Raw genomic sequence first — 228,483 nt, 5'->3', positions numbered from 1 at the left:
ACTGTTGCTTTTAAAAATAATGTGAACGAAAGCAGTACATAATAGAAAAAAAGGCCTGCGGCAAGAAAAATACCTTTATTTTCCTCCTGATTCTGAACAGCCGTTAAAAATGGAAGAGATTCTTTCATTGCTTCTGCAGCCGAGGATGTTTCTCCTGTTAGATAGACAGCAGCTGCCCAAAAAGCCGGAATGCCCATCAAAACGGCAAGAAAAAACAAATAGGCAATAATCTTACCGATGCTTTGAAAACGGAAAGCAGCAATGTGCTTTGGCGAATATAAACTTTTACTAAATTGTTTAAATAACGACATTCGGCAAAAAGTCCTTTCTAAAACAAAATCATATTTATTATATAGGAGGAAATAAGCAGAATCTATAATTTGTTAAATAATAATTATTACAATATGTAATATTATTGTAACATAAAGTTCGTTTATTAATTAAATGTAAAGATTTTAAATAGGACCTTTACTTTTTCTATACGTTTTCTTCATAATTGGAGAGAATTTTGTCGAAATTAAGTGACTGGAGCTGAAAAAATGGAGATTAATATCCAAGAAATGCTGTTTCAATTTTTGGGCGGCCTTGGTATATTTTTGTATGGCATCAAGCAAATGGGGGACGGCCTGCAGGCGTCGGCCGGCGACCGCCTTCGTGATATTTTGGACAGGTTTACTACAAATCCGTTAATGGGTGTTTTAGCCGGGGTGCTGGTAACAATTTTGATTCAAAGCAGTTCTGGAACCACTGTTATTACTGTTGGACTGGTCAGTGCCGGCTTCATGACATTGAAGCAGGCAATCGGCGTAATTATGGGTGCGAATATTGGAACAACAGTCACTGCCTTTATTATTGGTATTGATATTGGTGAGTACGCCCTGCCGATTATAGCACTTGGTTCCATTCTCATTTTCTTTTTTAAAAGCAAAAGAACAAGCAATATCGGCCGAATTATCTTTGGGTTCGGCTCGCTATTCTATGGCCTGGAATTAATGAGTGGCGGAATGAAGCCGCTGCGGGAGATGGACGCTTTTCACGATTTAACGGTCAGCATGGCGGCAAGCCCGATTTTAGGAGTCGTAGTCGGGACTATTTTTACCGTTATCGTCCAGAGCTCCAGTGCGACAATCGGGATTCTGCAGGGTCTTTTTGCAGAAGGGCTGCTTGATTTAAATGCAGCACTGCCTGTTTTGTTTGGAGACAACATTGGTACAACCATTACAGCTGTTCTTGCTTCAATCGGAGCCTCCGTAGCAGCACGGCGCGCCGCTGCGACACATGTGCTGTTTAATATTATCGGCACAATTATTTTCTTGATTATTTTGCCGCTTTACACGGCGTTTGTAAGCTATTTGCAGCAATCAATGGGTTTGAATCCGGAAATGACCATTGCTTTTGCCCACGGAACATTTAACGTAACGAATACAATTATTCAATTGCCGTTTGTCGCGGTACTGGCAATGATCGTCACGAAGCTGATTCCGGGCGATGACTCATTCATTGAATATAAACCAAAGCATTTGGACCCGATTTTTATTGAACAGTCTTCGTCTATTGCTTTAAGCCAGGCAAAAGAAGAAGTCGTTCGCATGGGTGATTACGCAGTAAAAGGAATGGAAGAAACCCACCAGTATTTAAAAACGAAGCATCAAAAGCATGCGGCGATGGCTGAGCAGCTTGAAGAAGCCATTGACAATCTTGATCAGAAGATTACTGATTATCTGGTGGAAGTTGGCTCGAAGCAGCTGAGCGCCGCCGAGTCAGAACGCCATTCTACGTTATTAGACGCAGTCCGTGACATTGAGCGTATTGGAGACCATGCAGAAAATGTCTGTGAGCTGGTGGAATATCAACAGGCAAACAAAGTGTCAATTTCCGAGCAGGCGACAGCAGATTTGGACGAAATGTTTAAATTAACAATCGAAACGGTCTCGAAAGCGATTCGTGCGCTCGACGCAAATGATATGGATCTTGCCGGTGAAGTGGCCAAGCAGGAAGAGCAGATTGACAAAATGGAGAGAAAACTCCGCAAACAGCATATTTTGCGCTTGAATGAAGGGAAATGCACAGGCCAGGCAGGCATTGTGTTCGTTGATATTATTTCCAATTTGGAGCGCATGGGCGATCATGCTGTCAATATAGCGGAAGCGGTCCTTGGAATCCGTGATTTATAAGAAGGAAGCAGCCGTCATGGCTGCTTTTTTTATTATGCTTTTGTATCCAGTTAGAGGCCTGCAGAAGAAGGGTTTTTCTTGTGGGCATATTCATTGCACCGTATTCACAATTTTGTTAATCTTGTTATGTTAAGTAAAACACTTTATTTTTGGGAGGAATATAACAATGGCTTTTGAACTACCACAACTACCTTACGCGTATGATGCACTAGAACCCCACATTGACAAAGAAACAATGAACATCCATCACACAAAACATCACAACACATATGTTACAAACTTGAATGCTGCTCTTGAAGGCAACGAAGAACTTCTTTCTAAATCAGTAGAGGAAGTAATTGCAAATCTTGATGCCGTTCCAGAATCTGCCCGCACTGCTGTCCGCAATAATGGCGGAGGCCATGCGAACCACTCTTTATTCTGGCAGCTTCTTTCTCCAAATGGCGGCGGCGCTCCATCTGGAAAACTGGCGGATGCCATTGATTCAAAATTCGGCAGCTTTGACGCGTTTAAAGAAGAGTTTGCGAAAGCCGGTGCAACACGCTTTGGTTCTGGCTGGGCGTGGCTGTCTGTCGCAAATGGTGAATTAGAGCTTTCAAGCACGCCAAACCAGGATTCTCCTATCATGGAAGGCAAAACACCGATCCTTGGCCTGGATGTATGGGAGCACGCATACTATCTAAACTATCAAAACCGCCGTCCTGACTACATTGCTGCTTTCTGGAATGTTGTTAACTGGGATGAAGTATCTAAACGTTACGAAGCAGCTCTTTAATAAAAAGCTGTTTTATAGCCGGTCCGTTCCTCGGGCCGGTTTTTTGGTGGAAAAAACCCGGCTGTTTCGTTACAATGAGGAATAGAGTAAATGAGAGAAAGAAAGGGTTAGACGGTTGAAAAAAACAAATAAAAAGAAAAAGACGCATGTGCCGTTTCGGATGAATATGCTGTTTTTTGTTGTGTTTCTCTTGTTTTCAGCACTTATTTTTCGGCTTGGTATCGTTCAGATTGTCCAGGGGGAGGACTATCAGCGGAAAATTGAACGGACAGAAGATGTAACGGTGAATACGAGCGTGCCGAGGGGGAAGATCTACGACCGTGACGGGCAAATTGTCGTTGATAATGTTCCCCAGAATGCTATTACGTATACAAGGTCTTCAAGCCCTGACACAGAGGAAATGATGGAGACAGCCGAAAAGCTTGCCGGGTTGATCGAGAAAGAGACGGATCAGGTAACAGAACGGGACATGAAAGACTTTTGGATTGGGAAACATGAAGAAAAAGCCAAAGCCAAGATAACAGAGGCAGAATGGGCTGCTTATGAGAACGATGAGCTGACAGAAGATAAAATTTATGATCTTCAGCTTGAGCGCATTACGGAAAAAGACTTAAGCGAGCTTACCGACGCAGAGCTTGAAGTACTGGCCATATACCGGGAATTTACCGCGGGCTATGCCCAGACGCCGCAAATTGTAAAAAATGAAAATGTAACAGATGTAGAGTATGCAGTTGTCAGTGAAAATTTATCTTCACTGCCAGGTGTAAATACAACAACCGATTGGGAACGGTCCTATGCGTATGACAATACCTTAAAAACCGTTCTTGGAAATATCTCTTCCTCTAAGGAAGGGCTGCCAAAAGAAATGGTAGATTACTATTTAGCCCGGGATTACAGCCGAAATGACCGGGTCGGCAAAAGTTATTTAGAATATCAGTATGAAGATATACTGCGCGGCCAGAAAACAAAAGTAAAAAATATTACGGATAAATCCGGCAATGTGCTTGACTCTGAAACGATTACAGAAGGCCGGCGGGGCAAGGATCTTGTTTTAACGATTGACATGGACCTTCAAACAGCCGTTGAACAAATTATTGAAGAGGAACTGAGAAAAGCGAAATCCGGCTATCATCCGTTTTTAGATCGGGCATTTGTCACCATGATGGACCCTAATACAGGCGAAATTCTGGCTATGGCCGGAAAAAAATACGAAGTAGTTGATGGCAGGGGAAAAATTTTCGACTTCGCACTCGGAAACATGACGACTTCTTATGCCATGGGATCAGCTGTTAAAGGAGCTACAATTCTAACCGGCTATATGACCGGTGTAAATAAGCCGGGCGAGCTTATATTGGACGAGCCTTTAAAGTTTGCCGGAACAAATCCGAAAAGCTCCTGGTTTAACCGAGGCGGCGCCATGAGCATCAGCGATACGTATGCCCTGATGCGTTCTTCCAACGTGTATATGTTTAAAACAGCGATGGAAATCGGCGGTACGCGCTATGTGAAAAATGGCGGGTTGAAAATTAATGACGAAGCTTTTCCGACGATGCGCAACTATTTCAGCCAGTTTGGCCTTGGTGTTAAAACAGGCATTGATCTGCCGAATGAGCAAGCCGGCTATAAAGGGTATGTCGATCAGCCGGGTAAAATTCTGGACTTTGCCATCGGCCAGTTTGACACGTATACACCGCTGCAGCTTGCGCAGTACGTTTCAACTATTGCCAACGGCGGCTATCGGATGCAGCCGCATATTGTAAAAGAAATCCGCGAGCCGGTATCCGAGACAAATACAATCGGCCCGGTTGCGGAAGAAATCGAACCGACTGTATTAAATACACTGCCTCTTGAGCCGGGCTGGATCGAGCAGGTACAGGAAGGATTCCGTCTTGTCGCACAGGCGTCTCAAGGAACGGCGTCAAGTTATTTCAAGGATGCTCCTTATAAAATGGCCGCCAAAACCGGAACAGCGGAAGGCGTGTATGATGGTCCGTTAAAAGAAAAAAACAAAAACGAAATGACCTGGAATGTCACGCTGGTCGGGTACGCGCCGTATGATAATCCTGAAGTAGCGATGGCCGTGGTAGTGCCATGGGCTTATGAAGACAGCTCCAGCTCGATCCCGATTAATCATTATATCGGCCGGCGTGCTATGGATAAATACTTTGAATTAAAAGAGGAAAAGTTAAAGAAAAAATCGGCTGAAGCGGTTATTGATCAAGAAATTGTCACAAAAACAAATGAAACAGAACCGGAAGCTGAAGCAACTGAATCAGAAAACGAGTAAAAAAAACAGCCTTTCCTTAAGTGGAAAGGCTGTTTTTTTATTCATAAGGTATATATTTCATAAACAGTCTGGATTTTTCATAAAAAAGATGGAATTATTTTTGATTATGAACAAAAACTACAAATACAGTCAATTCAGCAATCGCAATCGCTTTCAATAAAAAAAAGCAAGATGTATTTCGAACGATTATGCGTGATTTACAAAACCTTAACATTTCATTAAAACCTTATTAATACTATTCCTTTATTGTATTCAGTGTAGCAAACAACAAAAAACAAATTTGCAGGGGGAAATGAAGAAATGAAACCAGTCAAAGTTCTCACGTTATCAGCACTATTAGGATCGGCGCTTGTATTGGGCGCATGCAGCGAAGAAGCTGATACAGGAGCAACAACAGGAGACGGTGCTGAAGATTCAGCTGATTCAGGTGATGCACAGCTTCAAGGCGAAATCTCAATCGATGGTTCATCAACCGTTTATCCGATTGCTGAAGCGGTAGCGGAAGAATTTATGCTTGAACAGCCGGATGTAAAAGTAACAGTTGGATTGTCTGGTACTGGCGGCGGCTTTGAAAAATTTATCGCTGGCGAAACGCAAATGAGTAACGCATCGCGGCCAATTAAAGAGGAAGAATCAAAAGCTCTTGCCGATGCGGGTATTGAATACACAGAATTCCAGCTTGCTTATGATGGACTGTCTGTTGTTGTAAATAAAGACAATGACTGGGTTGACCAGTTAACTGTAGATGAATTAAAGAAAATGTGGGTGGATAACGGTACAGCCGTGAAATGGTCAGATGTGCGCGAAGGCTGGCCTGAAGAAGAAATTAAATTCTACTCGCCGGGAACAGATTCAGGTACCTATGACTATTTCAATGAAATAATTCTTGAAGATGCACAAATCAATAAAACAGCAACACTTTCTGAGGACGACAATGTTCTTGTACAGGGTGTTACAGGTGATGCAAATGCGATTGGCTACTTCGGCTATGCATACTATCTTGAAAACAAAGACAATTTAAAAGTAGTACCGATTGTTAATGGAGAGGGTAAAGCTGTTGAGCCAAATGCAGAAACAATCGAAAGCGGCGAATACGAGCCACTTTCCCGTCCATTGTTCACATATGTAGACAACGCAGCCATTGCTGATGATGAAGCGGTAGCAGCTTATACGCAATTTACACTTGAGAATGCGGCAATGCTGGCTGAAGATGTAGGCTATGTATCCCTTCCGGAAGAAAAATATACAGAACAGCTTGAAACACTTGAAGGCTTAAAATAATTTGCCACTGGATTACAAAAGCGGATAAAGACTAAATTGCACACCAATAGGGGCAGAGCCCCCTATTGGTGTGCGTGGGTTGAAAGGAGAAATCGGGTTGAAAACAACAAATAAAGAACTCAGTCCGGTTCAGCAGCTGCTTGAAAAAAAATACAACGGCGGCTTTTTGAACAGAAGTGAAAAAATTATTCCAGTAGTCTTGTTTATAATGGCAGCAGTTTCTGTTTTAACAACGTTAGGAATTGTATTAACGTTAATCTTTGAAACAATCACATTTTTTCGCGACGTATCAATCGTCGAATTTTTCACTTCCACCGATTGGTATCCATTTTCCAATACAGACCCTAGCTACGGAATCTGGCCGCTGATTTTAGGAACGTTGAAGATTACCTTAATCGCTTCTCTGTTTGCAGTTCCCATCGGTCTTGCGGTAGCATTGTATTTAAGTGAATACGCAGGTGCGCGTACCCGTAAAATTATGAAGCCAATTTTAGAGGTACTGGCTGGTGTGCCAACCATCGTTTATGGTTTTTTTGCTTTAACCTTTGTTACACCTTTATTGCGTGAAATTTTTCCGTCACTTGAACTGTTTAATGCAATCAGCCCTGGTATCGTAGTAGGAATTATGATTATTCCAACCATTGTTTCTCTTTCGGAAGATGCGCTTTCCTCGGTTCCGGAATCAGTCCGCCAGGGTGCGCTTGCGCTGGGATCTACAAAATGGGAAACAGCTTCGAAAGTTATTTTTCCGGCGGCTCTTTCCGGTATTCTTGCATCCATTGTGCTCGGCGTTTCCCGTGCGATCGGTGAAACAATGATTGTGTCAATTGCCGCAGGGTCAACACCATCTGCCTCCCTGGACTTAACAACATCTTTACAAACAATGACTTCTTATATTGTACAGGTTACGACTGGTGATGCAGGATTTGGAACAACAATTTACTATAGTATCTACTCAGTCGGATTTACGTTGTTTGTATTTACTTTAGCAATGAACCTGCTTGCACAGTTCATTTCCAAGCGTTTTAGGGAGGAATACTGATGGAAAATACAGCAAGAGTTAAGGCAGAGGAAATGGTTGGCCGTATTGATGGCCGCTTAATGAAGAACAAGGCAATCAAGGGAATTTTTTTAACAGCAACAGTGTTTACATCGATTATCTTAATTATTTTGCTTTATCGTATCATTTCTCAAGGTGCTCCTTATTTATCATGGGACTTTTTCCAAAATTTCGCTTCTCGCCGTCCTGAACAGGCAGGGATTAAAGCTGCTGTAGTCGGTACGCTCTGGATGATGAGTGTCGTTATCCCAACGGCTGCAATTCTTGGTGTCGGCACAGCTATTTATCTGGAAGAGTATGCAAAGAAGAACGCTTTAACAAGCTGGATCCAGATGAATATTTCAAACCTGGCCGGTGTTCCATCCGTTGTGTTCGGACTGCTTGGGCTAACTATTTTTGTCCGTGTTCTGGGATTTGGCAACAGTGTTTTAGCTGCAGGCTTTACGATGGCTTTGCTCGTTCTCCCGGTTATTATTGTGGCAGCCCAGGAAGCAATCCGTGCTGTTCCGAATGAATTAAAAGAAGCATCCTATGGCCTTGGGGCAACAAAGTGGCAGACGATCTACCGGGTTGTTCTTCCTTATGCCATTCCGGGTATTGCAACCGGCAGTATCCTGGCTTTTTCACGGGCAATCGGTGAAACAGCTCCGCTTATTGTCGTTGGTATTCCAACATTCGTTGCTTTTTTGCCATCTGGCTATTTGGATTCATTCACAGCTCTTCCGATGCAAATTTACAACTGGACAAGCCGGCCGCAGGTTGATTTTCACAATCTTGCAGCGGCAGGGATTATTATTTTGCTCGGTGTGCTGATTTTAATGAACTCTGTTGCCGTATGGATTCGGAATCGTTATCAAGCGAGATAAAAGCTTAAGGAAAAGTAACTGAAAATTTGGAGGTAATCTAATATGGCATTAACTGCGGTGAATTCCACAAAAAATAACCAGGCTGTCCAAGCAGAAGAACAGCTGGTTTACAATACGAAAAATTTGAATTTATGGTATGGCGATCATCATGCGCTTAAAAATATTAATCTCGGTATTAAAGAAAAAGACGTAACAGCTATTATTGGTCCATCCGGCTGCGGAAAGTCTACTTATATCAAAACGTTAAATCGTATGATTGATCTTGTGCCCGGAGTAAAAACAAACGGGATAATCGAATATCGTAAACGTGATATCTTCAGCAAAGATTTTCTTGTGGAGGAATTACGGACGCGCGTTGGCATGGTCTTTCAAAAACCAAATCCGTTTCCAAAATCGATTTATGAAAACATTGCTTTTGGCTTGAAAATTCACGGTATTAAAAACAAGCAGATTATTAATGAAACAGTTGAAAAAAGCCTGCGCGGTGCGGCTTTATGGGATGAAGTAAAAGACCGGATTCATCAGCCGGCCTACGGTTTATCTGGCGGACAGCAGCAGCGTCTTTGTATTGCGCGCTGCCTGGCACTTGAGCCGGATGTCATTTTAATGGATGAGCCAACGTCTGCGCTTGACCCGGTTTCAACTTTAAAAATAGAAGAACTTATTCAAGAGCTTAAAGAGAAATATTCCATTATTATTGTCACTCACAATATGCAGCAGGCGGCCCGTATCTCCGACAAAACGGCTTTCTTCCTTAACGGAGAAGTAGTGGAGTTCAATGCCACGGATACAATTTTCAACAGCCCTGCGGACAGCCGCACAGATGATTATATTTCAGGAAGATTTGGATAATACAAAAAGCCGGCGCTTCATGCGCCGGCTTTTCATTATAGGGAAATTTAGTTTGTTAATATTTCGGCAAGCTTTTCATCAGTCATGCCGGGCTGGAAAGTAAACGATCCTGTCTGCAGGCGGTTAGCATAACCGGTTTCCGTTAAATATTGATTAAAAGCTTCTGCATCGTCGACAAGGCCGGCCTCTTTTAACATAACGGCTACTTCAGAAGACGACATGCCTGATTCGACTAAAATTGTCACAGGCTGGGCGGCGGCTTTTCCTGGTTGGCGCTGTGCTTGGCTGGTTTGTTCTGAAGCCGGCTCTTGTTCTTTGCTGGAATCTGCTTTTTGAACTGTGTAATTTTCTTCCTCCAGCAGCTGGATCATTTCTTCTGTCGAAAGTTCTGCAGATTTATTTGATTCGGATTGATTGAATACAAACAGGGCAGCCGAAGCAGCCAGAAGCCCAATGCCAAAGGAGCGAATAGATTGTTTGGTCATACTTGATTCTCCATTCGCTTATTTACAGCTAAAATGTGTTTCACCTGATCTAGTGAAAGCGAAGATTGGGCTGCGATTTGCGGCAGTGGGGTTCCCTGCTGATAAAGTGCAATGACCTGGCTTTGAAGAATTTCATTTACTGCGGCCGGTTTTTTAATTTTGATGGGAGGAGTGTCTCCAATCAGGAGTTCTTCTTCAAGTACTTTCAGCTTTTTGTTAAATTGGTAGTGTTCCTGCAGCATTTTCATTGAGAGTTCTTCAAGTTCTTTTTCAAGATGCCGCTGCTTATCCCGGACAAAAAATGACAATAAAATAAAACAGGCACCGGCACATGCCAATCCGATTATAAGTCCGTTCATACGAAATCCCCTTTCATCTTTCTTTTTTGTTATTGTATCATAACAGGAAGTCGAGGAAAGCGGCCTGCTGGCAATTGCCGCATATTATTGAACGTGATACCATAATGGTATAACTAGTTTAGGAAATTTGCCAGACCGGGGTGATACATATTGATTGAGGAAATTGTCAAGCTGAGAAATCGAAATTTCTCCTGGGATCAAATCGAGTCGAAATTATCGATTCCAAAGCAGCAGGTAAAGCAAAAATGGCGTCGTTTTATGACGGAAAAAAAGGGCCTGGAGGTGAAAAATGAACTTCACGCCATTTTTTTATCAAAAGAGCGCCTATACTGCAGATGGCATCTTCAACCTCGTCTGTTAGAAGCGGCATTTTATTGTGAAAAGCCGTTAAATCCAGAAGTGCTGGATCTCCGGATTTTTGATGTAACGGATATTTATTTTAATGGAGCAAATGCCCACTCAGTTACTTGCATAAAAGTAACTAAAGAGGATTGCAGCTGGGTTATCAAAGGCCTGAAGCGAAATCGTTCTTATATTTGTGAACTTGGTTATTTAACAGAGCATTATACATTCTGGCCAATTTTACAGTCACACCCTGTCCACACTTCATATCAGCGGAACACAGATTATATATTTAAACTAAGGGCAGCAGAAGAATTTTACCACTATCCTTTTGACGCACCAAACTGGATTGAGCATCCAGATTGCCTGCGATAAAGCTGTAAATAGGTGAAGGAGGTAAAGGGAAATGAAGGTTTCTTTTTCAAATATCTTAATGGCAGATCATCCCTTTCGGCCTCTTGCCCTGGCCGGATCGACAATAGACAGTGAAGAAATAATAAAAATAATGAACGTGTACGGATGCCTGCTGGCGGCTGCTAATCAGGCAAAGCCGGGCAAGCCGGTAACAGCAGTAGTGAATTTGTTTGTACTGGGCTGGTTAAATGGTGTTCGTGGAAAAATGGCTGTCAACACCTTTATTGATCATCATGACCACCACATGTCGGCTGATTTATTGCGCTCGTATGATGGCTCGTTTATTCAAGCCTTTAAAGACTTAATTCACGAACGAAAGCTTCTTTTGCTGCCAGTGTCGCTCAGTCATTATCCATTAACTGCTTACACGGCAAAAGGGGCAGCTTCAGATGATTTAAAGCGGACCGCTGCTGTCTGGAAAGAATTATTTGGTGCTCCGCCGGCGTCTATCTGGCTTCCGCGCGGTGCTTATATGCCAGGAATTGATGAACTTCTTCAGCAGGCAGGCTGCCAGTTTGTTTTTCTTCCAGGCGATGCCTTTCCATTAGAAGAAGAGCCTGATGTTCATTGGATGTCGCCGCGCGGACTTGAGATTTTTCCTTATGAAGCCGAAAACAGGCAAGGAAACAGTCAGTCTGCTGTAACACTTGTTTCAATAACAGAGGAGAATGCCTGCCGGTGGTATGCTGATATTGATAAAAAGCAGACTGTAAGAGAGTGCAGTTCTTCTTCTGCCAAGCGGTTTATCCATTTTCCGCTTGCTTATGAAAACATGAATAAAGGACAGGAATTAATCACAGTTGAAGAAATTCAGCGCTGTGAACCAATTCTTTATTTAAAAGAAGAATGGGACGAAAAGTGCAGGTCTGCCATTTATGAGGCAGGGGGAGTGCTTGATCTTGAGTGGGCATATTGTATATATGCTGCCATTCACGGATTTGAAGAGGAGCTGGCAAGTGCTGTTGATTCTCTTCGATATTTACTTGATGGCGCCCGCAAGGAATTTCCGGATTTAGATTATGCTCACCAGCGTATGCGTCTGCATTATGGCGTAACTCTTTCTTCTGAAAAACCAGTTGAGCATATTGAAAAAATGGAGGGAGCTGTTCTTCTTTTAACGTGGGAATATCCGCCAAACATTGTCGGCGGCATGGCCCGCCATGTGCACGGTCTTGCTGAATCGCTCGTTTCCTCCGGGCGTGAAGTAATTGTGCTGACAGCTTCCCACCATGAATCTCCTCATTATGAAGTTGTAAAAGGTGTTCATATTTATCGAACAGGTCCGCTTCATAAAGGAGAGCGTGATTTTCTGAAGCAGACATCAGATTTAAATTTGTGTCTTTTCCAGAAGGGAACGGAGCTGATTCGTGAGTATGATGTTTCTCTTATCCATACACACGACTGGCTGACCGGGGATGCTGCCGTTTTACTGGCAGAGCAGCACCAGCTTCCGCTTGTTGCAACTATTCATGCAACAGAACATGGCCGAAACAATGGTCTTCACAATGAATTGCAGCATGCGATTGCTTCGAAAGAAAAAGCGCTTATTTCATCTTCAGATACCATTATTGTCTGCAGCCAGCCAATGAAAGAGGAATTGCGGGTTTTCTATGAGGCGATAGAAAAAGACATCTATGTGATTCCAAACGGAGTTGAATTTGAAGAACGGGTATCTGGTTCTACCCGCTTCAGCCACCTGGAACCATTTATTTTTTCGATTGGAAGAATGGTGTTTGAAAAAGGATTTCAAACATTTTTTAATATCCACTTGAAAAGCTTGAAAAAAGAAAATATTCAGTTTATTATTGCGGGGAAGGGTCCTTTGTTAGAAAACTGGCGTGAAGAAGTAAAAAAACGAGGACTCGAAGATAGAATTCACTTTGTAGGATATGTAAGTGATGAAGAAAGAAAAGCACTATTTCAATCATGCGAAGCGGCTGTTTTTCCAAGCTTATATGAGCCGTTTGGAATTGTAGCCCTCGAAGCAATGGCATTTCAAAAGCCTGTTATTGCCGCAGCGACAGGAGGGTTAAAATCCTTTGTTTTACACAAACAAACCGGCCTTTTGTTTGAACCCGGCAACGCAGAGGACTTATCGGAAAAAATATCGGCTATTTTAAATAAGCCTGATTTTGCAAAAGAACTTGGCCTTAATGGACACGAAATGGCAAAGGAGCTTTATAGCTGGAATCACATCAGTGCACAAACAGAAAAAGTATACAATCAAACCGTTTTCATAAAAAAGATGGAAGGGGTTCGTACATGATAGGCATCTTGCTTGCTGGCGGGCGTGGAAAAAGACTGCGTCCTATTACCGACCGCATACCAAAGCCAATGGTTCCTTTACTAAATAAACCTCTTTTAGATTACAACTTAAATGTTTTTAAGATGAATGGGATTTATCGGGTGATTATGACGGTTTGTTACAAAAAGGAAGTTATTCAGCAGCATGCAGGGTTTGGCAGGCAAGATGGGCTTTACATTCAATATATTGAAGAGCGAAAGCCGCTCGGTACGGCAGGAAGTTTATTTGCTTCAAGCGGCTTATTTAAAGAGACGCTGGCTATTTTAAGCGGGGATGCGCTGACGAATATCCCATTGCGCCATGTATACGATTTTCATAAAGAAAAAGGGGCACGGGTTACCATTGTTACGACGGTGGCAGACCGGCCCGAGCAGTTCGGTGTCTGTTTAACTGATCCAAAAGGAAGGCTGCTGTCGCTGTTAGAAAAACCGGCGGACGCCCACTTATGGACCAACCAGGTAAGCACGGGTATTTATTTAATTGAACCGTCTGTGTTTGAGGATTATCCTTTTCAAGGAGAAGTAGATTTTGCAAAAGATGTCTTCCCGGCTCTTCTTTCTAACCAGGAACCTGTTTATGTATATGAAACCAATGCCTATTGGCAGGATATTGGGACACATCGTGCATATAAGCTGGCAGAAAAACGGTTAAAGCGGGGAATCCAGGGGATTACCGGGCGATTAAAGCCGATTTATCCACTTTCCGATACTTTTTCCTCGCCGGCGCTGCATGGAAAAAATACAGCTGCAGACTTGCAGGAATCTTATTCATCAATGTTAAAAAAACAGGCTGGCATTTCTGATGAAAAAGTGCTATTATAGTAAAGTCGCATATGACTTGAAAATAAGCTAGACAAGTTTGGAGGGAAAAACATGCGTGTAAATATTACATTGGCTTGCACTGAGAGCGGTGACCGTAACTATATCACAACTAAAAACAAACGTAACAACCCGGATCGTCTCGAGTTGAAAAAATACAGCCCGCGATTGAAAAAAGTAACAGTGCACCGCGAAACGAAGTAAGCAGCAGGAGACTTTCCTGCTGTTTTTTTCTTTTGAGGAGGAGCGAATGGACAAAAAACAAATAAGGGAATCGATTAAGCAAAAGCTTGCCGCAATGGAGCGGCCAGTCTACGAGCAAAAAAGCTTTGAAGCTGCTTCAAAATTGTATGCGCTTGCGGAATGGAAAAAAGCAAAAACAGTTGCTTTGACTGTTTCAGCTGATTTTGAGGTAGATACATGGCAGCTGATTCGGTCGGCCTGGCTGGGGGGGAAAAAAGTATATGTACCGAAATGCCATCCTGCTGACAGAACAATGCAGTTTCACAGGCTGGACCGGTTTTCAGACCTTGAAAAAGTGTATGCAGGCCTCTATGAACCAAACCCTGAAAAAACCGTGTTGATTGAGCCGAATCAATTGGATTTAGTAATCGTACCCGGGCTTCTTTTTGAGCGAAGAGGCTTTCGTATCGGATTTGGCGGCGGCTATTATGATCGCTTTCTTTCTTCATATGAAGGGCAAACGATTTCATTAGCATTCTCCATTCAGCTTTCTGATACGCTTCCCGTCGAAAAGCACGACCTCCCCGTTCAGAAAATTGTGACCGAAAAAGAAGTAATCGTTTGCTAAAAGCTGCTCTTCTTTCTTTACCGTCCGGGCCAGTTCCGTTATAGTTGTATCAACAGGATGGACGAAAGTAGTGATAAAATGACAGCTCAAACTGACGTGATTTTTTGGCGGCTTGCTTATTTTTTTGTCGTTGAACAGGAATATACGCTGGCAAGGTTGAACCAGGATCGAAATGAAATGCTGCTTGAGAACCGCTCGCTCAAAGAAGCGTCGATTATCAGGCTGTCCAGGCAGAATCTTGGCTGGGCGGCTGAGCTCAGGCGGACTGTTGAAAAAACAGTATGGATTGGCGAAAAGTTTCGAAAGCAGGCAGGGATAAGAAAGCTGTCAATTCTCAATGTCGTTGTCTCTCCCTATAAACCGGTTGATGAATTTTTGCCATTTATTAAACCGATTGAAAGCGGTAAAACAAAAGTTTTAACCGTTCTCTTCACAGAAAACGAAGTAGCCGAGCCGCTTCAGCAATTAGAAGCGGTGCTTCCGCAGGCTCCGGAGCAGAGAGATTTTGACGGCGGGGAAGATGAAGCAGCAGCTTATGAGCGGGCAGTATTGTCTCATGAAGTAAAACGGAAAGAAGAAGAAAGACGTTTTTTTCATTATGGAAAGCCTTTCTTCACCTATCTTTTTACCGCTGTTAATATCATTATGTTTTTTCTTATGACCTTTTTCGGGGGAAGCACAAATACACAGGTGCTTTTACAGTTTGGTGCGAAATTTAACCCGCTTATTTTAGAGGGTGAATGGTGGCGCTTTATTACACCAATTTTTCTGCATATCGGGCTGCTGCATCTATTAATGAATTCAATGGCTTTGTATTATTTGGGAACGGCTGTTGAACAAATATACGGCCGACTGCGCTTTTTATGGATTTATCTTTTTTCCGGCTTCACAGGCAGTCTGCTAAGCTTTTTACTGACCCCCAATTTATCTGCTGGTGCGAGCGGTGCTATATTCGGTCTGTTTGGCGCTCTTCTTTATTTCGGTGTTACCAAACCCAAACTGTTTTTCCGCACCATGGGAATGAATATCCTGGTTGTTATTGGGATTAATCTGGCGTTTGGGTTTACGGTGCCTGGAATTGATAATGCAGGCCATATTGGCGGGTTAATTGGCGGATTTTTAGCGACAGGCGTGGTCCATTTTCCGAAAAAGCGGCGCTGGTTTCAGCAGGCGGCCTTTTCAGCAGGAGCATTGGTCTTAGTGAGTGCCGGTTTATTTTTAGGATTTGAGCGCGGATATGCTGCACTGGATGCTAAATCAGTCAATATGCAGGCATCCAAAGAACTGGAGGCTGGAAATCATGAAGAAGCGGAACGTGTACTGTTAAATTTTCTCCAGAACAATGGTGAACCGACCGCTGAAACATATTTTCACCTGGGCTTTATTGAAGCGAAAAATGGAAGTCTTGAACAAGCGGAAAAGCATTTTAGGGAAGCAGTCTCATTGCGGAGTGATTTTCCAGAAGCGCATTTTAATTTAGCGCTTATTTATTCGGAACAAGGCAAACGGAGCAAGGCAGCAGCATCGGCAGCGGAAGCGGTAAAGTATGCGCCGGGCGAGCAGGCCTACCAGGACCTTGCCAATAAGCTGAACAATGAATAAAAGCAGGGTGAAAATATGAAAACAATTTTTGATGTGCAGCAGCTGCTGAAACGCTACGGTGTGTTTGTTTATATCGGCAATCGGGTGGCAGATTTGCAATTGATGGAACTTGAGCTGAAAGAGCTTTATCAATCCCAGCTGGTTGAACTGGAAGACTTCCAAATGGCGTTGCTTCTACTGCGCCGGCAGATTGCAATTGAAAAAGAAAAAGAACAGGAGAGGTAACTATGGGGGAAAAACGGCTTGCTGCATTTGATATTGGCGGCACTTCAATTAAAATGGCTTTTCTAACAACAGAAGGGGAAGTGATCCGTAAATGGGCCATTGCAACTGACCGTTCGGACAGCGGTGCAAATATCGTTGGAGATATTGCCCGGTCTTTTTATAAAGAATTAGCGGCAGACGGGCTTACAGCTGCTGATATAATTGCAGCAGGGGTCGGGGCTCCAGGCCCTGCCGATCCAGTGGAGGGAACAATCTCGGGAGCCGTTAATATTGGCTGGTCGAATGGATATCCATTAAAAAGGCTGCTGGAAGAAGCTATAGAGCTGCCTGTCTTTATTGAAAACGATGCAAATTGTGCCGCGCTTGGTGAGATGTGGCGCGGAGCAGGAAGCGGCGCTGGAGATGTTGTTTGTATAACACTGGGGACAGGCGTTGGCGGCGGCGTAGTATCGAAGGGAATGATTGTTACAGGAGTAAATGGCTCGGCTGGAGAAATTGGCCATATAACCGTGATTCCAGAAGGAGGGAGCCTTTGTAACTGCGGCAAGCATGGCTGTCTTGAGACAGTTGCTTCAGCTACCGGAATTGTTAATTTGTATAAACAAGAAGGAAAGCAGGCACCAGATGCCCGAACGGTATTTGAACAAGCAGCGGCCGGAGATGAATCAGCCAGACGTGTTATTGATCGCTGCGCGTTCTATCTGGGGCTGGCCGTTGGCAATATAGCGAACACTGTTAATCCGGCTAAAATTGTAATCGGGGGCGGTGTGTCCGAGGCGGGTGATGCATTAATGCTGCCATTGGAAGCATATGTAAAGCAGTTTACATTCCCGCGCGCAATGGATGTTCTTTCATTAGAAAAAGCCCAGCTGGGCAACGATGCCGGGGTAATTGGCGCGGCATACCTGGCTAAAGTTATGACAGTTCAATAAAACTGAAAAAACAGCCCTCTTATTGAAGGCTGTTTTTTTTTTTGAAACTTTTTTCGAATGTATGCGTATGATTGAACAAGCGAAATCGTCATGCGACTATTATATAAAGTTACTTTGGCGTTCTGTTTGATTTTTTGTAAAAAAAGTATTAAGATTGTGAAAGGCAATTTACAAAAGGTTAAAAAAGGTTTTAACCCCTGAACGTTGTTACAGACGTAACGAGGAGGCTGGGAAAATGAAAAGAACATTACACAGCAACGTTTCCCTTATCGCTGTCGCTGTTTTGTTCTTATGGATGAAAACATATATCGTCTATAAAACAAGTTTTAACATGGATATTGAAAACGCCCTGCAGGAGTTTATTTTATTAATTAACCCGCTCAGCTTTATCATGCTGGCAATGGGTCTGGGCTTTTTCTTTAAGCGTGATAAAGTACGTAATCGATACTTGCTGGGTATGAGCTTTTTCTTAAGCTTTCTATTGTTTGCAAATGTTGTTTTTTACCGTTTTTTTAACGACTTTATTACGCTGCCGCTTTTATTTCAAACAAGCAACTTTGCCGATCTGGGCAATAGTGTAACAGAAGAATTTCATGCAGCCGATATTTTATATTTTGCAGATGTCATTCTTTTACTTTTTCTGCTTAAATTCAAGCCTTCGGTTGTAAAGTTTCAGCCAATGTCCAAAATGAACCGCCGGGCCTACTTTTTATCCGCTGCTGCACTTATGTTTTTAAACCTCGGGTTAGCAGAAATTGAGCGTCCGCAGCTGCTGACAAGAACGTTTGACCGGGAAATGCTTGTGAAAAACATTGGCACATTCAACTATCATATTTACGATATTTTCTTACAATCTAAATCTTCCGCCCAGCGTGCTCTGGCAAATGGAAGTGAATTAACGGAAATCCAGAACTTCTCAGATGCCAATTACGCAGCACCAAATGATGAGTTATTTGGTATTGCAAAAGGGAAAAATTTAATTATGGTATCAGTAGAATCTACTCAAGCATTTGTGATGAATAATACGGTGAATGGCCAGGAGATTACGCCATTTTTAAATGACTTTGCTAAAGAAAGCTTAAATTTCACGAATTTTTATCATCAGACTGGTCAGGGTAAAACCTCGGATGCAGAATTTTTAACGGAAAATTCGCTGTACCCGTTGAGCCGGGGAGCGGTTTTCTTCACACATTCAGGAAATGAATTTAATTCAATGGCTGAAAGACTTGAAGAAAATGGTTATTTCTCGAATGCTATGCATGCAAACAACAAAAGCTTTTGGAACCGTGATATTATGTATGAATCGATTGGATATGAACGCTTTTATAATGTTAATGATTATGAAGTTAACGAAGATAACAGCGTAAACTGGGGAATGAAAGATATACCTTTCTTCGAACAGTCTGTTGGGTTAATGAAAGAAATGCCGCAGCCTTTTTATTCTAAAATGATTACACTGACAAACCATCATCCTTTCTATTATGACGATGAAGACAAATTGATTGAGGAATTCAATTCGAACAGCGGAACGTTAAACCGTTATTTTGTCACAGTCCGGTATACCGATGAGGCGTTAAAAACATTTGTAGAAGATTTAAAAAAAGCAGGACTTTATGAGAATTCAGTTATTGTTCTGTACGGAGACCATTATGGAATTTCGGAGAATCATAATGAAGCAATGGCTCAATATCTTGGCAAGGAAGTGACACCTTATGTGTCGGCTGAGTTGCAAAAAGTGCCATTTATGATTCATATTCCTGGAGTAAAAGGAAAAGAGATTTCAACTGTTGGAGGCCAGGTAGATGTCCGGCCGACTTTGCTCCACCTTTTAGGAATTGATACGAAAGAAGATATTCAATTCGGCCAGGATTTATTGTCTGCAGAACATGAAAATTTTGCGGCGTTCCGGGACGGCCGTTTTATAACGAAAGATTACGTGTATGCTGGCGATGCATGCTGGGATAAAGCAACAGGAGAACAAATTGATTCTGCAGCATGTGCTCCATATATTGAAAAAGCTGCCACAGAATTAAGCTACTCTGATCGTGTTATTTATGGCGATTTGCTTCGTTTTTATGATCCGGATTCAGCATTACAGAAACAATAAAAAAACTGCCCTTTAAGGGCAGTTTTTTTAATGGGCTGCTGGATAGCCGTGATGCAAAATAGTCATGATAGTAAACCACCCAATAACACCAGCGGTGCCAAGACCGAAGAAAATTCCAAGCAAATTTTTGTTTTTCAATGCACTGATTGTGCTGAATACTGCAAGAATAGCGATAAGAGCAAAAATAATAGTTAAACCGTTCATCGTCTCAAACCCCCTTTAAACAAAATCAAATAGAACTATGTAATGTTAAAATACAACTTAATTGTATAAGTTTTTTCTTTTTTTGTCGAGAGTGAAAGCGGATAATTCTTTTAACGCCGGCGATTTCCTGTTACGATACAAAAGGATAAAGAGAAAGGTGGAGATAATATGGATTGGACACAATTGCCCCTTGGTCCATTGCAAACAAACTGTTATGTGCTTTCACATCAATCAAAATGTATTCTTCTTGATCCTGGTTCGGAAGGAGAGAAGCTCATTCAATGGCTGAACGAAAATAAACTGGAGCCAATTTCCATTTTGCTGACACATGCTCATTTTGATCATATTGGGGCTGTTAAAGAGCTTAAACAAACATTTGACATTCCCGTTTATCTTCATAAAGAGGAAAAACAATGGCTTGAAAATCCAGAATTAAACGGATCTGCCCGGTTTGGAATGGGATCTATTACTGCTCCTCCGGCGGACGTTATCCTGGATCAGGAACAAGAGCTTTCCATTGGTCCTTTTACTTTTCAGCTTCTCTATACACCAGGCCATTCGCCCGGCAGCATTTCTTATTATTTTGAAGAGGGCGGTGCTTTGTTTGCCGGTGATACACTTTTTATGGGCAGCATTGGGCGGACAGATCTTCCGGGAGGAAATCATCAAGAGCTGCTTGCGAGTATTCATCAAAAAATAATGTCGCTGCCTGAAGAAACGATTGTGCTTCCAGGACATGGACCGGCGACATCCATTATAGCGGAAATGGACAGCAATCCTTTTTTGAATGGGTTTTAAATAGCAGGTAAAATTGAAAAAAACGAGAACACCGCTGTGGTGTTCTCGTTTTTTTATCCCGTATACTTCATGATTTGTTTCTTTTTCGCAAGGCTTCTTAGTTTTTCGGGATTATAGCCGACAACAAGGTTCTGTCCATCTGTCAGAATGGGACGGCGAAGCAGTTTCGGCTCTTTAATCAGTAAATCAATAACATCGGATAAAGGCATTTCATCTACCTCAATATTCAGTGATTTAAACATGCGGCTGCGGGTCGCAAGCAATTCATCAAGGCCTTCGGAAGTCATTGAAAGAAGTGTTAATAATTCCTTTTTTGTCGGTGTTTCACGGAAAATATGGCGCTCTTTTACTTCAACTGAATGAGCAGAAAGCCATTTTTTCGTTTTTCTACAGGAGGTACAGCTCGGATACGTAAAAAAAGTAACGGCAGACATTTGGCAGTCCCCTTTCTTTTTAGCTTACATTAACTATACAATAGTTGTACAATGATTGTACAGAGATATCACTTATTTTGTTTGTGGGCTATTACAGAGAAGGGTGACAAATTTCAGACTTATGCTTCACAGTTATATTTTGAAGCTTTTAAGAGTGAATAAATGCTTTGTGGGAGATAAAACCACCCTGGTTTATACAGAACGCTTTTAAAAGAGAGTGAGTGGGAAAGATTTATTTAAAGAAGGACCAGCAGGGAAAGACTTCCTGTTAAACGTTTTATTTCTGATGCGACGGGCATAAAGCGGGTAAAAGAAACGTTTACAATTATCTATCAATTCCTTTATAATATGATATTGATGGAGTAAATCCACAAAGGGGGGATACATAATGGATCGGATGTTTCGAGTGATGGGATTCTGGACAGGGATATTTGCTTTAATGTTTTATCTCGGTCACATGAACATTACTGCTCTGCTTTTCCTCGGTCAAACTGGCTTTTTCTTTTTATTAGGGTATTTACGTCTTTCTGAACGCATGTACATTTATGTTTTTGGTGCATACTTGACCGTTTTCTTTGCAGGATTTACATATTGGTCAACGTTTATGATGACACCAGGAAGCGGAGGTCATTAAGATTAACCAAAGCCTTTAAAGCAATTCTGCTTTAAAGGCTTTTATTAATTTTTTGTAAATATGTGTAAAAAGAACTGAAATATAAAAGTTTTTATAGTATGCTATGCTTAACAAAAGAAAGAAGGTGATAATGTGCAGGTCGACCAAAAAATAGAACAAATACTGAATGCCGCCATCAGCGTTCAGGCGACGGATATTCATTTAATTCCAAAGGAAAATGGTTATTTAATGAAAATGCGCACTGGAGGAAGCCTTTCAAAAAGTGATTCATTCTCGATTCGTGAAGGGGAACGGCTTATCGCCTACTTAAAATTCACTGCTTCGATGGATATTGGTGAAAAACGAAAACCTCAAAGCGGCTCTTTTCGCCAGATAATTAATGGACATCCATTTTCGCTGCGCATTTCTACACTTCCGGCTGTCCCCCACAAAGAAAGCCTCGTTGTTCGTGTTTTGCCCCAGGAATCTGTTTTATCTCTTTCTGAACTCACCTTATTTCCCTATACGGCTGCGAAATTAACTTCTCTCTTAAGCCATCCGCACGGAATGATTCTTCTTAGCGGTCCTACCGGAAGCGGAAAATCAACTACCCTTTATTCCCTGATTCAGCATTGTGCTCTTCACTTAAATAAGCATGTGATTACACTTGAAGACCCTGTTGAAAAACAACAGGACGCATTTGTTCAAATACAAGTCAATGAAAAAGCAGGCATCACCTATTCAACCGGCTTAAAAGCCATTTTGCGCCATGATCCAGACGTAATTATGGTAGGAGAAATTCGGGACGAAGAAACAGCGCGTGCTGCTGTAAAAAGTGCTCTTACTGGCCACCTGGTTTTGTCAACCATTCATGCCCGGGATGCCGAGGGGGTGGTTGGAAGATTAATAGAACTGGGGATAACACGTCATGAAATTACACAAACACTGACCGGTATTACCGCCCAGCGGCTTGTTCGTATTGTTTGCCCGAAATGCGGTGCATCCTGTAAAGAAACTTGCGGGCAAGCCGCCCGCCAGGCCATTGTCTGTGAATTGCTGTCTGGAGAGACGTTAAGAAAAGTACTGGCAGAAGAAACGCTGTCTGGCTATCAAAAATTGAATGATGAATTAAGAAAGGGAGTGGCGTATGGATTCATCACCTGGAAGGAGTGGGCTCGCTGGCATTTTAGCGAAAAAACTGTCCGCGAAAAACGGTGCTGATTTTATTATCCGGCTGGGTGAAATGCTGAAGAAAGGATTTACAATCGGCGATGCAGTTAATTTTCTAATGATCCATATTCCGGGCTTAAATAAAAAACAAATAGCATCCGTTCGAAAATCGCTTCAAAATGGTACCCCGCTTCATGAAATAATGGCAATTATAAATGTGCCTTCGCTTATCTGCCTGCAGATTTATTTTGCTGAACAGCATGGGAATGTGCAGGAAACTCTCATCCATGCGGGAACACAATGGAAAAAAGCAGAACAATCAAAAGAAAGGCTTGTCAAGCTTCTCCACTATCCAGTATTTCTGTTTATGATGCTCGTGATTTTATTGGCTGTTTTAAATACCTTCGTCCTTCCTCAGTTTCGCGATCTGCATGCTTCAATGGGCTACAAACCGCAGGGACTCACTGCGCTGCTGCTTCTCTTTCTTCAGTGGGCGCCGCCCGCTGTTCTTCTTTTAGTCCCTGCCTCAGCAGGAGCCGGCCTTTTTTTATACACCCGCTATAAGCTTCTTTCACCTCCAAGCAGAGCCGATATGCTTTCAAAGATTCCTTATATCCGAATGTTGTTTCGACTTTATTTTACCAGGCTGTTTGCACGCGAAACCGCTCAATTGCTGAACAGCGGATTTTCTGTAAATGAGCTGCTCCATATATTTGAAAAACAGGATATCTATCCGATGCTGCGCGCTGTCTCGCAGAAAATAAACAGTCAATTGGTAAAGGGGGAAACATTACAGGAAGCAGTTGCCGGCATTTCATGGTTTGACCGGAAGATAGCAGCTTTAATCAGTCATGGCGGCGCAAACGGGAGGACAGGCGAGGAATTGCTTTTATACGCCGAATTTTGCGATCAGCTTGTTGAAGATAAAATAAAAAAAATAACAGGAATTATTCAACCGGCTGTTTTTTTAATCATTGGAATGACTGTAATGGCCGTTTATTTATCCGTTATGCTCCCAATGTTTGAGATGATTGGCTCTGTTTAACAAGAAGGAGGAAGGAAAGTGAAACATCAATTAAAAAAAGAAAATGGCTTTACCCTGATTGAAATGATGATTGTTCTCCTGGTCATTACTGTATTGCTTTTTATTGCCATACCAAATGTAGCGAAGCAAAGTAAAAACATTAATGCCAAAGGCTGTGATGCATTTATTCATATGGTGCAGGGGCAGGTACAGGCTTATCAAATTGATCATGACTCTCTGCCTTCTTCTATCGAGAAACTCGTTAGTGATGGATATTTGAGAAAGGACGAAACAACCTGTCCCGGCGGCGGAGCTATTACAATTGACGCGGAAGGAAATGTAACGGCAGGTGGTGCATAAGGAAAAGGGGTTTACCCTGCTGGAGATGATGATTGTTTTAACCATTTTTACAGCCTGCCTTGGAGCTGCACTGATTCCGCTTCGCAGCATTGCAAAGGATGTAAGTGACCAGCAATTTTTTCAGCAGGTTGAACGGGATTTGTTTTTCGCCCAAACGTACGCCGTAACTAAAAACGTAAATGTGTTTGTTCACTTTTTTGAGGATGGTGCTCATTCTTATCATATTTACACATACGAACAGTCAAGAAAAACCATAACAAAACGTGATATTCCAAAACGCTTTATGGTGGACGAAAGGAGTTTAAGCAATGTTACTTTTCTGCGGTCAGGCACAACAAGCCGATTTGGGACCGTTTATTTTACGGCAGAAGGAAAAAGCACCAAGCTTATATTTTTAATCGGAAGGGGACGGTTTTATTTTACGGAGGAATGAACAGGGAGTAACGCTCGCTGAAAGCATACTTGCACTGACAGCTTTGTTTATAGCAGCCGCTGTACTTCTGCCATTCGGCATGAAACTGCTTGAAGAAACCTCGGATCGCTGGAAGCAGCAGGAAGGAATGAGAAAGTTATATGAGGGAGCAGAATCACGGATTTTTTCAGATCCTTCCTTTTTTTCTGAATTGGCCCCATCAAGCACGATTAGCTGGCAGGAGGATAATGGAAAAACGGAGGCATGTGTGGAAACGGGAGAAAAAAAGAGGTGTATTTTCAAACAATAAAGGGTTTACGATGCTGGAAATGTTAATTGCCCTTACAGTATTTACCACCTGCGCTTTTTCTGTTCCGCTTTTATATGACAGTGCCTCTCGGATTATAAAAGACAGCAAAGCGGAAAAAATGATGGAATGGGAACTTTTCATCATTCAGCTTCGCAATGACATGCAAAGTTCGCAAAACTGGCAGCTATCCGGGCCGCAAATACAGTATTCAGCTGCCGGACCAAATGATTCAGTTGTTTCTATCAGCAGGTATAATGACAAAATCAGGCGGCAGATAAATGGAAAGGGGCATGAAGTGATGCTTCAAGATGTAAAAAGTGCTTCTTTTTCCATGGAGGGAGGGAACGTATATCTTTCCGTTACATTTTCAAATGGCAAACAGGAAATTGCGTCCATTTATTCGTTTCATAACCAGGCACCTTAATGGCCAGAACGGCATGATTTATCCTCATATTTTGCTTATTTTAATACTGGTTATGGCAGCGTCAATTTCAGCAGCAGACGCTGCCATAACAAAGTGGAAGACGGCAGACTATTTGACCGGGTATTATGAAATGCGGATTGTCGAATTGATAGCGCTTCGAGAGGTGCTGGAACAACCTCAGCCTTCTGCTTTTGTTATGGAGACAAATAAAGGAATAACCAGCGTGAATATAACAAATATATCCGAAAAAGAATGCCAGATCCGCATTACCATTACTTATAAAGAAGGTGTTTCTCAAGCTGCCTATTACTACAATGTAAAAAGCAAAACAATTACAAAGCGGGTAGAATACAACTAAGCAATCTGTTATTTATGTGAGAGATAGAAAAGGCCGCCATTAAGAACGGAAATTCGGATTACGGGCGCAAACCGGCGGATAATCGCTGCTTTTTCACGCTCAAAATGGGTGCTGGCTTCATTTTCTTGATTTTGTTCAAAAAAAGATCCAAGAAGTGCTAACTCCACTTTTTGCTTTTCAAGCGCCAATCTGGCCCACTCATGTTCTTCGGCCAGGATTTTCTGCCAGAGCTGCTTTTTCATCCTGTTCAGGCCGCTTAAGGGGGTAATGAGCGGAGAAAGCACATAATGGTAAGGAGCAATAGCAGGGCTCAAGGACAAAGAAGCTGCTTTTTCTAAAAAGCTGTCTGAAAAAGCCCCGCTGATTAAATGAAGAGCAAGCGGCACAATCTTCTCTTTTTTTCCATTTGCTTCGTAGGAAAGATGAAAATGGACAAACAGCCAGGGATGCAGCTGGACAGTAGCTGAAGATTGGTTCGTTTCATATAATTTGATAAATGAAGCTTTTCTTTGAGCATATTGAAGAAGCTGATGAAAACGAGGCGACCCGAACGTAATGTATTCTTCCTGGTGCTTGAGCGGCCGCCCGGGATCTTTCGTGAAAAATGTGATAGTAAGCGGGTCTCCGGGCTGGCCCATCTTATCTTTATAGTGCCAGTAAAAAGGCCGGTTCATTAACGAACGGTCTGCTTCCTCGGTTAATTGAACGGTTAATGAATCACTGGATTCAGCGACGATAGGGCATTCACAAGCTTGAAAAAACGAACGAAGAAAAGGCATCACTGGTGATCACTCCAATACAGCTGCAAGGTTTTGCATTTTTACTTCCCATTCTCCAACGCTTTTTGAAGTCTGGAAAGCGTCTTTTACATGTTCTTCAATCCAGTTCTGATCTAAAATGTCATCAAGTTTTCCAATAGCTGTCTGGAAAAGGTTAATTTTTTCATAAAGCAGTGAGAGCATACGATCTTCCACAGATTGTTTATAGGCCAGATGATAGATATATACATCCTGGTTTTGGCCATAGCGGTGAACACGGCCAATTCGCTGTTCCAGCTTCATTGGATTCCAGGGCAGATCAAAGTTAATAACATGCCGGCAAAACTGCAGATTCAGCCCTTCGCTGCCGGCTTCTGTTGCAATTAATACCTGAGCCGGTCCTTTAAAAAGCTCGATCATCCAATCTTTTTTTCCTTTTTTAAAGTTTCCCTGGAACGATACTGAAGGAATATCGTTTGATCGAAAAAATAATTCCAGATACTGCTGTGTAGCGCGATACTGCGTGAAAATAAGCACTTTTTCGTTTAGCTTCTTTACAATTTCCAATGATTTTTCCGCTTTGGAATTACGTTTAATAGAATGTGCAAGTGCAGCAGTGTCCGTTTCATTAAACCCTTCTTTTTTCATCAGTGTTGCCAGGGCGGCATATTTACTGCTGCATGCTTCCCGCTGCAGAGTCAGCAATGTAATAGCGTCCGGAAGGCAGCCTGGAAGTGATTCATAAAAATCTTTTTCCTCTTTGGTCGGCGTGATGCGAATGGTTTCCACGAATCGTTTAATAGGCTGTTTTTCTATGTCTGTTCGAATATTTCGGATCATCACCTGCCTGAGCAGAGCATGAAAAGCTTCCCGGTTTTGCACTGACCGCTTGCCTTCTTTAAATTGTGACTGGAAATACCCGCTATTGCCAAACAATCCCGGCTTTAACAGAGAAACAAGATGAAATAATTCATCCGCATTATTTTGAATAGGAGTGGCGGTCAGCAGTAAGCAATAGGTTTTGTTTAAGCTGCTTACAAACTGGTGGTTTTTTGTCGCCGGGTTTTTTAAACGGTGGGCTTCATCAATAATGACCATATCGAACAGTGTATCGGAAAAAACATCAGCAAACTTTGGCTGCTTCGCTGAATCGATTGAGGCGATTTGAACTCCATTCCATGACCAATCGGGCTTTTTTCGCTGGACTAAAGCGTAAATTTGAAACTTCTCGCGCAATTCTTTTGCCCACTGGCTCACAAGAGACGCGGGTGCTAAAATAAGTACACGGGAAACGAGCCCTCGAAGCATATATTCTTTTAAAATAAGGCCCGCTTCAATGGTTTTTCCAAGGCCCACCTCATCGGCCAGAATGGCGGTGCCATTCATTTCTTCCATGACCTTTTGAGCTGTTTCAATTTGGTGGGGAAGAAACTGAATATGCGGAAGAAACTCGGGCGCCAGCAAGCCTTTGAAACTGGAAGGGAGAATCTGTTTTTTTGTTTCCGCCGCTAACTTAAAGAGAGGCCAGCTGCCTGGAGAAGACGCATTTTGCAAATTTTTCTCAAGGGCAGTTTCCCATGAATCATCATATATAATAGCAGGCTTCATTTAACTTAAGCCTCCTTATATTTAATATTCTGCATCTAGTCTGTCCCTGAAGAGAAAAAGGAATACATGAAAATGCAAATAAAAAAACAGTTCTGCCCAAGCAGAACTGTTTTTTTATTTTGTTTTCACTTTTCCTGTCCATTTTTTAAATCCGCCCTGCAGATGATGGATATCGCGGTATCCTTTTCTATAAAGCATCTGCGCTGCCCGGCCGCTGCGAAGACCGCTCTGGCAATATAAATAAACAGGCTTGTCTGGGCGAATTTCTTTCATGCGCTGTTTCATTTGTGTCACAGGAATATTGCGGGCGCCTAAAATATGGCCGCCATTATATTCATTCGGCTCGCGCACATCAATAAGCTGCGCTTTCCGGTATCCTTTTATAAATTCTTCCTGGCTGAGCGGTTTTACTGCCCGCTTTTGAGAAAAATACATGAAAATTGCGTACAAAATAATGGCACCAAGTATTATGGCGATTGAATAAAGCAACGGCGTGTTCCCCTTTCGAATAAACTGCTTCTTTCATTATAGCTATATGATTATCAGATGAAAAGAAAATTCTCTTCAAAAAAAGAAGCATGTTCGCCTTTGATTTTCCGGTTGGATTTGATAGACTAGTTGAGGGAATTTACAACGAAAAGAAGGCGTATATCATGACGAAAGAAACGTGGGCTTTTTTCGATACAGGAAATCAAAGTGCAGCTTATAATATGGCAGTCGATGAGGCTCTATTAGAATGGCACAGCCGGGGCGCTATTCCGCCCGTTGTCCGTTTTTATGGATGGGAACCGGCAGCCCTGTCTATTGGGTACTTCCAAAAAGCAGAAAAGGAAGTGGACTTTGAGACGGTTAAAAAGCTGGGGCTTGGTTTTGTCCGCCGCCCAACCGGCGGCAGGGGAGTACTGCATGATCAGGAATTAACTTACAGCGTGATCGTCAGCGAGGAGCATCCGGAAATGCCGGCGGGTGTGACAGAAGCTTACAGAGTGATTTCCGAAGGAGTGCTGCAGGGCTTCAGAACTCTTGGGCTGGCTGCAGAGTTTGCTGTTCCGCGAACAGAAGAAGAGAAAGCCAGTTTAAAAAATCCGCGTTCAAGTGTATGTTTTGATGCACCAAGCTGGTATGAACTTGTTGTAGAAGGAAGAAAAGTAGCCGGCAGTGCCCAAACACGACAAAAAGGTGTTATTTTACAGCATGGCTCCATTCTGCTTGATATCGATGAAGACAAGCTGTTCAGCCTGTTCCATTATCCGAGTGACCGGGTAAAGGACCGAATGAAGCGCGCATTTAGGGATAAAGCGGTGGCTATTAATGCATTGCGCCCTGAACGAGTGACACTTGACGAAGCAAGAACTGCTTTTAAAAAGGGCTTTGAAGACGGATTAAATATTCATTTTGAGCCGCTGGTTTTAACGGGTGAACAAAAAAGCCAGATTGCGAAAATTCAGCGTGAACGATATGAAAGTGATGAATGGAATTTTCGGAGATAAGGAAAATATTCTGCGGCGAAAATAAATTTTTTTGTCTGCGCAAGCCGAAATGTAAGGCTTTTTTACGTTTTAGGCCAAGGGCGGCCGCTTGACAAACAGAATAAACTAACTCAATATATAGATTATAAATTAGAAAACAAACACAATATATTGTGTTTGTTTTCGTTTTTCCTTAACAGAATATTAAAGGAGTTGTTTCCATGTCCGTTACATCCACACAGCATATGTCGCTTAATGTCGACAGCTTAAACAAGGACATCAGTATTTTTCCACAGGTTTTCCCTGTTACCCCGGAAATGAACATTACACACAAAGGCGTCTCCCGTCTTGTCATGATTGACCGGTACTCGTTTAAAGACACAGAAAAAATTACATTATCCGAAGGCGATTTTGTCGTTTTAACGATCAAAGAAGATCCAAAGTTTCCGGCGCGCGGAACAGGCTTCGTCGTATCACTGGATCGCGAAGCAAAAAAAGCCTCCATTCTTATTGATGAAGAATACCGCAGCGCAATCGATGATCCGAAAGAAGCGGAAACCGGCATCGTCCAGCGGACACTTGATGTTATTGAAAAACCGCTTGAAGTATTTTATGAGCAGATTGCCAAACGGAACGCTGCTGGTCTTTCAGCTGTCGAAAAAACAGCAGAAAAGAAAAAAGAATGGTTCGACAAGTTTTATCATGAACTAGTGAATTTGAACTTTATTCCTGCTGGCCGGGTATTATACGGGGCTGGTGCAGACACGGATGTAACATACTTCAATTGCTATGTAATGCCGTTTGTGGCAGATTCACGTGAAGGGATTTCTGAGCACCGCAAGCAGGTTATGGAGATCATGAGCCGCGGCGGCGGTGTCGGCACGAACGGCTCCACTCTTCGTCCCCGCAATACGCTTGCACGGGGTGTAAATGGAAAATCATCTGGATCTGTATCATGGCTTGATGACATTGCGAAGCTGACCCATCTTGTTGAGCAGGGCGGCTCAAGGCGCGGTGCTCAGATGATTATGTTGGCAGACTGGCATCCAGATATTGTTGAATTTATTATTTCAAAAATGCAGAACCCGCGTATTTTGCGCTACCTTCTTGAAAATACAGAAGATGAACAAATTAAAAAAGCGGCGAAGGATAAATTGAATTTCAAGCCGCTGACAGAGCGTGAAGAACAAATGCATCAGGGTGTGGTCAACTACAAAAACATTCCTGGCTACGGCGGCTTCAGCCCTGAAATTATTAAAGAAGCGGAAGAGAAGCTTCGGACTGGCGGTACTTACAGCGTCCATAATCCTGAATTTTTAACAGGTGCTAACATTTCAATCTGTTTAACAAAAGAATTTATGGAAGCTGTCGAAAACGATACTGAATATGAGCTTCGTTTCCCGGCAGTAGAAAAATACAATAAAGAAGAAATGGCACATTATAACGAAAACTGGCATAAAGTCGGCGATGTCCGCGAATGGCAGCGCCAGGGGCATGAAGTGCGCACATACCGTAAAATCAAAGCGCGTGAATTGTGGAATTTAATTAACGTTTGTGCAACATACTCAGCGGAGCCGGGCATTTTCTTTATCGACAATGCTAACGACATGACCAACGCAAAAGCATACGGCCAGCAGGTTGTCGCAACAAATCCATGTGGCGAGCAGCCCCTTGCACCATTTTCTGTCTGCAATCTTGCAGCTGTAAACCTTGCCGAGATGGCAGATAAAGAAACAAAAACTGTAAACTTCGAGAAGCTGAAAGAAACAGTTCGCACCGGCGTACGGATGCAGGACAATGTTATTGATGCTACACCGTACTTCCTGGAAGAAAACAAAAAGCAGGCACTTGGTGAACGCCGCGTTGGTCTTGGCGTAATGGGTCTTGCAGATTTATTAATTTACTGTGAGAAAGAATATGGATCTGCAGAAGGCAACAAGCTGGTTGATGAAGTATTTGAAGTGATCGCTGTAACAGCATATGAAACGTCTGTTGAACTGGCGGAGGAAAAAGGCAGCTTCCCATTCCTTGAAGGAGAAACGCCGGAAGAAACAGGCCGTCTGCGCAACGCGTTTATTAACACAGGCTATATGAAAAAAATGCCAGAGCATGTTCGAGAAGCGATCACGGCCAATGGCATCCGCAACTCTCACTTGTTGACGGTTGCTCCAACGGGCTCTACCGGAACGATGGTTGGCGTCTCGACGGGTCTTGAGCCGTACTTCTCATTCACATACTACCGCAGCGGACGCCTCGGTAAATTTATTGAAGTAAAAGCGGATATTGTAAAGGATTATTTAGAGCGCAATCAGGAAGCAGATCCCGATCAGCTTCCTGACTATTTCGTAACGGCAATGAGTCTTGCACCGGAAGCACATGCGGACGTTCAGTGTGTGATTCAGCGCTGGATTGACAGCTCCATTTCAAAAACTGTTAATGCACCGCGCGGATACACGGTTGAACAGGTGCAAAGCGTGTACGAGCGTCTTTATAAAGGCGGTGCAAAAGGCGGAACGGTTTACGTTGATGGAAGCCGTGATTCCCAGGTTCTAACGCTGAAAGCAGAAGAAAATAACTGGGATGAAGAGGAAAAGCAGGCACCGAAAGAGCATGAAAACCATGTTGTGTTAATTGATACGATTCAAGATCTTCGTTCAACGGACGTAACAATCGGCAGCGAGGTTGGCAATACGTGTCCGGTCTGCCGCAAAGGAACCGTAGAAGAGCTTGGAGGATGCAATACCTGCACAAACTGCGGCGCCCAGCTGAAATGCGGATTGTAAGAAAAAGCAACTGAATAAAAAGAAGCCGTCTCTCGATAAGGAGACGGCTCTTTTTTATTTATCGGGCCAGATTCGGCCTCTAAAAAACTCTGCCGCTTTGTGCGGCAGAGTTATTCAGAAGAAGCGCGTGAACCCCGTTTGCCTTTGTTGCCTTCAATAACAGTTAGATGGGTTGCTTTTTTACGACGGGCTGATTTCTTTTTTGGCTTAGCTGTAAAAGAAACCGAATGTGATGGTTTTTTCGTATTCGATTTAGCAGTCTGGCGTTTTTTAGACTGCTTCACCGCTTTTGAATATGCGCGGTCTTCCCTACGGTTAACGCCTCCGCCACGGTTTCTCATAAAAAGCCGGAGCAGAAACATAACAACTGCGACGGTAATGACGGCGAATACAATTTGTTGCACGAGCTGCCCGGGAGAGGTGATCATCATAGACACGAGACCAATGGCAGCGAGCGCAGCGATGACAGAAACAACGACAGTACGAACATTCATTAAAGCCACCTCCCGGTAAGTATTGTTACTTACATATTAGACAATTTCGTCTGCTTTTAATCCTTTTTCGGCACTTTCTTCAATGGAAATTAATTTTTCGAAAGAAGCAATGGCGACCTCTACCTGCTCATCCGACGGTTCTTTTGTTGTTAAAAGCTGCAGCCAGAGTCCGGGGTAACCGAGCCATTTAAGTACCGGAACATCTCGGACTTTGTTTGTTAACTGCAATACTTCAAACGAGATACCGAGAACTACCGGAATGAGTGCCAGCCGATTGAGCACCCGTACATAGAATGGCTCAAGAGGCACAAGCATATACACAAAAATACCGACCACAACCGTAAACAAAATAAAGCTGGACCCGCAGCGATAGTGAAGCCGGGAAGAGGCCTGCACGTTTTCAACATTCAGGGGAAGGCCGCTTTCATAGGCATTGATTACTTTGTGCTCCGCTCCATGATACTGGAATACCCGCTTAATAAGAGGTGTCATGGAAAGAACATAAATATAGATAAGCAGCAGAACCAGTTTGAAAAATCCTTCAATTAAAATTTGGGACATGTCGCTTGAAAAAACAGGGCGGGTCAGTTCGGCTAAACCTACCGGGACAAGAGTGAAAATAAATTTACCGAATAGGAAAGACATAATTCCAACGAGAGCAGCGCCAAATAGGAGAGTTAGTTTTGATGGCTCTTCTGCTTGTGCTGCTTCTTCGCCTGGGTTTACGTCATATCGGTCATTTGCAAAATTTAAGTGTCTGGATCCTGTTGCGGCAGCATCTAAAATAGCAACTATTCCCCGAAGAAAGGGAATTTTTTTTAACGTTTGCAGGGCGGGGCGCACTGTGCGCGGCAGGTGAAAGTATTCAATTGACCCGTCATTTCGGCGTACCGCTGTCACGGTATGCTTTTTACCGCCAAACATAACACCTTCTACAACGGCCTGGCCGCCATATACAGGCTTTTCCATACTCATTCATCAGTTCCTTCTTTCATTCATCCTTGGACAGGACAGGTAGTAATCATATTTTAGCGGTAATCCGGCTAAAATAAAAGCGAGACTTGTTCAGGGGAGGAAAGAAGATGAGCAGTAAAGATGTTTCTAAACATTCTGACTATTTTAACCGCAGCATTTTTGAAACAGGTGTTGCAGCCGGGCTGCTGCTTTTGCTGTTTAGCTGGCTTGCTTATACCTTTAATTTTATAAATTGGAACCCAATATCGCTTTTGTCCACAGTTTCACTATCGGTTATGGTAAAATATGGGGTCGCGGCTTTGTTGATTGTGGTTATTTCCAGCGTGCTCTCCTTATTATACTATGCATTGCTCCGGAAAAGAAAGCCTCTACCTTCCGGAATCATCATCACAGTGCTCCTTTTTAGTATAGGTTTTTTTTCCGGGGACCGGACTCCGCTTCATTTAATTACTGTTTTCGCTCTTTTGCTCGGCTACTGTTTATTTATTAGTATGACAATTTCCTGGCATCATGAGCAGGAGAAGTAGTCAGCCGCCGATAAAATATGGTAAACTTATCGGTAAAATGAATAAGCGGGGAATAGCTGATGAAAAGAATTTTGCTTATGAATGGGGCAAACCTGAACAGGCTTGGCAAGCGCGAGCCGCATATTTACGGGTATACGACGCTTGCGGAGCTTGAAGACCGTATTATCAGGCGCGGAGAACAAGCTGGAGCAGAAGTGATTACCTTTCAGTCGAACTTCGAAGGAGAGCTGGTTGAAAGGCTTCATCTGGCTGAAGATGAAGGGCTTGATGGCATTATTTTTAATCCCGGAGCTTTTACTCATTACAGCCATGCGCTTGGTGATGCTGTGGCAGGCATAAAAGTACCGGTTGTTGAAGTACATATTTCCAATATCCATGCCCGCGAAGAATTTCGCCATCATTCTGTTATTGCGCCTCATGCTGCAGGGCAGATGTGCGGATTTGGGCTGTATGGCTATGAAATGGCATTGGACTTTTTTACAAATAAGGAGAGCTGAAAATGAGCAAAGTTGAAAAATTGCGTTCACAACTGAGCGAAAAAGGATTAGACGGCCTTTTTATTATGAGTCCATACAATCGCCGATATATAAGCGGATTTACTGGAACAGCAGGCGCTGTGCTTGTAACAGCGGAAGCTGCCGTCTTTTTAACCGATTTCCGTTATACGGAGCAGGCGGCTGCGCAGGCAGAAGGCTTTACTATTATCGAGCATACAAAACCGCTCCTTGAAGAAGCGATGAAGCAGGCTGAAGAGCTGGGTGTAAACACACTGGGCTTTGAAAAAGAGTATGTTTCATATCAGGAGTTTGAATTGCTTCAGAAGTATTTTAACGGCAAGCTTGAGCCGGCAGCAGGGATTGTTGAAAACTTGCGCTTGATTAAGACCGAATCAGAGATTAAGATATTAAAGGAAGCGTGTGACATTGCAGATGCAGCGTTTAAACATATTCTTGATTTTCTAAAGCCGGGAGCTAAAGAAATCGATGTGTCAAATGAGCTTGAATTTTTTATGAGAAAATGCGGTGCAGCTTCTTCTTCCTTTGATATTATCGTCGCTTCGGGTGCCCGCTCTGCTTTGCCGCATGGTGTAGCCAGCGGAAAACAAATTGAATCCGGCGACTTTGTGACACTTGATTTTGGCGCGTATTATAAAGGTTATGCGTCAGACATTACGCGCACCGTTGCAGTAGGTGAACCGTCAGACCGGTTAAAGGAAATATATGCGGTCGTTTTAGAAGCCCAGATGGCAGCTGTAGAGCAAATCAAGCCGGGTATGACAGGAAAAGAAGCAGACGCTGTAGCGCGGGATATCATTTCAGCAAAAGGGTATGGTGATGCGTTCGGCCACTCAACCGGCCATGGCCTTGGCCTGGAAGTGCATGAAAGTCCAAGACTTTCCGTTTCTTACGACAAGCTGCTCAAGCCGGGCATGGTTGTCACAGTAGAGCCGGGTATTTATTTGCCGGGCATTGGCGGTGTTCGAATTGAAGATGATATACTGCTTACGGATAACGGAAATGAACTGCTCACACATTCTGCTAAAGAACTTATTATTTTGTAAAAACCCCAGGAGGATCACAGATGATTTCAGTAAATGACTTTCGTACAGGCTTGACAATTGAAGTAGACAACGGCATTTGGCGCGTTGTAGACTTCCAGCACGTAAAACCGGGGAAAGGAGCGGCTTTTGTACGCTCTAAGCTTCGCAATCTTCGGACGGGAGCAATTCAGGAAAAAACGTTCCGTGCTGGTGAAAAAGTAGAAAAAGCGCAAATCGACAACCGCCGTATGCAATATTTGTATGCCAATGGTGATCAGCACGTATTTATGGATAATGAATCTTATGAGCAAATTGAGATTCCGGCTTCACAAATTGAATATGAATTAAAATTCTTGAAAGAAAACATGGAAGTATCCATTATGATGTTTGGAACAGAAACACTCGGTGTTGAGCTTCCGAACACAGTGGAATTGAAAGTAACTGAAACAGAACCTGGTATTAAGGGCGATACAGCATCAGGCGGTACAAAACCGGCAATTGTAGAAACAGGCCTTTCTGTTAACGTTCCGTTCTTTGTAAATGAAGGGGATGTATTAATTGTGAATACATCAGACGGTTCATACGTATCACGTGCATAATTCATTTGGGTGTACCCTCACAGGTGCACCCTTTTTATTTGCGTTCCGGCCTGCTTGTCCGTACGATAAAGGGAGAGAAGCAGAAAGAAGGTCGATTGTATTGAATTTGAAAGAGAAAATAGAGAAGCTTATCCCCGTGTTTCAATCCAGGGAGCCAGAGCTTGACGAGCTGCATTCATTTCCGTTTGACAACATAAACGACTTAAAAGAAATTGGCTACACAAAAGCAATGCTTCCGCAAAATGGCGGTATGTCCTTTGTGGATTTTGTGCAGCATCAGGAACTGATTGCAAAAGGCTGCGGTGCAACAGGACTGTCGATTGGATGGCACACCGGCATCCTGATGGACTACGCGGAACACCGGCACTGGAACCCGGCTATTGCGGATTTTTTAGTAGAAGAAATAGAAAAAGGGAAGCTGGTTAACTCCGCAGCCAGCGAGCGCAATGCCGGAAGTCCGCTTCGCGGTGCGGCTTTCAGGACAAATGCTGTGCGGGAGGGCCGGGAATACATTTTAAATGGTGAAAAAACCTTTACTTCCGCTGCACCGGTTCTTGACTATGTGTTTGTATCCGCATCGATCAGCGGCACACAGGAATCAGCTGTATTCCTTGTTCCGATGTCGGCAGAAGGCGTATCGATCCGAAAAACATGGGATAGTGTCGCCATGCGCGGGACAGCCAGTCATGATCTTCTTCTTGAAAATGTAAAAATTCCGGCTGAGTATATAGTAGAGCAAATTGACAATTCCCAGCGGCTTCGCCGGAAAGGCTCCCTTCTTCATATCCCTGCCTGCTATATCGGAATAGCTGGAGCCGCCCGCGATTATGCGGTTCAGTTTGCTGCTTCTTATACACCGGCAGCACTGGATCATCCTATTGGCGAATTGCCTGTCACAGAGCAGACGATTGGGCAAATGGAAATGAAGCTGATGGCTGCCCGGCAATTTTTGTATCGGACGGCCGAGCTTTACGACCGGAAGCCCGATGAACCGATTAAGCCGCAAATGGCTGCCGCCAAAGCATTTGTTACGAACACAGCGATTGAGGTAACCGATATCGCTATGCGGATTGTCGGCGCCAGAAGTTTATCGGAGAAAAACCCCCTGCACCGCTACTGGCAAAATGTGCGTGCCGGGCTTCACAACCCTCCAATGGACGACATTGCTTATCGAACTCTCGCTCAAGAAGCGATAAAAACGAGCCGTTCATAAACCATTAAACTGTTATGGAAAAACCGCTAAATTATTTGGCGGTTTTTTTCATGGATAAAGTACTTCTTTGGTTCATACAATGTGGAAAGAGCGGAAGGAGGCGGCGGATTGCCCTATAAAACCATTATACCCTATTTACCCGAATCGACCTTGCATGCTGTCAGTCCTCTTTTGAAAAACGATCCGGAGATTGAAGAAATCCGGCTTCGAACCGGCCAGAGAATTGAACTTTCGGGGCCAAAACCTTATGTATTATCCACTTTTTTTTCTGAACAGGAACGAGCTGCTTTTGTTCATAAAATTACAAAGCATTCTGTTTATCGGCTTGAAGAACAGCTGAGGCGGGGATACTTGACGATTGAAGGAGGACATCGAATCGGTATTGCAGGACAAGCTGTTATAAAAGAGGGAGTTATTGCATCGATGACGAATTTATCGTTTTTTAACATTCGGATTGCCAGAGAGAAAAAAGGGGCAGCACTCCGGCTTTTGCCATCTCTTTTTCAAAATGGATGGAAAAGTGCATTGTTAATTGGACCGCCAAGGTCTGGGAAAACCACACTGCTGCGTGATATTGCCCGAATTGCCGGTACGGGGGATGAAAAGCGGGGTATTGCTCCGGTAAAGGCATGTATCGTCGATGAACGCTCTGAAATCGCAGGCTGCCTGTCTGGTGTTCCCCAGCTGGATGTCGGCACAAGAACAGATGTATTAGATGCATGCCCCAAGTCGGAGGGAATGATGATGATGATCCGGTCGATGAGCCCGGATGTACTGATTGTCGATGAAATTGGCCGCGCCGAGGATGCGCAGGCTCTTTCTGAAGCTTTAAACGCTGGCATCGCAGTAATTGCAACCGTTCACGCTCACTCTTTTAAAGAAGCGCTTCGCCGGCCGGTTATCCGTCACATAAAAGAAAGCGGCTTGTTTGACACATATATTGAGGTGAACCGCGAGCACCATCTGACTATTTTAAAACGTGAAAGCCAAGTGATCTGATGAAGTGGCTCGGAGCAGTGTTTATTCTGATTGCCAGTGTATTTATTGGCTGGTCTCAATCAAGAGTGTACGGGGAGCGAGTCAGACAGATCCGCCAGTTTGAAACAGCTTTCCTTATGCTCGAATCGTCCATTGCCTATGGAGCCGAATCGATGGAAACCGCAGCACGCTCTATCGCGAAATCAATTGAAAAACCAGCAAATGCTGCATTTCATCAGTTTGCCGAAGCATTATCCGCATCTGAAGAAAGTGCCGGCCAGCTTTGGACAGAGATTATCTGGCAGGAGGCAGGCCAGCTGGCATTAAAAAAAAGAGATGTGCAAATCGTTGAGCAGGCAGGCTGTATGCTGGGAGCTGTTACTCAGGCTGCAGAAGCAAGAAAGCTGCAGCTGGTATTAAAACAGCTTGAAAAGCAGCGTGAAGAAGCTGCAGCTGAAGAAAAGCGGCTTTCTGGAATGATCCGGTCAATCAGCCTGCTTTTTGGCATGATGACAGCGATTTTGCTTTTATAGGGTGGGACGAAACATGGATATGGACATGGATTTATTGTTCAAAATCGCGGGTATTGGCATCATTGCCGCTTTTTTGCATACGATTTTAGAGCAATTGGGCAAAAAAGAATATGCCCAGTGGGTGACACTGTTTGGCTTTGTTTATATTTTATTTATGGCTGCCACGATTGTCGGGCAGCTGTTCGATAAAATTAAATCCGTTTTTTTATTTCAATGACAGGAGCGGTTGACCCATTGCAATTACTCATATTGCCGCCATTATACTCGTCGCTGTTTTTTTAGCCATTCTGCTTCATGAATACAATCCTGGCTTTTCAATGCTGTTTATTTTATTCACTTGCAGCATTCTGCTTTATCAATTTGCAGATGAAATGGCCAAGCTTATTGCCGCTGTTCGCAAGATGGCTGCTTATGCAGGAGTTGAAGCGCTGTATATTGAGACGGTGTTAAAAGCGGTCGGCGTGGCGTTTATTTCTGAATTTATTGCCAATATTGCAAAAGACGCGGGGCAGCAGGCGCTTGCAGCTAAAATGGAAATAGCAGGTAAGATAATTATTATGGCCCTGATTCTTCCTATTTTAACAATTCTTATCGAAACGGTTTTAAACATGCTTCCAGGGCGGTGATCCATGGGACAGATATGGCAGCCAATAATTGAACAGGCCGATTTGTCGGCGCTTGAAGAGAGATGGAGCAAATTAAAGCAGATGTACGGTCCGTTTATGCCGGAAAAAATGGACTTTAACGCAAGTAATTTTGATCTGGCCGCTTTTTTTTCGCCGGAGAACTGGCTGGCCGCTTTAAAGTCTTATGTGTTTTTTGAAATAACAGCACATGCAGAGAGCCTTGCCATTATTTTTTTGCTCTCCATTTTAGCATCGGTGTTAAAAACTGTGGGACAAGCCCTGGAAACACAAACGGTAACCAGGACAGCAGAAGCTGCTGTATTAATCCCAATTTTTATATTAGCTGCCAGTACATTTCGGCTGGCGGTTGAAACAGTATCGGCATCTGTGGAACAAATGACCGTTTTTATGATGGCGTTTATGCCTGTATTGATTGCATTGTTAACTATAAGCGGTGCAGTGGCGTCTGCTGCCTTGTTTCCGCCTATGCTTCTTTTCATGATGAATGCTTCTGGTGTTTTAATTGATCAAATTATTCTGCCCTGTCTTATCTTTTCAGTTGTTTTCAGCTTGATCAGCCTTCTGTCTGATCATTATAATGCTGATCGGATCGCAGGACTGCTGCGGACGGTCAGCGTCTCGCTTCTTAGCGCTTTTATGGCCGTTTTCCTGGCTATTTTAACAATGAGAGGAATTACTGCAGCAGCAGCAGATGGCCTGACAGTGAAAACAGCCAAGTTTATCAGTGGAACATTCGTACCGGTGGTCGGACGAATGATGGCAGATGCAGCAGATACAGCATCCGGTGCCGCTTTAATGATCCATAATACGGCTGGTGCGGCAGGGATCGGCCTGCTGATGCTGACTGCTTTGTTTCCCGTTGTAAAATTAATGGTACTCGTTGTCTTGTATAAAGCGGCAGCCGCCGTTCTGCAGCCGCTCGGTGACTCGGCTGCTGCCTCTCTTCTTGAAATTATCGGGAAAACGATGTCATTTATGCTGGCTGCTCTTGCGCTTGTTTCTTTTATGTATTTTTTATTTATGGCGGCTGTTGTGTCAGCAGGAAATGCTTCTTATATGATGAGGTGAAGCCATGCAGGCGATTTTTGACTGGCTGTCGTCTGTTCTGACCCTTCTTTTATGCGCTTCTGTGGTGGATATGCTTTTATCCGACTCGCCAATGAAAAAATATGTCAGGCTGACGGCAGGCCTCGTAATTATGGCCGCACTTGTTAAACCGCTTTTTTCAGCCGACTGGTCATTATCATTTTCAAATGAACAGAGCGCCTCAGCGTTTGACCAGGAAACAAAGCAGCAGCTGAATCAACTATCAGATGTTTCGGAGCTTGCGTCTAACACGTATGTGAACCAGCAGCTTCAGTCTGATGCGGAAACAGCTGCTGCCTCTTTTTCTTCCTGTGAAGTGCTTGACGTCCAGGCTGAAGTAAATGAAGAAGAGGTAAAAAACATTCAAGTACGCTTAAAAGGGAAATGTCAGGAAAAAGAAATTCAAAATGTTCTCGCAGAAAAGTGGAATATTGAAGAACATCATCTGAATATGGTGATGGAAAAGGAGGAACGAGGAGGTGGCTGACCGGCAATCATTTATAGCGAAATGGAAAAATGGAAAAGCAGATAAGCCGCTGAAATGGGCAGCGATCATGCTCGGGGGCGGGATCGCTCTTATGGCTCTCAGCGATTTAAATGGCTCAGAGCCCCCTGAAGAAGAAAAACCGGAACCTGTGGCGGCGGCTGAAACCGATTTGAAAAAAGACTATGAATCGGAACTCACTCGTGTGCTAAGCCAAATTGAGGGTGTCTCCAATGTCTCGGTTATCGTTAATCTCGCTTCTTCTGAACGGAATGTTTATGAAAAAAATACCGTTTCTACTAAAGGGGACAGTGAGACAACAAAAGATGAACAAATGGCGGTTGTACGGAATGGAGATGTGGAAAGCCCGGTGATGACGGAAACACGCAAGCCGGATATTCAAGGGGTATTAATTGTGGCGGAGGGTGTTGAACGTGTCCAGGTGAAAAAGCGCATGGTAGAAGCTGTCACACGTGTGCTCGGTGTACCCGTTCATCGCGTGGCTGTTATGCCGGGGAAAACAGGAGGAGAAGGTTAATGCCAAAAAAACAAACAGTCTGGTTGTTTACAATGGTCAGCTTAACAGCTGTGCTTGGGGTTTACTACGTAACAGGTCCTGAAAAGCTGCTCCCTGCATCAACGCTTGAAGAAACCATTCCTGAGCCAGCAGAAGACACAGATGTAGCTGTAGAGAATGTGGAGGAAACATCAGAGGATGAGGTTTTTGAAATGATCCGTCTTGAAGCGGAAGAAGAACGAAGCCGCTTAAAAGAAGAATTGACAGCAAAAGTGGCATCCGCTGAATTATCCCCTGAAGAGAAGGATAAAGCCTACACAAGCATGCAGGAGCTGGACGAGCTGGCCTCAAGTGAACGGATGCTCGAAACTGTCATTAAATCAAAGGGCTATGAAGATGCGCTCGTCCGGACCATTGAAGGAGAAGTACGGATTACCGTTAAAGCAGACAGCCATTCCACTGAAGAAGCTAATGAGCTGATCCGCCTGGCAAAGGAAGAAATGGGCGATAAAATGCCTGTTTCAGTGGAATTCGAGCCTTTTAAATAAAAAAACAACCCGCTTTTTGCAAAGCGGGCTTATTTCATTTTCGTTCTATATTTGCTAATTGAAGAAAAAAAGATAAAATGGGGAAAGGAGCTTTTTTTCTGTACAAAAACAGCTCATCTATTTATTTCCTAAAAGGGGTGCTGGATACATGAAAGTGCAAGAAATTAGAGAATTGATCAAATTAGTTGATCAATCAGGAATTGATGAATTCGTATTCGAGTCAGCTGGAAGCAAGCTGAAAATGAAAAAATCATCAGGAACAACAACATACGCTGCAGCACCGGAAGCACCAAAGGCGGCTGTCCAAGGCGCGCCCGCCGTCCAGGAGCAAAATGCACCGGCTGTGCAGGAAGCGCCGGCACCGGAAGCGCCAAAAGCAGCCGCTGACAACACGAACCTACATAAAATTACTTCTCCAATGGTAGGTACATTCTATCAGTCACCTTCGCCAGATACAGATGCGTATGTAAAACCTGGCTCCAAAATTCGTTCAGACTCCGTAGTCTGTATCGTTGAAGCGATGAAGCTGTTTAACGAAATTGAAGCAGAGGTGGACGGCGAAATTATCGAAATTCTTGTGAAAGATGGCCAGCTGGTTGAGTACGGCCAGCCGCTTTTCCTAGTGAAACCGGAATAAAGGAGAATTTACGATGATTAAAAAAGTATTAATTGCAAACCGAGGCGAAATTGCCGTTCGAATTATAAGGGCCTGTAAAGAGCTTGGGATCGAAACAGTAGCCGTTTTCTCGGAAGCTGACCGTGAAGCGCTTCATGTACAGCTAGCGGATGAAGCATACTGTATCGGACCAACAGCTTCAAAAGACAGCTATTTAAATTTCACGAATATCGTCAGCGTGGCTAAACTGACAGAATCAGATGCCATTCACCCCGGCTACGGGTTTTTGGCTGAAAATGCAAGTTTTGCTGAGCTATGCCGTGAATGCAATATCATTTTCATTGGTCCATCGCCGGAAGCCATTACACAAATGGGTACAAAAGATGTGGCCCGCGATACGATGGAAGAAGCAGGGGTACCCATTGTCCCGGGGTCAGACGGTATTATTAAAGACATAGAAGAAGGCCTGTCAGTGGCTGCGCAAATTGGCTACCCGGTTATCATTAAAGCAACGGCTGGAGGCGGCGGAAAAGGCATCCGCGTGGCCCGCAATGAAGCAGAGCTTGAAAAAGGCGTTACAATGACACAGCAGGAAGCAGCAACGGCTTTTGGCAACCCCGGTGTTTATCTTGAAAAGTTCATTGAAGACTTCCGCCATGTTGAAATTCAAGTAATGGCGGATACTCATGGCAATGTGATTCATCTTGGTGAGCGGGATTGCACTATTCAGCGGCGCATGCAAAAGCTGCTTGAGGAAACGCCGTCTCCTGCACTGAATGAAAAAATCAGAGGCGAGATGGGTGAAGCAGCTGTAAAAGCAGCCAAAGCGGTTGATTATACAGGTGCAGGCACGGTAGAATTTATTTATGATGCCGGTGCGGGCATGTTTTATTTTATGGAAATGAACACTCGCATCCAGGTAGAGCACCCGGTAACGGAAATGGTGACAGGCGTGGACTTAATAAAAGAGCAAATCCGTGTCGCTTCTGGCGAAGTGCTTTCTATCAAACAAGAAGATGTCAATTTTGACGGCTGGGCCATTGAATGCAGAATCAATGCGGAAAATCCCGAGAAAAACTTCATGCCCTCTGCAGGAAGAGTAGAAGGATATCTGCCGCCGGGAGGGTTTGGTGTCCGTGTGGACTCCGCTGTTTATCCAGGTTATATGATTCCGCCATATTACGACTCAATGGTTGCGAAATTAATTGTCCACGGGAAAACAAGAGAAGAAGCGATTGCCCGCATGAAGCGTGCGCTTTCGGAATTTGTAGTAGAAGGTGTTTATACCACGGTCCCATTCCATCAAAAACTGCTGGATCATGATGTATTTGTTAGTGGAGACTTTAATACAAAGTTTCTGGAAATGTATGATGTAATGAAAGCCTAATTCTAATTCGGAGGTGCATAGTATGTCAGAGCAGCAATCTGTGAGTCAAGTACTTGAAATGAGCAATGGAGAAGGCGGCCACGGCCGAATTGAAATTGCCCCGGAAGTAATTGAGGTTATTGCTGGTATCGCCGCATCAGAAGTAGACGGTGTAGAAAAAATGCGCGGCAGCTTTGCGGCCGGGGTGGCAGAACGCCTTGGCAAAAAAAATCACGGAAAAGGCGTCCGTGTTGATTTAACAGAAGACGGCATTAAAGTCGATGTGTACTGTGTTGTGAAATTTGGTGTTTCGATTCCTCGCGTGGCAAAGCTTATTCAAGAAGGAATCCGCCAGACTCTTTTAAACATGACTGCTTTGGAAGCAGACGAAGTGAATATTCATATTGTCGGCATTCAATTTGATACAAAGCAGCCTGAACCAGAATACGAGGACGAAGTATAATGAATAAAAACGCTCTGGCAATGCCGGGGCGTTTTTTCTCATGTTTTCGGCAAAGCTTTTTTATGCTATGATCAAAAAGGCATTAAATACAAAGGAGCAATCGAATGAATAGACGTACGGCACGGGAAAAGGGTATACAGGCCCTTTATCAAATGGATGTAAGCGGAGCGGAGTCAGCGGAAGCCATCGCGAATGTGTTAGAAGACAGCGAAGGTGACAGCCGTTATTTACATGAAATTGTCGCGGGTGTAGAAAAGCACTGGGATGAAATCGATACAATTATCAAAAACAATTTGGAAAAATGGTCGTTTGACCGCCTGGCGAAAGTCGACCGGAACATTTTGCGCCTCGCTGTATATGAGATGAACTATTCAGAAGATGTTCCGGGCAAGGTAGCCGTAAATGAAGCAATTGAACTGGCGAAATATTTTAGTGATGAACGTGCCGGGAAATTTATTAATGGTGTTTTATCCAAAATTAATCAATCAATGGACTAAGTGAGGAGTTTTTTTCATGACAGCAGCTATTATTGACGGAAAAGCAATTGCAAAGGATATTCGCGCAGAGCTGAAAGAGGAAATCGAAGAGCTGAAAGCGGCTGGCACTACTCCGGGACTGGCAGTAGTAATTGTCGGGGAGGATCCGGCCTCTCACACGTATGTAAACAGCAAGGAAAAAAGCAGCAAGGAAATTGGCATTCACTCGGAGGTTTATCGTTTTCCAGCAGATCTTACCGAAGAAGCACTTTTGCAAAAAGTGGAAGAGTTGAATAACGACAAGAACATTCATGGCATTCTGGTACAGCTGCCGCTTCCTAAGCATATTTCTGAAGACAAAGTGATTGATGCCATCTCTCCTGAAAAAGATGTAGACGGTTTTCACCCGGTAAATGTCGGCAAGTTAGTAATTGGCAAAGATACCTTTTACTCATGTACACCATACGGCATTATGAAAATGCTGGAGAAAGAAAATATTTCGCTCGAAGGCAGGCATGTTGTTGTTATTGGGCGCAGTAATATTGTCGGCAAGCCGGCTGCACTGCTGTCATTAATGAATAATGCAACGGTAACAATCTGCCATTCGCGCACAAAGAATTTAAAAGAAGTAACCCGCCAGGCGGATGTTGTCATCGCCGCAGTAGGAATTCCGAATTATGTAACAGCTGATCATCTCAAGCCGGGTGCAATTGTCATTGACGTCGGCATCAACAGAAATGAAGACGGCAAGCTGTGCGGTGATGTGGACTTTAACAGTGCGAAAGAAACCGCAGGAGCCATTACCCCGGTGCCCGGCGGAGTGGGGCCGATGACGATTACCATGCTTCTATACAATACAGTGAAATCGGCCAGAGCATTCGCAGCGAAATAATTTCATAGCAGATGAATGAAACTGTCTTTTCGGTCGTGTTATAATCGAAAAGACAGTTTTTTTATGAATATGATAGAGCTTCAAGCGTGTTACAGCGACAAAAAATGTGGCCGGGCAGCATTTTTGTGAAAGAGAAAAACGAGCGCTCCGCCCATTTTTTGCAAGGGAAAAGGTGAGAAAATGGAAGCTAATCAGCATTTAACCGTTAAAGCGTTAACGAAATACATAAAGCGTAAATTTGATGCAGATCCGCATTTGAAGCAGGCAGCTGTAAAAGGAGAGCTTTCAAATGTAAAGCACCATTCAAGCGGGCATTTGTATTTTACTTTAAAGGATGACCATGCCCGTATTATGGCCGTCATGTTTGCTGCTTCTGCAAAGTCTTTAACATTTCGTCCGGAAAATGGCATGGAAGTCATTTTAACGGGAGATGTGACAGTATATGAGTCAAGCGGACAGTACCAGATTTATGTAAAAACGATGCAGCAGGATGGCGCCGGCAATTTATTTGCCGCGTTTGAGCAATTGAAAAAAAAGCTTGAGCAGGAAGGCCTGTTTCGGCCGGAAGCAAAACGGCCTATTCCAGCGTATCCTGCTTCGATTGCCGTTATTACTTCGCCAACCGGCGCAGCCATTCGGGATATTTTAACAACGATTAACCGCCGTTATCCTTCCGTAGAGGTGCTTATTTATCCAGCGCTGGTTCAAGGAGACCGTGCCGCTGCGTCGATAGTGGGCCAGCTGCGAAAAGTGAATGAAGAGAAGCGTGCGGATGTTATCATCGCCGGACGCGGCGGAGGTTCAATCGAAGAGCTGTGGGCTTTTAATGAGGAAGCGGTCGCGAGGGCCATACGTTCTTCTGCTATCCCGGTTATCTCGGCTGTCGGGCACGAAACGGATTTTACGATTGCTGATTTTGCAGCCGACTTGCGGGCGCCGACTCCAACGGCCGCTGCTGAGATGGCGGTTCCGCATATTGAAGAGGTATCGGAACGAATCAGGGCAAAAGAAAAGCGCCTTATGCGCGCGGCTTCAGAAAAAATCCGTTCTTCGAGAAACCGGCACCAGGCTGTTTTAAACAGCTATATCATGCGGAATCCGCAGGCTCTTTACCGACAGCAGTTTGAGCGTGCCGATCGTGTGCATGAACAGCTGATTTATCATACAAAGTTACTGGTGGACCGGAAAAAAACAGCTGTTCAGCATGCGTCTTCCCGTCTTTTACGTACAGGTCCCGGTCCGCGTATTGAATTTGAAGCGGCCCAGCTTGAAAAAGTAAAAAAACACCTTTATCGGCTGGCTCAGTCGACGATAAATGAAAAAAGATCGGCTTTTCAGCAGAATACAGCTATGCTTGATGCTCTCAGCCCGCTAAAAGTGATGGAAAGAGGGTACAGTCTTATATACAGCGATAACGAAACCATTGTCAAAACCGTTCATGATGTGAAAAAAGATGACCGCATTCGTATACAGATGACTGATGGGACTATTTATGCCCATGTCGATTCAATAGGGGGAAAGAAAGATGGAAATTAAAAATATGAGCTTCGAACAGGCAATGGAGCAGCTGGAAAAAATCACGGCGCGTTTGGAAGAAGGCGATGTGCCGCTGGAAGAAGCGCTCGAAGAATACAAGCGCGGCATGGAGCTGTCGGCTTTATGCCACAGTAAGCTGAAAAAAGCGGAAACCGAACTGGCCAGGCTCGTAACAAATGATGGAGACCAGCCATTCCGCCTGGATGGTGAAGATGTATGACAGACTTAAAAAAATACATGAACGAGAAGCTGCAATTATTTGAACCGTACATGATTGAGCATGTTAATGCTATGCAGGCGCCGGACATTTTAAAAGAAGCGATGATCTACTCGCTGAAGGCAGGAGGCAAGCGTATCCGCCCCATGCTTTTGTTTGCTGCTCTTGAAACGTATGGGCAAAAAGCAGAGATGGGGCTTGATGCCGCCTGTGCACTGGAAATGATTCATACATACTCACTGATTCATGATGATCTGCCCGCTATGGATGATGATGATCTGCGGCGCGGAAAGCCGACAAATCATAAAGTGTTCGGAGAAGCAACTGCCATTTTAGCAGGCGATGCATTATTAACCTATGCATTTGAAATTATCGCCCGCTCCAGTCATTATTCACCGGACCAGTGTGTTCAGTTGATTCGCATGCTCGCATTTGCGGCAGGACCGGCCGGAATGGTGGGAGGGCAGGTAGCCGATATGGAAGGAGAGAAGAAAGCACTTACGCTTTCTGAGCTTGAATACATCCATCGTCATAAAACAGGACGCCTGCTTGCCTTCAGCGTAATGGCGGGCGCCCTAATTGGCGGGGCAGACCAGGAGGAGACAGAGCTGCTTGAAATGTATGCCCGCCATATTGGCCTGGCTTTTCAAATCCGCGATGACATTTTAGATGTGGAAGGAACAGAAGAAGAGCTCGGCAAGCCGGTCGGCAGTGATGAATCAAACCAGAAAAGTACATATCCGGCTTTATTAACAATGGGCGGTGCGAAGGAAAAGCTGGCTCAAGAGCTTGAAGAGGCATTCCGCGCCCTTCGCTTATTAAAAAGGCCGGCTCCGCTTTTAGAAGCGTTTGCTGATTTGATTGCAAAACGCACGTCGTAAAATGCCGGAAATTGTTAGCCCCATTAGCGTGTGCTATAATAACGGTACATTTTAACCAAAACTGAAACAGTCAGGAAAGTGAGCTGATCCACTTGGATCTATTATCCATTAAAGACCCGTCTTTTGTGAAAAAAATGAATGTACATGAAATGGAGCGGCTGAGTGCAGAAATCCGTAAATTCCTCATTGAGAAATTGTCTGTAACAGGCGGGCATATTGGGCCTAATCTTGGGGTTGTTGAATTAACTGTTGCGCTTCATCATTGCTTCACGAGCCCGAAAGACAAATTTTTGTTTGATGTCGGGCATCAGTCTTATGTTCATAAGATTTTAACAGGCCGGGCAGATAAATTTGACACACTGCGCCAGTATAAAGGACTTTGTGGATTTCCAAAAATGAATGAAAGTGAACACGATGTATGGGAAACGGGGCATAGTTCCACTTCTTTATCTGCTGCGATGGGTATGGCGATTGCCCGCGACTTGAAAAAGTCAGACGATCATGTTGTTCCAATCATTGGAGATGGAGCGCTTACCGGCGGAATGGCGCTCGAAGCACTCAATCATATTGGCCATGAAAAAACGAATATGATCGTTATTTTAAATGATAATGAAATGTCTATCGCTCCGAATGTCGGCGCCATGCACAATATGCTCGGCCGGATGAGAACAGGCGGCAAATACAATAAGCTGAAAGATGAGCTTGAGCTGTTATTAAAGCGAATTCCGGCTGTAGGCGGCAGAGTAGCTTCGACAGCTGAGCGGCTAAAAGACAGCTTGAAATATATGTTCGTTCCGGGCATGTTCTTTGAAGAATTCGGTTTTACGTATCTCGGTCCAATTGATGGGCATAATCTTGATGATTTAATTCAAAGCTTGGAGCAGGCAAAGCGGACGGAAGGACCGGTACTTGTTCATGTAATTACGAAAAAAGGAAAAGGGTACAAGCCTGCTGAAACAGACAAGGTAGGCTCCTGGCACGGGACAGGTCCATACAAAATGGACACCGGCGATATGATTAAAGGGACAAATGAACCGCCTGCCTGGAGTGCCGTTGTGAGTGAAACGGTACGCGAGATTGCCCGGACCGATGAGCGTATCGTCGCCATTACACCGGCGATGCCGGTCGGCTCTAAACTGCTCGGGTTTGCGGGTGAGTTTCCGGACCGTATGTTTGATGTGGGAATTGCGGAGCAGCATGCTGCAACCGTTGCAGCAGGACTCGCAACACAGGGCATGAAGCCTTTTTTAGCGATTTACTCGACTTTCCTGCAGCGTGCATACGACCAGGTTGTGCATGACATTTGCCGGCCAAATTTAAATGTATTTATCGGTATTGACCGTGCCGGCCTTGTTGGGGCGGATGGTGAAACGCACCAGGGTGTTTTTGATATTGCGTTTCTTCGCCACTTGCCGAATATGGTCTTAATGATGCCAAAAGATGAAAATGAAGGGCGCCACATGGTTAATACAGCCATTCAATATGATGCCGGCCCTATTGCGATGCGCTTTCCACGCGGCAATGGACTTGGTGTTGAAATAGATCCAGAGCTTGGTGTAATCCCCATTGGTTCGTGGGAGATATTAAAAGAAGGAACAGATGCAGCGATTTTAACCTTTGGCACAACGATTCCAATGGCGCTTGAAGCAGCGGAAGAGCTTGAAGGACGGGGCATCAGCGTAAAAGTGGTAAATGCCCGCTTTATTAAGCCGCTTGACCATGCAATGCTGGATGAATTGTTTGGACAAAATATGCCTGTATTAACGATTGAAGAAGCCGTCCTTGAGGGAGGATTCGGAAGTGCAGTTCTTGAATATGCGCATGAATCCGCTTATTATGATGCTGTTATTGACCGGATGGGAATCCCAGATAAGTTTATTGAGCATGGCAGTGTCACAAAGCTTCTTGAAGATATTCATTTGACGAAGGAAGAAGCTGTTCGCAAACTGGCAGCGCTTGTTCGGGAAAAGCAAGAGGAACGTGCATAACGATGGCAAAAAAAGAACGAGTTGATGTGCTTCTGGTTGAAAAAGGATTAATGGAAACACGTGAAAAAGCGAAGCGTGCCGTTATGGCCGGTATTGTGTACTCCAATGAAGAAAGAATTGATAAGCCGGGAGAAAAAATTCCAACGGATGCCCCTCTTGAAATCAAAGGGAAAACCATGCCGTATGTAAGCCGCGGGGGGCTGAAGCTTGAAAAAGCCCTGCAAGTATTTGATCTTACGGTCCAGGACAAAATATTAATCGATATTGGTGCTTCAACGGGCGGTTTTACAGACTGTGCTCTTCAAAATGGGGCGAAAATGTCTTACGCGCTGGATGTTGGCTACAATCAGCTGGCCTGGAAGCTTCGCCAGGATGAGCGGGTTATAGTCATGGAGCGGACGAATTTCCGGTATGTGACACCGGCCGATTTACAGCAGGGAATGCCGGATTTGGCAGTGATTGATGTTTCATTTATTTCTTTGTCGCTGATTTTGCCGGTTTTACGTACGCTTCTTGTACCGGGAGCGGACGTGATGGCGCTTGTTAAGCCTCAATTTGAAGCAGGACGTGAGCAGGTGGGTAAAAAAGGCATTGTACGAGATCCTGCCGTACACCGGGCTGTTATCGAAAAGGTTGTCCAGCTTGCTTTGGAACTTGGCTACGATGCTGTGAATCTTTCTCATTCTCCAATTACCGGCGGTGATGGAAATATTGAGTTTTTGCTGCATATCCGCTGGACAGGAAGCGAACAAAACGGGGAAAGTAAGCTGCCGATGACACCGGATCAGGCTGTAAGGACAGCGCATGAAGAATTCAATCAAAAAAGCTAACTGCCTCAGCTTAAGAAAAAGCGGCCGATTCCGTCTATATAAATGGGAACGTGCCGCTTTTTCTATACTTTTCATGATAAAAACAGTATGATAATGTATAGTTAAGTATAATTATACATTATGAGGTGACAAACATGAATAAAGGACAACGACATATAAAAATTAGAGAAATGATTGCAAATAATGAAATTGAGACGCAGGATGAGCTTGTCGATTTACTGCGTAACGCAGGCTATAATGTGACCCAGGCAACCATTTCGCGCGATATTAAAGAACTTCATCTTGTAAAAGTGCCGTTGATGGATGGCCGTTATAAATACAGCTTGCCCGCTGACCAGCGCTTTAATCCGTTGCAGAAGTTAAAAAGGTCTCTGGTGGACAGCTTTGTCAGCATTGACTCTGCCGGTCATTTTGTCGTTATGAAAACATTGCCGGGTAACGCCCAGGCAGTGGGAGCACTTATTGATAACCTGGACTGGGAAGAAATTATGGGAACGATTTGCGGTGACGATACATGCCTGCTTATTTGCCGGGCCCCCGAGCAAACCGAGGCGGTATCAGCCCGCTTTTTAGAAATGCTTTAATAAGGATGTGACAATTTTGCTTCAGGAATTATCAATTCGCCATTTTGCCATTATTGATTCGCTCGCCCTCTCATTTGAACGGGGGCTGACCGTTCTGACAGGTGAAACAGGAGCCGGCAAATCAATTATTATCGATGCGCTTCAACTCTTAACGGGAGGAAGAGGTTCGGGTGAATTTGTCCGCCATGGTGAAAAAAAAGCTGAAATTGAAGGGATGTTTTCTATTCACAGCAATCATCCCTGTATTCCCGTCTGCCGGGAATTTGGCATTGATGTGGACGAAGAAGCCATCATTTTGCGCCGGGAAATTTCAGCGGCAGGCAAAAGTGTATGTCGGATAAACGGGAAAATGGTTACTTTGTCGATTTTACGGGAAATTGGTGCCCGGCTCATTGATATTCATGGGCAGCATGAACACCAGGAGTTAATGAATGCGGCTGCTCATATTCGGCTTCTTGATGATTTTGGCGGTATCCCCATCGCAAAAGCGAAACAGCAATATGAGGAAGTGTACGAACGCTATGCACACCTGGAGTCTGAAATCCGCCGTTTAAGTGAAAATGATCAGCATCTGGCACACCGGCTGGATTTAATTCAATTTCAGCTCAATGAAATTGAAAAAGCCGCCCTGGTGCCCGGAGAAGAAGAGAAGCTTGAAGCGGAGCGGCAGCAGCTGGCGAACTTTGAAAAATTATACGGAGCTTTATCTGAAGCATACAATGCTTTATCAGGTGAAGGAAGAGCGTTAGACTGGCTCGGTTTGGGCATTAATGGACTTGAATCCGCAGCTGATATCAATGAAGAATACAAACCCCTTCATGAATCGGCTGCCAATAGCTTCTATGTGCTTGAAGATGCGGTACGCGATGTCGGCTCGCTTTTAGATACACTTGAATTTAATCCGGAGCGCCTGAATGAAATTCAAGGCCGCCTCAATGAAATCAGCCAGCTGAAGCGCAAGTATGGAGCAACGATCGATGAAATTTTGGAATATGGCGAGTCAATAGCAAAAGAAATTGATCAGCTTACTCATCGCGACACTCATGTTACCCGCCTTCAAAAAGAGCTGGAGGAAGTGAAAATCGAGGTCCAGACTGAAGGAGAAAAACTCTCTTCTCTCCGCAGTGAATCGGCCTCACAGCTTGAAGAAGCCATTCATCGTGAGTTAAAAGAGCTATACATGGAAAAAACGGTGTTTAATGTGCATGTCCAAAATGAATCGGGACACTTTAAAAAAGACGGTATAGACCAAATTGAATTTTATATGTCCACAAACCCGGGAGAGCCGTTAAAGCCGCTTGTGAAAATTGCTTCCGGCGGTGAAATGTCCCGAGTGATGCTGGCGATGAAAACGATTTTCTCACGCCACCAGGGGATTACTTCTATTATTTTTGATGAAGTGGACACAGGTGTCAGCGGCCGGGTTGCCCAGGCAATTGGCGAGAAAATATACAAAGTTGCCGTTCATTCACAGGTGCTGTGTATTTCCCACCTGCCCCAGGTAGCGGCTATGTCAGATACCCATTTGTACATCCAAAAAAATCTCGAAGGTGCACGAACAAGCACCACGGTAACACCGCTTAGTGAAGAAGAGAAAGTAGCGGAAATCGGGCGGATGATTTCAGGTGTAGAAATGACAGATTTAACAAAAGAGCATGCCAGAGAGCTGCTTTCTTTATCCGCAAAAATTAAACATTCGGCTGTTTGAAAAGCCATCCATCTAGCCCCCTAATTACCGTCATAATAACACTTCCCTCCGGACAAAGTAACAACGCAGGATGAAAAGGAGGGAGTGGGATGGCGGTATTGAATCGGGGTTTTTTTTCATTTTTGCTTTTATTCACCATATGGACTGCAGGCGGAACAGCTGCTCTGGCAGAACAATCAGAAACAGAACTGCTGCGGTCAGCGGGTTTTCCGCCGGTGCAGGAACAGCGGGAACGGATTTTTGTCGTTCCGGGGGGCCAATCGGTTGGTGTACAGCTTGAAACAAAAGGGCTTTACGTAGTGGGCTTTCATTTTATTGAAACCGATACAGATCGTATTTCGCCAGGAGAAGAGGCCGGCCTGCTGCCAGGAGATGTTATTACCCATATAAACGGACATAAAGTAACGGAGCCCCAGGCAATCCGGCCATATGTAAAAAAAGCAGCTGACCAGCACAAGAAGCTCAAGCTTACAGTGCTGCGGGGTAAAAAAACACTGAGTCTTTCCGTAAAACCAGTGAAAGATACAGGAACAAATATTTCGAAACTCGGCCTTTATATTAAAAATAAAACAGCGGGAATTGGAACACTGACCTTTTATGAACCGAAAACCAAAAAATTCGGTGCGCTTGGCCATGTGATCAGTGATTTGCAGTCAGGCAAACCGTTTGCGCCAATAAAAGGCACTCTTTATCCAGCCCGGATTACCGGGATCAAAAAAGCAGATGAAGGGGTTCCAGGTGAGAAAACAGCCGATATTCCAATGGGGAAAAAATGGGGAGAAGTTACATCAAACACTCCATTTGGCTTGTTTGGCAAATTAGAGAGTGATCTTGATGGAGCTAAAATATATCCGGCAGCCCATCCCGATGAAGTCAAAGAAGGGCCGGCGCAAATATGGACCGTTACAAAGGATAACAAGATTGAGACATATAATATTTCCATCACCCGGACGGTTGAACAGACGAAACCGGCAATTAAAGGAATGATTATTAAGATGACCGATCCCCGCCTTATCAATAAAACAGGCGGAATTGTCCAGGGCATGAGCGGCAGTCCGATCTTGCAGAATGGGCGGATAATTGGAGCTGTAACTCATGTTTTCGTAAATGATCCGTTGTCGGGATATGGTGTTCATATTGACTGGATGTTAAAAGATGCAGGGTTGTTATAGAGCGCAATTGCGCTCTTTTTTGGTGAAAATTTGTGAAAAGAAAGTCGAAAAATGACATAAAAACAGATAAAATAAATATTTTGAATTTTTTAAAGGAATTCATTTCGCTTTGTCGAAAAAACCATTAGAATAACTTTTAAGGATGAGAAATGAGGAGGAAATGATTTGAGTGAAATAAAGGTAGCAATTGCGGATGATAACCGGCAGCTTGTAAAGCTGCTTGAAGAAGTAGTAACAAGCCAGGAGGATATGACAGTTGCCGGCACGGCTTTTAACGGCCAGGAATGTCTGGCGATGCTGCCGGAAATAGAAATGGATGTACTTATTTTAGATATCATTATGCCGCATATGGATGGACTGGCAGTGCTTGAACGGCTGCGGACAGGCGGTGATAAGCAGCCGCATGTTATTATGCTGACGGCTTTTGGACAGGAAGATGTAACAAAAAAAGCAGTTGAATTAGGCGCTTCTTACTTTATGCTGAAGCCGTTCGATATGGAAAGCCTGATCAGCCAGATCCGGCAGGTAGCCGGCGCGGAACAGCCAATGCGCCATGTGGAACGCAAGGAAGAGCCTAAAAAACAAAAGAAAAACATTGATGCCAGTATTACAGCGGTGATTCATGAAATCGGAGTTCCCGCGCACATTAAAGGATATCTGTATTTACGGGAAGCTATTACAATGGTGTTTAATGACATTGAATTGCTTGGATCCATTACGAAAGTGCTTTATCCGGAAATTGCCCGTAAATACAATACAACTCCGAGCCGGGTAGAACGGGCCATCCGCCATGCTATTGAAGTAGCCTGGAGCCGCGGAAATATGGAATCAATTGCTGCTTTATTCGGATATACAGTTTCTGTTTCCAAAGCAAAGCCGACTAACTCAGAGTTCATCGCTATGGTAGCGGATAAGCTTCGCATTGAATACATGGCATCATAACCAGTGAAAAATAATAAATGCGGTCCGGCTGTCGTTAAGAAATCAGCAAAAAATAATTTTTAAATCCATAACTATTTTTTAGCAGGGCCAATGAACCGTTTATTCGTTGGTCTCTTTCTTTTTTTTAAGCGGTGAAAAAAGCTTTATTTAACAAATATCAAAATGTGTAAAATTCAAAAAAGTGGAAGCAGGATTGATGAAAAGTCAAGATTCACTGCATGAGTGTCGAAATAATTAAGTTCTTTTTAAATAAAAAAGCAATCCCGCCGTGAGATCACTTTTCCTTTTTATTTTGAAATTTTGGCTGTACTTTATTTTGCTTGCGGTCCCGCCTGAAAATAAAACCGGCCACAAAGCCAAGACCGCCCACAAATAAAAGCAGGCCGGCAATAAACTGTATCCATAAAGCCGGGAAAGGCTCCTGTAAAATTCCAAACAGCATGTCCCTCATTAGTTTAATCCCCACTCCAGCTAAAAAACCGGGAATAACAAGGATCATTAGCGCAATAATCCGGATCATCAATTCAACCCTTCTTTCAAAAAATCTTCCCTCCCACATCATAGCGCAACCGCTTTATTTGTCAAGAACAGGTTATAGCATGAAAAAAACAACGAAAATATAGCTTATTACATGACATAGTTTTAAAAACCGTATACAATGATAAAGGAATTATAAACAAGGGAGCGAAAAACATGGCAAAAACATATGACCTTGTCATTTTAGGCGGGGGAATTGGCGGCTATACCGCCGCTATCCGGGCAGCGCAGCTTGGACTAAAAACAGCCATCATTGAAAAAGAGAAGCTGGGAGGAACCTGTCTCCATAAAGGCTGTATTCCAACAAAAGCATTGCTTAGAAGCGCTGAGGTCTACCGGACAGTAAAAGAGGCGGCAGCGTACGGAGTAGAAGCAGGCCAGGCAGAGCTCCATTTTTCCCGTGTTCAAGCAAGAAAAGATAAAATAGTACATACATTGTATAATGGCGTACGGTCACTGATCAAAAAAGGAGATATTGATTTATTTGAGGGAACTGGACGGCTGATGGGCCCTTCTTTATTTTCTCCAACGGCCGGAGCAGTCTCGGTAGAAATGAACGACGGAACAGAAAACATTATGATTGTACCGAAGTATGTAATCATTGCGACTGGTTCAAGACCGAAAAGCCTTGCAGGGCTGCAGCCTGATGGAAGCTTGATTTTATCTTCGAATGAAGCGCTTGAAATAAAAGACATACCTGCCTCTATTATTATTGTAGGGGGTGGTGTTATTGGAATCGAATGGGCATCTATGCTTGCAGACTTTGGCAGTAATGTTTCTATTCTGGAATATGGACAGCGGATTTTGCCGTCTGAAGACGAAACCATCTCAAAAGAAATGGAACGCCAGCTTCAAAAGCGGGGAGTTCAAATTGTTGTAAATGCGGAAATCGTTCCGGATAAGATTGTAAAGCAGCCGGGTGCCGTTTCAATAGAAACAGCAGATGGAAAAACATTTACTGCTGAGAAAGTACTGGTTGCGGCAGGCCGCACAGCGAACATTGAACAAATTGGACTTGAAAATGCAGAGATTAAAGTTGAAAATGGTTTTATACAAGTAAATGAATGGATGCAGACGAATGAACCGCATATTTATGCGGTTGGAGATGTAATTGGCGGCCTTCAGCTGGCGCATGTGGCTTCATATGAAGGAAAAACAGCTGTGGAGCATATGGCAGGGAAAGCAGGTGAGGCGGTTGATTATTCTGCTGTCCCGCGCTGTATTTACTCGCATCCAGAAGCGGCAAGTGCCGGAATGACGGAGCAGCAGGCCGTTTCAGAAGGGATAGACATTAAGGTCGGCCAGTTTCCATTTCAAGCCGCGGGCAAGGCACTTGTATATGGCGAAGCAGAAGGCTTTGTTAAAGTTATTGCAGATGCCCGGACAGATGACGTGCTGGGCATACATATCATTGGCCCTCATGCAACAGAGCTTATCGCGGAGGCAGCCCTTGCACGCATGCTGAACGCATCAGGCTGGGAACTTGGAACGATGATTCATCCGCATCCCTCTTTATCGGAAGCCGTTGGGGAAGCGGCCCTTATGATGGATGGAAAAGCGATTCACTTTTGAAAGGAGCCAGTTTAATGGAACAAAAGCATAAAGAAGCGGGGCTGACAGATGAAGACGTTGTTAATATGTATGAAACAATGCTTCTGGCACGCCGCTTAGATGAAAGAATGTGGCTGTTGAACCGATCAGGAAAAATTCCGTTTGTTGTTTCAGGCCAGGGGCAGGAAGCAGCACAAATCGGTGCGGCTTTTGCCCTGAATCGAGACCAGGATTACATATTGCCGTATTACCGCGATTTTGGTATGGTCCTTGCATTTGGCATGACCGTTAAAGAGTTAATGCTTGCCTCTTTTGCAAAAGCGGAAGACCCGAATTCGGGCGGCCGGCAGATGCCGGGACATTTCGGACAGCGGAAAAATCGGATTGTAACGGGTTCTTCACCTGTTACTACACAGGTGCCGCATGCGGTTGGCATTGCGCTTGCTGCGAAGATGGATAAGAAACCGATTGTCTCTCTTGTCACATTTGGAGAAGGCTCTTCGAATCAGGGCGATTTTCATGAAGGAGCTAATTTTGCGGGCGTGCACAAGCTGCCGGTTCTTTTTCTATGTGAAAATAATCAGTACGCCATTTCTGTGCCGTTAAATAAGCAAATTGCTTCTCCTCACGTTTCTGACCGGGCGGCCGGCTATGGAATGCCGGGATACACCATTGACGGAAATGACCCGATCGCTGTGTACCAATGCGTAAAAGAAGCAGCTGATCGGGCGCGGGAAGGCGGAGGACCGGCGTTAATTGAAACACTTGTTTACCGACTGACTCCGCATACATCGGATGATGATGACCGCTCCTACCGGACTGCAGAAGAGGTGAAAGAAGCCAGGACCCGTGATCCGCTTGATTCTTTCCGTCTGTATGTAAAAGGAGCAGGATTGCTCACGGACGAACGGGAAAAACAGCTGGAAACAGAAATAGCAGATATGATTAACGAGGCAACGGAGTACGCGGAGCAAGCCCCTTATGCAAGTCCCGAGTCCGCGCTTCAGTTTGTTTACAATGAAGCGGCAGAGGAGGAAAATGCATAATGGCTGTTATTTCATATATCGAGGCAGTAACAATGGCACTGCGTGAAGAAATGGAACGAGATCCGCATGTGTTTATTCTTGGAGAAGACGTCGGCAAAAAAGGCGGTGTTTTCAAGGCGACCGATGGCCTTTATGCACAATTTGGCGAAGACCGGGTGCTCGATACACCGCTTGCGGAATCTGCCATCGCAGGAGTTGCGATCGGCGCCTCTATGGCTGGAAAGCGGCCGGTTGCGGAAATGCAGTTTGCCGATTTTATTATGCCGGCTGTAAACCAGATTATTTCGGAAGCGGCCCGTATCCGCTACCGCTCCAACAACGATTGGCACTGTCCCATTGTGATTCGCGCACCATATGGAGGCGGCATTCACGGTGCTTTATATCATTCGCAGTCGGTTGAAGCGATTTTTGCAAATCAGCCTGGCTTAAAAATTGTCATGCCATCAACGCCATATGATGTAAAAGGGCTGTTAAAGGCAGCAATTCGTGATGAAGATCCGGTGTTGTTTTTTGAGCATAAAAAAGCGTACCGCTCGATTAAGGGAGAGGTGCCGGAAGATGATTATGTGCTGCCGATCGGCAAAGCAGATGTAAAGCGCAAAGGAGAAGATATAACGGTTATTACGTATGGCCTTTGTGTTCATTTTGCCCTGCAGGCTGCCGGAAAGCTTGCACAGGAGGGAATCGACACAGAAGTAGTGGATCTGCGGACTGTTTACCCGCTTGATAAGGAAACCATTATCGAATCAGCTTCAAAAACAGGCAAGGTGCTTCTTATTACAGAAGATAATAAAGAAGGCAGCGTTATGAGTGAAGTCTCCGCTATTATTGCCGAGCACTGCCTGTTTGATCTGGATGCTCCGATCAAAAGGCTTGCGGGCCCGGACGTGCCGGCGATGCCGTACGCACTGCCGATGGAAAAATATTTTATGATGAATCCTGAAAAAGTAGAGAAAGCGATGCGCGATCTCGCTGAATTTTAACAGGGAATAGGAGGCGCATCATGGCGATTCAACAAATGAAAATGCCAAAGCTCGGCGAAAGTGTAACAGAAGGGATGATTACAAAGTGGCTTGTTGCACCGGGGGATTATGTGAATAAATACGATCCTATTGCCGAGGTGCTCACAGACAAAGTAACAGCTGATATCCCTTCTTCTTTCGCGGGTACCATTAAAGAAATAGTAGCGAATGAAAATGAGCAGATGGCTGTCGGTGCTATTATTTGCACGATTGAAACAGCAGATGCCGAGAACACGCCAAAAGCAGCAATGGAACCAAAAGCAGCAAGCAGCACAAAAGAAGCTCCAGAAGATCAAAGCGGACGCTATTCACCTGCCGTATTGAAGCTTTCACAGCTTCATCAAATCGACCTTTTGTCTGTTAAAGGCACAGGAAAAGGCGGCCGGATTACCCGGAAGGATGTACAGCAGCAGATTGACTTAAAGCAGGAAGAAACGCAGAAGCAGCCAGAAGCTGTTTTGGCGCCGGCTGTCCAAGCGCCTGAGGCAGGTAATGGTGATATCATCGTACCGGTTGATGGAATTAAACAAACGGTTGCGGCTAATATGGTGAAAACAAAGCAGGAAGTGCCGCATGCCTGGATGATGATAGAAGTGGATGTAACGAATCTAGTCCGTTACCGTGATTCAATCAAAGACTCCTTTAAAAAAGCGGAAGGCTACAGCGTTACGTATTTTTCTTTTTTCGTAAAAGCAGTGGCAAGAGCGCTTAAGGAGTTTCCGGAAATGAATGCGATGTGGGCAGGCGACCATATTGTCCGCAAAAAAGATATTCATGTTTCTATTGCAGTTGCCGCAGAAGATAAGCTGTTTGTACCGGTCATTAAATGGGCTGATGAAAAGTCAATTAAAGGTATTGCCAGAGAAGTAAATGACCTGGCGAAAAAAGCGCGTACCGGCACGCTCACGAAAGAAGATGTCAGCGGCGGAACGTTTACTGTCAACAATACCGGCTCGTTTGGCTCTGTTCAGTCAATGGGAATTATCAATTATCCACAGGCTGCTATTTTACAGGTAGAATCCATTGTGAAACGGCCGGTTATCATTGATGGAATGATCGCAGTGCGCGATATGGTCAACCTGTGTCTGTCGCTTGACCACCGTGTGCTGGACGGATTGATTTGCGGCCGGTTTATGCAGCGTGTGAAAGAATTGCTTGAAGCAGCATCCGAGGACACGATGCCGGTTTATTAAAAGCGCAAGCCGGGGACCATACATCAACGATAGGGATTTCTTCCTTTTAACAAGAGAAAAAAAAACAAATCCTGCTGTTTCTTACCCGGATCAGCGCTGTTCTTCTGCACTTTTTAAAAAGGATTTGTTATATAGATTGTTTCACAGCATAAATGACCAATTTATAAATTTTCTGTCCGGAAATTCTTTAAAAACGAATGAAACGGCTCTTGACAAGTTTGTTTTTCAACACTGTGAAAAGAAGCTGGGACATAACTAAATTGACCATTCTTAAAGCCGAGTAACCTTTAGTTTAATGAAGCGATATCAAATAAAAACCCAAACTATTGCGAAATTCTAAATTAGAATTCCGCTTGATAGTTCGGGTTTTTATTTGGCTGAAATACTTTTGCTCCTGCCTCTTTAGCTTATTTAAACAGTCCGGCAATGCTGTCGACAACTGATTGTAAGAAATCAATAATTGATTGAAGGAAGCCCTGGCCTTCTTCTGAGTTTTTAAAGCTGTCCCATTGCTCTTTAGCTTTGTCGATTTGCGAATTCACCTGGTCCCAGTTAATGTCAAGGTTTTGCATTTTGTCAAACAAGGCCGCAAGCTGGTTTTTCTGCGCCTCGGTCAGCGTAATATTTAACTCATTGGAGATATTGTTAATAATCACCTGGATTTCTTGAACAGTCTGAGGATTTTGCGCCGCAACCTCTTCTTTAATCCGCTCAATTAAATTAGTCGCTTCCTCTTTGCCGATTTCATCTCCAAGCTTGGCGGTAGTGACCATTTCTTCATTGGCCACCTGCTTTTGCTCTTCCGGGATTTCTTCGCCCGTTGTGGTTTCATAAGCTTTAATAATTCCGGTTAAAGCAGCCGTCCCCGATACTTCAAATGGAGCAGTAATATAAATGTCGGCATCTTTTACACTCGCAGTTGTTAGAGCATTCGTATACATTTCTTTTGATACCCACGTAATATTTTTCGTTTCTACATTTAAACCAGAGCCGGATTCGGCTGTTGTAATTTTACTGGATGAAATGGCTTTTGTGCCAATTTGCGCTTTTGGAATATAGTCACCTAAGTATTGATGTTCCTCTGCATTAGATACCGTAATTGTTTCAGTGTCTTGCGGGACGTTCATCTCTTCAAGCAGCTGCTCTTTTTGCGCCGGCGTTAAATTTTCGCCAAGTGTTACAATGATGTCACCGGGGGTGCTGTCCGCAGATACGGCTGTTCCAAAGCTAAAGACGGCAATCCCGAGCAGGCTAAGTAATTTTTTCATAATCTCTCTCCTGAATAAAAAATTAGCTTATCTGCCAGTGAGACAAGCTAATAATAGAATAGCATGGACACAATATTTTTTCACGTTTTGTCCGGTATACGTTGATTGATCCTTGCATTCTGTATTACAATGAATAAAAGCTGATTTTGAAAATTTTACAATTGTAACCGATTTCAAAAAAGGGGTGGGTGCTTTGAGGAAAGAGGCGTTTCCGCCGGTTTCACTCAAGGATTGGGAATTGGCTGCAGAGGCATCGTTAAAAGGAAAGCCTATGTCAAGTCTTGCAGAAAGAACAGCTGAAGGGATTGAACTAAAGCCGCTTTACACAAATGCGGACCGCACGGCAGTAACTTCATTGCCCGGGGAAGCGCCATTCACAAGAGGATTTCATCGTATGCCAGTGTTTCCAAAAGGGAACGTGGCGCTCGGGCTTGATCCTATTTCAGCGGGTGCAGCAGCCGGTATTATGCCGCCGGATTCTGCTCTTAAGGTAATACATAGTGAACAAGTATTGACGATTAATACGGCTCCGTACCATTTAGGAGGAGCGAATGCAGTGCAGGAGCTTGCTCTGGCTCTTGCGGAAGCTGCCCATCATATGAGAATTGCCGAAGATAAAAGCGGAGCGGCTTCTAAATGCCTGCTTCATTTTGCAGCCGGGCCTGTGTTTTTTACCGAGCTGGCAAAGCTGCGCGCGTTTAAACCGCTCTGGAGAGCTTTTACACAGGCGTTTGGGCTGGACGAAGAGATAAAGCCGCTGATCAGCGTGGAAACGAGTAATGCAATGATGTCAATCGTTGACCCGCACGTTAACATTTTGCGGGCAGGCAGCGCCGCTTTTTCTGCAGTTATTGGCAGTGTGGATTATCTGTCTGTAAAGCCATTTGATCAAGTAACCGGCCGGGTGACAGCTTTATCAAGCCGAATTTCCGAAAACATTCCGAGAATACTAAAGCATGAGGCGCTCCTGGACAAAGTAATGGACCCCGCCGGAGGCTCTTATTATGTGGAAGCCCTTACAAGTGAAATCGGCCGCCGTGCCTGGGATTGGTTTGCAGACATTGAAGAAGCAGGAGGAATTCGGGCTGCCTTAACATCGGGCATGATCCAGAAAGAAATCCGGCAGGTCCGTTTGCAAAGAGAACAGCAGCTGGCGGTGCGGGGGCAGATAATGGTCGGAGCAAATATGTACGCAAATCCAGCGGAACAGGTACCTCCTCCGCCAAAAAAACCGGCCGGGCTGCAGCTGGATGGCGAGCCAATTACACCAGTGAAACAACAAAGAGCGGCAGAGCCATTTGAATCACTTCGAATTCGCGCCATGCACCTGTTACAAACCGGACAGTCGGTTGAAGCGGGCTTGATCTGTTTCGGAGAGCTAAGGCAGTTTAAAATCCGGGCTGATTATGCAGAAGGAGTGCTGGCGGCTGCGGGAATTAAAGCAGTGCGTTCTAAACCGTGCAATACTCTTGAGGAAGCGCGTTTATTTATCCAGCGCTTAAAGCTGCCTTACTACTGTATTTGCGGGCCGGACGAAATATATGAACAGCTCGGGGAATCATTCGCTGCCGCCTTAAAAAAAGCGGCAGGCAGCGCAGTAATTGATATCGCTGGACTATGGGAAAGAGCCGGGGCGGATGGACGGATCGCCTCCGGAGATAACCTTGTTGAAAAGCTGGCGAAGGTGCTTTCAGTATACGAAGGGAGTGCTGCGGTGTGACGTTAAGAAACATGAATCCATTCGAGTTACCAAAAAACCAGCCGGCAGAAGAAAGGAAAGAAGCCGGGCAGGAAATAAAACGGCTGTACGAAGAGCTTTTATTTGAAACAAACGAAAAAATTCATTTGAAACGGCTGTATACACAAGAAGATACAGAGAATCTTACGCACCCCAGCGACTTTCCGGGCATCGTGCCGTTTACACGCGGCCCATATCCGACAATGTATATAACACGTCCATGGACGATCCGCCAGTATGCTGGTTTTTCAACTGCCGAGGAAAGCAATGCCTTTTACCGCCGCAACCTGGCAATGGGGCAGAAAGGGCTGTCCGTGGCGTTTGATTTGCCGACTCACAGGGGTTATGATTCCGACCACCCCCGGGTTATCGGTGACGTGGGGAAAGCGGGAGTAGCGATTGATACGGTGGAAGACACGAACATTTTATTCAGCGGCATTCCGCTGGACCAGATGTCAGTGTCCATGACGATGAATGGCGCTGTGCTGCCAATTATGGCTTTTTATATCGTTTCGGCACAGGAACAAGGGGTTTCAAAGGAAAAACTGTCCGGAACCATTCAAAATGACATTTTAAAAGAATATATGGTCCGCAACACGTATATTTACCCGCCGGAAACGTCTATGCGGATTATTGCCGATATTTTCAGCTATACGTCTCAGTATATGCCGAAGTTCAATTCTATATCGATTTCCGGCTATCATATGCAGGAGGCAGGAGCGCCGGCTGATTTGGAGCTCGCCTATACACTGGCTGACGGGCTGGAATATGTGCGGACTGGCGTGAAGTCAGGAATTAACATTGACTCTTTTGCACCGAGGCTTTCCTTTTTCTGGGCTGTCGGCATGAATTATTTTATGGAAGTAGCCAAAATGCGTGCGGCCAGGAGATTGTGGGCCGAGCTGATCAGTCCCTTTAAGCCGAAAAATCAAAAATCCCTCATGCTTCGCACACATTCTCAAACATCGGGCTGGAGTTTAACAGAGCAGGATCCTTTTAACAATGTAACGCGCACACTTATCGAGGCACACGCGGCGGCCATGGGGCATACCCAGTCACTGCATACAAATGCGCTGGATGAAGCAATCGCTCTTCCAACGGACTTTTCAGCGCGGATTGCCCGCAACACCCAGCTGTTTCTTCAGGAAGAAACCGGCATCACAAAAGTAATCGACCCATGGGGAGGCTCCTATTACGTAGAAGCGCTGACCAGTGAATTAATGGAGCGTGCAAGGGCTCATATTGAAGAGATAGAGTCGCTTGGCGGCATGGCAAAAGCGATTGAAACCGGACTTCCGAAAATGAAGATTGAAGAAGCGGCAGCGCGGCGCCAGGCAAAAATTGACTCCGGTGAAGAAGCAATCATTGGTGTAAACCGGTATCGTCTCGAACGAGAAGATCCAATTGATATTTTGGATATTAACAATACGGCGGTACGGTTAAAGCAGATTGAACGTATTCAGCGTGTCCGCAAAAGCCGTGACGAAGCAAAAGTAAAAGGAGCGCTTCTGGCTATCACTGACTCTGTCCGGTCGGGCCAGGGCAACTTGCTGGAGCTGGCTGTTGAAGCGGCAGCGCTTCGGGCAACACTGGGGGAAATTTCGGATGCTGTGGAAGCTGTCAGCGGCAGGCATAAGGCGGTGATCCGGTCTGTGAGCGGGGTATACAGCTCGAATTTTTCTGATACGGAGCAAATGGAGGCTGTACAGCAGATGACGTCGGAATTTGCGGAACAGGAAGGACGCCGTCCGCGTATACTGGTGGCCAAAATGGGCCAGGACGGACATGACCGCGGGGCGAAAGTGATTGCTACTGCTTATGCGGACCTTGGATTTGACGTAGACATCGGCCCCTTATTTCAAACGCCGGAAGAAACAGCAAAGCAGGCGATTGAAAACGACGTCCATGCTGTCGGCTTTAGTTCTCTTGCTGCCGGGCATAAAACACTGCTGCCGGCTCTTATAAAGGAATTGGAAAAGCACGGCCGCGAAGATATTGTTGTATTTGTTGGCGGTGTGATTCCTGCGCAGGATTACGAGTTTTTAAAACAGCAGGGAGCAGCAGCCATATTCGGTCCCGGTACGGTCATTCCCATCTCCGCACAGGTGATTTTGGAAAAAATTTATGAGCGGCTCGGTTATGAGGAAGTGGCAGAATGACAAAGGAATATCATAAGAAAAGCACCGGTGCTTCCGCTCCACCCCGTAAAATATACCGAAAAAAAGAAGCGCGGCAGCCGGATTTATCTGCTTCTGCTGAAGAAATAAAAAAGGGATCAGTGAACGAGCTGGCAAAAGCAATCACCTATATTGAAAGCAATGCACCTCATCATTACACATACGGACAGGATCTGCTGCAGGCGATTCTGCCGGAAACCGGAAAATCTATTCGAATTGGCATTACCGGTGTGCCGGGCGCTGGAAAAAGTACATTTATTGAGTCATTGGGCGTCATGCTGTGTGAGCAGGGACACCGTACAGCCGTTTTAGCAGTGGATCCGAGCTCGTCCATTTCAGGGGGCTCAATTTTAGGAGATAAAACGAGAATGGAGCAGCTTGCCAGACATCCAAACGCCTTTATTCGTCCGTCTCCATCAGGCGGCATGCTGGGCGGTGTACACCGCAAAACGCGTGAAACGATGCTTTTATGTGAAGCGGCCGGCTTTGATGTAATTTTAATTGAAACGGTTGGTGTAGGACAAAGCGAATTTCTGGTGAGAGGAATGACAGACTTTTTTATTCTGCTTGCCCTGACCGGAGCAGGTGATGAACTTCAGGGAATGAAAAAAGGGATTATTGAGCTGGCTGATGCCGTAGTAGTGAACAAGGCAGATGGAGAAAACAAGCAGCTGGCTGAAAAAACGAAAAAAGAATACGATCAGTTTTTGCAGGTGCTGACGCCTTTCACCCCGGGATGGACGCCTAAAGCTTTTACATGCTCCGCTTTGCACCATAAAGGAATAAAAGATATATGGCAGGCAGTGAAGGCTTTTCAGTCGGCAGAGGGTGCGAAAGGAATAATAACGGAGCAAAGGCGCAGCCAGGCAAAAGAGTGGATGCATACTTTAATTGAAGAGCGGCTGCACCGTTTTTTTTATCAGCATCCCTATGTGAAAGCCCATATGGGCGATTGGGAAAATCAACTGATGGAGGGCCTGATAACACCTGCCCGGGCAGCAGAAAAGCTGTTGAAAGAAGTGCTGAAGGAAACAGATTAAAAAAAAAGGGCCGGCCGAATCGGATTCGGCTGGCCAATACAGGGAGTTTAGGGGTATGGATCCAGTTGCCTTATTATTCTACCCGCGTTTTTTAAAAGTAAACATTCTTTTTTTGTTTTTTATCATTCTTGAAAAATAGCCGGCTCTATTCGTTGAAATAAACACTTTTTTGCCTTATGATTAAGCTACTAAAAGCTTAAAGGAGAGAAAAACATGGGAATGGATTTTAACTTTTTCATGAATGATGTAGTTCGTCAGGCACGCGATGAAATCAAAGCGGCCGGCTATACGGAACTGACAACATCTGAAGATGTCGATAAAGTATTAAATGAGAAAGGCACAACGCTTGTAATGGTCAATTCCGTCTGCGGCTGTGCCGGTGGTATTGCACGGCCGGCAGCAGCACATTCTATCCATTACGATAAACGCCCGGATCGTTTAGTAACGGTGTTCGCTGGACAGGATAAAGAAGCGACAGCGAAGGCACGCAGCTATTTCACAGGCTACCCGCCGTCTTCTCCGTCTTTTGCTTTGATCAAAGATGGACAGGTTCAGGCAATGGTAGAACGCCATCAAATTGAAGGGCATCATCCAATGTCTGTTGTTGAACATCTGCAAACACTATTCGATCAGTATTGCGAAGAAGTGTAAGGATGGCTTGAAGCCCTGCCCGGTGCGGCGGGGCTTTCTCTTTAGTCTGGCGGCCGGTTCCTGGTGCTGCAGGGCAGGACACTGTTCTTCCAGCTCTTGAACCGAAACTTGAGGTGAAAGAAAGAATGATAAAAATCGGGTATCGAACGGCGAAAACGGCACTTGGCATCGCTATCTCTATTTTGCTTGCGGAATGGATCGGCCTGCATAACTCCGCATCAGCCGGTATTATTACGATTCTTTGTATTCAAAATACAAAGCAGCAATCGCTTAAAGCCTCCTGGACACGGCTGGCAGCCGGGATTATTGCACTTTTTTACTCGGCTTTGTTTTTCGAGCTGCTTCATTATCATGCTATCGTGATCGGTCTTATTTTAATTGTGTTCATTCCAACCACGGTAGCAGTAAAGGTGCAGGAAGGCATCGTTTCAAGTACCGTTTTGATTTTGCATATGTACGCTGCAAAAGGGTTATCAGCTGCTCTGGTTCTAAACGAAATAGGCCTTGTGCTGATTGGTGTCGGTGTTGCGCTTATTTTGAATTCGTACATGCCGAGTGTTGAAAATGATCTGGTAAGAATGCGCCAGCAGACGGAAAAGCTGTTTGAACGTATTTTTGAAGAAATTATCGCTTATTTGCAGACAAATAATCACAGCTGGGATGGCAAAGAATTAACGGAAACGGCAGATCTGCTTAAAAGGGCAAAATCACTTGCCTACAAGGATGTTCAAAACCATTTCACCCGCCATGACAGCTTGTTTTACCAGTACTTTACGATGCGTGAAAAGCAGTTTGAGATTATTGAACGGCTTATTTCGCTGGTGATTTCAATTTCACACCGTCCGGAGCAGGCTGAAATGATTGCTGTGTTTATGGAAGATGTAAAAGAACATATTCATCCGGGCAACACGGCAAAGCTTCACCTGAGCCATTTGAATGATTTAAAGCGGGAATTTGAAGAAATGCCGCTGCCGCAGACGCGTGAAGAATTTGAAGCGCGGGCTGCACTGCTGCAATTTGTACGGGAGATGGAGCGTTATTTGCTTATCAAGGCACGGTTTCGCGGCATGAAAAAAAGAGCAGCTGAAAAACGCCGCCCTTCTGTTACATAAACATGGTTAAGCCAAACATTATTGTTGAAATTAACATTGTAAACAGCATGATATACACAACAATTTTTTGAATCGTTTTATTGCGCATGAAACTCTCCTTTAAACGGTTGTTGTGTTTTATTGTACTGGCATTGAAAAGGTTTTTCAACGCGTTATTTCTTTATAATTGTGTCAAAGAAAGAACAATGCGCGCAGTTCTTCAAAGGGGGATGAAGAAATGAAAAAAGTCGATCATATAGGCATTGCGGTTTCATCGCTGGAGGAATCGCTCCCGCTGTACACGGAAGTGTTTGGAATGAAGCATGTAAAAACAGAACTGGTTGAGACGCAGGGAGTGGCTGTTGCTTTTCTGGATGGGGGAAATGTTAAACTGGAACTGCTCGAGCCGGCCAGTCCAGACAGCCCGATCGCCAAATTTATTGAGCGCCGCGGACAGGGAATTCATCATATTGCCCTTAAAGTAAAAAACATTGAAGAGCGGATTGTTGAAATGAAAGAAAAAGGCATCCAAATGATTGATAATGCTCCAAAGCCCGGGGCCGGCGGGGCAAGCATTGCTTTTATGCATCCAAAATCGACCGGCGGTGTGTTAATGGAGCTTTGTGAAAAAAGGGAGGAATTATCTTGACAGATATTTTTGACAGTATTCACGAATTGCAGGACCGGCGGCGGGAGGTAGAGCTTGGCGGCGGGGATGAACGGATTGCCAGGCAGCATGAAAAAGGAAAATTCACGGCACGCGAGCGGATTGATTTGCTTGTAGATCCCGGAAGCTTCGTTGAATTAAATCCGTTTATGGAGCACCGTATTGCTGATTTTGGCCTCGACAAAATAAAAGGCTCAGGGGATGGCGTGGTTACCGGCTACGGAAAAGTGAATGGCCGTCCTATTTATTTGTTTTCACAGGATTTTACCGTTTTTGGCGGTGCACTTGGTGAAATGCATGCCAAAAAAATTGCCAGCGTAATGGACCTGGCAGCCAAAAATGGTGCGCCTTTTGTCGGCTTAAATGATTCGGGCGGGGCACGTATTCAAGAAGGCGTTTTGTCCCTTGACGGCTATGGCCACATTTTTTATCGTAATGCCATTTATTCAGGAGTGATTCCGCAAATTTCCGTTATACTTGGACCCTGTGCGGGCGGTGCGGTATACTCACCGGCAATTACTGATTTTGTGCTGATGGCAGATAAAACAAGCCAGATGTTTATTACGGGGCCGAAAGTGATAGAAACGGTTACCGGAGAACAGATTTCTGCCGAAAACCTGGGCGGCTCCAAGGTACATAACACAGTGAGCGGCAATGCGCATTTTCGAGGAGAAACAGAAGAAGAAGTCTTGCAAATGGTGCGGGAGCTCTTATCTTACCTGCCGCAGAACAGCCAGCAGAAAACACCGATTCTGGAGGATATAAATGAAAGCGATTACCGTCCCGATTTAGCGGATATAGTGCCGTTTGACGGGCTGCGCCCATATGATGTCCGCAAGGTGATTGACCAGGTGGCTGATCAGGATTCCTTTATGGAGGTTCAAAGAGAATTTGCCAGAAACATTGTGGTCGGCTTTGCACGTATAAAAGGCGAAACGGTGGGGCTTGTATGCAATCAGCCAAAATGGATGGCCGGGGGCCTGGATATTGATTCTTCGGATAAAGCCGCGAGATTTATCCGCTTTTGCGACTCCTTTAATATTCCCCTTATCACGTTCGAAGACGTATCCGGCTTTTTTCCGGGCGTCCAGCAGGAGCATGGGGGCATTATCAGGCACGGCGCAAAAATTTTATATGCTTATTCGGAAGCGACTGTGCCAAAGATTACCGTCATTTTGAGAAAAGCATATGGCGGTGCTTATGTCGCTTTGAATTCTAAATCGATCGGTGCTGATCTTGTTTTCTCCTGGCCCAACGCGGAGATTGCCGTAATGGGACCTCAGGGAGCCGCTAACATTATTTTTGCCCGGGACATTGCTTCAAGCCATGATCCGGAAGCAGCGCGCGCTGAGAAGGTGGAAGAATACCGGAAGAAATTCGCCAATCCATATATCGCAGCGGCGCGCGGTATGGTCGATGACGTTATTGACCCGCGGGAAACGCGTATTAAGGTGATTCAGGCTCTCGAAATGCTGCGGACAAAACAGGAGGAACGGCCAAAGAAAAAACATGGAAATATCCCATTATAAAAAGCAGCAGCCGGAGAAGAAACGCTTCCGGCTGTTTTTTTGCCATAAAACGTTTATAATTGAATAGCCAGAAAATTTGGAGGTGCAGCGTGGTTAATGAAGAGCGTTTATTAAATGAATTTTTGGAACTCGTCCAGATCGATTCCGAAACAAAACATGAACAGAAGATTGCCAGATCGTTAACAGAGAAATTTACTGCGCTTGGCGTCCATGTACAGGAAGATGATGCGGCTGCCAGAACAGGGCACGGAGCCGGCAACCTGATTTGTACACTGCCCGGCAGCAAGCCGGGCGTCGATCCGATTTACTTTACATCTCACATGGACACAGTTGTACCCGCAAACGGTGTAAAACCTGTGGTAGAAAACGGGATTGTAAAAACAGACGGAACAACAATTCTCGGTGCTGATGATAAAGCCGGACTGGCTGCGATGTTTGAGATGATCCGCCAGCTGAAAGAGCGGAACATTCAGCATGGGGACATTCAGTTTATTATCACTGTCGGCGAAGAGTCCGGGCTTGTGGGCGCGAAAGCCCTTAATTCGTCGCTCGTAAAAGCAAAATATGGCTTTGCGCTTGACAGCGATGGCGATGTTGGTAATGTTATTGTCGCGGCACCGACGCAGGCAAAAGTAACAGCGCGTGTGTATGGGAAAACAGCTCATGCCGGCGTAGCTCCGGAAAAAGGAATTTCCGCTATTACACTGGCGGCCAAGGCCATTTCCCGAATGCCGCTTGGGCGCATTGATGAGGAAACAACAGCTAATATCGGCCGTTTTGAGGGTGGACGCGCAACGAATATCGTCTGTGACTATGTGGAGATTTTGGCGGAAGCCCGTTCTCTTGAGCCGGAAAAAATGGAGAAGCAGACGGCTAAAATGAAGGAAGCCTTCGAAAAAGCAGCGGCAGAAATGGGCGGACGCGCTGAAGTGGAAATTGAAGTAATGTATCCCGGGTTTAAGTTTGGCGCCGAAGATCATGTAGTCAAAGTTGCACAAAAAGCAGCCGCAAAAATCGGGCGTCCGTCGGAATTATTAACGAGCGGAGGCGGCAGTGATGCAAATGTAATCGCCGGCTTTGGGATACCGACGGTTAATCTTGCTGTCGGATATGAAGATATCCACACAGTAAATGAAAAAATGCCGGTGAAAGAACTTGTAAAACTGGCCGAGATGGCTACAGCGATTGTTGAAATCGTTGCGGAATAAAAAGCGGCCAAAGAAAGAAGAAAAGGCGTTTATGACAAAGCCCGGACTGGAATAAAGACGAGCTTGACAGCTATTTGATTGAAATTACTGCTGACATATTTGACTCTGGATGAAGCAGCCCAAAAAGAAAAAAGCACCGGTTGTTTTCGGTGCTTTTTTCTGTTAATTGCAAATATCCACATCAAGCATATTGAGCGGCCACCAGAAGAAGCCATCTTTCTCGAGCAGCTCATCGGCTGCTTTTGGCCCTTTTGTGTTTGCCGGGTAGTTCGGGAACGCAGCTTTTTCCTTGCGCCATGCTTCAGAGATTACATCAACAAAGCTCCAGGAAAGCGATACTTCATCCCAGTGGGTGAAGTTCGTTGAATCCCCGCGCATCGCATCATGAATGAGCTTTTCATAGGCTTCCGGCGTATTCATGACATCCACGCCGCTGTTTGCGTAGCTGAGCTTCACCGGTGTTGTTTGCAGTTGATGGCCGGCACGTTTTGCATTTAAATGAAGGGTAATTCCTTCTTCCGGCTGAATATGAATAACGAGCAGGTTCGGCTCCATTTCTTTATCATCCGGACGGTAATAAAGGTTCATGGGAATATCTTTAAATTGAACAACAATTTTTGTTGATTTCAGCGGCATCCGCTTGCCCGTACGAATATAAAACGGGACACCTGCCCAGCGGAAATTATCGAACATAATTTTGCCGGCAACATACGTTTCTGTGTTTGATTCCGGATTCACATTGATCTCTTCACGATAGCCTGGAAGCTGTTCGTCTTCATTCGGTCCGTACTGCCCGCGGACAAAATAGTCATTGACCGTATCCAGCGTTAAAGGACGCATGGAGCGGAAAGCACGCACTTTTTCAAGGCGGATTTCATCATCCTGCAGGCTGATCGGCGGCTCCATGGCAAGAAGGGAAACCATCTGCAGCATATGGTTCTGGACCATATCTTTCAGGGCTCCGCTAGTTTCGTAATAGCCGCCGCGTTCTTCTACACCGAGTGTTTCACTGGATGTGATTTGAATATTGGAAATGTAACGGTTATTCCAAAGCGGCTCAAACAGCGCATTTGCAAAACGGATTGCTTCAATATTTTGTACCATTTCTTTGCCGAGATAATGGTCAATCCGGTAAATATCCTTCTCATCAAAGGATTGCCGGATCTGGGCATTAAGCTCCTGGGCAGAAGGCAGGTCATGGCCAAATGGCTTTTCAATCACAAGCCGCCCAAAGCCGTTTGTGTCCGTTAAGCCGTCCAGCTTTAAATGATCGGAAATGGTACCGAAAAATTCCGGAGCCATGGCGAGATAGAAAAGACGGTTGCCGCCAAGAGAATAGGTTTCATCAAGCTCATCGGCAAGTGCACGCAGCGAAGCATACGATTCGGAATCAGAGACATCGTGCGGCAAGTAATAAAAATGTGAAATAAATTCATCTATTTTGTCGTGAATCGAAGTAGATTCCATGACGGATTTTTTTACATGCTCGCGAAAAATGCTGTTGTCCCATGGACGACGGGCTGTTCCAATAACAGCGAAGCCAGAAGACAGATGCCCTTTCCGGTAAAGGCGGTAAAGGGATGGATATAATTTTCGTTTGGCTAAATCTCCTGTTGCCCCGAACAGGATTGTCAGCGCTGAAGGTGTTTCAGATTGTTTCACGGTACTAACCTCGCTTTTGAGATTCATTTTTATACTATTGCATTTTTTCACAAAACAGTGAAAGTGACAAGTATTTTTGTTTATGGTACATATATGTCAAAAGAAGACGAATAAAGGGAGTGTTTTTTATCGAACTTTTATTTCTTGGAACCGGAGCCGGTGTTCCGGCTAAACGGCGCAATGTTACATCAATTGCTTTGAAAATGCTGAATGAGCGCGGTGCCGTCTGGCTGATTGACTGCGGCGAAGCAGCGCAGCACCAAATTTTACATACAACCCTTAAACCGCGCCGGATTGAAAAGATTTTTATTACCCATTTACATGGGGATCATATTTTTGGCCTGCCGGGTCTGCTGGGCAGCCGTTCTTTTCAGGGCGGCACAGAGCCGCTTACGGTTTACGGACCGGCCGGCATTCGGGCATTCATTGAAACAGCGCTCCAAATTAGCACAACCCATCTTCAATACCCGCTTTTTATAGAAGAAATTGAAGAAGGCATACTATTTGAAGACAGCCACATAACCGTTACAGCCGGAAAGCTTGACCATGGGATTGAGTCATACGGCTACCGCTTTGCAGAAAAAGATAAAGCCGGAGAACTGCTTGTCGAAAAACTCCGGGCAGATAATATTCCGCCGGGTCCCATTTATAAGCAAATCAAGAATGGACAGGCCGTTACGCTTCCAGACGGACGGACCATTGATCCGGCTCCTTATACAAGCAGTCCGCAGCCGGGAAAAGTGGTCACGATTCTGGGTGATACAAGGCAGTGTGACACAGCCGTACTTCTTGCGAAAGGAGCAGATATGCTGGTGCATGAAGCAACGTTCAGCGCGGAAAATGAAAAAATGGCCCGCGATTATTTTCATTCCACGACTGTTCAAGCAGCAGAAACGGCCTTGCGCGCCGGCGCTAAAAAACTATGCTTAACGCATATCAGCTCCCGTTACACAAAAGAAGACGAACAGCAGCTGTTAAAGGAAGCCGCTGACCGCTTTGAACCTGTTGTACTCGCTCATGACTTTATGGAAGTGCCCATTGATTAGCGAATATAAGCATTTCCAAGCCGTTTAGACTGGACGGCGGCTTCTTTTACGCCGGCCGCAACCGCCTGCTTAACGCGGAATTCGTCAAATGTCCGGATAGCAGCTTCAGTAGTGCCGCCAGGGCTGGTGATCGCTTTTCTAAGTACAGCAGCCTGTCCGTTATTTTTCGCAAGCATGCTGGCGGCGCCAAGAAGTGTTTGAATAAGGAGCTCTTTTGCTGTTTCATGCTCAAGGCCCAGCTCTTCACCGGCCTGCTGGATTGCTTCTGCCACATAATAGAAGTAAGCGGGCCCGCTGCCCGAAACAGCTGTTACAGCATCCATCTGTGATTCGTCTACGGTGATTGCTGTGCCGATTGCCGAAAACAACTCAATCGCCGCTTGATGCTGTTCCTCTGTTACATAGCGGTTTAAAGCGATAGCTGTAGCCGATTTTCCAACAGCCGCCGAGGTATTGGGCATGGATCGGATAATCGAACAAGGCTTGCCAATCACTTCTTCCATAAAATCAAGGCTGACCCCTGCAAGCAGGCTGATGACCAGCGATTTTTCATGGATAAAGGAGCGGATGCTGTGGAGGCCGGCCTCTGCATCTTTCGGCTTCATTGCCAGCACGATAAGATCGGCGTCCAGCATAGCTGTTTCCGCCTCATAACCGGCTCGGACACCAAATTCTTCAGACAGCTGCTGAAGGCGGACAGTATTCGTTTTGTTTGTGACATATGTATGGCCGGCCTGCAGCGCCCCGTTTTTTAGTGCCCCGGCAATAATGGCTTCGGCCATAGAGCCAGCGCCAATAAAAACTGCTTTCACGTTCATTCCTCCCTGTTGCCTAAACATTTTGACTTTTCAAGTGATTATGCGGAATAATCGTGTATCTGTCAAGAGAAGAAAGGGAAATGAATGACAATTCACAAGGGAAGCGTTACACTGTTACCATAAATACGGCATTTTAAATAGGTATGAGGTGGACAATATGGGAATTGAATTTTTTAAAGATATCATTAAAATTACGCTGCCGACACCTTTTCCAATCGGCGATGTAAATACATATATTGTAAAAGGCGACCGCCTGACTCTTGTGGATGCGGGAGTCAACACACCGGAAGCAAAAGCGGTTTTTAAAGAGGGACTGCGGAAGGCAGGGTATCAGCTTTCTGATATTGAGCAGGTAATCCTGACCCATCATCACCCTGATCATATCGGCCTGCTCGATCAATTTTCGGCTGAGATTTACGGACATGAATACGGGAAAAACTGGCTGTCTTACAATGCCCCGTTTATGAATTGGCGCAACGAGTTTTTTCTTCAGTTATTTACTGAATTCGGAGTTCCGCCGCATATGCTTACGATCCTGGGGAATTTAGAAAAAACGCTTCGGTTTGGATCGCAGAACAGCCGGCTTGCCGGTTTTTTAAAAGAAGGGGATACTATGCCGGGCCTGCCGGATTTTCATGTGTTTGAAACACCGGGACACGCGCAAAGCCACCTTGTTTTTTACCGAGAAAAAGACGGCCTTCTTTTGGCGGGTGACCATATTTTAAAAACTGTTTCCTCCAATCCGCTCATTGAACCGCCAATGGAGCCGGGAGGAAAGCGGGCAAAGTCACTGCTTCAATACCACCGCTCTTTAAAGAAAATACTGGAGCTTGATATTCAGCGCGCTGTGACCGGCCATGGCAATGATATTGCGTCCATTCGCCCTCTGCTTGAACGCCGTTTTGAACGGCAGCGCGAGCGGGCAGAGCTGGTATTATCCATGCTGCGCAAAAAACCAATGACCGTCTTTGATGTATGTGTTCAGCTGTTTCCCGAAGTTTATAAAAAAGAAACGGGCCTGACACTGTCCGAAACAGTCGGCCAGTTTGATTATTTGCTTGAACAGGGGAACATTCAAGTAGACCGGATTGAAAATGGAGCGATCTATTATTATGGGAAATAGCAGGCGGGAAGTGGTCGTCATTACGGGTGCCTCGTCCGGCCTTGGGCTGGAACTGGCGAAAGCCGCAGCGGAAAAAGGATTTCATCTGGTCCTGGTTGCCCGGCGGCTGGACCGTTTAAAGAAGCTTCAGGATAAAATCAGCGGGCAGGCAGGCTCTGTCCGCATTTTTCAGGGCGACGTAACAGACCGGCCGGCGATTGAAAACGTATTTAACGAAATCGGCACCGTAGACGTACTGATCAACAACGCGGGTGTAGGCTACTTTACATGGACCCATGAAACAAAGCCGCATGAAACGAAGCAAATGATTGATGTAAACGTAATAGGACTCATCACGTGCTGTGAACAGGTTCTGCCGCAAATGATGGCGCGAAAAAGCGGCCACATTATCAACATCGCTTCCCAGGCCGGTAAACTGGCAACACCAAAATCGGCGGTTTACGCGGCAACAAAGCATGCCGTGATGGGATATACAAACAGCCTGCGGATGGAGATGGCGCGGTATGGGGTTTTTGTGACCGCTGTTAATCCGGGCCCTATTGCTACTCCGTTTTTTGAGCAGGCGGACCCGGACGGAACCTATGTGAAAAATGCCGGCCGGTTTATGCTTGATCCGGCTCATGTTGCCTGGAAAACGGCCGGCGTAATCGGGCGGCCGGTACGGGAAGTCAATCTGCCGGGCTGGATGGCAGCCGGCAGCAAAATTCATTCATTGTTTCCTAAAACGGTCGAAAGGCTTGGAAGGAACGCGTTTTTTAAAAAATAAAAGGAGCCGGCAGGGCTCCTTTTATTTTGGCACTAAGTGGTATTCGGCTAAAAAACGGTCAATAGTTTGTTCGTATTCTTCGGCATTTTCATTGTAGGACTGGGCGTGTCCGCCTTTTTCTGCCATAAACAGCTGTTTTGGCCCGGGCTTTGCCTGAAACAGCGCTTCTGTCATTTCAGGCAAAATAAAATCGTCTTCTTTACTGTGAATAAATAAAACAGGATTTTTTATCCGGCGGACCGCTTCAAGCGGTGACAGCTCCGCCATTTTATAGCGCCCCCGCAGCCAGACAGCCCACTCGGCAATAGCCATGAAAAAAGGCGGCGAAAAGCCAAGTTCCCGTTTCATCTGGTGTTTTACCTGTTCCCGGAAGTCTGAAAATGGGCAGTCCGCTATATAAAAAGCTGCTTTATCCTCCACGGTACCGGCATAGAGCAAAAGAGTAACAGCTCCCATCGACTCACCGTGAATACCGAAAACAACCTGGCTTCCTTCCCGGCGGATCAGCTCGTCTACCACCGCTTTTAAATCATGTTTTTCAAAATGCCCGTAGCTTGTTAATCTTCCTTCTGATTCTCCATGGCGGCGATGATCAAAGAGCACAGCGTTAAAGCCCCGTTTCAAAAACACATTCATATATTTGACCGAGTTTACTTTATGCTCTGTGACGCCATGGCAAAAGATCACATAGGGACGGCCGGGGTGCGGGGTAATAAAAACACTTTTTAAGCGGGTGCCGTCTGACGATGTTACCCAGGCTTCCTTCTTTGGAAGTTCTCTGTAAGCCTGCATGTCGTACCGGCCGGCTTTTGTCTCGCGATCAATAATGGCTTCTTCCGCTTTCCTGGCAATATATAAAATACGATGTGACAGATAAAATCCGGTTCCCGCTGTTACTGCAGCGGCAGACAGGCTGGCTGCCAGTCCTTTTTTTAAAGCCGATGTGCGTCGTAATCGGCTGTTTTTGAGATATCTTGTACCCATTTATATTCTTCCTCCGTGAGCGCGGATTCTTGTACCGCACGGGCATTTTCTTTCAGCTGCTCCACAGAGCTTGCCCCTGCAACAACAGTCGCTGCAGCAGGATGCTGGAGCACATAGCGGAAAGCCAGTCCGTTTAAGGTGCGTCCGGCCGGCAGTTCTTTTTCCAGTGAAGTTAGTACCTTCTCCAGTTCGGCTTCATTGTACCACTTGAGTCCTTTTTTGGATGCTTTCGGCAGCTTGTCACGCCATTTCGGGCTTAAGAGGCCAAAGGCGATTGGACCGCGGGCGGCGACAGTCACGCCGTTCTCTGCTAAAATAGGAAGCGCCTGCATCTCGGGACGGCGGTCCAGTATGCTGTACTGCATCATTACATTTGAAAAATTCGATCTTTTTACATATTCATTGATCACAGTCGGGCGAATCGAGGAAATTCCATAAGCACGAATCAGTCCTTCTGACTTCAGTTCCTCAAAGGCTTCGATGGTTTCATCAATTGGGTCGTCAAGTGTACCGCCATGCAGCTGATACAAATCAATATAGTCAATGCCAAGCCGTTTTAAACTCTGCTTTGCTGCTTCTTTTATGTACGTTTTAGATGCATCCCATGTCCACCTGTCCTTTGTATCCGTCCAGCGGTTGCCTGCTTTTGTTGCAATGACGACTTGATCACGGACTGAATGGAGTGCTTTGCCAACCAGCTGTTCATTAACTCCGAAGTCATATAAGTCTGCGGTATCAAAATAGGTGATGCCTTGATCAAGGGCTGTTTTTAAGATGGCTTCTGCCTGCTTTTCTTCTGTTCCGATCGACATGCAGCCCAGGCCGAGTTCACTGGCGAAAATACCAGACTGTCCAATTTCGCGTGTTTTCAACTTGAATCACCTTCCTTTTTTTAAAAGTGTATCATAGGAAAGGAAAAAATAGAAAAGGAGAACTCTCATGCATAAATTTGAAGAAAAAACGACCAAAACAGAATCTATTTTCAAAGGAAAAGTAATCAATGTGCAGGTGGATGATGTTATCCTGCCAGACGGGAAAACGGCAAAGCGGGAATTAATCAAACATCCGGGCGCTGTCTGTGTGATTGCGATCACCGTCGAAAAGAAAATTATTTTAGTAGAACAATATCGAAAAGCCCTGGAGCGCCCGCTCGTTGAAGTGCCGGCTGGCAAGCTGGAGCCTGGCGAAGAGCCGTCTTATTGTGCAGCGAGGGAGCTGGAAGAAGAAACAGGCTATCGTCCGGGCAGTATTACGCATGTTCAATCTTTTTATACATCGCCGGGATTCGCCGATGAGCTTGTGCATGTATTTCTGGCAAAAGACCTTGAAAAAGTAGAAGGAGGGCTTGTCGCGGACGAAGATGAATTTGTTGAATTGCTGGAAGTAACCCTGGCAGAAGCGGAACAGCTTGCGAAGGAAGAGCGTATTTTTGATGCGAAAACACTCTGGGCGCTTCAATATATCCGCTTAAACGCTCTGGTATAATAGCCAGCCTCCTTTCATATAGTGCGAAAAGAGAGGAGGCCTCCATTCATGTGGACTGCCATCATCGATCATATTCAAAAAAGAGCGGCATTGTATTTATTTTCAGCGGTGCTATTTATGACGGGTACGGCTTTTGGCGCGATGACAGTCAACAGCATGGAACCGGTGCAAAAATCAGAACTGTATACGTACGTAAAAGAATTTTTTGGACAATCTTCAGCAGGTACGGTAGCCAATCCAGCTGATCTCTTTGTTGAAAGCTTGATTCATAATTTAAAGTTCACAGGCGCAATGTGGGTAGCAGGCATCTCTATTATTGGGCTGCCGCTGATTTTTATTCTCCTTTTTTTAAAAGGAGCAGTAACAGGCTTTTCGGTTGGCTTTCTTATTCAGCAAATGAAATGGGACGGGCTCTTTCTTTCGCTTTTAGCCATTTTGCCGCAAAATATCATTCTTGTGCCGGTTTTTTTGTTTACGGCTGTTATGGCAGCTTCGTGCTCGATCCGTCTCGTTCAAAAAATTACAACACGCCAGACCGTGCCTGTTCCAATCGCGAAAAGTTTTTTCATTTACCTGGGCTATATAAGCGGCGGAGCAGCGGCAATTTTGCTTGCTTCGCTGACAGAGGCATTTATTTCGAGCCAGTTTATGAATGTTCTTATAAATAAATTCTTTTGATTCGTGGATGCCTTTTGTTATAATAAGGAGTACATCGGCGAGGGAGGGAACAAACATGGAAAGCCGGATTGACCGAATCAAAAAACAGCTGCATGCAGCAAGCTACAAACTGACACCGCAGCGCGAAGCGACTGTACGTGTTCTTCTTGAACATGAAGAGGACCATTTAAGCGCTGAAGACGTGTACCTCCTCGTTAAAGAAAAAGCACCGGAAATTGGGTTGGCTACAGTCTACAGAACGCTTGAATTATTAAACGAACTTAAAGTGGTTGATAAAATAAATTTTGGAGACGGCGTCTCCCGCTATGACCTCCGCCAGGAAGGCGCAGCGCACTTTCACCATCACCTTGTCTGCATTGAATGCGGCGCTGTGGATGAAATTCAGGAAGATTTGCTTGACGATGTGGAAGCGATTGTCGAAAGCAGATGGAATTTTAAAATTAAAGATCACCGTCTGACATTTCACGGCATTTGCAGCAGATGCCATTCAAAGCAGGAAGAAAGTGAACAGGAAGATTTGGAAAAGCAGCATGCAGAGTAAGCCTTTCGATTTGAATCGAAAGGTTTTTTTATAACGGAGGTACCGTGGTATGAATGATTATGTGAATGATTTTCTGCATTTTTCACTCGTTGAAAAAGGGCTTTCGGCCAACACCATTTCAGCTTACCGCCGTGATTTGCGGCATTACACTGAATATATGGAAAAAGTAGAGCAGGTAAAAGCGCCGGATATTCAGCGCCTGCACATTCTGCATTTTTTAGAACAGCTCAAAGAACAGGGGAAATCATCGAAAACAATTGCCCGCCATATTTCAACAATCCGCTCGTTTCATCACTTTTTGATCCAGGACCGGATCAGCACCCATGACCCGACAAACCATATTGAAACACCAAAATCCGGCCGTACGCTTCCGAAGGTGCTGAATATGGAGGAAACGGAAGCATTGCTTGCAGCCCCGGAGACATCAACACCTTTAGGCCTGCGGGACAAAGCAATGCTGGAGCTGATGTATGCCTCCGGTTTGCGGGTTAGTGAATTAACATCTTTAAATAAGGAAGATGTCCACCTCACAATGGGATTTGTCCGCTGTACAGGAAAAGGCGGCAAAGAACGGATTATTCCAGCGGGCAGCCATGCGCTTGAAGCGATCGAACAATATTTGCAGAATGGCCGCCCGAAGCTTGTTTCTGCCAAGCGGCGGGATGAAGCGCTGTTTTTAAATCATTATGGGCAGCGGCTGACGCGCCAGGGGTTTTGGAAAGTGATTAAAGCGCTGGCGAAAAAAGCGACCATTGAGAAAGAGCTGACACCTCATACGATCCGGCATTCATTCGCCACCCATTTGCTTGAAAACGGTGCGGATTTGCGGGCGGTGCAGGAGATGCTTGGCCATGCAGATATTTCTACTACCCAAATTTATACACATGTTACCAAAACAAGGCTGAAGGATGTATATAGCCAGTTTCACCCGCGCGCCTGAAAAAATACAGGCGCGTTTTGTTTTTTTAAAACAAATGGATTATACTAGAAAACAAGAAGTCAGACTTCTGACATTTGAAAAAGCAAGCGTGATTTGCCAGATGGTCAGGGTAGACTAAAAACAGTACGACCTAGAAGGGAGAAACAGCCAGATGAATGATTCGTTTAAACGGATTCACTTAATTGTTCTCGATTCCGTTGGGATTGGAGAAGCGCCGGATGCTGCTTCATTCGGGGATGAAGGCGCCGATACACTCGGACATATCGCTCAAAAAATGAACGGGCTGCATATGCCGAATACAGCGGCGCTTGGCTTATCAAATATTAAAGAAATTCCCGGCATTCCAAAAGCGGAAAAGCCGGCCGCGTTTTACACAAAAATGCAGGAAGCATCAAATGGAAAAGATACAATGACGGGTCACTGGGAAATAATGGGGCTGAATATCGAAACCCCTTTCCAGGTATTCCCGGATGGTTTTCCTGATTCCCTGATCCAGGAACTTGAAGAAAAGGCAGGCCGGAAAATAATTGGCAACAAGCCGGCCAGCGGAACCGAAATTTTAGACGAGCTTGGCGAGGAGCACATGAAAACCGGAGCCCTGATTGTCTACACGTCAGCGGATTCTGTTTTGCAGATTGCCGCCCATGAAGAGATTGTGCCGCTTGAAGAATTGTACAGTATCTGTGAAACGGCCCGGGCGATGACAAAAACGGGTGATTATATGATCGGGCGCGTGATTGCTCGTCCGTTTGTGGGAGAGCCGGGCGCGTTCAAAAGAACGGCTAACCGCCATGACTATGCACTTAAGCCATTTGGGCGCACCGTTATGAATGAATTAAAGGATGGCGGCCTTGATGTTATTGCGGTTGGAAAAATCGCGGATATTTATGATGGAGAAGGAGTGACGGAAGCGATCCGCACAACCTCCAACATGGATGGGATGGATAAGTTTATTAAAACGGCCGAAAAAGACTTTACCGGCTTATCGTTTTTAAATCTTGTTGATTTTGATGCTTTATTTGGCCACCGGCGGGACCCGGAAGGATACGGCAGGGCACTTGAGGAATTTGACGGCCGTCTGCCGGAATTGATGGACAAATTAACAGAAGACGACCTGCTTATTTTAACGGCGGATCACGGAAATGACCCGATTCACCACGGGACGGATCACACACGTGAATATGTGCCGCTTCTCGTTTATTCAAAAGCCTTTTCGCATGGCGGTGAACTGCCGGTTCGCAAAACATTCGCAGATATCGGTGCCTCGGTTGCTGAAAATTTTCACGTTAAAATGCCGGAGCACGGAAATAGTTTTATGGGGGAATTAACATGAACTTTGACCATATTGAAGAAGCAGCACAGTTTTTAAAAGAAAAGCTTAATCAAGCACCGGAGATTGGCCTTATTTTAGGATCAGGCCTCGGCGTGCTTGCCGATGAAGTAGAAGAAGCCGTTTCCATTCCGTATGAAACAATTCCTCATTTCCCGATTTCTACAGTAGAAGGCCATGCGGGGGAGCTCGTCATTGGGAAACTGTCCGGTAAAACAGTTGCTGCAATGAAAGGGCGTTTTCATTATTATGAAGGCTACACGTTTGAGCAGGTAACCTTTCCGGTCAGGGTAATGAAGGCACTCGGCATTGAAACAATTATTGTGACAAATGCAGCCGGGGGCGTAAATGAGTCGTTTGAACCCGGCGATTTAATGCTTATTTCAGACCACTTAAATTTAATGGGAGGCAACCCGCTGATTGGCAAAAACGATAACCGCCTTGGCGTTCGTTTTCCTGACATGTCTGCAGCATACAGCCGCGAATTGAGGCGGCTGGCAAAAGAAGCGGCGGTGCGAGTCGGCATTTCTGTGAAAGAAGGAGTCTACGCTGCAAATACCGGGCCTGTATATGAAACACCTGCCGAGGTCCGCATGGCACGGGTGCTTGGAGCGGATGCTGTCGGAATGTCGACCGTGCCGGAAGTGACAGCGGCACGCCACGGCGGCATGGCTGTACTTGGTATTTCCTGCATTTCCAACATGGCTGCAGGGATTTTGGATCAGCCGCTTACACACGATGAAGTTATTGAAACAACCGAGAAAGTACGTGCAGATTTTCTTGCTTATGTAAAAGAGATTGTTCAATCTTTGTAAAGGTGTGGTGTCCAAATGAGAATGGTTGATATTATTCATAATAAGCGCAGCGGTCAGGCGCTGACAGATGATGAAATAAAATTTTTTATTGAAGGATACACAAAAGGCGATATTCCAGATTATCAGGCGGCTGCTTTTATGATGGCAATATACTTTCAAGGAATGAATTCGCAGGAAACGGCCGTCCTTACAAAAGCAATGGCAGATTCAGGAGAAACTATTGATTTATCCGGAATTAAAGGACATAAAGTCGATAAACATTCAACAGGAGGAGTCGGCGACAAAGTAACCTTTATTGTAGGGCCGCTGGTTGCTTCAGCTGGGGTGCCGGTCGCGAAAATGTCCGGCCGCGGCCTGGGGCATACCGGCGGTACGATCGATAAGCTTGAAGCGATCGACGGCCTGGAAATTGAAATGTCCAAAGAAAGATTTGTTGAAATTGTTAATACCCATAAACTCGCTGTGGCCGGGCAGACCGGAAACCTGGCGCCGGCTGACAAAAAATTATACGCACTGCGGGATGTGACCGCAACCGTTGAAGCCGTTCCGCTGATTGCCGGTTCGATTATGAGCAAAAAGCTTGCTTCGGGGGCGGACAGCATTGTGCTGGACGTAAAAACGGGGTCAGGCGCTTTTATGAAAACGATGGAGGATTCAGAGGCGCTGGCAAAGGAAATGGTGGCAATCGGCAATAATCTTGGCCGCAAAACGATCGCTATTATCAGCGATATGAATCAGCCACTCGGGTTTGAAGTGGGCAATGCCAATGAAATTAAAGAAGCAGTGGATATTTTAAAAGGAGCGAAAGTAGACGATCTGCGGACACTGTCGCTTGAAATTGCTTCGCATATGACCGTGCTTGCCGGCGCATTTTCCCATTATGACGAAGCACGGACTGCGCTTGAAGCCAATCTTGAAAACGGACGGGCTTTTGAAGCGTTTCGCCGGTTTATTATCGCCCAGGGCGGAGATGCCGGTATGATTGATGATACCTCTAAGCTTCCGCAGGCAAAATTTCATTTAGATATAAAAGCCGAGGAAGAAGGCTTTGTGGCTGAAATCGATGCAGAATCCATCGGCACAGCGGCCATGTATTTAGGCGCAGGCCGGGCAACGAAAGAAGATGCCATTAATCATGCTGTCGGCATTACATTAAAGAAAAAAATCGGCGACCCTGTTCAAAAAGGGGATGTGCTTGTGACTCTGCACGCTGATACCGAATCGCCGGAAAATGCTGTCCAAAAAGTAAGGCAGGCTTACCGGTTCTCACCGGAGCCTATAAACCGGCCGCAGCTTATTCATAAAGTAATCGGAGACTGACTACTGTCAGTCTCACAATGCTGAAAAACAAACTTTTTTAAAGAAATAACAAAGGAAAAGCCGCATTTCACTTTTATCGTTCAGAGAATGGCTATACTTTTATTACGTTATTTTAATTGACAATCTCTCTTTTTTAAAACAGCGTGAGACTGACTACTGTCAGTCTTTTTTTTGTCGAAAATTCAAAGCTTTTTTCTAGTTTTGCCAGCAGGCAGGAAAAGGGCTTTTGGAAAAAGAATTGACGTATCAGCAAGCAAAGGAGGAATCACAATGGTAACCATGAAAGCAGAAGCACAGGGGAAGGTTCTCATCATTCGTCTGACAGGAGAACTGGATCACTATTATTCCGAGCAGGTAAAAGAATTTACTGAACAGCAAATAGACCAGCATCAAACACAGCATCTTATCTGGAATTTAAGCGGCCTTCCTTTCATGGACAGTTCAGGCCTTGGGGTTATTTTGGGCCGTTACCGCCAGGTGAATGAAATGGGCGGAAGTGTGACAGTCTGTGGACTGAACACTCAAGTAAAGCGTCTGTTTCAGCTTTCAGGATTATTTAAAATTATGTATGTGACGCAAACCGAGCAAGAAGCACTCGATCGATTGGAGGAATCATCATGCAGAACGCAATGACGATCTCATTTAATGCTCTCGGTGAAAATGAAGCATTTTCCCGTGTAGCAGTAGCATCCTTCGCTGCCAAGCTCAATCCGACAGTAGATGATTTAGCCGAATTAAAAACAGCTGTGTCAGAAGCAGTGACCAATGCCATTATTCATGGATATGACAGCAATCCGGCTGGAATTGTTTACATCAGTGCATCGATAGAAGACGGGGAAATTGACGTCGTGATCCGCGATGAAGGGCGCGGCATCCGTAACATTGAAGAAGCAAAAGAACCTCTTTTTACAACAAAGCCCGAAATGGAAAGAGCCGGGATGGGCTTTACGATTATGGAGCACTTTACGGATAAACTGGAAATTGAGTCAAGTACCTCTTCGGGAACAATCGTCCGGTTTAAAAAGCGGCTGGCCGGAAAGCGTGTTAACTGTGTTTAAAGAACGGGTTGTGATCCCATGAAACAGGCGGTGCAGCTGTCCGATGGTGAAGTGAAGAAGCTGATTGAAAAAAGTCAGGCTGGCGACTTGGAAGCGCGTAATAAGCTTGTAGAATGGAATACACGCCTTGTCTGGTCAGTTGTACACCGGTTTTTAAACCGCGGCCATGAATCAGAAGATTTATTTCAAATTGGCTGCATTGGCTTAATTAAGTGTATCGATAAGTTTGATTTGTCCTATAACGTAAAATTTTCAACGTACGCGGTACCGATGATTATTGGTGAAATCCAGCGCTTTTTACGTGATGACGGGGAAGTGAAGGTCAGCAGGCGCTTAAAAGAAACAGCCGGAAAAATGAGGCGTGAACGCGAAGCGTTTATTGCCAAATTCGGCCGTCCGCCAACGGTACAGGAATTGGCGGAAAAGCTGAATATTCCGCTTGAGGAAGCGATGATGGCGCAGGAATCTTCCCGGCGCCCGACATCCATTCATGAAACGGTTTATGAAAATGAAGGAGAGCCGATTACGCTGCTTGATCAGCTGGCGGCCCCGGAAGCAAAATGGTTCGAATCCCTGGTGGTGAAAGAAGCGGTTGAAAAGCTGCCGGAACGTGAGCAGCTTATTGTGCTTCTTCGTTTCTTTAAAGATTATACACAGGCGGAAACCGCAGTCCGGCTTGGCATTTCACAGGTGCAGGTATCCAGGCTTGAAAAGCAGATTATGAAAAGCCTGCGGGCAGATATGAATAAAAAATAGCCGGCACGGGGAAACTTCGTAAAAAGCGGAGGTGCTGCTATGGAGCAAATAGTGTACATCAGTTTAAAGCGCCATGTTCGCCTTGACGAACGGCGCATTTCTTTTTTTGATGTGGCCGAAGCGGAAGCGGATGAAAGCATGCAGCCGGTTCTTGAAAAGCTCATTGTCAAAACCGTCAAGCCGTCAGCCGGCAATGTGGTGATTGTTACCATTCTTGATGTTATTCATGCTCTCAAAACAGTTCTCCCGGATGTGCGGGCTGTCATTGCCGGAGAAACCGAAACGATTGTCAGCCTTCAGCCGGTAAAAGCACCGGCCCCTTTTTGGAAAGTCGCCTTCGTCTGGCTGGTCCTTTTTACCGGCGCTGCATTAACTATTATGAATTTTCATGAAGATGTAGCGATGCAAAAAGTACATACGCTTCTGTATGAAAAAATAACCGGTGTCAGAGAAGAACGGCCGCTCTGGCTGCAAATTCCTTATTCAATCGGCCTTGGCCTGGGCATGATCTTATTTTTTAACAGGCTCTGGCAAAAACGCTTAAATGAGGAGCCGGGACCGCTCGATCTAGAAATGTTTAAATATGAAGAAGATATAAATGGTTATCTCGCCGCTAATGAAAAGGATGAGAAGTAAAAGATGAGCATTGTCCTTGCCATTTTTTTAGGCCTGGCCGGTGGATTTGCGACAGGCGCAGGGTATGTGGCGTTCATTACGGTGCTTGGTGTCATTCCAAGACTTGTATCGGCAACCAAGACGAACCCGCACCTTTATTTATATGAATTGTCGCTCGTGTTTGGTGTTTTAGCCGGCACATTTTTGCATATCTTTCAAGTGCAGTTTCACTGGCCGGCTGTTGCAGCTGCATTTTTTGGCTTGTTCAGCGGGTTATTTATTGGGATGTCAGCCGCGGCACTAACAGAAGTACTAAATGTTTTTCCAATACTATCAAAAAGAGCAGGGGTTTTTGCTGAGGTTAACATTTTGATGATGGCGGTGGCATTCGGCAAAATGACTGGCTCCCTCATCCAATGGATTTTATTTTCACCTATGTAAAAGGAGGCAGTACAATGATCAAGCCGGAGGAAGTCGATGCTTATCTGCAGAAAGAGGCAGGTCTTGGCAAAAGCTTTGATACAGGCGTCAGAAAGCTTACGGTAGCCGGAGAGCCGCTCCATCTTTATTTTATTAATGGCCTGTGTGATACAGAGTTCATTATTGAGATCATTCATGCGCTCGTATCAATTGAAAAAAAGGAAAATACCTCAACCGCCTCTTTAGTCAAGGAGAACCTCGTTCACCAGGCAGTCGAAGAAATAAAGGATGTATCTAAGCTGCCGGTGGCCCTCATGTCCGGCCTGATTGTGATTGCCGTACAGGGTGCTTTGTTTACGGTGGATGTGCGAAGTTATCCGGGCCGCCAGCCGGAAGAGCCGGATACAGAAAAAGTAGTACGGGGATCGCGTGACGGATTTGTTGAAAATATTATCGTTAACACGGCTCTCACAAGAAGAAGAATCCGCGACAGCCGGCTTCGGTTCGAAATGATGAAAGCCGGAGAAATGTCGGAAATGGATGTTGCTGTCGGGTATATGGACGGTATTGCCTCACAGGACCTGGTGGACAAAGTTAAACGGGAAATTGAATCTATTAAAACAGCCGGTGTTCCAATGGCAGATAAAACAATAGAAGAGTTTTTAATTAAGCAGCATTATAATCCATACCCGCTTGTCCGGTATACAGAACGTGCTGATATTGCCGCTGCCCATCTGATGGAAGGGCATGTTCTTTTATACACAGATACATCTCCTGCTGTGATGATTACACCGTCTACGTATTTACAGCATATGCAGCATGCAGAAGAATATAGGCAGCTGCCGGCCGCAGGCACGTTTATTCGCCTGCTTCGTTTTATCGGATTATGGATGTCTATCTTTTTGCTGCCGCTCTGGCTCGTATTTGCTGAAAATCCTGATATGCTGCCAAAAGCATTATCTTTTATCGGACCGAACGAAAAAACACATATTCCGCTTGCTGTGCAAATATTTATTGCAGATGTAGGGATTGAATGGCTGCGAATTGCTGCCATTCACACACCACAGCCGCTTTCCACTGCAATGGGGCTTGTTGCGGCTGTTTTAATCGGGCAGATTGCGATTGATACGGGACTTTTTGTAGCGGAAGTTATTTTATACACAGCGATCGCAGCGATCGGCACATTTTCCACGCCAAGCTATGAGCTGGGGCTGGCCAATAAAATGATGCGCCTGTTCATTCTTTTTGTGACAGCTCTTTTCGGGCCGGAAGGGTTTATCGTATCGCTTATGCTTGTTTTCTTATACCTTGTCCGTTTAAAACCGTTTGGAGCTCCATACTTATGGCCGCTTATTCCATTTGATGCCGTCTCTCTGTGGACCATTTTAATCAGGCGCCAGGCTCCGGAAAAAACGGGGATACCGAAAATCAACCGGTCCCATTCCCGCTGACCGTTGATTTTTCATGTATTGAGCAGGTGGGGAATGTATGTTATAGTACTTTTATTCTCATGCCGGATAAACGGCATAACGATAATAGAACGGGGCGATTAAATCTATGCATACATATGGGACAGCAGCTGTCAACAACCGCGGACACCTGGAGATTGGCGGTGTCGATGTAGTAGAAGCAGCTGCTAAATTTGGCACGCCGCTTTATTTATATGATGTAGCGCTGATTCGCGAGCGTGCGAGAGGCTTTAAACAAACGTTTGATAAATTGGGAATCACCGCACAGGTGGCATATGCAAGCAAGGCATTCGCTTCAGTCGCCATGATGCAGCTGGCGGAGCAGGAAGGACTTTCTCTTGATGTAGTGTCGGGCGGCGAATTATATACAGCACAAAAAGCCGGTTTTCCAGCAGAGCGTATTCATTTTCATGGCAATAATAAAAGCCGCGAAGAGCTTGAAATGGCATTTGATGCAAAAATCGGCTGTATTGTGGCGGATAATTTCCATGAGCTGGAGATGATTGGTGAAATCAGTGAAGAGCGCCGTCAGGCCATGAGCATCTTGCTTCGTATTACTCCGGGAATTGAAGCACATACGCATGATTATATTTTAACAGGCCAGGAAGATTCAAAATTTGGTTTTGACTTAAACAATGGCCAGGCTGAAGAAGCATTGACTCTTGCGCTGAAAAAACCATTTGTGCGTGTGCTGGGCCTTCATTGCCATATCGGGTCACAAATTTTTGAAACGACGGGCTTTGTTCTTGCTGCCGAAAAAATTATTGGCAAGCTGGCAGACTGGCACAATCGTTTATCATTCGAGGCGGAAGTGCTTAACCTGGGCGGCGGCTTTGGTATCCGTTATACGGCTGAAGATGATCCGATTGCGCCTGCTGCATATGTCGAAGAAATTATTCGTAAAGTGCAGGCAGAAACGAAAAAGCAGGGGCTTCAAATGCCAGAAATCTGGATTGAGCCCGGCCGGTCTCTAGTCGGCGATGCCGGTATAACCGTTTATGAGACGGGATCGGTAAAAGATGTACCGAATGTACGCAAGTATCTGGCCGTTGACGGCGGCATGAGCGATAATATCCGTCCCGCTTTATATGAAGCAAAATACGAGGCCGTGCTGGCAAACCGTGTGAATGATCCGGTTGAGGAAACCGTTTCGATCGCCGGAAAATGCTGTGAGTCGGGAGATATGCTTATTTGGGACCTGCCGCTTCCGAAAGCAAAAACAGGTGACCTGCTTGCGATGTTCTGTACAGGGGCATATGGCTATTCAATGGCGAATAATTATAACCGGATTCCACGTCCGCCGGTGGTATTTGTTGAGAACGGTGATATGAAGCTGGTAATCCGCCGTGAAACATTTGATGATTTAGTAAAACTGGATCTGCCGCTCGGTCTGCCGCAGACAAATTGATTGAGGGCAGACGAAGTGAAAAGTAATATTATTTTGCTTGTTTTGTTATCGCTGATGGCATTCGGATGGGGACTGTATTACTGGTTTTTCATTGTAAATTAAAAGAGAACACCTTGCGGTTACGTACAGGATTTAGTAAGATAAGAAACGTGGCGATATTAAGCAGGCAAATTCTGCTAATTGAAGAGGGATTTTATATGCTGATTCGATATAAGAAATCGTTTAAGAAAATTGCAATGGGCTTGCTTTCCTACATGCCCCGCGAGAAAGAACTTCGGACACTGAGGGAAACGATTGAAGGGTACGAAGCAGATGCCAGCAGACAGCTGTTTCTCTGGAGAGTAGACGAAGATGTCGTTGGAGTAATTGGGGTGGCTGTCAATGAAGCAAAAGCCGAAATTTTGCATATTGCCGTAAATCCATCTTTCCGCGATGAAGGAATCGGGAAAGAAATGATTGCTGCGGTAACAAAATTATTTTCAGACCGGACGGTTGTCTCAAGTGAATCAACAAACCGATTTTTTAAAAAATGCATGGAAGAAAGCCGGTAAAGGACGATTACATCGTCGCCTTGCCGGCTTTTTTTAATGCTAGCGCAGCTGACCGGGCTTTTAATACGTCGGTGCGGTCGCGCAACATATGCTTATTTGCTACAAACTGTTCATTCAGCTCGGGCTCAAAGCTCTGGACAAAGTGGCCAAATTCTTTTTGGAGCTGGTCATCCGCAATGGGAATCGCAATCGGATGGAAGGGGCTGCCCTGCTTCAATCTGTCGGCCGCCCGCTGGATGGACAATAAAAATGGTTCCGGGTCAATGCCAAGCTGAATCAATGCCTGTTCATTGCGGCTGAGGCATTGCAAAGATTTTTCCGCCATTCGAAGGGCCCCTGTTTGGTTTCCGCGGCGGTAATGATATAAAAAAACAGCACACTGGATTAAGCCAACCCAGACAGAATCACGGGCGCCGCCGATTTTTTTCCAGTATTCTTCTAGCAGCTCATGACATTCGAAATAATCACGGTCAATATGAAAATGTGCCAAAAAAGCCAGATAAGGCACCGGATATGAATACATTCCTTTTCCCCCAGTCAAGTGGTCGGATTGAAGTAAAGCGTATCATGTTTTGTCCGTGTACTCAACTTTAACGCTGAAATCTCTCGTAAAATGAACTATACTTGACGTGGTGCTAAAAAAGCAATGGATACAGGAGAGCATACGATGGAATATAAAGTGAAAATTGATTCATTTGAAGGGCCGCTTGATTTGCTGCTTCATTTAATACAGCAGCTTGAAATAGACATATATGATATTCCAGTCGCAGAAATTACAAACCAATACTTATTATATGTGAACACTATGCAGCAGCTTGAATTGGACGTGGCAAGTGAATATCTTGTCATGGCAGCAACATTGATTGCCATGAAAAGCCGGTCGCTTTTGCCTGACCACTCGTCTGAGGAAGAAGAGTATCTTGATGAAGAAGATCCAAGGGAAGAGCTTGCCCGCCGGCTGATTGAATATAAAAAGTACAAAGAAGCGGCTGGCAGGCTGCACGAATTGGAAGAAGAGCGGACAAAGCTGTATTCACGGCCGCCTGCAGACCAGCTTTTCTCATCGAACGCAGAAGGGCCGCTTGAAGTGACGATTTTTGATATGCTCGGCGCCTTTCAAAAAATGACACGCCGAAAAAAATTAGCGGTACCCCCAAAAGCAACTGTCCGGCGGGAAGAGCTGTCTGTAGAAAAAAGAATGCATACATTGAAAGAAAAGCTATTGGCTTCAAAAAAGCCCGTTCGGTTTGACGATTTATTTGATTCAAATGAACGTGAGGAACTTGTTGTCAGTTTTCTGGCTGTATTGGAGCTGATGAAGCAAAATGAGATCGTTGTTTCACAACAAGGAAATTTTGCCGCTCTCTATGTAGCGGCTGGAGGAAATGAAACATGAAAAATGAAAGTATTATAGAAAGCCTGCTTTTTGCAGCAGGAGACGAAGGACTGACTGCCGGTCAGTTGTCGTCTGTTCTCCGTATTGAAATTGAGGAGGTGCGGGAGATTCTTCAGTCAATGGCAGAAGCTATTGAGCAGGATGAAAAAAGAGGAGTAATGATTACCACATTTGGCGATGAATACAGGCTGATGACGAAAAAAGAAAATGCAGCTTTTATTGAGCAGCTTGCCGAAAAGCCTTCTCCGAAAACACTGTCCCAGGCGGCGCTGGAAACACTGGCCATCATTGCATACAACCAGCCGGTTACCCGTATTGAAGTTGAAGATATCCGGGGAGTTAAAACAGAGCGCCCGATTGCAACGCTGAGCGCCCGAGGGCTTATTGAAGAAGCGGGCCGGGCAGATGCTCCGGGCCGGCCGATCTTATACGTCACTACCGCTGAATTTTTAGATGCTTTTCAGTTACAGAGTTTATCAGATTTGCCGCCGCTTGAAGAAGGCGATGTTTCAATGCAGCAGGAAGCAGACCTGTTTTTTGGCCGGTTTGAAGAAGCACTCGATGAGTAGTCATGCCGCTCTTTCTTTTTTCATATATTAGGGAAAAAAGAAAGGAGCGGACTGATGAAAAAGAGCTGGCTGTTCGCTTTAATCCTGCTCCTCGGGATAGCCGCAATGCCGTCGGCTGCAAAAGCAGAACCGTCTCTCTCAGCCCAGCAGGCTGTGCTGATGGAAATGGAAAGCGGCCGTGTTCTGGCCCAGAAAGATGCCCATGCACGCCGACCGATTGCAAGTATTACAAAAATTATGACTGCACTTCTTGCTGTTGAGTCCGGCCGGCTGAATGAAACGGCTGCGGTTAGTGACCGTGCCCGTCAAATAGAAGGGTCCAGCCTTTACCTGGAAAAAGGGGACAAGCTGACTCTGGAGGAGCTTGTTTATGGATTAATGCTTCGGTCTGGAAACGATGCAGCGATCGCCATTAGTGAGCAGGTTGCCGGGTCAACGGAAAAATTCGCCGTTTTAATGAATGAAAGAGCAAAAAAACTTGGCATGCGCAACACATCTTTTATGAATCCGCACGGGCTTGATGATCCGGCTCATTATTCAAGCGCTTATGATATGGCTCTTTTAACATCAGAGGCAATGAAAAATAAAACCTTCCGCAAAATTGTTTCAACAAGCGTTTATAAAACGAAAAGCAAGCCGGTTCGTGTGTGGGAAAATAAGCACCGCCTCGTCCGGAACGGAGGCATTATTACAGGTGGAAAAACGGGTTTTACGAAAAAATCAGGCCGGACGCTCGTTACAACCGCTGAAGAAAATGGAATGGAAGTCGTGGCGGTTACGCTGAATGCGCCGGATGACTGGCTCGATCATACGTCTCTTTTCAGCTATGCTTTTTCTTCTTATAAAAAAGCGGTCATTGTAGGAAAAACACCTTTTACTGTGCCGGGAGAAGAAGAGCTTTTTTACGCCAAGAAGCTGGTACGGTACCCGATGACAGATAAAGAAAAAAAATCGGCGTATCTTCGGGTAGTGCTGGGCCCGGATAAAAAAGGAACAGCTGAATTATGGATTGGGAAAGAAAAACAAGTATCGACACCCGTTTATCGATCGAAAAGCAGTCCGCCCTCTTTTTGGACGAAACTCAAAAAGGAGCTGATGATATGGTAAGCGTGGTGTTTGCTTTTTTAATGCTGAGCGGCTTTCTTTTTGCGGCTGCAAATGGAACAATGGCAGACGTAAATGAAGCTCTTTTTCAGTCGATGGAGCAGTCCATACAGCTGGCGATCTCACTCGCCGGCATTCTCCTGTTTTGGACAGGGGTGATGAAGACGGCGGAAGGAGCCGGGATCGTTAAAGCACTTGCAAACGCTGTTCAGCCGCTGCTGGGACGCCTTTTTCCTGAAATACCGCCCGGCCATCCTGTATTTGGCTATATCGCCTCAAATATGGCGGCCAATTTTTTTGGGCTTGGCAATGCGGCTACGCCAATCGGCCTGAAAACGATGCGCGAACTAAAAAAGCTGAATGGGGACCGGGACACAGCGAGCCGCTCGATGATCACGTTTCTTGCTTTGAACACAGCGGCAATCACGCTGATTCCGACAACCGTGATCGCGATTGGTGTAAAGCACGGTGCATCAAATCCAACAGATATTGTGATGCCGGCGCTGTTTGCTACAGTGATGTCTTCCGTTTTTGCTGTTTTAATTGACCGCTATTACGCCTACAAGAGGAGACAATAATGGCAGTTTGGCTGATGCCGGTTATCATTGCCGCTGTGATTGCAATTGGGCTTTACAAAAAAGTGAATATTTACGAAACACTGACGGACGGGGCAAAGGAAGGAATACAAACGTGGGTTGCGATTGTACCGCACCTGGTGATCATGATGGCCGCTGTGGCGGTGTTTCGCGCATCGGGCGCCGCAGCAGAACTCGCCTCCTGGGCGGCTCCGGTTCTGTCTTTATTCGGCATTCCGGCGGAGGTGGCCCCGCTCGCGCTGATCCGGCCCATTTCCGGCTCCGCGACGCTCGCAATGCTGGACCAATTAATGCAGGAGCACGGCCCGGACTCTTATATAGCCAAACTGGCGGCTATTATGCAGGGCAGTACTGATACGACGCTTTATGTTCTCGCAGTTTATTTTGGTGCGGCCGGCATTAAAAAAACCGGAGACGCCTTGAAGATTGGGTTGATGGCGGATGCGGCAGCTTTTCTTTTTTCCGTCATTGCAGCCTCCTGGCTTTTGTAGCCAGGTTTCAGGCTGTATCTTGTATTTTCTTCTATAAAAACAGAGGTATGCTGGTGCATTCTTTTCATCAGCAAATGGTTTATGTGTCTGCAAACGGCAGCCTGGCTTTTACAGCCGGGTTTTTTTATTGGGGGCAGCGGGACACAATTTCTTTGTTTTCTTTTCCTTTTTCAATATTTGTGCCATAATGCTTAATGGATGAAAGAACAACTTTAGAGGTGAAATAGATGGAACGATTGCAAAAAGTGATTGCTCAGGCAGGAATTGCATCACGCAGAAAAGCAGAGCAGCTTATTCAGGAAGGGAAAGTTACTGTCAACGGAAAAAAAGTGACGGAGCTTGGCACAAAAGTTGGGCTGCATGATGATGTCCGTGTAGAAGGAGTGCCGCTTGAAAGGGAACGAAAGGTATATTATTTGTTTTACAAGCCCCGCGGCGTTATTTCTGCTGTTACAGATGATAAAGGAAGGAAAACCGTCGTAGACTTTTTTCCGGAAGTGGAAGAGCGCATTTTCCCGGTTGGACGGCTTGACTATGATACATCCGGCCTTCTTCTTTTAACCAATGACGGTGAATTTGCCAACTTAATGACTCACCCGCGCTATGAGATGGATAAAACGTATATTGCGAAAACAGAAGGGATTGTGCAGCGCCACCTGTTGAAGAAGCTTGCATCCGGCATTAAGCTTGAAGACGGCATGACAGCACCGGCCAAAATCAAGGAATTGTCGATTGACCGAAAGAAAAACCGCTCTTTGCTTGAAATTACGATTCACGAAGGCCGCAACCGCCAGGTACGCCGCATGTTTGAAGCGATCGGGCACCCGGTTCAAAAGCTGCGCCGCGACCGCTTTGCGCATTTAACGCTGAATGGCTTGAATGCAGGCGAATACCGGGAGCTGACAGCTCATGAAATAAAGCAGCTGCGGACGCTGGCAGAAACGGGATCCTTGCGTTAAGTCATAAAAATGTCACATTAAAGACCCGGATAAGGCACCGGGAGAAATGATATAATGTACGTAGTTTTGACACATGCCTGTTTTTAAAAGGGAGCAGGTCTGGAGGATGAAGGATGGAGAAAAAGAAGAAAAGATTTTATATGCGGACCGCTATTTTAGCAGTGCTGGCCGGACTTGTTGTTTATGCACTGTACACAAATGTGACTAAAGAGTCCCGCGGCACCCTTGAAGCCGGGGACAAAGCACCGGACTTTGTTTTGACGGATTTAAACGGAGAAACGCATCAGCTTTCGGATTATGAAGGAAAAGGAGTTTTCCTGAACTTCTGGGGCACATGGTGTGAACCGTGTAAAAAAGAAATGCCGCATATGGAAAAACTGGCGGCCGAATACGAAGGTGAAGTGGAAATTTTAGCCGTCAATGTTGGTGAGTCGGAATTTCAGGTGAACAACTTTGCCGAACAGTACGGGCTGACGTTTCCGATCGGACTGGATTCAGGAAAAGAAGTGATGGATACGTACGGGGTTGACCCGCTTCCAACAACATTTATGATTAAGCCGGATGGGACGATCGAGCAAATTGTTATCGGCGGCCTGGTCCAGGAAGAACAGGTACGGGCGTTGTTTGAACGGGTAAGACCATCATCATAAAGGGAGTTTTCGTATGGGGAAAGTGAAATGCGAATGCGGTCACGTAAATCCTAACGGCACGGTTCTTTGTGAATCGTGCGGACGGGCGCTGACGGAAAAAGCGAAAAAAGAAAAGCTTGCCGATATGCGTTATGAAGGAAGTGCGCGCCGCTCACAAACGTACAATAAAACAATCATAGATAAGGTGTGGAATTTCTTTTCCTCGGTAAAGGTCGGCATTTGGATTATCGTTTTGCTGCTTGTTGCTGCTTCATTTGGCACGATTTTGCCGCAGGAGTTTTATATTCCCTCAAATGTGCCTGCTGAAACTTACTATGAAGATGTATATGGAACCTTCGGAAAAATTTATTATATGATCGGATTTCATGATCTATATAATTCTGTCTGGTTCAGCGCGCTTATTGCAGCTCTTGGCGTGTCTCTTGTTATTGCCAGCCTTGACCGGTTTGTTCCGCTGTACCGGGCGCTGAAAAACCAGCGTGTGGAACGGCATGAATCATTTATGAAAAAGCAGCGGCTGTTTGCGGAGCAAAAAGGTGCGCTGCACGATTCCGAGATTGAGAGAGTGAAAGAAGAACTGGCGAAAAAGCGATACAAAGTCCGGGTGGAAAACGGCGCTCTGCTGGCCGAGAAAAACCGCTTTACCAGATGGGGTCCATATGTAAATCATGTCGGGCTGATTATTTTCCTGTTTGGCGCGCTTCTTCGTTCCGTTCCCGGAATGTATATAGATGAGCTGCTCTGGATTCGGGAAGGGGAGACACTGCAGGTTCCCGGCACCAATGGCGCTTATTATATGAAAAATAACGGGTTTACACTCGAAAACTATGAGGCAGGGGAAGACCCGGAAGTGTTTAATGAAGCGATTGACCGGGTTGGGACTGTGGCGAAAAATTACCAGACTGATGCGGTCCTGTACCGGGATGAAAACAATGAACTGCCTGGAGCAAAACCGGACCTGGCAAAAGTGCAGGAAGATTCTATTCAAGTCAATCAGCCAATGAAGTTTGATAACTTTGCTGTTTATCAGACAAGTTTCCGCCAGAATGAAATGAAAGCGATGCAATTTGCTTTAACGAATAAAGAAACGGGCGAGGAATTTGGCGAGATTACGATCGACCTGTTTGATCAGGAAAAGTCGTATGAGCTAGGCAACGGCTATAAAGTGGAACTCCGGGGCTTCTATCCGGATTTCGATGGGTTCAGCGAATCTGGCGAACCGATCTCAAAATCGCCGCTGCCAAACAACCCGGCTTTTCTTTTTAATATGATTACTCCTGAAACGCCGGAGGGAGAAATGAGTTTTGCTCAAATCCAGAATACGATGGAGCCGCTCGGTGAAACAAAATACAAAATGGCGTTTAAAAACCTGGAAACCCGTGATGTATCGGCGTTGACCATTCGGAAGGACTTGACGCTCCCCATTCTGGCGGCCGGCGGCATCATTTTTATGATTGGTGTTATTCAGGGATCATATTGGAATCATCGCCGTCTCTGGATCCGGGAAAAAGACGGCCAGATTTATGTGGCAGGCCACACCAATAAAAATTGGCACGGCTTAAAAAGGGAAATTGGGTCTGTTTTGGACCAGACATTCATTCCGGTTCCAGAAGACAGACAAAAGGATTAAGGGAGGTATGGGAGCATGGATTTAGCAGGCATAAGCAGCACACTGCTTGAAGCAGCATTTTTCTTTTACCTGATGGCAACGTTTCTTTTTGGCGGTGCGATCCGCCAAAAAGGCCTTCGTGACGGGGAAGGGCTGAATCGCTGGGGCAAACTTGGCATTATCGTCACGCTTATCGGGTTTGCTGCGCAGCTGGGCTACTTTTTTACAAGATGGGCAGCAGCAGGGCACGCTCCTGTCAGCAATTTATTTGAATTTACCACTTTTTTTGGCATGATGATTGTCGGCGCTTTTATTTTGATTTTCTTTATTTATAAAACGGCTGTACTTGGCTTGTTTGCCCTGCCGGTTGCCCTTATTATTATTGCGTATGCAAGCATGTTTCCAAGTGAAATCAGCCCGCTCATTCCAGCGCTGCAAAGCCACTGGCTGGCCATTCATGTAACGACTGCTGCGGCAGGGCAGGGCATACTCGGCATCAGCTTTATTGCCGGCATGATTTATCTGGTGAAAAATATTGATCAGTCAGTCAGTACGAAAAAAACCAAATGGCTTGAAGCAGTCATGTTTTTTATTGTATCGGTTGTAGCATTTATTTTGATTACAAGCGGCTTTTCGCTTGCGGATTACAAAGCGGAGTTTGAGTATATTGACAAAGAAGATGCCGCTGCAAAACAGGAGTTTACGATTCCAGCTCTTGTCGGCCCTCATGAAGGAACCCTGTTAACAGAAGGAAAAATGGAGCCGCTTGCCGATATGCCGGCTTTTATAAACGCGAAAAAACTAAACACTGTTTTGTGGTCTTTGATTGGCGGCGTCATTTTATATGTACTGATCCGGGTGCTTACGAGAAAACGGGTGGCTGCACTGCTGCAGCCGTTTGTCCGGAATGTCAGCTCGGATCTTCTCGATGAAATTGGCTACCGCTCTGTATTAATCGGCTTTCCGGTATTTACCCTTGGCGCGCTTATTTTCGCTATGATCTGGGCCCAGATTGCCTGGACGCGCTTCTGGGGCTGGGATCCGAAAGAAGTCTGGGCGCTTATTACCTTTTTATTTTATGCAGCTTTCTTGCATCTGCGCCTGTCACGAGGATGGCATGGTGAAAAATCAGCCTGGCTTGCTGTTGTCGGCTTTGGGATTATCATGTTTAATTTAGTGGCCGTCAACCTTGTTATTGCAGGCCTGCATTCCTATGCATAAGAAATTCTTCTCCCCGTCTTTGGCGGGGCTCTTTTTTTGTATTATAATAGGAGATATTGGCGTATTGGGAGGGAATGTTTTGGAAAAAGAAATGAGCATATTAGTGGTTGATGATGAAGAGCGCATCCGGCGTTTGCTGCGGATGTATTTAGAACGGGAAAATTATGTAATCGACGAAGCGGCTGATGGGGAAGAAGCGCTTCAAAAAGCACTTGAAAAGGATTATGACTGTATTTTGCTGGATTTAATGATGCCGGGCAAGGATGGCATTGAAGTCTGCCGGGAGCTCCGGGTTACAAAGGCAACGCCGGTTATTATGCTGACGGCCAAGGGAGAAGAAGCAAACCGGGTGCAGGGGTTTGAAGTTGGAACAGATGATTACATTGTAAAGCCGTTTAGTCCGCGCGAAGTTGTGCTGCGGGTTAAAGCGCTTTTACGGCGTTCTTCCCCGACAACGTATTTACATACGGATACCAAGTCAAAAGATTTGATTGTTTACAATCACCTGACAATCGATAATGATGCCCACCGGGTCACGGCGGACGGCGAAGAAGTCAATTTAACGCCAAAGGAATATGAGCTTCTTTATTTTCTTGCAAAAGCGCCCGATAAAGTGTTTGACCGGGAGCATCTGCTGAAAGAAGTCTGGCATTATGAGTTTTTCGGTGATTTACGCACGGTTGATACACATGTAAAGCGGCTGCGCGAAAAACTGAACAAAGTATCCGAGGAAGCAGCCAAAATGATTGTAACAGTCTGGGGCGTCGGCTATAAATTTGAGGTCGGGAATGAATGAAGCTGTGGAGAAGTGTCGTCGGGAAGCTGTGGATTACTATTCTGCTTCTCGTTTCCTTTGTGCTCGCTTTCTTAACCATATTGCTATTAGAGTTTTTTGAGAATTATCATATCTCACAGGTTGAGCAGCAGCTGGAAAACACAGCCGAAAAAATTGCCGCTGTTATTGAAGACCATGAAAACGAAGCAACAGGATTGGAAGTCGCCTGGGAACTGGTGGATGATCCGGCTCATATTGTCATTGCTGAAAATGAGCGGCTTTTTCACTTTTCCCCTCTGGAAAAAGAGAAAGCGAAAATCGACCAGGAAACCATTACGTCGAGCCCTGAGCTGTCCGCTGTTTTCAGCAGCCAAAAAAAAGTAGAGGCAGAAATCCGTATAGGATCCGGCAGCGATGCAGACAGCCGGTATGAAAATGCGTTTATTGTAGGAGTTCCGTTTCAAATGAATAACGGCGAAAACGGGGCCGTCTTTATTTATCAGTCGCTTGAAGTGATGAAAGAAACAACAGAGCAGACGACAAAGCTGATACTGGTTGCGGCTGGCATTGCCATTATTTTAACGACCGTTTTTGCTTTTTTTCTTTCAACGCGTGTAACGGCGCCGCTCCGTACGATGCGTGAAGCTGCTACAGAACTGTCACAAGGAAATTTTGATACGAAGGTGCCGATTTTAACAAACGATGAAATCGGGGCGCTGGCCACATCTTTTAACCGGATGGCGTATCAGTTAAAAGGAAACATTCATGCGCTTAACCAGGAAAAAGAGCAGCTCTCGAGTATTCTGAGCTCCATGGCGGATGGAGTTATCACGCTTGATCAGAGCGGCGCGGTGCTGATTACAAATCCGCCGGCCCGGCAGTTTTTGCATGACTGGAATTTTGAAAAAGAAGCAGGCCGTTCTCAGGAAGAAACACCAACACTCCTGCAGGAATTATTTAAAACAGCGGTCGAGACCGAAACAGAGCAGGAAGGCGAATTAACGATGCAGGGGCGTTCCTACGTAATGATTGTCAGTCCGCTTTATAATGCTGATTCAGTGCGGGGAGCGGTTACGGTCGTTCGCGATATGACAGAAGAGCGGCGGCTTGATAAGCTGCGCGAAGATTTTATAGCCAATGTCTCTCATGAGCTGCGAACGCCTATTTCAATGATGCAGGGCTACAGTGAAGCAATTGTAGATGATATCGCAGCAACGGAAGAGGAAAAGCGAGAGATCGCTCAGATTATCCATGAAGAGTCACTGAGAATGGGACGCCTTGTGAATGAATTGCTGGATCTTGCACGGATGCAGGCCGGCCATATTACGCTAAATAAGACGGATACAATCCTTGAACCATTTTTACAGCGAGTAACAAATAAATTCCAGGGTCTTGCGAAAGAAAAAAACATTTTTCTTTCAGCGAAAACGAATGGCACAGAAACAATGGTATCGATTGACGAAGACCGAATTGAGCAGGTGCTGACCAATTTAATTGATAATGCCCTGCGCCACACTCCCGAAAATGGCCGTGTGACGGTTATTCATGAAATAAAAAAGGATGTTCATTTGATCCAGGTGGAAGATTCAGGAGCAGGGATTCCAGAAGAAGATCTTCCCTTTGTTTTTGAGAGGTTTTACAAAGCGGATAAAGCAAGGACGCGTGGAAGAGCCGGCACCGGACTTGGTCTGTCTATTGCCAAGAACATTGTCCAGGCACACGGCGGTACTATTAAAGTGCAAAGTCGGCTGGGACACGGCACCGTCTTTTTCTTTACACTGCCAGGCATGCAGGCTTGACAATTTTTTCTCGTATTTGAGATAATAAAAGCCAAATTAAATCATTTCATCTTCGGGGCGTGGTGAAATTCCCGACCGGCGGTAATGGACCTGGTCCTTAAGCCCGCGAGCCGATAAGGCATGATCCGGTGTGAATCCGGAGCCGACAGTATAGTCTGGATGGGAGAAGATGAAGGTATGCCTGCGTTCAAAAAAGCAATTGCCGAACGTTTATTTATGCATGGCTTTTCTCCCCCTTATGCTCCTGCGTAAGGGGGATTTTGCTTTGTAAGCCCTGGCTGCCTTCCTTCTGAAGAGATGGATGAAAAAGAAGGAGAATGAGAAATGAAGAAAAACAGTGCACGTGTTTTAACAGCAGTGGGGCTGCTGTCAGCAATTTCTTACCTGCTGATGCTGCTTAATTTTCCAATCCCGCCGTTTCCAGGATTTTTAATGATTGATTTCAGCGATGTTCCAGCGCTCATCGCAGCGATTGCCCTGGGGCCTGCAGCCGGCATTGCCGTTGAGTTTTTAAAAAATGTCATTAATTTTATTATGACGGGTAGTCCTACCGGTGTTCCCGTTGGCCATTTAGCAAATTTTGCGGCCGGAGTTACATTTATTCTGCCTGTTTATTACGTATATAAACGCTTTGAATCAAAAAAAGCGATGCCCGCTGCCATTCTGTCCGGAGTGGTATCCATGTCGGTAATTATGAGTATACTAAATTACTTTGTTATTTTGCCGGCCTATACCCTGTTTCTTGGTTCCCCGGCAATGAGCGGGACTGAAATGCGCCAAACGATTGTAGCAGGAATTCTGCCGTTTAACCTGGTTAAAGGGATTATTGTAGGAACCGTTTTTTATATGATTTTTGCCCGTCTCGGCAGCCGGATGAAAAAACTTGCAGCCGCCGCATAACTAAAAAAACAGCTGCCTGACCAGGCAGCCGTTTTTTTATTCAAATTTTAATGCGTCCCCGTCGAACGGTTCATCCGCAATTTTGATCGAATCCGTCGGGCAGCCTTCGAATGCATCCTGCATGTCCTCTTCCAATACATCCGGAACAGCGGCTGTGCCTTCATTGTCGTCTAAGATAACGAAGGCGATGCCTTCATCATCATAGTCATAGATATCTGGGGCTGCAGCACCGCAGGCACCGCAAGCGATACATGTGTCTTTATCGACAATCGTATACTTCGCCAAGATTTAAACCTCCCATAAAGTCTGTCAGTAAGCGTATGTGAAAACACTTCTATTGTTCATTTTAAGTCCGATTAATTTACTTTTCAATAAAAAACTTCCCGCTCCCCGGATGAAAGAGCTTTCAAAACAAGGTACGGAAAAATAAAGACAGGAACGCATGTTTTGTGATAAACTAGCGCTGTATAAGAAGGGGGGATACATATGCGATGTCTTGAAGCTGTAATTGTGAATATGCTGAAAGAAGTGGAAGGGGGGCGGTCAGCTTCGTCTGTCTTTCATTTGCTGAAAGGGAAAAAGTCAGCCCAGACGATTCAGGATGCCCATTTATATAAGCTTTCGAAATGGTTTCAAACGGCTCCTTTTCTGACGATGGATACATTTGACCAGATTATTGGGCAGCTGCTCGAAGCAGGCTGCTTAACAGGAGAACGGCAGCGCTTATTTGTTACAGACAAAGGACTGGGCGAAATGGAGGCCTCATTTGACAGAACAGGGAATTTTTCCTTTTTATCAGGCTGGCGTCTGGCCGGCACCGCGCCCGTTTTTTTCAGCCGCCTTCAGCTGGCCGTCCAGGTGGTCTCTCACTTTGCTTACTCCGATCGGACATATTATCCTGTTACCCGCGATGAACAAGTGCAGCACTGGGTAAAACAGTTTTTTAAGCAGAATTCAATTGAAAAAAAAGCGATGCCGGGCCAGCTGCGGCGGGAACTGGCATATGTGCTTGAAAAGCAGCCGGAGCACCCGGACTGCCTGCTGCTCCGCTTTTCCGGGCACGGACAGACCGGCCGGACGGTGGAACAGGCAGCGGAAATGCTGCAAATGGAAGCAACGGAATATTGGTTTCGTTTTTTGAACAGCCTGCACGCAGTTATCGGCCTTTTAATGCACGGGAAGGAGCCGCTGCCGTTTTTGCGCCAGGTTTTGAGCGGTATTACCGTTTCCATTCCTTTAACAGACTCCGCCCGCAAAACGGCTGATTATTTACAGAAAGGCCTGACGGTGGAACAAATCGCAGCGGCAAGACGGCTGAAGCGGGCAACAATAGAGGATCATATTGTTGAGCTCGCTTTAAATGATCCGCACTTTTCCATTCGGCCATTTATTGACGAGGAAAAAGAAAAAGCCGTGGTAAAAGCCGGTGGAACGAGTGCAGTGCGCCAGTTAAAACCGCTGAAAGACCAGCTTCCTGATCATTCTTATTTTGAAATTCGGCTTGTTCTGGCGAAAGAAAGCAGGTGATGACTATGATAATTGACAAAATTCTACAGAAAACATTTGGTTTTTCTTCTTTTCGTCCCGGCCAGCGTGAAACAATTGAGTCGCTTTTAAATGGAAGCGATACGCTCAGCATGCTGCCGACAGGGACAGGGAAGTCGCTTTGCTACCAGCTGCCGGCTTATTTGCTAGAAGGACCGGTAATTATTGTGTCACCGCTTTTGTCGCTTATGCAGGATCAAGTCGAACAGCTGAAGCTGATGGGGGAAAAACGGGTCATCGCCCTTAATTCCTTTTTACAGTATGAAGAAAAAAACAGTGCACTTGCCCGGCTGCATCAATATAAATTTATTTTTCTATCGCCGGAAATGCTTCAGCTCCCCCATATTATGCATGCACTCCGCCGTCTTACTGTAGCGCTGTTTGTCGTGGATGAAGCCCACTGCATTTCTCAATGGGGGTATGATTTCCGTCCCGATTACCGCCTTCTTGGCCGGGCCCGAGAAATGCTTGGCAGCCCTCTGACACTTGCTTTGACAGCAACCGCCGATGAAAAAGTCCGGAGAGATATTTGTGAGAAGCTTTCCCTGGATAAAGTAAACGAATGGGTATTTTCCGTGAACCGTCCCAATATTGCAGTTGATGTGCAGGTGATTCAGGATCCGCTTGAAAAGCAGAAGCGGCTTACAGAGCTTGTGAGGGTCCTTCAAAAGCCGGGCATTGTTTACTTTTCAGGCAGAAAAGCAGCCGAAGAAGCCGTTATGCTTTTAAAAAACCGGGGGATCAAGGGAGCCGCTTTTTATCACGGAGGGATGGATGCTGGAGAACGTCTGCTGATTCAGCACCAGTTTTTAAATGGGGACCTGGATGTTGTTTGTGCGACAAGTGCCTTTGGAATGGGAATCAATAAAGAAAATGTCCGGTTTGTTCTTCACTATCATATGCCCGCGCAGATGGAAGCTTATTTACAGGAAATTGGCCGGGCAGGACGTGACGGGCAGCCATCTATTGCCGTTCTTTTGTATGTGCCGGGGGATGAAAGGCTTCATGCTTTTATTGCTGAATCGGAATTTCCTGATGAAGGACAGATCCGCCAGGCAGCGGAAGAGGGGATTCAGCCAGGCAATGTACTTCCGCCGCTTTCTGAAACTCAGGAGCGCTTTTTAACTCACTATGGCAAAGCGGCAGATGAACAGGGCAGGCCAAAATCGGCTTTTATCAATCAGGTTCGGACCACACTTTTGGCGAGAAAAGCGGAAAAACGATTACAGATGAAACGCTGGGTTGAGTCTGACGGCTGCCGTCGCGCCGCCTATATGCAGCTTTTCGGTGAGGAGCCTCATATGCAGCCGCAATGCTGTGACCGCTGCGGCTTTGACCGGGCCCTTTATAAAGCAGGCCGCCAGGACGAGGCACCGGCGGAACAGATGAACTGGAGAGAGCGCCTAAACCATCTTTTTCCAGGCCAATAACCTATTACCTAAATTGAAGATGTCGGGTATAATAGTAATTAATTTCTTCTTACGATAACAAATGGGAGGAATGATCATGAAGAAAGATCCTTATCGTGAACTGGCTGAACGCCATAAGCAGCCGCTTGAAAAAGTGAAAGAGCCTGATTTATCAGAAGATGGAGGATTGCAGAGGCCGGTCAAAGAACAAACGGAAAAACAGCGCCGCTTTCCGCTGATTACCGGACTGCTTATTTTTTTTATTGCTTCTCCTTTTTTAGCGATTTACGCTCTAAAAGAAGAAAAGCCCGTCGTAAATCAAATTGTTCATGAACAGCCGGATGCCGCCCAGGAAGAAACGGGGCAGCCGGATCAGTAAACGACAGAAGAGGAATGAAAAAGTGTATGTGGAAACAACTGATGGTAGCTGCTGCTCCAGTAGCGGCAGCCGGTTTATATATGTGGAAAGAAGCATTTCGAAATGAAGTGAAAGAAACGGTTATAGCTGATCATCGATTTCCGGAAAAAGCGCCGCTTGCGCTTTTTTTTATTTCTGATATTCATAAAAGACTCGTCCATCCGTCGGTTGTTTTAAAAGCGGCCGGCCGGGCTGATGCGGTCATTGTTGGCGGTGATTTGTGTGAAGGCGGTGTGCAGAGCAGTCGAATTCATGAAAATATTAAGCGCTTGTCGGCCATTGCACCCGTTTATTTTATTCCTGGCAACAATGATTACGAGGTTGACTTTGGGCAGTTAGCGGCCATTTTTTCAGAATGGAATGTCACTGTTTTAAAAAACCAGTCCGTTCCTTTAACAGACAGCATATACCTGCTTGGAACGGATGATTTAAGCAAAGGAAAAACCGATAAAGCTGCTCTTTTTCATGGCGTTCCATCTGCTGTATACAAAATTATTGCCAGCCACAACCCTGCTTTTATCCGGATTATTGAACCGGAAGACAGCGTGGCGGTCATGCTGAGCGGGCACACGCACGGAGGCCAGATCCGGCTGGGACGCTTTGGCTTGTATGAAAAAGGAGGCTGGAAAACAGTCAACGGCATTCATGCGCTTGTTTCAAACGGATATGGTACAACGGGTATTTCTCTCCGGCTGGGTGCGCGGGCGGAAACCCACCTGATCACGATCTGCCGGCCGCAGCAGACGATTTAGATTTTACGAGGAGCAGGGCGGCTTGTATAATAAATGTACAACATAATCCGTGAAAGGAAAGAGCTTTATGTCTGAAGGCAAATATAATATTAAAGCAGTCTCAACGCTTACTGGAATTCAGCCGGGTACGCTCCGGGCCTGGGAGAGGCGCTACAGTATTCTTGAGCCTGTGCGCAATGAAGCGGGCCACCGGCTTTATACCGATGAGCATATTCGCAAGCTGAAATGGCTGTCTGAAAAAGTGCAGCAGGGCTTCACGATCAGTCAGGCTGCCTCTCTTCTGGAACAGCACGATGAGCCCGCCCATAATTATCTGGCGGAGGCCGGACCCCGGCATGAAGCGCTGGCCGAAGAGCTGCTTCGGGCGCTTCTTCGCTTTGATGAAGCAAAAGCACAGGAATTAATCAACAAAGCGTTTGCTTTGTATACAATTGATAATGTAACCATAAATATTTTAGCCGGTCTGCTTGTGCGGATTGGAGCACTATGGGAAACGGGTGAGATTACGACTGCCCATGAGCATTTTGCCACCTCTATTTTGCGCTCGCGCATCGGCATGGTTATGCATTCTTTTCCGCATAACGGCGTGCTGCCGAAAGTGGTGGCCGTCTGCGGGCCAAATGAATGGCATGAGCTGGGCCTCCTCATTTTCACTCTTTTTGTCAGGCGCCTTGGCTATGAAGTTGTGTATTTAGGGGCGAGTTTAAAAGAAGGCGATATTTTTGTTGTAACAGAAACAGTAAAGCCGAAATTCCTATTTCTTTCCTGCACAATCCGCGAAAATTTAGAGCCGACCCTGCAATTAGCAGATGATATCAAAAAGCAATATCCTGATATCCATATCGGGATCGGCGGGGCGGCCATGAGCGGAGCTGTTCCGGAGCGTGCTCTGCAATATGTGGTTGGCAATACCCAGAATGAGTGGAAGGACTGGATGAGCAGCCGCATGTAAGCGGCAGAATTGAAAAGCACAGGCTTTTTTTCTACAATAGACCATGCAGAGAAAAAGAACGGAGCGGATGAAATGAAAACGGAAGAATGTATTATTGTCGGCGGCGGGCCATGCGGGCTGGCGGCTGCCATAGCATTAAAAGAGATCGGCAAAAATCCGCTTGTGATTGAAAAAGGAAATGTGGTAAATGCCATTTACAATTATCCAACCCACCAGACATTTTTCAGTTCAAGCGAAAAGCTGGCGATCGGCGATGTCCCGTTTATTATCGAAGAACGGAAGCCGCGGCGGAACCAGGCGCTTGTGTATTACCGTGAAGTAGTAAAACTGAAAAATCTTCGAATCAACCGGTTTGAGCAGGTGGAGCGGGTTCAAAAGCAGGAAAGCGGACTTTTTCATGTATATACCTCAAAGGGCGCTTATGAAACCCCGTATGTTATCATTGCGACCGGCTATTACGATCATCCAAATTATATGAATATTCCAGGCGAAGAATTGGATCATGTTTTTCATTATTTTAAAGAAGCCCATCCTTTCTTTGATACGGACACAGTCGTAATCGGCGGAAAAAACTCATCTGTTGATGCGGCGCTTGAGCTGCATAAAGCAGGCGCCCGGGTAACAGTCATCTACCGGGGAAGCGGCTATTCACCAAGTGTGAAACCATGGATTCTGCCAGAGTTTGATGCACTTGTCCGCAACGGTGAAATCAACATGATTTTCGATGCGGAAGTGAAAAAAATTGAACCGGGCTCTCTCACGTACGAACTGGACGGCCAGGAGGAAACCATTTCGAGTGAGTTTGTATTTGCAATGACAGGCTATCACCCGGACCACGGCTTTTTACGAAAAATGGGTGTCCATATTGATTCGGAAACAGGACGGCCCATTTACAGCGAAGAAACAAAAGAAACAAATGTAGAAAATATTTTTATTGCCGGCGTAATTGCGGCGGGCAATAATGCAAACGAAATTTTCATTGAAAACGGCCGGTTTCACGGCGGCGAAATTGCTGCTGCGATTGAGAAACGGGAAAAAGGCGGAGCATAACGCTCCGCTTTTTTATTCAAAAACGCGCTGAAGATTTTCGCCGGCTGATAGGGCGGCAATCAGCTTTAAGCGCGCTTTCTGGCCGTTTAGTTCACCTGCGAACAGGGCGCCCGCCTGCTTCAGAAAGCCTCCTCCTCCATCATATGTATAAACAGGCTGGACACTGCCACTTCCGCATCGTGAAGTGATGACAACCGGAACACCGGACTTGATGAGAGAAACAAGAGCCCGGGCAGCCTCCGGCGGTACATTCCCCCGGCCCATCGCTTCAATAATGACACCGTCGCAGGAGACGAGCTGGCTGATGAAAAAAGCATCCATGCCAGCATATGCTTTTAAAACGGGTACGCGATAATCGACGCGTTTGACAGGGAAAGGGGCTGTTTTCAATGGAATAAAGAAAAAGCGAGGCCCGTTTTTTAATACGGTTCCGATTGGTCCCCCGTCACGGCTTTGAAAGGATTCGAGGCTGCCTGTATTTGTTTTTGTCACAAGAGCGGCACTGTGAATCGTTTCGTTCATCACAACCAGCACCCCTTTTCCATGAGTTTCATCGCTGGCTGCCGTTTTCACGGCCGCGATCAAGTTAGGGAGGCCGTCCGCGCCAATTTCATTGCTTGAACGCATCGCTCCAGTCAGCACAACAGGAATGGAGGGATGGAGGGTTAAATGAAGAAAGTAAGCGGTCTCCTCCATTGTATCCGTGCCATGTGTAATTACCACTCCGTCTGCATCTGACGCTTCAATTTCTTCCTTAAGCCTAAGCATATTTTCAAGTGTCATATGAGGCGAAGGAATTTGAAAGGGCTCTTTTACTGTATAGCGGGCATCAACGCCGGGAATATCGATGACTTCCGCAATCGGGTTGGCGCCGTCAGGGGATACGCCGCCTGTTTCCGCATTTTCTTTCATCGAAATCGTGCCGCCTGTATGCAGCAGCAGGATATGTTTTTTTGACATGTTTTGGACTCCTTATTTTCATTCTTCATATCTCATGATACGATGGAAAAAACAGAAAGAAAAGAGGAAACGTGTATGGTCCCGATTCTTTCAGCGGGAATTGCACCCGGTCTTGCACTTCTGGTCTTTTTTTATTTACGCGACCGCTATGAAGCTGAACCGGTAACGACGGTAGCAAAAGCTTTTTTATATGGAGTGGTCGTTACCTTTCCGGTTATGTTTTTACAATATGTTCTTGAAGAGGAGCACATCGCCGGCAGCGGAATTTTAGATGCCTTTTTATTCACAGCTGTGCCGGAAGAATTTATCAAATGGTTCGTTTTGTATTTTCTTATCTATACACATACCCACTTTGATGAGCCTTACGATGGAATCGTTTATGCGACAAGCGTGTCACTCGGATTTGCTACAGCTGAAAATGTTCTTTATTTAGCAGCCCACGGAGTAGAATATGCGTTTATGCGGGCTCTTTTGCCAGTTTCAAGCCATGCGCTATTTGGAGCGATAATGGGCTATTATTTCAGCCGGGCCAAGTTTGGAGAAACGAATTTAGAAAAGAAAATGCTCATGTTGGCATTTCTGATTCCTTTTTTTCTGCATGGCTCGTTTGACTATATTTTGTTTATTGAGAGTGCATGGATCTATTACATGGTTCCATTTATGCTGTTTCTATGGTGGTTTGCAATGAGAAAGGTAAAAAAAGCACATATGCTGACGGACATGTATCACCGCGTGAAAATGTAAAGGAGGCTGCTCGATGGAGCGCCTCTTTTTTTCGTATAAAAAAAGGGGTTGATGACAAACTATTTGTATATTTGGATAGGATGGTGAACGAAGTTGACAAAATGGAAAAAGCAGATTGCTGTTTTTTTAACGCTTGTTCTTCTGCTTGCATCCGGGCATGCGGGTGCGTTTACAGGACAGGTTATTCAGAGAGGAGCAGAAGGAGACGATGTTATTGAACTGCAGTCAAGGCTTCAATATACCGGCTACTATCGTGACCAGATTGACGGGGTGTTTGGCTGGTCTACATATTGGGCGCTGCGAAACTTCCAGGAATCATTTGGGCTGCCCGTTGACGGCCTGGCGGGAACGGACACGAAGCGGAAGCTTGAACAGGTGTCTAAATACGATAAAGCTCATGTGAAAAGCCAGATCCGCAAAGGCAAGGGCTTCACCTACTATGGCGGCGCCGAAACTTCTGACCGATCGGTAAACTCGCCAAAAGGCTTTTCGCAAAATGATATTCAGCTTATGGCCAATGCCGTTTACGGCGAAGCGCGGGGGGAGCCGTACGAGGGACAGGTGGCCGTAGCGGCAGTTATTTTAAACCGGGTACAGAGCGAGCAATTTCCAAACAGTGTGGCGGGCGTTATTTTTGAACCAAGAGCATTCACTGCTGTAGCAGACGGACAAATCTGGCTGACGCCAAATGAAACGGCAAAAAAAGCAGTGCTGGATGCCATTAACGGCTGGGACCCGACCGGCGAAGCGCTTTATTATTTCAACCCCGACACAGCCACAAGCCCATGGATCTGGACACGGCCGCAGATTAAACAAATTGGAAAGCATATTTATTGTGAATAGGAGGGACCGGGCATGCGGACATTTTTAACTGCAGCCATGGCCGTGCTGCTTGTAGGAACGGCAGTATGGGGCTATAGCCAGTACCGGCAGAAACAAGAGTTGTTAATTGAAGCGGAAAACAGCTATCAGCAGGCGTTCCATGAGCTTGTTTATCAGGTGGATGTGATTCACGATCGGACAGGTGAAGCACTGGCGATGAATTCAAAAACAAATTTAACACCGGCATTAACAGATGTATGGCGGCTTACATCAGAAGCTCATAATGCCATCAGCCGCCTGCCGCTCGGTTTTACGCCTTTTTCAAAAACAGAAGAGTTTTTAGGCAACAGCGGGGATTTCACGCATAAAACTGCTGTCCGCGATCTTGATAAAGAGCCGCTGACAGACAAGGAGTATACCCAGCTAGAGTCTCTTTACAAGCAATCGGCGGATATTCAAAACGAACTTCGGAGTGTTCAGCTCGACGTTTTGGATAAAAATCTGCGCTGGACGGATGTAAGCCGTGCTGCTTCTGAAGGAGAAGAGCCGAGAGATAATTCTGTTATTGACGGCTTTAATTCGGTTGAGAAAAAAGCAACTGAATTTTCAGAAGCAGAAACATTCGGGCCATCACAGGTTCAAAAGTCGGTTTCGGATGATGCGCTGAAAAAGCTGTCGGGAACGGAGATTTCTAAAAAAGAAGCGGCCCAGAGAGCAAAGGATTATTTTCAGGTTGATGCTGAGGTTACCGCGGTTGAAAGCAGCTTAAAAGGCGCTGCCGTCCCGTTTTATAATGTTTCAGTTACGGGGCAAAATGGCGAAGAAGCAACAATGGACATTATGAAAAAAGGCGGCTATCCATTAACATTTGTAGTCAATAAAACGCCGGGCAAAAGCCGGATCAGCTTAAATGAAGCGTCTGAAAAAGCGTCTGCTTTCTTGAAAAAGCATGGTTTTAAAGAAATGGTGCCTACAGAGAGTGCCCAGTACGACCATACAGGCGTCTTTACTTTTACACGCAAAATAGATGATACTCTTGTTTATCCAGAGTCTGTTGTAGTCAAGGCAGCCCTCGATACAGGAGAGGTGACCGGCCTTGAAGCACAAAATTACTGGAAAAATAAAAAGGAACGGTCGATTCCTGAGCCCGCTTTATCAGAGGAGCAGGCAAAAAAAGAGCTTCATCCGAAACTGACAGTCATGGAAACGAAAAAAGCGATTGTGACCAATGAAGAAATGAAAGATGTTTTATGTTACGAATTTTTAGCTGAGAACGGAACCGCGTCTTACCGTATCTTTATCAATGCGGATAACGGGAATGAAGAGCGGATCGAAAAGCTGCAGGAAGCGGAAGGTGTATATGGTTCATAATGAGATATTGCAATCAGGCGGCCAATCCATTATAATTTTTTCCAACGAACCGCATAGGCCTTAAGGCTTACTGAGGAAAAAAGAGAGTGATAATGGATGCTGGAACCGGGTGTAACATTGACACTGGAGCCATTTGATGGAAACAGTGAAAAAGAAGAATACCGCTGCAAGGTTGTAGACAAGGATGAAGGAAAATTATTTATTGACTATCCGGTAAATATCCAGACGAATCGGACAGTCTTTCTTTTAGACGGCATGCAGCTGTCTGCCAGCTTTGTCGATCCGACTGCTTCATCGGCTGTTTTTCTTTTTCGAACAGAAGTAATAGGCCGCACGAAAAAAAATATTCCCATGCTCGCCCTGCAAGACCCCGGGAGGGACAGCTATGTGCGCGTGCAGCGAAGGAAATTTGTACGTGTTCAAAAGGCAATCGACATTGCTGTTGAGCTGGACGGAATGCCTGCTTTCTCTTCAATAACGGAAGATATCAGTGCAGGCGGCGCAGCCATTCTGCTTCCTGGCTCGGTACAGGCAGAAGGCGGAACGAAAGCAAAGCTGTACGGTGTTATTCCGTCTCAGCAGGGAGAGCCCCGTTATTTTGAAACAATGGCCGAGCTGATCCGAGTCCAGCAGGACCAAAAAAGCGGCCGGCGAACGGGTTCATTTCAATTTACGGATTTTGCTTATGCCGAACAGCAAATGCTTATGCGCTTTTGCTTTGAACAGCAGCTGCAGCTGCGCAAAAAAGGGATAGGATAATGAAGAGCCCAGAGTCTGGGTTCTTTTTTGTGTCCGTTCCAATCTGTGATAAAATGAATAAGACTTTTTGGATGAGGTGACGAGATGGACAAACAATTGCAAATTGCCATTGATGGCCCTGCGGCTGCAGGAAAAAGCACAGCTGCAAAAATTGTGGCGGCAAAGCTTTCTTATATTTATATTGATACAGGGGCGATGTACAGGGCGATCACGTATAAAGCGCTCCGAAATAACATAGATGTAGAAGACGGGGAAGCACTTGGCCGGCTGCTGAAAGAAACGGTTATTTCTCTGGAGCAGGGAGAAAATGGCCAGATGGTTCTTCTGGATGGAGAGGATGTAACAGAAGCTATCCGGACTGATCAGGTAACGAACAATGTTTCAGCTGTTGCCCGGCATAGCGAAGTTCGACGTGATATGACGAACCGGCAGCAGAAGCTGGCTCAAAAAGGCGGCGTTGTAATGGACGGCCGTGATATTGGCACCAGTGTACTGCCGGATGCCGATGTAAAGATTTTTTTGCTGGCAGGTGTAGACGAGCGGGCGAAACGGCGCCATGCTGAAAATTTGAAAAAAGGGTTTTCATCCGATTTGGAGAATTTAAAAAGAGAGATTGCTGCACGAGACAAAATGGATACGGAGCGGGCTGAGTCACCGCTTAAGAAAGCGGAGGGAGCTATCGAAATTGATACAACCTTTATGTCAATTGAAGAGGTAGCTGATGCGATTATGTCTGCAGCAAAGGTGGAGGAATAACGAATGGGGACCTTTTATTCGATTGCCAAAACAGTTGTAAAGTCCATTTTGACCCCCGCTTACCGTATTCAGATTAAGGGTCTTGAGCATTTTCCAAAAGAAGGCGGTGTTCTTCTTTGCGCAAACCATATCGATAATCTCGATCCGCCGATTGTAGGCATTACATCGGACCGCCCTGTCCGCTTTATGGGAAAAGAAGAATTGTTTAAAAAGAAGTGGATGGGGAAATTAATGAGGGAACTCAACGTTTTTCCGGTAAAACGGGGTATGAGTGACCGGGAAGCTATTCGAACTGGTTTGAAAATTTTAAAAGAAGGACAAGTTCTGGGGCTTTTTCCTGAAGGTACACGTTCAAAAACCGGAGAATTAGGGAAGGGGCTTGCCGGTGCCGGCTTTTTTGCTCTTCGCACTGAAGCGGCGGTTGTGCCCTGTGCAGTGATTGGCCCGTATAAAATCGGGCGCAGGCTGCAGGTTGTATATGGGCCGCCGATCGACATGGCGCCGCTCCGCGAGCGGAAAGCATCCGCCGAAGAAGCAACGGAGGCCATTATGGAGGCGATTGGGAAGTTGATAAAAGAGCATTCAGCCTGAGCTTCCGGCTTGACAAATCTACGTGTTTGTAAGAAGTTAGAAGTAAGAATTTTTAAAATTGACGCAGTTTTGTATTGAGGAGGATTACATATGACAGAGGATATGAATCAAGCAGAAGTGAATAACTACTCCGTTGGCGACAAGGTGCGCGCGACGGTTGTGAAAGTCGAAGAAAAGCAAGTCCAGGTGGAAATCCCGGACAGCAAGAAAGACGGCATTATTCCCATCAGTGAACTGTCAAGCCTTCACGTAGAAAAAGCATCTGACGTCGTCAAAGAAGGCGATGAGCTTGAACTGCTCGTTACAAAAGAAGAAGATGATCTTTATGTTTTATCAAAACGAAAAGCGGATGCAGAAACGGCATGGGAAGACATGCAGAAACGTTTCGAAGAAGGAACTATTTTTGAAGCGGAGATTAAAGAAGTCGTGAAAGGCGGCCTCGTTGTTGATCTTGGCATTCGCGGATTTATTCCAGCTTCTCTCGTTGAAGATCATTTCGTTGAAGACTTCGAAGATTATAAAGGCCGTGTTATGAAGCTTAAAATCGTTGAGCTTGAACAAGATAAAAACCGGCTGATTTTATCACACCGGGCGGTCTTAGATATTGAAAAAGCTGAAAACAAGCAAAAAGTGCTGGAAGATATCCAGGCGGGTGACGTGATCGACGGCAAGGTGCAGCGTCTCACTGACTTTGGCGCCTTTGTTGATATTGGCGGTGTCGACGGCCTTGTCCACATCTCCCAGCTTTCACATGAGCATGTGGAAAAACCGTCTGATGTATTAACAGAAGGACAGGAAGTGAAAGTGAAAGTCCTTTCTATTGACCGCGACAGTGAGCGAATTTCATTATCTATTAAAGAAACGCTTCCGGGGCCATGGGAAAACATTGCCGAACGGGCTCCAATTGGCTCTGAACATGAAGGAACTGTAAAACGCCTTGTTTCATACGGTGCTTTCGTTGAAGTATTCCCGGGTGTCGAAGGACTGGTTCACATTTCCCAGATCTCAAACCGTCACATCGGTACGCCTCATGAAGTGCTGGAAGAAGGGCAGGAGGTCCAGGTGAAAGTGCTTGATGCCAATGAGCAGGAGCATCGCCTGTCGCTTAGTATGAAATCATTTGAAGAGCAGGAGCCGGAAGAAGAAATTGATTCATATGAACTTCCTGAAGAAAGCTCTGGCTTCCAGATTGGCGATATTTTAGGCGACCAGTTAAAAGACTTAAAATAAGACGGTGATGACAACTTGAGCAGAGCGGAACGAAAAATCGACCATATTCATTATGCCTTGTCGACGGGACAAAGCGGGCGGACTGGCCTGGATCACATTCAGTTCATTCACCGCAGCCTCCCGGGTTCCTCTGTCACAGATATATCGCTCTCAGCAAAAATCGGCGAACTTCAATGGAGTTCGCCGATTTTTGTGAATGCGATGACAGGCGGAGGCGGGCAGACAACGGCAGATATTAATACACAATTAGCCGAAGTGGCAGCCGCCTGTGAGCTTCCGATGGCGGTAGGTTCTCAAATGTCGGCTGTTCGCCACCCGGAAGAACGCTTAACCTTTCGGGCGGCACGAAAAGCAAATCCAAGAGGGATTATGATGGCCAATATCGGATCTGAAGCGACAGTAGATGAAGCAATAGCGGTGTGCGACATGATTGAGGCGGATGTGCTGCAGATTCATTTAAACGTGATCCAGGAGCTGGCTATGCCGGAAGGAGACCGTGATTTTCGCGGTGCCATTGACCGGATTGCGGCTATTTGTGAACAGGTGGGTGTACCGATTATTGTAAAGGAAACCGGGTTTGGGATCGGCCTTGAAACAGCAAAGCTTTTAAATGAGCTTCCGTTAGCCGCTATTGATACAGCTGGGTTTGGCGGCACCAATTTTGCGGCGGTCGAAAATGAACGTTCCGCCCGACCGATGGCTTTTTTCAATAATTGGGGAATTCCAACAGCTGTATCGATTGTGGAAACGGCTGCGGGCGCACCGGCCAAAACCGTTATTGCCTCGGGCGGCCTTCAGCATGCGGAGGATGTGGTGAAGTCGCTTGCTCTTGGAGCTTCTGCGGCGGGCTTGTCGGGCTTTCTCCTTAACATTCTGCTGACGGGCGGACAGGAAGCCCTTATTGATCATATTAACGGGCTGAAAATGGACATGAAAATGATGATGTGTGCACTTGGCGCCAGAACCATCGGCCATCTTCACCAGACACCGCTGATGATTTATGGGGAAACGGAGCACTGGCTGCGTGTACGGGGGCTTGAGCCCGGCCGATTTGCGCTTCGGACGCCGGCGCCATTTGATTCGTAATGGAAATATGCTAAAATAAGATGTTGATTGAACCCCTTCTCACGGCAGAAGGGTTTTCTTTTGAACAAAAAAAGAAATGAGCAATATAAAAGCAAGAACCAATGAAGGGAAAGATGAAATGATGAAACGGACAGTTGCGATTGTTGGAAGGCCGAATGTCGGCAAATCAACGATTTTTAACCGGATTGCCGGCGAACGTATTTCAATTGTCGAGGATGTGCCGGGTGTAACACGCGACCGTATTTACAGCTCCGGCGAATGGCTGACACATGAATTTAATTTAATTGATACAGGCGGCATTGACCTGAGGGATGAGCCTTTTCTAGAACAAATCCGCCAGCAGGCGGAAATCGCGATTGACGAAGCCGACGTTATTATTTTTATTGTCAATGGCCGTGAAGGTGTGACATCGGCTGATGAGGAAGTAGCCAAGATTCTGTACCGGTCGAAAAAGCCGGTGGTCCTTGGCGTCAATAAAGTAGACAATCCAGATATGCGTGCGGATATTTATGATTTTTATTCGCTTGGTTTTGGAGAAATTTATCCGATCTCAGGCGCTCACGGGATCGGTCTTGGCGATCTGCTTGATGAAGTGGTCTCCCATTTTCCAAAGGGGGAAGACAAGGAATATGACGATGATGTCATTAAATTTTCATTAATCGGCCGTCCAAATGTAGGGAAATCATCGCTTACGAATGCGCTGCTTGGCGAAGACCGTGTTATTGTCAGTGACATTGCTGGAACTACACGGGATGCGGTTGACTCCCCGTATACGTATAACGGCCAGAAATATGTCATTATTGACACGGCCGGCATGCGCAAACGCGGCAAGGTATATGAAACGACGGAAAAGTACAGCGTGCTTCGGGCTATGAGAGCGATTGAGCGGTCCGATGTTGTGCTGGTCGTTTTAAACGCTGAAGAAGGCATCCGGGAACAGGATAAGCATATTGCAGGCTACGCCCACGAAGCAGGCCGCGCAGTCGTGATTGTCGTGAATAAATGGGATGCGGTCGAAAAAAATGAAAAAACAATGGGTGAGTTTGAAGAAAACATCCGCAGCCATTTTCAGTTTTTAGACTACGCACCAATTGTCTTTCTTTCCGCGCTGACAAAAAAACGCATTCATACATTGATGCCGTACATTGACCGGGCTAGTGAAAGCCATTCGATGCGTGTTCAATCGAGCGTGTTAAATGACGTTATTACAGATGCTGTTGCGATGAATCCGGCTCCTGCAGACAAAGGAAAACGCCTGCGCGTTTATTATGCAACACAGGTATCGGTCAAGCCGCCGACTTTTGTTGTGTTTGTCAACGAACCGGAGCTCATGCACTTTTCATATCTTCGCTTTCTTGAAAACCGCATTCGAGATGCGTTTTCCTTTGAAGGAACGCCGATTCACATTATTGCGCGCGCAAGAAAATAAGGAAGAAAGGCTGGAATTTGCATGACAGAAAAAATCGCAGTGCTTGGGGCAGGAAGCTGGGGCACGGCCCTGGCGCTTGTGCTTGCCGATAATGGCCACAACGTATATATGTGGGCGAAAAATAAGATGCGAATGGATGAGTTAAACGAGAACCATACAAACAGCCGGTATCTGCCGGATATTTCACTGCCGGCGAATATAAAAGGCACAACGTCGCTCGCGGAAGCGCTGGAAGAGGTGGACACGGTTGTACTGGCTGTACCGACAAAAGCAATTCGGGAGGTGGCGCAGCAGATTGTGAAAGCAGCCCGGATGCCGGTGACGGTTGTTCATGTATCAAAAGGAATCGAGCCTGACTCGCTGCTGCGGATTTCAGAAATGATTGAGCAGGAAATGCCAGAGACGGTTTTAAAAAACGTGGTGGTGCTGTCCGGTCCTTCCCACGCGGAGGAAGTAAGCCTGCGCCATCCCACGACCGTTACCGTTTCATCCAGGTCGGCGGAAGCGGCTCAGAAAACACAGGACCTGTTTATGAACCAGCATTTTCGTGTTTACACGAATCCCGACCTGATCGGGGTTGAAATTGGAGGCGCTTTGAAAAATATTATCGCCCTGGCTGCCGGAATTTCCGACGGCCTCGGCTATGGCGATAATGCAAAAGCAGCGCTGATTACACGCGGACTGGCTGAAATCGCCCGCCTCGGAACCAAAATGGGAGCGAATCCGCTTACCTTCTCGGGGCTTGCTGGTATCGGCGACTTGATTGTAACATGTACAAGCGTTCATTCAAGAAACTGGCGTGCCGGTAACATGCTCGGCCAGGGAAAAAAGCTTGAAGAAGTGCTCGATAGCATGGGAATGGTCGTAGAAGGAGTGCGGACCACGAAAGCAGGGCACCAGCTTTCCGAAAAATATGGTGTTCAAATGCCGATTACAAATGCCCTTTATCATATTTTATTTAAGCAGCAGGACCCGAAAAAAGCAGTTGATGATTTGATGGCCCGTGTGAAAAAACACGAGCTGGAAGATTTGATAAATATTTTAGATACAAAGCTGGATTAACGGAAAGGACGAATGCCCATGTCACCATCTATGCTGAAAATGTGGATTTCGTTTGCTGGAATGGGACTGATGATTGTCTCTATTTTTTCAATTTATGTAAGCCGTTATAAGTTTAGCAATAAAATCTTAAAGGGAATAACAGCGCTGGTTGCATACCTTTGCATGATTGCAGGCGGACTAATTGTGGCGTTTGTTGTTTTAAGCGGCCCGACCCGTTAGGGCAAAGAGGTGAAGAACAATATGATCAAAAGAAAAACCGGAATGTTTTTTTCGATGCTTCTGCTTTCACTTTTGCTTGGAGGCTGTTTGTATCCAGAAGAAGATTTGGCCCAGAATGAAGTTCCTTATGAAGCCCAGCTCCAGTCTGTTCAGTCTGCTGTAGAGCAGTTTCAAGCGGAAGAAGACGGCATTTTGCCGATTAAAACAAAAGAAGATGACCCCGATATTTATGAGAAGTATCCGATCGACTTCAGCAAAATAGTGCCGCGCTTTATGGCGGAGTCTCCGGGAAATGCATTTGAAAGCGGGGGCATCTATCAGTATGTCTTAGTTGATGTTGAAACGAAGCCGACAGTTAAGCTGATTGATTTGCGTCTGGCTGAGCAGATTCGCAGCGTAAACATTCGCCTGATTGCCCATGAATACCCGCCATTTAAAGAAGAGCTGGCTGACAATGTTTATTCATTGGATTACAAAGAGCTCGGCTATGAAAGCGAGCCATATGTGACCAGTCCGTATTCGGGCAGACAGCTTCCGCTCGTGATCAGCGGTGATAGAACTTTATATATTGATTATGCAGCTGACTTGTATGCGGAGCTGCAGAAAATGGACAACCTTCCCGCACCCGGTGAAGACATCCGCTCCTTGCTCGTTGAGTCTTCTCCGTTTGTGCCGGCTTTCTCGCTCCCTTATACAGTAGATAAACAGGGAGAACCAATACTCATGCAAAAAAAGAAGCCTGAATAACATTGCAGGCTTCTTTTTTGCATATAGTTAAACTGTAGCTCATACACTGTATGGCAGGCGGCGGACGAGCCGTTTAAAACGGGAGGGGGCTGCTGATGGAAAATACAGAAGTCATTAAGGATATTGCCGAGCGGACGGAAGGCGATATTTATTTAGGCGTTGTGGGGGCCGTCAGAACGGGGAAATCAACGTTTATAAAGCGGTTTATGGAGCTTTTGGTGCTGCCGAATATGGACAGTGAATCGGAGCGCCGGCGGGCCCAGGATGAACTGCCGCAGAGCGCAGCGGGCAGAACGATTATGACAACTGAGCCGAAATTTGTCCCAAGCAGGGCAGCCGCCGTACAGGCAGGCGGTGTGCTGGTAAACATTCGGCTTGTCGATTGTGTTGGCTATGTTGTGCCAGAAGCGAAAGGATATGAAGACGAGCATGGGCCGCGAATGATCCAGACGCCCTGGCATGATGAGCCAATTCCATTTGATGAAGCGGCAGATATCGGGACGCGGAAAGTCATTGAAGAGCATTCGACGATTGGAGTCGTTGTCACAACGGACGGCTCATTTGGCGAAATGCGGAGAAACTCCTACGTAGAAGCTGAAGAAAAAGCTGTAAACGGACTGAAAGAAGTCGGTAAGCCGTTTATTTTGATTATTAATTCCGCCCGCCCGGAGCACACGGAAACGATGCTGCTTCAGCAGGAACTCGCCGAAAAGTATGATATACCTGTGCTGGCGATGTCGGTTGAATCGATGACAGAAGCAAATGTACTTCACGTCCTGCAGGAAGCATTGTTTGAATTTCCTGTTCATGAGGTAAATGTGCATCTTCCTTCATGGATTATGGCACTTGATGAGTCCCACTGGCTGCGTGATAAATACAATGAAATGGTGAAAGAAACGGTCAAAGATATTAAAAGGCTGCGGGATGTGAACCGCGTCGTTGACCAATTCGGCGGCGGTGAATACATTGAATCTGCCGTTTTAACGGGAATGGATATGGGGCAGGGCATTGCCGAAATTAATGTCCAGGCGCCGGACGGCCTTTATGAAACGATCGTCAATGAAATTATTGGAGAGCCGTTGCGCGGAAAAGAGCACCTGCTTGAAATTATGCAGCATTATGCCCGCATTAAAGAAGAATACGAGCAGGTAGAGGAAGCGCTTAAAATGGTGAAGCAGACTGGATACGGTGTTGCTGTTCCGTCCATAAGCGAAATGCGTTTAGAGGAGCCGGAAATCATTCGCCACGGATCGCGCTATGGTGTTCGTATGAAGGCGGTAGCGCCATCTATTCATATGATTCAAGTAGATATTGAGTCCGAATTTTCGCCAATTATCGGTTCTGAGAAGCAAAGTGAAGAGCTCGTTCATCATGTAATGAAAGATTTTGAAGATGATCCGCTGTCCGTCTGGAACAGTGACATTTTCGGACGCAATTTAAGCACAATTGTCCGGGACGGCATCCAGTCAAAAGTATCCCTGATGCCTGACCATGCCCGCAGCAAATTAAAAGATACACTGGAGAAAATCATTAACCAGGGATCAGGCGGTATGATTGCGATTTTGCTATAAAAAGCGGCTCAGACTCTCAAAATGGGAGTCTTTTTTCGGTTGAAACGGCGAAAATGCCCAATTAAGATGGATTCTGCTTGATATGACCGAACACATGTGATAATCTTTTAACAGAATTACGGTAAAACATTGATATAACAATGTTTATCGGGTCTCATGCGGGAGGAGGTGAATGGCATGAACAAAACTGATTTGATCAACGAGGTTGCAGAAACAGCGGAACTTTCCAAAAAAGATGCAACGAAAGCAGTTGACGCTCTTTTCGATGCCATCCAAGATACATTGGCAAAAGGCGACAAAGTACAATTGATCGGTTTCGGAAACTTTGAAGTTCGCGAACGTTCAGCACGTAAAGGACGCAATCCGCAAACTGGAGAAGAAATCGAAATCGCTGCAAGCAAGGTACCGGCGTTTAAACCGGGCAAAGCATTGAAAGATGCAGTGAAATAAGTACATAGCCTAATCCGGCTAAAGCAGGACTGCCCATTGGGCAGTCTTTTTTTGAATATTTCTTTTTGCCGGGTTCGTGCCGGTATGCTAAGATGAAGTGCAGTACAAATACTAAATATACAATGACATATACAGGAGTGAGAGAAGATGGAGAAAGTAAATCATGCCAAAATTGAGGAGGCAGTGCGCCTGATTTTAGAAGCAGTAGGCGAAAATCCCGACCGGGACGGCCTTTTAGATACACCAAAACGCGTAGCAAAAATGTATGAAGAAGTTTTTTCGGGACTTCACACAGATCCAAAACTTTATTTTGAAACAGTATTCGAAGAACAATACGAAGAGCTTGTACTTGTGAAAGATATTCCATTTTATTCTATGTGTGAACATCACCTTGTTCCATTTTTCGGCCATGCGCATGTAGCGTATTTGCCAAAAGGCGGAAAAGTTACAGGGCTGAGCAAGCTGGCACGTGCTGTAGAATCGGTTGCCCGCCGTCCGCAGCTGCAGGAGCGCATAACAAGTGATGTAGCAAATGCGATTATGGAAATGCTTCAGCCGCATGGAGTAATGGTAATCGTTGAAGCGGAGCATATGTGCATGGCCATGCGCGGCGTGAAAAAACCGGGCGCGAAAACGGTCACGACTGCTGCGCGCGGAATCTATGAAAACAATTCCCAGCTGCGGACAGAACTGCTTTCGCTCATTCGTTCGTCATAAAAAGTGGAGTATGATATACTAAACATACACAGGAAGGATAGAACGGAGCAAACTATTGAAATGATTCACGAGCGAGGGGTTTTCACAATGAAGGAGTGGCAGGAGGAGCAGAAAGCGCTGAATGAAGAGATAAGCCGGGTGTGCAGGCAACCGTTTTTGGATAAGGTGATTGGCCCGCCATCCGTCAACCCGCTTCGAACAGCCGCTTTAATGCTGGCCTTTACAGACGAAGATAGAAAACAAGCGCGTGTTCAAAAGCAAATAGCTGCTGCTGTCTTGATTCAGCTGGCTATGGACACGCATGATTTAATCCCGTCAGTAACAGAAGAGATGACGCAGGAACACCAGCTGATTGTTCTGGCTGGAGACTTCTTCAGCGGCATGTACTACCGGACGCTTGCCGAAGCCGGATCTATTCATTGGGTAGAGATCCTGGCGGATGCCGTTAAAAAAGTAAATGAAGCGAAAACGTCTCTCCACCGTCATCAGCTCCATTCAAAAGAAGCGGTTTTCGGAGCGGTGCAAACGATTGAAGGAGATATTATTGGCGCGGTGTATAAAGAGAATAAAGCGGATAAAACCGTGTGGCATGCTATCCAGCAGCTTTTGGCAGCCGACCGGCTTCTTCAGGAAAAAGAGAAGCCGTTTATCGCCTTCGATGCGCTGGCCCGGGTGCTTGGAACAAACGAGCAGGCCGCTGGCGCACTAAAGCATCAGCTTGAACAAATACGCTTGACGATAAATACATGCATTCAAAACATGGATGAACGCAGCGCGTCTGTTGTTCGGGCGGAGCGGGACCGTCTTTTCAGCGTGCCGCTTCGATTTGTGGAAGAAGGGTGAACAATGCAGCAATCAAAAGAAGAAAAAGTACATGGTGTCTTTGAAAAAATTTACGGCAGCTATGATAAAATGAATTCTGTCATCAGCTTTCAGCAGCATAAGCGCTGGCGAAACGAAACAATGAACATGATGAAAGTGCCAAAAGGGGCAAAAGCACTCGATATTTGCTGCGGGACAGCGGATTGGACGATTGCGCTTGCTGAAGCGGTAGGACCTGAAGGAGTGGTCAAGGGACTGGATTTCAGCCAGAATATGCTTGCAGTCGGCAGGGAAAAAGTAAAAGCGGCGGGACTTGAGCAGGTGGAGCTGATTCATGGCAATGCGATGGAGCTGCCGTTTGAAGACAATACGTTTGAATATGTAACGATTGGCTTCGGGCTGCGCAATGTACCAGACTATATGCAGGTGCTGAAAGAAATGCACCGCGTTTTAAAGCCAGGCGGAATGGCAGTCTGCCTGGAAACGAGCCAGCCGCAAATGCCTGTCTTTAAAGAAGGCTACACCTTATATTTCCGCTATATCATGCCGGTAATTGGGCGCCTGTTTGCCAAAAGCTATGAAGAGTACTCGTGGCTCCAGGAATCCGCACGCCATTTTCCAGATATGAAGGAGCTTGCCCGCATGTTCCAGAAGGCCGGTTTTCAAAATGTGCGCTTTAAAGCCCATACAGGCGGAGTAGCGGCAACACATTACGGAAATAAATAATACTAGATCAAGAGCCGGGTGAAAAGAAATGAATATAAAACTAATTTATGCGCGATTAAAAGCGGATATTGATTTCATCGAACAAGAACTTGAACGTGCTGTCGGATCATCGTCACCCATTTTAGAAGAGGCGTCTTTGCATCTTCTTCAAGCTGGCGGTAAACGCATTCGCCCGGTAATGCTTTTGCTCGGCGCAAAATTTGGCGACTATGACATTCATCGTGTAAAGCATGCGGCTGCCTCCCTTGAACTCATCCATATGGCTTCACTTGTTCATGATGATGTCATTGACGATGCAGTGATCCGCCGTGGAAAACATACAGTAAAAGCTGAATGGGACAACCGGATTGCCATGTATACAGGAGACTATATTTTTGCGGCTGCTCTTGAGTGTATCACGCAAATTGAAGACATGGAAGCGCACCGGATTTTATCGCATACCATGACAGAGCTGTGTATTGGAGAAATTGTCCAAATCCAGGACAAGTACCGGTATGAACAGCATTTACGCGATTATCTGCGCCGGATCAAACGGAAAACAGCAATCTTAATTGCAGCCAGCTGCCAGCTTGGCGCAATTGCGGCAGGGGCACCTGCTTCCATCCATCGGAAACTATATGAATTTGGCTACAATGTCGGTATGTCGTTTCAAATCACGGACGATATTCTCGATTTCACTGCCAGTGAAAAAGAACTTGGCAAGCCGGCCGGGGGAGATCTTCTTCAAGGGAATATTACATTGCCCGTTTTATATGCAATGGAAAATGAAGAAATGCGCAGCCTTATTTCATCTGTGCACGCCCACTCCAGCCGTGAGGAAATCAATGAAATTATTGCCCGCTTAAAAAGCAGTGATGCCATTGAAAAGTCCCACGAATTAAGCCGGCGTTACCTGGACCGTGCCCTGAACATTTTAAATGAGCTGCCTCCGGGAAAACATCGCAATTCTCTGCGGGATATTGCCCATTTTATTGGCAAAAGAAAATATTAATTTTTCCATGAAAGCGTTGTAAATTTACAGCGAAAGTGATACGATTCATCATGTCCGCATGTAAGCGGTATACATAATACAGGAGTGGTGAGCGATATGGAAAAAACATACTTAATGGTAAAGCCTGACGGCGTACAGCGCGGCTTAATTGGGGAAATTGTATCCCGCTTCGAAAAAAAGGGCTTCCGTCTTGCGGGTGCCAAGCTTATTCAGGTATCACGCGAAACAGCAGAGCAGCATTACGGCGAACATAAGGAACGTCCGTTTTTTGGCGAGCTTGTGGATTTCATTACATCAGGCCCTGTATTTGCAATGGTATGGGAAGGGGAAAATGTAATCGCGACAGCCCGCAAAATGATGGGTTCCACCAATCCGCAAGATGCAGCACCGGCAACGATCCGCGGTGATTACGGGGTTATTGTTGGGAAAAACGTCATCCACGGCTCTGACTCTCCAGAAAGTGCCGAGCGGGAAATTGGTCTTTTCTTTAAAGAAGAAGAACTTACAGATTACACAAAGTCAGGTTCCGAGTGGATATATTAAAAATCAAAAGAGTTTTCAGCCGGCAAAGCTGAAAACTCTTTTTTTATGAAAATATTCCTAATTTCCCGGCCGAAATCAGCTATAATAAAAGAAAAGATAAAGATATGGCCAGGAAGGATGAGCAAAGTGGGGGATTACGAGCAGTTTGTCGGCTCCATCAAACGAAAAACAGGCATTGACCTTGCATTATATAAAGAGGCGCAAATGAAAAGAAGGCTTACCTCTCTTTATGAGAAAAAAGGCTATCCATCCTTTTCTACTTTTTTTGATGCGCTAAATTCAAACCAGGAAATGATGAATGAGTTTTTAGACCGGATGACCATCAATGTGTCAGAGTTTTACCGGAACGGCAAACGGTGGGAGGTACTGGAGAAAAAAATTCTGCCGCGGCTTCTGCAGGAAAACAAGCGGCTGAAAATATGGAGCGCCGCTTGTTCCACAGGAGAAGAACCGTATACGCTGGCGATGGTTTTGTCTTCGCATGTGCCACTTTCATCAGTATCCATACAAGCGACAGATTTGGATGTAAGCGTCATTCAAAAAGCGAAGCTCGGGATTTATCCAGAACGGTCACTTGCTGAAGTGCCGGAAGCGGTGAAGAAAAAATATTTTCATAAGGAAGGATCGTTTTTTAAAGTGGCTGAAGAAGTGAAAAGAACGGTTACCTTTAAAAAACAAAATCTGCTCTCCGACCGGTTTGATTCGGGCTATGATTTAATTGTCTGCCGAAACGTTATGATTTATTTTACAGAAGAAGCAAAAGATGAGCTTTATCGGAAATTCAATGCGGCGCTCCGTCCGGGCGGTGTTTTATTTGTCGGCAGCACCGAACAGATCTTCAACCCTGAACGCTACGGCTTTGAAGTAGAGGATACCTTCTTTTATAAAAAAGCATAAAGCCGGTATGCCCGGCTTTTTCATTTACCCGGATTTATATGTCCATATGAAGAAATGGGCAGCACGGCAAAGCGAGAAAGCGCTTTTTATCTTCAAACTTAGAGAATTTGTCGCCGTTAAACACGGAATTGTGATAAAATTCTCAAAAACAGCTCTTTGGGCTGTTCCAATCGGCTTTAAATATGATATAGTAGTACATAACCGCTTTAACGCACTGAAGGGAGCAGGAAAATGAGATATTTAACAGCAGGGGAATCACATGGTCCGCAGTTGACGGCCATTATTGAGGGGCTTCCAGCCGGAATGGAGCTTTTGGCGGAAGATATAAATACAGACCTATTACGCCGCCAGAAAGGCCACGGCCGCGGCCGGCGTATGCAGATTGAAAAGGACCTGGTAGCAATCAAATCCGGTGTCCGGCACGGGCATACACTGGGCTCGCCCGTTACACTCGTTGTGGAAAATGATGACTGGAAGCACTGGACGAAAATCATGGGCATTGAGCCGCTCGACAGTGAAGAAGCAGCTGAAGAAATCAAACGGAAAATTACCCGGCCGCGCCCGGGCCACGCGGATTTAAACGGCGGCATCAAATATGGCCACCGGGATATGCGCAACGTACTGGAACGATCTTCCGCCCGTGAAACGACGGTTCGTGTGGCCGCCGGGGCAGCCGCCAAAAAGCTGTTAAAGCTGCTCGGTGTAGAAATCGCGTCACATGTGGTAGAAATCGGCGGCATTCGCGCGGAGAATATTCAATTTGATACCATTAAAGAGCTGCAGGAGCGCAGTGAAGCGTCTTCTGTTCGCTGCCTGGATGAAGAAGCAGGAGCGAAAATGATCGAAGCAATTGACAATGCCAAGAAAAACGGCGATTCGATCGGCGGAGTTGTCGAAGTAATTGCAGAAGGAATGCCGATTGGAATCGGAAGCTATGTTCACTATGACCGCAAGCTGGATGCAAAGATCGCAGCAGCCATTGTCAGCATCAACGCCTTTAAGGGAGTTGAAATCGGCATTGGTTTTGAAGCGGCACGCAAATTCGGCAGCCAGGTGCATGACGAAATCGCCTGGAATGAGCAGCGCGGTTTTTATCGGAAAACAAACCGCCTTGGTGGTTTTGAGGGCGGAATGACAAACGGCATGCCAATTGTTGTCCGCGGCGTCATGAAGCCAATTCCGACGCTTTATAAACCTCTTGAAAGTGTAGATATCGATACAAAAGAACCGTTTACAGCGAGTATTGAGCGCTCGGATGCCTGCGCCGTACCGGCGGCAGCCGTTGTGGCAGAAGCAGCCGTTGCCTGGGAGCTGGCCAATGCCATTCTCGAACAGTTTAACGGCGACCGGATGGATTACCTGATCCGCCAGGTGCAGGATCATGCATCGTATGCAAAGGAGTTTTAAGCAAATGAATCAGGTCATGGTCGAGACATCCCACAAGGTTTATCCGGTCATTATTGGAGAGGGGGCGGTAAAGGAAATCAGCCGCTTCATCCTTCAAATGAAAAAAAAGCCAACCCGCCTGTTTGTTATTGCAGATGAAGCTGTGGATGCGATTCACGGCAGTACACTTCGCCGGGAACTGCCGGATTCCCTGCAGGCAGACTGGCATCTTGTGCCGGCAGGCGAATCCGCAAAATCTTTTGAAGTGTTTGAAGAATGTTTAACAGCTATGCTGCAGGCAGCGCTCGACCGCCATTCACTTGTTGTTGCGTTTGGCGGCGGAGCGTGCGGCGACCTGGCAGGCTTTTGTGCAGCCAGCTATATGAGGGGCATTCCCTTTATTCAGGTGCCGACGACCATTCTGGCACATGACAGCGCAGTCGGCGGCAAAACAGCGATTAACCATCCGCTGGGCAAAAATATGATTGGCGCTTTTCACCAGCCGGAAGCGGTCATTTATGATACCTCTTTTCTGGCGTCACTTTCCGAAAAAGAAACGAGAAGCGGCTTTGCGGAAGTAATAAAGCATGCACTGATTGCGGATGCCAGCCTGCTTGAAGAGATTCAGCAGACTGTAAAAAACGCAGGCGATATAAAAGGCGCTTTCCTGGAGCGCTGCCTGCAAAGAGGAATTCAAATTAAAAGTGCCGTTGTAAAGGAAGATGAAAAAGAAACAGGCGTCCGTGCCTTTTTAAATTTTGGGCATACGTACGGCCATGCTGTAGAAGCCCTGTCCGGCTATGGCAAAATCGCGCATGGGGAAGCGGTGGCCTGCGGAATGATTTTTGCCCTGTATGCATCTGCCTTTAAAAACAATCTTTCGTTTGATATTCATTTCTTTGCCTCGTGGCTGAAGCAGGCGGGCTACCCGGTTGAAGCGGGGCTTAATTTTTCCTTTAAAGAAATTTACGGAGTTATGACCCGGGATAAAAAAGCATACGGCGGCACCGTCCGGTTTGTGCTGCTGAATGAAATAGGCGCACCTTATGTAACAGACATGACAAAAGAAGAACTGCAGGCAATTGATGAGAAATTTCGAAAGGAGGCCGACCAGTGGTAAGAGGAATTCGCGGCGCGATTACCGTGCCGGCTAATGACGGTGACTTAATGATCGAAGCAACAAAGCGTCTGATCGCCGAAATGGTAAAGCAGAATAATATCGATCCGGAAACCGTCTGCTCCGCTTTTTTATCCGCAACAAATGATCTGGATGCGATGTTTCCGGCCAAAGCTCTCCGCGAGCAGCCGGGCTGGGAATACGTACCGGTTATGTGCATGCAGGAGCTGACGATCAAGGGCAGCCTGGAGAGGTGTATCCGAATTATGATGCATGTGGACACAGAAACGGCTCAAAAGAACATTCAGCATGTTTATTTAGAAGGAGCGGTTGTTCTGCGTCCGGATCTGCAGCAATCCACAAACTGAGAGGAGCTCGAATAGGATGAAATGGAAGGAACAAATATTGTCACTAAAACCGTATCAGCCCGGACGAACAACGGCTGAGGTAAAAAAAGTATACGGACTGGGGGAAGTCGTCAAGCTTGCTTCAAATGAAAACCCATTTGGCTCATCCGAAAAAGTAAAGGAATGCATCCGCGAATACGCGGAATCATTTGCTATTTACCCGGACGGATATGTGACAAACCTTCGGAAGGAGCTTGCCGATTTTTTGCATCTTGATGAAAAACAGCTTATTTTCGGCAACGGCTCCGATGAAATCATTATGATGATTTCCCGTGCCATGCTTGAGCCTGGCAAAAACACAGTTATGCCGACACCGTCATTTCCGCAATACCGCCATAACGCCGTAGTGGAAGGAGCGGAGGTGCGTGAAATCGAGCTGGTGAACGGAGCGCACGATTTGGACAAAATGGCCCGGGCGATTGACGAAAATACAGCGGTTGTCTGGCTGTGCAGCCCGAACAACCCGACCGGCATTCATATTACAGATGTACAGCTGCGCGGCTTTTTAGACCGCGTCCCGGAAGAGGTACTGGTTGTACTGGACGAAGCGTATTATGAATATGTCACAGCAGATGACTATTACAATGCGCTCGATATTATTAAAGAATACAAAAATGTCATAGTTCTTCGGACGTTTTCAAAAGTATACGGCCTGGCTTCTTTCCGGGTCGGCTATGGTTTTGCAGATGAAGCTCTGGCTTTGCAGCTTGATCCGGTGCGTGAGCCGTTTAACATTAATTCACTGGCGCAAAAAGCCGCAGCAGCCGGCCTTTCTGATCAGTCTTTTATTGATCAATGCCGCAAAGCAAATAAGGAAGGACTGGAGCAATTTTACGCGTTCTGCCGGGAAAATGGCCTGGATTATTACCCGTCAGAAGCGAATTTTATCCTGATCGATTTTAAGTGTGACAGCAATGAGCTGTTTGAATACTTAATGTCAAAAGGCTATATTGTCCGTTCCGGTGCAGCACTCGGTATTCCGGGGACGGTGCGCGTTACCGTTGGTTCAAAGGAACAAAATGAAGGCGTGATGAACGCGATGAGCAGTTTTTTGGCTGAAACTGTAAAAAGATAAAAGGGGATTCACCCATGAGAGGAAATGTCTTTATTGCCGGTCTCGGCTTAATCGGCGGATCACTTGCCAAAGCGATTAAAAAAGCTCACCCGCAGGCCCATATAGTCGGTTTTGATCTGCGTGAATCGGAACTCGGCCTGGCAGAAGCATTAAATATTATTGATGAGCAGGCCGTTTCGTTTGAGGAAGGTGCCCGGAAAGCGGATCTAATTATTTTAGCGGTGCCGGTTTTAAAAACGGAACAAATGATCCAAACGCTTGCCGCTCTTCCTTTAAAAGACGGAGTACTGATTACCGATACGGGAAGCACAAAAAGCCGTATTATGAAGCAGGCGGAGCTGTTAAGCGAAAAAGGGACCGTGTTTATCGGCGGCCATCCAATGGCAGGCTCCCATAAAAGCGGTGTAGCGGCTTCAAAGGAGCTTCTCTTTGAAAATGCTTTTTATTTGCTGACGCCTGGCGCTGCCGCACAAGAAAAGCACGTCGCTATTTTAAAAAAGTGGCTTGAAGGAACCCGGGCGAAGATCTTGGAAGTAACAGCGCAGGAGCATGATGAAATGACCGGCGTTATCAGTCATTTCCCACATATTATTGCCGCATCGCTCGTCCGTCAGGCCCAAAAGTACAATGAGGAAAACCCGCTGATTGAACGGCTTGCAGCCGGCGGCTTTCGGGATATTACCCGTATTGCTTCATCCAATCCGGAAATGTGGAAAGACATTTCGCTTCATAACAAGGAAATACTGCTTTCGTTGCTAACGGATTGGCGGGATGAAATGAATGGTGTTTTGTCTATTTTGGAAGCGGAGGACGAAGAAAAGCTCTACCGTTATTTCAATGAAGCAAAAGAGTTTCGTGACGGGCTTCCAGCCGCTTCAAAAGGAGCCATTCCGGCATTTTATGAATTATACGTAGACGTTCCCGACTACCCGGGCATTATTTCTGAACTGACCGGCTATCTGGCCGATGAGCGGATCAGCATTACCAATATACGGATTGTCGAAACGAGAGAAGATGTTTTTGGTGTGCTTGTGATCAGCTTTCAAAGTGAAAAAGACCGTCTTCGTGCCAAGCAGTGCATAGAACAAAAAACAACGTATGACTTATTTTTAGCGTAAGAGAGGTTAAGAAACCATGAAACTGACGTTTAACAAGCCGTCTCTGGGCGGAACGATTGAAGTGCCGGGCGACAAGTCTATTTCGCACCGCTCTATTATGTTCGGAGCGCTCGCAGAAGGCAAAACAACGATTCGGCACTTTTTAAAAGGGGAAGACTGTTTAAGCACGATTGACTGCTTTCGGAAGCTCGGAGTGCAGATCGATGAAACGGATGAAGAAATTATTGTTCACGGCACAGGCTGGGACGGGCTGAAAGAGCCTTCGGCAATTTTGGATACCGGCAATTCCGGCACAACCACACGCTTGATGCTTGGGATTCTGGCGGGCCGGCCCTTTCATTCTGTGATGATCGGGGACGAATCAATCGGCAAGCGCCCGATGGACCGGGTAACCGTTCCGCTGGCATCAATGGGAGCCGATATTGCCGGGCGTGACAATGGCCGTTTTACGCCGCTGTCCATCCGCGGAAAAAAACTGAACACTGTCGAGTATAAACTGCCGATTGCAAGCGCCCAGGTAAAATCCGCAGTGATTTTTGCAGCTTTGCAGGCGGATGGAGAGTCTGTGATTATTGAGCCGGAAGCAACACGTGATCATACAGAAAAAATGATTGAACAGTTTGGCGGCAGGATCCATCGCGAAGGGGACCGGATTATCATCGAGGGCGGCCAGTCGTTTAAAGGAACGGATGTGTATGTGCCGGGCGATATCTCTTCCGCTGCTTTTTTCATGACAGCAGCGGCCATCACGCCAAACAGTGAAGTGATCCTTCAAAATACCGGCTTAAATGAAACGCGGACCGGCATTATTGATGTGTTTAAGCAAATGGGAGCCGAGATGACGATTCAAAAAACGTCTGCATCGGGTGAGGAAATCGGCACCGTTACGGTGAAAACCTCAAATTTAAAAGGCACAGAAATCAGCGGTTCGATTATTCCGCGCCTGATCGATGAAATTCCGATCATTGCCCTGCTTGCCACGCAGGCGGAAGGCGAGACTGTTATTCGCGATGCAGAAGAATTGAAAGTGAAGGAAACGAACCGGATCGATACAGTCGTCAATGAATTAAAGAAGCTTGGAGCGGATATTGAAGCAACGGATGATGGAATGATTATCCGCGGCAAGTCAAAGCTGCACGGCGGCACAGTTTCATCGCATGGCGACCACCGGATCGGCATGGTTATGGCCATTGCTTCTTTAATTACGGAAGGCGATGTCGAGCTCCAGGATCATGAAGCCATTGCGGTTTCCTACCCGGAATTTTTCGAGCATCTGCGCCAGCTCGCCAAATAAAGGATTTCCTTTTCTAAATATGAATGAAAAAGCAAAGAGCAGAAATGTTTTTACATAAACATCTCTGCTTTTTTTTGTGCTATTGCATTTCTAAACAGGCCGGTGGGATTGTTTCTCTGCTGTGATGGCCGATTTGGGCCGGATTTTCATGCACGGGGGCGGTCTTCATTTTAACCGGCCTAAAGAATGTAAAAACCGCCCCATATTTTATTATTCCGGCTCAAGGGGGCTGCTGCCTGCATTCAAACGAACAGCTCAGCCGATAGAAGTTACCGGTCCTGCCCGGTGAATACAGGGCATCTTTTTTCTTTATTTGCAAAGAAGGAAAAATAACGAACAAGTAGAATACATGAAGTACGAGCGAAAAAGTTGCTCGATTGACTATCTTTGATTAAAATAAGAAATCAAGAAAAGAAGACGAAGAAAGAAGAGGCGGTAAACATGAACAATGCGGAAAATATGATCGCACACCTGGAAAAAGGGGACATGGCGGGTGCGTCTGCTCTGTATGAAAAGGTGCTGGCCTCTAGTGATGCAGAAGAACAATTTATGCTGGGCGAGCAATTGCTCCAGCTTGGCTTTTTAGATGAAGCACGCCAGCTGTTTGAACAGTTGCTGGAATCTTTCCCGGGAGAAGGTGAGCTGTCGCTTCTATTAGCTGAAACGTTAGTGGAGCTGGACCGTGAGGAAGAAGCGATGCTTATTTTAGATGAAATAGATGATACCGACCCATTTTATGCAAGATCCCTGCTTGTACAGGCAGACCTGTACCAGATGCAGGGACTGTATGAAGTCAGCGAGCAAAAGCTGCTGCAGGCGAAGCAGACAGAGCCCGACGAGCCGGTTATTAAGCTGGCGCTCGGTGAGTTGTATCTTGAAGAAGGGAAATTTCTAGAAGCAGTCCGGCAGTACAAAGAGCTTGAAGAAGCAGGGATGCCGGATATTGCAGGAATTTCGATTCAAAAGCGTCTTGCCGAAGCATATAGTGCAGGAGGGGCATTTGAAGAAAGCCTGCCGCATTTTGAACGGGCACTTGAAGAAAAGCGAGATATTGACACCCTGTTTATGTATGGATTCACCGCTTTTCAAGCCGGCCAGTTTAAAACAGCAGCCCTCGTCTTAACAGAAGCCGCAGAGCTTGACCCCGATTATCATTCGGTTTATCTGCATCTGGCACGCGCTTATGAAATGGAAGAAGAGCTTGATGAGGCCCTTAAAGCGGCCCGCGCCGGTATTGCACGCGATGCGTATCAAAAAGAGCTCTATTTGCTGGCTGGAAAGCTTGCACTGAAAACGGGACAGGAAGAAGAAGGAGAATCCCACCTGCGTGAGGCGCTTGCCCTTGACCCTGAATATTCAGAAGCAGCTCTTGCGTTAAATGCCCTTTTAATGAAGAAAGAAGATTATGAAGGTGTTTTGGAGATTGCATCGGCATTTCGTGAGACAGGCATTGACGAACCGCTTTTGCTCTGGGATGCAGCCCGTGCAGCCGAGAAGCTTGAAAACTACAAAGAAGCGGCCGGGTTGTATGAATATCTGTATCCGGTTCTGAATGAAAACACAGAGTTTGTAGCAGAGTATGGGTACTTTTTGCTTGAAGAAGGCAGCCGGGCCCAGGCGCTGCCGCTGTTTGAAAAGCTGATGAAAGAAGAGCCGCTGAATGAGGAGTGGACAGAGCTTGTTGAACGACTGAAAATGGATATATACTAAAAAAGGATAAAAGACAGAGGAGTGATGATGATGGCTGCCCCGGTTTCCGTTCATGAAAAAAAGGACTTTATCCGCTGGTTTTTAAATCATTATCAGCTGAAGCGCAGGGAATCTGTCTGGATTTTAAATTATTTAATGAGCCATGACCAGCTTATGGAGCATGTTCATTTTGTAGATGACGCGCAATACTGCCCGCGCGGCATGATTATGTCATCCCATTGTGTAGACAGTGCACCGTTTCGTTTTTTTAAAGATAATATTATGACAACGGATGCGGAAAAATCGTTTCATGACATCCGTTTAAATAAAGAAGAAGATATCTTTATCGAGTTAAAATTTAAAGGCGCCCAGCTGTCCCATCAATATGCGGCAGTCCGGGTGGAAAATCCGTTTATGCCCAAGCGGACCCGGCTGACCGAAAAAGAAAAAGAGCTGGCTGAGCAGTTTTTAAAATGGAGTGTATACGAGTTTCAGCGTGACCGGCTGAATGAGCGGATTGACGAGGCGCTCGATCAAGGAGACAAAGAAGCTTTTCTCCGCTTGACCGGGGAATTAAATGAGCTTCTTGAGCGCATGAACGTATCGGATCCGTATAAAAAAACATAGACAAATGTAAAAATGGAGTTTCCCGGCAATCCGAGCATCTGATCATGAATCAGATGCTTTTTTATTTTGCAATTGCCAGGACAACAGAACAAATGTATGATGAAACAGGGTGATAAAAATGAATTGGAATGGAAAAGAGACTGCGTTGTTTCAGCAGCAAAAAGAATACATTGATACAGCAATGGTGCCGCTGGTTCCTGCTGATTTTGGAGCCGGAATGATCCAGTCTGCGGAACAGTACGAATTTGTGCAGCTGCTTGTTGTTTTTTTGGAAAGGCAGTTTAAAGGGCGTGTTTTAACAACGCCGCCGCATGCTTACTTGACTGACAGCCCGAACCGCCTTGCCGAAGCAAAAAAATGGTCTGAAAAACTTCGGGGTGCCGGATTCAAGCATGTGTTTTTTTTTACAGCGGACAGTGCCTGGCGGGATAAAGAAGAAGAGTTAAATGCGTCTGTTATCTGGATTCCCTCGGTACCGCTTGGAGATATGGATGACAGCATCAAGTATTCTATCATCGAAAACCAGGCAAAGCAGATTGTCAATATCATTGTGCAAAAATGGCAGGGGTATGCGGAATAGTTCATAAAATCGTCACATTCAAAAAAATGTTTTCATTTCGGATGTTATTGACCTCCATACATGGATGGATTATCATAATAATGTCCTAGTTTATGTTTATGCTCATATAGAGTCCCTAGCGGACGAAGCTATTGTATAGAGGGGGGAAAAAAATGAGTAAACAACCTGTATCAAGACGCCAGTTTCTTAACTACACGCTCACTGGTGTAGGCGGTTTCATGGCTGCGGGTATGCTGATGCCAATGGTGCGATTTGCTGTGGACCCGGTGCTGAAAGGGGAAGCGGCCGGTGATTTTCATCCGACGCAGCAAAAAGTGGCTGATCTTACCGATGTGCCGGTACGTGTCGATTTTTCTTATGAGCAGACCGATGCATGGTACACATCTGAAGTTACGAGTACAGCCTGGGTTTACAAAAATGACAAGGGTGAGGTTATTGCGCTGTCACCGATTTGTAAGCATCTTGGCTGCACGGTCAGCTGGGAAGGAAATGAACATAAGAACCAGTTCTTCTGTCCGTGCCATAATGGCTTGTATGAAAAGAATGGGAAAAATGTTCCGGGAACACCGCCGCTTAAGCCGCTTGATGTGTACCCGACAGCCGAAAAAGACGGCCTGCTTCAGCTTGGCAAGCCACAGGCAAACAATATCGTGTAAAGGAGGCGTAATACATGCTCAATAAAATTTATGACTGGGTGGATGAACGTCTCGATATTACGCCAATGTGGCGCGATATTGCAGACCATGAAGTGCCTGAGCACGTCAACCCGGCCCATCATTTCTCGGCATTTGTCTACTGTTTCGGCGGTTTGACTTTTTTCGTTACCGTTATTCAGATTTTATCCGGAATGTTCCTGACAATGTATTATGTGCCGGATATTAAAAATGCATGGGAATCCGTTTACTATTTGCAAAATGAAGTTGCATTTGGCGTCATTGTGCGCGGTATGCACCACTGGGGTGCGAGTCTTGTTATTGTTATGATGTTTTTACATACGCTGCGTGTCTTTTTCCAAGGAGCTTATAAAAAGCCGCGTGAATTAAACTGGATTGTCGGCGTACTTATTTTCTTTGTTATGCTCGGCCTTGGATTTACAGGCTACCTGCTTCCGTGGGATATGAAGGCGCTTTTTGCGACGAAAGTAGGGATCGAGATTGCGGCTTCTACACCGCTGATCGGCCATGAATTAAAAGTATTGCTTGCCGGACATCCGGATATTGTCGGAGCCCAGACGCTGACACGTTTCTTCGCTATTCATGTCTTCTTCCTGCCGGCCGCTTTGCTCGGCTTAATGGGTGCTCACTTTATCATGATCCGCAAGCAGGGGATTTCCGGCCCGTTGTAAAACCGGATGCCTGTTTTAGTTTGATTAAAAGGAGGGGAACGCAATGCATCGTGGAAAAGGGATGAAGTTCGTCGGGGATTCTCGTATTCCGGCTGAACGCAAACCAAATATCCCGAAAGATTATTCGGAATATCCAGGCAAAACGGAAGCCTTCTGGCCAAACTTCCTTTTAAAGGAATGGATGGTTGGTTCCGTCTTCCTGATCGGGTATCTTTGTCTGACAATCGCCCACCCGTCTCCGCTTGAGCGTGTCGCGGATCCGACAGATACCGGCTATTTGCCGCTGCCTGACTGGTATTTCTTATTCTTATACCAATTACTGAAATATTCATACGCATCAGGACCATACAATGTCATTGGGGCGTTTATCATTCCGGGCCTTGCATTTGGCGGCTTGATGCTGGCACCGTTTATTGACCGCGGTCCAAAGCGCCGTCCGTTGGAACGGCCATTTGCGACTGGCTTTATGCTGCTGGCGCTTGCCTCAGTTATTTATCTTACATGGGAATCTGCCGACGCGGTGGACTGGGAAGCAAAAGAAGCACAGGGGAAAATCGTCGAAGAAGCGGCGATCGATACCAGTTCGGAAGGTTTCCAAATTTACGAGGAAAACGGCTGTATCAACTGCCACGGTGATACGTTATCGGGCGGAGCAGCTGCACCATCCCTGATCGGCACAGGCCTGACACCGGAAGAAGTCGCAGATATTGCGAAAAACGGGAAAGGCAGCATGCCAGCTGGAATGTATAAGGGAAATGACGAAGACCTTGTAAAGCTGTCTGAGTTTATTTCAACACTTGAAGCAGAATAATCGAAAAAGGACTGTCCGACTTGCTCGGCGGTCCTTTTTTTCAATGGAGGCGCAGCTATGCTGTTTTTTCTTTTATCAAAACGCTCGTTTATGTGGGCACTTTTTGTTGTAAACCTGCTGGGTACGATTTATGGATACATATGGTACGGGCCGCAGCTCGAGCAGACAGATCCAATCTTCCTCCCGTTTGTTCCGGACAGCCCGACCGCCAGCTTGTTTTTTACAATTGCACTGCTTGGTCTTTTAATGGGGCGCCAGTGGGGACTTGTACAGGCGCTGGCAGTCATGACGCTGTTTAAATATGGAATCTGGGCGGTCGTCATGAATATGCTGACGCTTATTGTCACAGGGGATCTTTCCTGGCTCGGCTGGATGCTTGTGGCTTCCCATTTTGGCATGGCGGTACAGGGACTTTTGTATGCGCCGTTTTTCCGGATAAAGCCGATTCATCTGATCATTGCGGCTGTCTGGACGGTGCATAATGAAATCATTGATTATGTATATATGCAATACCCGGTTTATTCTCAGCTGCATTTATATATCCGGGAAATCGGTTATTTTACTTTCTGGCTCAGCATTTTGTCTATTTTTATTACCTGGTGGATGTGTGTCCGGCCAAAACGGGTAATCTGGTAACAGGCGGCATCATTCCGCCTTCCGCCCGCATATACTGAAGAAGCGGATGGAGGGAGAGAGAATGGAAAAAGTTGTCGCTTTTTTATGGAGTTTCCTTCTCATATTTGTGCCGGTCAGCGAAGCGGAAGAGCTGAGTGCAGAGAAACAAGAACAGCTTGTCCATGTAACTGCCCTGACAGGCGGAGTGGTCGCAGCATCGCTTTTATATACAGGCAGAAAAAAATATAAAGGCATGAGAAAACAGAAAGGCCGCAAACATAATCTTTGACGCCTGGGGGTATTAACCGGTACAATAACAGTAAGAAAAAATACGATACAACTACGGAGGTAGATGGGTTTACATGATCTGGATTGTTTATTTCGCTCTGCTTATCCTATTGCCGCTCTGGGCGCAATTTAAGGTGAAAAGCACGTATAATAAATATTCAAGAGTACCGGTTTCAACAGGCATTACAGGTGCTGAAGCAGCGCGCCGCATTTTGGATGATAACGGCCTGCAGCATGTAAAAGTAGTAGAATCACACGGGTTTCTAAGTGACCATTACAACCCGCTGACAAAAACAGTCAGCCTGTCGCCAAACAATTTTCACGGTCATTCGATTGCCGGTGCGGCGGTCGCTGCCCATGAGGTCGGCCATGCTATTCAAGACAAAGTAGGCTATGCATTTCTGCGTTTCCGCCACGCTCTTGTGCCGGTCGCGAATATCAGCTCAAACATGTCATGGGTTTTCATTATGATCGGTATTTTCGCTCAGGCAACCAATATGCTTCTGCTGGGAATTATTTTAATGGCTGCCGGCGTTTTGTTCCAGGTTGTGACCCTGCCGGTTGAGTTTAATGCTTCAAACCGGGCAATGGACCAGATTGTTGCTTCCGGCATCATCCGCAATAATGAGGAACGGGAAGCCCGCAAAGTATTAAATGCGGCGGCAATGACATATGTGGCAGCAGCAGCGGTTGCTGTGCTTGAATTAGTCCGCCTTGTATTAATGTATACAGGTATGGCTCAAAGCGACGATTAAGAAAAAAACACCGGAGATATTCCCCGGTGTTTTTTTTGAGTGCAGACAAAGTTAGAAAGCAGGCTGATTGAAAGCGGTTGTCTTTCCAGGAACGCCGCCGGCTGGGAAGCGGAGTGACCTTTTGGGGTCATGAGCATTCACAGCCGGCAAGTGACGCCGAAAGCGAGCGTTTGTCAACAGCCTAAACACCGGGGACATTCTCCGGTGTTTTTTTATTGTTCAATCGGCTGTTTATTTTCATCAAGAGTAAAGCCTTCGCCAAAAACATCATGAACGGCGGTGACGGAGACAAAGGCGTGCGGGTCAACAGCTTGAATAATGTTTTTTAAGCGGACGATTTCATTCCTGCCAACGACGCAATATAAAACATCACGTTCTTGCTTTGTGAATGAACCGTATCCTTTTAAAATGGTCACGCCGCGATCCATCCGTTTATGAATTTCTTCCGCGATTTCTTCATGAGCAGAGGAGATAATCATTGCTCCCCGGGCCGCATAAGCTCCTTCCTGCATAAAATCAATTACACGCGAGGCAATAAATACAACGACAAGCGTATACATGGCTTCACGGTAATCTATATAGGTAAGAATGGACGCAAGAATAACGCCCGCATCAAACAAAAACATTGTTTTCCCCATGCTCACCTGCCGGTATTTATGCACAAGCCGTGCGATAATATCCACCCCGCCTGTTGTGCCGCCGTAACGAAACGTAATGCCGAGACCGGTTCCGATAAACACGCCGGCAAACAAAGCGGCAAGAAACAGGTCATCGTGGAGCGGAATATGAAGCTGCCAGCGCTGGAAAATCCATAAAAAAAGTGAAACGCTGAAGGTGCCGACAAGTGTATAGTAAAAAGACCGGCGGCCGAGCAGCTTCCAGCCGATAAAGAAAACCGGGATATTTAAGATAAGGTTCGAGTAGGACGGGTCAATAGAAAACAGGTTGTAAAGCAGCAGGGTAATTCCCGTAAATCCGCCTTCAGCCAGGTTGTTCTCCATATTGAAATGAACAAGCCCGAACGAAAAAATCGCTGAACCCAATAAAATAAAGAAAATGTTTTTTGCCTGTAATCCCTGATTCATAAAAAGCTCCTTTTTTAAATTGAAATAGGCAGAAAGAAAAAATTGCGCCGTTCCTATATAATATGTAACATATAGAAGAGAGAAAGTGGTGAAAAAAATGGATAAATCAATGCGTGATATGCAAAAAGAAGTGGACGGCTATATCAGCCAGTTTAAAGAAGGCTACTTCAGCCCGCTTGCCATGATGGCGCGCCTCACAGAAGAAATGGGGGAGCTTGCCAGGGAGATTAATCATTATCACGGCGAAAAGCCAAAGAAATCATCCGAAGAAGAAAAAACCATTGAAGAAGAACTTGGAGATGTGCTGTTTGTGGCCATTTGCCTGGCAAATTCACTCGATATTGATTTGCAGACAGCACACGACCGGGTTATGAATAAATTCCAGACGAGAGATAAGGACCGCTGGACGAGAATTGAGGAGGAAAAATAAATGAGCAGCATTCGTGTCATTATTGCGGGCCCGCGCGGCCGCATGGGAGTAGAAGCCGTTAAAATGGTGATGAATACACCGGAATTTGAACTGGTGGCGGCTCTTGATCGGAAACATGGAGGGCAGACACTGGCCGATATCGGATTTGCCGGGTCGCAGGTGCCCATTTATACCGATGTGAAGGAATGTTTTTCTGAGCAGCCGGCAGACGTACTGATTGATTTAACAACACCGGAATTCGGCTATATACATACAAAAACAGCGCTCGAGCATGGCATTCGCCCCGTTGTCGGGACAACGGGCTTTACAGATGAGCAGCTGGCGGAGCTAAAAGAGCTGTCGGAAGCAAAAGAGCTTGGCTGCATTATCGCGCCTAATTTTGCGATCGGGGCCGTGTTGATGATGAAATTTTCTCAAATGGCCGCCAAATATTTCAGCGATGTGGAAATTATTGAGCTTCATCATGATAAAAAGCTGGACGCTCCTTCCGGGACGGCCGTAAAAACAGCACAGATGATCAATGAAATCCGCGAGCCGAAAAAACAGGGGCATCCAGACGAAAAAGAAACGATTCCGGGTGCGCGCGGGGCTGAAATGAACGGTATGCACATTCACAGTGTCCGCTTGCCGGGACTGATTGCCCACCAGCAGGTGCTCTTCGGCGCGGACGGCGAAACGCTGACGATCCGCCACGATTCATACAACCGGGCATCCTTTATGTCGGGAGTAAAAGTGTGTGTGGAGACAGTTATGAAAACAAGAACACTTGTTTACGGGCTTGAAAACATTTTAGATTAATGGGGGATTTTAATGAATATTGCACTGATTGCACACGATAAGAAAAAAGAAGAGCTGATGGAATTTGTAGATCTTCATAAAGATGTTTTCAGCCAGCATACGCTGTTTGCGACCGGAACAACTGGGACGCGTGTTATGGAGAAAACAGGGCTGAATGTTCACCGTTTTCAGTCGGGGCCGCTCGGAGGCGACCAGGAAATCGGTGCGCGGATAGCCCGCGGAGAAATGGACTTTGTTTTTTTCTTCCGCGACCCGCTTACCGCACAGCCGCATGAGCCGGATGTAACGGCACTTGTCCGGCTTTGTGATGTTTATTCTGTGCCGCTTGCCACAAATCTTGGCACAGCACGCGTATTAATTGATGGGATTATTGAAGAACAGAGTGAATGATCGGCAGGGGAAAAAGATGGGATTAAACATTGGCATTACCTGCTATCCGACCGTCGGCGGATCAGGTGTAGTAGCAACAGAACTTGGCAAGCTGCTGGCGGAAAAAGGACATACGATCCATTTTATTACATCGGCGGTTCCGTTCCGTTTAAATCGAATGTATTACCATAATATTTTTTTTCATCAGGTAGAGGTCAACCAGTATTCGGTTTTTCAGTATCCGCCGTATGATATCGCGCTGGCGAGCAAAATGGCAGATATCATTAAGCGGGAAAAGCTTGATATTTTGCATGTCCACTATGCCATTCCACACGCGGTCTGCGCGATTTTGGGCAAGCAGATGGCCAAATCTGATGTGAAAATCGTGACGACGCTGCACGGCACAGACATTACGGTGCTCGGGTCGGATTCCGCACTCACGCCGGCCATCAAATTCGGAATCGAACAGTCAGATGCAGTAACAGCCGTGTCTCATTCGCTCGTTGAGCAGACAAACGATATGATTGCGCCGGATAAGCAGATTGAAACCGTGTACAACTTTATTGATGAGCGGGTTTATCAGCCGATTGAAACAGACCGCAACTTAAAAAGGGAGCTCGGAATTGCTGATGACGAAAAAGTGGTTATTCACGTTTCCAACTTCCGTGCAGTTAAGCGGGTCACGGATGTGGTGAAAGTATTTGCCAGTATTATTGAGCAAATGCCTGCCAAGCTGCTTCTTGTCGGAGATGGGCCGGAAATGACGGTTGTCTGCCGGCTGGCAGAATCGCTCGGTCTTGAAGGCTGCATTTTGTATCTCGGGAAGCAGGATAACCTTGAAGAGCTGTATGCGATCAGCGATGTAAAGCTGCTGCTGTCAGAAAAAGAAAGTTTTGGCCTTGTAGCGCTTGAAGCAATGGCGTGCGGAGTTCCCTGCATTGGAACCGATGCAGGAGGCATTCCTGAAGTAATTGAAGACGGGGAAAACGGATTCGTCCGTCCGGTCGGAGACATTGCGGCGATCAGTGAAGCGGCAATCCGCCTGCTGACAGATGAAGCATTATATAAATACATGAAACAGCGGGCAATCGAAACGGTCCGCGAGCGGTTTCATTCTTCCGATATTGTCGGCCAGTATGAGCGTGTTTATTATCGTCTGTTAAAGGAGACTTTTGATGAGTAATGACCTGTTTTTTCAGCAGGCTCTGCCGGTAATTGAGCGTCTTGAGAAAGCGGGCTTTGAAGCATACTTTGTCGGCGGGGCGGTTCGAGATCTTTTTTTAAACCGCCCTGTCCATGATGTAGACATTGCTACTTCAGCGGTCCCATCCGAGGTAAAGCAGGTGTTTTCTCATACAGTTGATGTGGGCATTGACCATGGCACAGTTCTTGTTTTGCAGAATGGCACCGGGTTTGAGGTGACAACCTTTCGTACAGAATCGAGTTATAGCGACTTCAGGCGGCCGGACCGAGTTGAATTTGTCCGGTCTCTTTATGAAGATTTGAAGCGGCGTGATTTTACGATGAATGCGATGGCGATGAATAAAGCCGGAGAGTGGATTGACCCATTTCATGGAAGAACGGATATTCAAAAAAGACTGATCCGAACCGTAGGCAGCGCCGGAGAACGGTTTTCAGAGGACGCTCTCCGGATGATGCGTGCGGCACGATTTGCAAGCCAGCTTTGTTTCAGCCTCGATGCGGAAACAAAGCTGGCCATGGCAAATCATGCACCGCTGCTTGGCCATATTGCGGTGGAGCGAAAGCTGAATGAGATGGACAAATTAGTTGGAGGACCCGATAGGAAGCGGGCGCTGTCCGTGTTAATTGAAACGGGCCTTTACCGGTTTCTTCCTGGGCTTGACGGACAGGAAAAAGCGCTGGCAGGCCTTGCAAAGCTGCCGCTTGAGAAGCTGTCAGCCGGACAGGTATGGATTGCGGCCGCTTATTTATGCAGCCATGATCCGGCCTCTTTTTTAACTGGCTGGCGAATGCCGCAAAAAAGAATCAAGCATATCGTGCAGAGCATTCGCACTTTAAAGCAGCTGCAGGCTGACGGTGCCAGTGACTGGCTTTTATTTCAATCGGGAATTGATGCAGCTGTGGATGCTTCAGCCGCGGCCGCTGTTTTAGCCGGTAAAGAAGCAGATCCGCAGGAGATCATCCGCCGGTTTAAAGCACTTCCGATCAAAAGCCGCCAGGATCTTGCGGTTACTGGCAAAGAGCTGCTCCAGTGGTCTAGCAGGCCGCGCGGTGTGTGGATCAAAGAAGCGCTTGAACAAACGGAAAAAGCGGTGATTGCCGGCAAATTACAAAATGAACGAATGGAAATTGAAAGGTGGCTGCGCGCATGCAATCTTCTGTAAAACATAAGCTGCTTGAAGTATTCTCAAAAGCCGGGGGCGATTTTGTATCCGGCCAGGCGCTTGCAGACAGTATCGGCTGTTCCCGCACAGCGGTCTGGAAGCATATTGAATCACTCCGCCAGGAAGGATTTGAATTAGAAGCTGTACGGAATAAGGGCTACCGGATTACGGCGAAGCCTGATAAGGTAAGTGAAAATGAATTGCTGCTCGGACTGGAAACAAACCGGCTGGGCAAGCATATCGTTTTCAAGGAAAGTGTGGAATCCACTCAAAAGGAAGCGCACAAAATAGCGGAAGAAGCGCCTGAAGGCACGCTGGTCATTGCGGAAGAGCAAACTGCGGGACGAGGACGGATGACCAGGACCTTTCATTCGCCAAAATATACGGGGATCTGGATGAGCCTGATATTAAAGCCGGATCTGCCGCCGCACAGAGCGCCGCAATTTACGTTAATTGCCGCTGTGGCGGTAACGGAGGCAATTCGTGACACAACCGGACTGAAGGCAGAAATCAAATGGCCGAATGACCTTTTGTTAAATGAGAAAAAAATAACCGGCATTTTAACGGAGCTGCAGGCGGATTCTGACCGTATCCGCTCACTTATTATCGGAATCGGCATCAATGCAAACCAGCAGTCTTTTCCGGAAGAGCTCTCCGGCATTGCCACCTCGCTTGCGCTGGAAAAAGGAGAGCATGTGCCGCGCGCAAAACTGGTACAGGCTGTTTTGAAAAATATTGAAATCTATTACAAAGAATATTTAAACAACGGATTCAGTTCGATTAAAGAAAAATGGGAATCATTTGCCGTTTCGATCGGCCGCCAGATTACGGCGCGGACGCTCAACGGCTCGATCAGAGGAAAAGCGCTCGGCATTACCGAAGAAGGTGTGCTCCGGCTTGAAGACGAAGACGGCGTCATTCATTCTATTTATTCAGCTGATATTGAAATTGACCGGTAGTCAAATGAAAGGCTGCCTGTTATAATAATTCGTGAACAGGGCGGTATCATTCTGGAGCTGCACCGTGTTCCATATAATTTTGTGCCATAACGAACAGACAAATACTGCCTTGATCCATATGGACAGGGACAGAGGGTCGAAACATTCATCCGTCTACAACGGGGTCCTTCTGCTCTTTTTCGGGCACAGGGACCTTTTTTGTTGTTTCGTCGCCTCTTATTTCAAAGGAGGAAGCACTATGAAGCGAACAGCGGATTTTATCAAGATGAAAGAAAGTCAGGAAAAAATCGCTATGATTACGGCATATGATTATCCCTCGGCCAGGCAGGCAGAAGCAGGCGGGACCGATGTGATTTTAGTCGGAGATTCACTGGGCATGACTGTGCTTGGCTATGAATCAACCGTTTATGTGACAATCGAAGATATGGTTCATCATACGAAAGCAGTCAAGCGGGGGGCGCCTAATACGTTCATTGTAGCCGACCTGCCGTTTATGACCTATCACATCAATAAAGAAGAAACGTTCCGGGCAGCCCGCGCGCTTATTCAGGGTGGCGGGGCCGATGCGGTAAAGCTCGAAGGGGCAGGTGAAGTGGTAGAGCGGGTGCGTGAATTAACAGCGGCCGGCGTGCCTGTTTGCGCCCATCTTGGGCTTACGCCGCAATCGGTCGGAGTGCTTGGAGGCTATAAAGTACAGGGGAAAACGGCAAAGGCGGCCCAGCAGCTGCTGGCGGATGCCAGGGCAATGGAGCAGGCAGGTGCCTTTATGCTCGTGCTCGAATGCGTGCCGCGCCAGGTCGCCAAATCCATTTCGGAGGCGCTGGGCATCCCGGTCATCGGCATCGGTGCCGGTGCCGAGACAGACGGACAGGTGCTTGTTTATCATGACATTATGCGCTACGGTGTTGAGCGGACAGCGAAGTTTGTAAAAAGCTATGCTGATTTTGATCAAGCCGGCTTGCAGGCTGTCTCTTCTTATGTCAAGGACGTGAAAGCAGGGGCGTTTCCAGAAGAAGCCCACACGTTCACGATGAACGAAGACGAGTTGGACCGGCTGTACGGAGGCGTTCATTCATGAATATTGTTCGGACGATTGCTGACTTAAAAAAAGACATTCGCCATTTTAAGCTTGACCACCATTCAATCGGCTTTGTGCCAACGATGGGCTTTTTGCATGAAGGGCATTTAACCCTTGCCCGCAAGGCACGCACGGAAAATGATACAGTCATTATGTCCATTTTCGTTAATCCGCTTCAGTTTGGGCCGAATGAAGATTTTGAACGGTACCCGCGTGATGAAGAGCGGGATATCAAACTGGCAGAAGAAGCAGGTGTAGACCTTCTGTTTCTGCCTTCTGTTGAAGAAATGTATCCCGAGGAGCCTGCGGTCACGCTCACTGTCCACAAACGAACTAGTGCGTTATGCGGGTTAACACGCGAGGGGCATTTTGACGGTGTAGCTACGGTTGTGATGAAGCTCTTTCATTTAACAGAAGCGGACCGGGCGTACTTTGGCAAAAAAGATGCCCAGCAGCTTGCCGTGATTCACGGCCTTGTTGATTCGTTAAATGTGCCGATTGAAATTATCGGCGTGGAGACGGTAAGAGAACCGGACGGCCTGGCCAAAAGCTCGCGCAACGTTTATTTACTGCCGGAAGAGCGGGAGAAAGCGCCGGCCATTTACAGGGCGCTTCAGCTTGTCAAAAAGTCAGTGGAAGCAGGAGAGGCCGATATCGCTTTATTAAAAGAAAAAGCGCGCCGAATGCTTGAAGAAGAGGGCGGGGCGGAAATCGATTATCTGGAAATTTTGTCGTATCCCGAATTAGAGCCAGCAGATTCAGCCAGTGGCACAATTATTGCCGCGGCAGCAGTGAAATATAAAAATGCCCGGTTAATTGACAATATTATTTTGCCGGTGAAAGGAAGTGCCTCATGTTCCGCACAATGATGAATGGGAAAATTCACCGGGCCACGGTGACAGAAGCCAACTTAAACTATGTTGGCAGCATTACAATTGACGAGGATCTGCTTGATGCAGCCGGCATGCTGCCAAATGAAAAAGTCCAAATTGTCAATAACAACAATGGCGCCCGCCTCGAGACATACATTATCCCGGGTGAACGCGGCAGCGGTGTCATCTGCTTGAATGGGGCCGCCGCCCGGCTTGTTCAGCCAGGTGATACGGTCATTATTATTTCCTACGTTCTGGTAGCGGAGGAAAAAGTGAAAGACCATAAGCCAAAGGTGCTTATTATGGACAAACAAAACCGCATTGCTGACCTATTGCATCAGGAGCCGGCTGCGACGATTATGTGAATGAAAAAGCCGCCAGCCCGCAGCCCCGGCTCTTCTTTTAAAAAAAGATATTTTTCAACACAGTAAAAAAGACTGCCGGCGAAGCCGGAAGTCTTTTTTATTCGAAGAATATGAAACGCTTCCAAAGGATAAGAAACCGGCGATTGGGAAAAATCAAATTCACTTATTTATTTGGATTTTCGACGATTTAGGTTTGCTTCTTGTTGTTTAGAGGTTCTCTGGCGCTCGGCATCTTTCTTAAATGCTTCCATTGCCTTGCTGTACAGAAGAGTCATGGTTCCCCTCCTTTCTATTTTGTTTTATCTTCGTTATTGCACCCATTCCCGATTTTGTTTTTGTAAAACATAAATCGAAAAAATAAAAGAGAATGCGATGAAAAAGCAAATCTGCTTTTTTATAAATGGCGCCACAGCAGCAGGTTTAAAAGCAGAAATAGCCTTTTTTTCGGGGTGGAAGCTGTCCGAGCCGTTCTTTTTGCGAAGGTGCCTGCGATAAACAGGCACCTTTTCCTCTTCTTGTGGTAAACTGTTAAAGAATTTATTTAAAGGTGTGTTTGCCGTGATCAACGATGTACGATTTATAGTGGCGGATTTTGAAACGACCGGCCACTCTTATGCAAGCGGCGGCCGAATTATGCAGGCGGCGTTTGTCGCCATTGAAGAAGGGCGCATTGAAGGGCAGTACAATACGTATGTGAACCCGGACCGGCCGATTCCTCCCTTTATCCAGGAATTGACGGGGATCGATGAAGAAACGGTCCAGGAGGCGCCGTTTTTTAAAGAGGAAGCGGGGCGCGTGCAGGAATGGCTGGCTGATTCGGTATTTGTTGCGCATAATGTATCTTTTGACTTAACCTTTTTAAATAGTGAATTAGAAGCCGCTGGCTGTGCGCCGTTTACCGGTTTTTTTATTGATACGGTTGAACTGGCGAAAATAGTGCTGCCAGCGTCAGACAGCTATAAGCTCGGCGATTTATCCGATCAATTTGGGCTGAGCCATACGCAGAAGCACCGGGCAGACAGTGACGCTCATGCGACAGCAGAGCTGTTTATTCAGCTGGTGGAACGGTTAGAGTCCATTCCCCTTGTGACGATTGAACAGTTGTTAAAGCTGTCCTCTGGCTTAAAAAGCGATATTCATATGCTTCTGTCCCGAATTGCTGCACAGAAAAAGCAGCGGGTAGAAATGCTGCCTGAAAACTGGACGGTGTACCGGGGCCTGGCCCTGCGAACGAAAAAACCACCGGAGAAACGTAAGGCGGATAAATCGATTTCATTCCCGGAAAAAGAAAAAGAAAAATGGGAGCTGCTTTCCGGCGTGCCGGGTATGAAAAAGCGGCCTGGCCAGATGCAGATGATAGATGCGGTCCAGCGTTTTTTCGAACAAAAAGAGCATGCGGTTATTGAAGCAGGGACCGGAACGGGAAAGTCACTCGCCTATTTGCTGCCAGCCGTGTTTGAAAGCCGGCGGAGCGGCCGGCCGGTTGTGGTTTCGACCTATACCGTTCTTCTGCAGCACCAGCTGCTTGAGCGGGAGCTGGCGAAGCTGCAAATGATGCTGCCGTTCGATGTGAAAGCAGCTGTGCTAAAAGGCAAGCGCCATTATTTGGATTTATCGCGCTTTGTCCGGTCGCTTCGGGAAAAAGAGCGAAACTATGACCGGACCGTCACCAAAATGCAGATGCTTGTCTGGCTTCTTGAGACAGAAACTGGTGATGGGGATGAACTGAATCTGTCTTCAGGCGGCGCTCTGTTCTGGCAGGAAGTATGCCAGGCGGACGACTATATGAACAAAGCAAAGCAGGCATGGCGCAAGCATGATTTTGCCCGTTATGCAAAAGAGGTGGCAGCAGGCGCCGATATTATTATTACGAATCATTCGTTTTTAATTGCCGATATGAAAGCGGAAAAACCACTGCTTTTGCCGGAAAGCTATGTGATTATCGATGAAGCGCACCGGTTTGAAAAAGCGGCAAGAGAGCGTCTCGGCCAGGAGCTATCGCTGGCCCGTTTAAAATTTTTGCTTGGAAAGATAGGCTCGGCCGAGGACCGGCGCCTTTTGTATCATTTAAACCGGATTGAAGCCAAGCGCCTGCCTGGCCGGCCGCCTGAAAAAGTGACCGCGGCTGTGGCGGCTGTTTTAGCAGAAGCAGAAGAGTGGCTTGGGGTCTTGGCTGCGTTTTTTGAACGGCAGACGTCCCGCATGGCCCATTCCAAGCGCCAGCAGGCCATTACCGAGGAGGGCCGCAGCACTGCCGGCTGGCAGCAAATCGAGTACGGAGCCGAACGGCTGTATAATTTGCTGTCGCGCTTTATGGAAGCTTTTTCGGAGAAAATAACCCCGATTGAGGAAATCCGTAAGCAGCTGTCAGCCCGGGATGAATTATACGTAGACGATGCCCTGCTCTTGTTAGAGCGGTGCCGGGTATGGAATGAACAGCTGTTTGAGCTTGTTTTCCGGCCGGATGCTGAAGAAGTTATCTGGCTGGAAGGCGATGTCCGCTCGCTGTCAGGCACGCTGACGATGCGCACGCAGCCGGTGGAGCCGGGTGTCCTCATTCAAAATTATCTGCTGGAGCGGCACTGTGTGCTTTTTACCTCGGCGACGCTGACAGTGGAACAGTCTTTCCGCTTTTTTGCAGGGGAAATGGGCCTGACGGCTTTTTCGTACAGCGAATATGCAATTCCCTCTCCATTTGATTATGCAAACAACTGCCGGATTGTAATTCCGAACGATGTGCCGGAAGTGAAAGAAACCGATAGTGAAGCATATGCCCAAATTGTGGCGGATTATATTATTGCAGCAGCCGAAGCCGCCGGCGGACGTATGCTGGTCCTTTTTACATCGTTTGATATTTTGAAGAAAACCCATGATTTTATCCGGGAAACCGAGCTGCTGGCCGAGTACGCAGTTATTGCGCAGGGCATTACAGGCGGCAGCGCTGCCCGGCTTGCAAAAAGTTTCCGGCAATATGACAAAGCGATTCTTCTCGGCACAGGTGCACTCTGGGAAGGAATTGATATACCGGGCGAAGATCTGTCTGTTCTATTTATTGTGCGCCTGCCATTTGCACCGCCAGATGATCCATTTGTTGCAGCCAGGAGCCGGCAGCTGAAAAAAGGCGGAGAGAATCCTTTTTCCGCTTATTCACTGCCGCAGGCCGTTATTCGCTTCCGACAGGGCTTTGGCCGCTTAATTCGGACGGAGTCAGACCGGGGAATCGCGATTCTTTTTGACCGCCGCGTCCTGACAAGCCGGTATGGAAAAGCCTTTCTTGCCTCCATACCCGAGGTGCCGGCGGAAGAGCTGGATATCAGTGGTACAATGGAGCTCATTGAAAAATGGCTCCCTGGCGAAAAATAGTTCCAGAACCCAGGCTATTCCTGCTATAATTTGAGCCAGGAGGGATGTTTATGGAGTCGAAAATCGAAGTGCTCTCAACCGTGAAGGTTGAAAATAACGGTGACTTGTATAAGCTTGTGGATACGCTGAACCGGACGCTCAAGCGGGAGAACTTAATGTTTGGCCTTTCGCTTGATGCAGATGACCAGACGAAAGCAGTTTTTACAATTTACCGAACATAAAGAACGTGGTGAATATGCGAACAAATAATAAAAAATGGCTATTAATAATCGGGATTCCGCTGATTCTCATTGCAGGAGCGATAGCGATCCTGTATAATAATGCTCAAAAACCGTATGAAAAAGCACAGGAGGAAGCTGTCCGGCAATTGGAGGATAAAGCGTCTCTTGCCCGCGTGGACGATGTGTATGTTTATCACAGTACGAAAACGTATTATACGGGAACCGGACAGGATCAAAACGGCCAAAATGTTGCGGTCTGGCTGGCTGAAGACGGAAAGTCAGAGCCGGTTATCCGCCCGCTGAAAAACGGAACAACAGAGAAAGAAGCGCGTGCCCTTTTCAAAGAAGAAGCGGGCAGTGCGGAAATTCTTTCGCTGACACTTGGCATGGAAGGCAAAACGCCTGTCTGGCTGTTTACATTTGAAGGGAAAAATGACAGCCTGAATTACTACTATTTATCGTTTACAGACGGAACATGGTGGAAAAAGGTTGAAAACATTTAACAGAATGGAGAATGGATGCATGGATGTACAATTAGCAGAACGCGTAAAAGCACTAACCCCGTCAACAACGCTGGCGATTACAGCAAAAGCAAAAGAGATGAAAGCACAGGGTATTGACGTCATCGGACTTGGTGCCGGAGAGCCGGACTTTAATACACCGGGGCATATCATTGAAGCGGCCTATGAATCATTAAAAGAGGGCCAAACAAAATACACGCCGGCAGGCGGCCTCGCAGAGCTGAAAAAAGCCATTATCGAGAAATTTAAACAGGATCAGGGCATTACATATAAAGCGAATGAAATTATTGTCACAACAGGTGCAAAGCACGCCCTTTATAACCTTTTCCAGGTTATTTTAAATGAAGGCGATGAAGTAATTATTCCAACTCCTTACTGGGTCAGCTATCCTGAACAAGTTAAGCTCGCGGACGGCGTACCGGTTTATGTAGACGGCAAAGAGTCAAATGATTTTAAAATTACACCGGAGCAGCTTGAGGCGGCGATTACGGATAAAACAAAAGCAGTCATTATTAACTCGCCGTCTAACCCGACCGGCATGCTTTACTCGGCAGAAGAGCTGAAAGCACTCGGAGAAATCGCCGTGCGCCGTAACATATGGATCGTGTCAGATGAAATCTATGAAAAATTAGTATATGGCGAAAACAAGCACGTATCGATCGCGCAATTGTCTCCAGAGCTGAAAGAACAAACGATTATCATTAATGGTGTATCGAAATCGCATTCTATGACAGGCTGGCGGATCGGATATGCGGCTGGAAACGCACAGATTATTAAAGCGATGACAGACCTTGCAAGCCATTCCACCTCTAACCCGACATCTACTGCTCAATATGGAGCCATCGCTGCTTATACGGGCACACAGGAGCCGGTGGAAGAAATGAAAAAAGCGTTTGAGGAGCGCTTAACTATTATTCATGCCAAGTTAAACGAAATTCCGGGAGTTGCCTGCTTAAAGCCTCAGGGTGCTTTTTACCTGTACCCGAATGTAACAGAAGCAGCAAAATTAACAGGTCACGCCAGTGTGGATGATTTTGTTACAGCCCTTCTTGAGGAAGCAAATGTGGCTGTTGTGCCGGGCAGCGGCTTTGGAACGCCGGACAACATCCGTTTATCTTATGCTACGTCACTTGAACTGCTTGAAAAAGCCGTTGAGCGTATTGCGGATTATGTAAAAACAAACCAAAAAGGGTAACAATACTTAGAAAAGCAGTCCGTTCGGGCGGCTTTTCTTTTTTTCCGGGTCCTAGTATAATATGAAGCATTGCAGAGGTTCGAGGTGGATGAAAAATGAAAGAAAAAGAAATGATGATTCGCTGGATGGAGAAGGGCGCGACAAGCGTGCCCAATGTGCTATTTGAAAACTATAAGCGTCTGTCCCTGAATGAGCAGGAAATGATGGTGCTTTTGCATATTTACTCCTATTCCCAAAAAGGAATCAGCTTTCCGAGCTTTGAAGAGCTTTCAAACCGGATGACGATGTCGGCGTCTGACTGTGCAGGATGTGTAAAAAAGCTCATTCAAAAACAGGTGATCGCGATTGAACAGGGGAGCCAGACAGGTTATGAATTTTATTCATTTGAGCCGCTTTGGAGCAAGCTTGCTGCTCTTTTTGAGTCGGAAGCGAGAGGCCAGTCTGTCCAGCAGAAAATGATTGAAGAAAAAGATTTGTACAGTTTATTTGAAGGGGAATTCGGCCGGCCTCTTTCTTCGATTGAATGCGAAACTCTCGCTCTCTGGATTGACCAGGATGGCCATGAGCCGCCGCTCATTAAAGCAGCGCTTCGGGAAGCGGTTCTGTCCATGAAGCTGAACTTCCGCTATATTGACCGTATTTTGTTTGAATGGAAAAAGCAGGGGATTAAAACAGTAGAGCAGGCTCGGGAACAGGGGAAAAAGTTCCGGAAGCCGGCCGGAACCGAACAGGTATCGCGCTCCGATTATGCGGTGCCATTTTACAACTGGCTGGAGCAGTAAGGAGAATTGAAGCATGCTGAACAAAATTCAAATTCGCCGCTGCCTGGATACATTTGCAGAAATGTTTCCGGATGCGCACTGCGAATTAAACCACCGCAATCCATTTGAGCTTGTGATTGCGGTGGCACTGTCTGCGCAATGCACGGATGCGCTCGTCAATAAAGTAACAAAAGGGCTGTTTGAAAAATACAAAACGCCTGAAGATTATTTGTCTGTTCCGCTTGAGGAGCTCGAGCAGGATATTCGCTCAATCGGCTTATACCGGAATAAAGCGAAAAACATTCAAAAGCTGTCACGCATGCTTATTGAAGAATTGGGCGGCATAGTGCCCGAGACGCAGGATGAGCTTGAGAAATTGCCGGGTGTCGGCCGCAAAACGGCGAATGTTGTCGCGTCTGTTGCTTTTGGCGTGCCAGCGATTGCAGTCGACACTCATGTCGAACGAATTTCCAAGCGGCTCGGTTTTTGTCGTTGGAAAGATAATGTGACAGAAGTCGAAAAAACGTTGATGCGCAAAATTCCAAAAGAAGAGTGGTCCGTTACCCATCACCGCATGATCTTTTTTGGAAGGTACCATTGCAAGGCTCAATCGCCTAATTGCCCGGAATGCCCGCTTCTTGATATATGCCGCGAAGGAAAAAAGCGCATGAAGCTGGGGAGGGTCCGTAAATGAAAGTGAGGATTCCAAGAGAGCTTCGTTACTTTTCAGATGAAGCTGAAGCCCGGCTGCCTGAATCCGTTCATACATATCCTTATTTTAAATATGAACTAAGCGGTGAAAAGCCATGGAAAGGGGAAAAAAGCGGCCTTCCCCTGCTTGAATCCGCGTGGGCGGAAATGGAAAACGCACTGGATAAAAAGCAGCGCAGCCGCAGCAAAGAGGTAAAAGAAGAGGTCGATGCGCTGCTTGCGATGTTTTTTATGGCTCTGTTCTGGGTGAACGGGCAGCCGTCCGCTCCGGTGCTGTGGAAAGAAAAAGAAGCAGAGTTCGCCGTTAAGCCGATTAATTTTTTGGAGCGCTTCAGTTATATTGACAGCCGCCCTTACACTTATATGGCATACCGTCAGCTGATTGAATTGATGACTGAATTAAAAAAAGCCGCCGCTGTTTATGCAATTAGAAACCCCCGATGATTGATCATCGGGGGGTTCTTTTTTATTTGTATTTTATTGGGCAGGTGCGGCATCTACTTCAGGAGCAGGCTCAGGCTCGCTTACGCTATTGCCGTTTCCGTTGGTATTGCCATCCGTATTCCCGCTGGTATTCCCGCCGGTGTTTCCGTCAGTATTCCCGCCGGTGTTCCCACCGGAGTTGCCGCTGGTATTTCCACCCGTGTTCCCGCCGGTATTTCCTCCGCCAGAGCTGCCTTCCGAAGGTGTGCCTGTATCAGGCTGCTCCGGCTGCTCGGGTTGAGGCTCCGGCTGTTCCGGCTGCTCCGGTTCCGGTTCTGGTTCTGGTTCTGGCTGCTCTGGTTCTGGCTCAGGCTCCGGTTCAGCAGGCTGCTCCGGTTCTTCGGCCTGGCCGCCAGGGATGGTCACGGACGTAGAAGCAGAGTCCACGTTTTGTCCATCTACAATAGCCGTTACGGTAATAGAATAGGACTGTCCGGGCTGGCCGCCGCCAAAGACGGTTGAGAAGCCGCCAATCGACTGTGTTTCCGCGCCGTTTGTTACACTAAAGGACGGGCTGCCTTCGCCGCTGTAGCCCCACGAAACAGACATATTGCCATTTGCGTCAGCAGAAGCCGACAAACCGGTAATCTCGCCGCCTGTCACTTCTTCCTCCGGCTGTTCTTCTTCTTCCGGTTCTTCTTCCTCTTCCTCAGGCTCAGGCTTTGGAACAGAACGTTTTGGCTGTTCGCCCCGGATAAACAATTCATACGTTACATCGCTTCCTGAAGCCCCGCTGCCGGCCACAATAGCGGGGTTCGAGCCTTTCACAATTGGAAGCTCTATCACGCTGTCTGGCTTTTCAAAATCAGGGGTTTCCACATCCTCTGACACTTTTGTCATGAGCTGTTTAAAGATTTCTTTTGCAATTTGCTGGCTTTCTTTTGATAAGTACTCGGTCCGGCTTTCATAGCCTGTCCAAACGGCCGCTGTGTATTGGGTCGTATAGCCGACAAACCACGCATCCGGTGATGCACTGGATGGGAAGTCGTATTTTGCGAGCTCATCATCCGTGTAGTTGGTTGTCCCCGTTTTACCCGCCATATGAAGGTCAGGAATATTAGCCGCTGTCCCTGTTCCGTAATCCACTACGCTTTTCAGCATATCGGTTACCATATAAGCTGTGTAGTCACTCATGGCAGGCTCTGAGGTTACATCATTTTCAACAACTGTCCCGTCTGCCAGGGTGATTTTTGTGACAGTATGCGGTTCATTGTAAATACCGCCATTCCCGAATGCCGCATAGGCACCGGCCATTTGCAGCGGCGAAATGCCTTCATCGCCGTCCATGGCACCGATGGCATAGGATTCATACTCATTTTCTAAGTTAATGCCAAGCTTGCCGGCAAACTCATAGGCATCCTCGAAGCCGACTTCCTGGAAGGTCCGGACGGCCGGTGTGTTTTTCGAGCGGGCAAGAGCATCACGCATTGACATCATCCCGGCATACGAGCCGCCGGCATTTCCGACTGAACCGCCGCGCGAGTATTGAAGCGGGCTGTCTTCCACCTGCTCATACGTAGACCATTTCAAATATTCGACGGCCGGGCCGTAATCCAAAATCGGCTTGATCGTTGACCCCGGCTGGCGTTTAATATCCGTCGCATAGTTTAAGCCGCGCTGCACTTCCTGATTGCGGCCGCCGCCAATCGCACGGATAGCGCCGGTCTCAGTATCGGTCAGGGCGATACCGGCCTGGAACAGTTCGCTTGGATAATTGATGTATTCGTCGCTGTTCAGCAGTTCATACATATATTCCTGTGCATCTTTATCCATGGTTGTTTCAATCGTTAACCCGTCTGTGTAGGCGTTGTAGCCCATTTCTTCTACTTCTTCAATAACAAGATCGACGAAAGCATCATATTCAGGGTCAATACCAGTCATACTGACAGGCTCGTCCACTAAAAAGTCTGTAATATTTTGCGCCTGTGCTTCCTCCATCTCGGCAGCGGAAATTTTGTCGTGCTGATTCATAAGGGAGAGAACCACATCTTTCCGCTTCTCCGCCCGTTCCGGATGCTCAAACGCGTTGTAGTTATTCGGACTCTGCGGCATCCCGGCAAGATAAGCCGCTTCCGGAAGAGACAGCTCGCTCAATTCCTTGCCGAAATAATAATCGGCCGCCGCTTTTACGCCATTAATTCGATTAGACATATAAATTTTATTAACATACATCTCCAAAATTTCTTCTTTGGAGTATTTCTGCTCCAGCTTATAAGCAAGATACGCTTCCTGGGCTTTCCGTTTCAGCGTTTTATCCGGTGATAAAAACGACAGCTTGACCACCTGCTGGGTAATGGTGCTTGCTCCCTGTGAGCCAAAACCGTCCGTGACATTTTTCACAACCGCACCGGCAAGACGCACCGGGTCAATCCCTTTATGCTCAAAAAAGCGGCTGTCTTCCGTTGCGATAAACGCGTCACGGACAAGAACAGGAACATCCTCGTAATTCACATAATCACGGCGTTCAGCACCAATATTCGTCAGCAGGGTGCCGTCATCATAGTTGACTTTTGACGAAATCGGGTCTTTTAGCAGCGCTTCGTCAATTTCCGGAGTGTCCTTTACATAGTACGCAAATAAGCCGACACCGCCGACAATAAGAAGCAGAGCCGCTAAAAACAGCCCAAGAAAAATTCGTTTTACAATGGAGCGCTTTTTGTTCTTCGGCGCTTTTGGTGCTTTCGCCGCTTTTGGTTTTTTGGCGGCGCGAACCGGCTTTTTCTTTTGCTGGCTCCGCCGCTCCGTTCTCGATTTGTATTCCTCAGCCATATATCTTTTTTCCTCGCTTTCAAAATTAAAAGTATATTTCTTCCATTGCATCTAAAAAAGGTATGCGCGGGGAGAGGCCCAGTTTCAATGCTTTGCTGCAGCCGGCAAGCTCTGTTTTGGTAATGGATTTACGGCCGCCGTCCTGCATGCGTTGCCAGAAGCCGTTTAATGTAGAAAACGGCAGAAAAAACAGCTCGTCCGTTTTGGAAAAACGGATAATCACAAACGCAATGCCGCCGTGCTCCTCAACTTGTTTCATGTGCGCAATTTGATGCTCGTGAAAGTTTTTGAGTGGAAACGATGTCGCATTATTAGTTTCCTTTGCTTCAAAATCAATATACTTTCCTTTGTACACCCCGTTGTAATCCGTTGTAGATGCTTGTCTAAAATAGGCTTCTTTAATGACAGCGGCACTTCGGGCGGGGTAGTCCACCCGCACAATTTGCACGGGTACGGGTTTTTTATGGATTACTGCCAGATTTCGGCTTAAATAGTACGCGTTCGTTTCATTGATGTCGTCTTCGAGCGTCATGCCGCGGTTTGAAAATACGGAATCTTTTTTCGGCGGTGCCGATTCGGACTTTTGTAACGGCTGCGTATATTGTTTTCCATTTGGATAGCGGATCGCCATCTTTTTCCCTCCTCTTGAATCCAATCAATATCATACCACAAGAGTGAACAAAACGCCTGTTTGAAAAGGAGCATTCCTTTCGACCTTTTTTGACATCTCTCAATTGAAAAAAAGCGTCCGATCGGCTAGTATAAGGAAATAAGTAAAATGATGCAAATGAAGCAGGTGAGCCATTTTGAGCAAAGAAACAGAGCAGATTGCGGCGCTCCAGGAAGAGAATCGGCTGCTAAAAGAAGAGCTTGAGGAATATAAACAATTGGTGAAAGATGTTTCAGCGCCGATTATTCCGTCGATTATTCCCGAAACAATTTTAGTGCCGATTACAGGCAAGCTGTCACAGGAACGGTTTGAAATGATTACTTCTTCCATTATGAATGCCTGCTATGGGAATGAAACGGAAACGGTCATTATCGACTTTACCGCTATTTCAAAAAAAGAAATTGGCGAAACTTCTGTGCTTGGCCAGTCTATCGATCATTTGGTAAATTCTTTAAACCTACTGGGAGCGGAAACCTTTTTTGTCGGATTTACTCCGGATTTTACCCAGGAGCTGATGCGAAGCGGGCTGCAGATCCGGCCGGATTTAAATACATTTTTAACATTCCGCAGCGCCCTTCAATATTTAATGAAGAAAAAAGGAATAAATTTCGCATAATTTGTCGCCCCGTCACTTTCTTTGCCGTCCTGGCACTAGTTTTGTCAGGGAGGAAGGAATTCTTTTTTGCCTGACGAATTTTTTTAGTCAACAAGGCAAAGGGGTGAAGGAATATGAAGAAAGAAGAGTTGATGACGAAAGACGAGTGGATGAAGCAGCTGATGGAATTGGAAAAAGAAACACAGGAGCTTGAACAGCGGCTTAAAATGAGAGTAGCGGATGAGCGGAGCAGCAAAATCGCCGGCTTTCGGATTCATGCTGAGCGCCTTCATAACCGGCTGCTTCTTGTTGAAGAAGGAGCACGATTTTTATGTGAGGACGCGCCTTCACTGACGCCTCTTAAACCGGCTGCGGGCTCTATCTGAAATGAGGGGTAGCAGGTGTCGCTGCGTGACAATACGGCAAAGCTCCGTGGTCTGATTATGCGGGCAAAAGCCATTTATGAAACATATCGTGAAACAAAAGAAGAAGCGGATTTTTTTGGAACGGTTAAGCCGTTTGCGGATAACATGGATGCTGCGGCGGATGTGTGGGAGCAGGAAGCCCTTCAATTTTTACAGGAGCATCCGCAAAAATACCTGCATGCGGCTCAAATTGTGCAGGCGGCGGATAATGCGCGGCGGGTTGGCGCTCATGCCCACTTTTTTGAAACGGGAAAAGCGAAATTTATTCAATCGGCAGATTCAGCCCTGTACGTGCTTGAATCGCTCGATAATTGCATACAAGAATAAGAGCGCGGAACTGCGTTCTTTTTTTTGCTTTCAAAAAGATCGTTTGTTCGATAGAATAAAAACAAAAGCAAAATCGGCCGCCCCGGGCGGAGGCCAGGACAAAAGAGGTGTGCATCATCATGTGGAAAAAAACACTTTCGGAGCTTATTGCTGAGCTGCGTAAAGACGAAAATGTGATTCACTGGCATGAGCTTGAGCCGGCAGAAGCAAACGTGCGTCCGCTGCCGGAAACCATTGACGGACGGCTTCGGCAGGCGCTGAAGGCACGCCGTGTTCACGATTTATATACACATCAATATTCCGCTTATGAAGCGGTGCAAAAAGGCGAAAATATTACGGCGGTTACTCCGACGGCATCCGGCAAAACACTTTGCTACAATTTGCCGGTGCTGCAGAAAATTGCGGAAGATGAAACGAGCCGGGCGCTTTACTTGTTTCCGACAAAAGCACTGGCGCAGGACCAGAAAAGCGAATTAAATGAGCTGATTGCCGAGATGGACATCGATATTAAAAGCTTTACCTATGACGGCGACACATCGCCGACAATCCGGCAGAAAGTCCGGCAGGCGGGACATATCGTCATCACAAATCCGGATATGCTTCATTCGGCTATTTTGCCAAACCATACAAAATGGGTCAGCTTGTTTGAGAATTTAAAATACATCGTTATTGATGAGCTGCATACGTACCGCGGCGTGTTTGGCAGCCACGTGGCGAACGTCATCCGCCGCTTAAAGCGGATTTGTTCTTTTTATGGAAGCCATCCGCAGTTTATTTGCACATCCGCGACCATTGCCAATCCGAAAGAGCTGGCCGAGCAGCTGACAGGCAGCCCGATGCGGCTGATTGACAATAATGGTGCCCCGCGAGGGCGGAAGCATTTTGTTTTTTACAACCCGCCGGTTGTAAACGAACCGCTGAACATCCGCAAAAGCGCGACGGCTGAAGTGAACAGGCTGGCGCGGGAGTTTTTACGAAACCAGATTCAAACAATTATTTTTGCAAGAAGCCGGGTACGGGTTGAAATTATTTTGAGCCATATTCAGGAGCTTGTAAAAAAAGAGGTCGGGCCGAAGAAAATCCGCGGCTACCGGGGCGGCTACCTGCCCAATGAGAGGCGCGCTATTGAAAAAGGCCTGCGTGATGGCGATATATTAGGGGTGGTAAGCACGAATGCCCTTGAGCTTGGCGTCGATATTGGCCAGCTGCAGGTATGTGTGATGACAGGATACCCCGGAAGCGTTGCCAGCACCTGGCAGCAGGCAGGCCGTGCCGGACGCCGTCACGGTGAATCCGTCATCGTAATGGTCGCGGGCTCCGCGCCGATCGACCAGTATGTTGTCCAGAACCCGGATTACTTTTTTGAACGGAATCCCGAATCGGCACGCATCAATCCGGAAAATTTAATTATTTTAGTGGATCATTTAAAATGCGCCGCCTATGAGCTTCCATTCCAGGAAACCGAATCATTCGGCCCGATGGAAGTGGCCGATATTCTTGATTACTTGAGAGAAGAGCGGGTTCTTCATTATAATAGCGGCAAATACCACTGGTCACACGAATCGTTCCCGGCTTCGAATATCAGCCTCCGGTCTGCTGCGCAGGAAAATGTTGTAATCGTTGACCAGTCGGAAACCGCCAATGTAAAAATTATCGGGGAGATGGACCGGCTCAGTGCGATGACGCTTTTGCACGATGAAGCGATTTACCTGCATGAAGGCATTCAGTATCAAGTGGAAAAGCTCGACTGGGAACATAAAAAAGCTTATGTTCGGCAGGTAGACGTGGAATATTATACAGACGCAAACCTTGCCGTGCAGCTGAAAGTGCTGGAAGTGGACCGTACCAAAGAGCAGGAGCAGTCTGCTGTTCATTATGGAGATGTGACGGTGAACATTTTGCCGACGATTTTCAAAAAAATTAAAATGACGACGTTTGAAAATATTGGATCGGGGCCGATTACACTGCCAGAAGAAGAAATTCACACAAGCGCCGTGTGGCTTGAATGGAAGCGGGAAGAGCCTGAGAAATCGCTTGAGCACATTTTGATGGGTGTGGCGAACGTGCTGCATCACGTTGTGCCGATCCATACAATGTGCGATAAAAGCGATATTCATGTTACCTCCCAAATTAAAGCTGCCCATACCGGGATTCCGACAATTTTTCTGTATGATCATTATCCGGGCGGAATCGGCCTTGCCGAGGATGTGTACAAGCGGTTTGAGGAAGTGAAAAAAGCCGCCCAGGATTTGATCCGCAGATGCCCGTGCGAGAATGGCTGCCCATCGTGCGTGGGCATGGGATTTGACGGCATGAATATAAAGCAAAAAAGCATTGAACTGCTTGACCAGTGTTAAGGAGTGTCCAAGATGAGCATGGCAAAAAAACTGCAGCGGCTCAAAAAACATATTGTGCGCGAGGAGCCGCCAGCCCCAAAAATAGAAGCGCCAAAAGCCATCCGGTTTTGGGAGGCATGGGAAGCAGCGGGGGCGGAGCTTTTTGAATTTGACGGCGAGTACTGCATTACGCGGGAAACACATTATGATATTGAGACGGCACATGGCCTTTATACATTTCAGGATGCCCAAAAAACAATTGGGCAATGGAGCTCGTTTGAAGGGTACCACCCACTGTCCGCAAAAGGCTTTGCGACGTCTGATTTGTTCTTTTTTGATATTGAAACAACCGGGCTGAGCGGCAGCGGAAGCGTAATTTTTCTGCTTGGCACCGCCCGTATTCATAACAGCAGGGTGACGGTCAGGCAGTATTTTCTGCCGTCACCGGGCAATGAAGCCGCTCTTTATGCAAAGTTTCTGCAGGAAACCGACTATACAACGCTTGTCACCTACAATGGGAAGTCGTTTGACTGGCCGCAGGTAAAGTCGCGCCATACCTTCGTTCGCGATAAAGTGCCGGCTCTGCCGGCTTTTGGCCATTTTGATTTATACCATGCATCGCGGCGGCTTTTTAAGCATACAATGGAATCGGTTAAGCTCGTGAATGTGGAAAAAGAGCATCTCGGGCTTGAACGGATTAATGATGTACCCGGCCACCTGGCACCGATTATTTATTTTGATTTTGTCGAGCGGGGAGATCCTGAAGGGGTGCTTGAGGTTATGAAGCACAATGAACGGGACATTTTAAGTCTGATTACGCTCTACACACATATCAGCCGATTGGTGCTTGATCAAAAAGGGCCAGCTGACAGCCAGACGGCGCTCGAAGTGGGAAAATGGTTTGAAGCGTCCGGGAACCGGGCAGCTGCGAAAAAATCGTTTGAGCAGTCAGCCCGGAGCACTGAAACAGAAGTCGCGCTAGATGCGGCTTACCGCCTTGCGATGCAGCATAAGCGGGAGAAGTCCTTTGAGGAAGCGGCGGCCTTATTTCAACGTGTGCGGCAGGCGGAAGGAAAACGGGCGGTTGAGGCAGCTGTTGAGCTGGCAAAAATGTATGAACACAAGTGGAAGGATATCCCTAAATCATTACAGGAGACAAGCTGGGCGCTTGAGCAGAACTTGAAAAATGAAGGCGTAAAAAGCGCATTGGAGCACCGTTTGCAGCGATTGCAAAAAAAATTGTCAAAATAACGCGAAAACAGTCGTCATTCAGTTGTAACTTTTTTGAAAACAACGTAAAATGGAAATTGGTTGTTTTACAGGTAAACTATAAATATGGGGTGAATGACAGGTTGTATCGTGCAATTCTAGTTTTATTTTTCGTGTTTATCGGCTTGACGGCGTTTGTGTTGACGAATTTAAAAGATAGTTTTTATGCTTTGCTGTAAGGAAGGGAAAAACTCGTCTGCGGCCTGCTTTCCAATTGACAAACGATCCTGTTTTTGAAACAATTAACGAAAAGAGGCAGGACTCGATGAAGGTGGTGCGCGACAATGTTGTCGGATAAAATCAAACTAACGGGGAAAGACATCCTTGAAAAAGAATTTAAAACTTCTATGCGTGGATATAATCCCGATGAAGTGGATCAATTTTTAGATCTTGTTATAAAAGACTATGAAATGTTTCAGCAGGCAATTGAAGAATTGCAGCAGGAAAACTTGAGGCTGAAAAAAGAAAACAGTTCCATCGCGGCCCGGAAACCAATTCCGGAAGCGCCGATCCGCCAGCAGCAGCCGGCTCCTGGTTCAACCAATTTTGATATTTTAAAACGGTTATCGAACTTGGAACGCCATGTTTTTGGTGATCGTCTTCATAATGAATAAATTACCATTGCGAAACAGCAATTCATCTCTTATAATGGAGAAATGAAATCGAATAGCGTTTGGGTAATCGCTGCAGTCTTTATGGCTGCAGAGGAAAGTCCATGCTCGCACAGTGCTGAGATGCCTGTAGTGATCGTGCCTGGCGAAATCATAAGCCAGGGCAGCATTTATTGCTGACGGCAGGGAAAGCACCTACGTCTTACAGATATGGTGTGAATACCTTGAAAGTGCCACAGTGACGTAGCTCGGCCAGAAATGGCAGAGGTGGAACGAGGTAAACCCCGCGAGCGAGCAACCCAAATTTTGGTAGGGGCACTTTCCGGACGGAAATGAACGGAAGGAAAGGTGAAAAACAGCTGTTTTTCGCAGATAGATGATTGCCACCGGAGTACGAGGCCATACCCTGGCTGTTTGCAGTACGATGGTACAAAACATGGCTTACAGAACGTTATTCAGGGTTTACACAATGATAAAAAAGCGGCTCTCCTTTTCAGGGGAGCTTTTGTTCTATTTACGGACCATTGCTTTTTTATGAAACGTTAGCGCAAATAAACATTTATGAAAAAAATGAAACGAACCGAAATGAAAAGAGGGTGTACATGTACACATTAATCGCAACCGCTGCGATGGGGCTTGAAGCCATTGTAGCGAAAGAAGTAAAAGATCTCGGATATGAACCCCGTACAGAAAACGGAAAAGTCTATTTTAAAGGAGACGCTTTGGCGATTGCCCGATGCAATATGTGGCTTCGCACCGCAGACCGGGTAAAGGTCGTAGTCGCGGAATTTACGGCGAAAACTTTTGATGAGCTTTTTGAAAAAACAAAAGCACTCAAATGGGAAGAATACCTGCCGAAGGATGCCTCATTCCCGGTACAGGGGAAATCAGTTAAATCCACACTGTTCAGCGTGTCTGACTGTCAGGCCATTGTAAAAAAAGCGATCGTGGAGAGGCTGAAATCCGCTTACCGCGTTGAAACATGGCTTGCGGAAACCGGTGCCCGCTTTCCGCTTGAAGTGGCTCTTTTAAAGGACAAAGTGACGTTGACCATTGATGCAAGCGGCGCCGGCCTTCATAAGCGGGGCTACCGGTCCGGCCAGGGCGAAGCGCCGCTCAAGGAAACACTGGCGGCCGCGCTTGTCAAGCTGACCAACTGGTATCCCGACAAACCGTTTGTGGACCCATTTTGCGGCTCTGGAACGATTCCGATCGAGGCGGCGCTGATCGGCCAAAACATTGCACCCGGCTTTAACCGGGAGTTTATCTCAGAGCAGTGGGAGTGGATTGGAGACCGTATCTGGGATGAAGTGCGCGTCGAGGCGGAGGATAAAGCTAACTATGACCAGCCGCTTGATATCGAAGGCATTGACCTGGACCCGCGCATGGCGGATATTGCAAAAGCCAATGCTTTTGAAGCGGGGCTCGGTGACCTGATCCGTTTTCGCACGGGAGACGCCACTGCATTTCAAACCGGCAAGGAGTACGGCGTAATCATCGGCAATCCGCCATACGGGGAACGGCTGAGCGACCGCCCCAGTGTTGAAAAGCTGTATGCCGATTTAGGGGAAGCATTTAAAAAGCTTGATACCTGGTCGATTTACCTTTTAACATCCCACGAAGGATTCGAGCAGTTCTACGGCCGCCCGGCCACGAAAAAACGGAAGCTGTTTAACGGCTTTATCCGCTGCGATTACTACCAGTACTGGGGCAAACGCCCGCCGCGCCGCGAAAGCTGAGCGCTCCTGCCCAAGCAGGAAAGGCTGACAGCTGCCAAAAGAAAGGCCTTCGATATTCATTATCGAAGGCCTCCCCTGTGTTGAAAAACAAATGAATCTTAACGAATAATCTGAAAAGTAAAATTAAAAATGTTCGTGTTTTGTATTGATTTTTCTGATTGTTATGCTATTATAATGACTATCAATTCAAACATATTCACTCATATAATCGCAGGAATTGGCCTGCAAGTTTCTACCGGAACACCGTAAATGATCCGACTATGAGTGAACAAGAGAACGGATTTTTTCCTGTTCGCTGCCTGAAGGCATTGTTCACTCTTTTTGAGGAATACGTTGCGCTTCAGGCTTTTTTGTGCCTGAAGACGAATCAGAGGAGGAAATACAATGAAACGTCTGCACGAAAAAATGGAACAGGAAGGACGCGTGTTATCAGAGCACGTTTTGAAAGTAGATTCGTTTTTAAATCATCAAATTGATCCGCAGCTGATGAAGGAAATTGGAGAAGCCTTTGCCGATCGGTTTGGGGACGCGGGCATTACCAAAATCGTCACGCTTGAATCAAGCGGCATTGCTCCGTCTGTTATGACGGGACTTGTGCTCGGCGTTCCTGTCATCTTTGCACGCAAACGCCAGTCGCTCACCATGACGGATGATTTGCTGACAGCGGATGTTTACTCGTTTACAAAAGAAACAACAAACCGGATTGCTGTTTCCGGCTCTTTTTTAACAGAAGACGACACCGTACTGATTATTGATGACTTTTTGGCAAACGGGCAGGCGGCGCTCGGACTTCTTGATATTGTAACGCAGGCGGGCAGCTCGGTTGCCGGCATTGGCATTGTGATTGAAAAATCTTTCCAAAATGGGCGGGCGCTGCTTGAAAAAGAAGGCATCCGGGTAGAGTCGCTCGCGCGCATCGATTCTCTTCAAAATGGGCAGATCCAGTTTAAAGCGGAGGTGCCGCAATGAACCCGAATCGTTTAAAAACCGCATCGCTTGGCATCCAGCACGTTCTGGCCATGTACGCCGGTGCGGTGCTCGTTCCGCTTATTGTAGGCGGTGCTGTTGGCATGGATGCTGCCCAGTTAACGTATCTTGTTTCCATTGATATTTTCATGTGCGGGATTGCGACGCTCCTGCAGGTGTACCGCGGCAAATGGGTCGGCATCGGCCTGCCCGTTGTGCTTGGGTGTACATTTACCGCTGTCAGCCCGATGATCGCGATTGGTGCCGCAAACGGCGTTTCCGCAATTTACGGCGCGATCATCGCATCGGGTGTTTTTGTTTTGCTCGTTGCACCATTTTTCAGCCGGCTCGTCCGCTTTTTCCCGCCGGTGGTGACGGGGTCGGTTGTTACGATTATTGGCTTAACGCTTGTTCCTGTAGCGATGAACAATATGGGCGGCGGACAGGGAAGCCCGGACTTCGGCTCTTCCGAAAACATTACGCTTGCTTTTGCCACACTGGCTATTATTCTGGTCCTGTACCGGTTTTTCGAAGGCTTTGCCCGCTCGATTTCAGTGCTGATTGGCCTTTTGGCAGGCACGGCGATTGCCGCCTTTATGGGGAAAGTTGATTTTTCCGCGGTAACAGAGGCTTCCTGGTTTCACTTTATTCAGCCGTTTTACTTCGGCATTCCATCATTTGAGTGGACAGGCGTTATTACTATGATTTTAGTGGCGATGGTCAGCCTTGTAGAATCAACCGGCGTGTACTTTGCCATTTCCGATATTTGCGATGAAGAGGTAACGGAAAAAGACCTGGCGAAAGGCTACCGGGCAGAAGGGCTTGCGATTGTATTGGGCGGAATCTTTAACGCGTTTCCATACACTGCTTTTTCACAAAATGTCGGGCTGATGCAGCTGTCGGGCATTAAGTCACGGAATGTTATTTTTTACACAGCCGGCTTTTTAATCCTGCTTGGCCTGGTGCCGAAAATCGGCGCTTTTACGACCATCATTCCATCGAGTGTGCTGGGCGGGGCCATGATTGCCATGTTCGGTATGGTGGTAGCGCAGGGCATTAAAATGCTTGGCCGGGTCGATATGAATGCCCAGGAAAACCTGCTGATTATCGCCTGCTCCGTCGGCCTTGGCCTTGGCGTAACCGTTGTGCCGGATTTGTTTGCCGGCCTGCCGGGCGGCGTGCAGATTTTAACGGGCAACGGCATTGTGGCGGGCAGCGTTACAGCGATTGTGTTAAATATTATTTTCAATGAGATCGGACGCAAAAAAGCGCCCGTTTCTGTCGTGGAAAACAAAGTTTCTTAAAAAAACAGTCAGGCTGTTGACAAACGTTCGCTTTCGGCGTCACTTGCCGGCTGCGTTTCTGGAAAGCTAAACGTTTTCAATCAGCCTGCTTTCTAACTTTGTCTACACTCTGAAAGTTTCTTAAAAGAAACAGTCTCATGCTTTAAAAGTATAAAAAATGAATACGTCACCTGCAGTTCTTTATATGAAAAGAAGTGCGAGTGACGTATTTTTTGTTCAAATAATGAAAACTTTTGATGATAAATTGGAGTTAATTTTGCATTTAATAAGGAAATTGCGAAGAGTAATTGCCAAATTGCTTATACGCTTTATCAATTTTCTGCTGTTCCTCGGCTTCAAGCTTGTACCAGCCGTTTTGAAACATCAAATGATAAAGCTCACGGCAGCTTTGATGTGTTTCGGTAAGAATCTGAAGCATGTCCGAATACAGCTGTTCGTGGCTTGCTTCGCGTACAGCAATATTTAAGCTGTCCGTTAAATATTTACAGGTGCTGAGGCCATCATTAAGAAAATCCCGGTCGTTCATATCGGGACTTTTTACTTTTGGCAATTGCCCTGTCTGAGGATTGGCAATTTGATTCTGGTTCTGCTGGTTTGACATTTATTCCGCCTCCGTTTCGTTTATTGCCCCTGCTGCTGTTCGGGCAGGCTGGCTAATGCAGCATTGTTATCGACCTGCAGATGGGCAAGCAGCTTTTGAAAGTGGTCCTGGTGCATTTTTCCTGCTCTGTCGAGTGCCTGCTGGATATCTGGATTGCTTACCTGCTGGGCAAAGAAATGAAATTTCTTAAAGGCAAGAAGCTCCCACGATAAAGCATCCTTTAAATAAAGCAGATCTTTTGTTGAGAGAGCTCTGGGCGGATAAGGAATGGGCGCTTGGTTATTCTGCATGAAAAAGCTCCTTTCATCTCGTCGGATTTCACATATATAGAATGAACAACCAGGAGGCTTATTATGCAGAAAATGGATACACATGGTCAAATGCTCTTGTTAAAAAATTTAACTGAAGCCCATCGTTTTTAAGATGGCTTTATAATTAAAGTAAAAGAACTGGAAGCCAATTAAGGGGATAAAAAGATGGATGTTTTATTAAACAATACGATCCATTAAAAAACACACTGGCCTCTGCAAGGGCGCGTTACGCTGGCTTTATGATCCTGATAGTGTTGACTTGATCCATGAAGCCGTCTCCAGTGAACAGGCGCCAACGGAGAAAGAAAACGCATATTAGTGTCGGCAGCAGGGTTGGTACTAATATTAATACGGATATTTATAAATCTCCAGCTTTAAAGCAGCAGGTGTAGCGGCGGTATAAAAAGAGCGGGGGAAAGTTGGAGCCATTGTGCTGCTTGTGAAACATGGCAGGCTGAAACAAGTAATCAATACGAAAGCTGAAGGAGGTTTTAAACCGGTGCCAGGTGGTTATTATGTTTTGGGTAGTAAACAGCTGGAAAAGAAAAGGAGGAATAGCGTTGGTCCATATGAAAGCCATCGTTCTTAAATTTCTTATGACTGCGGCGATCCTTGGCGTGATACTTACTGGCATTTGCGGCGTGGCGTTTAAAATCACACTTCTTATTAGTGGTGTTCTGACAATTACTGCTTATATATTTGGGGATTTAATCGTTTTCCAGGGAGTAGGCAAAGACTATAAGCGTTATGTACACCCTGCGCAAAGAAATGCCGTTGCTGCTGTTTCGGACGCTATAATTGCTTTCTTTATTATCTGGCTTATGATCAGAACACAGTTTATGAGCGGTGATATCCTGGCTGTTTCCTTGAGTTCTGCCGCCAGCATTGCAGCGGGGGAATGGTTTTTTCATAAGTACCTGGACAAGCATGTACTGGTCTTTTATTAGCGGCCCGGTGATGGGACGCTTGAAACCGGCATTGGATAAAATGGGCGGCCGGTGAAAAACTAAACAGCATCGAATGTGAAAACGAGGGAAAAGCCGCGCATCCAGTCCGTGCGAGTGCTGGCCCGCAGAAAAGAGGATCAGTTCATTGAAAATGATGTATACCGGCGAGAAAATGGTGATTACGGGTGACGAGTCCTTACTGAATCGAATTGACGGAAAGAACCTGGGGGGCATTGATATAAGGGATATCCGCCTTGATGCTGATGAGCTGGCCAGGCTGTATGATATTGCTTCCGCTGAAAAAACAGAGGAGAATATCAAGCGTTACGCTCTGGCAAAAGAAAAATATCTCGCAAAATACAATGCATAAAGAGCGGTCACACAGGGGCTGCTCTTTTTTTGTTATGTGCGTCCTTTTTTCCGAAGTGACAAATGGGAATTTGTGAATAAATAATGAAAACGTTGTCTAGCCGGCTATTTCATTGTAGAATAAAATAATGTTATAGATCAAATTTACTATCCGGAAGAGGCAGGACTGTGTATAGAGACTTAATTATCAATCTGGCAATTATCATCTCGTTTTTAGCTGTTTCAGGGGAAGCATTCAAGCATCAGCCGATGTATTCGTCAAAGAGAACCAAAATTATGGGCGGTGTTTTTGCTGGCGTAATTGGAATTATCTTAATGACTTTTTCCATTCAGGTAACAGAGACAATTATCATCGACCTGCGGCTTTTCACCATCATTTTGGCGGTTATATACGGCGGCATGCTGAGCGGAACGATCGCAGCTATTATTTGTTCAGTAAGCCGGGTGCTCTTATTTGGGGTTAACGAATCATCCGTTACAGCCGTAGTGATTTTTATTTTGTTTACTGTGGCATGTGCGCTCATACGTAAAACAAATCTTACAGTATTCAGGAAATTTATGGTGATGAATGCAGGCAGTGTGGTCCTTGTTTCCATTGCGCTCGTTTTTTTGATGGAAGATACGCAGAAGTTAGCGAAAACACTCCTGTACTTCGGGGGAGTATGTGCAGTCGGCGGCTTTGTTATTTACTATATTTCGAGCTATATTGTGCGGTCAAATGAGAATTTCAGAAAGCTGCAGCTGTTTGAAAAGGTCCTGGAAACGACCCAGCAGGGCATCATGATTACAGATGCGAAAGGAAAAATTGTCTTTGTAAATGGCGGATTTACAAGTATAACGGGCTATTCACCTGAAGAAGCTTTGCAGCAAAATCCCCGTATGCTGAAGTCGGGAAAGCATGATCCGGCGTTTTACCGGAAAATGTGGAAGGATCTTAAGCATACAGGACAATGGAAAGGAGAAATTTGGAATAAGGGCAAGGATGGACATGCATACGCAGAGTTAATTAATATAAGCGAAGTAACCGATAAATTCGGAAATACGATGAATTATGTGGGTGTTTTTACGGATATTACTGAATTAAAAGAAGCAGAGAGAAAAATGCAGGAAGCCAATGAACGCCTGCAGGCTATCTCATCTCTCGATGGATTGACCGGCATTGCGAACCGCCGTACGTTTGATGGCTTGCTGGAAAAAGAATGGAACCGAGCTCTCCGCTATCAGCAGCCTCTCTCTCTTATTATGCTGGATATTGATTATTTTAAAAAATTCAATGACACATACGGGCATTTAGAAGGGGATGACTGCTTGAAAAAAGTAGCGGCTGCTTTAGCAGGTTCCGTTCCCCGCCCTGCCGATGCAGCTGCGCGGTACGGCGGAGAAGAATTTGCGGTTATTCTTCCAGATACAAACGAAAAACAAGCTCACCTTATCGCGGAAACCATGCGGAAAGCCATTGTGTCATTACAAATTCCCCATATTCAGTCTGCCGTCAGCTCCAGCGTCACAGTAAGTGTAGGCGCAGCCACCATGCTTCCAGAACAGGCGGTAGAACCCGACCAGCTTATCCGCTGCGCAGACCGGGCGCTGTATAACGCAAAAGAAAACGGGCGGAATCAGGTGAAAGTGTATCAGTTCAATTTACAAGAAGTAAAGTAAACAAGTCCGAGCAGCCTCTCTTTTTTTTAGAGCGGCTGCTTTTTCGTTTAAACAACCCGGCAAAAAGGAAAGGGTAATGAAAAACGAGGCAGCAGAGAGGAGCGCAAATCAATGGAATTGGAGCCTGTTTCGTCCACTCATTTGAAGCGGGCCGGATACGACCCGTTCCACCAAATTCTCCGGATTGAATTTCAAGACCAGAGCATATACGACTACAAGAATGTTCCGGAATACGTTTATAGAAGCTTGATGAAAGCAAAATCGCACGGGAAGTACCATGCCGAATTTATTAAAGAACGTTACCCATACACAAGGGTTTGGTGATAGAAGAATAAGTTTTTCGCTTTTAAATCGAAGGTGCGGGTAAAGAAGCGGGGACAATGGCTATTATTCATGATGAAGACGGCCGAATTGAAAAGAGCAGTACAATTATCAAAACTAAGAACAGCTGCCGGGGAAATATTCTTCTCCGGCGTTTCTTCAGCTTAATATATAGACCAAACGACTTGGTAAAAAAGGGCTGACATATGTGCGTTTTTCCTGTAAAATAGGAAGAAACACACGGGGGTGGCTACTATGGCCAATGGCCAGCAGGATCAAAGCAATGTTGTTAAAGAAGTATTAAACTGCGCCGTCAGTGCCATGAAGGCAATTATTCCAGCGGAATTGACAGTTGGAAAGCCAGTTTTATTAAATGGGTCTTTTGACCATCATGCCATAGGGGTATTTATCGGAGTGACCGGTGACCTGCCGGGACGCATTATTCTTGTTGGAAAAGAAGAGGCGTTTGCAAGTCTTGGAACCAGGATGTTTGGGATGCCGATTGAAGGACCGATGGTTGAATCATTTGCCGGCGAAGTCGTCAATATGATCGCTGGAAACATGGGTGTTTCCCTGTCTGAAAAAGGGGTTGCTATTGATATTACACCGCCAACCATTATTGTAGGAGATTCGAAAATTTCGGGATTTAAACAGGCAATTGAACTGCCTTTGTCGTTTCAGGATGCCGGAGAATACCGGCTTGTGCTGAGCATTGAACACGGGGCTTAACAAAAGCGCCTGCAGGACTGTCGATAAAACCGCCACTCTCAGGCTGGCGGAAAACTACATTAAAACGATTTTTTTGAATAAAGCTGGTAGGTGAAGCCGGCCGGACGAAAACTCCACCTGCCGGCTCTTTTTGTCATGCTGTTGAGTAAGGTTTAAAAGAAAATAGAGCTTCATAACAGCGTTTTTTTCGTTGTATTCTTTTTTGAAAGATGATAAGATACCATTGAGGATGAAAATTATTATCAATTAAGAAAGAGGGCGTTTTGATGGTCTGGTTATTTACGGCCGCAACAGTTGTTATTTACGGCGGAGTAATGAAATATGTGCTTGATCATACGGCAAAAGGAAACAAAGCGCCTGCTTTAAAAAAATAATCGCTCAAGGATGCAGAGGACGAAAGATTTCGGGCCGCTGTATCCTTTTTTATTGGGGAAAAATCGTATACAATAAAAGAAAACGCATTGCACCAAAGGGGATGTCATTTATGGAAACGCAAACAGCCGAGCGGATGCTTGAATTAATCCGTGCCCGCACTGCCCGTTTATACGAACAATTTATACATAATGGAGATATCGAACGCGCTGACAAAGCGGCGCTGTTTCTCCGCAAGCTGCATGATAATGAATTTATCGTGGCGTTTTGCGGCCACTTTTCAGCCGGCAAATCAACGATGATTAATGAACTGGCCGGAGAAGCGCTTTTGCCGTCAAGCCCGATTCCAACAAGTGCGAATGTGGTGAAAATCAAGCCTGCCAGGGAAGATTACGCAAAAATTCACTACCATCAAGGACGGCCTCTGCTTTTTCAGGCGCCGTACGACATGGACCATGTGAAAAAGTTTGCGAAAGACGGAGATGAAGTGGCATCCATTGAAATCGGGCACGCCGGCTCCAGCCTGCCGCCGGATGTGACGGTTATGGACACCCCGGGAGTCGATTCCACAGATGACGCCCACCGGATTTCTACTGAATCCGCGCTGCATCTTGCGGACATGGTGTTTTACGTAATGGATTACAACCACGTGCAGTCGGAACTGAATTTTATTTACACAAAAGAGCTTTTGTCCCATGGCGTTAAGCTTTATTTGATTATTAATCAGATTGATAAGCATAAAGAGGAAGAGCTGTCCTTTGACGCATTCCGGCAGTCGGTCAAAGAATCGTTTGCAACGTGGAATGTGGAGCCGGAAGCTTTTTTCTTTACCAGCCTGCGCAAACGGGATCTTCCGTATAACGATTTTGATGAAGTCCAGAAATTGATTCATGACAGCATGGAAAACCGGGAGCAGCTGGCCGAGCAGTCCGCCCAGACGATGATGAACCGGCTTGTGCATGAGCATATGGAATGGCTGGCCGAGCAGCAGAAGCAGACGGCGCAGCCGTTTAAGACAGTTGTAGAAGAAGCAGGGGCTCTGTCCATTGAAGATAAAGAAGCGTCTCTTCGTTCTGAATTAACAAAACGCGACGCAGCGGCCTGGATAAAGCAATATGAGGAAAAGCGTGATGATGTGCTGAAAAATGCGATTCTAATGCCGGCCGCTGTACGGGAACTGGCCCGCGGCTATTTGGAATCCACACGGCCGGATTTTAAAGTAGGAATGCTGTTTGCGAAAAAGAAAACAGAAGAAGAGCGGGAGCGCCGTCTGCACGCTTTTGTGACAGATTTAACAAAACAGGCCGAATCACAGCTTGCCTGGGCGGTCCGCCAGGTGAGCGCTGCCTGGCTGAAAGAAACCGGCCTCGATGAACCGGCTCTTGCCCTAAAAGCCGAGGAGCTGGCGGTTCCCGTTGATGAATCTGTTGCCAGAGCGGCGGTAAAGCCGGGCGCTGGCGTAACCGGAGATGCCGTGCTTAATTATGCGGAAGACGTGGCGTCCCTGGTCAAAAAGCGCGCGCGTGAAGTATCGGACAGGTGGAAGGAAGAAGCCGTCCCTGTTTTAAAGGAGCAGTTCCGCAGCGAGTATGCGGCGTTCGAAGCAGACCACCGGGTATGGGCGCAGCGGCTGGAGGCGAAACAATACCTGCGTGCACTGGAGGAAGAACGGACGGAGCGTGAGCAGGCGCTGCGCCAGATTGTCGCAGATGAAGATCCCGTGCTGCCGCGCGTGCTGCAAAAGCTGCAGGAGCAATGGCAGGCGGAAGATGGGGAAGCCGTGCTGTATGACGGCGTTGAACAGTGGACCGCGGCGACACTTGAGAAAGAGGAAGCTCCGGAAGAGAGACCTGAGCCTGCTGGCGAAGCCGGAGATGCAGAAGCGGCCGCGGCAAGGCTTCGTAAAATGGCTTCCCGCCTTCAAAGTGTACCGGGCTTTGCCCGCTTTGTGGACGGAGCTATTCAAAAAGCAGAGCGGCTCGAAAACCGGACGTACACGATTGCTCTTTTCGGTGCGTTTTCTGCCGGAAAGTCTTCGTTTGCGAATGCCCTGCTTGGAGAAAAAGTGCTGCCGGTTTCACCAAATCCGACAACGGCTGCGGTAAACCGTATTCATCCGGTAGACGGCACGCATGAACACAGGACCGCAGATGTTCACCTGAAGCCCGGCTCTGTTATGCTTGCCGACGTGAATGCGTCACTTGAATTGTTTGGCCGGAGCGCTTCTTCTTTGGATGACGCGTATAATATTGTGCCCGGGGTTCTTTCTGCGAATGAAGGAGAAGGAAAAGAAAAAATTCACCTCTCTTTCCTGCGGGCTTTCCACGCCGGCTACAAGGATTACCAGACGCAGGCAGGCGAAACGATCTGCGTGGACCTTGAAACGTTTAAGCAGTATGTGGCGGACGAAAAGAAAAGCTGCTATGTGGAGTCGATTGATTTGTATTATGACTGTGATTTTACCCGCCTTGGCATTACGCTTGTTGACACGCCGGGAGCGGATTCGATCAATGCCCGCCATACAGGCGTGGCTTTTGAGTATATTAAAAATGCGGATGCCATTTTGTTTGTGACGTATTACAACCATGCGTTTTCCAAAGCCGACCGTGAATTTCTTATTCAGCTTGGCCGGGTCAAGGATGCGTTTGAGCTCGATAAAATGTTTTTTATCATTAATGCGATTGACCTGGCGGCAGACCAGGAAGAATTGAATGATGTAAAAGCATATGTGCGCGATCAGCTGCTTCAATACGGCATCCGGTTCCCTAGGCTGCATGGAGTATCTAGCATGCTGGCGGTGCAGGAAGCAATGCGCGGTGAGTGGGAGCATCCGAAGTCCGGCATGAAGGAGTTTAAAGAGCCGTTCCGCGCCTTCTTGCATCAGGACCTGGCGCATATGGCGGTACAGTCGGCAGAAGCGGAGGCGGAGCGCGGCGTAAGCCAGCTTCAGAAATTGATTGCGGCAGCAAGGGAAAGCATTCATCAGGGAGAGCAGAAAAAAGCGGAGCTTCACGACAAAAAAAGCCGAATTATCTCTGTCATTAAGCAGGAAGGAACAGTCCTGGAGAAAAAACGGATGGAACAGGAGCTTGATGAGCTTGTTCACTATGTGAAACAGCGGGTATTTTACCGTTTCTCCGATTTTTTCAAGGAGTCGTTTAATCCGGCGACCTTGAGTGGAAATGCAGACATTAAAGCGGCTCTTCAAAAAGCGCTTGGCGAGCTTTTGCAGTCAGTTGGGTATGATCTGGCCCAGGAAATGCGGGCCACCTCTATCCGGGTGGAAAACCATGGCCGCAGGCTGATCGAGGACAAACAGGCGCGTTTTGAACAAAAGGCGGCAATGATTGAGCCGGAGCTTTTGCTGTCCGGAACAGAAACAGGAAAGCTCATTGTGCCTGATTTTGAGACGGCATTCCAGGATGCGAAGCTCGGAGCTTTTTCCGCTGCGCTGGCACTGTTTAAAAACGCCAGATCATTCTTTGAAAAAAATGAAAAGCAGACGATGATGCAGACGCTGCAGGAGCAAATGGAAGGGATGGCGGACGCCTACTTAGCAGAGCAGAAAGAAGTGCTTCTTCAAAACGCACACCGCTTTATTGACGGCGGGACAGAAGAAGTGAAAAAAGCAGCGCTTCTTGATGTAACTGAGCAGTTTGATGCGTGGCTGCTCGTATTTGAGCAAAACGGAAACCTGCAGGAGTGGGAGCAGATTCTTCGTGACATCTCGTAATTCGCGCTTTCATGCCTGTGCAACGTGCCGCCACTTCCAGGCGCTAAAGCAGCAGGGAAGTATGCTGTATAAATGCGGCCGGCTCGGGTATGAAACAAACCCGGGCTGCCGGTTTAACTGCTGGGACCCGAAAGACCATGTGAAAAAATTAATGGAGAAGGAGCGATTGGATGATCGTTACAACCGACTGGCTGAATGAAAATCTGGAGCAGGCTGCCATTTTTGACTGCCGGTTTAACCTGGCAGACCCGGCAGAAGGAGCGGCCCTGTACGAAAAAAGCCACATACCCGGCGCATATTATGCGCATTTAGACCATCACTTATCCGGCGAAAAGGGGCAGGGAGGCGGACGTCATCCACTTCCCGATATGACCGTGTTTCAGGCGTTTATGGAAAGCTGCGGCGTCTCGGATGATACCCCCGTTGTAGCGTATGATGACGGTGTTTCGATGTTTGCCGGCCGGCTCTGGTGGCTGCTCTCCTATGCCGGACACCAAAATGTGTTTATTTTAGACGGCGGCTTTTCCGCCTGGACCGAAGCGGGACTGCCGGTGACAGATGAAAAGCCGGAACGCCGGACGGGCCGGCTGACGCTTGAGCTTCAGGAGGATATGGCTGCGGACGCGGAGGAAGTGGCATCCGGCTCGGCGCTGCTCATTGACTCGCGCGCGTCCGAGCGATATTTGGGCGAAACCGAGCCGCTTGACCGGGTGCCGGGGCACATTCCTGGCGCCATCAACCGGTTTTTTGGAGAAGCAATGGAAAAGGGAAAATGGAAGCCTGCTTCTGAACAAAAGAAACGGTTTGCCGGTATTGACCGGGACAAACCAATTATTGTTTATTGCGGTTCGGGTGTATCCGCCACTCCTAACATTATCGCCCTGAAGCAGGCCGGCTTTACTAATGTGAAATTATACCCGGGCAGCTACAGCGACTGGTCAAGCGATGAGTTACGCCCGATTGAAACAGAAAGGCATGATATTTTTGACAAATGAAAAATTACTGCTTGTGGATGGAATGGCGCTTTTGTTCCGTTCTTTTTATCAAACAGCGCCAAGCGGCCGGTTTATGTTTAATGAACAGGGAGTGCCGACCAATGCGGTCCATGGCCTGATCCGCCATCTGTTTGCGGCAGCTGACCGCATCCGGCCGACCCATATTACGGTTTGCTGGGATATGGGAAAAAACACCTTCCGAACCGATATGTTTGATTCCTATAAAGCGCACCGGCCCGCTCCGCCCGCCGAGCTGGTGCCGCAGTTCAGCCTGGCGCAGGAAGCAACGGCTGCGTTTTCTCTTCTTAATGCCGGAGTGAAAAACTTTGAAGCGGATGACTGCATCGGCACCATTTCGAAATGGACCAGAGGCATTGAAACGTACATTTTAACAGGAGACCGGGATTTATTGCAGCTATTAAACGGCCATAATTATGTATGGCTTCTCCAAACCGGCTACGGCAACTGGAAGTCGTATGATGCTGCCCTGTTCCGTGAAGAATACGGCATCGAGCCGGAGCAGTTTCATTATGTAAAAGCGCTGATGGGCGATGCGGCGGACGGATACCCCGGCGTAAAAGGCATCGGTGAAAAAACGGCCGTAAAGCTGATTCGCGAATTTGGTACAACAGACGGCGTGCTGGAAGGAATCGAAAAGCTGACCCCATCCGTCCAGAAAAAGCTGCGGGAAGGCGAGGAAATGCTCCGCATGTCAGAAAAATTAGCTCAAATTCATTATGATGTGCCGCTGGAATGGTCAATGGAGCAGGCGAAATATACCGGCGCAGCGGACCGGGCCGTTTCCTTTATTGAGGCGAACGGCATGAAGGGGCTGGCGAAATTTGCCCGCCATACCGGTTATATAGAAGTAGATCCGTTTGGCTTTGACTAGGACAAGAGCCGTGATGAGTCCGTGAGCCAAAACAGCCGCAGATGAACGTCAATGAAAAAGAATCGTCATCTATAAAGGAGAATCGGTCCAAGCGTTTAGGGATAAAGCAGACCGGGCATTATATGATATCAAGCAAAGCGGTCCGGCCATAACCGGCCGGCCGCCGGTTAACGGTTGGCCCGGACCGCATTTTTGGCTTCCTGGTCCGCTTTGTTCTGCTTGGATGGAATCCATTTAACAAAAAAAAGCGGAAATTCATCGGCCATTGTTAAAATCGTTTGAAGAAGCGGCTTGTAGGCCGGCTTGTGAATATATTCTTTTTCAATGGCGGCAACTACGGTCTGCGAGTCGCTTCGCAGTGAAACCGTCTGGGCACCGCGTTCCTTGCACAGCTCAAGCGCCTTAATCACCGCCGTAAATTCAGCTGCATGTGTGTCCATTTCGCCAAGCGGAATGGAAAAACGCTCGGTTTTGCCGTCCCGGCGGATAACAACGCCTGCACCCGCCTGCCCTGGATCACCGGTGGAAGCCCCATCCGTATATACTTCAAACATCTTGATTCCCCCGATCTTTTTCTTTTTTATTTTAAAGAATGGAGGCTGCAAAATGCAAATGACAATTCGGTTTATGTATGAGTTTAAAGGCATGAAAACCGTGTTTACCTCTGACCCGGTTGACCGCCAGCTTGTGCTCAGGCTGACGGATGATCTTTTAAAAACCGGCCGTGCCAAAGAAATCGAAATTATTGATGAGCTTGGACATGAGTGGACACTGAAGGAGTTTAAAAAATTAAACGAACAGCTGGATGAAGAGCCGGAAAAAATCACCGTTTTGTTCGATGGCAGTTTTGATGTAGAATCAAGCAGCGCCGGTGTGGGAACCGCCATTTATTATTCAAAGGGAGGACGCCGGTACCGGCTGCGGGAAAATGCGGAGCTGTCCGGGCTCGAATCCAATAATGAGGCCGAGTATGCAGCGCTGTATTTTGCTATGCAAAAGCTGGAAGAACTTGGTGTTAAAAGCCAGCCGGTTACCATTTCCGGCGATTCGCTGACAGTATTAAACCAGCTGGAAGGGGACTGGCCCTGCTACGAAGAAAGCCACGCCAGGTTTCTGGCACGGATCGAAGAAAAAATGATGTCAATGCGCATTAAGCCGCTTTACAAACCAATCGATAGAAGGCACAATAAAGAAGCTGACCAGCTTGCGCGCCAAGCGCTTTTTGGGACGTCAATCTCAAGCAACGCTGAGATTGGGATTTAATGTGAAAGGCAGGTGCCGCGTGTTGAGCCGAACTCAACTTTTGCTCGAAGTAGAAGAGATATTAAATACGTACTGCAAAGACTGCCTCGTCAAAAGCACATTGCGCAAAGAAAAAGGCAAAATTGCTGCTCATAAATTCTGTATTACTGAATGCACGGTCGGGGAAAAATTGAAACAGTACGGAGATAAGCTATCGTAAGCCGGCTCTTGCCCGGCTTTTTCCTTGTTTAGCGGAAATAGTTATAGTACACTTTTATTGATGAGAATGTCAGGGGGAACGTCCTTATGCCGACACCGAGTATGGAGGATTACATAGAGCAGATTTATCTGCTGATTAATACAAAAGGATATGCGCGTGTCTCGGATATCGCCGGCGCACTGTCGGTCCATCCGTCCAGCGTAACGAAAATGGTCCAGAAGCTCGATAAAGATGAATACCTTGTGTACGAGCGGTACCGGGGGCTTATGTTGACGGCGAAGGGGCAAAAAATCGGCCGGCGCCTGGTAGAGCGGCACGATCTGCTTGAGCGGTTTTTGTCGGTGATCGGAGTAGATGAAACGCACATTTACGAGGATGTAGAAGGAATTGAACATCATTTAAGTTCCGATTCTATCAACCGGATCGCAGACCTGGTGGAATATTTTGAAGAAGACCCGAAGCGCATTGAGGCGCTGAAAAAGGTAAATGAACGAAACAAGGAATAAATCCGTCCCCGAGCCTGGACGGATTTTTTTCCAAACGAGGAGGAGGAGTCCAGCATGAAGATTGTTAAAATCGAGCCGACGCCGAGCCCGAATACAATGAAAGTTATTTTGGATGAAGAGCTTGCGGCAGGCAAAAGCACCAATTACAAGCCGGAGACTGCAGAAGGAGCGCCCGAAATAATCCAGGCTATTTTAAAAATTGAGGGTGTCAAAGGTGTGTACCACGTCGCCGACTTTATCGCTCTTGAGCGGAACGGGCGCTACGACTGGCAGGATATCCTGCCAAATGTCCGCGCTGCATTCGGTGAAACGGATGCGGAGGAAACAGCTGCCAAGCCGCTGGAGCATTTTGGAGAAGTGGAAACCTTTATCCAGGTATATAAAGGCGTTCCGCTGCAGTTAAAGCTTGTTTCGGCAGACGAGGAAAAGCGGGTGGCGCTTCCGGATTACTGTCAGGAAGCTTTCGCCGAGCTGACGAGAGACGGCGGCGACAATTATATTTTAGAGCGCAAATGGCAGGAATTCGGCATCCGGTACGGAGAGCTTGAAGCGATCGCGCCGGAGCTGATGGAAGAAGTGATGGCGGCTTACCCGAAGGAGCGGGTTGAACGGCTCGTTGAAGCGGCAAAAGCAGGCGGTCCGCTCGTGCAGCATAAAGAGCACGGCATCAAGCCGGAAAAAGACGCCTGGCTTGCGGAATCCGACTGGCGGACGCGCTATCAGCAGTTTGAGCAGATGCCGGACCCGGATCTCGACGATATGCCGCTTTTAGAAGCAGCGCTGAATGATGAAAAAGCGGCGATTCGCCGGCTGGCGGTTGTGTATGCCGGCATGATTGAAGATAAACAGATTCTGCCGGTGCTTTACAAAGCGCTTGAAGACCCGGCCGTTACCGTGCGGCGGACAGCAGGAGACTGCCTGAGCGATCTTGGCTTCCCGGAAGCAGAGGACGCGATGATTCAGGCGCTGAAGGACAAAAGCAAAATTGTCCGCTGGCGTGCCGCGATGTTTTTATATGAGGCGGGCAGTGAGGCCGCACTTCCGGCTCTGCATGAAGCAGCCGATGATCCTGAGTTTGAAGTGAAAATGCAGGTATTAATGGCGATTGAGCGGATTGAAGGCGGAGAACAGGCCAAAGGCTCGGTCTGGAAGCAAATGACCGAAGCCCGCAATCAATAAAGGAGGAAGAAAATATGAATGCCTATGAAGAATACATGAAGCAAATGGTCATTCCAATGCGTGCCGAGCTGACCAATGCCGGCTTTACGGAACTGACTACGGAAGAAGAAGTAAATAATTATATGGAATCAGCGGAAGGAACAACGCTTGTTGTCATTAACTCCGTCTGCGGCTGCGCGGCGGGCCTTGCCCGTCCGGCGGCTGCCCAGGCGGCCATGAACGAGCATGCACCGGATCATCTTGTGACGGTTTTTGCCGGGCAGGATCGTGAAGCAACGGCAGCGATGCGCGCGTGGATGCCGGAATATGAGCCGTCCTCGCCGTCTATGGCGCTGTTAAAAGGAAACAAGGTCGTTCATTTTGTGCCCCGCCACGAAATTGAAGGACAGGACCTTGGCGCCATTATTTCCAATTTAACAACGGCGTTTGACCAGCACTGCCAGTGATTGTCACAACGTCGCAGCGGGCAGACAGAGCTGTAAAACAAAAAGCAGCCCTGCTTGCTGAAAGGTTTCACGCTTCATATATAGAACGGAAAAAGCAGCCGGTGACCAAGCTGGCTGCTTTTTATGAGTGTCCGGTGCTGCTTGTCTCCAAAGAGCGGCTCGAGCTGCACAGCGGCGAAGGAAGCCCGTTCTTTTTTCATCCGGGCTCGGCCATGTTCCGGGTCAAGCGGCTTCTTTCCGGCGGGGAGGATGAGCTGGTAAAGGCGTGCGGCCTTGCCCCTGGCATGTCATTTCTCGACTGTACAATGGGGCCGGCTGCCGACAGCATAACCGCCTCGGCCGCTGTCGGTGAGTCCGGATGGATCCAGTCGCTGGAAGCGAATCCGTATATTGCCCATATTGTCCAGGAAGGGCTGAAGTCCTGGGTGGACGGACCGGCCGAGCTTGTTGAAGCAATGCGGAGCATTCAAGTGGAAGCGGCCGATTACTATATGTATTTAAAAAATGTGCCGGATGCGTCGTTTGACGTTGTATATTTTGATCCGATGTTTGAAGAAGCCGTTGAATCAAGCGGCATTGCGCCGCTTCGCCCGCATGCAGCGTACACCGATTTAACGGTGGAGGCGGTGGCGGAGGCAAAGCGGATTGCGAGGCGCCGGGTCGTGCTGAAGGACCATTTCCGCTCGGAGCGGTTTGCAAAGTTCGGCTTTCGCCAGCAGATCCGCAAAACGTCAAAATTTCATTTCGGCGTAATTGAAAAGGGGGATTCAGGTGAGCAGCAGTGAACAGCAATACCTTGATTTATGCCGGGACATTTTGGAAAACGGCAATAAAAAAGAAGACCGGACCGGCACGGGAACGATCTCGGTGTTTGGCCGGCAGATGCGCTTTAATCTTGCCGAAGGATTTCCGATGCTGACAACAAAACGGGTGCCGTTTAAGCTTGTCGCCTCGGAAATGCTCTGGTTTTTAAAAGGCGATACGAATATCCGCTACTTGCTTCAGCATAACAATAACATCTGGAATGAATGGGCGTTTAAGCGCTGGGTGGAAAGCAACGAATACGAGGGTCCGGACATGGCGGATTTCGGCCGGCGGGCGCTCGTGGACGAGGAGTTCGCCGAGCAGTATAACGGGCAGATGGAGCTTTTTAAGCAGCGGGTGCTCGAAGATGAAGCATTCGCCGCCCAATACGGCGAGCTCGGGGATGTATACGGCCGGCAGTGGCGCGCCTGGAAAACATCGCTTGGCGAAACAATTGACCAGATTGGCGATGTCATTGAAATGATCAAAAAAACACCGGACTCCCGGCGCCTGATTGTGTCCGCCTGGAACCCGGAAGACGTGCCGTCCATGGCGCTGCCTCCGTGCCATACGATGTTCCAATTTTATGTGGCAGACGGAAAGCTCTCCTGTCAGCTTTACCAGAGGTCAGGAGATGTTTTCCTTGGAATTCCGTTTAATATTGCCGGCTATTCGCTGCTGACGCATTTGATTGCGAATGAATGCGGCTTAGATGTTGGCGAGTTTGTACACACGATCGGTGATGCGCATATTTACACAAACCATATTGAGCAGGTAAAAACGCAGCTGGCACGCGAGCCAAAAGCGCTGCCGGCCCTCCAGCTTACAAAAGGAAAGTCCTTATTTAACATCGAGCTTGACGATATGAAACTGTCCGGCTATGATCCGCATCCAGCGATCAAGGCACCGGTAGCCGTGTAAAAACCGGCTCAGCCTGCTTTTTCATTTTGTCTATACTCTAAACCGGCTTCGGCCGGTTTTTTTATGCAGTTTTTCGGGAAAAAAAAGACAAACCGGCTGGCAAACGGCTTGAAGAGGCATGCAGCAACTTCTCAAGCGGAGATCTACTCATTCTTCAGAAAGGAGCTGATCCATGGCGGTGACGCTGTTTTTTTGAACAAAAGGATAAAAAAGCGATATTTGCCCGTAACGTATCAGCCTTCTTTCTTTGAGAAACAATACTTTTGTCTTTAGATCTGCGACAAACTTGGTTTTTAACTTTATTGATGCCATTTATTTTGTGGGATAGGATAAAAATAAACTACTATTTAAAGGAGTGAGAGCATGTCGCAATCTAATGTAAAAGTGGCTGTGCAAAAGTTTGGGAACTTCCTTAGCTCAATGGTCATGCCGAATATATCTGCATTTATCGCATGGGGGTTAATTACAGCTTTATTTATTCCAACAGGCTTTGTTCCAAATGAAAGCCTTGCCAAAATGGTCAGCCCAATGGTGACCTATTTGCTTCCAATTTTGATCGGATACACAGGAGGCAAGCTCGTCCATGAGCAGCGCGGAGCTGTTGTCGGCGCCATCGCAACGATGGGGGTTATAGCCGGAGCAGACATTCCGATGTTCCTTGGCGCAATGGTAATTGGTCCGCTCGGCGGATGGGTCATCAAGAAATTCGACCAGATGATTGAAGGAAAAGTCCGCGCCGGGTTTGAAATGCTTGTCAATAACTTCTCTGCAGGGATCCTTGGAGCTATTCTCGCCATTCTTGCTTTCCTCGGCGTAGGCCCTGTTATTGATGCCTTCACAGGCTGGCTTGTAGCAGGTGTTGACTGGCTGGTTGGAACAGGACTTCTGCCATTAACAAGTATCCTGATCGAACCTGCCAAAGTGTTATTCTTAAACAACGCAATCAATCACGGTGTTCTGTCACCAATCGGTGTCGAACAGGTAAAAGAAACCGGTCAATCCGTTTTGTTCCTTCTGGAAGCAAATCCCGGCCCCGGTATCGGTGTCCTGCTTGCGTATATGTTTTTTGGTAAAGGTACAGCGAAGAAGTCTGCGCCTGGTGCAGGAATCATTCACTTCTTTGGCGGTATCCACGAGATTTATTTCCCGTATATTTTGATGCGCCCGATGCTTTTCGTTGCGGTAATTCTTGGCGGAATGAGCGGTGTGTTTACACTGGTTCTGCTGGGCGGAGGCTTATTCGCTCCGTCATCACCGGGAAGCATTATCGCCATCACAGCGGTAACACCTCATCATGCAAGTGCTTATATTGCTAACTTTGCAGGTGTACTGGTGGCGGCTGCCGTGTCCTTTATTGCCTCTTCTTTCATTTTAAAAACAGGCAAGCAGGGCGAGGAAGACATTGAAGAAGCTGCAAAGAAAATGCAGGAAATGAAAGGGAAAAAAAGCTCCGTATCCAATGTATTTGCAGGAGAGCAGGGGGCTTTGCCTGACAACGTTACGAAAATTATTTTTGCCTGTGATGCCGGAATGGGATCTAGTGCTATGGGTGCATCCCTTCTTCGCAAAAAGGTAAAAGAAGCGGGAATGGATATTTCCGTTACGAATACAGCGATCAGCAGCCTGCCGGCTGATGCCCAGATCGTCATCACCCAGGAAGAGCTGACACCGAGAGCAAAGAATAAAGTGCCAAATGCTTATCACGTTTCTGTTGATAACTTCCTGTCAAGCCCGGAATACGATAAGCTGATCAGTGAGCTGAAGTTCCCGGCAAATTCGGAGCTTCAGGAAATAGTGGACGATGCAGAAGAGCACGGTACGGATAATGAGGGCCAGGAAACTGCCCATGATGATGACCTGCTCCGTCCGGAAAACGTATTTTTAAACCAGCAGTTTGCGAATAAAGAGGAAGCCATCCGCTTTGCGGGCAGAGTCCTGGCTGATGCCGGCTATGTAAATGAAAGCTATATTGACGCGATGGTTGAGCGGGATAATATGACTTCTACGTATATGGGAAATGATGTGGCAATCCCGCATGGAACGGAAGCAGCAAAGAAAGATGTGATCAAGTCAGGCTTTACGGTTCTTCAGGTGCCGGACGGCGTTGATTTTGACGGTCAAAAGGCACGTTTGATTTTCGGCATTGCCGGAAAAGACGGCACACATCTTGAAATTCTATCCGGGATAGCGGTAACGTGCTCGGATATGGACAATATCGAGAAAATGGCGCAGGCCAAAACTGCCCAGGAAATTATCGATATTATCGGCAAGAAATAAACCGGATTTTACTTTGTAGATAGAAAAGCGCTAAAACGCGCTTTTCTATTCATTATTTTTAAATCAGTTTATTCAGGAACGAGATGATGCCATGCATATTACTTCGAGGGAAAAAGCGATTATTGAACTCATTATTAAAACAGCAGGAAAGCATACTGCCCTGTCTGTTGCCTCCTCCCTTAATGTAAGTGCCAGAACGGTTCAGCGGGACTTAAAGGCAGTTGAAAAAATCCTAAAGCAGTTTGCCCTTGGTTTAACACGCAACAATGACCAGGGGCTCATTATTGAGGGGAAGAATGAGCAAATCTTTCGGCTGATTCAGCATCTGGCGAGCAGTGATCCCATTGATCAGACATCCCAGGAAAAAAAGCTGCGCCTCCTTTTAGCGGTGCTCGATGAAGAGTTGTTTAAAATCCAGTCTTTAGCAGGCCACCTTGGAGTCAGTTCAGCGACATTGGCCATTTATTTGAATGAACTTGCCGAGTGGCTGGACGGCTTTCAGCTGCAGCTGACAAGAAAAAGAGGAGTCGGAGTAGAGCTGAGCGGTACTGAAGCGAACAAGCGGCGGGCACTGGCGCACTTTTTTCTGCAATATTTTCAGGAAGAATTAATTGAAAAGTTATTTTTTCTGGAAAAAGGAACTCTTTCGGAAGAAAAGATTTTGCATTATTTTGTTCCTGATTATCTTTTCGAAGTAAACTTCCTGGTGAATGCTGCCTTTGCCGGCACGCCTGCTCGTCTCGCAGACAGCGGCTATCTGGAAATGGTGGTTCATATTTGCATTGCGGTGCAGCGGGCAGAGTCTGGATTTTTAATGGAAAAGGATATAAGCCTGCCAGAGAGGGGCATGGAGACTGAGTATGAGTTAATGCTTAAAATAAGCAAGGAGCTGGAACTCAAATTTAATGCAGTTTTTTCAGCGGGAGATCTTCTTTATTTAGCGCTTCTTCTCAGAGGCACTAAGCTTCGGGGAGCGGAGGCTGTTCCTTACGACAGTATCGTGCTCGCCCAGAAGATAAAAAACGTGATCAAGTCCGTTTCCGCCCAGCTTCATGTAGATTTAACCAGGGATTTCTCTTTGTTTCAGGGTCTGCTTGCCCATATGGAGCCGTCCTTATTCCGCATGAAACAGAACATGGAGTCATTTAATCCTCTTAAAGAGGAAATTAAACAGAAGTATCCTGTTTTATTTATCGCTGTGAAAAACAGTGTGGAAGAGGAGTTTAGTGAGATTGAGCATTTCTCTGATGATGAGATTGCTTTTATCGTCCTGCATTTTGGGTCTGCTTTAGTCATGCAGGAAGAAAACCTGGCGATCAAAGCACTGGTCATCTGCCCAACCGGCATCGGCACATCCAAAATGCTGGCCAGCCGGATTAAAAGGGAAGTAGCCGAGATTGATTCGATTGATACTAAGTCCATTAAGGATATAACGGGGCAGCTTGATTCCGCTGCATACGATATCATTATCTCTACGGTCCGCCTGCCATTTCTAAATGCGGAATATATTCTGGTGAACCCGCTCTTGAGTGAAGAAAACATCAGCACAATCAAGAGCTTTTTACAAAACAATATCGAAAGCTTTACGAAAGGCAGGCAGTATCAAAGAGCAGCGCAAAAGGCGCCGCCCGCTGCAGAAAATAAAGCTGCGTTACGTGATTTGCTTGGAGACCTTAAAAAAACTCAGCAAAGCATTGAGTCGATCATCGGCAATTTCCGTTTTTACCGAATGGATAAGCAAAAAAGCCAGGAAGAAATTCTGGAAAAAATGCTGGAAAGGGCAGCGGAGGAAAGGCTGCTGGAAAATCCAGCAGATGTACTGAACTCCCTGAAGGAGCGCGAACAAAAAGGCGGTCTTGGAATTCCCGAGACAAACATTGCACTTTTCCATGCGAGAAATGAGCATGTCCAGGAGCTTATTTTTCAGGTCGTCCATCTGCCGGACCCGTGCCTTGTAAAAGGAATGGACGGAAAGGAAATGGTGATGAAAAACCTGCTGCTTATGCTGGCTCCGATGGAGTTAAGCAGGAGAGAGCAGGAGATAATAAGCCTGATCAGCACAAGTATTATTGAGACCGACGAGGCAATTCTGGTTTTTTCTTCGGCAAACGAGGAAACTATTTATAATAAGCTTGAATCTGTTTTGGCAGCCTATCTTCAATCTAATTTTCAAATACATCCATAAAGGAATGATTTTATGAAACACGCCGTACACTTCGGAGCAGGAAATATTGGCAGAGGGTTTATCGGAGCCCTTTTTTCTCAGTCAGGATATCATGTGACATTTGTTGATATTGCTGATGAAATTATTAATAAGTTAAACGAGGAAAAACAGTATCAGGTTAAGCTTGCTGCAGACGAACAGGAAGCCCTGACGATCAAAAATGTTTCCGGGCTGAATAATCTGAAGCAGGAAAATGAAGTAGTAGAAGCGATCAAAAATGCCGAGTTTTTGACCACAGCCATCGGGCCAAGTATTCTTCCAAGAATCGCACCATTAATTGCCAGAGGTCTGGCTGCAAGAGTAGAAAATAACAGTGAAAAGCTGTACGTGATTGCCTGCGAAAACCAGATTTCAGCAACGGATCTGCTGAAAAGCTATATTCTGGAGCATCTGGATGAACAAGCAAAAGAAAAAGTGCTCTCTCAGGTTTCTTTCTTGAATTCAGCGGTTGACCGGATTGTGCCAATTCAAAACAATCAGGGCTCGCTCGATGTTCTTGTTGAGCCTTACCATGAGTGGGTAGTGGAAACAAAAGAAGACATTCCGCACATTGAAGGAATGAAGATTGTTCCGGAACTTGCTCCGTTTATTGAACGAAAGTTGTTTACGGTGAACACGGGCCATGCAGTAATTGCTTATTTCGGTTATCTTGAAGGCAAGGAAACCATTGACCAGACACTCGCCGATCAGGATATTTACAAACAGGTAAAAGCAACCCTGGACGAGACTGGCGCTTACTTGATCAATCAGTATGATTTGAACCCGGAGGAGCACCAAAAATATATTGATAAAATCATCAGCCGTTTCCAGAATGCACATCTTAACGATGGCGTTACAAGAGTCGGCCGTGCGCCGATAAGAAAGCTGGGTCCTGAAGACCGGCTGGTGCGCCCGGCGCTGCAGGCCGAAAAAGCAGGTCTTTCTTATACAAATTTGGCCAAAGCCATTGCGGCAGCCCTGCTGTTTGATTATCAAGAAGATGAGGATGCAGTAAAATTGCAGGCCATGATCAAAGAAAATGGGGTTCCTTATGTACTGCAGGAAGTATGCGGCCTGGATCAGTCAGGCGAGCTTGCTAAAGAGATCACAGGCCATTATGAAGCATTAAAAAGGTGAAAGTTTTCTTTGCCTGATTAAGCCGGTTACAGGCTGTCGAGAAGTTCTCGACAGCCTATTTTTGTGCCAATTTCGTGGAAGACAGTGAAAAAAGAGTCCGGCCTGCAAAGAAAATAAATAAAAGAGTAGGAAATTACCAGTTTAAGAGTGAAAGAAAGAAGTGAATAAGTATAGAAAAGATTGGAGGTGGAAGGCTGTGGTATATGCGCAGATTGCCTTGAAACTCCTGATCGGCTTATTTGCACTTATTTTGATTACGCGCCTGCTCGGCAAAAAAGAAATGTCACAGCTGACACCGTTTGATTTTATTTATGCGCTCGTTTTGGGCGGTATTCTCGAGGAAAGCATTTATGATGATAAGGTAAGCATCTGGCAGGTTCTGTTTGCGGTCGCAGTATGGGGAACAGCTATTTACGTCATTGAGGTACTGACAGAAAAGAAAAGAAGCATTCGAAAGCTGTTAAAGGGAAGCCCATCTCTCATTATCCGCAATGGGGAACTGGATCTGGAGCAGATTCGCAAAAACCATCTGGATATCGAGCAAATCAGAACCATGCTGAGGCAGCAGGGGATTTTCAGTCTGCGGGAGGTCCGGGATTTATACCTGGAGCCCGGCGGCTCGATCAGCGTTAACAAGCATGCTGCCAGCGAAGCGGTAACACCTGATTTGCTGAATATAGACGCACCGGACAAAGATCCTTCTTATCTTTTAATTGAAGATGGAGAAGTGAGAGAAGAACAGCTTTATTTCGCAGGGAAAACGGCCGGCTGGCTGTATGATGAATTAACAGGCAAGGGGTACAGCGGGCCGGGTGATATCCTGTATGCCGAATGGTCTGAAGCAGAAGGATTTTATATTAAAACGTTCAAAGAAAGCCAGTCCACTTCCTGATCCTGCGCCAGCAGGGTCTTTTTTATGGTACGATGAAAACAGAAAACAGCAGCAGAAAGGAAGAATGGTATGATTTCATTTATTTGGGCACAAAGCAAGGGCGGCGTGATCGGGCTCGATAATGATATGCCGTGGCATTTGCCGGAGGATTTGAGCTACTTTAAAAAAACAACTCTTGGCTATCCAATTGTGATGGGACGAAAAACCTTTGAATCGTTTGGAAGCCGGCCGCTGCCAAAGCGGGAAAACGTTATTTTAACAAGGGACGAGTCGTTCGAACAGGACGGCGTCACAGTGATCCATTCAACGGATGAAGTCCTAAAAATGGCGGAGGAAAAAGATTTATTCGTTATTGGCGGCGCTAATGTGTTTAAACAGTTTTTGCCGCACGCAGACCGTCTGTATGTGACGAAAATTGAAGAGGAATTCAAGGGGGATACAGTAATCGATTTTATCCCATGGGAAAAGTTTACCGAAGCCTCCTGCACAAAAGGAGAAAAAAATGAGCAAAATCCATATGACTATTTCTTTTGTGTGTATGATCGGATAGCGCCATGATCCGCCTGGCTGTTTTTTTCGGATACCTGGTCATTACCCTGATCGGCTTAATACCGAAAATGAATCAATTCAAACGGATTGACCCGGCCCTGCCGGCTGACGAACGGGATGTGCGCATTCATCCGCTCGTGAAAAAGTGGAACCGCGGTGTCATGAAAATGGCCGGTGCCAGAGTACAGGTAACGGGGGAAGAGAACGTGCCGGCCGGGCCGGTCATGTTCGTCAGCAACCATGAAGGGGATTTTGACGTGCCGGCATTTATCGGCTATCTGAACAAGCCATTCGGGTTTGTGGCAAAAACGGAAATGAAAAAAATTCCGCTGCTCAGCACCTGGATGGAGCTCATTCACTGCCTGTTTTTAAACCGGAATGACCGGCGTGACGCGGTGAAAATGCTGCGGGACGGGGCGGAAATCCTGAAAAACGGGCACTCGCTGTTTATTTTCCCGGAAGGCACGCGCAACAAAGGCGGCGGGCTGAAGCCGTTTAAAAGCGGGGCCTTCCGCATGGCAAAAGAAGCGGGCGTGCCGATTGTGCCGGTGGCGATCAAAGGAACCGCCGATATTTTTGAAAACAATCCGGGCAGAAAGCTGACACCGGCACATATTGAAGTGGCTGTGCTGCCGCCGGTTATGCCCGGGGAATATGCAGAAGATGATTTGAAAAAAACGGCTGCCGGAGTGCAGAAACAAATCGAAGTGCAGCTCATAGCCATGAAACAGGCTTCCGCTGTTCAAAAAAACGGAGCATAAGAAAAAGCCAAAAGCAGAAATGTTTGCTTCACAGCATTTCTGCTTTTTTCTGTTGTTTTACCGGCAGTACCGCTGTGATTATGGCCGGTATTTGGGAGTCTGGGGCGGTTTTTCGCAGGCCAGGGCCGGTATATATTTTTATCGGCCCAAAGGAAGGGAATACCGCCCCAAAGGGAATAGAATTCCAGAAGATGATTAAAGAAACGCTGTCAATTTATCACCCGCCAGCTGTCTCATTTAATAGATTTTACATTTAAAAAATTCTTGCTTTTCTGTTATTATTCGAGGATAATGAAAATTAATTTACTACATAAAAGCGGCTAAGCAAAAAAGAGGGGGCATTTTGGATGAGCAAGTGGAAATGGATGATGACAACTGGTGCAGCAGCGATGATGCTCGCAGCATGCGGCGGCGGTGAAGAGAATGCGGGATCAAGTGAATCAGGCGGATCGTCAGAAGGCGAAACATACAAAATCGGGGTTACCCAGTTCGTAGAACACCCATCACTGGACAACGCCTACAAAGGCTTTAAAGAAGGGCTGGAAGAAGCGGGCGTTAAAGCCGAATTTGACGAGCAGAACGCGCAGGGTGACCAGAACAATAACCAGACCATCGCCCAGAACTTTGTGTCCGACGGCGTTGATTTAATTTTCGGCAACTCCACGCCGAGTGCGACAGCAGCATTAAACGCAACAAAAGATATTCCGATCGTATTTACATCGGTAACTGATCCGGTAGCGGCGGGGCTTGTGCAGGATGCAGAAGCACCGGGGGGCAATGTAACCGGGACTATTGACCTTCATCCGGATGCGATCGCCAATACGGTGAAATTTATGGCAGAAGAGTTTGACGGTAAAAATGTCGGCGTTGTCTATAACGCAGGTGAGCAAAACTCTGTTGCCCAGGCTGAACAGGTCGAATCAATTTTAAAAGAAAACGGACTAAAAATGGTGCCAGTAACGGTGTCAACGTCTTCTGAAGTAAAGCAGGCGGCGGAAAGCCTGATCGGCAAAGTGGACATGTTCTACATTTTCACCGATAACACGGTTGTTTCGGCACTTGAATCGGTCATCCAGGTGGCCAATGATGAAGACATTCCTTTATTTGTAGGGGAAAAGGATTCCGTAGCCCGCGGCGGATTTGCGGCATACGGATTTAATTACGAAGACATCGGCAAGGAAGCCGGCAAAATGGCTGCACAGATTTTAACGGGTGAAGCAGAAGCAGGCGAGCTGCCGGTTCTGCCGCCGCAGGATTTAAAGCTGGTTATTAATGAAACAGCCGCTGCCGAAATGAATATTGAGATTAAAGATGAATGGAAACAGGATGCAGAGCTTGTAAAATGAGTGGAAAAGGCGCGCCTTCACCGGGCGCTCTTTTCATGCATATAGGAGGATTTTATTATGATGACAGCGATGTTTGGCGCCGTCGAATCAGGCGTCATTTATGCGATCATGGCGCTTGGTGTCTACTTGTCATTCCGTGTGCTTGATTTCCCGGATTTAACTGTAGATGGAAGCTTTGTAACAGGCGGCGCGGTCGCCTCAATTATGATCGTGAACGGCAGCAGTCCGTTTCTGGCTACCATTGCCGGCCTGTTTGCCGGGTTTATAGCCGGCTGCGTGACCGGGATTTTGCATACAAAAGGGGGCATTAACCCGCTTCTTTCCGGAATTTTAATGATGATTGCCCTTTATTCGATTAATCTGCGCATTATGGGCAAGCCGAATGTGCCGCTTCTGGCGGAAGAAACTGTGATGACCAAAATCAATACCTGGTTTGCGTCAGACTGGAGCATTTTGATTTTTATGCTTATTGTAACGCTGATTATTAAGTTTCTTACCGATTTGTTTTTAAAAACGGAAGTCGGCCTGAGCCTTCGCGCAGTCGGCGACAATGAAGGCATGGTGCGCAGCTTTTCAGCGAATACCGGCTGGATGAAAGTGCTCGGTCTGGGCCTTTCGAACGCACTTGTTGCATTCTCCGGCGCACTTGTCGCCCAGTACAATGGCTTTAACGATGTCGGCATGGGAATCGGGATGATCGTCATCGGCCTTGCGTCTGTTATTATCGGAGAAGCGGTCATCGGTCATTCTTCTATTGCCAGAGCTACGCTTGCGGTTGTTGTTGGCGCCATTTTGTACCGGATGATTGTGACGCTGGCTTTGCGCGTGGAATTTTTAGATACAGGGGATATGAAGCTGATTACCGCTGTGATTGTAATTATTGCCCTTGTGCTGCCAAAAATCCTTGACCGGCAAAAAGCGGCGGCGCGGAAGAAAAAACGGCTCCAGCAGTTAGGAGGAAGCCAGAGTGCTTGAAATGAACCGGATTTTTAAAGTGTTTTACGAAGGTACCCCTGATGAAAAAATCGCCTTGAACAAAGTTAATTTAACGATGAAGCAGGGGGATTTCGTCACGGTTATCGGCTCAAATGGTGCCGGGAAATCCACACTGATGAACGTTATTTCAGGAAAGCTATCTCCGGACATGGGAACGGTCATGATTGACGGAACTAACATGACCAGTCTTGCGGAGCACAAGCGTGCCTCCAAAATTGGACGGGTGTTCCAGGACCCGATGGCGGGCACAGCACCGGCGATGACGATTGAAGAAAATCTGGCGCTTGCGTACAACCGGACGAAAAAGCGGACGCTGTCCTTCGGTGTAACGAAAAAACGCCGTGATTTTTACCGGGAAAAGCTCGAAATGCTTCATCTCGGGCTTGAAAACCGTCTTCAGGCCAAGGTCGGCCTGCTGTCCGGAGGGGAACGCCAGGCGCTGTCGCTTTTAATGGCGACGTTTACCGACCCGAAAATTCTGCTTTTGGATGAGCATACTGCGGCACTGGATCCATCCCGGGCTGAGCTGATTACGAATTTAACGAAAGAAATTGTGGACAAGCTCGGACTGACGACTCTTATGGTAACGCACAACATGCAGCAGGCGCTTGACCTCGGCAACCGGCTGATTATGATGGATAAAGGCGAGATTATTTTCTCGGCCAATGAAGAAGAAAAGCGGGATCTCACAGTCGAAAAGCTTCTGGCAGAGTTCCAAAAAATAAAAGGCGGCGGCGGATTAAGCGACCGGGCGCTGCTTTCATAAAAAGAAGAGGGCGTGTAGCCCTCTTCTTTTTATGCTGTGGAAATAAGCGGCTGGCTATACTTTCTCCAGGTTAAATCCAACATATTTAAGAACGTCCGGGTCTCTAGCACGATGGATGAATCACCATGCTTAACCCGGCCATAGAAACGGCGGTATCTGCGGGGAGGAGATTTAGCCAGTAACAACCGGTTCATGTTCTTTTTCGAATAAGAAAGGAAGGAACAAATAGGCTTTTTCATGCTGTTTTTTAGAAAAACAACGGCGGAGGGCTGCAGGCGAAGACTCACGCAGGACGAGCGGACGAGCTGAAACAGACAGCGCGAGAGCGATGGCTGGTTCAGGGTTCGCTATGCAGGAAAGCGCAGCCGGCTGACCGCAGCCCCTGACAATGCTTTCAAAAGAAAATAGCTTATTTCTAGCCTATAAAAGAAAGATAGTTTTAGCCAAAAAAGGACTATATTCTTAACGATTCTTTTTTTCAAGAAATGCGTTAATAATATAGGAAGAATGGCTAAAGAATAGTAAAATGAACTCATCATTACGTTGAATGGCAGGAAAGAAGGGATTTTTATGAGAAAGATCAAAATTGTCACGGACTCTGCGCTGGATATGACAAGTGAAGAATTGCAGAAAAAAGGCATCACGATGGTGCCGCTGACGGTACTGGTGGACGGAGAAACATACCTGGACAGCGTGGAAATTTCACCGGAAGAATTTTTAGTGAAAATGGCGAATTCCAAAGAAATTCCCAAAACCTCACAGCCGCCGGTTGGCCGTTTTCTGGAAGTGTTCGATGAACTGGGTGCAGACGGAAGCCAGATTCTTTCCATTCATATGACCGGCGGAATGAGCGGAACGTACCAATCAGCAAAGCAGGCGGCAGAAATGTCTTCATCGGACGTAACCGTTGTTGATTCGCGGTATATTTCCAAAGCGCTTTCTTACCAGGTGCTTGAAGCAGCGCGGATGGCAGAAGCAGGGCATACGGTAGAGGAAATTACGGCGCGTCTTGATAAGGTGCGGGAGGAAACCAAGCTGTATATAATGGTCGATACGCTTGAAAACTTAATTAAAGGCGGGAGGATTGGCAGAGCAAAAGGCTTTATCGGCTCGCTTCTGAATATTAAGCCGATTGCCAACTTGGATATCGGAGCACTGTCGCCAGTGACAAAAGTGCGCTCGCACGCAAAAGGAATTAAATTTTTCGTGGAGCAGCTCGGCGGGGAATTAAAAGGAAAAGAGCTTGTTCATTTTTCAATCGTGCATGCCGGCAGCAACAGCGCTGCTTTTTCAGAAAAGCTGAAAGAGGAAATTATCAAAATGACCGGCTTTAAAGATGTAGAGATCGGCGTTACCGCACCGATTATTTCTGCTCATGCCGGGCCGGGTGCGGTCGGGATTATGTACCAGGCAAAGAACGCATAAACATAAAAAAAGAAAAAGGAGTGCCCAGAACATCTCTATCAGGGTACTCCTTTTCATATATATTGAATTAGTGGAGCGGCAAAGGGCGAAGTGTCACTTTAATGGACCGCGGCATTTTTAAATCAGTCTGGGCCTGCTTTAAATAATTATACATGGCTTTTCCGCGGCCTGCATTGGCAGAGTGGATGGTAATGCGTTCCGCGAACAGCTGGTGCTTGACCATAAGCTGCACAAGAACGAAACCATTTTGTGTTTTGCTGACAAGATCATGATCGAGAGACAGATGCCCGATCTCTTCAGTCGAAAGTAAGATGAAACATTCCTCAATAGTTTCAACCAGCTGGTGGTCGGGAGGACATTTACGGTAATCATCAAGAAAAACGTTGATTGACATTTGAATCATCCTCATTTTTCGACATACGTAAATTGTACCATGCTTTGGAAAAAAATAATATAAAAACATGAAAAAAACCGGACGCTTTTAAGCGCCCGGCAGAGGGGTCGGTGTCGGCTCCGCATATCCTTCACTGTACGTTTCATCAATCAGGGTGCGGATTTCCGCCGGAGACTTTCCTTCTTCTGTCATCAGGGCTGTTGTCGCCGCAATTTCAAGGCAGACACCGCAGCGCGTGCCATGGTCGTCCCAGGTGATTTCATCGCCGCTTCGCTCTGCGATAAAGCAGTTCAGATTGCTGTTATGGCCAGCTGATTCGCCGCAGCCGCAATAACACGGCATCTGGTCGAGCACGTCTGCATGCTTCGCCGCGGCAAGATAAATGGCACGCATGTTTTCGTCTTTATCATCAAGAAAAGACGGAAGCGTTTCTGCGGATGCCGTTACTTCCTGAAGATCGCCGCTGTGAGCCGTATAAGTATGGTCTTTATGTGAGTCAGCCGCTTCTTCGTTTCCGCAGGCAGCCGCAAAAGGAATCGCCATGGTAAAGAGAAGGGCAGAGAGTTGCTTTTTCAATGGGGAACACTCCTTTCAAAATAGAAGAATAGCGAAAAAACTGATATAATCATATATTGAAAACCATTTACTTTCAACCGTAGAGGGAAAGAAATACGATTTTGATGAAGAAGAGGTGACCGCTTTGAAACGAGCAATAGCGGGCCTGGTTTTGGCAGTGCTGCTGGCAGGCTGTGCCGATGATAACGTCCAGGAAACAGCAGTACCAAGCGTCCCGCAAAATATAAATATCGTTTCGATCGGCGATTCGTTGACCGAGGGCGTCGGCGACAGCACCAATTCGGGCGGATATGTGCCGTATTTGGAGAAACAGCTCGAATCGCTTGATGAAATAAAGGATGCATCATTTGTGAATTACGGCAAGCGGGGCAACCGGACCGACCAGCTTGTTAAGCGCCTGAAGCAGGAAAGCATTCAGGCGGACATTAAAAAAGCGGACATGGTTATTATTACCGTTGGCGGCAATGATGTCGTGAAGGTTGTCAAAGAAAACTGGTCAAATTTGACGGTCGACACGTTTGAAAAAGAAGAAGACGGATATGCGGAGCGCATTCAAAGCGTGCTTGAAACCGTCCGTACGATAAATGAAGATGCAGGTATCGTCCTTGTCGGCATTTACAATCCGTTCGGGCGTATTTTTATTGATACAGATGACGACGAAACGATCGTCCGCACCTGGAACGAGCGGGCGGCTGAAACGACGGCATCTATGGAGCGGACTGTATTTGTCAGCGTCGAAACCATTTTCGGCGAAGGAAGTGACGGCTTGTTTTTTGAAGACCAGTTTCACCCGAACGATATGGGGTATGAACAAATGGCAGGCCGCATTTTTGACACGATCAATGGAGATCCGCTCGAGGAGCTGACCAGCCATAAAATTGTTTTATCAAATGAGGGATCAAATTGACGAAGTGGAAAGTGGCCTTTTTTATATTGTTATTCAGCATGATTGCCGTAATAGGATTGGTGGCAGTACTGGTTTTTCTGCCGTCGGATGCTGAAAAGCCAGTCATGGCAGAGGTGGAGGGCGAAACGGCGTTTCACGTAACCGCAACGAAAGCGGAGCTGAATCAGCTTGTCAGCTATTATCTTGAAAAAGAAGCGGGAAACGCGCCCATTGACTATGATGTGTATATTGGCGATAACGTCGAACTGTATGGATCGTTTCCGGTCTTTGGGACCGATATTGACTATTACATGACCTTTGAGCCGGAAGCGCAGGAAAACGGTAATATTGTTCTCCGCCAAAACGGGCTTCGAGTCGGCCTGCTTGATATTCCGGCCTCTTATGTGTTAAAAACAGCAGATAACGCTTATACATTTCCCGAATGGGTGCATGTTGTGCCGGATGAGGAACGGATTTATGTTTCGCTGGCTGAAATGAAGCTTGATAACGGCATGCGCGTCAAAGCGGAATCATTCAATCTCGAAAAAGACAATATTCAATTTGCGGTTCTGTTGCCAAAAGAAGCCGCAGAATAGGAGGCAGCGAATATGGAAAAAGCAATTTTTGCAGGAGGCTGTTTTTGGTGCATGGTGAAGCCGTTTCACCAGCAGCCCGGTATTCAATCCGTAATCAGCGGGTATACCGGCGGGCATACGGAACATCCGACATATGAAGAAGTGTGCAGCGGCACAACAGGGCATATTGAAGCGGTGGAAATCACGTTTGACCCGGATGTTTTTTCGTATAAAAAACTGCTTGAGGTGTTCTGGATGCAGATTGACCCGACTGATGCGGGCGGACAGTTTTACGACAGAGGCCGCTCTTACATGCCGGCGATTTTCTACACAACAGATGAACAGAAGCAGCTGGCGGAGCAGTCCAAAAAAGAACTCGACGCAAGCGGCCGCTTTCAAAAGCCGATTGCCGTGGAAATCCTGCCGGCACCGACATTTTACCCGGCGGAAGAATACCACCAGGATTACTATAAAAAAAATCCAGCCCATTACAATGCCTATCAAACAGGATCCGGACGCGCTGCGTTTATACAATCACACTGGAGGGACGTACAATGAACAAAGAAAACTTAAAAGAAACTCTTACGCCGATGCAGTACAATGTCACCCAGCAAAACGGCACCGAGCCGCCATTTCATAATGAATACTGGAACGAAGAGGCGGACGGCATTTATGTAGATATTGTTTCCGGCAAGCCGCTTTTTTCATCGAAGGACAAATACGATGCCGGCTGCGGCTGGCCGAGCTTTACAAAGCCGATTGAAGATGCGGAAATACTTGAAGAGCGGGATTTGTCCCACGGCATGATCCGCACCGAGGTTCGCAGCAAAACAGCCGACTCGCACCTCGGCCATGTGTTCCCGGACGGCCCGCGTGAGGCAGGCGGCCTGCGCTACTGCATTAACTCCGCTTCGCTCCGCTTTATCCGGAAAGAGGATCTGGAGGCGGAAGGCTACGGGGAGTATAAAGACCTCTGCTAAGAAACAGTCTGAGACCTTTTCTAAAAGGTCTCAGGCTGTTGACAAACGCTTGCTTTCGGCGTCACTTGCCGTCTGTGAATGCTCATGACCCACTCCGCTTCCCAGCCGGCGGCGTTCCTGGAAAGACAAACGTTTTCAATCAGCCTGCTTTCTAACTTTGTCTACACTCTGAGACCTTTTCTAAAAGGTCTTTTTTTTGGAGGTGATACGTATGCATAAGTCGTTTTACCATTATTTAATGAAATACCGGGAGGAGCCGCCGCGTGATGAGCTGGCGGCGTTTGCGAACCATGCATTTGATGACCATTCCTTCCCGAAAATGGCGGATTCCTATGATGTGCTCTGCCGCTATCTGGAGATGGATGCCGGCTATTTGCCGACGATGGGTGTCTTTGATGAAGCCTGGGAAAAATATGAACAGGATGAACTAAATCGCTGAAACTTTTTTCATACTGGTGCGTAATAGGATTATTACGTTGAATGGAGTGAAGGGAAATGGCGTTGTTTAACAAAGCACTGGCAAGCATCGGAATTGGAAATGCAAAGGTGGACACAAAGCTTGAAAAAGCGAGATACACAGCAGGTGAAATGATGCGCGGAATCGTAGAGGTAAAAGGCGGCAATGTCGAGCAGCAGGTTGATTCCATTTATGTGTCCGTTATGACAACGTACGAGCGAGAAACAGATGACCGGAAAGTGACGGATGAAGCGGTAGTGATAAAAGAAAAGCTGAATGAGCCGTTCACCATTCAGGCGGGAGAAGTGCGCGAATTTCCGCTGGAGATGACTCTCCCGCATGAAACACCGGTTACGCAGGGAAAAACACGTGTCTGGGTGGCGACCGGGCTTGATATTAAACAGGCTGTCGATCCATCTGACAAAGATTATATTGATGTGCAGCCGACCGTTATCGCGGAGGAGGTACTGGATGCGGTCCGGTCGCTTGGCTTCCGGCTGCGCGAGGTGGAATGCCAGCATGCCCGGTTAACGAGATACCCGTTTGTACAGGAATTTGAATTTATCCCGGTGACCGGCGCTTATGCCGGCCGGCTCGATGAACTGGAGGTTACATTCCTTGAACAGTCAAAGGATGAAGTGAATGTGCTGCTGCAGGTAGACAGGCGGGCACGGGGGCTCGGCGGCTTTTTATCGGAAGCGATGGGCACGGATGAAACAAATGTCCGGCTGCGCATTAAGCGCACGGAGCTTTCCGGTGTCCGCACCAGGATTGACGAGACAATCCGCCGCTTCGCATGATAAAATAGGGAGTCCAGGCAGGTTATAAAAGCCTGGATAAGTGCTGCTTTTTGAAGCAATATTGGAGGAATTGTAAATGAGTGTACACATTGGTGCAAATCAAGGCGATATCGCTGAAACGGTCCTGCTTCCGGGCGATCCGCTCCGGGCAAAATACATTGCCGAAACATTTTTAGAAAATCCGGTCTGCTACAACGAAGTTCGAGGCATGCTCGGGTATACGGGAACATATAAAGGAAAGAAGGTTTCAGTGCAGGGAACCGGCATGGGTGTTCCATCTATCTCCATTTATGCAAATGAATTAATGCAAAGCTATGGCGTTCAAAATTTGATCCGGGTCGGCACATGCGGAGCGATCCAGAAAGACGTGAAGGTCCGTGATGTGATTCTTGCCATGACCTCTTCAACAGATTCAAGCATGAACCGCGTTACGTTTCCGGGCATTGATTATGCGCCGACAGCCAGCTGGGACCTTTTAAAAGCGGCATTTGATGCCGGCACGGAAAAAGGGCTTCAGCTAAAAGTCGGCAATGTGTTTACCGCGGACCAGTTTTACAACGAAAACGCGGATCACGCAAAATGGGCACAGTACGGCATTTTAGCGGTTGAAATGGAAACAACGGCGCTGTATACGCTGGCTGCTAAATATGGCCGCCGTGCGCTGTCAGTCCTGACGGTAAGCGACCATATCATTACCGGTGAAGAAACGACATCAGAAGAACGCCAGACAACGTTTAACGAAATGATTGAAGTGGCATTAGAAGCGGCGGTTCAGTTCTAATGAAAAAAACCGCTTTAACCCTGGCGGCCGCCATCCTGCTTGCGGGCTGTGCAGCTGCTGAAGAAAAACCTGAAAACAAAACAGAACAAACAGAAACAACAGCGCCGGCCAAAACACCGGCAGAAGAAAAAACTGCCGGACCTGTCATTAGCGCATCGTATTTCAATCAATTGAAAGAGGTGGATGGCGTGCAGGTGATTCAAAATCCGGAAAACCCGCTGGTGCTCGTAAATAAAGAGTTTGCGCTTCCATCGGATTACACACCGCCGGATCTTGTGCGCCCGAAAGTGAAATACTCATTCGGCGACCAGGATATTGAAAAAAGCTACATGCGCAAGGAAGCTGCCGCTGCACTTGAAAAAATGTTTCAAGGGGCGGAAGGAGACGGCCAGTACTTATTTGCGGTTTCTGGCTACCGCTCCTACAGCCGCCAGCAGGAAATTTTAGCGGCAGGCGCTGCGGCAAGCAGTGAAGAAGAAGCGCTCAAGTCGATTGCACCGCCCGGCATGAGCGAGCATCAATCCGGGCTTGCGATGGACATTTCCTCAGAAAGCAACGGATTTGAGCTGAACCAGGCATTTGAAGCAACAGAAGAAGGCAAATGGCTGAAAGAGCATGCTCATGAATACGGCTTTATTCTGCGTTACCCGAAAGGCAAGGAAGACATCACCCGCTATATTTATGAACCGTGGCATTTCCGCTATGTTGGTCAGGAAGCCGCGGCCGTTATTTATGAAAACGACTGGACGTTTGAAGACTATTTCGAACAGGCAAAGCCGGCAGAGTAATCCGCCGGCTTTTTTGAATAGGTTTTTATTTTCAAAAATCCGTGAAAACTGCTAAAATGAAAAAATGAGTGTACACAGTAGGTGAAGAAAGCGGGGAACAAAATGGAAGAAGAAAAGCCGGAACAGGGGCATTACATCAAGATAAAACGGTTTCCGTTTATTATTATGATTTTTGCGCTGGTCTTTATTACGGCGGCGGTCACAACGCTGACGCTTGCTTTTGGTGACGAGAAAGCGGTTGAAGTTGGAGCGCCGGCCCGGTCAGAATTTAATAAATTGTACGAAGCATATGACAAAATCCAGACGAAGTATTATGAGGAAGTTGATCAGGAATCGCTCGTCAATGGAGCCATTAACGGGATGATTGAGTCACTGGGAGACCCGTACTCGGATTATATGAACGAAGAAGAAGCCTCCGAGTTCCATGAAGACGTTTCAAGCTCCTTCCAGGGAATCGGGGCGGAAATTCAAGAGAAAGACGGCTTTATTATGGTCGTTTCACCGATCAAGGGCTCACCGGCGGAAAAAGCAGGCCTGCAGCCGAATGACATGATTTTATCCGTGGACGGCAAAAGCATTCAGGGCATGAGCGCCTCGGAAGCAGTGCTCTTAATCCGCGGAGAAAAAGGTACAAAAGTAAAGCTGGAAGTACAAAAATCCGGCACGGAAAAAACGCAGGAAGTCACCATCGTCCGCGATGAAATTCCAATTGAAACAGTCTATGCGGAAATGGGCGGAAACGGAATTGCCCATGTTCAGGTAACCAGCTTTTCCGAGCATACGGCCGAGGAGCTGAGAACGGCTCTTGCCGCTATGGAGAAAGAAGGAATGAAAGGCCTTGTCCTCGACCTCCGCCAGAATCCGGGCGGCCTGCTGGATCAGGCGATTGAAATGGCCAATATGTTCGTTCCGGAAGGTAAAAACATTATGCAGATCCAATCCGGCGGCGAAACAAAGGCATACCAGGCAGAGGGCGGGGAAAAAATCACCGTGCCGACGGCTGTGTTAATTGACAAAGGCAGCGCCAGCGCCTCGGAAATTTTAGCGGCCGCATTAAGCGAATCAGCCGGCATTCCGCTCATCGGGGAAAAATCGTTTGGCAAAGGAACGGTTCAGTCGGCGGAAGACTTCAGCGATCAATCGAACCTGAAGCTGACAACCGCGAAATGGCTGACGCCTAACGGCACATGGATTCATGAAAAAGGCATTAAGCCGGATACCGCTGTCGCGCTTCCGGACTACGCGAGTTTAACGTATATTAACCCGGAATCGGAGCTGAAGCTTGAGTCGCTGTCCGATGAAGTGAAAACAGCGGAACAAATGCTTGAGGCCCTCGGCTACGCGCCGGGCAAGGTGGACGGCTACTTCGATGAAGAAACCGAAAGCGCCGTTGAAGAATTCCAGGAAGCCTCTGAGCTTGAAGCAAACGGTGTCCTCACCGGCGCTTCTACAACAAAGCTGATGGAAAATCTGCGTTTGAAGCTGGAAGAAAATGATACGCAGCTGAAAAAAGCAGCCCAGGCCGTCCAGGCAAAAATCAAGTAACATCACCCCCTCCAATCCGGAGGGGTTTTTTATTTGAGGGACATAACCAGAAAGAGATGTATACCATATAAGGAAGCGTGAAAAAAACGGCAAAATCATTTATTTTTCTCTAGCCAAACAGGAAAATTCAGAATACAATAAACGTTGGGTATGGAGGAGGGATGTATTTGGCCGACTGGCAGGAGCTGTATCAGGCGCTCTGGAAAGGGCGGACCTTTACGAATATAGAAGAAGCGATGGAAAATGAGCTTGCGGATAAGCTGAATCATCCGAGACTGAGGAAGCAGCCGGAAGTGAAATTTTTTGAAGCGGTACGCCGTGTGCGTGATTCTTCGTTAATGGACGAGGAAAAAATGAGTTTAATTTCCGCTTACATACAGTGTTTGGAGAATCTCAAACAAAGAAATTGATTTTATACCCCGGGCACGTATAAAATAAAAACCAGCGAATAATAGGAGGGCTGATGAATGGCGGGGATTATCATGATAGCAGCTGTGCTTGTCGCTGCTGTATTGATTGGCTATAAGAGATACTGGCCTGTTAACACAAAACGCATTTCAATTGATGAAGCAGCCGGCCATCCGGTTATTGATGTACGTGACTGGCAGGAAGCGAACCGTCTTCCGCTTGCGGGTGCCGAGCATATCCCATGCGGCTATATTCCGCGCAATGCCGGTAAATTCGGCGGGCAGGAAGTGTATATTGCGGCTGCTTCGGCAGTAGAGCGGAATTTTTCAGTGCGCCTGTTAAAAAAATACAATATTCACGTCAAAGGATTTATTTGCATGAATGAATCTGCTTAAGCCGGTGCCTGAGCACCGGCTTTTTCTGTTGAAAATTAGTCTTTACTTTTTTGGCGGGCCGGCGTAAGATAAATCCATTCCGTACGAAAGAAGGAAATTTTATGAAAAAGAAACAGCTTGAACCGGCGGCTGTCCTGCTTATTATTTACCTGAGTGCTATTTTAATAGGAACGCTGCTGCTCAAGCTGCCCGTTTCTGAAAATGGACCGCTTTCCTGGACGGATGCTTTATTTACAGCGACGTCTGCTTTTACAGTGACCGGTCTCGCTGTTGTAGACACCGGGTCAGAATTTACTCTTTTTGGTGAAATTGTGATTATGCTTTTGATTCAGCTGGGCGGACTTGGGATTATGTCTTTTTCCGTTATTGTGTTTGTGCTGCTCGGCAAACGGGTCGGCATGAAGCAGCGGCTGATTCTCCAGCAGGCGCTCGGCCAGCTGCATGTCGGCGGTGTGGTGAAGCTTGTGCGCAACCTGCTTTTGTTTTCGATTGCGATTGAGCTCATTGTCGCCTGCTTTCTGGCGATTGACTGGGTGCCGCAGTACGGGTTCGCTAAAGGCATGTATTACAGCTTTTTTCATGCCGTCTCCGCATTTAATAATGCCGGGTTCGGGTTGTGGCCTGACAATATGATGCAGCACGCTGACAGCTTTATTGTTACCATCGGCATTACCTCGCTTATTATTCTGGGCGGGCTCGGCTTTACAGTGCTGGTAGACTTGTTTGAACACCGCTCGTTCCGGAAATGGACGCTGCATACAAAAATTATGGTGACGGCCACAGCCGGCTTAAACGTGCTTGCGTTTATCATGTTTTATTTGCTTGAATATCAAAACCCGGGCACGATCGGCAATATGCCGTTTATTGACCAGCTTCAGGCTTCCTGGTTTCAGGCGGTTACAACCCGGACAGCCGGCTTTAACTCCATTGATATGGGAGCGATTAACAGCCAGACCGCGTTTTTTATGATGATGCTGATGTTTATCGGCGCCGGCAGCGGCTCAGCTGCCGGCGGCATTAAGCTGACCACATTTATCGTTATGGCGGCTGCGATGCTGACGTATATACAGGGAAAAAAAGACATTCACCTGTTCCGCCGCACCATTAAGCCAGAATATGTGATGAGGGTGCTTTCGATCACGATGATTGCTTTTTTTGTAGTTATTACCGGGACGTTTTTAATAAATGTGGCAGAAGACCTGCCGTTTTTGCCGCTTATGTTTGAATCGGTCTCTGCTTTTGCGACTGTAGGCCTGTCGATGAATCTGACTCCAACCCTGTCAGGGGCTGGCAAAGGCATTTTGATTGTGCTGATGATTCTCGGAAAAGTCGGACCGCTTTCTGTGGCATATATGTTCGCCAAACGCAGCCAGGAAACGCATTTTAAATATCCGTCTGAAGACGTGCTGACCGGGTGATTATCTAAAATACAGCGCGGGCAAATAAAACAGATCCTTAGGGCATAGCCTCTTTTTTAACAGAGAGGCTATTTTGCCTGTCTGGAAGAGCAGGGGAAAAGAGGGCAGAGAAGCATAAGAGTTCACTCTGCTTTTGCTGCCCGCCGGATCAAGCTTCTTTTTGGCTTTTTTTAAAGCCGGCTGCCGCTCATAATCAGCTGCCGTTTTTCTTCGTATGGATTTTTCAGAACGTGGCTGTTCCTGCTGAAAATAAAAGTAGAACGGTCCGCTGGATCGTAAGCCGGCCAATGGTCTGGAAGAGCCGGAGAGTTTGGATTGCCGGTCTGCGCAAATGCGATCCAGGCCTCCTGCATCTGCCGGGCAAGCTGCCCAATTTCTTCATCTGCCTGTATATTCAGCCGTTCAAAAAAAGCAAGATTTGAAAAAACAAATGGAATTTCCAATCCATGGGCGGCCCTGCTTACATGCGGATGATCGGGGAGATGCCAGTCAAACCGGTACATCCATACAGAACCGTGTCTCGACTGCGTCTCTGCATATTCGATGGCCGGCTTCCAAAAAACAAAATCAGTCATAAACTCGGCCTGCCCGTCAGTCGTCGCTGGATAATGGCCTTTTACTTTTTCGGCCATTTCCCTGCCGATTAAGCGAGTCATCGCTTCATCTCGTATATGCTGTGCCATAGGTGGAGTTCCGGGCCGGAAGAAAAAGGACCCTTCGTCATGATTCGTGCCGATTAGCATGTCAACGCCTTTTGCTGCACCCATTGAAATCGCTTTAGCCGGATGCTCGGGCAGGGTATGGGGATCAATGACCGGCTGAAAGATCATGGAACCGCCGGCGCCATACAGGCGGGTGACTTTTTCGGCGGCCTGAATGACTGCTTCAGCAGGGACCTCCTGAAGGGAGCGTAAACCGCCAGCTTCAACCCCCAGCTCATGAAGCATCGCCCTGGCGGTCATTTCTGCCTGCTGCGGAGGGATTACCTGTGCCGCACCGCTCTCTAAAATGGCTCTTTTGCATAGTTCTCTGGCTGCCGGCATGGCGAGTAAAGAAGCAATACTCATGGCCCCGGCTGATTCACCAAAAATAGTGACCTGATCCGGGTCGCCGCCGAAGGCTTCAATGTTTTCCTGTACCCATTTCAGCGCTGCAATTTGGTCGAGCAGGCCAACATTTGCCGTATAGCTGCTGTCGAGCCCGGCAAGATGCAAAAAGCCAAACGCGCCCAGGCGGTAATTGATGGTCACAACAATCATGCTGCCATTAGCCGCTAGATTGGCGCCATTATACAAAGGACTGCTTCCCGATCCGGAACGGAAAGCCCCGCCATGAATCCACACCATAACAGGAAGCCTCCGTTTGGCTTCCAAAGGCGCCCACACATTCAAATAAAGACAGTCCTCCGACATTCTGGCGGCGGGTGTTCCGAGCATGGCGGCAGCATCCGCATTCTGGGGGCAGACCGGTCCGTATTCGAAAGCTTCCAGGACACCTTCCCACTTTTCCGGAGGTGCCGGCGGCTGAAACCGAAGATCCCCTGTTGGCTTTTGGGCAAACGGAATGCCTTTCCATACTCTGGCGTTTCGTTCTTCCAGGCCTTTGATAAGTCCCTGCTGAGTTTGAACAAGTATATTTTCCATTAGGTCGCTCTCCTTTGATACGCTTGCTTCGCGAAAAGCACAGTGCGTTTATGCAGTTACAGTTTACCCTATATAGAACTTTCTCATGTCTGAAACCGAAGAATCATAGTCTAGCAATAAAACCTTATCACTTTTTTTAAGAAGCCTGTCAGTTTTTTGCCGGCTGAGGCGAACGTAATGGCTGCTGCATATAAAAAAGGGCTGTCTATGTTGTCGACAGCCAAATAATGCCGCAATACGTAATGTGTTTTCATACTGTTGAAATAAGAAACTCGCTGGTACATTTGGCTGGGTCTTCAGCACGATGAATGGGCCGCCGCGCTATCCCGGGCATAGAAGAGGCCACCGCATATGTTTACTTTTCTTCTTCAAATGAAAGAGAGACAACTATGCTTCTTATGCCTGCTTTTTAGAAAAACACCGGGCGGAGGATGGCGGCGAAAACTTCCGCGTTCGCCCTGCAGGAAAGCGAAGCCGCCAGCCCGCAGCCCCTGACACTGCTTTTGAAAGATGGCGCGTTTGTGATCGCTGAAAGGGCATACTTTCTTAATGGCTCCGCTTTTCACTTTTATGCATTTAAAGAATGGTGCTGGCTTTTAAATTGCTTCGTCGTTAATCCGGTTACCTTCTTAAAGGAACGGCAAAAATAATGGGAATCGCTGTAGCCGACTTGATGGGCAATTTCATATGTTTTATCGTGGGTGGACTTTAATAATTCTTTTGCTTTGTTGATGCGTATCGCTGTTACATACTCGATAAACGTTTTGCCTGTTTCTTGACTGAATAAGTGACTTAAATAGGAGGAACTTACATTTACCGCATCAGATACACTCTGAAGAGACAGCTGCGCGTCATGGTAATTTTCATCAATATAATCTACAGCCGTTTGTACGGCCGAAGAAAACGGGCTGTTTAAGCCGTCTCTGGTTGAAAGAACAAGGTGGAGCATTTCTTCCATATATGCAAGAATTTCCTGATAATGCCGTATCCAGCTTGTTTTCATTTCGAGTTGACCAATTTTTTGCATGGTATGGACGTTGTTCATTTCGATTTCTTTTACATAATGGGAAATCGTAATGGTAAAGTCCATTAAAAAATAATAGATAGTGAACGGTGATTGAATGGTTCCTTCTTTTAAATAAGAAGAATAGGACCGGGCAAACGCAGATATATCATTACGTAAACCAAACTTTAAGAAATCTATCAAATTCCGCCTTCTAAAGTGCTGTAATTCTTTTTTCAGTTCACTATCCTGTTCTATTTCTTTCGAGCGGTATTTTTGAATGATGCTTGAATAACTTTTTTCTTCATCTGCTTCCGAGAAAGATAATGGAATGCCTTGGATTCGGTTTTCGATTTTTCCGATGCCAAAGACGAATGGATTTTCATTGTTCGGCTCTTCAATGGTAAGGAAGCGCTGTCTCAGCATCTCAGTGTCATGCTCAAGCTGTTCTCTTGATTCACCCATCATGATATAAATCGATTCGTTTACTTTTCTGCTAAACCGTATGCAGCGGTATTCTGTTTCTATCCAGCTAAACAAATCAGATTCTGCTGAATATTTGATGATAACCACGAAATAATAACTGGAAATAAGGTTAATATTTAAGTCAGAAGCTTTTTTAAGCGCCTCTGAAGCAGTATAAGCTCCTTCACAGAGTTCATGCAAAAACGTATTTTTCGATGTTCTAGTATTTTTTAGCACCTGATTTTCCAGGTCGCTTACTCTTCTGTTATTCATTTGTTCTTCTTCAATTTTTAACGACACTTTTTTTAAGATGGAAGTCAGGTCCTGTGAACTGACAGGCTTCAAGCAATATTCCGCCACCTGGGCGCGCATGGCTTCTCTTGCATACTCAAATTCGTCATGCCCGCTAAGAATTATAGTTTTGACAGAAGGCATTTTATCGCGAAGAATGCGGCTAAGCTCCAGACCGTTCATAAAAGGCATTTTAATATCGGTAATCACAATATCTGGACGGTATCTTTCGATTAAAGGGAGGGCAAGCTCGCCGTCAGAAGCATCACCGCAATAAACGAATCCTTCCCGGGCCCAGTCAATGCCGTTTCCGATCCCCTCACGAATCGTCACTTCATCATCTACTAAAAAAATTTTTTTCATGTCCATCACCTCTTCGCAGGAATAAGTAAGCTGACACGTGTGCCTGAGCCATACCAGCTGTTAACTTTTAGTCCAAAGGGCTCCCCATAGTGCAGCCGGATTCGCTGATGCACATTTACCATTCCAAATCCTCCCTGTGTTTTATGGAAGGGGGCCCCTGCGGACAGCTGATTGCGAATCTCAATCAGCTTGTTCTCCGTAATCCCGACGCCGTTGTCAATTATGTCGATACAAATATAACCCTCGGGTGTAAAGTCTCCTTTGATGCGGACAAAGCCTTTGCCGCGTCTGTTTTTTATTCCGTGGTATATCGCGTTTTCAACTAACGGCTGAAGGGTCAGCTTAACAATTTCAAAGTGTAAAATGTCTTCATTTAAATGAAATGACACATCTAAAATGTCTTGATAACGTATTTTTTGAATAAAAAGATAATTACGTATATGCTCAATTTCGCTTTTTAATAAAATAACATCTCTTCCTTTGCTTAATGAAATTCGAAAAAAGTGAGACAGCGCTTTTGTAATGTCAACTACCTGGCGGCCTTTTCCCGCCTCCGCCATCCAGATAATGGTTTCGAGCGTGTTGTATAAAAAATGGGGATTAATTTGTGTCTGCAAGGTTCGCAGCTCGGCCATTTTCAGCTGTTTTTCTTTATTTACACTGGTTTCCAGGAGCGATTTGATTTTTGTAATCATGTGATTAAAGTTGTGGCCCAGCTCAGCGATTTCATCATAGCCTTTATTCGTTACTTTTATATCCAGGTTTCCTGATGAAGCCTGGCTCATTTTCGTTTTTAAAGAGCGAAGGGGAAGAATCAATTTCGAGCTGAAAAAATAATACAGCATAATCAAAATAATAATCCCGGAGCTAATCATCACGATCAAAAAGTTTTTGTAATCAGTTGATTCCTTCATAATATGGGAAACGGGAACAGAGCGGATAAATTTCCAGCCCGTTAAGTCAGAAGTCTGGAAAACAGTAAACAGCGTTTTTTCCGTGAAATAGCCGGAATGATTTTCTTCAATAATGTCCCGGCTAAATGTTTGAGTCGTTTTGGCTAACTCCGGTGACGTAAATAAAATATCGCCGTTTTCTGTTTCAACGTAAAAGTTTCCGGGAGCAGACTGAGTTGCTTCAGATAAAATATTTTTAAAAATGGAGGCTTTTATAATAATATTCAAAAAGCCTATTACCTCTTCAGAATCGTCTGAAATGATCGTGCTTGTCATTGAAAGAGCAGGAGTGCTGTTTTTATAAGCAGAATCAATGATCGTTTCTTCAGGCTGTTTAAGAAGCTTCGCGTATACTTCCTGATTTAATGCCTCGTTTTCTAATTGATACACCCCCCGGTCTTCGCTGATTGCTTTTCCGTCAAGACCCATAATTTTGATGTTCATAACGTTTTCACTGTACTGGTAATTTTCTTTATAGAGATTGATCATGCCTAAAATGTTTCTCGCTTCTTCAGCCGTGTTTTTTTGATCTATTAAAAATTGAACGGTGCTTTCTTTTTTTCCTATTTCCGTTAATCGTTTGATATCTTGAAGAACATTATCATATTCTCTTTTTACTTGTTCGATTTGCATTTGTGCCAGCGTAGAGGAATGCTCGGAAATAACATAATTGAATTTCATATAAGAAATCACGCCGACGATGGTTAGCGGAACAATCGTTAAAAAAATAAACATAAGAAGGAGCTTTGCACGCAGGCTTGAAAGTATTTTTTTTCTCCATTTCATCGCAACCCAGCCATTCTATTTAATGTTAATATGAAAATTCCCGAGAAAACTTTTATATTTAAATGGTAAATTGACTGATATCGTCTTTCATTTTTTGAATTCGTTCTACAAGCTTGTAGGAGGCATCAGCCACTTCTTCAAGGGTTGTCAGCTGTTCTTCTCCCATCGCCGCAATCTCGACCACTTTTTCTTTGTTTATTTTGGAATTGTTTTCAATTTCTAAAATGGCGTGCCGCATAAGAACCATTTGATCAAATGAGTCCTGTATATCCAGCTTGATGCTTTCTATTTCCAGCTGCTGTTTATACCGGATAGACCGAATTTCCTGAAAATCATTTTTGATTTGCCGGGATTTTAAACGATAGTCCAGATTATCTTCAAAGCTTTGCGCTGCATGCATGTTTATTGAAGAAGCTTTGTTTAGAAACGAAAGGAGCTTTTTCTCAAAAAGAGGGGCCATCTTAACTGATTCGTTAGACAGCTTTTTTATTTGGCCCAATTCTTCCTTCTCAATCTCATGAAATACGTTTTTTTCTATTTTTGTTAAAAGGGAGAGTGTCAGGAGGTTCATTTCACTGATTACTGACTGCGTAATTTTCACCTGCTCGTGAAGGTCTTCCGAAAAATCCGCCATTTTCGCTATCTCTTGATCCATTCCCTGTAAAGCGGAGCTGCTTTTTTCAAAGTACTCAATATAATTATTCAGCTGATGATCAATCAAATCGGCAATTTGCACAGTGTCATTCGAATGAAGATTGATGCTGTTTGTTTTTAAAGCAAATTCATTGAATTTTTGAAATAAGTTTTCTCCAATTGCTGCGGATTTCTTGATTAAGTCATCCTGTTTATGAAGGTTGATCGAAATGGCCTGCGTTGCTTCTGCCACTTCTTCACCGGCCAGCCTGTTTTCCAGAATGCTCTGATGAATGTCCTTTGAGGTGGAAACAACAAGATCATTCGTTTGCCTGACACTTAAAATAAGTTCTTTTAAGTTATAAAACATACGGTTGTAGGAGCGGCACAAATCCCCAATTTCATTCTTGGAGGAAGTTTCAATTTTACCGACAGTTAAATTTCCTTCTGAAATGTCCGTTGATTTTTTTACCAGGCTGTGGATGGGCTTTACAAAGCTTCCTGATATATATAAGGCAAACAGGAGAGACAGCAAAACGGCCGCAATAAATAAGCTGATATAGATAATAATGTCTCTTTTTAAATTAAAGAGAATTTGATTTTGTGATTCTTCTTTAACAGCAAGTGTTTTCTGAAGAAGAGACTGCACTTTTTCATCAATAAGGCCTGAAAGAATGGTAATGTACTCGTAGGTGATATTTCGTTCATCAGCAGGCGCATTTCCCTGGATTTGTATGCCGAGCTTATCGATATACTCATTAGTCGTTATTAATGTTGTTCGGACATCCTGAATTTCTTTAGGAAAATCCATGTTTTGATCATTGAGTTCAATTTTGTCCAGGTTTTGGTACATATCCCTGAGATAATCATATTGGTCTTCGTTTTCAAAAAGCAGCTTTCCATAGGCAATATCCCGAATCTCATCGTTTAATTTTTGTTTTAACACACCATTAATAGAATTTGTTAAGGTAATCGTTTCGACTATGGAATTATATTGCCGAATATATCCGAAAAAAAGATAGATATGTATACAATTAATTGCTGCAAGCCACAGAAGAATAACTAAAAAAGCAAGGATCAGTTTTTTCCGTAATGATAAATCAGACATATAAGAAAATAATTTCATGATTATTCACCTTCCCGGGCAATCCTTTTTTATAATAAAAAGCGCATTTGAAAAATAGAAAAATGATTTACAGAAGCCGATCGGTGAAGCCGGCAGAATCCGCATTTAAACGTAAGAGATAAATAGAAACGGAACGGATGCAGAGCTTTCAAAAAGAGAGCTATTTTACATTATATTGTAAGCGTTTTACAAATAGCATATACCAACCCGTTAAAAAATGCTAAATAATATTTTACGATGACGGATCAAGCAATGCTCTGATAGAATGCCTTCACAGCAGGGAAGGCAGGAGACCCGGCTGCTTTAAAATAAATGGCCAGCTCATTTTTCAACATACATCTTCTTTGTAACAGGAAAAGTGGACTTTTTTTGAAAAAGTGGACTTTCTTAAAAGGGCACCTGAATGAAAATCAAATGAATGTACAGTTTTTTCAAAAGGAAGTCTATTCAATTTTTGTCTGTAAGCGCTTTATAATTAACTCATATAATCCCAGTGAAAAAGACGGCAATGCTCTTTTTTATTGAGGGAAAAGGAGGGTTTTTAATGAAAAAAGTTCTAAGAGCAAAAATGCTTCTGCTGGTGGTCACGTCGGTTCTGCTCCTGTTATCCGCCTGCGGCTCTTCGGGCGGGCAGACTGCCACATCGGATGGCGGCTCGGCTGGTGATAAGGAAAAGCTGGTGATCGGCTTTTCACAGGTAGGTGCTGAAAGTGAGTGGAGAACAGCTAATACGAAATCGATGCAGGATGCCATTAAAGAAGCGGGCCATGAATTAAAATTTTCAGATGCCCAGCAGAAGCAAGAAAACCAGATTAAGGCAATCCGTTCATTTATCGCACAAAAAGTAGATGCCATTGTTTTTTCTCCAGTTGTAGAAACCGGGTTTGAAACAGTTTTAAAGGAAGCGAAAGACGCAGGGATTCCCGTGTTTTTGGCGGACCGTGCCGTTGATATTGAAGATGACTCCCTCTGGGTCACATTCCTTGGCTCTGATTTTGTGGAGGAAGGCAGAAAAGCTGCAAACTGGCTGGTGGAGGAAACAAAGGATGCGGAAGGCGATGTGAATATCGTCGAGCTGCAGGGTACAGTAGGCTCAGCGCCGGCGATTGACCGGAAAGAAGGATTTGAGGAAGTTATTGCGGATCATCCAAACCTTAAAATCATTAAATCTCAGACGGGTGACTTTACGCGGGCGAAAGGAAAAGAGGTTATGGAGGCGTTCTTAAAATCAGACGGCGAGAACATCGATGTTTTATACGCTCATAATGATGATATGGCCATCGGGGCCATTCAAGCGATTGAAGAGTATGGATTAAAGCCAGGGGAAGACATCAAAATTATTGGCGTAGATGCGGTTAAAGGAGCGTTTGAGGCAATGGCGGCAGGAAAAATGAATGTCACAGTTGAGTGTAATCCGCTGTTCGGCCCGCAGATGGTTGATTTAATCGAAGCGCATTTAGCCGGTGAAGAAATTGAAAAGCGTGTAGCAGTTGAAGAAAGCATGTATACGATGGACCAGGCAGAGGAACTGCTTCCAACTCGTGAGTATTAATGAAAAAACACGAAGAACCACCGGGCAGGCAGCAGGACACTGCCTTGCCCGGTGGTTCTTCCAATAAAAAAATGCTGGGAGGAAACGCTTTGCAGAATCAAGCTCCAATACTTGTGATGGATGGAATAACAAAGGAGTTTCCGGGCGTTAAAGCTTTAACAGATGTTCACTTAAAACTATATCCTGGCGAAGTTCATGCATTGATGGGAGAGAATGGTGCAGGGAAGTCAACACTCATTAAAGTATTAACAGGTGTATACACGTTTGACAAAGGATCCGTAATGCTTGAAGGCAGACCCGTTCGGGCAGCAACCCCCCTCGAAGCGCAAAACCTGGGCATCAGCACGGTATACCAGGAAGTGAATTTATGTACAAACTTATCAGTAGTAGAAAATATTTTCATCGGCCGGGAAATTATGAAAAGAGGCAGGCTGGACTGGAAAGAAATGACCAGGCAGGCAAAAGAACTGCTTAAAACAAGGCTAAACCTGGACATTGACGTAACGAAGCTGCTGTCTTCCTATTCGGTCGCCATCCAGCAAATGATCGCCATCGCACGCTCTCTTCAGGTTTCTGCCAAAGTACTTATTTTGGATGAACCAACCTCAAGCCTCGATCAAAATGAAGTGAACCAGCTGTTTAATGTGATACGAAAACTAAAGCAGGACGGATTGGCCATTGTTTTTGTCAGCCACTTCCTGGATCAAATTTATGAAATCACAGACCGGCTGACGGTTTTGCGCAATGGCAAATGGATCGGTGAATATATGACAGCGGACATTGAACGGCTTGAACTCGTTTCAAAGATGATCGGCAAGGATTTGAATGAGCTTGCGCATACCGAAAAGAAAAGCGGCAAATCTTTTGAAAATAATAACCTTCTTTTACAGGGAGAAAAGGTGTGCAAGAAAGGGAAAATAGCTCCTTTTGATCTTAATATACATGAAGGAGAAATCGTTGGGCTTGCAGGGCTGCTTGGCTCGGGAAGAACAGAATTGGCCAGGCTGCTGTTTGGGGCAGACAAAGCAGATTCAGGAGAGATTAAGATAAATGGGAAGAAAACGAGTCTTGCTTCCCCCCGGCAGGCGATTTCAAGAGGCATCGCTTTTTGTTCGGAAAACAGAAAAACGGAAGGAATCATCGCAGATTTAACCATTCGGGAAAACATTATCCTCGCGATGCAGGGAACGCAGGGGTGGTTTAAGCATATTCCGAAGAAAAGACAGATTGAAATTGCGGATGAATACATTAAATTATTGAATATTAATCCGCCCAATCCCGAGCAGCTAATCAAAAATTTAAGCGGCGGCAACCAGCAAAAAGTGCTTCTTGCCAGGTGGCTCGTTACAAACCCAAAGCTGCTTATTTTAGATGAGCCGACCCGGGGGATTGATATAGGCGCAAAAGCGGAAATTCAAAAGTTAATGCTTTCATTAAGTGAAAAAGGCATGTCGATTTTATTTATCTCCTCAGAAATAGAAGAGGTGCTGCGGACCTGCCATAAAATTGCGGTTCTCCGCGATCATGAGAAGGTGTCTGAAATTGAAAATGCCCGGCATATTACGCAAAAAGACATTATGGAGGCAATGGCCGGGGGTCATACTGAACAAAAAAACAATAAGGAAGCAATAGCTGGAGGGGTCGCTCGATGAAATCAAAACTATTCTGGCCGCTCATGATATTAGTGCTTATTTTACTCATTAACCTTTTTTTTGACAGAAGCTTTTTCGCTATCGAGGTGAAAAATGGATATTTAACTGGCAGCCTGGTTGATATTTTAAACAGGGGAGCTCCTTTGCTGTTAGTCGCGATTGGGATGACACTCGTTATCGCGACAAAAGGAGTCGATCTTGGTGTGGGTTCCGTTATGGCGATGGCGGGTGCGGCCGGGGCGATGGCGGTAAGCGGCGCAAGTGAAGGCGGGCTGGTTCCGCTGTTTACAGCGATTGCTTTTGTGATAGGCATCTCCCTGTTAAGCGGGGTATGGAACGGTGTTCTTGTTTCAAGAATCGGGGTGCAGCCGATTGTCGCAACGTTAATATTAATGGTAGCAGGGCGCGGTATTGCTCAATTAATTACCGATGGCCAGATTATGACGGTTTATTATGAGCCTTACACATTTATCGGCGGCGGACATTTAGCAATGCTGCCTTTCTCCTTCTTTATTGTCGCAGCTGTCCTGGCCATTGCCGCCTTTATGACAAGAAAAACGGCTGTCGGCTTATTTATCGAATCTGTCGGAACGAATCCAGAAGCAAGCCGGCTTTCGGGAATCAACTCAAAAAACATTTTGTTAATGGTTTATATCTTTTCCGGTTTATGCGCCGGGATTGGCGGGCTGATCTTAAGCTCAAATGTCGCCAGCGCGGACGGGAATAACGCAGGCCTGTGGTACGAGCTGGACGCCATCCTTGCAGTAGTCATTGGCGGGACCTCTCTTAATGGAGGCAGATTTTCTTTAAGAGGGACGGTGATTGGAGCGTTGATCATTCAAAGCCTGACAACGACTATTTATTCGATCGGGATCGCTCCGGAAATCAACCTTGTTGTAAAAGCAATCGTTGTGCTCATTGTCTGCCTTTTGCAGTCGGCAGAATTCAGAAAGAAAGTGTTCGGTATTTTTACAATCAAAAGACCGGAAAAGAAAAAGGAGGGAGTATCGTTATCATGACAAAAGGACTGCGGGTAGATACGAAACATCTTCCCTTAACAGCTACGCTTGCCCTGTTTGTGATCATGTTCCTTTTTGGATCGCTGCGGTATACTGGCTTTTTTTCAACGCAGGTTTTTTTAAACCTATTTATTGATAACGCCTTCCTGATTATCGTGGCGGTGGGGATGACATTTGTTATTTTATCAGGGGGGATTGATCTCTCGGTTGGCTCGGTGATCGCCTTAACCAGCATGGTAGCAGCCAGCCTTACAATGAACGCGGAGCTGCCGCCGGTAATGGTTGTGCCGATTAGTCTGCTTGTTGGCACGGTACTTGGTTTTTGCATGGGTTGCCTCATCCATTACTTTCATTTGCAGCCATTTATCGTGACACTTGCCGGAATGTTTCTCGCGAGAGGGCTATGTTATTTAATAAGCGTGGAATCGATTACGATTACCGATGAATTTTTCAACTTTATGGCCAGCACCCGGATTCCAGTAGGAAATGGTAACTTTATCTCCATTAGTGTAATCATCGCCATGTTCGTAGTGGCGGCAGCCATTTTTATTGCTCATTTCACTAAATTTGGACGCAATGTGTACGCATTGGGCGGAAGCGAACAGTCCGCTTTATTAATGGGACTGCCGGTTGGAAGAACAAAAATCATGATTTATACGATCAGCGGCTTTTGCTCATCACTTGCCGGGTTAATTTTTACGTTCTATATGTTATCGGGTTATGGACTTCATGCCAACGGCCTGGAGCTGGACACGATAGCAGCTGTCGTGATTGGGGGCACACTGCTTACAGGCGGTGCAGGCTATGTAGCGGGCAGCGTAGTGGGCGTGCTCATTTTAGGAATTATCCAGACGGTGATTGTCTTTGAAGGAACCCTAAGCTCATGGTGGACAAAAATTGCCATTGGCGTATTGCTGTTATTGTTTATCGTTCTGCAGCGGATCATTGTTGCCAGAAGCAGCACGAGTCAGGTTTCTGCCGCTGCGAATTGATTGAATCCTTTAAAGCTTAAATGATTGTGTTTGAGTATAAGAATGAAAGCAAAAAAACACATCACGCCGCAGCGCGTGATGTGTTTTTTCTTTGAACCATTCGAAGGCGGATGGAAAGCGTAATGGCCCCGCATGTAAGGCCGGTAATCAGGCCGATCCAGTAGCCATACGCCCCCCAGTCTGTCCAGCGGGCAAGCGCCCAGCCGAGCGGAAGGCCGATGACCCAGTAGCTGATCATCGTCATGATAAAGGTGACATTTACGTCCTTATAGCCGCGGAGGGCGCCCTGAACCGGAGCCTGCACGGCATCGGACAGCTGAAAAATAGCGGCAAACAGCAGGAAGCCCGCGGTCAGCTCCAGCACCTCGGCATCGGTCGAGTACAAATGCGCAAAGGCATTGCGGAATGTAAAAATAACGACGGTGCCGATGCTTGCCACCCCAATTGCTATTAAAATACCGATGATGCCGTACTGGCGCGCATCCTGAAACCGTCCGGCGCCTGCTTCAAAGCCGACGACAATTGTCAGCGCCATTGAGACGCTGAGCGGAATCATATACGTCAGCGAAGCAAAATTCAGCGCCGCCTGGTGCGCGGCGATCACATTGGTGCTGTATTCACTCATCAGGAGCGTCACCGCTGAGAAAATGCTTGTTTCAAAAAAGATCGACAGGCCGATTGGCAGCCCGAGCAGCAAAATTTCCTTCCATTTGGAAAACGAGGCGCGCGGCAGCCTGTGAAACAGCCGGTAGGCAGCAAACGGCTCATGGCGCCAGATAATCCACGCCGCCAGAATAAAAATCAGCCAGTAGGTAATGGCAGACGCATAGCCGGCGCCGATTCCGCCAAGCTCCGGAAAGCCGAACTTCCCATAAATCAGCACATAGTTAAACGCAGCATTGATCGGCAGCGTCATAAGCGTAATAACCATGGAAGTCCGGGTCATGCCAAGCGCATCAATAAACCCGCGCAAAACGGCTGTTAAAAACAGCGGGATAATTCCAAAGGACAGGCCGATCACATAGTTAAACGCGATGCGCCGCACATTGTCCGCTAAATTCATCAGCCCGAGCACCGGCTCCAGCAGCAGAAAACCGAGCGCATAGGTAGCGGCGGAAATCACAAGCCCGACATACACCGCCTGCATGACCGAAAACGTTACCCCGTCCCGGCGGCCTCCGCCGATTAAATGGCCGACAATGGGCGTAATCGACAGCAAAATGCCGCTCAATCCGGTGTATACGGGCATCCACAGCGACGAGCCGACCGCCACACCGGCCAGATCATCCGCACTGTAGCGGCCGGACATAATGGTGTCGAAAAAGGTCATGGAAAACATGGCGATCTGTGTCACCAAAATGGGAAGCAAAATTACTGAAAACTGGCGCACCTTGGCGCGCATTGTTACAGTTTCAATCATACGGTCATCTCCTCTGCCGAAAAACAGTATAGCACAAAAACAGCCGATTGAGATTACCATCTTCATTGGGGCCGTGTTATAAGGAAAGAGAAGGTGGGGAGCATGTCAACATGGCTCTGGCGGCTTTTTCTTATCTGGTATGCAGTCGGTGATGCGCTGGTCGGGTTCGACCTTGTGCCGCCCGCGCTCGAACAGGCAAATGCTGTTTTTTTATACCTGGCAGGGCTGATCTGCGCCGTTTATCTCGTCAAGCGGTTTGGAAGGAAGAAAGGAATTTTGCTGTCTCTGTTTATTATTCTCTGGTCTGCTGCTGTCCGGGCACATCTGGCCGTACGCCATTATCAGCGCCCAGAAGCTCGCGGTTGATCTCACCTCAAAGCAAGCCGCCGTGGCTGTCTCCGTTTATGCCGGTGCTGCTTATTTCTTCCATGCTGAGAAAAACATACTACTGGAAAGGCAGGGCGTACGATTCCTGAAGGAGTGTGCGCTTTTTGGCCGTTCCCTTAAAAAAGAGGGAAAGGTGAAACCTTTACGCTCTGAAGCCGTATTGTTTAGCAGGAAGAGTTGTTTTGTGTACGGCTCTGCCATTCATCTATCACAGGTGTTACAAAAAGAAAAGAGGATGATACAGATGGAAGTGATTTTCACAATTATCCTGCTGGCGGCTCTTTTCGCTGCGTTTCCGCTGATCCTTCACAGACGGCGCCGGCTCGGCATTACGGGCTGGAAAAGCTGGCTGACACCGCTCTGCTTTTTTTCGATGGGAATGGTCGGCCTGTTTGCCAGCTGGTTTCAAATGATAGGATTGTACGCGTCGCTTGTTCAATTCGCCCTGCTGCTGACGGGCGCTTACTTTACCAGGTATATTCCATTTGAGAAGAAGAAAAACAAACCGTCTTGAAAAAAGGAGCGAAAGAAAATGAGAGAAAATCTGCGGCTGGCTTTTGTTGTGTCTTTAGTCGTTCTGGCCGGGTTTCCATTGTTTTTCCTTGTTCTGTCACTGTACACCGGCAGCTGGAATTTTTTCATGTACAGTCTGGCTCCGTCTCTTGCAGCCGGGTTGACCGGACTGCTGCTTGTGAAACAAAAACTAAAAAAAGCAAAGTAGCAAAGCCGTCCGGCAGCCGGGCGGCTTTTTGTCTCAGCGGATATACGAAGAATACGGGTCCAGCACACCTGTCCACAGCAGGACTGCGAGAACGGACAGAAGAGCTCCTGCGGTGAGAAAAAACCGGCTGGAGCTCTTTTTTCTTTTGCGCAGATAAAGGGCAAAATCAAGAAATACGAAAGCAAAAGGAGTGAGAAGAAGACTCAGTCCGATATTCATGCTATGCTCCTTTCACCTGCAGAAACAGGTCCCTATTATGAAATGATGCTTCGATACAAAGAACTGGCGGCACTGAGGGCAACACAAATGCCGCCGGCCCAGAGAAATGCTTCCGCCGACAAAAGCGAGCCAAGATGAAAGCAGAAAACACCGGCGATCAGCAGGCCGATCGTAGATAAAAAGCGGAAGGAGGCGAACCGTTCACGGATAGACGCTCTTTTACCAGCCTCCATTTTGCAGTATATATAAATGATCAAAAGGGCCGGAACCCCCCACCAGGCCAAAAAGATGATCAGCTGTCCGGTTTGTCCCATTGCTGGCACACCTCTTTCGTTTTGCGGCGGAACGCTTCATCCCGAAGCAGCGAGAGCTCGAACGCATTCAAGCTGCCCGACAGCTTCGCATGCTCTAACAGAGTCAGCCCGTCCGTGAAAAATGCCAGCTCCAGCAGCCCGCCGTTCTTTTTAGCTGCATACATGGCTTCGGTCAGCACAAAAGCCGTCGATCCGCCTTTTCTGCCAGCATGCAAAAGCCATTCCTGGTTGGCCGGGTCCTTCATAATCCCCTCCATAACAGGATCTAAAAAAGCATGAACCTGACCGGGGAGAAAGGTCCGGCTGTTTAGCTTTTCCATAACCGATGCGTATTCACTTGTTGTCGACCGTGTCAGCCGGTCCGACCAGATTTTTTGATTGGGCACGTTCATGAGACGGTACAGCTGCTTCTGCTCCCGTCTTGTCGGCGGGTCTTCCAGCCACTTTTCATGAATGGCGATGGACCGCTGACGGTATTCCGCCAGCTCCATCTGTTTTACCGCCTGCATGGTTTCTTTTTTGCCGAGCTTTTGCTCCTTCATCAGCTTAACCGGAACAAACAGCGTGCTGACAAGCGGGTAAATGGGCTCATGGTGCTCAAGACCGAACAGGGCAGGAATCCGGTTAACGTTTTCCAGGCCAAGCAGGTGAAGAAGATAATCGGTATTGGCGTTCGAGCTGTAGGTGATCATGCCTTTTGCAACTTCTGACAGCGGAACTGAATTACCCGTAAAAGCCGGCTGAAGAGAGCGGAGCCACATGGTATGCGCACCTCCGTCCGTCCTCGGCACATAAAAAGACTGGAGTGTTTCAAGCGGCACTTTTTGATTCGGATCAATCTGTCCGTCTGCCGCCTGCCGGGCGTATTCAACAGCGGCCATTATTTTTACCGTGCTCGCAAGCGGCATCCGCAGCGTTTCGTTCACATCCGCGAGGCGCTCCCCATTCCAGCGGACAGAGAGAGCTGCCCGGCCATCCGCCGCATTTTCCTCTATAAACTGCAACACTGCATCCGGGCTTGCCTGGCGGATTTCACGCTGAAACCGCCTATGTATCAAAAAAAGAATCAAAATGACTATCGCCAGTCCAGCTGCCACTGTCCATACGATGACCTTCACCCATACCAGCTCCTTTACCGCAGATTCCGTTTTCTTTACGGGCAGAAAAGGAAAAAGTTTCATGAAAGAGATGAAATTTTATTGTCAGCCGCCGATATATGCAGAGAAGATACACGCTTAGCACTGTCGGATTAATCGTTTTGCAGAAGTAAGTAATAATTCCTGCTGCAGATAAAAATTATATAGATACACACGAAAAAACATGATATATTACCTATTAATTCGATACTGAGATAATTAACAACGTGAGGAGACTGTCCCTATGACTGCAATAGAGAGCCTGCGGGTTCGTGATACCGGCAAAAAAAATACGCTCATGTATATTGTGTTTTCAATTTCCCTGCTTTTCGGTCTTGGAAAAGCTTTTTCAATCGGCGAGCTTGATAAAGCTGCTTTTTACGGAACGGAATTGGTCATCTTTTCCATTATGTATTTTGTGCTTCAGAAAGGAATAAAAAAACCCTTTCTTTTCCCTTATGCCGGAGTGGGGATCATTTATTTATCTTCTATTTTCTCGATCTTTTTATTCGGCGCATCGGCCGAACTGGTCATTATTTTGCTTTTTCTCGTTTTGATTTCGTCCGTACACCTGCAGTTCCGCGTCTTTATCCTGGGATATACACTCGGTCTTGCCGGAATGATCATGGCTGCTGTTTTTAATACAGATGAAACCCAAACAATTGATGCTATTTTTCCGGTAGCAATGATTGTTTATATTTTATCGGGGATTGTGTTAGGTGTAGTGATTTCCTTAACATCAAAGCAATTTGCCCAGCTGGGAGAATTTATTGCCCGGATTGAGGAAGAAACGAAGCAGAAGGAAGAGCAGAAACAAAAACTTGAGGTGACTGTCTCGGGAATGATTGAAGACATTTTGCAGGCAGATGCTCATATGAAAAGCGGCCTGGCCGCTCAAAGTGAAATGAAAACCGCTATTCAGGAAATTGCAGCCGGAAGCCAGACGCAGGCCGAGCAAATCAATAAAGTGGTCCTTAATACGTCAAGTACGAAAGCATCCATGGAGCACTTTCACAGAGTGTCAACGGAGCTGAGAGCTGAAAGCGGGCAGGCGGGCGAAATCGTCAAAGAAGGGCAGCAGCAGGTGAAGGGCCTGAATGACGATATTCAACAGGCGAAAAGCATCAGCCTGGAATTAAACGAAACCTTTGATTCGCTTTCCGGCACCATTCAGGAAATGAACGAGCTGACCAGCATGATTCAGGATATAACCGACCAGACGGGGCTGCTTGCATTAAACGCTTCGATCGAGGCAGCGAGGGCCGGACAGTACGGAAAAGGCTTCTCGGTAGTTGCCTCTGAAATCCGCAAGCTGGCGGATGTAACAAAAGAAACAACGCAGAAAATCAATGATAAGCTGCAGCGGCTGAATCAAAGCAATTCACGCGCCCTCGAAAAAGTGGATGAAAGCCATTCATACATTGACAGGGGAGTGGCTTCAACAGAACAAGTGACGGCCTCTTTTGAACAGGTACGAAATATTCTTTTGTATTTGAATGATGAGGTAGTGAAATTTGCGGCTTTGTCAGAATCCGTCACAAAGGAAACGGGCGCCATTGAAGCATCGACCACGGAGCTTGCGGCCATCATTGAACAGTCATCCGCGAGCCTGGAGGAAATGACCGCCACAATCGAAAATGTAACGGACGATAACGAGACGATTGCGGCTCTTATGAGTGAAACTTCTTCAAAGGCAGAACAACTGAAAAACACCTTTTCATAAAAAAGCGTCCCAAAAGCATGTTTTGATTTCTTTTCAAAGCATGCTTTTTTATACTTATAATAAAGGAAAAAACAGGATAGCGATGAAAGAAGGTCTATGAATGAAAGCTGAAGAAGCCATTCACACGCTGATGAACAGCCGTTTTATGAGAACGGAAACCGAAATTTCGCTGTTTGAAGAAGCGCTGGAAGCAGTCTATCAGGCGAATGACTACCGCTTAACAGAAGAACTGACCGGTGTTCTGGAAGATGATACAGAGCAGGAAGAAGTAATGTGGGGAGTGATTCATGCGATTGAAGCCTTGAGTGCCCGATCCCCAAAGGAAGCTTTGGCGCGGCAGATTGCGGCTGTTCCAGAAAATCTGG

Annotated in this window: 244 protein-coding genes, 1 other RNA gene and 2 riboswitches (2 of these 247 only partly in view); of the genes, 209 read left to right on the top strand and 36 right to left on the bottom strand. The window is 46.4% G+C overall.

Annotated features, from left to right (window positions below; genetic code table 11):
- Positions 1-311, bottom strand: the 5' portion of a protein-coding gene (locus tag VP98_RS03265) for a DUF1189 family protein (RefSeq protein WP_046173845.1). The gene continues 223 nt to the left of window position 1, outside the view; 311 of the gene's 534 nt are visible here — the first part of the coding sequence; its start codon is at positions 309-311; the stop codon falls past the left edge of the window.
- A 228-nt stretch (positions 312-539) separates the two neighbouring features.
- On the opposite strand from VP98_RS03265, the gene VP98_RS03260 reads away from it, so the two are divergent.
- The 7 genes from VP98_RS03260 to pstB all read left to right on the top strand — a co-directional run bounded on the left by VP98_RS03260 (position 540) and on the right by pstB (position 9,295).
- Positions 540-2,174 (top strand): Na/Pi cotransporter family protein, encoded by a 1,635-nt coding sequence (locus tag VP98_RS03260; RefSeq protein WP_046173844.1) that lies wholly within the window; start codon positions 540-542, stop codon positions 2,172-2,174.
- A 166-nt stretch (positions 2,175-2,340) separates the two neighbouring features.
- The gene (locus VP98_RS03255; protein ID WP_046173843.1) at positions 2,341-2,949 is read left to right on the top strand and encodes a superoxide dismutase; all 609 of its coding nucleotides are present in this window, start codon (positions 2,341-2,343) and stop codon (positions 2,947-2,949) included.
- Positions 2,950-3,109: 160 nt separating this feature from the next.
- On the top strand, positions 3,110-5,236 hold the full coding sequence (locus tag VP98_RS03250; protein WP_082087828.1) for a peptidoglycan D,D-transpeptidase FtsI family protein: 2,127 nt from the start codon (positions 3,110-3,112) through the stop codon (positions 5,234-5,236).
- Positions 5,237-5,536: 300 nt separating this feature from the next.
- Complete coding sequence (locus VP98_RS03245) at positions 5,537-6,517, top strand: PstS family phosphate ABC transporter substrate-binding protein (protein ID WP_046173841.1); 981 nt, start codon at positions 5,537-5,539, stop codon at positions 6,515-6,517.
- 97 nt (positions 6,518-6,614) lie between these two features.
- Positions 6,615-7,559 (top strand): phosphate ABC transporter permease subunit PstC, encoded by a 945-nt coding sequence (gene pstC, locus VP98_RS03240; RefSeq protein ID WP_046173840.1) that lies wholly within the window; start codon positions 6,615-6,617, stop codon positions 7,557-7,559.
- A complete protein-coding gene (gene pstA / locus VP98_RS03235; RefSeq protein ID WP_046173839.1) occupies positions 7,559-8,443 on the top strand; it encodes a phosphate ABC transporter permease PstA in 885 nt (294 codons plus the stop codon). Before pstC ends, pstA begins: the two co-directional genes overlap by 1 nt.
- Positions 8,444-8,485: 42 nt before the next feature.
- Entirely contained in the window at positions 8,486-9,295 is an 810-nt protein-coding gene (gene pstB / locus VP98_RS03230; protein WP_046173838.1) for a phosphate ABC transporter ATP-binding protein PstB, read from the top strand.
- A 47-nt stretch (positions 9,296-9,342) separates the two neighbouring features.
- Here the strand turns inward: pstB and VP98_RS03225 are convergent, their stop codons facing one another.
- Both VP98_RS03225 and VP98_RS03220 read right to left on the bottom strand, forming a co-directional pair.
- Complete coding sequence (locus tag VP98_RS03225; RefSeq protein WP_046173837.1) at positions 9,343-9,780, bottom strand: endolytic transglycosylase MltG; 438 nt, start codon at positions 9,778-9,780, stop codon at positions 9,343-9,345.
- Positions 9,777-10,139 (bottom strand): helix-turn-helix domain-containing protein, encoded by a 363-nt coding sequence (locus VP98_RS03220; protein WP_046173836.1) that lies wholly within the window; start codon positions 10,137-10,139, stop codon positions 9,777-9,779. The genes VP98_RS03225 and VP98_RS03220 overlap by 4 nt, the downstream gene beginning before the upstream one ends.
- Positions 10,140-10,289: 150 nt before the next feature.
- On the opposite strand from VP98_RS03220, the gene VP98_RS03215 reads away from it, so the two are divergent.
- The 9 genes from VP98_RS03215 (at position 10,290) to VP98_RS03175 (ending at position 19,695) form a co-directional block, all read left to right on the top strand.
- Positions 10,290-10,856: a DUF4912 domain-containing protein gene (locus VP98_RS03215; RefSeq protein WP_046173835.1), complete on the top strand. Its 567-nt coding sequence runs from the start codon at positions 10,290-10,292 to the stop codon at positions 10,854-10,856.
- A gap of 31 nt (positions 10,857-10,887) precedes the next feature.
- Complete coding sequence (locus VP98_RS18205) at positions 10,888-13,161, top strand: glycosyltransferase (RefSeq protein ID WP_052712114.1); 2,274 nt, start codon at positions 10,888-10,890, stop codon at positions 13,159-13,161.
- On the top strand, positions 13,158-14,021 hold the full coding sequence (locus VP98_RS03205) for a nucleotidyltransferase family protein (RefSeq protein ID WP_046173834.1): 864 nt from the start codon (positions 13,158-13,160) through the stop codon (positions 14,019-14,021). Before VP98_RS18205 ends, VP98_RS03205 begins: the two co-directional genes overlap by 4 nt.
- A gap of 51 nt (positions 14,022-14,072) precedes the next feature.
- On the top strand, positions 14,073-14,222 hold the full coding sequence (gene rpmG / locus VP98_RS03200) for a 50S ribosomal protein L33 (protein ID WP_045850975.1): 150 nt from the start codon (positions 14,073-14,075) through the stop codon (positions 14,220-14,222).
- A 46-nt stretch (positions 14,223-14,268) separates the two neighbouring features.
- Positions 14,269-14,829 (top strand): 5-formyltetrahydrofolate cyclo-ligase, encoded by a 561-nt coding sequence (locus VP98_RS03195; RefSeq protein WP_046173833.1) that lies wholly within the window; start codon positions 14,269-14,271, stop codon positions 14,827-14,829.
- Between the two features lie 78 nt (positions 14,830-14,907).
- Positions 14,908-16,431, top strand: a complete 1,524-nt coding sequence (locus tag VP98_RS03190) for a rhomboid family intramembrane serine protease (protein ID WP_046173832.1) — start codon at positions 14,908-14,910, stop codon at positions 16,429-16,431.
- Between the two features lie 15 nt (positions 16,432-16,446).
- A complete protein-coding gene (locus VP98_RS03185) occupies positions 16,447-16,656 on the top strand; it encodes a YqgQ family protein (protein ID WP_046173831.1) in 210 nt (69 codons plus the stop codon).
- 2 nt (positions 16,657-16,658) lie between these two features.
- Entirely contained in the window at positions 16,659-17,588 is a 930-nt protein-coding gene (locus VP98_RS03180; protein WP_046173830.1) for an ROK family glucokinase, read from the top strand.
- 235 nt (positions 17,589-17,823) lie between these two features.
- A complete protein-coding gene (locus tag VP98_RS03175) occupies positions 17,824-19,695 on the top strand; it encodes an LTA synthase family protein (RefSeq protein WP_046173829.1) in 1,872 nt (623 codons plus the stop codon).
- 27 nt (positions 19,696-19,722) lie between these two features.
- On the opposite strand, the gene VP98_RS18450 is transcribed toward VP98_RS03175, so the two are convergent.
- On the bottom strand, positions 19,723-19,899 hold the full coding sequence (locus tag VP98_RS18450; protein ID WP_046173828.1) for a DUF2759 domain-containing protein: 177 nt from the start codon (positions 19,897-19,899) through the stop codon (positions 19,723-19,725).
- Between the two features lie 168 nt (positions 19,900-20,067).
- On the opposite strand from VP98_RS18450, the gene VP98_RS03165 reads away from it, so the two are divergent.
- Positions 20,068-20,697, top strand: a complete 630-nt coding sequence (locus VP98_RS03165) for an MBL fold metallo-hydrolase (RefSeq protein ID WP_046173827.1) — start codon at positions 20,068-20,070, stop codon at positions 20,695-20,697.
- A gap of 53 nt (positions 20,698-20,750) precedes the next feature.
- Here the strand turns inward: VP98_RS03165 and VP98_RS03160 are convergent, their stop codons facing one another.
- Positions 20,751-21,131, bottom strand: a complete 381-nt coding sequence (locus tag VP98_RS03160; protein ID WP_046173826.1) for a Spx/MgsR family RNA polymerase-binding regulatory protein — start codon at positions 21,129-21,131, stop codon at positions 20,751-20,753.
- Positions 21,132-21,519: 388 nt separating this feature from the next.
- Here VP98_RS03160 and VP98_RS03155 point away from each other — a divergent pair, with 388 nt between their 5' ends.
- From VP98_RS03155 to VP98_RS03120, 7 genes are all read left to right on the top strand, one after another.
- Entirely contained in the window at positions 21,520-21,765 is a 246-nt protein-coding gene (locus VP98_RS03155) for a DUF2626 domain-containing protein (protein ID WP_046173825.1), read from the top strand.
- A gap of 132 nt (positions 21,766-21,897) precedes the next feature.
- Positions 21,898-22,965: a competence type IV pilus ATPase ComGA gene (gene comGA / locus VP98_RS03150; protein ID WP_046173824.1), complete on the top strand. Its 1,068-nt coding sequence runs from the start codon at positions 21,898-21,900 to the stop codon at positions 22,963-22,965.
- A complete protein-coding gene (gene comGB / locus VP98_RS03145) occupies positions 22,892-23,959 on the top strand; it encodes a competence type IV pilus assembly protein ComGB (RefSeq protein ID WP_046173823.1) in 1,068 nt (355 codons plus the stop codon). The genes comGA and comGB overlap by 74 nt, the downstream gene beginning before the upstream one ends.
- Positions 23,960-23,977: 18 nt before the next feature.
- Positions 23,978-24,298 (top strand): competence type IV pilus major pilin ComGC, encoded by a 321-nt coding sequence (gene comGC / locus VP98_RS03140; RefSeq protein WP_082087804.1) that lies wholly within the window; start codon positions 23,978-23,980, stop codon positions 24,296-24,298.
- Positions 24,288-24,731 carry a competence type IV pilus minor pilin ComGD gene (comGD, locus tag VP98_RS03135; RefSeq protein WP_046173822.1) on the top strand — a complete coding sequence of 148 codons (444 nt, stop codon included), beginning with the start codon at positions 24,288-24,290 and terminating at the stop codon, positions 24,729-24,731. Before comGC ends, comGD begins: the two co-directional genes overlap by 11 nt.
- Positions 24,732-24,958: 227 nt before the next feature.
- Positions 24,959-25,444 carry a competence type IV pilus minor pilin ComGF gene (gene comGF, locus VP98_RS03125; protein WP_197076552.1) on the top strand — a complete coding sequence of 162 codons (486 nt, stop codon included), beginning with the start codon at positions 24,959-24,961 and terminating at the stop codon, positions 25,442-25,444.
- Positions 25,445-25,457: 13 nt separating this feature from the next.
- The gene (locus tag VP98_RS03120; protein WP_046173819.1) at positions 25,458-25,802 is read left to right on the top strand and encodes a hypothetical protein; all 345 of its coding nucleotides are present in this window, start codon (positions 25,458-25,460) and stop codon (positions 25,800-25,802) included.
- 8 nt (positions 25,803-25,810) lie between these two features.
- On the opposite strand, the gene VP98_RS03115 is transcribed toward VP98_RS03120, so the two are convergent.
- The 3 genes from VP98_RS03115 to VP98_RS03105 form a co-directional block, all read right to left on the bottom strand.
- Complete coding sequence (locus tag VP98_RS03115) at positions 25,811-26,581, bottom strand: YqhG family protein (protein WP_046174135.1); 771 nt, start codon at positions 26,579-26,581, stop codon at positions 25,811-25,813.
- Between the two features lie 9 nt (positions 26,582-26,590).
- Positions 26,591-28,168 carry a DEAD/DEAH box helicase gene (locus tag VP98_RS03110; protein WP_046173818.1) on the bottom strand — a complete coding sequence of 526 codons (1,578 nt, stop codon included), beginning with the start codon at positions 28,166-28,168 and terminating at the stop codon, positions 26,591-26,593.
- Between the two features lie 114 nt (positions 28,169-28,282).
- A complete protein-coding gene (locus tag VP98_RS03105; protein WP_046174134.1) occupies positions 28,283-28,603 on the bottom strand; it encodes a rhodanese-like domain-containing protein in 321 nt (106 codons plus the stop codon).
- Between the two features lie 218 nt (positions 28,604-28,821).
- Here VP98_RS03105 and VP98_RS03100 point away from each other — a divergent pair, with 218 nt between their 5' ends.
- Both VP98_RS03100 and VP98_RS03095 read left to right on the top strand, forming a co-directional pair.
- Positions 28,822-29,658 (top strand): lipoate--protein ligase family protein, encoded by an 837-nt coding sequence (locus tag VP98_RS03100; protein ID WP_046173817.1) that lies wholly within the window; start codon positions 28,822-28,824, stop codon positions 29,656-29,658.
- 200 nt (positions 29,659-29,858) lie between these two features.
- On the top strand, positions 29,859-32,420 hold the full coding sequence (locus VP98_RS03095; RefSeq protein ID WP_046173816.1) for a vitamin B12-dependent ribonucleotide reductase: 2,562 nt from the start codon (positions 29,859-29,861) through the stop codon (positions 32,418-32,420).
- Positions 32,421-32,530: 110 nt separating this feature from the next.
- Here the strand turns inward: VP98_RS03095 and VP98_RS03090 are convergent, their stop codons facing one another.
- Both VP98_RS03090 and VP98_RS03085 read right to left on the bottom strand, forming a co-directional pair.
- Positions 32,531-32,914, bottom strand: coding sequence for an SA1362 family protein (locus VP98_RS03090; protein WP_052712112.1), 384 nt, complete (start codon positions 32,912-32,914; stop codon positions 32,531-32,533).
- Between the two features lie 36 nt (positions 32,915-32,950).
- The gene (locus tag VP98_RS03085) at positions 32,951-33,883 is read right to left on the bottom strand and encodes a DUF1385 domain-containing protein (RefSeq protein ID WP_407919199.1); all 933 of its coding nucleotides are present in this window, start codon (positions 33,881-33,883) and stop codon (positions 32,951-32,953) included.
- Between the two features lie 113 nt (positions 33,884-33,996).
- Here VP98_RS03085 and VP98_RS03080 point away from each other — a divergent pair, with 113 nt between their 5' ends.
- The 27 genes from VP98_RS03080 to spo0A all read left to right on the top strand — a co-directional run bounded on the left by VP98_RS03080 (position 33,997) and on the right by spo0A (position 56,232).
- Positions 33,997-34,416: a hypothetical protein gene (locus VP98_RS03080; RefSeq protein WP_046173814.1), complete on the top strand. Its 420-nt coding sequence runs from the start codon at positions 33,997-33,999 to the stop codon at positions 34,414-34,416.
- A 59-nt stretch (positions 34,417-34,475) separates the two neighbouring features.
- Positions 34,476-34,913 (top strand): type II 3-dehydroquinate dehydratase, encoded by a 438-nt coding sequence (gene aroQ / locus VP98_RS03075; RefSeq protein WP_046173813.1) that lies wholly within the window; start codon positions 34,476-34,478, stop codon positions 34,911-34,913.
- Between the two features lie 2 nt (positions 34,914-34,915).
- Complete coding sequence (locus tag VP98_RS03070; protein WP_046173812.1) at positions 34,916-35,977, top strand: M24 family metallopeptidase; 1,062 nt, start codon at positions 34,916-34,918, stop codon at positions 35,975-35,977.
- Positions 35,978-35,997: 20 nt separating this feature from the next.
- On the top strand, positions 35,998-36,555 hold the full coding sequence (gene efp / locus VP98_RS03065; RefSeq protein WP_046173811.1) for an elongation factor P: 558 nt from the start codon (positions 35,998-36,000) through the stop codon (positions 36,553-36,555).
- A gap of 100 nt (positions 36,556-36,655) precedes the next feature.
- Positions 36,656-37,768, top strand: coding sequence for an acyl-CoA dehydrogenase family protein (locus VP98_RS03060; RefSeq protein WP_046173810.1), 1,113 nt, complete (start codon positions 36,656-36,658; stop codon positions 37,766-37,768).
- A 108-nt stretch (positions 37,769-37,876) separates the two neighbouring features.
- Positions 37,877-38,767: a stage III sporulation protein AA gene (gene spoIIIAA / locus VP98_RS03055; protein WP_046173809.1), complete on the top strand. Its 891-nt coding sequence runs from the start codon at positions 37,877-37,879 to the stop codon at positions 38,765-38,767.
- Positions 38,767-39,279 (top strand): hypothetical protein, encoded by a 513-nt coding sequence (locus VP98_RS03050; protein ID WP_046173808.1) that lies wholly within the window; start codon positions 38,767-38,769, stop codon positions 39,277-39,279. Before spoIIIAA ends, VP98_RS03050 begins: the two co-directional genes overlap by 1 nt.
- A gap of 13 nt (positions 39,280-39,292) precedes the next feature.
- Complete coding sequence (spoIIIAC, locus tag VP98_RS03045) at positions 39,293-39,496, top strand: stage III sporulation protein AC (RefSeq protein ID WP_046173807.1); 204 nt, start codon at positions 39,293-39,295, stop codon at positions 39,494-39,496.
- Positions 39,497-39,596: 100 nt separating this feature from the next.
- Entirely contained in the window at positions 39,597-39,905 is a 309-nt protein-coding gene (locus VP98_RS03040) for a SpoIIIAC/SpoIIIAD family protein (RefSeq protein ID WP_046173806.1), read from the top strand.
- Positions 39,906-39,908: 3 nt separating this feature from the next.
- Positions 39,909-40,994 (top strand): stage III sporulation protein AE, encoded by a 1,086-nt coding sequence (gene spoIIIAE, locus VP98_RS03035; RefSeq protein WP_052712110.1) that lies wholly within the window; start codon positions 39,909-39,911, stop codon positions 40,992-40,994.
- Between the two features lie 4 nt (positions 40,995-40,998).
- On the top strand, positions 40,999-41,499 hold the full coding sequence (locus VP98_RS03030) for a stage III sporulation protein AF (protein ID WP_046173805.1): 501 nt from the start codon (positions 40,999-41,001) through the stop codon (positions 41,497-41,499).
- Positions 41,492-42,034, top strand: coding sequence for a hypothetical protein (locus tag VP98_RS03025; RefSeq protein ID WP_052712109.1), 543 nt, complete (start codon positions 41,492-41,494; stop codon positions 42,032-42,034). Before VP98_RS03030 ends, VP98_RS03025 begins: the two co-directional genes overlap by 8 nt.
- Complete coding sequence (locus VP98_RS03020) at positions 42,034-42,561, top strand: SpoIIIAH-like family protein (protein ID WP_046173804.1); 528 nt, start codon at positions 42,034-42,036, stop codon at positions 42,559-42,561. The genes VP98_RS03025 and VP98_RS03020 overlap by 1 nt, the downstream gene beginning before the upstream one ends.
- A 148-nt stretch (positions 42,562-42,709) precedes the next feature.
- Positions 42,710-43,198, top strand: a complete 489-nt coding sequence (accB, locus tag VP98_RS03015) for an acetyl-CoA carboxylase biotin carboxyl carrier protein (protein ID WP_046173803.1) — start codon at positions 42,710-42,712, stop codon at positions 43,196-43,198.
- 13 nt (positions 43,199-43,211) lie between these two features.
- Positions 43,212-44,564 carry an acetyl-CoA carboxylase biotin carboxylase subunit gene (gene accC, locus VP98_RS03010; RefSeq protein WP_046173802.1) on the top strand — a complete coding sequence of 451 codons (1,353 nt, stop codon included), beginning with the start codon at positions 43,212-43,214 and terminating at the stop codon, positions 44,562-44,564.
- Between the two features lie 22 nt (positions 44,565-44,586).
- Positions 44,587-45,006: an Asp23/Gls24 family envelope stress response protein gene (locus VP98_RS03005; protein WP_046173801.1), complete on the top strand. Its 420-nt coding sequence runs from the start codon at positions 44,587-44,589 to the stop codon at positions 45,004-45,006.
- 104 nt (positions 45,007-45,110) lie between these two features.
- Positions 45,111-45,503, top strand: coding sequence for a transcription antitermination factor NusB (gene nusB, locus VP98_RS03000; RefSeq protein ID WP_046173800.1), 393 nt, complete (start codon positions 45,111-45,113; stop codon positions 45,501-45,503).
- Positions 45,504-45,519: 16 nt separating this feature from the next.
- Positions 45,520-46,374, top strand: coding sequence for a bifunctional methylenetetrahydrofolate dehydrogenase/methenyltetrahydrofolate cyclohydrolase FolD (gene folD, locus VP98_RS02995; protein WP_046173799.1), 855 nt, complete (start codon positions 45,520-45,522; stop codon positions 46,372-46,374).
- Positions 46,375-46,554: 180 nt separating this feature from the next.
- The gene (gene xseA / locus VP98_RS02990) at positions 46,555-47,910 is read left to right on the top strand and encodes an exodeoxyribonuclease VII large subunit (RefSeq protein WP_046173798.1); all 1,356 of its coding nucleotides are present in this window, start codon (positions 46,555-46,557) and stop codon (positions 47,908-47,910) included.
- Positions 47,900-48,130, top strand: coding sequence for an exodeoxyribonuclease VII small subunit (xseB, locus tag VP98_RS02985; protein ID WP_046173797.1), 231 nt, complete (start codon positions 47,900-47,902; stop codon positions 48,128-48,130). Before xseA ends, xseB begins: the two co-directional genes overlap by 11 nt.
- The gene (locus VP98_RS02980; RefSeq protein ID WP_046173796.1) at positions 48,127-49,008 is read left to right on the top strand and encodes a polyprenyl synthetase family protein; all 882 of its coding nucleotides are present in this window, start codon (positions 48,127-48,129) and stop codon (positions 49,006-49,008) included. Before xseB ends, VP98_RS02980 begins: the two co-directional genes overlap by 4 nt.
- A 92-nt stretch (positions 49,009-49,100) precedes the next feature.
- Entirely contained in the window at positions 49,101-50,996 is a 1,896-nt protein-coding gene (gene dxs / locus VP98_RS02975; protein WP_046173795.1) for a 1-deoxy-D-xylulose-5-phosphate synthase, read from the top strand.
- A 2-nt stretch (positions 50,997-50,998) separates the two neighbouring features.
- Positions 50,999-51,826 (top strand): TlyA family RNA methyltransferase, encoded by an 828-nt coding sequence (locus VP98_RS02970; protein ID WP_046173794.1) that lies wholly within the window; start codon positions 50,999-51,001, stop codon positions 51,824-51,826.
- A 134-nt stretch (positions 51,827-51,960) separates the two neighbouring features.
- Positions 51,961-52,410 (top strand): transcriptional regulator AhrC/ArgR, encoded by a 450-nt coding sequence (gene ahrC, locus VP98_RS02965; RefSeq protein WP_046173793.1) that lies wholly within the window; start codon positions 51,961-51,963, stop codon positions 52,408-52,410.
- A gap of 16 nt (positions 52,411-52,426) precedes the next feature.
- Positions 52,427-54,118 carry a DNA repair protein RecN gene (gene recN, locus VP98_RS02960; RefSeq protein ID WP_046173792.1) on the top strand — a complete coding sequence of 564 codons (1,692 nt, stop codon included), beginning with the start codon at positions 52,427-52,429 and terminating at the stop codon, positions 54,116-54,118.
- 89 nt (positions 54,119-54,207) lie between these two features.
- The gene (gene spoIVB / locus VP98_RS02955; RefSeq protein WP_052712108.1) at positions 54,208-55,290 is read left to right on the top strand and encodes a SpoIVB peptidase; all 1,083 of its coding nucleotides are present in this window, start codon (positions 54,208-54,210) and stop codon (positions 55,288-55,290) included.
- Between the two features lie 165 nt (positions 55,291-55,455).
- Positions 55,456-56,232, top strand: a complete 777-nt coding sequence (gene spo0A, locus VP98_RS02950) for a sporulation transcription factor Spo0A (RefSeq protein WP_046173791.1) — start codon at positions 55,456-55,458, stop codon at positions 56,230-56,232.
- 274 nt (positions 56,233-56,506) lie between these two features.
- Here the strand turns inward: spo0A and VP98_RS02945 are convergent, their stop codons facing one another.
- Positions 56,507-56,752: a DUF2627 domain-containing protein gene (locus tag VP98_RS02945; protein ID WP_046173790.1), complete on the bottom strand. Its 246-nt coding sequence runs from the start codon at positions 56,750-56,752 to the stop codon at positions 56,507-56,509.
- 173 nt (positions 56,753-56,925) lie between these two features.
- Here VP98_RS02945 and lpdA point away from each other — a divergent pair, with 173 nt between their 5' ends.
- The 4 genes from lpdA to VP98_RS02925 are packed head-to-tail and all read left to right on the top strand — an operon-like array spanning position 56,926 to position 61,581.
- A complete protein-coding gene (lpdA, locus tag VP98_RS02940) occupies positions 56,926-58,341 on the top strand; it encodes a dihydrolipoyl dehydrogenase (RefSeq protein ID WP_046173789.1) in 1,416 nt (471 codons plus the stop codon).
- A gap of 14 nt (positions 58,342-58,355) precedes the next feature.
- Positions 58,356-59,366, top strand: a complete 1,011-nt coding sequence (locus VP98_RS02935; protein WP_046173788.1) for a thiamine pyrophosphate-dependent dehydrogenase E1 component subunit alpha — start codon at positions 58,356-58,358, stop codon at positions 59,364-59,366.
- The gene (locus tag VP98_RS02930; RefSeq protein WP_046173787.1) at positions 59,366-60,349 is read left to right on the top strand and encodes an alpha-ketoacid dehydrogenase subunit beta; all 984 of its coding nucleotides are present in this window, start codon (positions 59,366-59,368) and stop codon (positions 60,347-60,349) included. The genes VP98_RS02935 and VP98_RS02930 overlap by 1 nt, the downstream gene beginning before the upstream one ends.
- 20 nt (positions 60,350-60,369) lie before the next feature.
- Positions 60,370-61,581 (top strand): dihydrolipoamide acetyltransferase family protein, encoded by a 1,212-nt coding sequence (locus VP98_RS02925; RefSeq protein ID WP_046173786.1) that lies wholly within the window; start codon positions 60,370-60,372, stop codon positions 61,579-61,581.
- 407 nt (positions 61,582-61,988) lie between these two features.
- On the opposite strand, the gene VP98_RS02920 is transcribed toward VP98_RS02925, so the two are convergent.
- Entirely contained in the window at positions 61,989-62,852 is an 864-nt protein-coding gene (locus tag VP98_RS02920) for a DUF1002 domain-containing protein (protein WP_156151293.1), read from the bottom strand.
- Positions 62,853-63,042: 190 nt separating this feature from the next.
- On the opposite strand from VP98_RS02920, the gene VP98_RS02915 reads away from it, so the two are divergent.
- The 5 genes from VP98_RS02915 to VP98_RS02895 all read left to right on the top strand — a co-directional run bounded on the left by VP98_RS02915 (position 63,043) and on the right by VP98_RS02895 (position 69,567).
- The gene (locus VP98_RS02915; RefSeq protein ID WP_052712107.1) at positions 63,043-64,569 is read left to right on the top strand and encodes a methylmalonyl-CoA mutase family protein; all 1,527 of its coding nucleotides are present in this window, start codon (positions 63,043-63,045) and stop codon (positions 64,567-64,569) included.
- A gap of 11 nt (positions 64,570-64,580) precedes the next feature.
- The gene (gene scpA, locus VP98_RS02910; protein ID WP_046174128.1) at positions 64,581-66,746 is read left to right on the top strand and encodes a methylmalonyl-CoA mutase; all 2,166 of its coding nucleotides are present in this window, start codon (positions 64,581-64,583) and stop codon (positions 66,744-66,746) included.
- A complete protein-coding gene (meaB, locus tag VP98_RS02905; RefSeq protein WP_046173784.1) occupies positions 66,743-67,804 on the top strand; it encodes a methylmalonyl Co-A mutase-associated GTPase MeaB in 1,062 nt (353 codons plus the stop codon). Before scpA ends, meaB begins: the two co-directional genes overlap by 4 nt.
- 213 nt (positions 67,805-68,017) lie before the next feature.
- Entirely contained in the window at positions 68,018-68,455 is a 438-nt protein-coding gene (locus VP98_RS02900; RefSeq protein ID WP_046173783.1) for a BrxA/BrxB family bacilliredoxin, read from the top strand.
- A gap of 125 nt (positions 68,456-68,580) precedes the next feature.
- On the top strand, positions 68,581-69,567 hold the full coding sequence (locus VP98_RS02895; RefSeq protein ID WP_046173782.1) for an aromatic acid exporter family protein: 987 nt from the start codon (positions 68,581-68,583) through the stop codon (positions 69,565-69,567).
- On the opposite strand, the gene VP98_RS19180 is transcribed toward VP98_RS02895, so the two are convergent.
- Positions 69,560-69,616 carry a hypothetical protein gene (locus VP98_RS19180; RefSeq protein ID WP_231584113.1) on the bottom strand — a complete coding sequence of 19 codons (57 nt, stop codon included), beginning with the start codon at positions 69,614-69,616 and terminating at the stop codon, positions 69,560-69,562. The genes VP98_RS02895 and VP98_RS19180 overlap by 8 nt on opposite strands.
- Positions 69,617-69,784: 168 nt before the next feature.
- On the opposite strand from VP98_RS19180, the gene mce reads away from it, so the two are divergent.
- The 3 genes from mce (at position 69,785) to VP98_RS02880 (ending at position 72,950) form a co-directional block, all read left to right on the top strand.
- Positions 69,785-70,195, top strand: a complete 411-nt coding sequence (gene mce, locus VP98_RS02890; protein ID WP_046173781.1) for a methylmalonyl-CoA epimerase — start codon at positions 69,785-69,787, stop codon at positions 70,193-70,195.
- Positions 70,192-71,742 (top strand): acyl-CoA carboxylase subunit beta, encoded by a 1,551-nt coding sequence (locus VP98_RS02885; protein ID WP_046173780.1) that lies wholly within the window; start codon positions 70,192-70,194, stop codon positions 71,740-71,742. Before mce ends, VP98_RS02885 begins: the two co-directional genes overlap by 4 nt.
- Before the next feature lie 89 nt (positions 71,743-71,831).
- Positions 71,832-72,950, top strand: a complete 1,119-nt coding sequence (locus VP98_RS02880; RefSeq protein ID WP_046173779.1) for a M20/M25/M40 family metallo-hydrolase — start codon at positions 71,832-71,834, stop codon at positions 72,948-72,950.
- Between the two features lie 162 nt (positions 72,951-73,112).
- On the opposite strand, the gene zwf is transcribed toward VP98_RS02880, so the two are convergent.
- Positions 73,113-74,612: a glucose-6-phosphate dehydrogenase gene (gene zwf, locus VP98_RS02875; RefSeq protein ID WP_046173778.1), complete on the bottom strand. Its 1,500-nt coding sequence runs from the start codon at positions 74,610-74,612 to the stop codon at positions 73,113-73,115.
- A 128-nt stretch (positions 74,613-74,740) separates the two neighbouring features.
- Here zwf and rnz point away from each other — a divergent pair, with 128 nt between their 5' ends.
- Entirely contained in the window at positions 74,741-75,658 is a 918-nt protein-coding gene (gene rnz / locus VP98_RS02870) for a ribonuclease Z (protein ID WP_046174127.1), read from the top strand.
- Here rnz and proC read toward each other — a convergent pair.
- Complete coding sequence (gene proC, locus VP98_RS02865; RefSeq protein WP_046173777.1) at positions 75,655-76,476, bottom strand: pyrroline-5-carboxylate reductase; 822 nt, start codon at positions 76,474-76,476, stop codon at positions 75,655-75,657. The genes rnz and proC overlap by 4 nt on opposite strands.
- Before the next feature lie 157 nt (positions 76,477-76,633).
- On the opposite strand from proC, the gene VP98_RS02860 reads away from it, so the two are divergent.
- Positions 76,634-77,599, top strand: coding sequence for an MBL fold metallo-hydrolase (locus VP98_RS02860; RefSeq protein WP_046173776.1), 966 nt, complete (start codon positions 76,634-76,636; stop codon positions 77,597-77,599).
- Positions 77,589-78,365, top strand: coding sequence for an SDR family NAD(P)-dependent oxidoreductase (locus VP98_RS02855; protein ID WP_046173775.1), 777 nt, complete (start codon positions 77,589-77,591; stop codon positions 78,363-78,365). Before VP98_RS02860 ends, VP98_RS02855 begins: the two co-directional genes overlap by 11 nt.
- 21 nt (positions 78,366-78,386) lie before the next feature.
- On the opposite strand, the gene VP98_RS02850 is transcribed toward VP98_RS02855, so the two are convergent.
- Complete coding sequence (locus VP98_RS02850; RefSeq protein WP_082087802.1) at positions 78,387-79,349, bottom strand: alpha/beta hydrolase; 963 nt, start codon at positions 79,347-79,349, stop codon at positions 78,387-78,389.
- Positions 79,298-80,221 carry an aldo/keto reductase gene (locus tag VP98_RS02845; protein ID WP_046173774.1) on the bottom strand — a complete coding sequence of 308 codons (924 nt, stop codon included), beginning with the start codon at positions 80,219-80,221 and terminating at the stop codon, positions 79,298-79,300. Before VP98_RS02845 ends, VP98_RS02850 begins: the two co-directional genes overlap by 52 nt.
- A 67-nt stretch (positions 80,222-80,288) precedes the next feature.
- On the opposite strand from VP98_RS02845, the gene VP98_RS02840 reads away from it, so the two are divergent.
- The 15 genes from VP98_RS02840 (at position 80,289) to VP98_RS02770 (ending at position 92,735) form a co-directional block, all read left to right on the top strand.
- Entirely contained in the window at positions 80,289-80,834 is a 546-nt protein-coding gene (locus VP98_RS02840; protein ID WP_046173773.1) for an NUDIX hydrolase, read from the top strand.
- Positions 80,835-80,882: 48 nt separating this feature from the next.
- Positions 80,883-81,512: a stage II sporulation protein M gene (spoIIM, locus tag VP98_RS02835; RefSeq protein ID WP_046173772.1), complete on the top strand. Its 630-nt coding sequence runs from the start codon at positions 80,883-80,885 to the stop codon at positions 81,510-81,512.
- A 55-nt stretch (positions 81,513-81,567) separates the two neighbouring features.
- The gene (gene fur / locus VP98_RS02830) at positions 81,568-82,053 is read left to right on the top strand and encodes a ferric iron uptake transcriptional regulator (RefSeq protein WP_046173771.1); all 486 of its coding nucleotides are present in this window, start codon (positions 81,568-81,570) and stop codon (positions 82,051-82,053) included.
- Positions 82,054-82,102: 49 nt separating this feature from the next.
- Positions 82,103-82,993 carry a site-specific tyrosine recombinase XerD gene (xerD, locus tag VP98_RS02825; RefSeq protein ID WP_046173770.1) on the top strand — a complete coding sequence of 297 codons (891 nt, stop codon included), beginning with the start codon at positions 82,103-82,105 and terminating at the stop codon, positions 82,991-82,993.
- 151 nt (positions 82,994-83,144) lie between these two features.
- A complete protein-coding gene (gene deoB / locus VP98_RS02820; protein WP_046173769.1) occupies positions 83,145-84,326 on the top strand; it encodes a phosphopentomutase in 1,182 nt (393 codons plus the stop codon).
- Positions 84,323-85,138, top strand: a complete 816-nt coding sequence (locus VP98_RS02815; RefSeq protein ID WP_046173768.1) for a purine-nucleoside phosphorylase — start codon at positions 84,323-84,325, stop codon at positions 85,136-85,138. Before deoB ends, VP98_RS02815 begins: the two co-directional genes overlap by 4 nt.
- Before the next feature lie 15 nt (positions 85,139-85,153).
- Positions 85,154-86,458, top strand: a complete 1,305-nt coding sequence (locus tag VP98_RS02810; RefSeq protein WP_046173767.1) for a pyrimidine-nucleoside phosphorylase — start codon at positions 85,154-85,156, stop codon at positions 86,456-86,458.
- A 270-nt stretch (positions 86,459-86,728) separates the two neighbouring features.
- Entirely contained in the window at positions 86,729-87,091 is a 363-nt protein-coding gene (spoIIAA, locus tag VP98_RS02805; protein ID WP_046173766.1) for an anti-sigma F factor antagonist, read from the top strand.
- A complete protein-coding gene (spoIIAB, locus tag VP98_RS02800) occupies positions 87,076-87,516 on the top strand; it encodes an anti-sigma F factor (protein ID WP_046173765.1) in 441 nt (146 codons plus the stop codon). The genes spoIIAA and spoIIAB overlap by 16 nt, the downstream gene beginning before the upstream one ends.
- Positions 87,517-87,534: 18 nt before the next feature.
- Positions 87,535-88,272: an RNA polymerase sporulation sigma factor SigF gene (gene sigF, locus VP98_RS02795; protein WP_046173764.1), complete on the top strand. Its 738-nt coding sequence runs from the start codon at positions 87,535-87,537 to the stop codon at positions 88,270-88,272.
- A 39-nt stretch (positions 88,273-88,311) separates the two neighbouring features.
- Positions 88,312-88,908, top strand: coding sequence for a stage V sporulation protein AA (locus tag VP98_RS02790; RefSeq protein WP_046173763.1), 597 nt, complete (start codon positions 88,312-88,314; stop codon positions 88,906-88,908).
- Positions 88,909-88,911: 3 nt separating this feature from the next.
- A complete protein-coding gene (locus VP98_RS02785; RefSeq protein ID WP_046173762.1) occupies positions 88,912-89,328 on the top strand; it encodes a stage V sporulation protein AB in 417 nt (138 codons plus the stop codon).
- A gap of 14 nt (positions 89,329-89,342) precedes the next feature.
- Complete coding sequence (locus VP98_RS02780; protein WP_197076540.1) at positions 89,343-90,758, top strand: spore germination protein; 1,416 nt, start codon at positions 89,343-89,345, stop codon at positions 90,756-90,758.
- Positions 90,759-90,864: 106 nt separating this feature from the next.
- Entirely contained in the window at positions 90,865-92,184 is a 1,320-nt protein-coding gene (lysA, locus tag VP98_RS02775) for a diaminopimelate decarboxylase (protein ID WP_046173760.1), read from the top strand.
- A gap of 197 nt (positions 92,185-92,381) precedes the next feature.
- A complete protein-coding gene (locus tag VP98_RS02770) occupies positions 92,382-92,735 on the top strand; it encodes a GNAT family N-acetyltransferase (RefSeq protein WP_046173759.1) in 354 nt (117 codons plus the stop codon).
- 7 nt (positions 92,736-92,742) lie between these two features.
- Here VP98_RS02770 and VP98_RS02765 read toward each other — a convergent pair whose 3' ends face one another.
- A complete protein-coding gene (locus VP98_RS02765; protein WP_046173758.1) occupies positions 92,743-93,258 on the bottom strand; it encodes a DUF309 domain-containing protein in 516 nt (171 codons plus the stop codon).
- A gap of 144 nt (positions 93,259-93,402) precedes the next feature.
- Between VP98_RS02765 and VP98_RS02760 the strand changes: the two genes are divergently transcribed.
- The 12 genes from VP98_RS02760 to VP98_RS02700 all read left to right on the top strand — a co-directional run bounded on the left by VP98_RS02760 (position 93,403) and on the right by VP98_RS02700 (position 104,804).
- Positions 93,403-94,131 carry a segregation/condensation protein A gene (locus VP98_RS02760; protein WP_046173757.1) on the top strand — a complete coding sequence of 243 codons (729 nt, stop codon included), beginning with the start codon at positions 93,403-93,405 and terminating at the stop codon, positions 94,129-94,131.
- The gene (scpB, locus tag VP98_RS02755) at positions 94,128-94,700 is read left to right on the top strand and encodes an SMC-Scp complex subunit ScpB (RefSeq protein WP_046173756.1); all 573 of its coding nucleotides are present in this window, start codon (positions 94,128-94,130) and stop codon (positions 94,698-94,700) included. Before VP98_RS02760 ends, scpB begins: the two co-directional genes overlap by 4 nt.
- Before the next feature lie 54 nt (positions 94,701-94,754).
- The gene (locus VP98_RS02750; protein ID WP_046173755.1) at positions 94,755-95,807 is read left to right on the top strand and encodes a D-alanyl-D-alanine carboxypeptidase family protein; all 1,053 of its coding nucleotides are present in this window, start codon (positions 94,755-94,757) and stop codon (positions 95,805-95,807) included.
- Positions 95,801-96,382: a nucleoside recognition domain-containing protein gene (locus VP98_RS02745; protein WP_046173754.1), complete on the top strand. Its 582-nt coding sequence runs from the start codon at positions 95,801-95,803 to the stop codon at positions 96,380-96,382. Before VP98_RS02750 ends, VP98_RS02745 begins: the two co-directional genes overlap by 7 nt.
- Complete coding sequence (locus tag VP98_RS02740) at positions 96,382-96,891, top strand: spore maturation protein (RefSeq protein WP_046173753.1); 510 nt, start codon at positions 96,382-96,384, stop codon at positions 96,889-96,891. The genes VP98_RS02745 and VP98_RS02740 overlap by 1 nt, the downstream gene beginning before the upstream one ends.
- A gap of 227 nt (positions 96,892-97,118) precedes the next feature.
- Positions 97,119-97,850 (top strand): pseudouridine synthase, encoded by a 732-nt coding sequence (locus VP98_RS02735; protein WP_046173752.1) that lies wholly within the window; start codon positions 97,119-97,121, stop codon positions 97,848-97,850.
- A 113-nt stretch (positions 97,851-97,963) separates the two neighbouring features.
- Positions 97,964-98,500 (top strand): thiol-disulfide oxidoreductase ResA, encoded by a 537-nt coding sequence (gene resA / locus VP98_RS02730; RefSeq protein ID WP_046173751.1) that lies wholly within the window; start codon positions 97,964-97,966, stop codon positions 98,498-98,500.
- 13 nt (positions 98,501-98,513) lie between these two features.
- A complete protein-coding gene (locus tag VP98_RS02725) occupies positions 98,514-100,130 on the top strand; it encodes a cytochrome c biogenesis protein ResB (protein ID WP_046173750.1) in 1,617 nt (538 codons plus the stop codon).
- A 15-nt stretch (positions 100,131-100,145) separates the two neighbouring features.
- Complete coding sequence (gene ccsB, locus VP98_RS02720) at positions 100,146-101,330, top strand: c-type cytochrome biogenesis protein CcsB (RefSeq protein WP_046173749.1); 1,185 nt, start codon at positions 100,146-100,148, stop codon at positions 101,328-101,330.
- Between the two features lie 79 nt (positions 101,331-101,409).
- Complete coding sequence (locus VP98_RS02715) at positions 101,410-102,126, top strand: response regulator transcription factor (protein ID WP_046173748.1); 717 nt, start codon at positions 101,410-101,412, stop codon at positions 102,124-102,126.
- Positions 102,123-103,904, top strand: coding sequence for an ATP-binding protein (locus VP98_RS02710; RefSeq protein ID WP_046173747.1), 1,782 nt, complete (start codon positions 102,123-102,125; stop codon positions 103,902-103,904). Before VP98_RS02715 ends, VP98_RS02710 begins: the two co-directional genes overlap by 4 nt.
- A 44-nt stretch (positions 103,905-103,948) precedes the next feature.
- Positions 103,949-104,079: riboswitch (FMN riboswitch) on the top strand.
- 149 nt (positions 104,080-104,228) lie between these two features.
- Positions 104,229-104,804: an ECF transporter S component gene (locus VP98_RS02700; protein WP_046173746.1), complete on the top strand. Its 576-nt coding sequence runs from the start codon at positions 104,229-104,231 to the stop codon at positions 104,802-104,804.
- A 36-nt stretch (positions 104,805-104,840) separates the two neighbouring features.
- Here VP98_RS02700 and VP98_RS02695 read toward each other — a convergent pair whose 3' ends face one another.
- Positions 104,841-105,089, bottom strand: coding sequence for a ferredoxin (locus VP98_RS02695; RefSeq protein ID WP_046173745.1), 249 nt, complete (start codon positions 105,087-105,089; stop codon positions 104,841-104,843).
- A gap of 201 nt (positions 105,090-105,290) precedes the next feature.
- Here VP98_RS02695 and VP98_RS02690 point away from each other — a divergent pair, with 201 nt between their 5' ends.
- The 6 genes from VP98_RS02690 (at position 105,291) to VP98_RS02665 (ending at position 110,930) form a co-directional block, all read left to right on the top strand.
- Positions 105,291-106,331 carry a helix-turn-helix domain-containing protein gene (locus VP98_RS02690; RefSeq protein WP_046173744.1) on the top strand — a complete coding sequence of 347 codons (1,041 nt, stop codon included), beginning with the start codon at positions 105,291-105,293 and terminating at the stop codon, positions 106,329-106,331.
- A 5-nt stretch (positions 106,332-106,336) separates the two neighbouring features.
- Positions 106,337-107,779 carry a RecQ family ATP-dependent DNA helicase gene (locus tag VP98_RS02685; RefSeq protein WP_046173743.1) on the top strand — a complete coding sequence of 481 codons (1,443 nt, stop codon included), beginning with the start codon at positions 106,337-106,339 and terminating at the stop codon, positions 107,777-107,779.
- A 76-nt stretch (positions 107,780-107,855) separates the two neighbouring features.
- Positions 107,856-108,137: a hypothetical protein gene (locus VP98_RS02680; protein ID WP_046173742.1), complete on the top strand. Its 282-nt coding sequence runs from the start codon at positions 107,856-107,858 to the stop codon at positions 108,135-108,137.
- Between the two features lie 26 nt (positions 108,138-108,163).
- Complete coding sequence (locus VP98_RS02675) at positions 108,164-108,928, top strand: metallophosphoesterase (protein ID WP_046173741.1); 765 nt, start codon at positions 108,164-108,166, stop codon at positions 108,926-108,928.
- A gap of 67 nt (positions 108,929-108,995) precedes the next feature.
- Positions 108,996-109,880, top strand: a complete 885-nt coding sequence (locus VP98_RS02670; RefSeq protein WP_046173740.1) for a MerR family transcriptional regulator — start codon at positions 108,996-108,998, stop codon at positions 109,878-109,880.
- A gap of 72 nt (positions 109,881-109,952) precedes the next feature.
- Entirely contained in the window at positions 109,953-110,930 is a 978-nt protein-coding gene (locus VP98_RS02665) for a YpdA family putative bacillithiol disulfide reductase (protein ID WP_046174125.1), read from the top strand.
- A 12-nt stretch (positions 110,931-110,942) separates the two neighbouring features.
- On the opposite strand, the gene VP98_RS02660 is transcribed toward VP98_RS02665, so the two are convergent.
- Positions 110,943-111,890: an asparaginase gene (locus VP98_RS02660; protein WP_046173739.1), complete on the bottom strand. Its 948-nt coding sequence runs from the start codon at positions 111,888-111,890 to the stop codon at positions 110,943-110,945.
- Between the two features lie 75 nt (positions 111,891-111,965).
- On the opposite strand from VP98_RS02660, the gene prsW reads away from it, so the two are divergent.
- The 35 genes from prsW to VP98_RS02480 all read left to right on the top strand — a co-directional run bounded on the left by prsW (position 111,966) and on the right by VP98_RS02480 (position 142,530).
- The gene (prsW, locus tag VP98_RS02655) at positions 111,966-112,634 is read left to right on the top strand and encodes a glutamic-type intramembrane protease PrsW (RefSeq protein ID WP_046173738.1); all 669 of its coding nucleotides are present in this window, start codon (positions 111,966-111,968) and stop codon (positions 112,632-112,634) included.
- A gap of 93 nt (positions 112,635-112,727) precedes the next feature.
- The gene (gene sleB / locus VP98_RS02650) at positions 112,728-113,477 is read left to right on the top strand and encodes a spore cortex-lytic enzyme (RefSeq protein ID WP_046173737.1); all 750 of its coding nucleotides are present in this window, start codon (positions 112,728-112,730) and stop codon (positions 113,475-113,477) included.
- A 12-nt stretch (positions 113,478-113,489) separates the two neighbouring features.
- Complete coding sequence (gene ypeB / locus VP98_RS02645) at positions 113,490-114,827, top strand: germination protein YpeB (RefSeq protein ID WP_046173736.1); 1,338 nt, start codon at positions 113,490-113,492, stop codon at positions 114,825-114,827.
- A gap of 96 nt (positions 114,828-114,923) precedes the next feature.
- Positions 114,924-115,586, top strand: a complete 663-nt coding sequence (locus VP98_RS02640; protein WP_046173735.1) for a flagellar brake protein — start codon at positions 114,924-114,926, stop codon at positions 115,584-115,586.
- A gap of 84 nt (positions 115,587-115,670) precedes the next feature.
- A complete protein-coding gene (gene cmk, locus VP98_RS02635; RefSeq protein ID WP_046173734.1) occupies positions 115,671-116,342 on the top strand; it encodes a (d)CMP kinase in 672 nt (223 codons plus the stop codon).
- Between the two features lie 3 nt (positions 116,343-116,345).
- Positions 116,346-116,933 (top strand): lysophospholipid acyltransferase family protein, encoded by a 588-nt coding sequence (locus VP98_RS02630; protein WP_046173733.1) that lies wholly within the window; start codon positions 116,346-116,348, stop codon positions 116,931-116,933.
- A 90-nt stretch (positions 116,934-117,023) separates the two neighbouring features.
- The gene (gene rpsA, locus VP98_RS02625) at positions 117,024-118,163 is read left to right on the top strand and encodes a 30S ribosomal protein S1 (RefSeq protein WP_046173732.1); all 1,140 of its coding nucleotides are present in this window, start codon (positions 117,024-117,026) and stop codon (positions 118,161-118,163) included.
- Positions 118,164-118,178: 15 nt separating this feature from the next.
- Positions 118,179-119,249: a type 2 isopentenyl-diphosphate Delta-isomerase gene (gene fni, locus VP98_RS02620; protein ID WP_046173731.1), complete on the top strand. Its 1,071-nt coding sequence runs from the start codon at positions 118,179-118,181 to the stop codon at positions 119,247-119,249.
- Positions 119,250-119,367: 118 nt separating this feature from the next.
- Complete coding sequence (gene der, locus VP98_RS02615) at positions 119,368-120,678, top strand: ribosome biogenesis GTPase Der (protein ID WP_046174124.1); 1,311 nt, start codon at positions 119,368-119,370, stop codon at positions 120,676-120,678.
- Positions 120,679-120,699: 21 nt separating this feature from the next.
- Entirely contained in the window at positions 120,700-121,740 is a 1,041-nt protein-coding gene (locus VP98_RS02610; protein ID WP_046173730.1) for an NAD(P)H-dependent glycerol-3-phosphate dehydrogenase, read from the top strand.
- 18 nt (positions 121,741-121,758) lie between these two features.
- On the top strand, positions 121,759-121,959 hold the full coding sequence (locus VP98_RS02605; RefSeq protein WP_046173729.1) for a DUF2768 domain-containing protein: 201 nt from the start codon (positions 121,759-121,761) through the stop codon (positions 121,957-121,959).
- Between the two features lie 21 nt (positions 121,960-121,980).
- A complete protein-coding gene (locus VP98_RS02600; RefSeq protein WP_197076539.1) occupies positions 121,981-122,706 on the top strand; it encodes a hypothetical protein in 726 nt (241 codons plus the stop codon).
- Positions 122,707-122,801: 95 nt separating this feature from the next.
- The gene (gene spoIVA / locus VP98_RS02595) at positions 122,802-124,277 is read left to right on the top strand and encodes a stage IV sporulation protein A (protein ID WP_046173728.1); all 1,476 of its coding nucleotides are present in this window, start codon (positions 122,802-122,804) and stop codon (positions 124,275-124,277) included.
- Positions 124,278-124,454: 177 nt separating this feature from the next.
- Positions 124,455-124,727 carry an HU family DNA-binding protein gene (locus tag VP98_RS02590; protein ID WP_046173727.1) on the top strand — a complete coding sequence of 91 codons (273 nt, stop codon included), beginning with the start codon at positions 124,455-124,457 and terminating at the stop codon, positions 124,725-124,727.
- A gap of 147 nt (positions 124,728-124,874) precedes the next feature.
- Positions 124,875-125,444: a GTP cyclohydrolase I FolE gene (folE, locus tag VP98_RS02585; protein WP_046173726.1), complete on the top strand. Its 570-nt coding sequence runs from the start codon at positions 124,875-124,877 to the stop codon at positions 125,442-125,444.
- An 87-nt stretch (positions 125,445-125,531) separates the two neighbouring features.
- Positions 125,532-126,287 (top strand): heptaprenyl diphosphate synthase component 1, encoded by a 756-nt coding sequence (locus VP98_RS02580; RefSeq protein ID WP_046173725.1) that lies wholly within the window; start codon positions 125,532-125,534, stop codon positions 126,285-126,287.
- A gap of 3 nt (positions 126,288-126,290) precedes the next feature.
- The gene (locus VP98_RS02575) at positions 126,291-126,992 is read left to right on the top strand and encodes a demethylmenaquinone methyltransferase (RefSeq protein WP_046173724.1); all 702 of its coding nucleotides are present in this window, start codon (positions 126,291-126,293) and stop codon (positions 126,990-126,992) included.
- A gap of 28 nt (positions 126,993-127,020) precedes the next feature.
- A complete protein-coding gene (gene hepT, locus VP98_RS02570) occupies positions 127,021-127,983 on the top strand; it encodes a heptaprenyl diphosphate synthase component II (protein WP_046173723.1) in 963 nt (320 codons plus the stop codon).
- A 96-nt stretch (positions 127,984-128,079) separates the two neighbouring features.
- Positions 128,080-128,526 carry a nucleoside-diphosphate kinase gene (gene ndk / locus VP98_RS02565; protein ID WP_046173722.1) on the top strand — a complete coding sequence of 149 codons (447 nt, stop codon included), beginning with the start codon at positions 128,080-128,082 and terminating at the stop codon, positions 128,524-128,526.
- Positions 128,527-128,652: 126 nt separating this feature from the next.
- Positions 128,653-129,423 (top strand): CheR family methyltransferase, encoded by a 771-nt coding sequence (locus VP98_RS02560; RefSeq protein ID WP_046173721.1) that lies wholly within the window; start codon positions 128,653-128,655, stop codon positions 129,421-129,423.
- 231 nt (positions 129,424-129,654) lie between these two features.
- On the top strand, positions 129,655-130,830 hold the full coding sequence (gene aroC / locus VP98_RS02550) for a chorismate synthase (RefSeq protein ID WP_046173719.1): 1,176 nt from the start codon (positions 129,655-129,657) through the stop codon (positions 130,828-130,830).
- Between the two features lie 4 nt (positions 130,831-130,834).
- On the top strand, positions 130,835-131,929 hold the full coding sequence (gene aroB / locus VP98_RS02545; RefSeq protein ID WP_046173718.1) for a 3-dehydroquinate synthase: 1,095 nt from the start codon (positions 130,835-130,837) through the stop codon (positions 131,927-131,929).
- Positions 131,923-132,294, top strand: coding sequence for a chorismate mutase (gene aroH, locus VP98_RS02540; RefSeq protein WP_046173717.1), 372 nt, complete (start codon positions 131,923-131,925; stop codon positions 132,292-132,294). The genes aroB and aroH overlap by 7 nt, the downstream gene beginning before the upstream one ends.
- A gap of 16 nt (positions 132,295-132,310) precedes the next feature.
- The gene (gene hisC / locus VP98_RS02535; protein ID WP_046173716.1) at positions 132,311-133,408 is read left to right on the top strand and encodes a histidinol-phosphate transaminase; all 1,098 of its coding nucleotides are present in this window, start codon (positions 132,311-132,313) and stop codon (positions 133,406-133,408) included.
- Positions 133,409-133,422: 14 nt separating this feature from the next.
- On the top strand, positions 133,423-134,526 hold the full coding sequence (locus VP98_RS02530) for a prephenate dehydrogenase (RefSeq protein WP_046173715.1): 1,104 nt from the start codon (positions 133,423-133,425) through the stop codon (positions 134,524-134,526).
- A 16-nt stretch (positions 134,527-134,542) separates the two neighbouring features.
- Positions 134,543-135,820 (top strand): 3-phosphoshikimate 1-carboxyvinyltransferase, encoded by a 1,278-nt coding sequence (gene aroA / locus VP98_RS02525; protein WP_046173714.1) that lies wholly within the window; start codon positions 134,543-134,545, stop codon positions 135,818-135,820.
- A gap of 441 nt (positions 135,821-136,261) precedes the next feature.
- A complete protein-coding gene (locus VP98_RS02520) occupies positions 136,262-137,530 on the top strand; it encodes a tetratricopeptide repeat protein (RefSeq protein ID WP_046173713.1) in 1,269 nt (422 codons plus the stop codon).
- A 30-nt stretch (positions 137,531-137,560) separates the two neighbouring features.
- Positions 137,561-138,136 carry a ReoY family proteolytic degradation factor gene (locus VP98_RS02515; RefSeq protein ID WP_046173712.1) on the top strand — a complete coding sequence of 192 codons (576 nt, stop codon included), beginning with the start codon at positions 137,561-137,563 and terminating at the stop codon, positions 138,134-138,136.
- Between the two features lie 118 nt (positions 138,137-138,254).
- Positions 138,255-138,716: a YpiF family protein gene (locus tag VP98_RS02510; RefSeq protein ID WP_046173711.1), complete on the top strand. Its 462-nt coding sequence runs from the start codon at positions 138,255-138,257 to the stop codon at positions 138,714-138,716.
- Positions 138,717-138,868: 152 nt separating this feature from the next.
- Complete coding sequence (locus tag VP98_RS02505) at positions 138,869-139,372, top strand: ubiquinol-cytochrome c reductase iron-sulfur subunit (protein WP_046173710.1); 504 nt, start codon at positions 138,869-138,871, stop codon at positions 139,370-139,372.
- A 14-nt stretch (positions 139,373-139,386) separates the two neighbouring features.
- On the top strand, positions 139,387-140,061 hold the full coding sequence (gene qcrB, locus VP98_RS02500) for a menaquinol-cytochrome c reductase cytochrome b subunit (RefSeq protein ID WP_046173709.1): 675 nt from the start codon (positions 139,387-139,389) through the stop codon (positions 140,059-140,061).
- Between the two features lie 43 nt (positions 140,062-140,104).
- The gene (locus tag VP98_RS02495; RefSeq protein ID WP_046173708.1) at positions 140,105-140,872 is read left to right on the top strand and encodes a menaquinol-cytochrome c reductase cytochrome b/c subunit; all 768 of its coding nucleotides are present in this window, start codon (positions 140,105-140,107) and stop codon (positions 140,870-140,872) included.
- 57 nt (positions 140,873-140,929) lie between these two features.
- Positions 140,930-141,508: a lipoprotein heptaprenylglyceryl N-acetyltransferase LhaT gene (lhaT, locus tag VP98_RS02490; RefSeq protein WP_046173707.1), complete on the top strand. Its 579-nt coding sequence runs from the start codon at positions 140,930-140,932 to the stop codon at positions 141,506-141,508.
- 61 nt (positions 141,509-141,569) lie between these two features.
- Positions 141,570-141,776, top strand: a complete 207-nt coding sequence (locus VP98_RS02485; RefSeq protein ID WP_046173706.1) for a hypothetical protein — start codon at positions 141,570-141,572, stop codon at positions 141,774-141,776.
- A gap of 73 nt (positions 141,777-141,849) precedes the next feature.
- Complete coding sequence (locus VP98_RS02480) at positions 141,850-142,530, top strand: zinc metallopeptidase (RefSeq protein WP_046173705.1); 681 nt, start codon at positions 141,850-141,852, stop codon at positions 142,528-142,530.
- 212 nt (positions 142,531-142,742) lie between these two features.
- On the opposite strand, the gene VP98_RS02475 is transcribed toward VP98_RS02480, so the two are convergent.
- Complete coding sequence (locus VP98_RS02475; protein WP_046173704.1) at positions 142,743-143,615, bottom strand: YitT family protein; 873 nt, start codon at positions 143,613-143,615, stop codon at positions 142,743-142,745.
- Positions 143,616-143,712: 97 nt separating this feature from the next.
- Here VP98_RS02475 and VP98_RS02470 point away from each other — a divergent pair, with 97 nt between their 5' ends.
- From VP98_RS02470 to VP98_RS18200, 16 genes are all read left to right on the top strand, one after another.
- Positions 143,713-144,045 carry a nucleotide pyrophosphohydrolase gene (locus tag VP98_RS02470; RefSeq protein WP_046174122.1) on the top strand — a complete coding sequence of 111 codons (333 nt, stop codon included), beginning with the start codon at positions 143,713-143,715 and terminating at the stop codon, positions 144,043-144,045.
- Positions 144,046-144,843, top strand: a complete 798-nt coding sequence (gene dapB / locus VP98_RS02465; RefSeq protein ID WP_046173703.1) for a 4-hydroxy-tetrahydrodipicolinate reductase — start codon at positions 144,046-144,048, stop codon at positions 144,841-144,843.
- A gap of 12 nt (positions 144,844-144,855) precedes the next feature.
- On the top strand, positions 144,856-145,233 hold the full coding sequence (mgsA, locus tag VP98_RS02460) for a methylglyoxal synthase (RefSeq protein WP_046173702.1): 378 nt from the start codon (positions 144,856-144,858) through the stop codon (positions 145,231-145,233).
- A gap of 16 nt (positions 145,234-145,249) precedes the next feature.
- Positions 145,250-146,395, top strand: coding sequence for an N-acetyl-alpha-D-glucosaminyl L-malate synthase BshA (gene bshA / locus VP98_RS02455; RefSeq protein WP_046173701.1), 1,146 nt, complete (start codon positions 145,250-145,252; stop codon positions 146,393-146,395).
- Positions 146,388-147,578, top strand: coding sequence for a CCA tRNA nucleotidyltransferase (locus VP98_RS02450; protein ID WP_046173700.1), 1,191 nt, complete (start codon positions 146,388-146,390; stop codon positions 147,576-147,578). Before bshA ends, VP98_RS02450 begins: the two co-directional genes overlap by 8 nt.
- Positions 147,563-148,537, top strand: a complete 975-nt coding sequence (locus VP98_RS02445) for a biotin--[acetyl-CoA-carboxylase] ligase (protein ID WP_046173699.1) — start codon at positions 147,563-147,565, stop codon at positions 148,535-148,537. The genes VP98_RS02450 and VP98_RS02445 overlap by 16 nt, the downstream gene beginning before the upstream one ends.
- A gap of 238 nt (positions 148,538-148,775) precedes the next feature.
- Entirely contained in the window at positions 148,776-149,615 is an 840-nt protein-coding gene (gene panB, locus VP98_RS02440) for a 3-methyl-2-oxobutanoate hydroxymethyltransferase (protein ID WP_046173698.1), read from the top strand.
- Positions 149,612-150,484 carry a pantoate--beta-alanine ligase gene (panC, locus tag VP98_RS02435; RefSeq protein ID WP_046173697.1) on the top strand — a complete coding sequence of 291 codons (873 nt, stop codon included), beginning with the start codon at positions 149,612-149,614 and terminating at the stop codon, positions 150,482-150,484. The genes panB and panC overlap by 4 nt, the downstream gene beginning before the upstream one ends.
- Complete coding sequence (panD, locus tag VP98_RS02430; protein ID WP_046173696.1) at positions 150,469-150,852, top strand: aspartate 1-decarboxylase; 384 nt, start codon at positions 150,469-150,471, stop codon at positions 150,850-150,852. Before panC ends, panD begins: the two co-directional genes overlap by 16 nt.
- Before the next feature lie 558 nt (positions 150,853-151,410).
- Positions 151,411-154,215: an ATP-dependent DNA helicase DinG gene (dinG, locus tag VP98_RS02420; protein ID WP_052712105.1), complete on the top strand. Its 2,805-nt coding sequence runs from the start codon at positions 151,411-151,413 to the stop codon at positions 154,213-154,215.
- Between the two features lie 50 nt (positions 154,216-154,265).
- Positions 154,266-154,436, top strand: a complete 171-nt coding sequence (locus VP98_RS18445) for a YpmA family protein (protein WP_082087797.1) — start codon at positions 154,266-154,268, stop codon at positions 154,434-154,436.
- Positions 154,437-154,450: 14 nt separating this feature from the next.
- Positions 154,451-154,939: a cell wall elongation regulator TseB-like domain-containing protein gene (locus VP98_RS02415; RefSeq protein ID WP_046173694.1), complete on the top strand. Its 489-nt coding sequence runs from the start codon at positions 154,451-154,453 to the stop codon at positions 154,937-154,939.
- A gap of 19 nt (positions 154,940-154,958) precedes the next feature.
- Positions 154,959-156,152: a pyridoxal phosphate-dependent aminotransferase gene (locus tag VP98_RS02410; RefSeq protein ID WP_046173693.1), complete on the top strand. Its 1,194-nt coding sequence runs from the start codon at positions 154,959-154,961 to the stop codon at positions 156,150-156,152.
- A gap of 95 nt (positions 156,153-156,247) precedes the next feature.
- Positions 156,248-156,934, top strand: a complete 687-nt coding sequence (locus VP98_RS02405; RefSeq protein ID WP_046173692.1) for a DnaD domain-containing protein — start codon at positions 156,248-156,250, stop codon at positions 156,932-156,934.
- Positions 156,935-156,947: 13 nt separating this feature from the next.
- Entirely contained in the window at positions 156,948-157,607 is a 660-nt protein-coding gene (nth, locus tag VP98_RS02400; RefSeq protein ID WP_046173691.1) for an endonuclease III, read from the top strand.
- On the top strand, positions 157,604-158,068 hold the full coding sequence (locus VP98_RS18200; protein WP_052712104.1) for a YpoC family protein: 465 nt from the start codon (positions 157,604-157,606) through the stop codon (positions 158,066-158,068). The genes nth and VP98_RS18200 overlap by 4 nt, the downstream gene beginning before the upstream one ends.
- Before the next feature lie 33 nt (positions 158,069-158,101).
- On the opposite strand, the gene VP98_RS02390 is transcribed toward VP98_RS18200, so the two are convergent.
- Entirely contained in the window at positions 158,102-160,876 is a 2,775-nt protein-coding gene (locus VP98_RS02390; RefSeq protein WP_046173690.1) for a transglycosylase domain-containing protein, read from the bottom strand.
- A 25-nt stretch (positions 160,877-160,901) separates the two neighbouring features.
- Complete coding sequence (gene recU, locus VP98_RS02385; protein WP_046173689.1) at positions 160,902-161,507, bottom strand: Holliday junction resolvase RecU; 606 nt, start codon at positions 161,505-161,507, stop codon at positions 160,902-160,904.
- A 175-nt stretch (positions 161,508-161,682) separates the two neighbouring features.
- Between recU and VP98_RS02380 the strand changes: the two genes are divergently transcribed.
- From VP98_RS02380 to VP98_RS02340, 10 genes are all read left to right on the top strand, one after another.
- Complete coding sequence (locus VP98_RS02380; protein WP_052712103.1) at positions 161,683-162,162, top strand: STAS domain-containing protein; 480 nt, start codon at positions 161,683-161,685, stop codon at positions 162,160-162,162.
- A gap of 113 nt (positions 162,163-162,275) precedes the next feature.
- Positions 162,276-162,527, top strand: coding sequence for a hypothetical protein (locus tag VP98_RS02375; RefSeq protein ID WP_046173688.1), 252 nt, complete (start codon positions 162,276-162,278; stop codon positions 162,525-162,527).
- Positions 162,528-162,542: 15 nt separating this feature from the next.
- Positions 162,543-162,893, top strand: coding sequence for a DUF1798 family protein (locus VP98_RS02370; RefSeq protein ID WP_046173687.1), 351 nt, complete (start codon positions 162,543-162,545; stop codon positions 162,891-162,893).
- A gap of 119 nt (positions 162,894-163,012) precedes the next feature.
- The gene (locus tag VP98_RS02365; RefSeq protein WP_046173686.1) at positions 163,013-165,250 is read left to right on the top strand and encodes a DEAD/DEAH box helicase; all 2,238 of its coding nucleotides are present in this window, start codon (positions 163,013-163,015) and stop codon (positions 165,248-165,250) included.
- 12 nt (positions 165,251-165,262) lie between these two features.
- Positions 165,263-166,480, top strand: a complete 1,218-nt coding sequence (locus VP98_RS02360) for a ribonuclease H-like domain-containing protein (protein ID WP_046173685.1) — start codon at positions 165,263-165,265, stop codon at positions 166,478-166,480.
- Between the two features lie 302 nt (positions 166,481-166,782).
- Complete coding sequence (gene gpsB / locus VP98_RS02355; protein WP_046173684.1) at positions 166,783-167,112, top strand: cell division regulator GpsB; 330 nt, start codon at positions 166,783-166,785, stop codon at positions 167,110-167,112.
- Positions 167,113-167,167: 55 nt separating this feature from the next.
- Positions 167,168-167,558, top strand: an RNA gene (gene rnpB / locus VP98_RS18440) — RNase P RNA component class B.
- Between the two features lie 153 nt (positions 167,559-167,711).
- Positions 167,712-168,848 carry a THUMP domain-containing class I SAM-dependent RNA methyltransferase gene (locus tag VP98_RS02350; protein WP_046174118.1) on the top strand — a complete coding sequence of 379 codons (1,137 nt, stop codon included), beginning with the start codon at positions 167,712-167,714 and terminating at the stop codon, positions 168,846-168,848.
- Between the two features lie 180 nt (positions 168,849-169,028).
- Positions 169,029-169,129, top strand: a riboswitch (purine riboswitch).
- A gap of 103 nt (positions 169,130-169,232) precedes the next feature.
- Positions 169,233-169,817 carry a xanthine phosphoribosyltransferase gene (locus tag VP98_RS02345; RefSeq protein ID WP_046173683.1) on the top strand — a complete coding sequence of 195 codons (585 nt, stop codon included), beginning with the start codon at positions 169,233-169,235 and terminating at the stop codon, positions 169,815-169,817.
- Positions 169,814-171,118, top strand: coding sequence for a nucleobase:cation symporter-2 family protein (locus VP98_RS02340; RefSeq protein ID WP_046173682.1), 1,305 nt, complete (start codon positions 169,814-169,816; stop codon positions 171,116-171,118). The genes VP98_RS02345 and VP98_RS02340 overlap by 4 nt, the downstream gene beginning before the upstream one ends.
- Positions 171,119-171,380: 262 nt before the next feature.
- Here the strand turns inward: VP98_RS02340 and VP98_RS02335 are convergent, their stop codons facing one another.
- Together VP98_RS02335 and VP98_RS02330 are read right to left on the bottom strand one after the other, a co-directional pair.
- On the bottom strand, positions 171,381-171,719 hold the full coding sequence (locus tag VP98_RS02335; RefSeq protein WP_046173681.1) for a spore coat protein: 339 nt from the start codon (positions 171,717-171,719) through the stop codon (positions 171,381-171,383).
- Positions 171,720-171,739: 20 nt separating this feature from the next.
- Positions 171,740-172,009 carry a ferritin family protein gene (locus tag VP98_RS02330; protein ID WP_046173680.1) on the bottom strand — a complete coding sequence of 90 codons (270 nt, stop codon included), beginning with the start codon at positions 172,007-172,009 and terminating at the stop codon, positions 171,740-171,742.
- 590 nt (positions 172,010-172,599) lie between these two features.
- Here VP98_RS02330 and VP98_RS02325 point away from each other — a divergent pair.
- The 9 genes from VP98_RS02325 to VP98_RS02285 all read left to right on the top strand — a co-directional run bounded on the left by VP98_RS02325 (position 172,600) and on the right by VP98_RS02285 (position 182,047).
- Positions 172,600-172,977, top strand: coding sequence for a DUF2512 family protein (locus VP98_RS02325; RefSeq protein WP_231584110.1), 378 nt, complete (start codon positions 172,600-172,602; stop codon positions 172,975-172,977).
- A 145-nt stretch (positions 172,978-173,122) separates the two neighbouring features.
- Positions 173,123-173,347 carry a hypothetical protein gene (locus VP98_RS02320; RefSeq protein ID WP_046173679.1) on the top strand — a complete coding sequence of 75 codons (225 nt, stop codon included), beginning with the start codon at positions 173,123-173,125 and terminating at the stop codon, positions 173,345-173,347.
- Positions 173,348-173,514: 167 nt separating this feature from the next.
- Positions 173,515-175,005, top strand: a complete 1,491-nt coding sequence (locus VP98_RS18195) for a diguanylate cyclase (RefSeq protein WP_052712101.1) — start codon at positions 173,515-173,517, stop codon at positions 175,003-175,005.
- Positions 175,006-175,116: 111 nt separating this feature from the next.
- Positions 175,117-175,329, top strand: a complete 213-nt coding sequence (locus VP98_RS02310; RefSeq protein ID WP_046173678.1) for a KTSC domain-containing protein — start codon at positions 175,117-175,119, stop codon at positions 175,327-175,329.
- Between the two features lie 252 nt (positions 175,330-175,581).
- The gene (locus VP98_RS02305; RefSeq protein ID WP_046173677.1) at positions 175,582-176,055 is read left to right on the top strand and encodes a chemotaxis protein CheX; all 474 of its coding nucleotides are present in this window, start codon (positions 175,582-175,584) and stop codon (positions 176,053-176,055) included.
- Between the two features lie 484 nt (positions 176,056-176,539).
- The gene (locus tag VP98_RS02300; protein WP_052712100.1) at positions 176,540-180,160 is read left to right on the top strand and encodes a dynamin family protein; all 3,621 of its coding nucleotides are present in this window, start codon (positions 176,540-176,542) and stop codon (positions 180,158-180,160) included.
- Positions 180,147-180,359, top strand: coding sequence for a hypothetical protein (locus tag VP98_RS02295; RefSeq protein ID WP_046173676.1), 213 nt, complete (start codon positions 180,147-180,149; stop codon positions 180,357-180,359). Before VP98_RS02300 ends, VP98_RS02295 begins: the two co-directional genes overlap by 14 nt.
- Entirely contained in the window at positions 180,331-181,155 is an 825-nt protein-coding gene (locus tag VP98_RS02290) for a sulfurtransferase (protein WP_046173675.1), read from the top strand. The genes VP98_RS02295 and VP98_RS02290 overlap by 29 nt, the downstream gene beginning before the upstream one ends.
- Positions 181,136-182,047: a 5'-3' exonuclease gene (locus VP98_RS02285; RefSeq protein ID WP_046173674.1), complete on the top strand. Its 912-nt coding sequence runs from the start codon at positions 181,136-181,138 to the stop codon at positions 182,045-182,047. Before VP98_RS02290 ends, VP98_RS02285 begins: the two co-directional genes overlap by 20 nt.
- A gap of 167 nt (positions 182,048-182,214) precedes the next feature.
- On the opposite strand, the gene VP98_RS02280 is transcribed toward VP98_RS02285, so the two are convergent.
- Positions 182,215-182,601, bottom strand: coding sequence for a reverse transcriptase-like protein (locus VP98_RS02280; RefSeq protein ID WP_046173673.1), 387 nt, complete (start codon positions 182,599-182,601; stop codon positions 182,215-182,217).
- A 52-nt stretch (positions 182,602-182,653) separates the two neighbouring features.
- Here VP98_RS02280 and VP98_RS02275 point away from each other — a divergent pair, with 52 nt between their 5' ends.
- The 17 genes from VP98_RS02275 to VP98_RS02190 all read left to right on the top strand — a co-directional run bounded on the left by VP98_RS02275 (position 182,654) and on the right by VP98_RS02190 (position 199,717).
- Positions 182,654-183,310, top strand: a complete 657-nt coding sequence (locus VP98_RS02275) for a reverse transcriptase-like protein (RefSeq protein ID WP_046173672.1) — start codon at positions 182,654-182,656, stop codon at positions 183,308-183,310.
- A gap of 22 nt (positions 183,311-183,332) precedes the next feature.
- Positions 183,333-183,509: a zinc-finger domain-containing protein gene (locus VP98_RS18435; RefSeq protein ID WP_082087796.1), complete on the top strand. Its 177-nt coding sequence runs from the start codon at positions 183,333-183,335 to the stop codon at positions 183,507-183,509.
- Positions 183,510-183,595: 86 nt separating this feature from the next.
- Entirely contained in the window at positions 183,596-184,015 is a 420-nt protein-coding gene (gene mntR, locus VP98_RS02270) for a transcriptional regulator MntR (protein ID WP_046173671.1), read from the top strand.
- A 54-nt stretch (positions 184,016-184,069) separates the two neighbouring features.
- Positions 184,070-185,194 (top strand): conserved virulence factor C family protein, encoded by a 1,125-nt coding sequence (locus VP98_RS02265; RefSeq protein WP_046173670.1) that lies wholly within the window; start codon positions 184,070-184,072, stop codon positions 185,192-185,194.
- Positions 185,195-185,208: 14 nt separating this feature from the next.
- The gene (locus VP98_RS02260; RefSeq protein WP_046173669.1) at positions 185,209-185,640 is read left to right on the top strand and encodes a BrxA/BrxB family bacilliredoxin; all 432 of its coding nucleotides are present in this window, start codon (positions 185,209-185,211) and stop codon (positions 185,638-185,640) included.
- Positions 185,637-186,425, top strand: a complete 789-nt coding sequence (locus VP98_RS02255; protein WP_046173668.1) for a class I SAM-dependent methyltransferase — start codon at positions 185,637-185,639, stop codon at positions 186,423-186,425. Before VP98_RS02260 ends, VP98_RS02255 begins: the two co-directional genes overlap by 4 nt.
- Positions 186,412-187,365: a thymidylate synthase gene (locus tag VP98_RS02250; protein ID WP_046173667.1), complete on the top strand. Its 954-nt coding sequence runs from the start codon at positions 186,412-186,414 to the stop codon at positions 187,363-187,365. Before VP98_RS02255 ends, VP98_RS02250 begins: the two co-directional genes overlap by 14 nt.
- Positions 187,366-187,728: 363 nt before the next feature.
- A complete protein-coding gene (locus VP98_RS02240; RefSeq protein WP_046173665.1) occupies positions 187,729-189,642 on the top strand; it encodes a PTS mannitol transporter subunit IICBA in 1,914 nt (637 codons plus the stop codon).
- 91 nt (positions 189,643-189,733) lie between these two features.
- Positions 189,734-191,827, top strand: coding sequence for a BglG family transcription antiterminator (locus tag VP98_RS02235; RefSeq protein WP_046173664.1), 2,094 nt, complete (start codon positions 189,734-189,736; stop codon positions 191,825-191,827).
- Between the two features lie 12 nt (positions 191,828-191,839).
- On the top strand, positions 191,840-192,982 hold the full coding sequence (locus VP98_RS02230; RefSeq protein WP_046173663.1) for a mannitol-1-phosphate 5-dehydrogenase: 1,143 nt from the start codon (positions 191,840-191,842) through the stop codon (positions 192,980-192,982).
- Between the two features lie 196 nt (positions 192,983-193,178).
- The gene (locus VP98_RS02225; RefSeq protein WP_046173662.1) at positions 193,179-193,874 is read left to right on the top strand and encodes a DUF421 domain-containing protein; all 696 of its coding nucleotides are present in this window, start codon (positions 193,179-193,181) and stop codon (positions 193,872-193,874) included.
- Positions 193,875-193,943: 69 nt separating this feature from the next.
- A complete protein-coding gene (locus tag VP98_RS02220) occupies positions 193,944-194,432 on the top strand; it encodes a dihydrofolate reductase (protein ID WP_046173661.1) in 489 nt (162 codons plus the stop codon).
- Positions 194,429-195,184 carry a lysophospholipid acyltransferase family protein gene (locus tag VP98_RS02215; RefSeq protein WP_046173660.1) on the top strand — a complete coding sequence of 252 codons (756 nt, stop codon included), beginning with the start codon at positions 194,429-194,431 and terminating at the stop codon, positions 195,182-195,184. Before VP98_RS02220 ends, VP98_RS02215 begins: the two co-directional genes overlap by 4 nt.
- 347 nt (positions 195,185-195,531) lie before the next feature.
- Positions 195,532-196,530, top strand: a complete 999-nt coding sequence (locus VP98_RS02205; protein WP_046173658.1) for an ABC transporter substrate-binding protein — start codon at positions 195,532-195,534, stop codon at positions 196,528-196,530.
- A 57-nt stretch (positions 196,531-196,587) separates the two neighbouring features.
- Entirely contained in the window at positions 196,588-197,505 is a 918-nt protein-coding gene (locus tag VP98_RS02200) for an ABC transporter permease (protein ID WP_046173657.1), read from the top strand.
- Positions 197,498-198,292, top strand: coding sequence for an ABC transporter ATP-binding protein (locus tag VP98_RS02195; RefSeq protein ID WP_046173656.1), 795 nt, complete (start codon positions 197,498-197,500; stop codon positions 198,290-198,292). The genes VP98_RS02200 and VP98_RS02195 overlap by 8 nt, the downstream gene beginning before the upstream one ends.
- Before the next feature lie 570 nt (positions 198,293-198,862).
- Entirely contained in the window at positions 198,863-199,717 is an 855-nt protein-coding gene (locus VP98_RS02190; RefSeq protein WP_046173655.1) for a DegV family protein, read from the top strand.
- 67 nt (positions 199,718-199,784) lie between these two features.
- Here the strand turns inward: VP98_RS02190 and VP98_RS02185 are convergent, their stop codons facing one another.
- Both VP98_RS02185 and VP98_RS02180 read right to left on the bottom strand, forming a co-directional pair.
- Entirely contained in the window at positions 199,785-200,111 is a 327-nt protein-coding gene (locus tag VP98_RS02185; protein ID WP_046173654.1) for a cyclic-phosphate processing receiver domain-containing protein, read from the bottom strand.
- An 87-nt stretch (positions 200,112-200,198) separates the two neighbouring features.
- Positions 200,199-200,687, bottom strand: coding sequence for a PCYCGC motif-containing (lipo)protein (locus VP98_RS02180; RefSeq protein ID WP_052712099.1), 489 nt, complete (start codon positions 200,685-200,687; stop codon positions 200,199-200,201).
- A gap of 124 nt (positions 200,688-200,811) precedes the next feature.
- On the opposite strand from VP98_RS02180, the gene VP98_RS02175 reads away from it, so the two are divergent.
- The 12 genes from VP98_RS02175 (at position 200,812) to VP98_RS02120 (ending at position 209,720) form a co-directional block, all read left to right on the top strand.
- Positions 200,812-201,594 (top strand): GDSL-type esterase/lipase family protein, encoded by a 783-nt coding sequence (locus VP98_RS02175; RefSeq protein WP_052712098.1) that lies wholly within the window; start codon positions 200,812-200,814, stop codon positions 201,592-201,594.
- The gene (locus tag VP98_RS02170; protein WP_052712097.1) at positions 201,591-202,169 is read left to right on the top strand and encodes a YpmS family protein; all 579 of its coding nucleotides are present in this window, start codon (positions 201,591-201,593) and stop codon (positions 202,167-202,169) included. The genes VP98_RS02175 and VP98_RS02170 overlap by 4 nt, the downstream gene beginning before the upstream one ends.
- Positions 202,170-202,181: 12 nt before the next feature.
- Entirely contained in the window at positions 202,182-202,706 is a 525-nt protein-coding gene (gene msrA / locus VP98_RS02165) for a peptide-methionine (S)-S-oxide reductase MsrA (protein WP_046173652.1), read from the top strand.
- Complete coding sequence (gene msrB / locus VP98_RS02160) at positions 202,703-203,128, top strand: peptide-methionine (R)-S-oxide reductase MsrB (protein WP_046173651.1); 426 nt, start codon at positions 202,703-202,705, stop codon at positions 203,126-203,128. Before msrA ends, msrB begins: the two co-directional genes overlap by 4 nt.
- Before the next feature lie 211 nt (positions 203,129-203,339).
- Positions 203,340-203,567: a YozE family protein gene (locus VP98_RS02155; protein ID WP_046173650.1), complete on the top strand. Its 228-nt coding sequence runs from the start codon at positions 203,340-203,342 to the stop codon at positions 203,565-203,567.
- Between the two features lie 56 nt (positions 203,568-203,623).
- Positions 203,624-204,385, top strand: a complete 762-nt coding sequence (locus VP98_RS02150) for a sporulation protein (RefSeq protein WP_046173649.1) — start codon at positions 203,624-203,626, stop codon at positions 204,383-204,385.
- Between the two features lie 76 nt (positions 204,386-204,461).
- Complete coding sequence (deoD, locus tag VP98_RS02145) at positions 204,462-205,166, top strand: purine-nucleoside phosphorylase (protein ID WP_046173648.1); 705 nt, start codon at positions 204,462-204,464, stop codon at positions 205,164-205,166.
- Positions 205,166-205,954: a M15 family metallopeptidase gene (locus VP98_RS02140; protein WP_046173647.1), complete on the top strand. Its 789-nt coding sequence runs from the start codon at positions 205,166-205,168 to the stop codon at positions 205,952-205,954. The genes deoD and VP98_RS02140 overlap by 1 nt, the downstream gene beginning before the upstream one ends.
- Positions 205,955-206,056: 102 nt before the next feature.
- Positions 206,057-207,499: a lmo1851 family serine protease gene (locus tag VP98_RS02135; protein ID WP_046173646.1), complete on the top strand. Its 1,443-nt coding sequence runs from the start codon at positions 206,057-206,059 to the stop codon at positions 207,497-207,499.
- 167 nt (positions 207,500-207,666) lie between these two features.
- Entirely contained in the window at positions 207,667-207,909 is a 243-nt protein-coding gene (locus VP98_RS02130; protein WP_046173645.1) for a hypothetical protein, read from the top strand.
- Between the two features lie 57 nt (positions 207,910-207,966).
- Positions 207,967-208,302, top strand: coding sequence for a hypothetical protein (locus VP98_RS02125; protein WP_046173644.1), 336 nt, complete (start codon positions 207,967-207,969; stop codon positions 208,300-208,302).
- A 101-nt stretch (positions 208,303-208,403) separates the two neighbouring features.
- Positions 208,404-209,720 (top strand): TrkH family potassium uptake protein, encoded by a 1,317-nt coding sequence (locus VP98_RS02120; protein ID WP_046173643.1) that lies wholly within the window; start codon positions 208,404-208,406, stop codon positions 209,718-209,720.
- 170 nt (positions 209,721-209,890) lie between these two features.
- Here the strand turns inward: VP98_RS02120 and VP98_RS02115 are convergent, their stop codons facing one another.
- From VP98_RS02115 to VP98_RS02100, 4 genes are all read right to left on the bottom strand, one after another.
- Positions 209,891-211,363, bottom strand: a complete 1,473-nt coding sequence (locus VP98_RS02115; protein ID WP_046173642.1) for a carboxylesterase/lipase family protein — start codon at positions 211,361-211,363, stop codon at positions 209,891-209,893.
- A gap of 568 nt (positions 211,364-211,931) precedes the next feature.
- Positions 211,932-213,485 (bottom strand): response regulator, encoded by a 1,554-nt coding sequence (locus VP98_RS02110; RefSeq protein ID WP_046173641.1) that lies wholly within the window; start codon positions 213,483-213,485, stop codon positions 211,932-211,934.
- A 5-nt stretch (positions 213,486-213,490) separates the two neighbouring features.
- Positions 213,491-215,224 (bottom strand): cache domain-containing sensor histidine kinase, encoded by a 1,734-nt coding sequence (locus VP98_RS02105; RefSeq protein WP_046173640.1) that lies wholly within the window; start codon positions 215,222-215,224, stop codon positions 213,491-213,493.
- Positions 215,225-215,282: 58 nt separating this feature from the next.
- Positions 215,283-216,983 (bottom strand): HAMP domain-containing protein, encoded by a 1,701-nt coding sequence (locus VP98_RS02100; RefSeq protein ID WP_046173639.1) that lies wholly within the window; start codon positions 216,981-216,983, stop codon positions 215,283-215,285.
- 544 nt (positions 216,984-217,527) lie between these two features.
- Between VP98_RS02100 and VP98_RS02095 the strand changes: the two genes are divergently transcribed.
- The 4 genes from VP98_RS02095 (at position 217,528) to yjfF (ending at position 222,198) form a co-directional block, all read left to right on the top strand.
- The gene (locus VP98_RS02095) at positions 217,528-218,535 is read left to right on the top strand and encodes an ABC transporter substrate-binding protein (RefSeq protein ID WP_046173638.1); all 1,008 of its coding nucleotides are present in this window, start codon (positions 217,528-217,530) and stop codon (positions 218,533-218,535) included.
- An 89-nt stretch (positions 218,536-218,624) separates the two neighbouring features.
- Positions 218,625-220,187, top strand: a complete 1,563-nt coding sequence (locus VP98_RS02090) for a sugar ABC transporter ATP-binding protein (protein WP_331427596.1) — start codon at positions 218,625-218,627, stop codon at positions 220,185-220,187.
- Positions 220,184-221,206 carry an ABC transporter permease gene (locus VP98_RS02085; protein ID WP_046173637.1) on the top strand — a complete coding sequence of 341 codons (1,023 nt, stop codon included), beginning with the start codon at positions 220,184-220,186 and terminating at the stop codon, positions 221,204-221,206. The genes VP98_RS02090 and VP98_RS02085 overlap by 4 nt, the downstream gene beginning before the upstream one ends.
- A complete protein-coding gene (gene yjfF / locus VP98_RS02080; protein ID WP_046173636.1) occupies positions 221,203-222,198 on the top strand; it encodes a galactofuranose ABC transporter, permease protein YjfF in 996 nt (331 codons plus the stop codon). The genes VP98_RS02085 and yjfF overlap by 4 nt, the downstream gene beginning before the upstream one ends.
- A gap of 61 nt (positions 222,199-222,259) precedes the next feature.
- Here yjfF and VP98_RS02075 read toward each other — a convergent pair whose 3' ends face one another.
- Positions 222,260-223,618: an MATE family efflux transporter gene (locus VP98_RS02075; RefSeq protein WP_046173635.1), complete on the bottom strand. Its 1,359-nt coding sequence runs from the start codon at positions 223,616-223,618 to the stop codon at positions 222,260-222,262.
- 102 nt (positions 223,619-223,720) lie between these two features.
- On the opposite strand from VP98_RS02075, the gene VP98_RS19050 reads away from it, so the two are divergent.
- The 3 genes from VP98_RS19050 to VP98_RS02060 all read left to right on the top strand — a co-directional run bounded on the left by VP98_RS19050 (position 223,721) and on the right by VP98_RS02060 (position 224,726).
- Positions 223,721-223,984, top strand: coding sequence for a hypothetical protein (locus VP98_RS19050; protein WP_046173634.1), 264 nt, complete (start codon positions 223,721-223,723; stop codon positions 223,982-223,984).
- A 265-nt stretch (positions 223,985-224,249) separates the two neighbouring features.
- Complete coding sequence (locus tag VP98_RS02065; RefSeq protein ID WP_046173633.1) at positions 224,250-224,519, top strand: hypothetical protein; 270 nt, start codon at positions 224,250-224,252, stop codon at positions 224,517-224,519.
- 18 nt (positions 224,520-224,537) lie between these two features.
- Positions 224,538-224,726: a hypothetical protein gene (locus VP98_RS02060; RefSeq protein ID WP_046173632.1), complete on the top strand. Its 189-nt coding sequence runs from the start codon at positions 224,538-224,540 to the stop codon at positions 224,724-224,726.
- A 33-nt stretch (positions 224,727-224,759) separates the two neighbouring features.
- Here the strand turns inward: VP98_RS02060 and VP98_RS02055 are convergent, their stop codons facing one another.
- From VP98_RS02055 to VP98_RS02045, 3 genes are read right to left on the bottom strand one after another with little or no spacing between them, the layout of a single operon-like run.
- Positions 224,760-224,945 carry a hypothetical protein gene (locus VP98_RS02055; protein WP_046173631.1) on the bottom strand — a complete coding sequence of 62 codons (186 nt, stop codon included), beginning with the start codon at positions 224,943-224,945 and terminating at the stop codon, positions 224,760-224,762.
- Positions 224,946-224,980: 35 nt separating this feature from the next.
- Positions 224,981-225,259 (bottom strand): hypothetical protein, encoded by a 279-nt coding sequence (locus VP98_RS02050; RefSeq protein WP_046173630.1) that lies wholly within the window; start codon positions 225,257-225,259, stop codon positions 224,981-224,983.
- Positions 225,238-226,377 carry a serine hydrolase gene (locus tag VP98_RS02045; protein WP_046174111.1) on the bottom strand — a complete coding sequence of 380 codons (1,140 nt, stop codon included), beginning with the start codon at positions 226,375-226,377 and terminating at the stop codon, positions 225,238-225,240. Before VP98_RS02045 ends, VP98_RS02050 begins: the two co-directional genes overlap by 22 nt.
- A gap of 262 nt (positions 226,378-226,639) precedes the next feature.
- Here VP98_RS02045 and VP98_RS02040 point away from each other — a divergent pair, with 262 nt between their 5' ends.
- Both VP98_RS02040 and VP98_RS02035 read left to right on the top strand, forming a co-directional pair.
- Positions 226,640-228,118, top strand: a complete 1,479-nt coding sequence (locus tag VP98_RS02040) for a methyl-accepting chemotaxis protein (RefSeq protein WP_046173629.1) — start codon at positions 226,640-226,642, stop codon at positions 228,116-228,118.
- 100 nt (positions 228,119-228,218) lie between these two features.
- Positions 228,219-228,483 carry the 5' portion of an Imm30 family immunity protein gene (locus VP98_RS02035; protein ID WP_046173628.1) on the top strand. The gene runs 206 nt beyond the window's last position, so only the first 265 of its 471 coding nucleotides appear in the window; it begins with the start codon at positions 228,219-228,221; its stop codon lies beyond the right edge, outside the window.

The sequence above is a fragment of the Domibacillus indicus genome, from assembly GCF_000970685.1.
In the GTDB taxonomy this organism is placed as follows: domain Bacteria; phylum Bacillota; class Bacilli; order Bacillales; family Domibacillaceae; genus Domibacillus; species Domibacillus indicus.
Note: the sequence above shows the minus strand (reverse complement) of the source record. Positions and strands in the feature narration are given on the sequence as shown.

What these genes read in the sequence shown, in the direction of transcription:
- VP98_RS03260 (WP_046173844.1), top strand. Translation starts at nt 540, where the DNA reads ATGGAGATTAATATCCAAGAAATGCTGTTTCAATTTTTGGGCGGCCTT.
- VP98_RS03255 (WP_046173843.1), top strand. Translation starts at nt 2,341, where the DNA reads ATGGCTTTTGAACTACCACAACTACCTTACGCGTATGATGCACTAGAA.
- VP98_RS03250 (WP_082087828.1), top strand. Translation starts at nt 3,110, where the DNA reads ATGAATATGCTGTTTTTTGTTGTGTTTCTCTTGTTTTCAGCACTTATT.
- VP98_RS03245 (WP_046173841.1), top strand. Translation starts at nt 5,537, where the DNA reads ATGAAACCAGTCAAAGTTCTCACGTTATCAGCACTATTAGGATCGGCG.
- pstA (WP_046173839.1), top strand. Translation starts at nt 7,559, where the DNA reads ATGGAAAATACAGCAAGAGTTAAGGCAGAGGAAATGGTTGGCCGTATT.
- pstB (WP_046173838.1), top strand. Translation starts at nt 8,486, where the DNA reads ATGGCATTAACTGCGGTGAATTCCACAAAAAATAACCAGGCTGTCCAA.
- VP98_RS03225 (WP_046173837.1), bottom strand. Translation starts at nt 9,780, where the DNA reads ATGACCAAACAATCTATTCGCTCCTTTGGCATTGGGCTTCTGGCTGCT.
- VP98_RS03220 (WP_046173836.1), bottom strand. Translation starts at nt 10,139, where the DNA reads ATGAACGGACTTATAATCGGATTGGCATGTGCCGGTGCCTGTTTTATT.
- VP98_RS18205 (WP_052712114.1), top strand. Translation starts at nt 10,888, where the DNA reads ATGAAGGTTTCTTTTTCAAATATCTTAATGGCAGATCATCCCTTTCGG.
- VP98_RS03205 (WP_046173834.1), top strand. Translation starts at nt 13,158, where the DNA reads ATGATAGGCATCTTGCTTGCTGGCGGGCGTGGAAAAAGACTGCGTCCT.
- rpmG (WP_045850975.1), top strand. Translation starts at nt 14,073, where the DNA reads ATGCGTGTAAATATTACATTGGCTTGCACTGAGAGCGGTGACCGTAAC.
- VP98_RS03195 (WP_046173833.1), top strand. Translation starts at nt 14,269, where the DNA reads ATGGACAAAAAACAAATAAGGGAATCGATTAAGCAAAAGCTTGCCGCA.
- VP98_RS03190 (WP_046173832.1), top strand. Translation starts at nt 14,908, where the DNA reads ATGACAGCTCAAACTGACGTGATTTTTTGGCGGCTTGCTTATTTTTTT.
- VP98_RS03185 (WP_046173831.1), top strand. Translation starts at nt 16,447, where the DNA reads ATGAAAACAATTTTTGATGTGCAGCAGCTGCTGAAACGCTACGGTGTG.
- VP98_RS03180 (WP_046173830.1), top strand. Translation starts at nt 16,659, where the DNA reads ATGGGGGAAAAACGGCTTGCTGCATTTGATATTGGCGGCACTTCAATT.
- VP98_RS03175 (WP_046173829.1), top strand. Translation starts at nt 17,824, where the DNA reads ATGAAAAGAACATTACACAGCAACGTTTCCCTTATCGCTGTCGCTGTT.
- VP98_RS18450 (WP_046173828.1), bottom strand. Translation starts at nt 19,899, where the DNA reads ATGAACGGTTTAACTATTATTTTTGCTCTTATCGCTATTCTTGCAGTA.
- VP98_RS03165 (WP_046173827.1), top strand. Translation starts at nt 20,068, where the DNA reads ATGGATTGGACACAATTGCCCCTTGGTCCATTGCAAACAAACTGTTAT.
- VP98_RS03160 (WP_046173826.1), bottom strand. Translation starts at nt 21,131, where the DNA reads ATGTCTGCCGTTACTTTTTTTACGTATCCGAGCTGTACCTCCTGTAGA.
- VP98_RS03155 (WP_046173825.1), top strand. Translation starts at nt 21,520, where the DNA reads ATGGATCGGATGTTTCGAGTGATGGGATTCTGGACAGGGATATTTGCT.
- comGB (WP_046173823.1), top strand. Translation starts at nt 22,892, where the DNA reads ATGGATTCATCACCTGGAAGGAGTGGGCTCGCTGGCATTTTAGCGAAA.
- comGF (WP_197076552.1), top strand. Translation starts at nt 24,959, where the DNA reads ATGGAAAAACGGAGGCATGTGTGGAAACGGGAGAAAAAAAGAGGTGTA.
- VP98_RS03120 (WP_046173819.1), top strand. Translation starts at nt 25,458, where the DNA reads ATGATTTATCCTCATATTTTGCTTATTTTAATACTGGTTATGGCAGCG.
- VP98_RS03115 (WP_046174135.1), bottom strand. Translation starts at nt 26,581, where the DNA reads ATGCCTTTTCTTCGTTCGTTTTTTCAAGCTTGTGAATGCCCTATCGTC.
- VP98_RS03110 (WP_046173818.1), bottom strand. Translation starts at nt 28,168, where the DNA reads ATGAAGCCTGCTATTATATATGATGATTCATGGGAAACTGCCCTTGAG.
- VP98_RS03105 (WP_046174134.1), bottom strand. Translation starts at nt 28,603, where the DNA reads ATGTATTTTTCTCAAAAGCGGGCAGTAAAACCGCTCAGCCAGGAAGAA.
- VP98_RS03100 (WP_046173817.1), top strand. Translation starts at nt 28,822, where the DNA reads ATGACGAAAGAAACGTGGGCTTTTTTCGATACAGGAAATCAAAGTGCA.
- VP98_RS03095 (WP_046173816.1), top strand. Translation starts at nt 29,859, where the DNA reads ATGTCCGTTACATCCACACAGCATATGTCGCTTAATGTCGACAGCTTA.
- VP98_RS03090 (WP_052712112.1), bottom strand. Translation starts at nt 32,914, where the DNA reads ATGAATGTTCGTACTGTCGTTGTTTCTGTCATCGCTGCGCTCGCTGCC.
- VP98_RS03085 (WP_407919199.1), bottom strand. Translation starts at nt 33,883, where the DNA reads ATGGAAAAGCCTGTATATGGCGGCCAGGCCGTTGTAGAAGGTGTTATG.
- VP98_RS03080 (WP_046173814.1), top strand. Translation starts at nt 33,997, where the DNA reads ATGAGCAGTAAAGATGTTTCTAAACATTCTGACTATTTTAACCGCAGC.
- aroQ (WP_046173813.1), top strand. Translation starts at nt 34,476, where the DNA reads ATGAAAAGAATTTTGCTTATGAATGGGGCAAACCTGAACAGGCTTGGC.
- VP98_RS03070 (WP_046173812.1), top strand. Translation starts at nt 34,916, where the DNA reads ATGAGCAAAGTTGAAAAATTGCGTTCACAACTGAGCGAAAAAGGATTA.
- efp (WP_046173811.1), top strand. Translation starts at nt 35,998, where the DNA reads ATGATTTCAGTAAATGACTTTCGTACAGGCTTGACAATTGAAGTAGAC.
- VP98_RS03050 (WP_046173808.1), top strand. Translation starts at nt 38,767, where the DNA reads ATGAAGTGGCTCGGAGCAGTGTTTATTCTGATTGCCAGTGTATTTATT.
- spoIIIAC (WP_046173807.1), top strand. Translation starts at nt 39,293, where the DNA reads ATGGATATGGACATGGATTTATTGTTCAAAATCGCGGGTATTGGCATC.
- VP98_RS03040 (WP_046173806.1), top strand. Translation starts at nt 39,597, where the DNA reads ATGCTGTTTATTTTATTCACTTGCAGCATTCTGCTTTATCAATTTGCA.
- spoIIIAE (WP_052712110.1), top strand. Translation starts at nt 39,909, where the DNA reads ATGGGACAGATATGGCAGCCAATAATTGAACAGGCCGATTTGTCGGCG.
- VP98_RS03030 (WP_046173805.1), top strand. Translation starts at nt 40,999, where the DNA reads ATGCAGGCGATTTTTGACTGGCTGTCGTCTGTTCTGACCCTTCTTTTA.
- VP98_RS03020 (WP_046173804.1), top strand. Translation starts at nt 42,034, where the DNA reads ATGCCAAAAAAACAAACAGTCTGGTTGTTTACAATGGTCAGCTTAACA.
- accB (WP_046173803.1), top strand. Translation starts at nt 42,710, where the DNA reads ATGAAAGTGCAAGAAATTAGAGAATTGATCAAATTAGTTGATCAATCA.
- accC (WP_046173802.1), top strand. Translation starts at nt 43,212, where the DNA reads ATGATTAAAAAAGTATTAATTGCAAACCGAGGCGAAATTGCCGTTCGA.
- VP98_RS03005 (WP_046173801.1), top strand. Translation starts at nt 44,587, where the DNA reads ATGTCAGAGCAGCAATCTGTGAGTCAAGTACTTGAAATGAGCAATGGA.
- nusB (WP_046173800.1), top strand. Translation starts at nt 45,111, where the DNA reads ATGAATAGACGTACGGCACGGGAAAAGGGTATACAGGCCCTTTATCAA.
- folD (WP_046173799.1), top strand. Translation starts at nt 45,520, where the DNA reads ATGACAGCAGCTATTATTGACGGAAAAGCAATTGCAAAGGATATTCGC.
- xseA (WP_046173798.1), top strand. Translation starts at nt 46,555, where the DNA reads ATGGAAGCTAATCAGCATTTAACCGTTAAAGCGTTAACGAAATACATA.
- xseB (WP_046173797.1), top strand. Translation starts at nt 47,900, where the DNA reads ATGGAAATTAAAAATATGAGCTTCGAACAGGCAATGGAGCAGCTGGAA.
- VP98_RS02980 (WP_046173796.1), top strand. Translation starts at nt 48,127, where the DNA reads ATGACAGACTTAAAAAAATACATGAACGAGAAGCTGCAATTATTTGAA.
- VP98_RS02970 (WP_046173794.1), top strand. Translation starts at nt 50,999, where the DNA reads ATGGCAAAAAAAGAACGAGTTGATGTGCTTCTGGTTGAAAAAGGATTA.
- ahrC (WP_046173793.1), top strand. Translation starts at nt 51,961, where the DNA reads ATGAATAAAGGACAACGACATATAAAAATTAGAGAAATGATTGCAAAT.
- spoIVB (WP_052712108.1), top strand. Translation starts at nt 54,208, where the DNA reads ATGGCGGTATTGAATCGGGGTTTTTTTTCATTTTTGCTTTTATTCACC.
- VP98_RS02945 (WP_046173790.1), bottom strand. Translation starts at nt 56,752, where the DNA reads ATGATCCGGATTATTGCGCTAATGATCCTTGTTATTCCCGGTTTTTTA.
- lpdA (WP_046173789.1), top strand. Translation starts at nt 56,926, where the DNA reads ATGGCAAAAACATATGACCTTGTCATTTTAGGCGGGGGAATTGGCGGC.
- VP98_RS02935 (WP_046173788.1), top strand. Translation starts at nt 58,356, where the DNA reads ATGGAACAAAAGCATAAAGAAGCGGGGCTGACAGATGAAGACGTTGTT.
- VP98_RS02930 (WP_046173787.1), top strand. Translation starts at nt 59,366, where the DNA reads ATGGCTGTTATTTCATATATCGAGGCAGTAACAATGGCACTGCGTGAA.
- VP98_RS02925 (WP_046173786.1), top strand. Translation starts at nt 60,370, where the DNA reads ATGGCGATTCAACAAATGAAAATGCCAAAGCTCGGCGAAAGTGTAACA.
- scpA (WP_046174128.1), top strand. Translation starts at nt 64,581, where the DNA reads ATGAATCCATTCGAGTTACCAAAAAACCAGCCGGCAGAAGAAAGGAAA.
- meaB (WP_046173784.1), top strand. Translation starts at nt 66,743, where the DNA reads ATGACAAAGGAATATCATAAGAAAAGCACCGGTGCTTCCGCTCCACCC.
- VP98_RS02900 (WP_046173783.1), top strand. Translation starts at nt 68,018, where the DNA reads ATGGGAATGGATTTTAACTTTTTCATGAATGATGTAGTTCGTCAGGCA.
- VP98_RS02895 (WP_046173782.1), top strand. Translation starts at nt 68,581, where the DNA reads ATGATAAAAATCGGGTATCGAACGGCGAAAACGGCACTTGGCATCGCT.
- mce (WP_046173781.1), top strand. Translation starts at nt 69,785, where the DNA reads ATGAAAAAAGTCGATCATATAGGCATTGCGGTTTCATCGCTGGAGGAA.
- proC (WP_046173777.1), bottom strand. Translation starts at nt 76,476, where the DNA reads ATGAACGTGAAAGCAGTTTTTATTGGCGCTGGCTCTATGGCCGAAGCC.
- VP98_RS02860 (WP_046173776.1), top strand. Translation starts at nt 76,634, where the DNA reads ATGGGAATTGAATTTTTTAAAGATATCATTAAAATTACGCTGCCGACA.
- VP98_RS02855 (WP_046173775.1), top strand. Translation starts at nt 77,589, where the DNA reads ATGGGAAATAGCAGGCGGGAAGTGGTCGTCATTACGGGTGCCTCGTCC.
- VP98_RS02850 (WP_082087802.1), bottom strand. Translation starts at nt 79,349, where the DNA reads ATGGGTACAAGATATCTCAAAAACAGCCGATTACGACGCACATCGGCT.
- VP98_RS02840 (WP_046173773.1), top strand. Translation starts at nt 80,289, where the DNA reads ATGCATAAATTTGAAGAAAAAACGACCAAAACAGAATCTATTTTCAAA.
- spoIIM (WP_046173772.1), top strand. Translation starts at nt 80,883, where the DNA reads ATGTGGACTGCCATCATCGATCATATTCAAAAAAGAGCGGCATTGTAT.
- fur (WP_046173771.1), top strand. Translation starts at nt 81,568, where the DNA reads ATGGAAAGCCGGATTGACCGAATCAAAAAACAGCTGCATGCAGCAAGC.
- xerD (WP_046173770.1), top strand. Translation starts at nt 82,103, where the DNA reads ATGAATGATTATGTGAATGATTTTCTGCATTTTTCACTCGTTGAAAAA.
- deoB (WP_046173769.1), top strand. Translation starts at nt 83,145, where the DNA reads ATGAATGATTCGTTTAAACGGATTCACTTAATTGTTCTCGATTCCGTT.
- VP98_RS02815 (WP_046173768.1), top strand. Translation starts at nt 84,323, where the DNA reads ATGAACTTTGACCATATTGAAGAAGCAGCACAGTTTTTAAAAGAAAAG.
- VP98_RS02810 (WP_046173767.1), top strand. Translation starts at nt 85,154, where the DNA reads ATGAGAATGGTTGATATTATTCATAATAAGCGCAGCGGTCAGGCGCTG.
- spoIIAA (WP_046173766.1), top strand. Translation starts at nt 86,729, where the DNA reads ATGGTAACCATGAAAGCAGAAGCACAGGGGAAGGTTCTCATCATTCGT.
- spoIIAB (WP_046173765.1), top strand. Translation starts at nt 87,076, where the DNA reads ATGCAGAACGCAATGACGATCTCATTTAATGCTCTCGGTGAAAATGAA.
- sigF (WP_046173764.1), top strand. Translation starts at nt 87,535, where the DNA reads ATGAAACAGGCGGTGCAGCTGTCCGATGGTGAAGTGAAGAAGCTGATT.
- VP98_RS02790 (WP_046173763.1), top strand. Translation starts at nt 88,312, where the DNA reads ATGGAGCAAATAGTGTACATCAGTTTAAAGCGCCATGTTCGCCTTGAC.
- VP98_RS02785 (WP_046173762.1), top strand. Translation starts at nt 88,912, where the DNA reads ATGAGCATTGTCCTTGCCATTTTTTTAGGCCTGGCCGGTGGATTTGCG.
- VP98_RS02780 (WP_197076540.1), top strand. Translation starts at nt 89,343, where the DNA reads ATGATCAAGCCGGAGGAAGTCGATGCTTATCTGCAGAAAGAGGCAGGT.
- lysA (WP_046173760.1), top strand. Translation starts at nt 90,865, where the DNA reads ATGCATACATATGGGACAGCAGCTGTCAACAACCGCGGACACCTGGAG.
- VP98_RS02770 (WP_046173759.1), top strand. Translation starts at nt 92,382, where the DNA reads ATGCTGATTCGATATAAGAAATCGTTTAAGAAAATTGCAATGGGCTTG.
- VP98_RS02765 (WP_046173758.1), bottom strand. Translation starts at nt 93,258, where the DNA reads ATGTATTCATATCCGGTGCCTTATCTGGCTTTTTTGGCACATTTTCAT.
- VP98_RS02760 (WP_046173757.1), top strand. Translation starts at nt 93,403, where the DNA reads ATGGAATATAAAGTGAAAATTGATTCATTTGAAGGGCCGCTTGATTTG.
- scpB (WP_046173756.1), top strand. Translation starts at nt 94,128, where the DNA reads ATGAAAAATGAAAGTATTATAGAAAGCCTGCTTTTTGCAGCAGGAGAC.
- VP98_RS02750 (WP_046173755.1), top strand. Translation starts at nt 94,755, where the DNA reads ATGAAAAAGAGCTGGCTGTTCGCTTTAATCCTGCTCCTCGGGATAGCC.
- VP98_RS02745 (WP_046173754.1), top strand. Translation starts at nt 95,801, where the DNA reads ATGGTAAGCGTGGTGTTTGCTTTTTTAATGCTGAGCGGCTTTCTTTTT.
- VP98_RS02740 (WP_046173753.1), top strand. Translation starts at nt 96,382, where the DNA reads ATGGCAGTTTGGCTGATGCCGGTTATCATTGCCGCTGTGATTGCAATT.
- VP98_RS02735 (WP_046173752.1), top strand. Translation starts at nt 97,119, where the DNA reads ATGGAACGATTGCAAAAAGTGATTGCTCAGGCAGGAATTGCATCACGC.
- resA (WP_046173751.1), top strand. Translation starts at nt 97,964, where the DNA reads ATGGAGAAAAAGAAGAAAAGATTTTATATGCGGACCGCTATTTTAGCA.
- VP98_RS02725 (WP_046173750.1), top strand. Translation starts at nt 98,514, where the DNA reads ATGGGGAAAGTGAAATGCGAATGCGGTCACGTAAATCCTAACGGCACG.
- ccsB (WP_046173749.1), top strand. Translation starts at nt 100,146, where the DNA reads ATGGATTTAGCAGGCATAAGCAGCACACTGCTTGAAGCAGCATTTTTC.
- VP98_RS02710 (WP_046173747.1), top strand. Translation starts at nt 102,123, where the DNA reads ATGAAGCTGTGGAGAAGTGTCGTCGGGAAGCTGTGGATTACTATTCTG.
- VP98_RS02700 (WP_046173746.1), top strand. Translation starts at nt 104,229, where the DNA reads ATGAAGAAAAACAGTGCACGTGTTTTAACAGCAGTGGGGCTGCTGTCA.
- VP98_RS02690 (WP_046173744.1), top strand. Translation starts at nt 105,291, where the DNA reads ATGCGATGTCTTGAAGCTGTAATTGTGAATATGCTGAAAGAAGTGGAA.
- VP98_RS02685 (WP_046173743.1), top strand. Translation starts at nt 106,337, where the DNA reads ATGATAATTGACAAAATTCTACAGAAAACATTTGGTTTTTCTTCTTTT.
- VP98_RS02680 (WP_046173742.1), top strand. Translation starts at nt 107,856, where the DNA reads ATGAAGAAAGATCCTTATCGTGAACTGGCTGAACGCCATAAGCAGCCG.
- VP98_RS02675 (WP_046173741.1), top strand. Translation starts at nt 108,164, where the DNA reads ATGTGGAAACAACTGATGGTAGCTGCTGCTCCAGTAGCGGCAGCCGGT.
- VP98_RS02670 (WP_046173740.1), top strand. Translation starts at nt 108,996, where the DNA reads ATGTCTGAAGGCAAATATAATATTAAAGCAGTCTCAACGCTTACTGGA.
- VP98_RS02665 (WP_046174125.1), top strand. Translation starts at nt 109,953, where the DNA reads ATGAAAACGGAAGAATGTATTATTGTCGGCGGCGGGCCATGCGGGCTG.
- VP98_RS02660 (WP_046173739.1), bottom strand. Translation starts at nt 111,890, where the DNA reads ATGTCAAAAAAACATATCCTGCTGCTGCATACAGGCGGCACGATTTCG.
- prsW (WP_046173738.1), top strand. Translation starts at nt 111,966, where the DNA reads ATGGTCCCGATTCTTTCAGCGGGAATTGCACCCGGTCTTGCACTTCTG.
- ypeB (WP_046173736.1), top strand. Translation starts at nt 113,490, where the DNA reads ATGCGGACATTTTTAACTGCAGCCATGGCCGTGCTGCTTGTAGGAACG.
- VP98_RS02640 (WP_046173735.1), top strand. Translation starts at nt 114,924, where the DNA reads ATGCTGGAACCGGGTGTAACATTGACACTGGAGCCATTTGATGGAAAC.
- cmk (WP_046173734.1), top strand. Translation starts at nt 115,671, where the DNA reads ATGGACAAACAATTGCAAATTGCCATTGATGGCCCTGCGGCTGCAGGA.
- VP98_RS02630 (WP_046173733.1), top strand. Translation starts at nt 116,346, where the DNA reads ATGGGGACCTTTTATTCGATTGCCAAAACAGTTGTAAAGTCCATTTTG.
- rpsA (WP_046173732.1), top strand. Translation starts at nt 117,024, where the DNA reads ATGACAGAGGATATGAATCAAGCAGAAGTGAATAACTACTCCGTTGGC.
- der (WP_046174124.1), top strand. Translation starts at nt 119,368, where the DNA reads ATGATGAAACGGACAGTTGCGATTGTTGGAAGGCCGAATGTCGGCAAA.
- VP98_RS02610 (WP_046173730.1), top strand. Translation starts at nt 120,700, where the DNA reads ATGACAGAAAAAATCGCAGTGCTTGGGGCAGGAAGCTGGGGCACGGCC.
- VP98_RS02605 (WP_046173729.1), top strand. Translation starts at nt 121,759, where the DNA reads ATGTCACCATCTATGCTGAAAATGTGGATTTCGTTTGCTGGAATGGGA.
- VP98_RS02600 (WP_197076539.1), top strand. Translation starts at nt 121,981, where the DNA reads ATGATCAAAAGAAAAACCGGAATGTTTTTTTCGATGCTTCTGCTTTCA.
- spoIVA (WP_046173728.1), top strand. Translation starts at nt 122,802, where the DNA reads ATGGAAAATACAGAAGTCATTAAGGATATTGCCGAGCGGACGGAAGGC.
- VP98_RS02590 (WP_046173727.1), top strand. Translation starts at nt 124,455, where the DNA reads ATGAACAAAACTGATTTGATCAACGAGGTTGCAGAAACAGCGGAACTT.
- folE (WP_046173726.1), top strand. Translation starts at nt 124,875, where the DNA reads ATGGAGAAAGTAAATCATGCCAAAATTGAGGAGGCAGTGCGCCTGATT.
- VP98_RS02580 (WP_046173725.1), top strand. Translation starts at nt 125,532, where the DNA reads ATGAAGGAGTGGCAGGAGGAGCAGAAAGCGCTGAATGAAGAGATAAGC.
- VP98_RS02575 (WP_046173724.1), top strand. Translation starts at nt 126,291, where the DNA reads ATGCAGCAATCAAAAGAAGAAAAAGTACATGGTGTCTTTGAAAAAATT.
- hepT (WP_046173723.1), top strand. Translation starts at nt 127,021, where the DNA reads ATGAATATAAAACTAATTTATGCGCGATTAAAAGCGGATATTGATTTC.
- ndk (WP_046173722.1), top strand. Translation starts at nt 128,080, where the DNA reads ATGGAAAAAACATACTTAATGGTAAAGCCTGACGGCGTACAGCGCGGC.
- aroC (WP_046173719.1), top strand. Translation starts at nt 129,655, where the DNA reads ATGAGATATTTAACAGCAGGGGAATCACATGGTCCGCAGTTGACGGCC.
- aroB (WP_046173718.1), top strand. Translation starts at nt 130,835, where the DNA reads ATGAATCAGGTCATGGTCGAGACATCCCACAAGGTTTATCCGGTCATT.
- hisC (WP_046173716.1), top strand. Translation starts at nt 132,311, where the DNA reads ATGAAATGGAAGGAACAAATATTGTCACTAAAACCGTATCAGCCCGGA.
- VP98_RS02530 (WP_046173715.1), top strand. Translation starts at nt 133,423, where the DNA reads ATGAGAGGAAATGTCTTTATTGCCGGTCTCGGCTTAATCGGCGGATCA.
- aroA (WP_046173714.1), top strand. Translation starts at nt 134,543, where the DNA reads ATGAAACTGACGTTTAACAAGCCGTCTCTGGGCGGAACGATTGAAGTG.
- VP98_RS02520 (WP_046173713.1), top strand. Translation starts at nt 136,262, where the DNA reads ATGAACAATGCGGAAAATATGATCGCACACCTGGAAAAAGGGGACATG.
- VP98_RS02515 (WP_046173712.1), top strand. Translation starts at nt 137,561, where the DNA reads ATGGCTGCCCCGGTTTCCGTTCATGAAAAAAAGGACTTTATCCGCTGG.
- VP98_RS02510 (WP_046173711.1), top strand. Translation starts at nt 138,255, where the DNA reads ATGAATTGGAATGGAAAAGAGACTGCGTTGTTTCAGCAGCAAAAAGAA.
- VP98_RS02505 (WP_046173710.1), top strand. Translation starts at nt 138,869, where the DNA reads ATGAGTAAACAACCTGTATCAAGACGCCAGTTTCTTAACTACACGCTC.
- qcrB (WP_046173709.1), top strand. Translation starts at nt 139,387, where the DNA reads ATGCTCAATAAAATTTATGACTGGGTGGATGAACGTCTCGATATTACG.
- VP98_RS02495 (WP_046173708.1), top strand. Translation starts at nt 140,105, where the DNA reads ATGCATCGTGGAAAAGGGATGAAGTTCGTCGGGGATTCTCGTATTCCG.
- lhaT (WP_046173707.1), top strand. Translation starts at nt 140,930, where the DNA reads ATGCTGTTTTTTCTTTTATCAAAACGCTCGTTTATGTGGGCACTTTTT.
- VP98_RS02485 (WP_046173706.1), top strand. Translation starts at nt 141,570, where the DNA reads ATGGAAAAAGTTGTCGCTTTTTTATGGAGTTTCCTTCTCATATTTGTG.
- VP98_RS02480 (WP_046173705.1), top strand. Translation starts at nt 141,850, where the DNA reads ATGATCTGGATTGTTTATTTCGCTCTGCTTATCCTATTGCCGCTCTGG.
- VP98_RS02475 (WP_046173704.1), bottom strand. Translation starts at nt 143,615, where the DNA reads ATGAATCAGGGATTACAGGCAAAAAACATTTTCTTTATTTTATTGGGT.
- VP98_RS02470 (WP_046174122.1), top strand. Translation starts at nt 143,713, where the DNA reads ATGGATAAATCAATGCGTGATATGCAAAAAGAAGTGGACGGCTATATC.
- dapB (WP_046173703.1), top strand. Translation starts at nt 144,046, where the DNA reads ATGAGCAGCATTCGTGTCATTATTGCGGGCCCGCGCGGCCGCATGGGA.
- mgsA (WP_046173702.1), top strand. Translation starts at nt 144,856, where the DNA reads ATGAATATTGCACTGATTGCACACGATAAGAAAAAAGAAGAGCTGATG.
- bshA (WP_046173701.1), top strand. Translation starts at nt 145,250, where the DNA reads ATGGGATTAAACATTGGCATTACCTGCTATCCGACCGTCGGCGGATCA.
- VP98_RS02450 (WP_046173700.1), top strand. Translation starts at nt 146,388, where the DNA reads ATGAGTAATGACCTGTTTTTTCAGCAGGCTCTGCCGGTAATTGAGCGT.
- VP98_RS02445 (WP_046173699.1), top strand. Translation starts at nt 147,563, where the DNA reads ATGCAATCTTCTGTAAAACATAAGCTGCTTGAAGTATTCTCAAAAGCC.
- panB (WP_046173698.1), top strand. Translation starts at nt 148,776, where the DNA reads ATGAAGCGAACAGCGGATTTTATCAAGATGAAAGAAAGTCAGGAAAAA.
- panC (WP_046173697.1), top strand. Translation starts at nt 149,612, where the DNA reads ATGAATATTGTTCGGACGATTGCTGACTTAAAAAAAGACATTCGCCAT.
- panD (WP_046173696.1), top strand. Translation starts at nt 150,469, where the DNA reads ATGTTCCGCACAATGATGAATGGGAAAATTCACCGGGCCACGGTGACA.
- VP98_RS18445 (WP_082087797.1), top strand. Translation starts at nt 154,266, where the DNA reads ATGGAGTCGAAAATCGAAGTGCTCTCAACCGTGAAGGTTGAAAATAAC.
- VP98_RS02415 (WP_046173694.1), top strand. Translation starts at nt 154,451, where the DNA reads ATGCGAACAAATAATAAAAAATGGCTATTAATAATCGGGATTCCGCTG.
- VP98_RS02410 (WP_046173693.1), top strand. Translation starts at nt 154,959, where the DNA reads ATGGATGTACAATTAGCAGAACGCGTAAAAGCACTAACCCCGTCAACA.
- VP98_RS02405 (WP_046173692.1), top strand. Translation starts at nt 156,248, where the DNA reads ATGAAAGAAAAAGAAATGATGATTCGCTGGATGGAGAAGGGCGCGACA.
- nth (WP_046173691.1), top strand. Translation starts at nt 156,948, where the DNA reads ATGCTGAACAAAATTCAAATTCGCCGCTGCCTGGATACATTTGCAGAA.
- VP98_RS18200 (WP_052712104.1), top strand. Translation starts at nt 157,604, where the DNA reads ATGAAAGTGAGGATTCCAAGAGAGCTTCGTTACTTTTCAGATGAAGCT.
- VP98_RS02390 (WP_046173690.1), bottom strand. Translation starts at nt 160,876, where the DNA reads ATGGCTGAGGAATACAAATCGAGAACGGAGCGGCGGAGCCAGCAAAAG.
- recU (WP_046173689.1), bottom strand. Translation starts at nt 161,507, where the DNA reads ATGGCGATCCGCTATCCAAATGGAAAACAATATACGCAGCCGTTACAA.
- VP98_RS02375 (WP_046173688.1), top strand. Translation starts at nt 162,276, where the DNA reads ATGAAGAAAGAAGAGTTGATGACGAAAGACGAGTGGATGAAGCAGCTG.
- VP98_RS02365 (WP_046173686.1), top strand. Translation starts at nt 163,013, where the DNA reads ATGTGGAAAAAAACACTTTCGGAGCTTATTGCTGAGCTGCGTAAAGAC.
- VP98_RS02360 (WP_046173685.1), top strand. Translation starts at nt 165,263, where the DNA reads ATGAGCATGGCAAAAAAACTGCAGCGGCTCAAAAAACATATTGTGCGC.
- gpsB (WP_046173684.1), top strand. Translation starts at nt 166,783, where the DNA reads ATGTTGTCGGATAAAATCAAACTAACGGGGAAAGACATCCTTGAAAAA.
- VP98_RS02350 (WP_046174118.1), top strand. Translation starts at nt 167,712, where the DNA reads ATGTACACATTAATCGCAACCGCTGCGATGGGGCTTGAAGCCATTGTA.
- VP98_RS02345 (WP_046173683.1), top strand. Translation starts at nt 169,233, where the DNA reads ATGAAACGTCTGCACGAAAAAATGGAACAGGAAGGACGCGTGTTATCA.
- VP98_RS02340 (WP_046173682.1), top strand. Translation starts at nt 169,814, where the DNA reads ATGAACCCGAATCGTTTAAAAACCGCATCGCTTGGCATCCAGCACGTT.
- VP98_RS02335 (WP_046173681.1), bottom strand. Translation starts at nt 171,719, where the DNA reads ATGTCAAACCAGCAGAACCAGAATCAAATTGCCAATCCTCAGACAGGG.
- VP98_RS02330 (WP_046173680.1), bottom strand. Translation starts at nt 172,009, where the DNA reads ATGCAGAATAACCAAGCGCCCATTCCTTATCCGCCCAGAGCTCTCTCA.
- VP98_RS02325 (WP_231584110.1), top strand. Translation starts at nt 172,600, where the DNA reads ATGAAAGCCATCGTTCTTAAATTTCTTATGACTGCGGCGATCCTTGGC.
- VP98_RS02310 (WP_046173678.1), top strand. Translation starts at nt 175,117, where the DNA reads ATGGAATTGGAGCCTGTTTCGTCCACTCATTTGAAGCGGGCCGGATAC.
- VP98_RS02305 (WP_046173677.1), top strand. Translation starts at nt 175,582, where the DNA reads ATGGCCAATGGCCAGCAGGATCAAAGCAATGTTGTTAAAGAAGTATTA.
- VP98_RS02300 (WP_052712100.1), top strand. Translation starts at nt 176,540, where the DNA reads ATGGAAACGCAAACAGCCGAGCGGATGCTTGAATTAATCCGTGCCCGC.
- VP98_RS02290 (WP_046173675.1), top strand. Translation starts at nt 180,331, where the DNA reads ATGATCGTTACAACCGACTGGCTGAATGAAAATCTGGAGCAGGCTGCC.
- VP98_RS02285 (WP_046173674.1), top strand. Translation starts at nt 181,136, where the DNA reads ATGATATTTTTGACAAATGAAAAATTACTGCTTGTGGATGGAATGGCG.
- VP98_RS02280 (WP_046173673.1), bottom strand. Translation starts at nt 182,601, where the DNA reads ATGTTTGAAGTATATACGGATGGGGCTTCCACCGGTGATCCAGGGCAG.
- VP98_RS02275 (WP_046173672.1), top strand. Translation starts at nt 182,654, where the DNA reads ATGCAAATGACAATTCGGTTTATGTATGAGTTTAAAGGCATGAAAACC.
- mntR (WP_046173671.1), top strand. Translation starts at nt 183,596, where the DNA reads ATGCCGACACCGAGTATGGAGGATTACATAGAGCAGATTTATCTGCTG.
- VP98_RS02265 (WP_046173670.1), top strand. Translation starts at nt 184,070, where the DNA reads ATGAAGATTGTTAAAATCGAGCCGACGCCGAGCCCGAATACAATGAAA.
- VP98_RS02260 (WP_046173669.1), top strand. Translation starts at nt 185,209, where the DNA reads ATGAATGCCTATGAAGAATACATGAAGCAAATGGTCATTCCAATGCGT.
- VP98_RS02240 (WP_046173665.1), top strand. Translation starts at nt 187,729, where the DNA reads ATGTCGCAATCTAATGTAAAAGTGGCTGTGCAAAAGTTTGGGAACTTC.
- VP98_RS02235 (WP_046173664.1), top strand. Translation starts at nt 189,734, where the DNA reads ATGCATATTACTTCGAGGGAAAAAGCGATTATTGAACTCATTATTAAA.
- VP98_RS02230 (WP_046173663.1), top strand. Translation starts at nt 191,840, where the DNA reads ATGAAACACGCCGTACACTTCGGAGCAGGAAATATTGGCAGAGGGTTT.
- VP98_RS02220 (WP_046173661.1), top strand. Translation starts at nt 193,944, where the DNA reads ATGATTTCATTTATTTGGGCACAAAGCAAGGGCGGCGTGATCGGGCTC.
- VP98_RS02215 (WP_046173660.1), top strand. Translation starts at nt 194,429, where the DNA reads ATGATCCGCCTGGCTGTTTTTTTCGGATACCTGGTCATTACCCTGATC.
- VP98_RS02205 (WP_046173658.1), top strand. Translation starts at nt 195,532, where the DNA reads ATGAGCAAGTGGAAATGGATGATGACAACTGGTGCAGCAGCGATGATG.
- VP98_RS02200 (WP_046173657.1), top strand. Translation starts at nt 196,588, where the DNA reads ATGATGACAGCGATGTTTGGCGCCGTCGAATCAGGCGTCATTTATGCG.
- VP98_RS02190 (WP_046173655.1), top strand. Translation starts at nt 198,863, where the DNA reads ATGAGAAAGATCAAAATTGTCACGGACTCTGCGCTGGATATGACAAGT.
- VP98_RS02185 (WP_046173654.1), bottom strand. Translation starts at nt 200,111, where the DNA reads ATGTCAATCAACGTTTTTCTTGATGATTACCGTAAATGTCCTCCCGAC.
- msrA (WP_046173652.1), top strand. Translation starts at nt 202,182, where the DNA reads ATGGAAAAAGCAATTTTTGCAGGAGGCTGTTTTTGGTGCATGGTGAAG.
- msrB (WP_046173651.1), top strand. Translation starts at nt 202,703, where the DNA reads ATGAACAAAGAAAACTTAAAAGAAACTCTTACGCCGATGCAGTACAAT.
- VP98_RS02155 (WP_046173650.1), top strand. Translation starts at nt 203,340, where the DNA reads ATGCATAAGTCGTTTTACCATTATTTAATGAAATACCGGGAGGAGCCG.
- VP98_RS02150 (WP_046173649.1), top strand. Translation starts at nt 203,624, where the DNA reads ATGGCGTTGTTTAACAAAGCACTGGCAAGCATCGGAATTGGAAATGCA.
- deoD (WP_046173648.1), top strand. Translation starts at nt 204,462, where the DNA reads ATGAGTGTACACATTGGTGCAAATCAAGGCGATATCGCTGAAACGGTC.
- VP98_RS02140 (WP_046173647.1), top strand. Translation starts at nt 205,166, where the DNA reads ATGAAAAAAACCGCTTTAACCCTGGCGGCCGCCATCCTGCTTGCGGGC.
- VP98_RS02135 (WP_046173646.1), top strand. Translation starts at nt 206,057, where the DNA reads ATGGAAGAAGAAAAGCCGGAACAGGGGCATTACATCAAGATAAAACGG.
- VP98_RS02125 (WP_046173644.1), top strand. Translation starts at nt 207,967, where the DNA reads ATGGCGGGGATTATCATGATAGCAGCTGTGCTTGTCGCTGCTGTATTG.
- VP98_RS02120 (WP_046173643.1), top strand. Translation starts at nt 208,404, where the DNA reads ATGAAAAAGAAACAGCTTGAACCGGCGGCTGTCCTGCTTATTATTTAC.
- VP98_RS02115 (WP_046173642.1), bottom strand. Translation starts at nt 211,363, where the DNA reads ATGGAAAATATACTTGTTCAAACTCAGCAGGGACTTATCAAAGGCCTG.
- VP98_RS02110 (WP_046173641.1), bottom strand. Translation starts at nt 213,485, where the DNA reads ATGAAAAAAATTTTTTTAGTAGATGATGAAGTGACGATTCGTGAGGGG.
- VP98_RS02105 (WP_046173640.1), bottom strand. Translation starts at nt 215,224, where the DNA reads ATGAAATGGAGAAAAAAAATACTTTCAAGCCTGCGTGCAAAGCTCCTT.
- VP98_RS02100 (WP_046173639.1), bottom strand. Translation starts at nt 216,983, where the DNA reads ATGAAATTATTTTCTTATATGTCTGATTTATCATTACGGAAAAAACTG.
- VP98_RS02095 (WP_046173638.1), top strand. Translation starts at nt 217,528, where the DNA reads ATGAAAAAAGTTCTAAGAGCAAAAATGCTTCTGCTGGTGGTCACGTCG.
- VP98_RS02085 (WP_046173637.1), top strand. Translation starts at nt 220,184, where the DNA reads ATGAAATCAAAACTATTCTGGCCGCTCATGATATTAGTGCTTATTTTA.
- yjfF (WP_046173636.1), top strand. Translation starts at nt 221,203, where the DNA reads ATGACAAAAGGACTGCGGGTAGATACGAAACATCTTCCCTTAACAGCT.
- VP98_RS02075 (WP_046173635.1), bottom strand. Translation starts at nt 223,618, where the DNA reads ATGATTGAAACTGTAACAATGCGCGCCAAGGTGCGCCAGTTTTCAGTA.
- VP98_RS19050 (WP_046173634.1), top strand. Translation starts at nt 223,721, where the DNA reads ATGTCAACATGGCTCTGGCGGCTTTTTCTTATCTGGTATGCAGTCGGT.
- VP98_RS02065 (WP_046173633.1), top strand. Translation starts at nt 224,250, where the DNA reads ATGGAAGTGATTTTCACAATTATCCTGCTGGCGGCTCTTTTCGCTGCG.
- VP98_RS02060 (WP_046173632.1), top strand. Translation starts at nt 224,538, where the DNA reads ATGAGAGAAAATCTGCGGCTGGCTTTTGTTGTGTCTTTAGTCGTTCTG.
- VP98_RS02055 (WP_046173631.1), bottom strand. Translation starts at nt 224,945, where the DNA reads ATGAATATCGGACTGAGTCTTCTTCTCACTCCTTTTGCTTTCGTATTT.
- VP98_RS02050 (WP_046173630.1), bottom strand. Translation starts at nt 225,259, where the DNA reads ATGGGACAAACCGGACAGCTGATCATCTTTTTGGCCTGGTGGGGGGTT.
- VP98_RS02040 (WP_046173629.1), top strand. Translation starts at nt 226,640, where the DNA reads ATGACTGCAATAGAGAGCCTGCGGGTTCGTGATACCGGCAAAAAAAAT.